This is a genomic window from Pseudomonas sp. FP597, assembly GCF_030687435.1.
Classification (GTDB): domain Bacteria; phylum Pseudomonadota; class Gammaproteobacteria; order Pseudomonadales; family Pseudomonadaceae; genus Aquipseudomonas; species Aquipseudomonas lactucae.
In genome coordinates this window covers 2589987-2815978 of record NZ_CP117432.1, presented here as the reverse complement: position 1 = coordinate 2815978, position 225992 = coordinate 2589987, and the positions used below count along the sequence as shown (strand labels likewise).

Here is a 225992-nt window from a genome sequence, read left to right as displayed (position 1 = left end):
GTCAGACCGGACAGCGGGGCCAGGTCGCAGGCGCCGTCGCCGAATTTGGTGAAGAAGCCCATCAGCGCTTCGGCGCCGTGGTCGGTGCCGACCACCAGGCCGTTGTGCAGGTTGGCCACGGCGTACTGGGCGATCATGCGGGTGCGAGCCTTGACGTTACCTTTGACGAAGTCGACATGGGCGGCGCTGGCTTCGGTTGCCGACAGGCTGGCCATCAGGCCGTCAACGCTGGCGGCAATGTTGAGGGTGTCGATGTGGTCCGGGGTGATGAAATCCAGGGAGGCCTGGGCGTCGCTTTCGTCGGCCTGGGTTTTGTAGGGCAGGCGCATGGCGATAAACCGCGCGGCGTAGTCTTCGCGGCGCAGTTGCTCCACCGCCAATTGGCACAGGCGGCCAGCCGCGAGGGAGTCCACGCCGCCGCTGATGCCGAGCACCAGGGCCGTGCAGCCGGCCTGACGCAACGTGGTCTTGATGAAGTCGATGCGCCGTTGGATTTCCTTGGCCTCACCGCCCTTCACCAGTGTGCGGTCGATATTCAGTTCCTGCGCGATACGGTCTTGCATGTCACACCTCCACGTTGCCGATGTTGAATACCTTGGCTGCATACTGCAAAAACGAGGCGTCTTCGCAGACGTTCTTGATCGGATCATCCGAGAATTTCACCACCGGTTCGCCGTGGACCCGCACCAGTTTCATCACGATGCTCAGGGGTTGCACTCCCTCCACATCGCACGCAAGACTGGTGCCCATGCCGAAGCCGAACTTGGCCTTGCCACGCACATGGCGCAGGATCGGCAGGCATTTCTCGAAGTTCAGCCCGTCCGAGAACATAAGGTCTTTGGTCATCGGGTCGATACCGAGTTCCTTGTATTTGGCCAGCACTTTGTCGGCCCAGACGATGGGGTCGCCGGAGTCCTGGCGCAGACCGTCGTAGAGCTTGGCGAAGTACAGGTCGAAGTCCTTGAGAAAAAAATCGGTGCTGATGGTATCGGTCAACGCCACACCCAGGCGGCCCCGGTATTCACGCACCCAGTTTTCCAGGCCGGCGTTCTGGCTTTCGCGCAACCGGCCCAATTGCTGGTGCACCATCATCCACTGGTGAGCCATGGTGCCGATCAGCGGCAAGTCGAATTCGTAGGCCAGGTGCGCGTTGCTGGTGCCGACGAACTGGCCGGGGAAGTCGCGGCGCATGATGTCCACGACCTCGCGCTGGGCCTTGAACGACAGGCGGCGGCGGGTGGAGAAATCAGAGACGCGCAGATCGGCGAGTTCCTCGCGACTGAAGTTTTTCTCCAGCCAGTCGAATTTCCGATAGAGCTTGCGAGTGACGTCTTCCAGGCTCACGTCGGGGTATTTGTCGCGGTTGCGCAACTCGCTCACCAACGCCAGTACCGGTTGTTCGAACATGATGCAGTGCAGCATCGGACCGATCACCCGGATGTTCAGCTGGCCGTCGACCTCGCTGACGTGGATGTAGCGCAGATTGAAACGGAACAGGCCAAGAAAACGCTCATAGTCCGGGGTGAGGTATTCGCGAAAGCGCGGGTTGAACAGAAAGCGCAGCTCGCCTTCACGCATCTGCAGGCCGGCGAGTTTTTCCAGCTCGTCGCGCAATTGCGGGATCAGATGACCGAGTTTTTCCTTGGAGCGGACGATGAAATTGTATTCCACATCCACATTGGGATGCTGGTGCAGCACGGCCTGCATCATGGTGAAGGTGTAGTAGTCAGTGTCGAGCAAGCCCTGGATAACCGGGGATTCGTAGTCGTAGGCACTTTCCATGGTGTTTCTCCTCAACGCGCGGCCATCGCGGCCAGTTCTTCGCGGGTGCTGCTGATGACAGCACCGGCCCTGAGCAACTCATTGACAGCCTGTACACCGCCCTCCTCGCTGATACCGCGGCAGGCCGGCAAGTGCAGGACCACTTCCAGGTCGGCCTTGAGCAATTGCAAGGCGGTGGTCTTGACGCAGTAGTCCAGGGCCAGGCCACCGACAATCACGCGGACCACGCCTTGAGCCTTGAGGTACTCGATCACGCCGGTGGACAGCTTGTCGTGCAGGTCGTGGTAGCAGGCGCCGTAGGGGTGCAGGTCGGGTTCGACGCCTTTCCAGACGAAGTAATCGTAGTCATACGGCGTCGGCAGTTCGTCGAGCAAGGTGAAGCCTTCGGTGCCCGGTACGCAGTGGGCGACCCAGGTGAGGTCGGCATGTACGAGGCCGGTGGCTTTCATCATCTCGCTCGGGTGTGCGACCACCCAGGGAGCCTGCGGGGTGTGCGCGTCCTTGCTGCCGACGCGGTGGCCGGCAAGGCTGGCCATGTAGTTGAGCTCGGCGCCGATCTGATCGCCACCGGCCACAGGCAACTCATTGGGGCACAGCGGCGTGAAGCTCTTTTGGGCGTCGACGTCGAATGAAGCAACGGCGGTTTTCGCGAGGGTCATGATGGTTCTCCTATGGCCTGGAAACAAAAGTACATGTCATGTACCTTCATTGCAAGAAACATTTATTTATCTATGCTTGAGCAAGTACATGACATCGCTGTTCGATCCGTTAGACTGTGCCACAATGCCGTTTGGAAGGACTTCACATGCCACTTAGCGCTTACCTCCACACCGTCGACCTGTGCGTACTGTTTTACTGCCGCGCCTCGGGCGAACTCAAACTGCTGCTGAACAAACGTGACGCCGAACCCTTCGCCGGGCATTGGGCGCTGCCAGGCGTGGTGGTCAATGGCGGCGTGCAAGATCTGAGCCTCAAGGATGCCGTGGAACGGTTGCGCGCCAGTGACAAAGTCGGCCTGACCCTGGCCTGGAGCGAGCAGGTGGGCACGGTGGGCGACGCGTTTCGAGACCCGCGCTGCTGGTCGTCGTCCACGTTCTACCTGGCAATCGTGGCGGATGAAGTGACACTGGGCGAGCATCAAGCCTGGTTTTCACTGAACGCGGTGGCGAACGGCAGTCTCAAGCTGCCGTTCGATCACAACCTGATCGTGGCGGCGGTGCAGGATCGGTTGTTGTCCAAGTCGCTGTACAGCAGCTTGCCGCTGATGTTCCTGGGCGATGAGTTCAGTGCCCCGCAAGCGACTACGATCTTCTCACTGGTGCTGGCGCGGCCGGTGTTGAAGACCAGTGTTCGCCAACGTTTGCTGAAGCTGACCGAGGCGGGATATTTGCGTGAGACGGGGCGCAAAAAACAGGGTGAAGGCGGCAGGCCGCAGGCGACGGTGGAGATGTTGAAGCCTGGGGAGATCTACTTCTTTGATCGCAGTTTTGCTGAGTAGCCCTGTTTTCAAGAACAATGAAATTCAAATGTGGGAGGGGCAAGTCGAATCGTCGCACCGCCCCCCCCACAGTTTTGATCGGTGTAGGCCGCTAGTTCATCCAATTACCGCCATCGACGTTGTACGTCTGGGCCACCACATAGTCGGCCTCCTTTGATGCCAGGAAAATCGCCATCCCGGTCAAATCCTGCGCCGTGCCCATCCGCCCGAACGGCACCTCTTCCCCTACCCGTTTCTTCTTCTCCCCCGGCGCCAACCCTTCATGCCTGGCAAACAACGCGTCCACCCCGTCCCAATGCTCACCGTCCACCACGCCGGGGGCGATGGCGTTGACGTTGATCCCTTGTTTGATCAGGTTCAACCCCGCCGATTGGGTCAGGCTGATCACCGCCGCCTTGGTCGCGCAATACACCGCCACCAATGCCTCACCGCGCCGCCCGGCCTGGCTGGCCATGTTGATGATCTTGCCGCCATGGCCCTGGCGGATCATCTGCCGAGCCGCAGCTTGCAGCGTGAACAGCGTACCGGCGACATTGATCGAGAACAGCCGCTCGAAGCTGTCGCGGGTGATGTCGACGATGGGCGCCAGGTCGAACAGTGCCGCGTTGTTGACGAGGATATCCAGCTTGCCGGCATGGGCCACCACAGCGGCAATCGCGGCGTCGATGGAGAACTGGTCGGTGACGTCCATCGCCACCGCATAGGCCTGGGGACCGAGTTCGGCGGCGGTGGCCTGGGCGCGTTGCAGGTTGATATCGGCGATGGCGACGGTGGCGCCTTCAGCGATATACGCCTGGGCAAACGCGCGGCCAATCCCACGCGCCGATCCGGTGATCAGCGCACTTTTACCTTCAAGTCGTTTCATGAGGATGTCCTGTAACAATCACTTCGGGTATCCGGCGCGTTTCATTTCGCGCTCAGTGGTCGATTGCGCCTGCACCAACGCCTGATCAACCGTCATGCCGCCGGTCAGCGCCGCCGAGAACAACTTGCCGACGGAGGTGCCGATGGCCTGGAACTCAGGGATGGTCACGTACTGGATGCCCACGTATGGCACCGGTTTGGCCGAGGGATGCGCGGGGTCGGCGTGCTTCATCATCGCCAGCGTGACCTGGGCAAACGGCGCAGCTTTCAGGTAGGCATCGTTGTAGGTGGACTGGCGCGTGCCGGGCGGTACGTTGGTGATGCCTTCTTTGTCGGCGACCAGTTGGATGTAGTCCTTGGACGTCGCCCAGGTGATAAAGGCCTTGGCGGCGTCTTTGTGTTTAGAGGTCGCCGGGATGGCCAATGACCAGGCGTAGAGCCAGGAGGAACCTTTGTCCGTCACCTCGGTGGGCGCTGCGGCAAAACCGACGTTGTCGGCCACCTTGCTCTGGCTGGCATCGGTGGTAAAGGAGCCGGCCACGCTGGCATCCACCCAGATCGCACATTTGCCGCTGTTGAACAGCGCCAGGGTTTCGTTGAAGCCATTACTGGAAACGCCCGGCGGGCCGTACTGCTTGAGGGTGTTGACGTAGAAGTTGGCGGCGGCGGTCCATTCGGGACTGGTCAGCTCGGGCTTCCATTGCTCATCGAACCAGCGCGCGCCAAAGGCGTTGGCCATGGTGCTCAGCAGCGCAATGTTCTCGCCCCAGCCGGCCTTGCCGCGCAGGCACATGCCGTATTGGCCTTTGTCCTTGGCCGTGAGCTTGGCGGCGAATTCGCCGAGCTGGGTCCAGGTGGGGTGCGCGGGCATGTTCAGGCCGGCTTGCTTGAACAGGTCGGTGCGGTAATAAGTGACGGTGCTTTCGCCGTAAAACGGCAAGGCATACAAGGTGTTATTCACCGACAGGCCTTGGCGCACCGAAGGGAAGATGTCCTCGGCGTCGTAATCGGGCGGCAGTTGGTTGAGCGGTTCCAGCCACTGTTTGGCGCCCCATAGCGGAGTTTCGTAAGTGCCGATGGTCAGCACGTCGAACTGCCCGCCCTGGGTGGCGATGTCGGTGGTGAGGCGTTGGCGCAGTACGTTTTCTTCAAGCACCACCCAGTTGAGCTTGATGTCCGGGTGCTGCTGCTCGAACACCTTGGATAGGCGCTGCATGCGGATCATGTCGCTGTTGTTGACCGTGGCGATGGTCACGGTATCGGCGGCATGACTGGGCAGCGCCAAGGTCAGGCCGGACAGCAGGAACAGTGCTTTGGGTAACGATGACATGGCGGTTTCCACCTGTTGTTTTTGTTGTTGAGGGCCGATTACAGCAGTTTGGCCTGGCCCTCACAAACGCATGGGGGATGCTCGGCTGATACTTTTTTAACCCCGTCGCCCGGATCAAAAAAGTACCGGTACCGGACGAAATCGGGGGTAGCGCTTACCGTCCAGGACCGCGTATTTTTGCTGAAATCCAAAAAAACAGGCAGCACCATGCCCGTCAGCCGCGCCGAACTGTTTGAACACCGCCCCGCGGAACTGGAAGTGATCCTGCCCGAGCCGAACCACTGCTTCCGCTGGTTCGAACATGACTACCCCTACGCCCTGGCGCGCTGGAACCACCACCCCGAATTCGAAATCCACCTGATCCGCCAAGGCAGCGGCAAGTTGGTGGCGGGTGACTATATCGGTGCGTTCAATGCCGGCCATGTCGCGCTGATCGGCCCGAACCTGCCCCACGACTGGATCGGCGAGCTGGCCCCCGACGAACACCTGAGCGGACGCGACGTGGTGCTGCAATTCGACGGTGGCGCCCTTCTCGCCCTGCGCGAAACCCTGCCGGAGTTGGGCGATGTGCAGCCGTTGTTTGAATTGGCCCGACGCGGCCTGGAGTTCAGCGGCGACACCGCCTTAGAGGCTGCCCGACTGATGGAAGACATCGGCCGCGCCCACGGCCTGCAGCGGCTGATCCTGTTCCTGCAACTGCTCGACACGTTGAAGAATGCGCCCCCTGCACAAGCCAAGGCCTTGGCCAGCCCTTGCTACGCGCCCACGCTCGACGCACGCAGCGCCGAGCGCATCAACAAGGCATTCGACTACCTCATGCGCGAACTCACCGGCGACCTGCGCCTGTCGGTGATCGCCCGGCAACTGGAGATGAGCGAACCGGGCTTCTCGCGGTTCTTCAAGCGCAACACCGGCCATGGCTTTATCGACCTGATGCGCAAGTTCCGCGTGCAGCGCGCCTGCCGGCTGTTGCTGCAAAGCGATAGGTCGGTGGCGGATATCTGTTTTGAGGTGGGCTACGCCAACCTGTCCAACTTCAACCGGCACTTTCGTATCGAGATGAACCAGACGCCGAGCGAATATCGCCGTGAAACCGCCCTGTACCTGTTCAATCGCAGCGAAAAATGACACCCAGTCATTTCTGATCAAAAGGTCGACTAATTCGACATTTTATTAGGCCATTCAAGCCATTGGGCAAAGTTGGTACAACCTGTGCAAACGTTTGCGGTACGAACTTGGCCGCCAGGTTCGCCACCACCCGTTGAAACGGGTTCAAACCGCGTATGAATAGGGATTTTCAATGCAGCTCACCTCAAGGCCTCGTGCTTGCTTTGGTGTTTCCTTGCTACTGGCCGCCGTTACGGGAGTACTCAGCACGCCCATTTTGGCGCAGGACAAGCCCTCCGATGACTCAGCACAGGGCGAAACCCTCAGCCCTGAAACCACCAGCCCGAAAAAAGGCGCCTACCTGTCGGAATGGTTCAACCAGGACCTCATGCTGATCGGCAGCAAGGACATCAGTTTCGGCCCCAAACCCTCCGACGATATCTACCTGGAATACGAGTACTTCGGCCGCAAGGGGCCCTTCGAGTTGTACGGTTATATCGATGTGCCAAAGATCCTCGGCATCGGTAACAGCAATGACAAAGGCGTATGGGACCATGGCTCGCCGGTGTTCATGGAGCATGAGCCGCGTATCTCCATCGACTACCTGGCCGGACGCAGCCTGGCCATCGGCCCGTTCAAGGAGTGGTACGTGGCGTTCGACTGGATCTACGACCACGGCAGCCGCAAGGAAAACCGCGCCAACACGCTGTATAGCGGCCTGGGCACCGACATCGACACTCACTCGCGGGTCAACCTTTCGGCCAACTTCTACGGGCGTTACCAGTGGGAAAACTACGGCGCCAGCAACGAATATTCCTGGGACGGCTACCGCGCGCAGATGAAGTACATCGTGCCCATCGCCTCCTTCGACAACGGTGCCTCGCTGACTTACATCGGTTTTACCAACCATGATTTCGGCTCCAACCTGCACAAGGACAACCCGGCACGCACCGCCAACTCCACGGTGGCGACCAACGTGCTGCTGTATTCCTTCACCCACCTGCGCTTCACGCTGGTGGGGCGTTACTTCCATAACGGCGGCAACTGGGAAGATGGCAGCGAGTTGAATTTCGGCGAAGGCAACTTCCGCGCACGCTCTGACGGCTGGGGTTACTACGCCGGCGTGGGCTACCAATTCTGATCAAGGAGCTTTAGATGAATACGTTGACCCGCCTCTCGATAGCTGTCGGCCTGACCCTGCTGCCCCATGTGGTGCTGGCCCAAACCGCGCCGATCAAACCCAAGGTGATGCTGATCACCATGTTCGCCCCCGAGGCGCAGACCTGGATCGATCGCCTGGCGCTTAAACAGGAGGTGCGCGTGCCGGGCCTGTCCGCCGAATACCCGGTGATTCGCTGCAACACCCAACAGGTTTGCCTGCTGGTGACCGGCATGGGCCAGACCAACGCCGCCGCGTCCACCCTGGCGCTGGCCCTGTCGCCCAAATTCGATCTGCGCCAGAGTTACTTCCTGATCGCCGGGATCGCCGGCATCAACCCCAAGCACGGCACCATCGGCACCGCCGCCTGGGCGCATTACCTGGTGGAATTCGGCACCCAATGGGAGCTGGATTCACGCGATGCACCCAAGGAGTGGCCGACCGGTTACATCGGTATCAACACCAAAGGCCCTAACGAAAAACCGCCGCTGGACTACAAGACCGAAGTATTCGAGCTGAACCCGAAGTTGCAGGCCAAGGCCTTTGCCCTGTCGCACAACGTCAAACTCACAGAGAGCAAGGAATCCGCCGCCTGGCGCGCGCACTACCCCGCCGCCCCAGCCAACCAGCCGCCGCAAGTCACCCGTTGCGACACGCTGGCGGGCAATACCTGGTTCTCCGGCACGCGCCTGAGCGAACGCGCCGAGGTCTGGACCAAGTTGCTTACCGACAACAAAGGCGAGTACTGCACCACACAGCAGGAAGACAACTCCACCTACGAGGCGCTGCTGCGCGCCAGTCGTGAAGGGTTGGTGGATATCCAGCGCCTGGCTGTGGTGCGGGCCGGTTCCGATTTCGACCGGCCTTACCCAGGCTACAGCGAAGTGGATAACCTGCTCAAATATGCCGATCAGGGTGGGTTTGTGCCGGCGCTGGAGAACCTGTACCGCACGGGGAATCCGCTGGTACAGGCGATCCTCAAGAACTGGTCGGCCTGGGAAAAAGGCGTTCCAGAAGCCTAGGGGAGATCAACTGTGGGAGGGGCGGTGCGACGATTCGACTTGCTCCCTCCCACATTCGCATGGTGTTAAAACACGAAGATGATCTTATCCGCGCTGCCGCTATTTACTTCCTCGTAGCTGCGTATCCCATCCGCCAACGCCACCTCACGCAACCCCGTCGGCAAGGGCAACGAACCTTCATCAAAGAACCGCCCGAACTGCTCCAGCATCACCGCGCATTGCTCGCAGTTATAGAGCAACGAGTTGATCCCCACCACCGACCCACCCTTGCGATACAGCGCCAGGGCCGGCAATTGCACCTGTCCGTCCACCGGGGCGGCGATGATTGCAATGCGCCCGAACGGCGCCAGGCCTGCCACCGCGGCAGGCAGCCAGAAACCGGTGGTGTCGAAGATAACGTCGGCGCCGCCTTTGAACACGGCATTCACCTGCGCGCCGAGGTCTTGCGGCTCGCCCAGTGCAACCGCGTCGAAACCCTGCGCCCGCAACACCTGCACCTGATCCGCCTTGCGCACCGCGCCCAGCACCTGTGCGCCGAGTATTTTCCCCAGCGCCAGGGCTGCGCTGCCGACGGCGCCATTCGCGCCAATCACCAGCAAGCGCGTGCCCTGGCCCACGCCACTGCGCTGCAGGGCATCCCAGGCGGTGGTGTACGGCACGCCGAGGCTGGCGGCCTGGGCAAAGCTCAACTGCGCGGGTTTATGCGCCACGCCCTTGGCCGACACGGTGAGGTACTCAGCGTGGGAGCCGTCGGCAAAAAAACCCAGGTCGCGTCCGGTGCCCCAGACTTCCTGGCCAAGCAGTGCCTGCGGACCTTCGACCACCACCCCGGCAAAGTCGCGCCCCGGAATACGCGGCAGCGTGGTGTAGGGGAACCGGCCGAGTACGTTCTTGACATCGCTGGGGTTGAGGCCCGCGGCCTTGATCTGTACCCGCACTTCACCGGCGGCCGGCACCGGGGTGGCGATATCGACAAGGCGCAGCGCGGCCAGGTTGCCGGCGGCGGAAAATTGCAGTGCTTTCATGAGTGCATCCATCGAAGGGAGAGGGAATCAGGACAACCAACCGCTGACCAACTCACGCCCCAGGGGCCAGAGTTTTTCACCCAGCAGCATGCCCATCAGCCCCACCAGGGCGATAGCGGGCGGTGCGGGAGAGCGAAAGTCCAAAGCGCCATAAATCACGCCGACAGACAGGCCGATAGCGAGGGAAATAAGGTAGTTCATAGGGCTGCGCCGTTAGGGTCGATGGGCGCAGTGTAAGGAGCCTGAATCCGAAGCATCGGCCAACCACTTCAGGATTTCGGCCAACCCCTCAGCGGTTGTAGTGCGAAGGCGCGACACCGAGTTCGCGACGGAACATGTCGCTGAAACTGCTGGGCGAATAGCCCAGGGACCGGGCAATAGCACCGACCGGCCGGCCCTGGATCAACTCTGCCACCGCCGTGGCCAGCTGCACCTGGCGACGCCATTCGGCGAACCCCATGCCCAGGTTGTTCTGGAACAGGCGCGCCAGGGTGCGAACGCTGGCGCCCGCCGCCTGCGCATGTTGCTCGAAGGAGATGACCAGGGACGGCGCGGCCATGACCGCCTGACAGGCGCCGATCAACCGGCGATCGGCATCCACCGGCATGGCGATGCGGATCGGCGAGCGGCGTGCCCGTTGCAACTCAAGCAACGCGAGGTTGACCACGGCGTCGTAGTAGCGCGCATCGCCTTTGTCGCCCTCCTCCACCAACCTGACGATCAGCTCGCGCAGCAGCCCGCCCACCTCGATCACCTGCACCTGGTCGTCCAACGTCGCCGCCAGGGCCGGACGCAGGTAGATATTGCGCATCTGCAGATCCGACACCACGCGAATGCCGTGCTCTACGCCAGGCGGCAGCCACACCGCCCGCTGGGGTGGCACCACCAGCGCTTCGCGAGGCGTCTCGACCCACATCACCCCACTCATGGCGTAGAGCAACTGCCCCCAGTCGTGGCTGTGAGGCTCCACATACAACCCACGCGGGTAGGTTCGTGCCAGCGGCTGCACAGGGACGGCGTGATCACTGAGGTCGGGGGGCGCGGCCAGGGCCATGGCGTACACATCAATCGAGGGTGAGCCGCCATGGTAATGACCACCGCTCGACAATCCGAGTGAATTTTCACCCACCCGCGGGATCACTTGCCTATATCACCAGGATTGAACCTCACCAGGATTAAACAAGGAGGAACGTCCCATGACGTCATCAGTGCCGGTAAACGGCAAGGCGAGAATCGATTACACCCAGGACACGCTGTTCGGGCCGCTGGCCAAACAGGCCGAATGCCAGGTAAGCCTGCAGCGCACACCCGGCTGGCTGGTGTTGAAGGTGTTCCAACCGCTGCCCGAGGATTTGCACGATGCGCAAACCGTGGTGTTTGCGCTGGAGGGCCGGCGGACCAGCGGCGTGGTGAAGGATCGTCAGCGCATGGCCGACCATAGCTTGCGGCTCGAGCTGGAAACCCAATAGCCACGATGCCCGAGATGTCATGTGCAATAAGCTTGTTGTGGTGAGCAGGCTTGCCCTGCGCTGGGCTGCGAAGCAGCCCTTGGATCGAATCGCAGCACAAGCCCCACTCACCCCAACAAGCCCGCGTCCACAGTGCTTACTCAGTGCTAGTGGGCCGCCTTGGCGCACTCGCAGCCCGTCGCCGCCGCGCAAGGCTCACCGTGCGCATGATGCTCGGCGCACCCCTGGCAGCAATAGCCCTTACCGTCTTTCATAACCGCGTCGGCGCCCAGTACACATTTGCAGTGTGGGCAGGCACAGGTTTGATCTGGCATGTTCAGACTCCTTCTTCATGGTCGTCACGGTGCGGCGAGCGCCGGCACCTTAAGCAGTGACTGCCGGCCCACACCGATCGTTCAAACCATCAATCGGTGCGCGTATTGCTGCGGTACATGAACACCAGCGCCAGGGCCAGGCAAACCATCGCCAGGATCCGGCTGCCCGACAGCTCGATAGCCGGGTTGCCCAGCCAGCCGAAGTTGTCGATCAACATGCCCATGCCCAATTGCCCGGTGATTACCGCCACCGTGGCCACCGCCGTGCCAACTACGGGCACCGCGCCGACCATCACCATCATGTACACCACGCCAAACAACGCGCCGGTCAGCTGCCACTTCGGCACTTGCAGCAAGCTCACCGCCTGGGCCGGTTCGAAGAAGAAAATCAGCAACGCCGTGACCAGGGCGCCAACCGCAAACGTCACCAGGCTGCTGCGCAGCACGCCCACCGTCTGGCCCAGCCGGCCGTTGATGGCCGCTTGCACACTCAAGACCGCGCCCGCCGCCACCACCACGACCAATAACAGAATCAGATTCATCGCCTTACCCTCGTGAGATCAGAACAAGTGCCGCCACAATCAACACCAAGGCGATCCAACGCTCGCCATTGACCCGCTTGCGCGCCGCGCCGAACCAACCGAAATGGTCGATCAGCACGCTCTTGCCGACCTGCCCCGACAGAATCGCGATCATCGTCATGGCAATACCGATATGGGGCGTGGCCAGGGTCAGCACCACCACGTAGATGGGCCCGAGGAACCCACCGATCAGCTGCCAGCGCGGCAACTCGGTCAGCGCAGGGCCCTTCTGCGGACCACTGAACAGCAACAGCAGAGACAGGACCGCCGCGCCAACGCCAAAAATGCTCAACGTCGCCCATAAGTGCCCCACCTGCTCGCCCAATGGCCCGAGCAAGCCGGCCTCTACCGACAGGCCCATGCCAGCCAGGATCACCAGCGGCAACAGCAACAACCGCAGAACGTTATGTTGGGGTCTGGCTGGCGCCACACCGTCGATAGAACTGGCCCGCATACATCACCTGCGCTTGAACAAAGAATTGATGGCGCGGATTATCCGGTGGCTGCGCTGTGCAATAAATGGGAGCATGCCGACAACACCTTTGCGCAGAACGCACAACCTGGAGCCACGATGCAGGGTTTGAACGAACTGAGTTTCAAGGCGCTGCGCCTGTTTGTCGCGGTGCTGGACCACGGCAGTTTCTCCGAAGTGGCACGCCGCGAGGGGCTGGCGCCCTCTTCGATCTCAAGGCAGATCCAACTGATGGAGCAGGCCCTCGGCCAGCAGTTGCTCTATCGTCATACGCGCGCGGTCACGCCCACTGAGGCCGGGCGTTTGCTGGGACGCCATGCACGCGTGGTGCTTGAACAACTCGAAGCCGCCAGCCAGGCCTTGCAGGAGCAGGAACGCGAACCCTGCGGCCTGGTGCGCATCAATGCGCCGATGGTGTTCGGCCAGCGCCACCTGTCGCCGTGGCTGGGCGAGTTGTGCCGGCGCTACCCCAAGCTGCAACTGGATATCCAGCAAACCGACACCTTCGTCGACCCGTTGCAAGACGGCACCGACCTGCTGTTCCGCATCGGCGTGCTCAACGACTCCAGCATGCAGGCGCGCATCTTCGCGCCCCAGCGCTTTCGCATCGCCGCCAGCCCCGCCTACCTGGCCCGCCACGGCACGCCCCGCCACCCTGACGAACTGAGCGAACATCACTGCCTGGCCTACAAAGGCATCAACGGCCAGGAACGCTGGTTCTTTCGGCGCGACGGGGGCGACTGGACGCCCTACAGCGTCAAGGGCCCGATCACCGGCAACCACGCCGACACCCTCACCCACGCCGCCGAACAAGGCCTGGGGCTGGTGGTGTTTCCGTCCTGGCTGATCGGCGAAAGCTTGCGCGCCGGGACCTTGCAGGCGGTGCTCACGCAATACGAGGTCGCGACCACGCTGGAGCCGCAGCAGATTGCGGCGTTGTGGCCGGGGAGCCGGCGGCTGTCGCTGAAGGTAAGGACGGTGATTGACTATTTTGTCGCGTGTTTTGGCACCGTGCCGTATTGGGACAAATGAGGAAATTTCCTCGTCGAAAACGTAGGCTCGTTCTGTTTTTACGGGCCACTATCCGGCAAAGCCCGAAAACTGATTGAAAATGCCGCAGAGATTTACGTCAGTGCTGCAACATTCTGGGAAATGGCGATCAAGGCAGGGTTGGGGAAACTCACCCTCGACCTTGCTGAAATCCGTGAGTACTGCCTGGAGAGCGGTTTTGTCGAACTGCCGGTCACCTCAGAACACGCCATTGCGGTGAAGGATCTTGAGCCTCATCACAAGGACCCTTTCGATCGGCTCATCGTAGCAACCGCCATGAGCGAGCCGATGAAACTGTTGACGGCCGATCCTCAGGTTGCCCTCTACACTTCCCTGGCAATCCTGGTGTAGGTCTCGTTCAACAGCGAGTGCTCACGTCAGAACACCCACTGCGCAATCAACCACCCATTCGCCCCGCTGATCACAGCAAACAAAAACCACGCCAGTACCCGGGTCGGCAATCGATTGACGAACGGCCCCATCAGTTGTTTGTCACCGGTCATGCGGATCAGCGGATACAGCGCAAAGGGCAACTGCAGGCTCAGTACCACCTGGCTCAGAATCAGCAATTTGCCGATGGCATCGTCGCCCATCAGCCACACGCCGAGAAATGCCGGGATCAACGCCAGCCCACGGGTGATCAAGCGGCGTTGCCAGCAGGGAATACGTAGGTTCAGGTAGCCCTCCATGATCACCTGACCAGCGATGGTGCCGGTAAAGGTCGAACTTTGCCCGGACGCCAGCAAGGCAATGCCGAACAGGATGCTGGCGAATGCGCCGCCGACCAGCGGATCAAGCAGATGGTAGGCGTCCTGGATCTCCACCACGTCGGTGTGGCCGGTCTTGTGGAACGCAGCGGCGGCCAGCACCAGGATCGCGCCATTGACCAGCAAGGCCAGCGCCAGGGAGCCGATGGTGTCGATGCGCGCCAGCTTGACCGCGTCCTGTTTGCTGGCCAGGTCCTTGCCAATCAGGCGGGTTTGCACAATGGAGCTGTGCAGGTAGAGGTTATGCGGCATGACGGTAGCGCCCAGAATACCGATGGCCAGGTACAGCGGCGCGGCATCGCTGATGGCCGAGAGTGAGGGGGTGAAGCCGCTCAACACGTCCGGCCAGTAGGGTTTGATCAGTAGCAGCTCGACAAAGAAGCACACGCCGATGGTCGCCACCAATGCCAGCATGATCGCTTCCAGGCGGCGGAAACCCCGGTTCTGCAAAGCCAGGATCAACAAGGTGTCAAACGCCGTGATGACAATGCCGGTGGTCAACGACACACCCAGCAGCAAGTGAAACGCCAGCGCACAGCCAAGCACTTCGGCCAGGTCCGTGGCGATGATCGAGATTTCCGCCAGCACCCACTGGGTCCGCGCAGAGCGCTTGCTGTAGCGCTCGCGGCACAATTGCGCCAGGTCCTTGCCGGTGGCGATGCCCAGCCGCGAGCACAGGCACTGCACCGCCATCCCCGCCAGGCTGGCCAGCAGTACCACGAACAACAAGCTGTAGCCGTAGCGCGAACCCGCCTCGATGGCGGTGGCCCAGTTGCCCGGGTCCATATAACCGATGGAGACCAGCAGGCCGGGGCCGGCGAACATCAGGATGCGCTTGAAGAACGAAGCGTTGGGGTCAACGACGACCGAACCCGCCACTTCCGGCGGGCAGAATGGGGCGGTAGCGATTTTTGGCAGGCTGAATTTCACGCAGTATCCCAGGCAAACACACTAGACAGGCGCGCAGCTTATCAGTCGGATGCGACCGTGCGCATCACCGTGTCCCGAGGCAGCTCAAACGCTTCCACCACCTGTGCCACCAGGTCCATCTCCTGATTCAGCGCCTCACGCTCCATGCGCTGGCGAATCACCCCGATCACCAGCACCGCCAGGGTGGTGATCGAATAGGCGGGGCCGGAAAACGCCCGCACGCCGCTCACCAGCAGCATTGCCGCCGCCAACGCCTGGCCCACCACCGGTATTGCCGTGGCCGCGCCCCGGCGCAGGATAAACCCGGTGAGGCCGGCCAATGCCGTACCACTCAACGCGGTGGTGGCCGAACGGCCGATGTCGATGCGATTGAACACGCCCTGCTCTTTTAGCGCGGCGGCCTTGAGCTCGGCGTCGAATACCTGACGGTCGGCGTGACTGAGCTTGTCTTTGTACTGCTCGATGAGGGTCTCTGCGACCTGGGCTTCAAGGTCTGCCAGCACCACGCTTGCAAGCGGCTGGTCAAATTTGATCCCGAGTCGCTGCGCCACATCTTCGGCGATCTGGCGATAACTCACGCCATGACCACGGGCCAGGTTCATGAAGCTGTCGCCCCCCATGCGCTGCAACTCGATGGCCAGTTTAAGCGGCTCGCGTACCTTGGCATCAATCGACGCGCTGCGTTTTTGCGCCATCAGTTCGGCGAGGAACTTCAACTCTTCCGGCCGCGCCTGCACCAGGGCCGGGAACAGTTCGACGTCCTCCTCGGCAAAACGCACCTCGGCACTGCGCTGGTCGGAGCGGATCATGCCGCGCCGCTCGTGCAGCAGGTCGGTGTACTGCACCACCGTCTGCAACTGCGGCCAATAGGCGGCATGGTCGAAGCTGGCCAAATGCACATTGCAGACCTTGGCCTTCAGCGCCGGAGTCACCGGGATTGCATACCGCCCAATGCAGCGTTCGGTGTCCGGCTTCAGGGCCAGCGCCCAGTCCTTGCTGGAATGGCAGTTGATCACCCGGCCCTTGAGCGGCGCCGATACGTCATCCCAGGGGCTGGAGGTACAGATCGCCCCGCCCATCAGCAGCAGGTTGTCCAACGGCAGCTCGCGTGCGGTTTCAGGGCTGGCCAGCAGACTCTTGACCAGAATCCGCGCCCCCAGCGAATGACCGATCAGGTTGATGCGCCGCACCTGCAGCGACTCACCGTGCAGGTACTCCGCCAATTCCGGCAGCAAACTCCTGGCCACTTCGTCCACCCGCGCCTCGACACTTTTATAGTGATCAAGAAAATACGCGATCGCCTTGCCCACCCCCACAGTGGCGGCCCCCAGGCCACCGCCGCCGAGCATCGCAGCGATCACGTCCTTGAACGGCGCAAACAGATTTTCCAGAAAGTGCCCCGCCGGCCAGAACAGCATCAAGTTGGTCGAGCCTTCGATACCGGCCAGCTGTGCCTTGAAGCTGCCCAGCTGTTGCCGGTTGAAAAACGCCGAGTAGCCGTGAACGTAGAGATTGAGCACATCGCCCTGGGGCTCACCGCACAGCACGAACGTGGGCTTGCGGGTGCGGTGCATTTCATCCCACTGGTGTTGCATGGGGCGCTGACTCCTGGTGACGGGGAAGCGATAGTAACAAAGGGAGAGCGACAGGAAAGTGAATCCTGACCGGGCAAGTCCAAGCGCCTGAGAATGCTCAATAAGCGAAATTGTCGATCTTCACCTGCCCATCGGGAAAGGTTGCAATAATTTCCAGCTCACCTCCCATCGCCCGGATGTAGTTGCGCAATGTGCTGATGTACATGTCTGTACGCCGCTCCATCTTGGAGACAGCCGCCTGGTTGATATTCAATGCTTTGGCCAGGCTCTCCTGGCTCATTTGCTGAGCCTTGCGCAGCTCGTGCAGCGGCATTTCCTTGAGGTGTTGCTCAAACAGCTGCTTGGCCTCGACGCGAGATTGCGGCGTCATGTGGGCTTGAAGTTCAGCGAATTTTTTAGCCATGGTTACGGCCCTCTTTACGCAATGCTTCCAAATGTATGTCGTACAGCTTTTCTGCCACCGGGATGTGCTCCTCGTACCATCGGCGCTGTCCGGTCTTGTCACCACCTATGAGCAATAAAGCGCATCGCCGTGGATCGAATGCATACAACACACGATAGGGTCGCCCAGCGTGCTGTATCCGTAACTCCCGAAGGTTTCCATGTCGAGAACCTTTGATATCGCTACTGTGGGGATAGCCCAAACCAGGTCCGAAAAGCCCTAGCAGATCAACGCTGGCACACACCGAAACCTGTTCCCTTTCGCCCAGATCATCCCACCAATCTGCGAATTCATCCGTGTATTCAATGTCCCAGCCCATGCAAATATGCCACCCAAGGAATATAAACTCAAGAATCTAAAACTAGGTTCGAATGTCCCTGGCTTCCACCCGCGCCCGAGGGCAAATTGTTTGGATATCCTTCCGGAATCACCGCTGGCCCCGTCATCGCCCCATGACCGATGGCGCGATATCTCCCCACCGCGCAGCAAAAACACAATTTTCGAAATGTAAAAAGCGCTCTAATACGCACCTGTTGATTGGCTTTAAAGATTCTGGAGTTCGCAATGCCCCATGAAGGCAACCTGTTACAAGCAGCCGTAGTGTTCCTGCTCGCCGCTGTGCTGACCGTGCCGCTGGCCAAGCGCCTGCAACTGGGCGCGGTGCTCGGTTATCTGTTTGCCGGTGTGATCATCGGCCCGTCAGTACTGGGCCTGATCGGCAACCCGCAAAGCGTCGCGCAGTTCTCCGAACTGGGTGTGGTGTTGTTGCTGTTCATCATTGGCCTTGAGCTATCGCCCAAACGTTTATGGGTAATGCGCAAGGCCGTGTTCGGTGTCGGCCTGGCCCAGGTGCTGTTGACCGGCTTGGTGATGGGCGCGGTAGCACTTTGGGTCTTTGGCCAGGCCTGGAACAGCGCCATCGTGTTGGGCCTGGGCCTGGCGCTGTCGTCCACCGCGTTTGGCCTGCAAAGCCTGGCCGAGCGCAAGGAGTTGAACCAGCCCCACGGTCGTCTGGCGTTTGCGATTCTGCTGTTCCAGGACATCGCCGCGATCCCGCTGATCGCCATGGTGCCGCTGCTGGCCGGCAGTGATCACCCGACCACCGAAGCCGAAGGCTTGCAACACGTGCTGCAGATCCTCGGCAGCATCGCCGTGGTGATCATCGGCGGGCGCTACCTGTTGCGCCCGGTGTTTCGCATCGTCGCCAAGACCGGCCTGCGTGAAGTGTCCACGGCCACCGCCTTGCTGGTGGTGATCGGGACCGCCTGGCTAATGGAACTGGTGGGTGTGTCCATGGCCCTCGGCGCGTTTCTCGCCGGTTTGCTGCTGGCGGACTCGGAGTACCGCCACGAACTGGAGTCCCAGATCGAACCGTTCAAGGGCTTGCTGTTGGGACTGTTCTTTATCAGCGTGGGCATGGGCGCCAACCTCGGCCTGCTGCTCAGTTCACCGCTGGTGGTGATTGGCCTGACCCTGCTGCTGATCGGCCTGAAGCTGCCGTTGCTCTACGCCGTGGGCCGACTGGTGGGTGACCTCAACCGCGAAAGCGCCCTGCGCCTGGGCGTGGTACTGGCGGCCGGCGGTGAGTTCGCCTTTGTGGTGTTCAAGATCGGGCGCGACCAGGGCCTGTTCGAACCGCACCTCTACGACATCCTGGTGCTCACCATTACCCTGTCCATGGCGGTCACGCCATTGTTGTTGCTGGTGTGTCCGAAGCTGTTCAAGCCCAAGGTCAAACCGGTGGAAGTGCCCGAGGAATACCGCGCCATCGAAAGTGACGCGCCACGCGTGGTGATTGCCGGCATGGGCCGTATGGGACAGATCGTGGCGCGGATCCTGCGCGCGCAGAATATCTCGTTTATCGCCCTCGACACCTCGGTGGAAACCATCGAGCTGACCCGCAGTTTCGGCGGCATGCCGGTGTTCTATGGCGACCCGCAACGCCCCGAAATCCTGCATGCGGCCAAGGTCGACCAGGCCGAGTTCTTTGTGATCGCCATGGACGACCCGGAGATCAACATCAAGACCGCCGAACTGGTGCGCAATCTTTACCCACACATGAAGATCATCGCCCGCGCCCGTAACCGCCAGCACGTGCATCGCCTGGTGGACCTGGACGCCTCGCCGATTCGCGAAACCTTCTATTCCAGCCTTGAAATGAGTCGCCGCACCCTCGTGGGCCTTGGGCTGAGCCAGGCCCAGGCGGATGCGCGCATCACCCGCTTCAAGAACCACGACCTGCAAGTGCTCGCCGCCCAGCACGCGGTATACGACGACGCGGCCAAGGTGATGCAGACCGCCCAGGAAGCGCGAGCCGAATTGGCGCGGCTGTTTGAAATGGACAGGCTTGAGGAAGAGTCCGACAAGGTGTAAGGCTACGGATGAACGAAATTGCGAATTTTCTGACAGAATGCTCCGCAATTTCGTTCATCCCCTGGAGCGCTTCATGGCCACCTTCACCAAGACCGCTGCCCTGCTGGTCCTCGCGCTGACCGCCGGCGGCGTGTTCGCCGCCGCCAAGCCGACCACCCAGACTATCTCCACCCTGGGCGGCAAGTTCACCTTCACTCTGCCCAAGGCCTATACCGCCGACACCCTGCCGGCCGGCAAGGCCGAGGACGGCACCGCCGCCACCCAAGGCACGATGTACGCCAACCAGACCACGAAAAGTGTGGTGATCGTCGCCGAAACCCTGCGCAAAGACGGAGTCAAGATCGGCGACAACGACCCGCAGTTCCTCGACGGCGCCGTGGCCGGTTTCGTCAAGGAGCAGAGCGCCGCCCTGCCCGACTTCAAGAAACTCGGCGAGAAAAAACTGACCCTCAAGGGCCTCGGCCTGCGCCAGGTGGACAGCACCGCCACCCAGGGCGGCGGCAAGACGCTCAATTCCACGTTCCTCGGTGGTTCGGGCAACCAACTGGTGGTGATCCAGGCGATCTCACGGGCCGATGATGCGAAGGGGCATGCTGCACTGGTGAAACAAATCACGGGCAATAAGTAACCCGATCGCCCAAACAGTGAATATCCAATGTGGGAGGGGCACCCCTCCCACATTTCAACCGTGCTCACTTTACATTCGATTCAAGCCAGGCCTTCAGGTCCTGCACTTCCGCCTCGCTGATGGTGTGCTTCATCCCTGGGTAAGCATGAAATTCCGGCTGCAACCCCAACCCCACCAACACTTCATTCGCCCGCGTCGCCGACGCATACGGCAGTGCCTGATCCAGGGTGCCGTGGCCGATAAAGATCGCCAGTTTGCCCAAGCGCTCGTCCGGCTTGAGCTCAGCCTTGAGCACCGGCAGCACGCTACCACTGAGCGCCGCAATACCACGCACCTGTTGTGGATCACGCAAGGCAACCTCGTAGGACATGATCGCACCCTGGCTGAAGCCCACCAGGAATACCCGGTCAGGCTGGGTGTGATACTTGGCGCTGGCTTTGCCGATAAAATCCTTGATCAGCTTGGCGCTGCTCTGCAAATCTGCGGTCACACCATCGTAATCGCCGTCGCCCGGCGTCTTGGTAAACCAGCGAAAGCCATCCGGTTGCACCGGCGTCGGCGCGCGGACCGACAGGTACGTCCAGGTGGAGGGCAATGCGTCCTTGATGCCGAACAGGTCTTCCTCATTGCTGCCGAACCCGTGCAAAAAGATCACCAGCGGCTCGTTGCGCGCGTCGCTTTGAGTCTGTTCCAGGTACGCGAGTGGCAAATCGGTGTGCAACTCGGAATCAGCGTGGGCAACGCCGGCCACCAGGGCCAGCGCGAGGGCAAGGCGTTTGAACATGGGATGCGACCTCAGGGTTTGCGCAACAAATAAGTGTCCATGATCCAGCCATTGGCCAGGCGCGCGGCCTTGCGCACCCGTTGGATATCGTCAGCCACTTCGCAGACCTTGCCGCTGATCAGGATCTCGTCCGGCGTGCCCAGGTAGGCGCCCCAGTAAATATCCAGGTCCTGATCGGCCACCGTGCGGTAGGAATCTTCAGCGTCGAGCATGACCACCAGGGTATCGGCATCACTGGCCTGCCCCGCCGCCAGGCGGCGGCCGGTGGTGATCTCGACGGACTTGCCGATGCGGTTCAACGCCACCTTATGCTGGGCGGCCAGGGCCTGCACGCTGGTGATGCCGGGGATCACTTCAAACTCAAATGCACAACGGCCACTGGCCAGGATCGCCTTAAGGATGCGGATAGTGCTGTCGTACAGCGCCGGGTCGCCCCAGGCCAGGAACGCGCCCACCTCCCCGTCGGCCATTTCCTCGTTGATCATGCGTTCGAAGGTGGCTTGCTTATCACGGTTGAGGTCCTGCACGGCGGTGGTGTAGTCGATCTCACCGCGCGCACGCTCCGGGCAATCGGCCTCGACAAAACGGTAGCCGGGCTCGGTGATATAGGTTTCACAGATCTCGCGGCGCAGGTCGATCAGTTTGTCTTTGCTCTGGCCCTTGTCCATCAGGAAAAACACGTCGGTGCGGTTCAGCGCCTTCACGGCCTGCATCGTGATGTAGTCAGGGTTGCCGGCGCCAATGCCAATGATCAGGATGCGTTTCATGGGTTGCTCTCATTGCGGGGCGTGGATTTTGCCATGTTCACCTACTCAGGCGTGAGTTTCCAGGCGCAGGCGCCATACGTCGTTGAAGCGCAATTGGGTTGCCGACAGCGGCTCGACGTCGATCCGGTAAAACATCGAGACCGGGAACTGCATGACGTACAGCAGCGCGGCGCGGATCACAAAGGGGTGGGTGATGGCCACGACATGGCCAGGCTGGGCTTCGACGGATTTGATCCACTGCGCCACCCGCGCGCACACCTGATCGACCGACTCGCCGCCATGGGGCGCGCGGGAGCTGTCGGTACGCCAAGCGGTCAATTCGTCGCTATCAAGCTGGCCGATAGCCTGGCCTTTCCAGGTGCCAACATCACCGTCACGCAGGGCATCGTCGATCACTGGATGTGCGCCAAACAACCCTGCGGTCTGCCGCGTACGTGCTTCCGGACCACACAGCAGACGCGGGGTTTTCTTGTACTGTCCGGCCAGGGATAACGCTGCGCCTTGCCAATCCATCACCACCGACTCGTCATCGGGAAAGCGCCCCTGTTTTTGCAGGGGCGTGACGGCGTGGCAGATGAGGGTCAAACGGGTGGCTTGCATCGTGGATCGCTGATACGCAGAGGTCGAGGCCACCAAGACTGGCGCAGTTGGCCTTATGACGCAACGCCTTGGGCCAGATAGAGCACTTGGTAACCGGTGCCCGGATGGCCAGGATCCAGAGCGTGGCTCGATAAAGTGATCCGCACCAGGCGCCATGCCTGCACGTCCAAGGCCAGGAACACCGCGAACGTGTCGCTGCTATCGGCCAACTGCCGATTGCAGCGTTTCTCTTCGACCAGCCTTGCCAACCGGTCAGCCCCCGGTTCCAGCGCCCACTCCTCGCGATACAGGCTCAACGCACTCTGCGCCGGGCCGCGCAGAACATCCAACGGCAACCAGCTCTCAATGTCGGGCCGACCAAAGCTATCGAGCACCTTCTGAAAACGCTCGCCGAGCAAGAAGTCAGCGGCCTGCAAAGGGTCGGACCACAGGTACACGGACGCATACAGATTGCTCACGCCCGGTGCCTGCCCACGCTCCTGGGCGATAAATGCCTTGAACAGCAACCCTTCGGTGCGATCCCACACTGGCCCCAATTGCGCGGCGCGGTGGCGTATCACGTCCATGTCGTAGTCGGCAGGCAAGCGGTGTGAATACTGTTTGGCAAACATGAATCAGCTCCTGTGCAGATTGAGCGTCCAGCTTGCGCAGCGGCAATGATTTCAGCAAGATATCGACCAATATAATTGCGATAAACATCCAATATGACTGACACGTCAAAACCCCTTGATATCGATACCGTCCAGGCCTTTGTGCTGGTGGCCGATTTCGCCAGTTTCACCCGTGCCGCCGAAGCCCTCGACACCTCTCAGGCGGCCATCAGTCTCAAGCTCAAGCGCCTGGAAGAACGCCTCGGTTATCGCTTGCTGGAGCGCACCCCACGACAGGTGCGGTTATCGCCTCGGGGTGAGCTTTTTATCGTGGCCGCCCGTGCCCTGCTCAATGCCCACGAACGCGCCTTGGGCGATATGGGCAGCACAGCGCCCCGTCGTCTGGTGATCGGCATCAGTGACCATGTGGCCGGACCGGACTTGCCGATCTGGCTCAGCCGCATGGCGGCCTATGACCCGCTGGTGATCCTTGAAGTGCGTATTGCCTCGTCCCGCGACCTGATGGCCGCCTTCGACCGCAATGAGCTGGACGCGGTGATCGTGCGTAACGAGGGCGACCGCCAGGACGGCGAAGTGTTAGCCGTGGAGCGCTTTGGCTGGTTCGCCGCCCCTGCCTGGCAGCACAGCCCCGGTCAGCCACTGCGCATGGCGACCATGGCCGCGCCTTGCGGTGTACGCCACTTGGCGACACGCGCACTGGATACGGCGTGCATCGACTGGATCGAAGTGTTTGTCGGCGGCGGCGTCATGGCCGTGGGGGCCGCCGTCAGCGCCGGGCTCGGCGTGGCTGCCCTCGCCTACCGCGTGGCACCGGCAGGCGCGGTGGACGTCAGTGAGCAGTACGACTTGCCCCCGCTGCCGGTGAGCGAAGTGGTGCTTTACAGCCGCATCAGTGATGGCCGTTCCAAGGACACATTGCGCGCATTGAGTGCGACGTTTCGCGGCGTGCTGCGCAATCCTTCATAGCGGCGGCAATTGCGTGTGACGAAAAAAGGTGGGAGCGGCGCACCGCCGCTCCCACATTAGATCGTCAACGTTTCAGCAAGGCGTGTTTCACGCCGCCTGGCGTTCCTTTTTCAAACTCTGCATATCGATCACGAACCGATACTTCACATCGCCCTTGAGCATCCGCTCATACGCCTCGTTGATGCTCTGGATATCGATCATCTCCACGTCGGAGACGATCCCGTGTTCGGCACAGAAGTCGAGCATGTCCTGGGTCTCCTGGATGCCACCGATCAACGAACCGGCCAGGCTGCGGCGCTTGAAAATCAGGTTGAACACCGTCGGCGACGGGTGCGGGCTGTCAGGGGCGCCGACCAGGGTCATGGTGCCATCGCGCTTGAGCAGGTTGAGGAACGCATCGAGGTCATGCGGCGCGGCGACGGTGTTGAGGATGAAGTCCAGGCTGTTGGCGACGGCCGCCATTTCATCGGCATTCCTGGACACCACCACCTGGTCGGCGCCCAGGCGCAGGCCGTCTTCGCGCTTGTTCGGCGACGTGGTGAACAACGTGACGTGCGCACCCATGGCGTGGGCGATCTTCACCGCCATGTGCCCCAAGCCACCGAGGCCGACCACGCCGACCTTCTTGCCGGACCCGACCTTCCAGTGATGCAGCGGCGAATAGGTGGTGATGCCGGCGCACAGCAGCGGGGCCACGGCGGCCAGGTTGGCAGCGTCGTGGGAGATGCGCAGCACGAATTTTTCCTTGACTACGATGTTGTCCGAGTAGCCGCCGAAGGTGTTTTCACCGCCGAATACCGGGCCGTTGTAGGTGCCGGTAAAGCCGTTCTCGCAGTACTGCTCTTCGCCCTCGGCGCAGGACGCGCACTGCTGGCAACTGTCGACCATACAACCGACGCCGGCCAGGTCGCCGACTTTGAAGGCCTTCACATTGGCGCCTACCGCCGTGACGCGGCCGACGATTTCATGGCCGGGCACCGACGGGTAAAGGGTATTGCTCCACTCGTTGCGCACGGTGTGCAGGTCGGAGTGGCACACGCCGCAATAAAGAATGTCGATCTGCACATCGTCCGCCCCCGGCGCGCGGCGCTCGAAAGTAAAGGGTTTGAGTGAGTCCTTGGCGTTCTGGGCGGCATAGCTGTAAGTCTTGGCCATTTCGTTCACCTGTGTGATCTGACGTTGAAAGTCAATCGACCAGCATAGACGCTGAATCGTTCAACCGAGCACGTCCATACAATTCCCACCACGCCCCTGCCCCTAACCTCAAGGCTTTCTATCCCGTAGAAGCGCTGGAGAATGGGCATGCGTAACAAAGCAATCAAGGTATCCGTGGCATTGACGCTGCTGGCGAGCGCAATGATGAGCAATGCCTTCGCGGCAACCCCGAGCGTGGCCGTGGCGCCGCAATATGACACCAGCCATGTGTATGTCGCCCCGGCGGATGTTGACCGTTTCGCCCAGAGCTTCCTCGCCACCTTTGGCGGCAAGAGCACGGCCCAGGTGGTGGTGAATGTGCTGCCGGTGCCGAGCAGCACCACTTCGCAATTGCTGCAGACGCCGGCGGGCACGGTGTCGCTGTTCGGCTTCACCACGCCGATTCCGCATCCGTTCGGCCAGGAACGCAACGGCTATCTGGTCAAGGACATGGACGTCGCGCTCAAGGCCGCCCGCGAAAACGGCGCCGCGGTGATCGTCAGCGACTTCCCGGACCCCATCGGGCGTGACGCCGTGGTGCAATGGCCGGGCGGCGTGAACATGCAGCTCTACTGGCACACCAAGACCCCGGACTATGCGGCCTTCCAGACCGTCCCGGAAAACCGCGTGTACCTCAGCGCCGAGCGGGCCGACGCGTTTATCAAAGGGTTCGTGGGCTTCTCCCACGGCAAAGTGCTGACCGATGACAAGCATGCGCCGGGCATCGACGTGGGCCAAGCCAACGGCACCTACCGGCGTGTCGATATCGAGTCGCCGTTCGGGCGCATGGCGGTGCTGGTCACCAATGGCCAGTTGCCCTACCCCTTCGGCCACGAAACCACCGGCTACCAAGTGGCCGACCTGACCGCCACGCTGGGCAAAGCCACCGGTTCCGGTGCCACAGTGCTCGTGCCGGCGTTCGACAGCAAAGGCCGTCGCAGCGCGCTGGTCGAGTTCCCCGGCGGTTACGTCGCGGAAATTCACCAACTCAACGCCGCAAAATGATGCGTCGCACAGGCTGGAGCCTGGCCGTGCTGTGGCCGCTGCTCGCCGGCGGCGTCCACGCCGACGAGCAACCGACGCGGCCGGCCATCAAGGCCAATCGCTGGCAGGAAGACTGGTCCGTACTGCAGAACCCGGCGCTGCGCACGCAAGCGCTGGACAACCTCAAGTACATCCCGTTGTCAGGCGCCAACCCGTACACCTACCTGTCGCTCGGGGCGACTTTGCGTGAACGTTTCGAGATGAACGACGCCAGTGGTTTCGGCGTGAAGGACGTGAAGCGTGATCGCTACCTGATCCAGCGTTTCCAGGTACACGCCGACCTGCATCTGAACGAACACTGGCGGGTGTTCACCCAGCTGGAAGATGTGCGGGCGTATGACAAGACCACCATCGGCGGTGCCGACCAGAACCGCGTCGACCTGCGCCTGGCCTTTGCCGAGTACGTCAACACCTTCGACAGCGGCACGTTCAAGGCACGGGCCGGGCGCCAGGACTTTGCCTTCGACTTGCAGCGCTTCATCTCCTCGCGGGACGGCCCGAATGTGCGGCAGTCGTTCGATGCGCTGTGGGCGGACTGGGAGACCACGAACTGGCGCTTCATCGGCATCGCCAGCCAGCCGGTGCAGTACCAGGACGGTCGGCATTTCGACGACAAGTCCAACAGCGACGCGCGCTTTCACATGGTGCGCGTCGAGCGGCTGGTGGGGGGCAAGAACGAGCTGTCGGCCTACTACGGCGTGTATGAGCGCAGCGCCGCGCATTACCTGGATGCCGACGGCGACGAGACCCGCCACCTGTTCGACGCGCGCCTGGGCGGCGCTGCCCTGGGCTTTGACTGGGACATCGAAGCCATGCTGCAAAGTGGTTCGGTGGGCAGCAAGGATATTCGCGCCTGGGCCGGCGGCAGCCGCACCGGCTACACCTTCGACAGCCTGGCCTGGAAACCGCGTATCGGCCTGCAACTGGACATCGCCTCCGGCGACCGCAGGACCGGCGACGGCACTGTTGGCACCTTCAACCCACTGTTCCCCAACGGCTATTATTTTTCGCTGGCGGGTTACACCGGCTACAGCAACCTGATCCACGTCAAGCCGTCGATCACGGTAAAACCAATCGACAAACTCAGCGTGCAAACCGCCGTCGGCCTGTTATGGCGACAGACCACCAGCGACGCGGTGTACACCCAACCCAACCTGCCGGTGGCAGGCACCGCCGGCCAGGGCGATCGTTGGACCGGCGCCTACGCGCAACTGCGTACCGACTATGGTTTTACCCCCAACCTCACCGGCGCGGTCGAAGCGGTGCATTACGCAGTAGGGCAAACCCTGCGCAATGCCGGCGGCGCGGACAGCAACTACCTGGGTGTCGAACTCAAGTTCAGTTGGTAGCCCCAAACAAGCACACCGGTACAAGCCACGAACCGGCTTAACGGCAATAGTGATCCCGCGTTTTACCCACCTCTATCAAGGAGTTTTGCATGAGCACATTCGTTGCCAAAGACGGTACCCAGATCTACTTCAAGGACTGGGGCAGCGGCAAGCCCGTGCTGTTCAGCCACGGCTGGCCGCTGGATGCCGACATGTGGGAATACCAGATGGAGTACCTGAGCAGTCGCGGCTACCGCACCATCGCGTTCGACCGCCGTGGCTTTGGCCGTTCGGACCAGCCGTGGACCGGCAACGACTACAACACCTTCGCCGACGATATCGCGCAATTGATCGAACACCTGGACCTCAAGGACGTGACTCTGGTGGGCTTCTCCATGGGCGGCGGCGACGTGTCCCGCTACATCGCGCGCCACGGCAGCGCCCGCGTTGCCGGCCTGGTGCTGCTGGGTGCGGTGACGCCGATCTTCGGCCAGACCGCGGATTACCCGCAGGGCGTGCCGGCCGAAGTGTTCGCGGGTATCGAGGCGGGCCTGCTTAAGGACCGCGCGCAATTCATCTCAGACTTCAACACCCCGTTCTTCGGCCTCAACAAAGGCCAGGTGGTGTCCGAAGGCACGCTGAGCCAGACCCTGCAGATCGCGATGCTGGCTTCGCTCAAGTCGACGGTGGATTGCGTCACGGCGTTCTCCGAAACCGACTTCCGCCCGGACATGGCCAAGATCGACGTACCAACCCTGGTGATCCATGGCGACGGCGACCAGATCGTGCCGTTCGAAACCACCGGCAAGGTGGCGGCCGAGATGATCAAGGGCGCCGAGTTGAAGGTCTACAAGGACGCGCCCCACGGGTTCGCCGTGACCCACGCCCAGGCATTGAATGAAGACCTGCTGGCGTTCCTGAACCGCTGAAACAGCTGAAACACCGCTCTCCTTATTTGGCCGGGCTTGCCCGGCCCTTTTTATTCAGGCAAACCGCCCGCCCAATGTGAAGCGACCCGGCCCGGCGATCAGTACGCCGGTAAAGATGATCAGCAACAGCCAACCGAACTGCCCTTCCAACAACGTCCACTCCGGATGCACCACCAGCATGGCGATCAAGAGCACCGCCAGGATCGGCAAACAGGCCAGGCGCACCAGCACCCCGGCGACGATCAACACAGGGCACAGCACCTCGGCGAAAATCGCCAGCAACAAGGTAATGTGCGCACCCAAGTGAAACGGGTCTTCGATCAGCTTCAGTTGTTCGCTGTAGTTGAGCACCTTGGGCAAGCCATGCACCCACAGCAGGAACAGCGCCCCGCTCGCCCGCAGGAACAACAGCCCCAGATCCTGGTGTTTTGATTCGTTCATATGCGCTCCCTGTAGGTGGTTATCGACGTCGATTGTGTCCACCGAGGCGCATGCACGCTTGCAAGCCTGTGCTGACCTTCACTCCCCCGTGCCGGCAAACGCCGCGACGATCTCATCGATCACCGCCCGCACCCGTGCCGTGTGGCGCAGGTCGGCGTGGGTCACCAGCCATACATCGTAAGGCAACGGGCGCACACGCTCCGGCCACAGGCGCACCAGGCCGTCGCGTTCGCCGGTGTACACCGGGATCTCACCGATACCGAGCCCGGCCGCGATGGAGCGGCGCACCAACAGGCTGGAACTCAACGCCGCGACAATCCGCCCGCGCCCCAGAGGTTCGCTGACCAGGGTCAGGTCCTTGTGGGTCTGCAGGTAAGGCTGGTAGACCACCAGGTCGTGGCCGTCGAACAGGCTGCCGGGGTCGGGGACGCCGTGGCGGTCGATATAGGCCTGGGCGGCAAACAGCCCGACTGGCCAGCAGGCGATGCGCCGGGCGATCAGGTCGGGGTTGTCGGGGCGGGTATTGCGCACGGCAATGTCGGCCTCGCGCTTGGCCAGGCTGAGAATCTGCGTGGAGGCATCCAACTGCACGCGCACATCGGGGTGCTTGCCGTGCAGGCTGGCGATGGCCGGGATCAGGAAATCAATGGCCAGGGAGTCGGTGGTGCTGACCCGCACGGTGCCGGTCAGGCGATCGTCCAGGCCCTGGATCTGGCGCTCCAGATCGAGTGCCGAACGCTCCATTTTTTCCACCGAATGCAACGCGGCTTCGCCTACGGCGGTCAGCGCGTAGCCTTCGGAAGTGCGCAGGAACAAGGTTGCGCTCAAGGACTTTTCCAAGGCATTGATCCGCCGCCCGACGGTGGCCTGATCCACTCCCAGCACCCGTGCGGCACCGCGCAATGTGGATTCGCGACACACCGCCAGAAAGACCCTCGCATCATCCCAGTTCATGTCCTCTCCTGCTGCATATATGCATCATTGTGTCGTGTAATCGCTGCATTATTGCACCTTCAATCGTGGATATGCTGGGCACCAGAAAAAATCCTCAGGATCGCCATCATGCACGACACCCCACCCCGCAGCGCCGTCTGGCTGCCGATCTTCGCCGGTTTGTGCGCCAGCCTGGTCAGCATCGGCCTGGCGCGCTTCGCCTATACCCCGTTGATTCCTTCATTGATCCAGGCGCAGTGGTTTTCCGCCAGCGACGTGGTGTACCTCGGCGCCGCCAACCTGGTCGGTTACCTGATCGGCGCACTGATCGGTCGCCCCATCGCCCGGCGCACCTCCAACAAGAACGCCCTGCGCCTGATGATGGTCGCGGTGACCCTGGCATTCTTTGCCTGTGGCTTCCCTTTGTCGGTGGCCTGGTTCTTCGGCTGGCGCCTGCTGTCGGGCATCGCCGGCGGCGCGATCATGGTGCTGGTGGCCGCCACCGTGCTGCCCCATGTCCCCGCTGCGCGCAGAGGCCTGGCCAGTGGTGCGATTTTCCTGGGCATCGGCTTGGGCATCGCCGGTTCGGGCACGCTGGTGCCGCCGTTGTTGAGCCTTGGCCTGCAGCAAACCTGGTTCGGCCTGGGCCTGCTGGCCGTAGTGCTGACGGCCGCCAGCTGGTTTGCCTGGCCTGGCGGCACGCTGCATGAAGCGCCCGCGCAGGCCGACGCGGGGTCGCCAACCCCGGCGGGCGTATACCTGCTGTTTGCCCAGTACGCGTTCATGGCCGCGGGCCTGGTGCCGGCGATGGTGTTCCTGGTGGACTATGTGGCCAGGGGCCTCGGTGCCGGGGCGCATGTGGGGGCGATGATCTGGGTGATGTACGGCCTGGGTTCGATTGCGGGGCCGGTGACCTACGGGTTTCTGGCGGACAAACTCGGCGCTCGCTTGAGTATCCGCCTGGTGCTGGTGGTGCAGGCCATCGCGGTGGGCGCGTTGTCGGTGTCGAGTCACTTAATGGCACTCGCCGCACTGGCGGTGATCCTCGGCTCGTTCCCGCCGGGCATCGTGCCGTTGGCGCTGGCACGGGTGCACGAGTTGATCTCCAACCATCACCAGCAACAAGTGGCCTGGAGCCGCGCGACCGTATCCTTTGCCACGTTCCAGGCGATTGCAGGCTTCGCCTATTCGGCGCTGTTCAATCTCAGTGGCGGTCAGCATGCTGTATTGTTCGTGATCGCCGCCGCGGCGATCGTGGTCGCGCTGGCCTTGGAACTGGGCATGCTCCTGCTGAACCGCCGGCCGCTCGATGCGGTCCCAACCCATACGCTCATCGCTGCAGGTACTCTCAAATGACGCTTCCCAAAGACATGACCCTGATTGAAATCACCGCTCCCGGCGGCCCTGAAGTGCTGCAACCGCGCCAGGTCGATGTACCCGTGGCCGGCCCCGGCGAGATCCTGATTCGCGTGCACGCCGCCGGGGTCAACCGCCCCGACGCGCTGCAACGCGCCGGCAAGTACCCGCTCAAACCCGGCATGAGCCCGTATCCTGGCCTTGAAGTGGCCGGTGAAGTGGTGGCGCTGGGCGACGGCGTGTCAACGTTCAACCTGGGTGACAAGGTGTGCGCGCTGACCAACGGCGGCGGTTACGCACAGTACTGCGCCGTCCCCGCCGGCCAAGCCCTGCCGATCCCCGAGGGCATGGACTGGATCCAGGCCGCCGCCGTGCCCGAAACCTTCTTTACCGTATGGGCCAACCTGTTCGGCCTCGGTGACGCACACACCGGCCAGCGCGTGCTGATCCACGGCGGCACCAGTGGCATCGGCACCACCGCGCTGATGCTGTGCCGCGAGTTCGGCATCCAGGCTTTCGCCACCGCCGGCAGCGCCGACAAATGCGCAGCCATTGCCACGTTGGGTGGCGAACCGATCAATTACCGCGAGCAGGATTTCGCCCAGGTGATCGCCGAGCAGACCCACGATCAGGGCGTGGATGTGATCCTCGACATCATGGGTGGCTCCTACCTCAACAACAACCTCAAGGCCCTGGCCATGGACGGGCATCTGGTGATACTGGGTTTCCTTGGCGGCGCGAGGGCCAATGATGTCGACCTGCTGACCATCCTCGGCAAGCGCGCGGTAATCACAGGCTCACTGCTGCGTCCGCGCACCGGCGAAGAGAAAGCGGCGATTGCCGAACAGCTGCGCGAGTACATCTGGCCGGTGCTGGCGGCGGGTCGCTGCCTGCCGATCATCGACAAGGTGTACGACTACACCGACGCCGCCCAGGCTCATGCGCGGATGGAGGGTGGGGATCATATCGGCAAGATTGTGTTGCGAGTTCAGTTGACCTGACAGCACCACAAATCAAATGTGGGAGGGGGCTTGCTCCCGATGGCGGTGTCAGTCGACATCTATGTGACTGATACATTGCCATCGGGAGCAAGCCACCTCCCACATTTGACCGTATGATTATTCGAGGTAGGTGGGGTAGTCGGTATACCCTACCTCACCCCCACCATACATCCCCTCTTCGCGCAGCGGGTTCAACGGCCAGCCATTGAACAGCCGCTGCGGCAGGTCCGGGTTGGCAATGAACGGCCGCCCGAACGCGATCAAGTCCGCCAGCCCCGCGTCCACCAGTTTGGCGCCGCGCTCGGCGGTGTAACGCCCGGCATAGATGATGCGCCCACTGAAGGTGCTGCGCACGGCTTCACGGAAGCTGTCGGGCAACACGGGAGCGTTGTCCCAGTCGGCCTCGGCGATGGAGACATAGGCGATGCCCGACGCTTCCAGCACCTTGATCGCTTCGATATAGGTGTGGTGCGGATCTTCTTCCACCAGGCCAATGTAGACGCGGTCCTCGTCGGTGCCGCTGAACAACGGTGAAAAGCGCACGCCGAGGCGTTCCGGCCCGACCACCTTGCATACCGCCTCGACGATCTCGCGCAGAAAGCGCAGGCGGTTGTCCAGGGAGCCGCCGTATTCATCGTCACGGGTGTTGGAATGGGCCGAGATGAACTGGTTGACCAGGTAACCGTTGGCCGCGTGGATTTCGACCCCGTCGAACCCGGCGTCCAGCGCATTGCGCGCGGCCTGGGCATAAAACCCGACCAACTCTTCGATCTCCAGCGCGGCCAAGGCACGCGGTACCGGAGGCTGCATCAACGCACCGGCGCCAGGCGCAGTTTCGATAAAGGCCTTGGCCTGCAACGCCTGCAATGCAGAAGGCGCCACCGGCGCGGCGCCGCCGGGCTGCAAGGCGTTATGCGACACCCGCCCCACATGCCACAGCTGGGCGAAGATCACCCCACCCTCGGCATGCACCGCATCGGTGACCTTGCGCCAGCCATCGATCTGCGCCGGGGCGTAGATGCCCGGTGTCCACGCATAACCCTGGCCACGCGGCTCGATCTGCGTGCCCTCGCTGACCATGAAACCTGCGCCGGCGCGCTGGCGGTAATACTCGGCCATCAGTTCGGTGGCGATATCACCGGGTTGGGCACTGCGCTGACGGGTCAACGGTGGCAACACCACGCGGTTGTTCAGGGTGTGGTGGCCCAGTTTTATCGGGGTATTCAAAATGCGGTCATTCATGGGGATATACCAAATTCAGGGCGAGCAAAAGCATTGGCGACTCTTGAGAGTCGCCAATGAATGGAGCGGTCAGTTAATTCAAGCGGTGAGTTTCAGCAGGGCCTTGGCCGCCTCGCTGGAGCTGCCGGGGTTCTGCCCGGTGACCAACGAACCATCGACGATCACGAAGGACTGCCAGTCGGCGCCCTTCTCATACTTGCCGCCCAACTGCTTGAATTCATCTTCAATCAGGAACGGCACCACCTGCGTCAGGCCGACAGCTTCTTCTTCCGAATTGGAGAACCCGGTGACGCGGCGGCCCTTGATCAACGGCTCACCGTTGATCGCCTTGACGTGACGCAAGGCGCCCGGCGCATGGCAGACAAAACCAACCGGCTTGCCGGCCCGTTCGAAGGCCTCGATCAGCGCGATGGACACCGGCGACTCCGCCAGGTCCCACAGCGGGCCGTGGCCGCCTGGGTAGAACACAGTGTCGAAGTCATCAGCGTTGACTGTGTCCAGCTTCACCGTGGTGGCCAGCGCCTGCTGGGCGGCCGGGTCCTTGCCAAAGCGCTCAGTCTGCTCGGTTTGCGCATCCGGCTCATCGCTCTTGGGGTCCAACGGCGGCTGGCCACCGGCCGGGGATGCCAGGACAACCTCGGCACCGGCGTCCTTGAACGCGTAATAGGGTGCGGCAAACTCTTCGAGCCAGAAGCCGGTCTTGCGCCCGGTATCGCCAAGCTGGTCGTGAGAGGTCAGTACCATTAATACTTTCATGTTCCAGTGCCTCGATCAGTGAATGTCAGTGTATTCAGGTTGACCCAACAGCTGTCGGGTCAGTCGCAGCGCCTCATCGAAAGGCGCGGACGTGCGGGTGATCTTGCTCATCACACTGGCGCCCAGCCATAACGCGTAGAGCTGAGGGGCCAGGGTGTGCGGGCCGTGCTCCAGCACCAGGGAGCCATCTTCAACGCCGCGCCGCAGGGACGTGGCGAGTAATTCGATGGTGCGTGACGTACCGCGCTGCAGCGCCAGGCGCATCGGCTCTGAAAGGTCAGACACCTCCGCCCCCAATTTGACGGCAAGGCATTTGCCCGCGTCGGTGCAGCCGGTCTGGTTGTCGGTCCAGGCTTGCCAATAGCGCATCAATTTGGCGCAGTGGCTCAGGCCCGGCGCGTCGAACAGTTGCTGCATGCCGTGCAGGTAGTTGTCGAAGTAGGTGTCGAGCAACACCACGCCGAACGCATCCTTGGAGCTGAAGTAGTGATAGAACGAACCCTTGGGCACCTCGGCGGCTTGAAGTATTTCGTTCAGGCCCACCGCAGAAAACCCCTTGCGGCCGACAAGGACTTGGGCCGTGTCGAGAATGGTCTGCCGTGCACTTTTGGTTTCGCTGTTCATGTTTCACCTGTCCGATTAGACCAGTCGTCTAGTTCGTTGAGGGAATCTTAGGGGCCGCGCCAAACGCTCACAATGTCAGATGCGCAAGGATTCCGGACACGCTCCGAAGTCGGTTGCCGTTTACCCGGCACCCGCCGACAATCCCCTCTCCCGCCGCCTTGGAGAATGACGATGCACAGCGTTGCGCTGATGGTTTACCCGAACTTTCAATCCCTGAGCCTCAGCCTGGGTTCGGTGTTCGAGTGCGCGAACCTGCTGCGCGGCGAGCCGGCCTATGAGTTTCACCTGGTGTCGGAAAGCGGCGGCGCGGTGATGACCTCCCAGGGTTTTTCGGTAAACACCTCAGTGGTTCGGGCCGAGGGCTATGACACGCTGATCGTCAGCGGCTACCTGGAGTTTCGCCTGCCGGACGCCAACCTGCTGGAACTGGTCAAGGCCGCCTCGGCCCAATCGCGCCGGGTCGCCTCGCTGTGCATGGGCATCTTTGTACTGGCCGAAGCCGGGTTGCTGGAAGGCAAGCGCACCACCACCCATTGGATTCACGCCCCGGCGTTCCGCAAGCGCTACCCGGCCATCCGCCTGGAAGAAGACAAACTGTTCGTGGTGGACGGCCAGGTGTGGACCGGCGCCGGCATGAGCGCCGGTGTCGATCTGGCGCTGGCCATGGTGGAAAACGACCTGGGCAGCGATTTGGCCCGGCGCATTGCGCGCAAACTGGTGATCGCCCAGCGCCGGGGCAGCGAGCAGTCGCAATTGTCGGCGTTGCTGGAACTGGACCCCAAGTCCGACCGCGTGCAACTGGCCCTGGCCTACGCCCGCGAGAACCTGACGCACGACCTTTCGGTGGAAGCCCTGGCCGATGTCGCGCGGCTGAGCCCGCGCCAGTTCAGCCGGGTGTTCCGCGAAGAAACCGGGCAAACCCCGGCCAAGGCCATCGAAGCCCTGCGCGTGGAAGCCGCACGGGCGATGATGGAAACCAGCCGTCATCCGGTGGAAGTGGTGGCTCGCGAAACCGGCTTTGGCGACCGCGAACGCATGCGCCAGGCGTTTCTACGCGCATTCGGGCAACCGCCGCAGGCGATGCAGCAGGCGTTTAATGCAGCGCCGCACGCGTGATCAGGTAACTCACCAACTGCGGCTCATCCTCAAGTTCAATCGTCTGCACCGGGCGCGGCAGGTTATCCAGTACCGTGCGCCAGAACGCCTGGGACACTTCGTCCTGATCATAAAAGCGCACCAGCCAATTGGCCTCGCCGCTGCACAGCACCTGGGTGGCGATGGCCCGGCCAATGCCTTTGCGGCGGTAGCGCTTGAGGATGAACAGGTCGGCCAGCTCCAGCGCGTCGATACCCGGCACCTCACTGTCCTCGATCAACAGGAAGCCGGCGATAAAGCCATCCACCAGCAGCAGATTGGCGCTCCAGCGCGGGTCTTGCCAGTAGCGGGCCAGGTGTTCGTCGTGGATGTAGAAGCGGCCGTCGGCCTCGACATCTTCCTGCTCCCAGTCCGAGGACTCATAGGCGTAATACTGGTAAAGGTTGCGGATCAGTTGGGCCTCTTCAGGACCGGTCTGAATCAGTTCGACAGTGGTTTCAGGCATGGGGCTCTCAGTGAAAAAACGCAGGGCGCCATTGTTCACAAATCGCCGGAACAGTCCAATACAGCGGCGAACCTTTCTATTGGCTGAACCGATTGCAAATAGCCGCGCGCCCTTGCCGAAGCGCTGAAACATTTCGAATAAACTTCGCCAAAATCCCCTTTCTCAAGGACACCTATTTTGACGAACGTCTGTTCCGCCGGCCTGGATGTGGGCTTTGCGTCCCTGGATTACCTGCAGATCTTCATCCTGGGAGTGATCCAGGGCATTACCGAATTGCTGCCGGTGTCCTCCACCGCCCATATGCGTGTGGTCCCCGCCCTGCTCGGCTGGCAAGACCCCGGCTCGGCGTTTTCGGCGGCGATGCAATTGGCGGCGCTGGCGGCGGTGGTGAGTTATTTCTGGCGCGATGTTCGCCAGGTGACCACGGGCAGCATCGGCGCGGTGCGCCGGGGTGACTATAACGACCGCTGGTTCAAGCTGGCGGTGGCGATCGTGCTGGCGACGATACCGATCTGCATCGCCGGCCTGGTGCTGTCTTCGACCTTGAACGCGTGCAACTCGCCGTTGCGCGGGCTGATGGTGATTGGCATTGCCTGCCTGGTGATGGCGGTATTGCTGGCGGCGGCCGAGTTGCGTGCGCGGCATACCCGCGAGGTGGGCCAGATGCGCCTGCGCGATGCATTGATCGTGGGTATCGCGCAGATTGGCGCGTTGATTCCTGGCGTATCACGTTCCGGCTCAACCTTGACCGCCGCGCTGTTCCTGAACTTCAAGCGCGAAGAAGCCGCACGTTTTTCGTTCCTGCTGGGGTTGCCCGCCATCGCGCTTGCCGGTTTGAAAGAGCTGTGGGTGCTGCTGCACGCCGACCTGCCGCCCCACGCCTGGCCGCATCTGCTGTTCGGGCTGGTGGTGGCCAGCATCTCGGCGTTCTTTGCGATCTGGGGCCTGATGAAGTTTCTGGAGCGCTTTTCCACCTGGCCGTTCGTGATCTACCGGGCGCTGTTGGGGGTGTTTCTGATCGTGGCGGTGAGCACCGGGTTATTGAGTTGAGTCTGTCTGTATAGCTTCGTCTGGTAGAGTCAAGTGATCGCAATTGGGTGGTCACTGAAGATGTCTTTCGTAAAACGCGTCCAGCGCAGGAAAATCTCCCGTCCCAACCAACATAGCTTCACCCCTGAGCAGTGGAACAAGGCCATCGACCCCAGCGTGGCGGACGAACAGGACAAAAGCCTGCATCAAGCGGGCCTGTGGTTCTACCGCGCGTTTGGTGAGCTGCGCAAACAGCTGAGTTTCGCCGCCGACCCGCAGGTCCCGAAAAAGAACAAACTGTTGGCCTTCATTACCCACGCCAACCTGAACGCCATGATGTATGAGCATGCCGCCAAAGAGATTGGCGAAAACACCACGGGTCTCGACCCGGCAGACATTACCCGACAGCAACTGGTACCCAAGTTTTCCGACAACCAGGGTACAGAGCATTCAATCGATGAAGTTGCCCAGGCCGATATCGACGGGTTGCACATGCCGCTGCAAATGGTACTCGCCGAAAAAAGCGACGCTTGGGAACCGGATATCGCCACCACCCCTGTCGATCTCAAGCGTGTGCAGCGTGACTACCCACTGGGCGCGTTTTATGGCGTGCTTGAACAGCATTGGGAGGACTGCCTATGGAACGACTACCGGTTCGAGCAGGATGCCCACATCACTCTCACTCCAGGCAATCGACACTTCGCCGCCTGGAAGGTCATCAGCCAATTTCGGCGCAATATTCTGGTTCACTCGAACACCACTGCGCGGATCATGCACTTCAGTCAGCACTACAGCCAGAATTCCCACACCGAACTGGGGATACCACGCCCGGTCCGCGCAATCAGCGCCCTTGACGGCGTCACTCGCTACCACCTGGCCGATGACAACGACGTACAGCGTTCAGCCCTGGCCACGTACTTGATCATTCATGAGGCCCTGGAACCTTACTACACCGGATACGCCGCCTTCAGTGCGCCCACACTCGAGGGTGCGACCATCAACGATGTCGTCAGGTGCTGGGCGGTCCTGTGCAGCCTGACAAGATGCCTGCTGGAGGCGCCAGAGGTACCACCGCAAACGCAGCGGGTCGATTCCGTGCTGGTGCATGTGGCGGCGCCCATGGTCGATAAAGCCGCACTGCGCACTGCGGTGTCCGAATCTCTGGGTGTGGGGCCGGCTCGCAGCCAGGCACTGATTGATTTTCTGACCTTTGACCACGCCGACAAATCGGACACCGGCAAGAACGAGCTGTGGACGCAGCCATTGATCCCGTACAGCGACGAAAAACTGCTTATTTTATTCACGCCGCTGCTGTGGGGGACCACGCAACGCAACGTGAATATCTGGTTGCGCCAGATGGGCGCCGACCTGGCGGTACGCGGCACCTCGTTCGAAACCCATGTCCGCCAGGTACTGGAACGGTATGCGGACCGCTCACGCCTTAAAAAACACCTTCGAATAATGAAACATGCGCTCAAATTCAATTTGCCAAAGGGCGGTACGCCGCCGTATGAGGACATCGACCTGCTCATGCTGATCGGCAATACGCTGGTGATCGGCGAGGTAAAATGCTTCCTGCAACCGGCCGACACCCTGAGCACCTTCCAGCACCGAGACAAGGTCATCGATGCCTGCGCTCAATTGGCGCGCAAAATCGAGCGCATCCAACGCCACGAAAAGTCATTCAGAAAACAGTGCCTGAAAGCCAACTTTTCGCTGCCTGACACGTTCTCGATCCAACCCGTGGTGGTGTTGAACGGACCGGCCCATTGCGGGATCCCCTATAACGGCACCCCCATTGTCGACACCTATATTCTATCGACCTTCCTTACCGGGATTATCCGGCAAAACATCATGGAATCCGCCAGTGAGGGCGTGGTCGCCGAAGAGCAAATCTTGCTTTACACGGACCTCTCGGAGGCTGAGGCGAACCTTGCCGATTACCTGTCAGCCCCGCCACAGCTGGACTATATAAAAGCAGGACTCAGCATGCAGGAGTCGCTTCGCAAACAGATTGCCGAACCTATCGAGGACATCCGTTACCGGTATTTCGAAGTCGTACTGTAAGCCTCGATTGCCATAGGTTTTTACACAACGGCTTGCTGTTGCTGTTGCTGTGGCTCTGGCTCTGGCTCTGGCTCTGGCTCTGGCTCTGGCTCTGGCTCTGGCTCTGGCTCTGGCTCTGGCTTTTGATCTTGATCTCAGGCGCCCCGTCAAACACGCTGGCCGCAATTCGATATTGATTTGGGGGGTAAACCGGCAGGGATGCCGGTTTAGCCGCCCCGCGCCATGGCGCGTGGCGGCGGCCCCCCAAATCAATGTCGGATTACGGGCACACCGAGCCTAGGCGAGGTGCCGAGTGTTGGGGCGAAGCATTTGGTTACTTTTGGCGCGCTTCCAAAAGTGACACGCTGTAAAAGCGGAACCATAAGCGGCCGTTACCGCAGGAATGGATATGTATTCGGTCGAATCCAACATTCTGGTCGGCTGTCAGACCGCCATCGGGGGGCAAGTCGAATCGTCGCACCGCCACTCCCACATTTGGATCGCAGGGCATTAGGTAGATATGTACCAGCTGCTCGGTCGTCACGGGAGCAAGCTCCCTCGCCACAGGTTCAAGTCGCATCCGAGATGTGTAAATACCTACGCCCCGATTGCGCTCGGTCAGCTCTTCGAAGCGACCAGCACGCAATCGCCCCAAACCTGGCGAATCAGTGCTTTCATCTTCAGCGCCTCAGCCCAGCGATCACTGATCTCGCGCCCATCCGCGCCGGTAATCGCATAAGGCGGCGGACCGAGTTCGCAGGTGAACGACAAACTCTGCGGCGTATCGGCGCGGGCCAGCCAGTCTTCGATCCCATAGCGCCACCAGCCGGTGAAGCGCTCGACCCAGGCGCGATGCTGGGGAAATTCCAGCGATACCTGCACCTGCTCGCAGCTGGCGACGCGGCCATGAAAACCCCAGCTGTGACGCAGGATCGTGCGGATCTGCTCATCGTCCTCGACTGCGCCCGGCTCGGGCAGTTCGCGCCCGACCACGTAGTGGGACAGGTCGGCCAGCAATTTCAAATCGGGCATCTGCGCCAGCAGGTCGAGGGTGAACAGCAGATCATTGGTCAGGCGATAACGGTGGGTTTCCAGCAGCACCGGAAAGTCCACCTGCTCGGCCAGGCGTTGCCAGCCTTCGATCAGCCGGGCCGCTTCGACCTGGGTGCGCGGGCGCACGTCGGCTTGCAGGGTGAGGTGGTGGCAGCCATAGCCGTTGATCACATCCAGCGCGGCGGCCAGGTCGTCCACCGATTGCGGGAACAACTGGCCCTCGACCTGCAAGCCCCTGGCCGAGGCGGCGGCGTGCAGGCGCGCCACCTCGGTGGGCCGCCAATAGTGATCGGTGATGCCGTCGAAACCGGCCTCGGCAATTCGATCCAGCTGCGCGTCAAGCGTGCCGGGTTCGGTTTGCATGGCCCACAGCGATTGGAATACCAGGAATTGGCGCATCGTCAGCCTCGCAGCAACTGTTTAAGGGACAGCTCAGGATCGGCCAGGCCGGCCGGGTCGAGCGAGATATGGGCACTGATCAGGCGTTCGCACAATTTGATGTCCTTGGCCACGCTGTTGCCCGGCCCCCAGCCGCAGGCGCCTTGCAAATGGCCCTCTGCATCGAGGTAGAACAGCAGCAGGCCGCCTGCCGGCAGTACGCGACTGACTGTCGCGGCGCTCATCACACCCACCGTCTGCAAGCCCCAATCGTACTGGTCGGACCAGAAACCGGGGATTGCGTCAAAAGCCACCTCACGCCCCAACAGATTCAACGCCGCATGCCGCCCCTGCGCCTCGGCGTTGCGCCAGGTTTCCTGGCGTTGATACTCACCCGCCAGGCGAAACTCGCAGACATCGCCAGCCGCATAGATGTTCGGCGCGCTGGTCCGCAGGTACGCGTCCACGCGAATGCCCTGCCCGACCTCCAATCCTGCGTTGGCGGCCAGTTCGAGATTGGGTTGCATGCCGATGCCCACCACCACCAGGTCACAGGGCAGCACCTGCCCGTCAACCAATTGCACGGCGTCGTCATGGATGGTTTCCACTGCCACGTTCAACCGAACATCGACCCCTTGACCGCGGTGCAGATCCAACAGCGCCTGGCTGATCACCGGCGGCAATACCCGACCCGCCAGACGCGGCCCGGCTTCGAGCACGCTGACCTCACAGCCCAGGCTTCGGGCCGTGGCGGCGACCTCAAGACCGATAAACCCACCGCCGACAATCACCAGCCGCGCGCCGGGACGCAAGGCACTGCGCAGGGCCACGGCTTCATCATGGGTACGCAGGTAAAGCAGGTTGCCTTGCGCTTGAGGCAAACGCCGCGCCCGGCCGCCAGTGGCCAGCAGCAAACCGGCATAGCCCAGCCATTGGCCATCGGCGAGTTGCAGCCGCTGTTGCTGTGGCTGCAAACAGGTCACCGGGTTACCGGCGATATGTTCGATATTCAACTCAGCCATCCGTGCGCTGTCGCACAGGCTGCACGCCGTCAGGTCCGTGGTGCCCTGCAGCAACCCCTTGGACAGCGGCGGCCGCTCATAGGGCAGGTGCGGTTCGTCGCCGATCAGCACCAGGCGCCCGGTGTACCCTTCTTCGCGCAGGGTCAACGCCGCACGGCCACCGGCATGGCCGGCGCCGACGATGATCAGAGCGTCGCTCATCATCACGCCGTGACAGCGAGTAAAACCCGCCCCGCTTCGACCCGCACCGGGTAGGTCTTGAGATTGACGCACACTGGCGCGCCGAGGGCCTTGCCCGAGCGATAATCGAAACGCCCGTTGTGCTTGGGGCATTCGACCACATGGTCCATCACCAGGCCGTCGGCGAGGTGGATTTTCTCGTGGGTGCACAGGCCAGCGGTGGCAAAAAATTCATTGTCGGCCGAACGGAACACCGCATAGGTGTGGGCACCGTGATCGAAGCGCAGCACGTCTTCCTCGTCTATTTCGCCCACGGCGCAGACGTCGATCCATTGATCGTTCATGGTGTTATCTCTTGTTTTAAGGAGGATTAGCTAACAGCAGCTTCTGCATGTGCCGGGGCATTGGCAGCCGGTTCCGCCTGGGAGCGAATCGGCCGCTGCACGAAATACGTCGGGTCGCTGCGCTGCTTCCAGAGCGTCGGGATGATCTCTTGGTAAGCCTTGAACAGATTGGCGTACGGCGGCGGGCAGTCGCCGCGGATCTCTTCGTGCAATTGCGCCAGGGCGTGGTACGGCACCATTGGGTACATGTGGTGCTCAAGGTGGTAGTTCATGTTCATGTAGATAAAGCGCAGCACTCGGTTCATGTAGATGGTGCGGCAGTTGCTGCGGTGGTCGAGCACGTCTTCGGCCAGGCCCACGTGCTGGGTCAGACCAAAGATGTAGCCGAGCCAGGCGCCATAAATACTCGGCAGGCCCACCAGCATCAGCGGCAGCCAGCTGTGCAGGTACAACGCCGTGCCGATGAGCACCGCATAAAGACCCACCCAGATCCGCGCGGCGCGGAACACCTTGGGCCACTCCGATTCAGGGATAAAGTCCTGCTCCTGGGCACTCATCCGTCCGACCGCATGGCGTGCCACGCCGCTGAAGGTTTTCCAGGCCAGGGGCAAATTGAACAGGCTGAGAAACATCATCCACGGGCTCGGCGGACGCGGCTCGACAATCTCCGGATCACGCCCGACAACGATGGTGTCGGTGTGGTGGCGGGCATGGCTCCAGCGCCACACATGGGGTTCGAAGATGCACATGAAGCACGCGACCTGGTACAGCACGTCATTCATCCAACGGGTCTTGAACGCAGTGCCGTGGCCGGTCTCGTGCCAGCGCGGGTTGGAAGCGGTGCCGTAGAGCACGCCATAGGCGAGGAAAAACGGCACGCAAGCCCACGACCCCCAGAACCAGTAACCACCAAAACCGGTGGCCAACAGCGCAGCCACCCATATGGCCGTGTCGAGCAACGCGGGGCCGTCGCGGCGCTGCATCAGTTCTTTCATGCGTTTACGGGAAATCGGCGATTGATACCAACTGGCCGAGACCAGGCCTTTTTCAGCCGCGCGGGCAGCTTCGGGGCCAGTGAGGCTGTAGTCACGCCGGACGATTTGGGCGGTGTGTTCAGGCATTGTTATTGTTCTCCGCAAGCGAAAAGTTTCAGATGCTTTGCGAGACCAACCATAGAGTGCGGCCAAATCCCTCTCAAGGCCTTGAATCCATTCCCTATCAAGCTATCATCCAGGCCCAGCGGGGCTTGATAGTTTTCTATCAAGACGCACAAGGGGCCAGCCATGCACAACAACAAACGCCCAACCATCGCCACCGTCGCCGCCCAGGCGGGCCTCAGCGTGGCCACCGTCGACCGCGTATTGAACGCGCGTGCGCCGGTGAACCCGGACACCGCCGAACAGGTATTCCAGGCCGCCGAAGCCGTGGGCTATTTTGCCGCGCGGCTGATCGGCCAACGCATTCGCGAACGCCGCCCCACCTACCGTTTCGGCATCCTGCTGCTGGGCACGGCCCAGGCGTTCTACGCGAACCTGGCGCAGTCGATCAGCGACGCCGCCGAGCATCACGCCACGGCCAACCTCACCTGCCAGTTCGACTACATCAATGACCGCACGCCGAGCGCCATCGTCGCGCAGATCGAGCAATTGGCCGTGCAGTGCGACGCGCTGGCAGTGGTCAGCTTTGCCCATCCACTGATCAACGCGTGCCTGGCACAGATCCGCGCGGCCGGCGTGCCGGTGGTGGCGCTGCTCTCGGATATTCATGAGCAGGCCCTGGAACCCTACGTGGGCCAGGACAACCACGTGGTCGGGCGCACCATGGGCTGGTTGCTCGCACGTACCTGCGGTGCGCGCAAAGGCAGCGTAGGGATCCTGCTCGGCGGCCATCGTTTCCTCGGCCACCAGGCACGGGTCGAAGGCCTGCACAGCTACCTGGCCGAACACGCACCGGGGCTCAAGCCGCTGGAACCGCTGATCAACCTGGATAACTGCGACATCACCGAAGAAGCCACCCTCGACCTGATCAGCCGCCACACCGACCTGCGTGGGCTGTGCGTGGTGGGCGGCGGGGGCGACGGCATCATCAGTGCCCTGGCACAACTGCCCAAGCGCCCGGCGCTGTGCTGCATTTTGCAGGAGTCCACCGAGCTGTCACGCCAGGCGTTGAGCCAGGGCCTGATCGATGTGGTGATGGACTCGCAGCCGCGCCAGACGGCAGTGGCGCTAGTGGAACTGCTGGTGCAATTGCAGAGTGCCGAGGGGTTTGATGCGGTGCGGCATCGGGTGCATATAGCGCCGCGGATTGTCACCTCCGAAAATATTTAGCGCGCCCGACACTCAACCTTCAACCCGCCCTCCTCCTGCTCGTGGCTTTCAATCACTACCGGCAGGAAGCGGCGGATCACCGCCATGTTGCTGTGCAAATGATCGCTCATCTGCGCGGTGGTAAAACTGCCGCCGCCCGCCAATGCCATCGGCAACAGCAGTTGATCGGCCAGGTGTTCGCCCACCGCCGTGTCGCTGGCCTGCCATTGCAGGGCCTGGTTGATCGCCTCATCGGCCACGGTTTCAGCGCGAACCCTGGCCATGCCAAAGGCGCTGAACACTTCGATGACGTGCTCGTGTGCGTACTCCAGCATCAGCACATTGCCCGGGCCTTGATCGGGGTCTATCTCGACCGCAGACAACTGCGCCAGACGCAAGCCCAGTCGCTGACGTACGCGCTTGAACTCGCGCTCGCTCACCTGGCCGGGCAGGCCGGCGCTCAGCGTGGTCGCCCGCGCTTGCAGCAACGTGCCACGCTGCGTCAGGTGCAACGGCGCCAGTTCGCCGGGCTGGATAAACGCTTGCAACTCGCCGCCACCGGCCGGGACGAAACCATGCCGGACCAGAGTCAACTCGACACGCGCGCCCATGCGCCGCAACAGCGGCAACCAGGCGCGTTGCAAAAAGTCCACTGGCGGTGCCAGCGGGTTATGAGTGCCGCCACAAAGGGTCACGCGGCTGGCGGTCGGTGCCCGCAGCAACGCCGGCAACAGCGTTTGCAACACCAGGGTGCAACTGCCCGCCGTGCCAATCGCAAAGCGGTAGTCGCCGCCTTGAATCGGCCCCGGCGCAAAGCGCAGGGTTTGCGACCCCAGCTCAGCGCCATCCACCCGCGCGCCACACACCTGGGCCGCCGCCAGCACGGCCGTCAAGTGTTGGCGCATCAACCCCGGGCGGCTGCGTTTGGCGCGGATGTTCCTGATGAACAACGTTCGCCCGGTTACCATCGACAGGCTCACGCCACTGCGCAATACCTGGCCACCGCCGATGGCGCCATCCAGTTCAATCACGTCCTGTTTCATAACCATCCTTATGCAAAACGTTTGACCGTGTCCCGCAGGTAGCGGTCCAGTCGTTGCGAGTCTTCCCGAGTGCGTGGCAATACCGGTACCTCGCGCTCCAGCTCAGCCACGATGAAGGCATGCAACGCCGGCCGCCGCGGACCATAAGCCGCCTCACCGGCATTGCGTTTGAGCGCCAGCAACGTCGCCACTTCGTCCAACAGAGCCGCGTCGTTCACCGTGCTCAGCAAGTCGGCGAAGGTCATCGGCGGCCGCCCCAGGCCCAGATCGATCCAACGCACCGCCAGCAACGGCCGCAGTACGTAGAAGTACTTCTTGAAACGTACCGTTTCGCCTTGCAGGTAACCGCGAAAGTTCTTCCTGGCCATCGACAGGTAGTGATTACGCGCAGCCGGCGGACTGTAGAAGGCTTCGGCCAGCGCCCGCAACTGCGCGGTGGCCTCGGTTTCCTGGCGATACACCAACGGCGAATCCAGCCACTCCAGTAACGTAGGATTGGATTTGCGCAGCAGGCCCAAAGTCTTGCGCAGTTCCCAACCACTCACGTCCAACTCGTCATCCAGCGGACGTTCGATCACGTCGCGCGGCGCATCCACCTGCATGAACCAATCAGGTTTTTCCACGTAGACGAAGCGCACATCGTAGTCGCTGTCGGTGGACGCAAAACCCCAGGCGCGGCTGCCGGATTCGCAGGCATACAGCACTTTCACATTGCGCTCGCGCTCTATTCGGTCCAGTTCCTGCGCAACCCGGGCGCGCATGGCGTCGCTCAATGGGTGCCGTTCTTCCCTTTGCATCTCGATTCCTCCGTTTATCCCTTGACGCACACCACCTGGCGCAAGGTGTGCAGCACTTGCACCAACTCGCGCTGGGCGTGCATGACTTGGTCGATGTCCTTGTAGGCCATCGGTATTTCGTCGATCACATCGGCGTCCTTGCGGCACTCCACATGGGCGGTCGCGCGGATCTGGTCGGCGACGGTGAAGGTGTTCTTCGCCTTGGTGCGGCTCATGGTGCGGCCGGCACCATGGCTGCACGAGCAGAACGATTCTTCGTTGCCCAGCCCGCGCACGATGAAGCTTTTTGCGCCCATGGAGCCCGGGATAATCCCCAGCTCGCCTTTTTTCGCGGAGACCGCGCCCTTGCGGGTCACCAAGATGTCTTCGCCAAAATGCCGCTCTTTTTGCACATAGTTGTGATGGCAGTTCACCGCTTCCAGCGCCACTTCAAACGGTTTGTTGATCACCTGTCGCGTGGCCTGGACCACCGCGCGCATCATTAACTCGCGGTTCTGGCGGGCAAAATCCTGGGCCCAGCCCACGGCTTGCACGTAGTCATCGAAGTGCTGGCTGCCCTCCTCGAAATACGCCAGGTCGCGGTCCGGCAGGTTGGCCAGGTGCTGGCGCATGTCTGCCTGGGCCAGCTGGATAAACAGGTTGCCGATGGCATTGCCCACACCCCGCGAGCCGCTGTGCAACATGAACCAGACTCGGTTGGCTTCATCCAGGCACACCTCGACAAAGTGGTTGCCGGTGCCCAACGTCCCCAGGTGCTGGCGGTGGTTGCTACGCTCCAGTTGCGGGTACTTGTCGGTGATCGCCTTGAAGCGCGGATGCAACGTGGCCCATACCTGATCGGCCTGGGCCGGCACGTCTTCCCACGCACCTTTGTCACGGCCTTTACGGCTGCGGGTACGGCCATGGGGCACGGCGGCCTCGATGGCACAACGCAGGCCATGCAGGTTATCCGGCAAGTCACTGGCCATCAGCGTGGTGCGCGCGGCGATCATGCCGCAGCCGATGTCCACCCCCACCGCCGCCGGGATGATCGCGCCCACGGTGGGAATCACGCTGCCGATGGTCGAGCCCTTGCCCAAGTGCACATCCGGCATCACCGCGAGGTGCTTGAAGATAAACGGCATCCTGGCGGTGTTCATCAACTGCTGACGGGCTTCGGGCTCCACCGGAACGCCTTCGGTCCAGAGCTTGATCGGTTTGCCGTTGGCGACTTCCAGTAGTTGGTAGGTGTTGTTTTGCATGATCTCGATTCTTTTTTCAGAAGCCGACGTTGCGGCGTTGTCCTGGTGATAGCAGCAGACGTGCCAGGTTTTCCGCTCGCTGTTAAAAAATACGTAATATTTTGTTTTATATAAGTATTTTTTATTTGGTATTTTTTATCGCTGAAAAGCGATGACAAACCAATCGCTCTATTCCTATCCTTACATATCGTTACTTATATTGTGGTCCAGTCATGAAACACAAGCGCACGGTCGCCATCGGATTTATCGGTTCCAAGCTGGATCGCGTCGGCAAGGGCGTCAATCGGTGGAACCACTGGCGTCCCAGCGTCGGGCTGTGCCAGCAGGATGACCTGCAGATCGACCGCCTGGAACTGATCCACGACGTCGACGCACGCGATGTCAGCCTTGCCGAGCGAGTGCGTGCCGACATCCAGCAGATCTCGCCCCACACCGAGGTGCGCCTGCACCCGATGCCACTGGCCAATCCCTGGGATTTCGAAGAGGTGTACGGCGCGTTGCACGACTTCACCAGTGCCTACCGCTTCAACACCGAGCGCGAGGATTACCTGGTGCATATCACCACCGGCACCCACGTGGCGCAGATTTGCTGGTTCCTGCTCACCGAAGCGCGCACCCTGCCGGCCCGCCTGATCCAGACCTCCCCCAGCCGACGCCTGGATGCCAACGCACCCGCCACCGGCACCCATGCCCTGATCGACCTCGACCTGTCGCGCTATGACCGCATCGCCTCGCGTTTCGCCCACCAGCGCCTGGAAGGCCTGGCGTTTCTCAAATCCGGGATCGCCACACGCAACCCTGCCTTCAACGCCTCCATCGAGCAGATCGAACGCGTGGCCGTGCGCTCAACCGCGCCGATGCTGTTGATCGGCCCGACCGGCGCCGGCAAATCCTTCCTCGCCCGGCGCATCTACGAACTCAAGCGCAGCCGCCATCAACTGCAGGGCCGCTTCGTTGAAGTGAACTGCGCCACCCTGCGCGGCGATGGCGCCATGTCCGCGCTGTTCGGGCATATCAAGGGCGCCTTCACCGGCGCGCAAAACGCCCGCGATGGCCTGCTGCGCGCCGCCCATGGCGGCATGCTGTTCCTCGATGAAATCGGCGAACTGGGCCTCGACGAACAGGCCATGCTGCTCAAGGCCATCGAAGAAAAACGCTTCTACCCGATGGGCGCCGACACCGAAGTGGCCAGCGACTTCCTGATCATCGCCGGCACCCACCGCGACCTGCGCGGGCGCGTCGTCGAAGGGTTGTTTCGCGAAGACCTCTACGCGCGCATCAACCTGTGGACCTTCGACCTGCCCGGCCTGGCGGGCCGCCGCGAAGACATCGAGCCGAACCTCGACTTCGAGCTGGAGCGCCACGCCCGCGAACAAGGCCGTCGCGTGCGTTTCAATCTGGAAGCGCGGCGCCGCTACCTGGCGTTTGCCTGCTCCAGCGAAGCGGCGTGGCTGGGCAATTTTCGCGAACTGTCCGCCTCCATCACACGCATGGCGACCCTGGCCGACAGCGGGCGTATCGATCAAGCCCAGGTCGAGGAAGAAATACAGCGCCTGCGTTATGCCTGGGGCATCAGCGCACCCCACGCGTGCCTGCCGGCCGACCTGGATCTGTTTGACCAGTTGCAACTCAGGGCCGTCATCGATATATGCCTGCAATCCGACAGCCTGTCCGATGCAGGCCGACGCTTGTTTGGCGTCTCACGCCAGGCCAAGGCGCAACCGAACGATGCGGACCGGCTGCGCAAATACCTCGCGCGGTTTTCGATTGATTGGAAGCAGTTGAAGCCGTAGGGCAGAAGGCACTCCAGGCGGATCGCTCCATCGAGCGCATGAAGCCCTCGACCTAAACTCAGTTCAAATGTGGGAGGGGCGGTGCGACGATTCGACTTGCTCCCTCCCACATTGTCTGCGGCAGCCAAGCCACACCGACTCAGGTCGCCAGAGGCCAACCGATGCGCGCGGCACGGCGCAGGCTGGCCTTGACGACCAAGCGGTGAAAGGGGGCGATCACGAAGAGGTAGGCCCGGCCCAGACGGTTGTGGCACTGGACCACGGTTGAAAAAACCAGTTGGCGACTGCCTTCCGCCTCTGCCTCTTCAGAACACAGGATCGATATCCGGAAGTCGAGGTGCATGTCGTCCTCTCCCAACACGATTTCAGTCTGGTTCGTGCTGTAGACCTTGAAGGGGCCAACCCGATCAGCCAGTGATGCCAGATGCTTGGCTGTCTTGAGCCCCAGACACACAACGAGAGTGTCTCGCACTTTCAGGAGCCATCCGATCCAGGACGGCTGGTGGAAAAGGATGAATCGAGCCAGCAAATCCGGGTTGCTCGATGTGCCCACCGGGAGCCGGATCGCAAAAGCGTCTGTCAGGTTCGTTGACGTGTAAAGGTGGGTAATGCCGGACCTCGAGGGGACGGGTACGCACATAATGGGTTCAACTTCGCGGGGCATCGGGATCTCTCCTTAGATCTGACTACTCAATAGGTTTCTTGCTACCCAGCCGGCAGAACCGGGCGCAACGTCGCACGGCGCTTGCCGACATCGAACCAGATCAACCAACCATCCCATCCTATAGTGCGCCGACCGGCACCCGCCAGCGCAGAGTTGCGCCATACCCTCTCATCCGCCCCGAAAATCCCCGGCACTCAACCCAAACCGACTCATCTTGTTATACAGCCCACCCCGCGACACGTTCAGCTGTTGAGCGGCCAGGCGGATATTGCCGCTGGTGTTTTTCAGCGCGGCGACGATAGCGTGCATTTCGTGGCTGCTCAGGTCCTGCGTGGGTTGCGACTCATAGGCACGGACCAGTGGGCGAGGCTTGATGTCCAACGGCAGATCGCCGGGCTGGATCAACTCGCTCATGGCCAGGTTGGTTGCCCGTTCGATGGCGTTTTCCAGCTCGCGCACGTTGCCCGGCCAGGCATGCGCCGAGAGCAAGGCCAATGCCTGCGGCGAAAAACCCTGCACCGATTTACGCAGCGAGCGTGCACAGCGCGTGAGAAAGTGCCGCGCCAGCAGTGGGATGTCATCGCGGCGCATGCGCAGGGGCGGTACGGTCAGGTTCAGTACGTTGAGGCGATAGTAGAGGTCCTCGCGAAAGGCACCCTCCGCCACGGCCTGGCTCAGGTTGCGGTGGGTGGCGGCGATGATACGCACGTCCACTTGGCGTGCGCTTTTGGCCCCGACGCGCGCAATTTCGCCTTCTTGCAACACGCGCAGCAGGCTGACCTGGGCGTCGAAGGACATGTCGCCAATTTCGTCGAGAAAAATGGTGCCGCCATCGGCCAGTTCGAACTTGCCCGCCGAGCCGCCACGGGCCGAGCCGGTGAAGGCGCCCTCGACATGGCCGAACAGTTCGCTCTGCACCAGGTCCCGGGGAATCGCGCCGCAGTTGACCGCCACGAACGGGCCGTTGCAACGCTCGCTGGCGTTATGGATGGCCTGGGCGAAGAGCTCCTTGCCGGTGCCGCTTTCCCCCAGGATCAGCGTGGTGGAATCACTGCGACTGGCGATACGCGCCAGGTGCAACGCATCCTGGATCGCCCGCGATGTACCCTGGATGATGTCGAAGGTATAGCGCGCCTGGGTACCGACAATACGCCGGGTGATTTCGCGAATGCGCCGGTTCTCGCGCAGCGACACAATCACCCCGCCCTGCTCCAGCGGGCACACCGAGACCAGGCACGCGAGTTGGCTACGGTCGCGCAGGTGGAAGGTGCAATCCAGGTCGCGCACAGGCTCACTCGGCGGATCGCTCAATTCACTGCGCCCCAGGCGCTGGAACGGACTGCCAATCAGCTCCAGCCCCACTCCGAACAACTGCCGGGCATAGCGGTTGAGCGCCTTGATGCAGCCGCGCTCATCCAGCACCACCAACCCTTCGTTGAGCACTTCGAGCATGGCCTGCTGTTCTTCGAGCAATGCTTGTAGCGCCATCTGCCGGGAGACGGCCTCTGCCGCGGCCTGCACAGTGCCCAGGGTGTGGAAGTGGAACCAGCCGGGTTCGGCGGTGAGGGTCAGCATCGCCAGGGTCTGGCCCCGGGCATTCCTGATCGGCGCGGCGGCGCAGTGCATGCGGCGCTGGCGCAGGCCGACGGCGAAGTTTTCTTCGGCCAGCACGTAGACCAGACGGTCTTCGGCCAATGCCAGCCCGGTGCAGTTGGTGCCTTGTACCGATTCCAGCAAGCGGCTGCCCACCGGGGTGATATCCAGGCCGCAAAAATACAGGGTGGTGCCATCGGCATCGGTGAGGTTGATATGCCCGCGAGGGTTGTAGGCCAGCAAGCCATGCATGACCTGCGCGGCGGCGGCGATCAGTACTCGGTGGGTGGCCAGAGTGGCCGCCAGGGTTTGCGCCGCGACAAAGCGGTACTGGCTGTCGGCGGGGTCGATAGCGGCCTGGACACTGCGCCGCCAGGATTCCCATATCACTTGGCGGACACCGGCTGGGCGTTGCACCCGGCCGTCCTGGCAATCACGCCACGCCTGCTCCAGCGCGGCAATGGGACCCTCATTCAGCGCCGCAGGCCCCAGGTCCGTGAGGTAATCGAGGTCTTGTACGCTGAAGGCCATGTTCATTCGCCGTCTCCATGTTCATGTTTTTGACATGTCAGTATAGGCATGTCATCAAAATGAACACTTATTGTTTATAGATTTTATATAAACCATTAATTATCAATAACTTATAAATTGGCACAGCCCTTGCTCTCACCCCTTTGCCGCCAGGACTGTCCTGAGGCCAACAATAAGAAGGGGTCACCACATGAGTACACAAATCATCCGCCTGGGCCTGATCGGTGCCGGGCGCATGGGCAGCTTCCACGGCCTGACCGCCGCGCGGCATATCCCCGGCGCCCGCCTGGCCGCGATAGCCGACCCCACCCCCGGCCAGGCCGCGCGCCTGGCGGCTGAACTGGGGGTAGACAAGGTCTACACCGACCCACAACAGTTGCTCGACGACCCGGACATCGACGGCGTCATCATCGCCGCCCCCGCCCGCAGCCATGCCGAACTGGTGATCCGCGCTGCCCGCGCCGGCAAAGGAATCTTCTGCGAAAAACCCATGGCCATCACCCTCGATGAAGCCGACCGCGCCATTGCCGCCGCCGCCGATGCCCGCGTTGCGTTGCAGGTCGGCTTCAACCGCCGGTTCGCCAAGAGCTTCCGCACAGCCCACCTCGACGTGCTGGCCGGGCGCATCGGTACGCCGCAACTGCTGCGCTCGCTCACCCGCGACCCGGCGCTGAACAACCCGGCCAACTCGCCACAATGGGTGATCTTCCTGGAGACCCTGATCCACGACTTCGACACCCTGCGCTACCTCAACCCCGGCGCCGAGGCGGTGCAAGTCCACGTAATGGCCGACGCCCTGATCGCCCCGGACTACAAAAGCCGAGGCTTCCTCGATACCGCCGTGGTCACGATCCGCTTCGACAACGGTGCGATTGCCACCGCCGAAGCGAACTTTCAAGCGGTGTATGGCTACGACGTGCGCGGCGAAGTGTTCGGCAGCGCCGGCATGCTCACCATGGGCGGCGTGCAGGAGTCCGACCTGCTGCGCTACCTGGCCCAGGGCATCCAGGCCGATACCCAGCGCCTGGACACCGACCTGCTGCGCGACGCCTACGTTGCCGAACTCAACCACTTTGTCGACTGCCTGCGCAGCGGCGCCAAGCCCTTGGCCAGCGGCGAAGATGCGCGAGCGGCGCTGGCGATTGCCCGCGCTTGCATCGAATCCTATGAGCAAGGCCAGGCGGTGGCCCTGTGATCCCGTTCAAGCTGGCGATCAGCGCCGAGATGGTGTTTCTTGACCTGCCCTTCGTCGAGCGCGTCAAACGCATTCATGCACTGGGCTTTTGCGCGGAAATCTGGAGCTGGACAGACAAGGACATCAACGCCCTCGCCGCCACCGGCGCCAATTTCACCTCGATGACCGGCTATATCAGCGGCACCCTCACCGACCCCGACGGCAGCCGCTGCTTGCTCGACAGCGCCCGCGAGTCCTTGAGCGTCGCGGAGCGCCTCAATTGCCCCAGCCTCAACCTGCACGGCACCGGCCTGGGTGACGGTGGCCTGCCGGTGCAACCCGTCAGCCAGACCACCGGGCGCATGTGGCTGAGCGCCTGCAAGACCTTGGAGAAAATCGCGCGCCTGGGGGAAAACGCAGGCCGCGTGTTCCTGCTGGAAAACCTCAACACCGAGGTCGACCACCCCGGCACCCCGTTCGCCCGCGCCGACGACACCCTGGCGTTGATCGAAGCCGTGGGCAGCCCGCACCTGAAAATGAACCTGGACCTGTACCACGCGCAAATCGGCGAAGGAAACCTGATCGAACTGATCCACCGCGCAGGCTCCGCCATCGGTGAAATCCAGGTGGCCGACGTACCGGGGCGCAAGGAGCCCGGTACCGGTGAAATCCACTACCCGGCCATCGCCAGGGCCTTGCACGGCATAGGCTACAGCGGCGTGGTCGGCCTGGAAGGCTGGGCCAGCGGCGACAGCGAACTGGCCCTGGAGCGTTTCCGCCAAGCATTCACCCTATAACAATAAAAGGAACATCCTCATGCCTCGTTATTCATTGCTCGTTGCCGCACTGTTACTGCTGTTCAGCCAATGGACCTTCGCCGCTTACCGCATCGGGGTCAGCATTGCCAGGGTCGACGATAACTTCATGACCTATGTACGCACCGGCCTGGAAGCCGCCGCCAGGCAGCAGGATGTACAGATCCAGTTCGAAGATGCCCAGGGCGACGTGGTGCGCCAACTCAACCAGGTCGAGGGGTTCCTCAACCAGAAAGTCGACGCGGTGATCGTGCTGCCGGTGGACACCTCCGCCACCGCCAACATGACCCGCGCCGCAGTGGCCGCCAAGACGCCGCTGGTGTACGTCAACCGCCATCCGGATGAACGCACCCTGCCCAAGGGCGTGGTCACCGTAGCCTCCAACGACATCGAGGCCGGGCAATTGCAGATGCGCTACCTGGCGCAAAAACTCGGCGGCAAAGGCACGGTGGCGATCATCATGGGTGACCTCGCACAAAACGCCACCCACGACCGCACCGAAGGCGCCAGGCAGGTGCTCAAGGACTTTCCGGGGATCAAGGTGGTGGAGCAGCAAAGCGCCGAATGGCAGCGCAGCAAAAGCATGGACCTGACCAGCAACTGGCTGCTGGCGGGCACGCAATTCGATGCGATTGTGGCCAACAACGATGAGATGGCGATCGGTGCGGCCATGGCGTTGCAACAGTCCGGCAGGGCCAAGGGCGAGGTGGCTATTATCGGTATCGATGGCCTGCCCGACGGGCTGGCGGCGGTCAAGCGTGGGATGCTGGCGGCGTCGGTGTTCCAGGATCCCAAGGCCCAGGCCACCAAAGCGGTGGAGTCGGCGATCCGGATGATCAAGGGTGAGCCGATTGAAGCCGAGGTGTGGGTGCCGTTCGAGCTGATCGAGCCCGAACAGGTGGCGGTGTTCGAGCAGCGCTACAAATAACCTGGCTTACACCGCTGCAAATGTGGGAGGGGCAAGTCGAATCGTCGCACCGCCCCTCCCACACTTTTAGTCCAGGTCGCTCGCGTCATGTCGCTCGGCCAACTGCTCTGAAAGCTCGCCCGAAACCCGGTTAACCCGCCGCCCCCGCTGCACCGCCGGCCGCGCGTCAATCGCATCCGCCCAGCGCTGCACATGCGTGTACTCATGCACCGATAAAAACTGCGCCGCGCCATACAAACGGCCTTTGACCAAACCACCGTACCAGGGCCAGATGGCGATGTCGGCGATGGTGTATTCGTCACCGGCAATGTACTCGCTCACCGCCAGGCGCTTATCCAGCACGTCCAGCTGGCGCTTGGTTTCCATGGCAAAGCGGTTGATCGGGTACTCCATCTTGCTCGGCGCATACGCGTAGAAATGCCCGAAACCGCCGCCCAGGTAAGGCGCGCTGCCCATCTGCCAGAACAGCCACGACAAACACTCCGCGCGGGCCGCAGGCTCAGTGGGCAAGAACGCGCCGAACTTCTCGGCCAGGTACTGCAGGATCGCGCCGGATTCAAACACCCGGATCGGCGTGGCGCCGCTGTGATCCATCAACGCAGGGATCTTCGAATTCGGGTTGACCGACACGAAGCCGCTGCCGAACTGGTCGCCGTCGCCGATCTTGATCAGCCAGGCGTCGTACTCTGCGCCCGTATGGCCCAGTGCAAGCAGTTCTTCCAGCAGGATGGTGACCTTCTGCCCGTTGGGCGTGGCCAGGGAATAGAGTTGCAGCGGGTGCTTGCCGACAGGCAGTTCTTTGTCGTGGGTAGCGCCGGCGACAGGCCGGTTGATGCTGGCGAAGGTGCCGCCGCTTTCGGTGTCCCAGGTCCATACGGTGGGAGGTACGTACTCGGTCATGCTCACTGCTCCTGAAGCGATCAACGAAGCGCTCCAGACTAAACCAAAGGGTGTGATTGTGGGAGCCCATATCCCTCTTGCGTCCGTCGACTCGCCGGCCTTAGTCTCCAGAGCCCAACACCCTGAACGCAATGGAGGCTTCATGAAACTGATCGGCATGTTGGACTCGCCCTACGTACGTCGCGTGGCGATTTCCCTGGAGTTGTACGGAATTGATTTTGTGCATGAGCCGCTGTCGGTGTTTAGCACCTTCGCGGAATTTTCCCAAATCAACCCGGTGGTCAAGGCCCCTACCCTGGTACTCGACGACGGCACGGTGTTGATGGATTCGAGCCTGATCCTCGATTATCTGGAAGCGCTGGCGCCGGCCGATAAAAAGCTGCTGCCCCAACCACTCGTGGCTCGCGCCAAGGACCTGCAGGTACTGGGGCTAGCCCTGGCAGCCTGTGAGAAAAGCGTGCAGATCGTCTATGAGCACAACCTGCGCCCCGCCGAGAAGCTGCATGCGCCATGGCTCGAGCGCGTCAGTGGGCAACTGCTGGCGGCGTATGCGTTGCTGGACAAGCAACTGGCCGACAGTGAAACACTCACCCAGGCGTCCATCACTGCGGCAGTCGCCTGGTCGTTCAGCCAGTTCACCGTGGCGACCGTGGTCAAGGCGGATGCGTTCCCCAACCTGAAACGCCACGCCGAGCGGCTGGAGCAGCATCCGGCGTTCAAGCGTTACCCGATCGAATAAGCAACATCGTTTTTTAAATGTGGGAGGGGGCTTGCCCCCGATGAGGCAGGGTCAGCCAATACTTCCTTTGCTGGCCCACCGCTATCGGGCAAGCCCCCTCCCACATTGATCTGGGTTGTCTGAACTGACGTGTTCGGCTCAGACCCAACCGCCATCCACGATAAAGTTCTGCGCCGAACACATCGCCGAGGCATCCGAGGCCAGGAACAACGCCATATTGGCGATATGCTCCGGCATCACGCTGCCGGGCATGCACTGGCTGCGGGCGATGAGTTCCCTGGCCGCGTCATCCACCCACATGGCCAGTTGTTTTTCGGTCATCACCCAGCCCGGCACCAGCGTATTGACGCGGATATGGTGAGGCCCCAGTTCCCGCGCCAGGCCACGGGTCATGCCGTGGGCGGCGGCCTTGCTGGCGGCGTACACCGGGTAGCCGGCGGAGGCCATCATCCAGCCGACCGAGCCCAGGTTGATGATCGAGCCGCCGCCGGCGCCTTTCATCATGGGCACCACCGCCTTGGCGGCAAAAAATGCGTGCTTGAGGTTGACCGCAATCAGCTGGTCGAACATCTGCGAGTCAACGTCTTCCAAGGTATGGCGCACGTCGTTCGCCGCGTTGTTGACCAACACCGTGATCGGCCCCAGCGATTGCTCAAACCGCGTGATTGCCGCCCGAAAGCCAATTTCGTCGGTGATGTCGCAGCATACGAATTCCACCGTACGCCCCTGTGAACTCAACAGCGCCGCCAGGCGTTCGCCCTGGCTCTGTGCGCGGTCCACAAAGGCCACCTTGGCGCCTTGCGCGGCAAAGGCGCGCACCATGAATTCGCCGATACCCGAGGCGCCCCCTGAGATCAGTACGGTCTTGCCTTCAAGGTCGGGATAAACAGCCTGTGCAGTACTCATATAACGGTGCCTCGATCAATTAGTCTTATTTTATTTTACGAAATCGGCGTTTAAGGCTATAAATTCGCTGTCACACCGACAAAATATCGCTATTAGTAGAACTATTCCACTCAAAACAACAAAAGGAAGTTCGACCATGAAGCACCCTCGATACCTGCTCTCGGGCCTTGCCATGTCCATGCTGATCGCCAGCGGCGGCGCCCAGGCGGCAGGGCTCAGCAGCGAGCACAAACCTTTCGGTAAAACCAACGACGGCACGCCCGTCGAACAGTACATCCTGCGCAACAGCCATGGCATGCAAGCCACGGTCATCACCTACGGCGGCGTGCTGCAGTCGCTGAAGGTGCCGGACAAACACGGCAAGGTCGACGACGTGGTGCTCGGTTTCGACGACGTACAGGGCTACCAGGCCGGTACGGCGTTTTTCGGCGCGACCATCGGGCGCTTCGGCAATCGCCTTGCCGGCGGTGCTTTCGAACTCGATGGCAAGCGCTTCCAGGTGCCGCTCAACGACGGTCCCAACGCGTTGCACGGCGGCGCCCAGGGCTTCGACAAGCAGGTGTGGAAAGCCGCGCAGGTCAAGGGCAAGGACTCGGTTGGGGTCACCCTCACCTACCTGTCCAAGGACGGCGAGATGGGTTTCCCCGGCAACCTGAAAACCGAGGTCACCTACAGCCTCAACGATAAAAACGAACTGCACATCGACTACAAGGCCACCACCGACAAACCCACCGTGCTCAACCTGACCAACCACAGCTACTTCAACCTGGCCGGTGCGGGTAACGGGGACATCCTCAAACAGGTTGCCACCTTGCATGCCAGCCACTACACGCCGGTCAATGCGACGCTGATCCCAACCGGCGAACTTGCCCCAGTCAAGGGCACGCCGATGGATTTCCTCAAACCCACGCCGATCGGCCAGCACATCAAGGACGATCATCCGCAGCTTAAATTCGCCGAACCGAAGCAAGGCGGATTTGACTTCAACTGGGCGCTGGACACCAAGGGCGACGTCAAGCAACTCGCCGCCCAAGTGCATGACCCCGAGTCGGGCCGGCGCTTGCAGCTCTACACCAGTGAGCCGGGGGTGCAGTTCTATACCAGCAACTTCCTCGACGGTTCGGTGAAGGGCAAGGCTGGCAAGACTTACTTGCACTGGAGCGGGTTTACCTTGGAGACCCAGCACTATCCGGATGCGCCTAACCAGCCCAGCTTTGCATCAACTCGTTTGAACCCGGGACAAACCTACACCCAGAACACCGTCTTCAAGTTCAGCGCTGATTAAAAACCGTGGGAGGGGCTTGCCCCCTCCCATATTTGCCGCTCATGGGGCTTTGAATCAGCGTTGCTTCATGCGGTCGATGACCACCGCCAGCAGCAGGATCGAACCGCGAATCACGTACTGATAGAACGTGTCGATGTTCTTCAGGTTCATCGCGTTTTCGATGATCGCCAGGATCAGCACCCCGGCAATCACGTGCCGAATCATGCCGATACCGCCGCTCAGCGACACCCCGCCCAGCACGCACGCCGAAATCACCGTCAGCTCGAAACCCTGCCCAATCATCGGCTGGCCCGAGGTCATGCGCGACGCGAGGATCACCCCGGCCAGTGCGCCGATCAGACCGTGCACGGCAAAGATCAGGATCTTGGTGCGATCAACGTTCACCCCCGCCAGCAACGCCGCTTCCGGGTTGCCGCCGATGGCCATGGTGTTGCGCCCGTAGGTGGTGTAGTTAAGCAACCAGCCGAAAAACAGGAAGCACAGGATAGTGATCAGGATCGGCACCGGCACGCCGAACAACTGGCCATTGCCGAAGATAAAGAACTGATCCTGGGACACGCCCACCGCCTTGCCGTCGGCAAAGATGTAGGCCAGGCCGCGTACGATCTGCATGGTCGCCAAGGTGGTGATCAACGCATTGACCCGCAGCTTGGCGATGACGATGCCGTTGATCAACCCGACGATCAGGCCCATCAGCAGCGCCGCGCCAATGCCGAGCATCACGCTCTCGGTATCGCGCATGACGATGGCCGCGACCACACCGGCGCAGGCGATCACCGAGCCCACCGACAAGTCAAAATGCCCCGATGCCAGGCAGAACAGCATGGTGCACGCGGCAATCCCCACGGTGGACACCGCCAGGCCCAGCCCGCGCATGTTCAGCGGCGAGAGGAAGTTATCGATCAGCAAGGCGCACAGCACAAAAATGCCCACCGCCGCCAGCAGCATCGCCCAGTTGTCGAGCAGTGCGCGCATATCCAGGGGTTTGCGTGCGGTTGGCAACGCGTTGTTTTGAGTGGTCATGGTCGTCTCTCAGTTCGTCACGCGGCGCGGCAAGGCCAGCTGCAGCAGGTTGGATTCAGTGGCGTGTTCGCGCAGTTGTTCCCCGCGCAGGGCGCCTTCACACAGCACCAGGATGCGGTCGGAAATGCCCATGACTTCCATCAGGTCGCTGGACACCACGATCACCGCAATGCCTTGGGCCGCGAGGTTATGGATGATCTGGTAGATCTCGGCCTTGGCGCCGATATCGATGCCTCGGGTTGGTTCGTCCAGCAGCAGCACCTTCATCGGCATCGACAGCCAGCGGCCGAGAATGGCCTTCTGCTGGTTGCCGCCGGAGAGGTACATGATTTTCTGGTCGGCGTTCGGCGTCTTGACTTTCATCGCCTTGATTTGATGCTCGGCGTTGCCCTTTTCCCAACCGTCGCGTAGCAGCCAGCCGAAGGTCGAATGGGCGCCCCGCGCACTGATGTTGATGTTCTCGGCCACACTGGAGAGCGGAATGATGCCTTCCTTCTTGCGGTCCTCCGGGCACAGCAAGACACCGGCGGCAATGGCGTCGCGAGGCGAGCGCAACTGCAACGGCTCGCCACAGAGTTCCAGGCTGCCGGCGCTGGCGCGTTCCAGGCCGCTGAGCAGGCGGAACAACTCCGTGCGCCCTGCCCCGACCAACCCGAACAGGCCAAGAATTTCGCCTTTGCGCACTTCGAAACTCACCGGCTCACGCAGGCCAGGGCCGAGCAGACCGTCGACCTTGAGCGCCACCTCGCCCTGCTCGCGCGGGCGGTAGTCGTAGATGTCCTGAATGTCGCGACCGACCATGCAGGTCACCAACTGGTCGTGGGTCAGCGCGCTCATGTCCTCGAACGTGCGCACGTAGCGGCCGTCCTTGAACACCGTGACCGCATTGCAGATACGGAACACCTCCTCCATGCGGTGCGACACGTAGAGCACCACTTTGCCCTCGTCGCGCAGGCGCGTGATGATCGCCATCAAGCGGTCGATCTCGCGCGCCGAGAGGCTGCTGGTGGGTTCGTCGAAGGCGATCACATGGGCGCCACGGGACAGCGCCTTGGCGATTTCCACCAATTGGCGCTGGCCGAGGGACAAGCGCCCGAGCTTCTCGTCCGGGTCGATTTCATCGGCCAGGCCCTTGAGGCAGGCCAGGGCCTGCTTACGCAGCAGGCCCCGGTTGACCACGCCAAAACGCGTCGGCAAATGCCCCAGGAACAGGTTCTCGGCCACGCTCATTTCCGGCACCAGGTGCAACTCCTGGTGGATCACCGCCACGCCACTGGCGATGCTGTCGGCGGCGCACTTGAAGGCCATGTTCTGCTCGCCGATCTGCAGCGTGCCGCTGCTGGGGATATAGGCACCGCCCAATATCTTCAGCAGCGTCGACTTGCCGGCGCCGTTTTCGCCCATCAAGGCATGCACTTGCCCCGGGTGGGCGGTGAAACAGATGCCGTCGAGCGCCTTGACCCCGGGAAAGGTTTTGCCGATACCGTCAAACCGCAGGGCCGCAGCAGTCATTTCCACAGCCCGATTTTGGTCAGTTCTTCCTTGAAGTTCTCGCGGGTGATCAGGGTCACTTCGTCCATGGCGGTGTACTTAGGCGGCTCGGTGCCTTTGGTCACCCACTCGTACATCATCTCGGCGGTTTTGTAGCCTTCGATGTGCGGGCTTGGCAGCATGGAGCCGAAGAAGCCGCTGTTGGCTTTCTTCAATTCGCCGATGGCGTCAGTGCCGTTGATGCCGATGCCGATCACATTGGCCGCGGCAAAACCGGCGCTTTCGGTGGCGCGCACGCCGCCAAGCACGGTGTTGTCGTTCATGCCGCCGATGATCAGGTTTTTCGCGCCGCGCGGCAGCTTGACCAGCGCCGAGTTGGTGGCGTCCATGCTGCCGGGGACGTCGAGGGTTTTCAGCGGAGCGGTGAGGATGTGATCCTTGGGAATGCCGGCTTCTTCCAGGGATTTGATCGAACCGTCGGTGCGTTTTTTACCGGTGTCGAGTTCGTTGAAGGTGTTGACTACCGCGTAGGTCTCCTTCCAGTCCCAACCGCGTTTTTTCGCTTCGGCGGCCATCGCGGCGCCCTGTTTCTGGCCCACTTCGAAGGCGGCCATGCCCAGGTACGGCACGTCTTCCATGAAATTACCCTTGGCATCGACGAAACGGTCGTCCACCGCCATGACTTTCATGTCGTTGAGCTTGGCCTTGGCCACAATGGCAGGGCCGAGGGACACGTCCGGCGGGCAGATCACAAAGCCCTTGGCGCCGTTGGCGGCCAGGCTGTCGATGGCCGAGAGGGTTTTCTCACCGTCGGGCACGGCGATCTTGATGAGTTTGAAACCCTTGTCCTGGGCGGCTTTTTCGGCAAAGGCCCATTCGGTCTGGAACCACGGCTCCTCGGCCTGCTTGACCAGAAAACCGATCTTCACTTCTTCAGCGGATGCGAGGCTGCTGAGGCTGCTTAAAGCAACGGCGGCAGCAAGGACGCGTAGAGCCTTTTTCATGAACGACACCTCTTGTTGTTGTTTTTGAATGTTGGGTTTAACCGGCAAAACGATGGCAAGGCTTGCCAGGTATATCGACTTCGATGGCCAGCACGGCACCGTCCAAAGGGTGATTCAAAGGACTGGCCGCGCTGGTGATAAACAGGGTGGTGAGGTCGGGCCCACCGAACACGCAACTGGTGGGGCGGCTGACCGGCAGTTCGATGATGCGATCCACCTCGCCCGCAGGCGTCAGGCGCAGCAGGCAACTGCCGTCCCAGCGCGCGTTCCAGATAAAGCCCTCGGCGTCCATGGCCGAGCCGTCCGGGCCGCCGCGCGCGTGCGGCCCGAACCACACCCGTGGCGGTGCGAGCTGGCCATCGGCGTGGATCGAATACTGATAGAGCGTGCCGTCCAGGCTGTCACCAAAGTGCACCTGGCTGCCCTCCTCGTTCCACAGCAAGGTGTTGGGAATGCCCAGGCCTTGCAGCAACGGCGTGACCTGCGCATCGGCATCGATACGGAACAGGCCGCCGGAGCGCCGGGTAATCGGCAGGTCTTCACCCTGTTCGCCGATGTTGTTCTGCATGGTGCCCAGCCACAGGCGCCCCTGGGCATCGCAGCGTGCTTCATTGCCACGGTTGCCCGGTTGCGGGTCGGCCACGCAGAGCAGGGTCAAGGCTTCGGTCGCCAGGTCCAGCCGATAGACGCCGCTGCTCAGGGTCACCAGTGCATCGCCGCGTTCACACGGGATAAACGCCGAGACATGCTCGGGCAACTGCCAGATGCGCAGTTGCCCGCCCATCAGGCGCAGCGCCTGTGAACCTGCGATGTTGACCCAATACAGCGCCTGGGTCGGCACGTCCCAGAACGGCCCTTCGCCCAATTGTGCACGGTGTGCAGTGACCGCATTCCACGCCATGAAACCTCCGGATTCCTTAGAGCGACTCGCGCGACGGTGAGCCATCCACCAGGCGCTGGATACGCAACGGGTTGGCGTTTTTCAACGCATCGGGCAGCAGGCTGTCCGGGTAGTTCTGGAAGCACACCGGGCGCAGGAAACGGTCGATGGCCAGGGTGCCGACCGAGGTGCCACGGGCATCGGACGTCGCCGGGTACGGGCCGCCGTGCACCATCGAATCGCACACTTCCACGCCGGTCGGGTAGCCGTTGAGCAGGATGCGCCCGACTTTCTGTTCCAGCAGCGGCGTGAGTTCGGCGAACTGTTGAAAGTCCGCCGGCTCGCCAATGATGGTCGCGGTGAGTTGACCGTGCAGGCCGTGCAAGGCGGCGCTGAGTTGGGCCTGGTCGGCGACTTCGACAAACACCGTGGTGGGGCCGAACACTTCTTCCTGCAGCGCTTCATCGCCGTTGATCAGCAAGCTGGCATCGGCCTTGAACAGTTGCGGCTGTGCTTGATTACCGGATTGCGCATTGCCCGCCAAGTGCTGGATGCCGGGGTGGGCCAAGAGTTTTTCCAGGCCCTTGCCGTAGCTGCTCAAGGTACCGGCGTTGAGCATGGTCTGCGCCGGTTGCGCGCCAATCAGCTGCGCCACCTGCTGGGTGAACGCGGTGAATGCCGGCGAGGCGATGCCGATCACCAGGCCTGGGTTAGTGCAGAACTGACCGCAGCCTTGCACCACCGAAGCGGTCAGGTCGCGGGCGACGGTTTCGGCGCGGGCGTGCAGGGCCTGGGGCAACACGATCACCGGGTTGATGCTCGACATCTCGGCAAACACCGGGATCGGCTGCGGGCGTGCCGCCGCCATATCGCACAGGGCGCGACCGCCTCTGAGCGAACCGGTAAAGCCCACTGCCTGGATCGCCGGGTGCTTGACCAGCGCCTCACCGACGCCGCCGCCGAAGATCATATTGAACACGCCCGCCGGCATCTCGGTGGCTTCTGCTGCGCGGATGATCGCACTGGCGACCTGCTCCGCCGTAGCCATATGGCCGCTGTGCGCCTTGAAGACCACCGGGCAACCGGCCGCCAGCGCAGCGGCGGTGTCGCCGCCGGCGGTGGAAAACGCCAGGGGGAAGTTGCTGGCCCCGAACACGGCGACCGGGCCGAGGCCGATGCGGTATTGGCGCAGGTCCGGGCGCGGCAGTGGTTGACGATCCGGCAGCGCCCTGTCGATACGTGCACCGTAGAAATCACCGCGACGCAGCACCGTGGCAAACAAACGCATCTGGCCGCTGGTGCGCCCGCGCTCGCCTTTGATACGCGCGGCGGGCAGTGCGGTTTCGCGGCATACCAGCTCGACGAAGTTGTCGCTCAGCGCATCCAGCTCATCGGCGATGGCGTCCAGGAACTGCGCGCGGCGCGCGGCACTCAGGGCACGATAGGCCGGATAAGCCTGCGCGGCGGCCTGGGCGGCGGCGTCGACTTCCTCTGGGGTGGCCTGGTAGAAATCCTGCGGCAAGGCCTCGCCGGTGGTGGCGTCGACGCTCTGCAGCTTGACGCTGCCGTTGGCGCTGCGCTGGCCGCCGATGAAATTGTGGCCAAGGAACTGGGTCATGCTGATCTCCTTTAAAGGGTGATGACGTTGCCGGGTTCGAATGCCGCATCAGCACTGCCGACGCTGTTGACCAGCGGCGCGCCGAACTCGGCCTGGCTGATCTCGAACACATCGCCCGGTTGGGTACGTATACCGTCGGCAAATGACAAGGTAGCGGTACCGAAGAAGTGGATGTGCACATCGCCCGGCTTGAGGAACTGGCTGTATTTGAAATGGTGGTATTCGAGGTTTTCCAGGCTGTGGCACATATTGGCCTCGCCGCTGAGGAATTCGTTCCGCCAGATTTCCTCGCCGTTGCGCAGGATACGGCTGGTGCCGGCCAGATGCTGGGGCAACTCGCCCACGCGCAGCTCCGGGCCGTAACTGCAGCTGCGCAGCTTGGAATGGGCCAGGTACAGGTAGTTCTTGCGTTCCATCACGTGGTCGGAGAACTCGTTGCCCACCGCGAAACCCAGGCGATAAGGCTTGCGGTCATGGCCGATCACATAGAGGCCGCCGATTTCCGGTTCTTCACCGGCGTCTTCGGCAAACGGCGGCACCGGGAACGCCTGGCCTGGGCGCACCACGATGCTGCCGTCGCCCTTGTAGAACCACTCCGGTTGCACACCGGCCTGGCCGGCGGCGGGTTTGCCGCCCTCCACGCCCCATTTGAAGATGCGCATGGTGTCAGTCATGGCGTTGTCGTCGCCGGCCTGCTGGTGCATCTTGTCCCGCGCCGAGGCGCTGCCCAGATGCGTGAGGCCGGTGCCGCTGATCAGCATATGGGCCGGATCCGGGTGGTCCAGTGGCGGCAGGATTTTCTGCTCGGCCAGCAACGCCGCGTAATCGTGAGCGTCGCCCAGGCCAAGGCTTTGCACCTGCTGCTGCAACTTGATGCCCGCTTCGATGGCGGCCAGCGCCAGTTCGCGCACGCTCTGCGCGCCCAGCACTTCGCGCAGTTGGCTGCCGTCTACGACGCCGACCCGACGCTCGCCATTATTGAGTTCAAACTGCACTAAACGCATGAAGGTTCTCCAAAATTTAAGTACGTGTGGCGCCACGGGCGCTGGCGGCGAACTGGTCGGCCGGCAGCACATGCTTGCGCTCGAGGACGCGATAGACCACGCCGGTCAGCACCAGCCCAAACACCATGACCGCGGACAGGAAGTACAGGCCCGAGGCCAGGTTGCCGGTGTATTCCTTGAGCGCACCGATCACGAACGGACCGATATAACCGCCGAGGTTGCCCACCGAGTTGATCAATGCAATACCCGCCGCCGCACTGGCGCCGGCAAAGAAACGCCCCGGCAAGGTCCAGAACACCGCCGTACAGGAAAACAGCGCGAACGCCGCCAGGCACAGCGCCGCCATTTGCAGCACCGGCGCACTCAGCCAGGCGCTGCAGAACAGGCCGACGGCGCCCAGTACATAGAGTACGGCGAGGTGACCGTAGCGGTCGTTCAAACGGTCGGAACTGCGCGGGATGATCAGCAAACCGATAATGCCGAAGATGTACGGCACGGCGGAGATGAAGCCGGTGGTGAGGTCGCTGCCGCCGAATTGCTTGATCAGGGTCGGCAGCCACAGGCCCAGGCCGTAGATGCTCAGGGTCACCGGCAGGTAGAACAGTGCCAGCAGCAACACGCGCTTGTCTTTGAGCGCATGCAACGGGTTGCCATGACGCGTCTGGCCGTAGGCTTGCAGGTCTTTGTCCAGCTCACCGGTCAACCAGGCTTTTTCGGCGTCGGTCATCCACTTGACCTGCTTCGGACCATCCGGCAGGTAACGCAGCACCGGCCAGGTCAGCAGGATCGCCGGAGTCCCGATCACAATGAACAGCCACTGCCAGCCGTGCAGGCCGAGGATACCGTCCATGCCCAGCAGGCCGCCGGACACGGGACCGGTGATCATCATCGCGATAGGTTGGGAAAGGATAAACAGCCCGAGGATCTTGCCGCGGTGGCGCACCGGGAACCATTGGGTGATGTAGTAGAGCACGCCCGGAAAGAACCCGGCTTCGGCTGCACCGAGCAGAAAGCGCATTACATAGAAACTGTGCGGCCCCTGCACAAAGACCATACCGATGGTGATGGCGCCCCAGGTGATCATGATGCGCGCGAACCAGCGCCGTGCGCCGAAGCGGTCGAGCATCAGGTTGCTGGGAATCTCGAACAGGAAGTAGCCAATGAAGAACAACCCCGCCCCCAGGCCATAGGCCGCATCCCCGATGCCGACGTCGGCGCCCATGTGCAGCTTGGCAAAGCCCACGGCGGAACGGTCCACGTAGGCAATCAAGTACAGCAGGATCAGGAAGGGAATCAGTTTCAGCGTGATGCGCCGGATAAGCCGCAATTCCTCGCTCATGGGGGTCGATCTCCGATTGTTGTTCTTATAGGAATCGGGGGCGCCTCTCGCGGAAATCCGCCAGGGTCGTACCTCAGTTGAGATTGACTATATAGTAGTACTATTTACGAAACAACACTTCCAAATGGAAGAATTTGCGCTTATGTTTAGCCGCAGAGAGAACATATAGTCATACAATAAGAGAATCGATCATGTCTGATAAAAAGCCCGGCCTACGCTCCGCCCAGTGGTTTGGTACCGCCGACAAGAACGGCTTCATGTACCGCAGCTGGATGAAGAACCAGGGCATCGCCGACCATCAGTTCCATGGCAAGCCTATCATTGGCATCTGCAACACCTGGTCAGAACTGACCCCGTGCAACGCGCACTTCCGCCAGATCGCCGAGCACGTCAAGCGTGGCGTGATCGAGGCCGGCGGCTTCCCGGTGGAATTCCCGGTATTCTCCAACGGCGAATCCAACCTGCGCCCCACCGCCATGCTCACCCGTAACCTGGCGAGCATGGACGTGGAAGAAGCCATTCGCGGTAACCCGATCGATGGCGTGGTACTGCTGACCGGCTGCGACAAGACCACCCCGGCCCTGCTGATGGGCGCCGCCAGTTGCGACGTGCCGGCCATCGTGGTCACCGGCGGGCCGATGCTCAACGGCAAGCACAAGGGCCAGGACATCGGCTCGGGGACGGTGGTGTGGCAGCTCAGCGAACAAGTCAAGGCCGGCACCATTACCCTGGATGATTTCCTTGCGGCAGAGGGCGGCATGTCGCGCTCGGCGGGCACCTGCAACACCATGGGCACCGCGTCGACCATGGCCTGCATGGCCGAGGCGCTCGGCACCTCCCTGCCCCACAACGCAGCGATCCCGGCGGTGGACGCGCGGCGTTATGTGCTGGCGCACATGTCCGGCATGCGCGCGGTAGAGATGGTGCGCGAAGACTTGAAGCTGTCGAAGATCCTCACCAAGGAGGCGTTTGAAAACGCGATTCGCGTGAACGCCGCCATCGGTGGTTCGACCAACGCCGTGATCCACTTGAAAGCCATCGCCGGCCGCATTGGCGTGGAATTGGACCTGGACGACTGGACCCGCATCGGCCGCGGCATGCCGACCATCGTCGACCTGCAGCCGTCGGGGCGTTTCCTGATGGAAGAGTTCTACTACGCCGGCGGCCTGCCCGCCGTACTGCGTCGCCTGGGTGAAGCCAACCTGATCCCGCACCCGAACGCCTTGACCGTCAACGGCAAGTCCCTGGGCGAGAACACCAAGGACTCGCCGATCTACGGCCAGGACGAAGTGATCCGCACCCTCGACAACCCGATCCGCGCCGACGGCGGCATTTGCGTGCTGCGCGGCAACCTTGCCCCGCTGGGCGCCGTGCTCAAACCGTCGGCGGCCAGCGCCGAGCTGATGCAGCATCGCGGCCGCGCGGTGGTGTTCGAGAACTTCGACATGTACAAGGCGCGCATCAACGATCCGGAACTGGACGTGGATGCCAACTCGATCCTGGTCATGAAAAACTGCGGGCCCAAGGGTTACCCAGGCATGGCCGAAGTCGGCAACATGGGCCTGCCGGCCAAGCTGCTGGCCCAGGGCGTGACCGATATGGTGCGTATCTCCGATGCGCGCATGAGCGGCACGGCCTATGGCACGGTGGTGTTGCACGTGGCACCGGAAGCCGCGGCGGGCGGACCATTGGCCGCAGTGAAGGAAGGCGACTGGATCGAACTGGACTGCGCCAACGGCCGCTTGCACCTGGACATCCCCGACGCAGAGCTGGCGGCGCGCATGGCTGACCTGGCGCCACCGGAGAAACTGATCGTCGGCGGCTACCGCCAGTTGTACATCGACCATGTGCTGCAGGCCGACCAGGGTTGCGACTTTGACTTCCTGGTAGGGTGCCGTGGGGCTGAAGTCCCCCGTCATTCCCACTAATTGGGATGCTATGATGCCGCGAATTTAAGCCAGAGCATCCCGCCCGTTATGGATCACCAGCCGTCCAAGCCGCGCAAGAGCATGCATGCCCAGATCGTTCAGGACTTGGGCATGCACATCGTTTCCGGTCGCTTCAAGCCTGAAGAAAGGCTGCCCATGGAGGCCACGCTCTGCGAGGAGTACAAGGTCAGCCGTTCGGTGTTGCGCGAAGCCACGCGCGTGCTCAGCGCCAAGGGCCTGGTGTATTCCAAGCCACGGGTGGGTGCGGTGGTGCGGCCGCGTTTGAAGTGGCACCTGCTCGACCCGGATGTGTTGTCCTGGCTGATGCAATCCACGCCCCATAGCGAATTCTTCAATACCCTGGCCGGTGTGCGGCGCATCCTGGAACCGGAAATCGCCGCCATGGCGGCGACCACGGCCACCGATGAAGACATCGCCATCATCGAAAAAGCCTACGCCGGCATGGAAACCGCGAAGACCCACGAAGACCTGTTGCAGGCCGACCTGGACTTCCACCGTGCCATCGCCGACGCCACCCGCAACGATTTGCTCGCGTACATGTGCAACATGCTGTCGCTGCCGCTGCGCGAGTCGATCAACATCACCAACCGTCGTCCGGACATCCAGGGCCTGAGCCTGCCCCGGCACAAGGCGATCCTCACCGCGATCAAGAACCGCGATGCCCTGGGCGCGCGGCATGCGTCGCTGGTGCAGTTGGATGACACGCGGGTGGCGTTGGATACGGTGATGAATGTGTTGACGCCGCTTTAACCTGTGTTGAGCTTCTACACTCAGTTCGGCGAACGCGTCGACATCACGGCTGATTTGACCGGCAGCTCGGAATATTGCGGGTGCTGCTTGACGAAAGTTCGAACGGACTGTTCCTGGCGATCCACCACGCATATGGCAATGCTGGGGTAATCAACGGTGCACGTTCCCAGCGCCAGGATCCCACAGTTTTTCACGCCATAGATCGCTGCCGGGTGAGCCGCGAGCGGGCAACCATAGGTCATTTCACCCACATAATTGATTTGGCCATTGGTGACCGTAAAGCGCAGCGGTTTTGAGTAGGGCCCCATCACGCCACGACGCGAGCCAAGGTCACTGACTTCATACGTACCTCCCGGCAGCCATGCCGAGTAGTAGTCCTTGGGGCCCCAGCCATAGTCTTTGCCGGTATCCACGTTGTGAAAGCTCATCCAGGTTCCGTAGGGCCCACCCTCGATCAGCGCGCCCAGCACAAGACCTGCGTTTTCGGCGGAATAGACTTTTGAGTCCAATGCCATTTCAGGTGGCAATGCCGAGCAGGCACTCGTCAACGCCACGGTTCCAATCACAAACAACTGACCTATTTTGTGCATTCAATCCTCGGTCCATCGAAAAAAAATTAACGTTGTCGGTATGATGCGGCATTTCTCAACATCAGCGTTAAGGATGACCCCTTCCATGAATCATTTTTTTGCAGGCCGTGCGCTCGGCGCGACATGTTTCGCAGTGGTGTTGAGCGGCTGCAGTGTGTCGGGCACTTATCCCGATGCCACCGAACCGGATGCCGCCAAGCTGAGGTTTGCCAGCGACATGAGCAGCGCCACGCTGAGCGTAATGGACGCGCAGCATTGCGACGGACAGACCACCGGCATCCTTAACAACCTGTTCCTGGCCAACACCCGCAGGCGGGCGGACATGTCGATGCCGCCGGCGTCCGAAAAAATGCCTTACCTGGAGATTCGGTTGCCCGCCAATAAAGAGTCGCTCCTGCACCTCAATACCCAAGGCACAGGCTCGGTGTGTGGCATGGCTTTCACCCTCACCCCGCAAAACGGCGCGGAATACGAAGTGACGTTCACCGGCGCAGGCAGCCAGTGCGTGACGACGCTTAAACGCCTGCACTCAGTAAAGGGTCAGGTGGTGCGCTCACCGGTCCCGCTGATCAACAAAGGACTGCCCAGTTGCGTAGGTGCTAACGCGCTGTTCCCCCCACCACCGAAAGGCCTCCCGGCCACCCCGGAGCGTGACGCCCTGGCCGAGCAGATTATCGAGCCGAGCATCATTGCGGAAATGAAACCCCAGGCCAGTCCGCTGGATAACGGCATGCGCGATCACGCAACTGATCTGGTGGTCAACAAGCGCAAGGCCCAGATGAACCTCGATCTGCCGGATGCCTATTGGGCGCAGTATCGTCAGAACGTCGCGAATTACCTGGTCCAGGCTCAGGGCGTAAAGGCCAAGGCGCTTGAACAATACAAGGTTGAATACCGTGCGCGGCTTTCGCGGCTGGACACACCCACGCTAAAAACCCTGGTGCCCGATACCCCGGCAACCGACGTCACCCAGGCATTGGCCTTCAACGGCGCGATGCTGCAGTTCTACCGCAGGCTCAACGAATCGCTGGAAAAGGAAGCAATGGCCGACAACTGGGCACACTTGGCTGAGTTGGACAAACGTTATGGCGTGTGTGAGCGCTACGCGCAGTGCTGGCAGAATTGATAACGGTCAGGGGATGGTGAATGTGCTCACCCCGCTTTAAAGCCAGGTGAAGATCCGTGGGCCTGCTGACAATAACGCCATCCGCCACGACCGTCCCGCAAGCGCTTTAACGCAAGCCGTAGGCGTGAATACCGACATCGTAAAGTTTGCTTTGCTTGGCCCAGAAAACGCGGTCGCTGGCGCCGTCGAAGCCGCGTATGCCGTGGTCACCGCCGTCCAGCGCCAGGCGTCTCCAGGACTGGCCCCAGTTCGTGGAATAAAACACCGCCCCCGACGAGATGTTCGCCTTGCCCCACCAGTACAGCCAGCGCGGCGGGTGGTGTTCGCTGTAGGTGCTGATCATCAGGCTGTTGCGCCCCACCCACAGCTTCTGGGCCACGGTGCTGGCGGCCAACGGCGAGAACACATTGGGCACGTCGCCCAGGGGTTGCCAGGCCAGGGTGGTGGTGTTCATTTCAGCGACCACGGCCTGCCCATCCGGGCCGTGGTCGATCAGGCCGAGCACACGCCCCGCGCCATTGTTGGCAAGGTCGGTGATGTACAGGTCGTCTTCACGCTGGGCAGCGCCCGCCTGCCATTTTCCGTCCACTCGCGTCAGTTCCACGCGCGTGGTGACGCTGACCCCCACATTGCCGCCCCTGTCATCGGGGGCGACACCCCAGAAGCGCTGGGACACCCAGATATAGGCGCGTCGGGCATCCAGTTGCAGCACGTGGGTCACCTGATCGTTGGAATCGTGCCACTGCTTGATATCCGGACGTTTGCCGCTCACGTATTCACCCCCTACCACCAGGGGGTGTGGCGTTGTGATTAACGTACTGTGCAGACCGCCATCGGCGGAGTAATACACCCCGGTCGATACACGGTTGGATTCATCCTCTATCTCATCGGGAAAGCTCCAGGCCCAGACCTCGTCCTTGCTGTAAAAGTACGGATCGAGCAGCATCAGCGCGCACCCTATCGCGGGGAATAACTCGCCGGCCAACAAGGTCCAGGTCTTGCCTTGGTCATCACTGCTGAACACCACCTGGCCATCGGCCCCGTTGGGCCGTTTGAGGTCGGTGAGCAGCAACACGCGCGCACCATCGGCACTGGCCACCAGGGACGCGGCGCCACTGAGCTGGGCCACTGGCTTGAATTGGCCGTCAGCCTCCAGGCGCGACACGATTGTGGTCTGGGGTTTGCTGCGCGAGAAATAGCCGGAATAGGTGTTTTGCTCTTCCGGCGCCTTCGGGGTCTTGCCGTAGAGCTGCTCGGTGAGGTTGACCCGTTCGGCGGACGGTTCGAAGGTGTGATATTCGTCGTCTACCAGCCCCACCAACCATGTGCCTTGGGCCGTCACCACCACGCCGGTGCCCGACTCGCCAAAATCACGTGGCGTCAGGCCCTGCAAGACGCCCACCTCCTGCTGATCCGGGCTGGCGCCGCCGATTTCCAGCTTGGGGCTGGCGATGATCCACATGTACCACAGCGCAGCGCCGACCAGCAGCGCGACGACCAGGCGGGTGATAAGGGTTGAACGAGGCATGGGATATCCATCTCCGGGGAAATGGGCACGTTTTTCTCACCTATTGGAGAAGAGGTAAACGCTTATTTAAGAGAACGCGGGGTTTTCTGCCGGGACTGTGAGGCGGCGTGCAATCGCCCCGGATGATGCACGCCACCAGGCAGCCATTACAGAGAGTACGAGATACCCACCTGCACCGTGCGCGGCGCGCCCGGATACGCGTAGATATTGCCGAAGGCGCCCTCTTCGTATTCACGATTGAACAGGTTCTTCACGTCCAGGTTCAGGCGCACCTGCTCGTTGACCTTGTAGTAGCTGAGCAGGTCGACGACGGTGTAGGCGTCCATCGAAAACGCCGTGTTGGCGGTCTGGCCCGCGCGCTGGTCGACGTACTTGCCGCCGGCACCCAGGCCCAGGCCCTTGAGCGCGCCGTCCTGGAACTCATACACGTTGAGCAGGCTGAAGCTGTTACGCGGGATGTTCAAAAGGCGCGTACCGGAGCGAATGCTGTTGTCCTTGGTGACCTCAGCATCCACGTAGGCATAGCCGCCGATCACACGCCATTCAGGGGTGAGGTTGCCGGCCACGTTCAGGTCAAACCCTCGGCTGCGCACTTCACCCGCCGCGACGCTGAAGGTGTTGACCACCGGATCGGTGGTCAGCACGTTCTTTTTCTCGATCTGATAGATCGCCGCGTCGACGCTCAGTTGGCGATCCAGGGCTTCCCACTTGACCCCCATCTCGTAGGACTTGCCCTTCTCCGGCTCGAAGCCACCGCCTTCGCGGGCGGCACCGGTGTTCGGCTTGAACGAGCGTGCGGCGTCGGCATAGACCGCGACGGTATCGGTAAGGTCATAGATCACGCCCACGCGTGGGGTGACGGCGTTTTCTGCGGTCTGAAAAGGGCTGACGCCGGTCACATAACTTTCGTAGTCATGCTCAAACCGTTCGAAACGCGCGCCGGCCAGGACTTTCAAGCGTTCAGTCAGGGCCACCTGATCCTGCACGAACGCCGCGTAGGTCTTGAGATTTTCCTTGTCATGGGTCGGCGTGCGCGTCAGCGGTGGGCGCGCCTGACCGTAGACAGGGTTGAAGATATCGATCGGGTAAGTCCCCACTGCGGCGCTGGAGCGCTGGATGATCGATTTGTAGTCGTAGTCTTCGTACTCGATGCCGGTCAGCAAGGTGTGCTCGAAACTGCCGGTCGAGAAATGCCCGGTCAGGTTGAGCTGGTAGTCCTTGTCGGTCCATTCCAGCTTGCGGTAGTTGAAGTTGCGTTGCAGCGTACGCCCATCGGCGCCCAGGCTTCCCGGGCCGTTGGCCTCGATGGCGTTGCCTGCCAGCGTCCCATCCAGCCACTGAAATCCACCGCCCAGTGTCCAGTTGTCGTTGAGCATATGCTCGAAACGCAACTGCGCCATGTTGTTGTCGTTGTGCAACTTGCCCGCGTCCTTGTCGCCCCAGAACGTATCGCGCGAAGGGGTGCCGCGCTGGTTGGGGAAGCGTGTCAGGCCGCGATCCAGCGGGTGGTTGTTGCGCATGAAGTCGCCTTCGAAGATCACCTTGGTCGCATCGGTGGCCTGCCAGGCAATCACCGGGGTCACGCCGTAGCGTTCGGTCTCGACATGATCACGGAAGGTATCGCCGCCCTCGCCCACCACGTTGAGGCGATAGGCCAGGCGGCCTTCTTCATCCAGCGGGCCGGAGGCATCCAGGGTGCCGCGTTTCATGCCCTGGTCGTTCAATTGGCTGCCAAGGGTCACGGTCCGCTCGGCCAGCGGTTGCTTGGAGACCACGTTGAAGGTGCCGCCGGGATCGCCACGGCCATAGAGCATGGTCGCCGGGCCACGCAGCACTTCGAGGCGTTCGATGGTGTTGGCGTCCGGCATGTTGGGGTAGCCACGGTTGATCGGGAAACCGTTGCGGTAGAACTCGCCGGTGGTAAAGCCACGTACGGTGAAGGTGGTGAGGCCCTGGCCGCCAAAGTTGTTGGCCCGGCCCACGCCGCCCGCGTAATCGAGGGCATCCTGCAGGCGGGTCGCGCCGATGTCTTCGACCACGTCCTTGGACACCACACTGATGGACTGCGGGGTTTCATGAATCGAGGTATCGGTGCGCGTCGCACTCGCTGAACGTGTGGCGTGATACCCCTTGACCGGCCCCTGCGCCGTCTCATAGTCCGCAGCGCCGGTCACAGTGGTCGCTTGCAATTCGAGACTGGCGTTATCGGTGGGAGCAGCCTCTGCCCAGGTAAAGGGCGAAAACGCCTGGAGCACGCAGAGGGAAATCAGGGTACGACGCATGGATGTTGCACCTAGTGAAAAAGCCAGATGGGGCGGCAAACCTGCCAAGAATTCGCGGCGCATGGTATATCAACGCATTCTTGTTTGACATCTATTCTCATTCGTTATTTTTTGCGTATCCGCTTTGTATCAAAACCGGGCCGAAAAAAAGCCACTCGATTGAGTGGCTTGGAAACTGCCTGGCTTGCCTTAGCGAAACGCCGGGTTAGCCACTATCGGGAGCAAGCGCCCTCTCCACACGTTCAAAGTCGCATCCGAGATGTACCTACGCCTCAGCGATAACGTTCCAGCCAATGCGCGTAAGGCGCCGGCAGGGTCCAGGACGATTTGTCCACGCCCAACTCCTTGGCCGCAAAGTAAGCCCAGTGCGGGTCGGCCAGGTGCGCGCGACCGACCGACACCAGGTCAAGATGACCGGCCTGCAACGCACCTTCCGCCAATTGCGGCGTGCCAAAGCCCCAGGCCGAGGTCACCGGGATACCGGCTTCGCGGCGCACGCGCTCGGCAATCGGCCCCATGAAGGCCGGACCCCATGGGATCTGGGTGTCGGGAATGGTGAAACCGACGCTGACGCTCAGCAAGTCCAGGCCACCGGCCTTGAAGTTACGTGCCAGTTCGATGGACTCGGTGAGGGTCTGCTCGTCGCGGCCATCATATTCAATCACGCCGAAACGCGCGGTCAGCGGCAGGTTTTCCGGCCAGACTTCACGCACGGCGGCCAGGGTTTCCAGGAGGAAACGGCTGCGGTTGTCGAAGCTGCCACCGTAGGCGTCGGTGCGCCGGTTGGAATGCTCGGAGAAGAAGCTCTGGCCCAGGTAACCGTGGGCGAAGTGCAGTTCGATCCATTCAAAACCGGCATCGCGGGCGCGGCGGGCGGCGTCGACGAAGTCCTGTTTGACCCGGGCAATGTCGTCCAGGGTCATGGCGCGCGGTACGGTCGGCAGGTTTGCACCGAAGGCGATGGCCGATGGCGCGATGGTTTCCCAACTGCGCGCGTCGGAGGCCGGGATGTGGTCATCGCCTTCCCAGGGGCGGTTGGCGCTGGCCTTGCGCCCGGCGTGGGCGATCTGGATGCCTGGCACCGAGCCAGCAGCCTTGATGGCCTTGACCATCGGCACGAACGCCTCGGCGTGGGCATCGCTCCAGATACCGGCACAGCCGGGGGTGATACGGCCTTCCGGTGAGACCGCGGTGGCCTCGACCACCAACAGACCGGCACCACCACGGGCCATGCCGGCCAGGTGCACGTGGTGCCAATCGTTGACCATGCCGTCATCGGCCATGTATTGGCACATTGGCGGAATGGCGATGCGATTGCGAAGGGTGACGTCTTTGAGTTTGAACGGTTCGAACAAGGCGGACATCGGGAACTCCAGAAGCAGGTGAATGATTCGATAGTTCGATGGTAATCGAACAATGGTATTCAGCGATACCCCCCTGTTATGATCCGCTCCATGCGAGCCTTCAAACACCCTATCCCTCAAGACCTGACCCTCGAGCGCGTGCTCTACGCCCTGAGCGATCCGGTGCGCCTGGACATCGTCCGCTGCCTGGCCGGCGTGGCTGAAGCCAGCTGCGGCGAACTGGACGGCGGGCGGCCCAAGTCCAGCATGTCCCATCACTTCCGGGTTCTGCGCGATGCCGGCCTGGTGCACACCCGCAGCGTGGGCACCACCCATATGAATTCGTTGCGTCGCGATGAGCTGGAAAGCCGCTTTCCTGGGCTGCTGGCGAGTATTCTGTCCCAGCAGTGATCACCTTTCAGTCCACCAGCGAAATCAACCGCGACTGAATCGACTCCGCCTGCACCTCCAGCACCGCCAGGGTCACTGGTAGCTTGAAGCGCCGCCGACCCGCACTGCCGGGGTTCACATACAGCACCGCGCCGCGCCACTCGATCAGCGGCTTATGCGAGTGACCGGTGATCACAAGGCGGGTCTGCGCATCGAGTAACGCCGGCACATCGGCGATGTCATGCACCACCAACGTCCGCCATCCGTCCACATCTAGCATTAAATGGTCGGGCACCTGCTGTGCCCACGGCGCGTCCTGGTCATTATTGCCCCGCACCACGTGCAGGGGCGCGATCTGTGCCAGTTGATCGAGAATTTCAGGGCTGCCGATATCGCCTGCATGGATGATCTGTTCACATCCCTGCAAGGCCGCCACGGCTTCAGGCCGCAGCAGGCCATGGGTGTCGGAAATCACGCCAATTCTGGACATCGCGGGTCCTATTTTTCGGATGAAGGCACAGCGAGCGATTGCGCTCTGTAGGTTGCGTAAATCTTTTGAACCTCAGGATTATCAAGGCTTTCGTATGTAATCCTTTCCTTATCGAGCCCATCCAAACCTTTTAGACCGCCGATCATTCCTGGCCATTCATCACGATGTGCAATATCGACCACGAAGGGTTGCAGGTAATCATTCAGATGACCTTTAGCTGTAGAGCATTTTTGAAGGTACCCAGCGGTCTCAAAATCGCCGAAGGGATCAAACTTCATGCGCTTAGTTTCTTCTTGGCGCGCCGCTTCTCTTGGAGGTAACTGCCCTGAAGCGCTAGAGTTTTCGATTTACTCGGAACGCCCTTCCTCTTGAGATTGACCAACAACTGCTCGACACCATCCAACTCGACCACATCACCAGCCAGGCTAGTAATCGCAGCAGCCATTCGGCTTATGCCATCCCGCTCAGCGGTAACATGATGAGCCTTGGCCAGGCGGCGCACTTGGCTGGCAACACTGACATCGGCTGTTTTAGTCATTTGAAATCCTTCAAATTGGCTTCCAGAGCATAGCATGGTGCCCTCCGTCAACCTCAACCGAAGCGCACGTCACTTAAACGTTTCAGGTTCACGGCGAACCTTCACCCCACCCCAGCGTCCGAGCTAAGGCACTGTTGCTTACCGCTCGCCGCGAGGTTGTCGCTTGAAAGCCGCCATCATCAAAAAGTACCGTTTGATCATCAAGACCATGGGCTACGTCGGCTGGTCGCTGTTTTGGCTGCTGCTATGGGATATCGCCGTGACGGTGGATTTCATGCTGTTTCTCAACGCCAAGATCAACCTGCCGCTGATGCCGCTCACCTTGCTCGGCTCGGCGCTGATCGTGTTGATCAGTTTTCGCAACAGCAGCGCCTATAACCGCTGGTGGGAGGCCCGCACGCTGTGGGGCGCGATGGTCAACAACTCACGCAGCTTTGCGCGCCAGGTGCTGACGCTGCTGGACGACCCCGGCAGCGAGGTCAACCCGATCAAGTCGACCCTGCTGCGCCGTCACGTGGCCTACGTGAATTGCCTGGCCGCGCACCTCAAGGGCGAGCCGTGTCCGGAGGAAGTTCGCGCCTTTATCCCCACCGACGAATTCGCGCGCAATGGCGCCACCAATAACTTCGCCAACGATATCCTCACCGGTTCGGCCGCGCTGCTGGCCCGGGAATACAAGGCCGGGCACCTGGACAGCATTCGCCTGGCACGGCTGGAGTCGACCCTGGTGGACCTGTCCAACGCCCAGGGCGGCATGGAGCGGATCGCCAACACGCCCCTGCCCTACCCGTACGTGTATTTTCCGCGCCTGTTTATCTCGTTGTTCTGCCTGATCGTACCGGTGGGCCTGGTGGAATCCCTGGGCTGGTTCACGCCGCTGGCGTCGACGGTGGTGGGCTTCATGCTGCTGGCCATCGAACGCATCGGCACCGATCTGCAAAGCCCGTTCCGCTCCAGCGAACACCAGATCCAGATGGAAGCCATCTGCGAAACCATCGAAAAGAACCTTCAATCGATGCGTCGCGACGCCCTGGCCGACGACCAAATCGGCTGATCGCCCCCCAGCGCCCTAAAGTGCGTGCCCTTGCGGTCGATAAACCGAGGGTACGCATGGGCATATCCCCTCATAACAACACATGCGGCGTTCAGCACTAGCGTTTCTCCTTGCCAAAACTACAAATACCCGCAGGTGAAAGTCATGAATATCAAGCAGAAGTTGACCTGGGCGTTCGCGGCAATCGCGTGCGTGCCGGTCATACTCGTGGCCGTGTTGGTAGTGCTGAATCTGCGCGAGGGGGCCCAGGCCAATTTCCTCGACAGCAGCGGTCGCGAAATACGCCAGATCGACAATGGCATGAAGCAGTTTTTCGACGGCATCAGCCAGAACGTGGACTTCGTGGCCAAGGACCCGCGCGTTGTCGCGGCCAAGGACCTCAAGAGTTACGCCGGCGCCGATGCGGCGCAAATCCCGCTGACACCGACCAATAAAGAGCTGCTGGCAATTTTCGACCAGTTCGCCAAAAGCCATCCCACCACCGCCTACCTGTCCCTGGGTCTGAGCGACGGCGGCTACGCCAGTTGGCCGGACGACACCAAACTCAACAATTACGACCCACGCGTGCGCCCCTGGTACAAAGCGGCCATCGCCGCGCCAGGCGCCACCGTGCGTACCGGTGCCTACTACTGGGCTCCGGATGACGTCGTGCTGATCGGCACCGTGCACACCGTCGCTGACGCCACGGGCAACATTCTCGGCGTGGTCGGCCTGGACGTGTCGCTCAAGCAGCTCACCGAACTGGTGCGCAACATCAAGCTGGGCGACAGCGGCTACCTGATGCTGGTGGAAGGCAACGGCAACGTGCTGGTCGACCCCAGCGATGCCAAGCACAACTTCAAACCCCTGGCCGAGCTGGGCCCCAACTACGCCGAACTGGCCAAGCGCGGCGACGGCGTGACCCAGATCGACATCGACGGCGTGGCCTACATGGCCAATGTGGTCAGCTCCAAAGACTTGGGCTGGCGCTTTATCGGCCTGATCAAGCGCGATGAAGTGATGGCCGAAGCGACTCGCCTGACCTGGCTGATCGGTGCCATCGCGGCGGTACTGGCCGTGGTCTTCGCCATCGTCGGCGCCAGCTTCGCCCGCGTCATCGTGCGCCCGATTCGCGGCGTGGCCGACGGCCTGCAAGAGATCGCCGAAGGCGAAGGCGACCTCACGCGCCAACTCAAAGTGCAGGGCAAGGACGAAACCGCCAGCCTGGCGGGCTGGTTCAACCAGTTCCTGAGCATGATCGCGCAGTTGGTGCAGCGCATCGGCAACGCCTCTTCCGACCTGCAAAACGCCGCCGCCGACACCAGCGAAGTGGCCCACAACATGAACCAGGCCGCCGGCCGCCAGCGTGAAGCGGTGGAACTGGTGAGCACCGCGTTCAACGAAATGGTCGCCACCGCCAACGAAGTGGCGCGTTCGTGCAGTGCCGCAGCCACCAGCGCCGACGAAGGCTACCGCGACGTGCACGACGGCCAGCAACACATCGGCGAAGCCACCGGCAGCGTGCTCAAGCTCAGCGAAGACTTGCAGAAGTCGACCCAGACCATGCAGTTGCTGGAGCAGGACAGCCAGAACATCAATACCATCCTCGACACCATCCGTTCGATTGCCGAGCAGACCAACTTGCTGGCGCTCAACGCCGCCATCGAAGCCGCGCGTGCCGGTGACCAGGGCCGAGGTTTCGCCGTGGTCGCCGATGAAGTCCGCGCCCTGGCGCGCCGCACGGCGGACTCCACCGGTGAAATCGACAGCCTGCTCGGCAACCTCGCCCGCCGTACCCAGGAAGTCACGCAGCAGATGCAAGGCAGCTTGTTGGTGTCCCACACCAGCGTCGAACGCATCCAGCAGGCCCGTGACAGCTTCGACAAGATCCGTGGCTCGGTGGACTCGATCCGCGACCAGAACACCCAGATCGCCACCGCCGCCGAAGAACAGCATCAGGTGGCCGAAGAGATCAACCGTCACATCGCGCAGATCCATGCCGATGCGCAACTGGTCGAAGGCTTTGCGCATTCGGCGCAAACCGGGTCAGGTCGCTTGACGGATATTTCCGGTCAACTCAAAGGGTTGGTGGGTCGCTTCAAGTTCTAGCCGCTGTCACACCGGGGTCGCCTGCGGGGGCGTGTATTGGCTACTATAGCCACGCGTTCCCCGCCCTTTGCCCAACCACCCCGGAGCCTCAATGCCCAACCCCAAGGACACGGCCGCCGACAGCAGCGCCCCGATGATTCCCGAGCAGCGTCGCGAGCAAATTCTGCGGCAATTGCGCAAGCATCAGGTGATGAGCGTGCATCAGCTGATGGAGATGTTCGACTGCTCGCACATGACCGTGCGCCGCGATATTGCCTTGCTGGAGCAGGAAGGCCGGGCGTACTCCGTCACCGGTGGGGTACGTATCGCCAGTCAACTGCACAGCGAGCCCAGCCATCAATCCAAGGCCGTGGTGGAATTGCCGCAAAAGCAGGCCATGGCACGGCTGGCCGCGCGGCTGTTGCACGCGGACATGACGGTGTACCTGGACGCCGGCACCAGCACGCTGGAGATCGTGCCGTATATCAAGGCGCTGTCGGGAATGACCGTAGTGACCAACGACTTTGGAATCGTGCAAGCATTAATGGACGCCACCCAGGTCACGGTGATCCACACCGGCGGCCAGCTGGACCATGACAATCATTCCTCGGTCGGCGGGCTGGCGGTGGCGACACTGCGCCAGGTGGTCACGGACATTGCCTTTGTGTCGACCAGCTCCTGGGACTTGCACCGGGGCATCACCACACCCTCGGCGTTGAAGGTCGAAGTCAAGCAGATGGCCATGCAATCGGCGGCTCAAGTGGTGCTGGTAGCGAGCAGTTCCAAGTACGGCACCTTCAGCATGTACCGCATCGCCGGGCTGGAGCCGTTCGACGTGATCATCAGCGACGACGCCCTGGCCCCGGCGGCCGCAGACGGCATCCGCAAGCGTGGCATTGAGTTGATGCTGCCGGGCGATCCGCCGTCAGCCTGAGCCTTAAGGCGAAGGCGAAGGCAGGACCGACGGATGAATTGTTGGAAAATCGGGGCAAGCCCCTGCTACACGCCTCGAGTCGCCTTCCAATCGCGCAACCATTGCAGGCCCGCCGAGGTATCGCCCTTTGGCCGGTACTCGCAGCCGACCCAGCCGTCATAGCCCAACTGGTCGATCAACTCGAACAGGTACGGGTAGTTCAGCTCCCCCAGGTCAGGCTCGTGACGGTCCGGCACGCCGGCAATCTGGATGTGGCCGATGCCGGCGAAATCGCGGCGCAACTTGGTGGCCAAGTCGCCTTCGACGATCTGGCAGTGGTAGCAGTCGAACTGCACCTTGAGGTTGCCCGCCCCCACTTCCCGGCAAATGGCGTGGGCCTGGTCCTGGCGGTTGAGGAAGAACCCCGGCATGTCGCGGGTGTTGATCGGCTCCAGCAATACCGTGACGCCGACCTCGGCCGCCGCCGCGCCGGCGTAGGCAAGGTTTTCCAGGTACACGGCGTGATGGCGCTGGCGCAGGTCTTCCGAGGGCAGCAAGCCGGCCATGACATGCACACGGCTGTTGCCCAGCACCGCGGCGTACTCCAGGGCCTGGTCAAAACCGCCGCGAAACTCGGCCTCGCGCCCCGGCAGGCTGGCGATGCCGCGCTCTCCCGCCGCCCAGTCACCGGGCGGCGCGTTGAACAGGGCCTGCACCAGGCCGTTGTCACTCAGGCGCTGCTGGAGCACCTCGGCGCTGTATTCATAGGGAAACAGGTACTCCACCGCGTCAAAACCGTCGGCCTTGGCGGCGGCGAAGCGCTCGATAAACTCATGTTGCGGGTAAAGCATGCTCAGGTTGGCAGCGAAACGAGGCATAAAAACTCCCAGGCGTCAGACAAAAGGCCAGATCAGCAAGGTCATTACGAAACCCAAGCTACCGAGCAACGTAGTGATCACCGTCCAGGTGCGCAAGCCGTCAGCGACATTGAGCCCGGCGAGCTTGGTGAAGATCCAGTAGCCGGCGTCGTTGATGTGCGACATGGCCAGCCCGCCACCGCCCATGGCCAGACACAGCAGCGCCAGGTGGTTGGGCGTCAGGTTGAGGGTGGCGATCAGCGGGCTGATGATACCGGCAGTGGTCACCAGGGCGACGGTGGTGGAACCCTGCACGGCGCGCAACAGCATGGTCAGCAAGAACCCCAGGGCCAGCACCGGCAGGCCGGTGGTGCGCAGCAGGTCGGAGACCACCGCGCCGATTCCGGTGTCCACCAACACCTTGCCGAACACCCCGCCGGCACCGGCGATCAGGATCACCATGGCCACGCCCGGCAAGGCCGAGCCGATCACATCCGACACCTGGCTGCGACTCCAGCCCCGGCGCGAGCCCAGCAGCCAGGCGCACAGCAAGGTGTCGATCAGCAGCGCCACCAGCGGCGCGCCGAGCACCGTCATCACCCCACGCACCACCGATTCAACCGGCAGTAACGAGGTGGCCAGGGTGCCCAGCAGGATCAGTACGATAGGCAGCAGAATCAGACTGACTATCAGGCCAAAGCCCGGCGCCGGGGCCGGCGGCAGCTTGGCGACGATGGCGCTGGTGGACTCTTCCAGGCCCATATGGGACTCGGCAACGCCCGCCTGCCGCACCGCCTGGTCATGGCCGTTGCTCCAGGCGCGCAAGTCTTCGTTGGTGACGTGGGGGCCATAGACTTCGGCGCGAATATCGTCGGTCATGGGATAGAAGCGCCGCGTCATGCGCCCCGCCACGCGGTAACCGACATAACACAGCAACGCGGTGATCGGCAGGCCGAACATCAGCACCCGGCCCAGATCGGCGCCCAACTGGCTGGCGGCCGCCACGGCACCCGGATGCGGTGGCAGAAACGCATGCACCGTCAGCAGCGCCGCGCACATCGGCAACGCAAACACCAGCAACGGCTTGCGCGCCCGACGCGCCACGCCGTAGGCCAGCGGCATCAGGATAATCACCCCGACTTCAAAGAACACCGGCACACCGATGATGAACCCGGCGATAGTCAACGCCAGTGGCGTGCGGCGGTTGCCGAACCGCTCGATCAGCGACTTGGCCAAGGCCTCGGCGCCACCGGACAACTCGATGATGCGCCCGATCATCGCGCCCAGGGCGATGATGATCGCGATATGGCCGAGGGTCTTGCCCATGCCGCCTTCGATCGTCGCCACCAGATCGGCCGGTTTCACCCCGGCAACCAGCGCCACCACGATACTCACCAGCATCAACGCGACAAATGGCTGGAATTTGTACTTGAGGACCAGGAACAGCAGCAGCGCGATACCGGCGCCGGCGGTCAACATCAAAATCAATGGGCTCATTCGGGAATGTCCTGTTGTTATTGTTTTTGGGCGCAAGCCGGCCCCGTCAAGAACCGTGGGCGGGTCTCGAGTGGTGCTTGCGGTATTGGTCTACGGGTTACCAGTGCGCGCCGAACGTCTCGCGCAGTTCATCCAATGCATCCGTGCTCAACGGTTCGGGCCGGGGGGTGCTCATCAACCACAGCCGTGCGGTCTCTTCCAGCTCCTCCAGGGCATAGCTGGCCTTGGCCACCGAGCTTTCCCAGACCACCGGCCCCAGGCGTTCGAGCATCACGCCACGCACGCTGTTGGCCAGTTGCGCCACCTGCTCGGCCACCTTGGGCGAGCCGGGACGCTGGTAAGCAATCAGCGGAATGTGCCCGACCTTCATCACCTGATACGGCGTGAGCGGCGGCAGGATATCGTCCGTGCGCCATACCCCGGCCAGGGTCAGCGCCACCAAATGCGTGGAATGGGTATGCACCACGCCGCCCACCGAGGGGTTGCGGTCGTACACCTGGCGGTGCAGGGCCAGGGTCTTCGACGGTTTCTCGCCGGACACCCACTCGCCTTGCAGGTTGACCTTGGCAATGGACGCCGGCACCAGGCGCCCCAGACAGACGTCGGTCGGGGTGATCAGCCAACCGTCGTCCAGGCGCGCACTGATATTGCCGGCGCTGCCGACTGTGTATCCACGCTGGTAAAGACTGCGTCCCACGTCGCAGATTTCTTCGCGCAGGGCCTGCTCATCGATGCCACTCATTGGGCGCCTCCCGCCAGTTGCGCCAAGGCTTTGGCAAAGAAGTCGCGGCCACCGAAATTGCCCGACTTGAGCGCCAGCGCCAGCGGTTCGGCGGAACTGCTGAGCGTGGCCGGCACGCCCGGATCAATCTGTGCGCCAATCTGCAGCAGCGTGACGCCAAGGGCCTTGACCACCGCGCCGGAGGTCTCCCCGCCCGCCACCACAAAGCGTCGAACACCTTGCTCACGCAAGCCGGCGGCGATCTCGCCCAATGCAGTTTCCACCAGGGCACCGGCACGCTCGACACCCAACTGTTGCTGCACGGCCTTGACCTCGTCCGGGCTGCTGGTGGCGTAGATCAATACGGTGTCCGCATGGTCGCGGGCAAACGCCAGTGCTTGCGCCACCACCGGTTCACCGGCGGCCAGGGCGATGGGGTCAAGGCGCAACGCCGGGCGGCCGGCTTCGCACCAGGCCGCGACCTGGCCCAGAGTCGCCACCGAGGCACTGCCCGCCAGCACCACTTCGCCACCGCCGACCGTTGGCAACGCCGCGACATCGAAGTCGCGCAGTTTGCCGGCGCGGCGGAAATTACCCGGCAGGCCCAACGCCAGCCCCGAGCCGCCAGTAAGCAACGGCAAGTCGGCGCAGGCGCTGCCCAGGGTGTAGAGGTCCTGGTCCGACAGCGCGTCGGCGATGGCGATACCCACCCCTTGCGCGCGCAGTTCGGCGATCTTTGCATGGGTTGCGTCAACACCGGCGGCAACCGTGTCGTAGCGCAATAACCCGACCGGCAATGGTGTCTGCTGTTGCAGCACGCGCACCAGATTCGCGTCGCCCATGGGCGTCAGCGGGTGATGCTGCATGCCTGATTCGCTGAGCAACTGGTCCTGTACGAACAGGTGTCCGCGGAAAATCGTCCGGCCGTTTTCCGGAAACGCCGGGCACGCCAGGGTGAAGTCGCCGCCCAACGCCTTGAGCAACGCCTCGCTGACCTGGCCGATATTGCCGGCGGCAGTGGAATCGAAGGTGGAACAGTACTTGAAGAAAATCTGCTCGCAGCCCTGCCCGCGCAGCCACTGCAACGCGGCCAGCGATTCCTCGACGGCCTCGGCGGCGGGCGTGGTGCGCGACTTGAGCGCGATGACGATAGCGTCGGCGTCCAGCCCCTGGGCGACTTCGCGGCTGGGGATACCAATACTCTGCACCGTGCGCATACCGCCGCGCACCAGCATGTTGGCAAGGTCGGTGGCGCCGGTGAAATCGTCGGCGATGCAGCCCAGCAAGGGGCGTGCGTTGGGGTTAGTCATGCGGCGTTCCTCACACTGGCTCGGGCTTGGCGGTCGGCAAGTCGATACCCGGGAAAATCTTGATCACCGCCGAGTCGTCCTCGCGGCCAAAACCGGCGCTGGAGGCCTGCATGAACATCTGATGTGCGGTGGCCGACAGCGGCAATGGAAACTTGCTCGCGCGGGCGGTATCCAGCACCAGGCCGAGGTCCTTGACGAAAATATCCACCGCCGACAGTGGCGTGTAGTCGGCCTTGAGAATGTGCGGCACGCGGTTCTCGAACATCCAGGAGTTACCGGCACTGTGAGTGATGACCTCGTACAAGGCATCGGCATCGACCCCTTCGCGCAGGCCCAGGGCCATGGCCTCGGCGGATGCGGCAATGTGCACGCCGGCGAGCAACTGGTTGATGATCTTGACCTTCGAGCCCAGGCCATGCACGTCGCCCAGGCGATAGACCTTGCCGGCCATGCCCGCCAGCACCGCGTCGGCCTTGGCGTAGGCGGCCTGCGGGCCGGACGTCATCATGGTCATTTCACCGGCGGCGGCCTTGGCCGCGCCGCCGGAAATCGGCGCATCCAGATACAGCAGGCCGTGTTCGCCCAAGCGCTGCCCCAATTCCACGGCGTAGGTCGGCGCCACGGTGGCGCAGCCGATCACCAGGCTGGCGGGACGCAGCGACGCCACCGCACCGCCTTCACCGAACAGAACGGTCTCGGTCTGCTCGGCGTTGACCACCACCGTGATGATCACATCACAGGCATCCGCCATCTGTGCGGGTGACACGCATGCCACGCCGCCTTCGCCGGCGAATTGCTGGGTGACCGCGTCACGCACATCACAGGCATGCACATTGAACCCTGCGCGCAACAGCGAGCGGGCAATGCCCAGCCCCATCGCGCCCAGACCGATCACACCTACATTTTTATTATTCATGGGTACTCCAGGGGAAAGCGGCGGCTGACACCACACCGGCGAGCCGCGTTGGAATTGCTATCGATCATCCACCAATGAACAGATTATGTGAAGTATTTTTTCTATCTAACATTTTTTAACATCGGTAGCCCTTTTCCCTTTGTCGCTTCACACCACGCAAACTCGTTTTGCGCGCTTGTGCTTTGCGTATTATGGTATACCATCATACGCAAGCCTCTCCCCATACCCGATGGAGCCATCTCATGAGTTTCGAAATCCGCAAGATCGTCAGCTACGTAGAAGAAACCTTTATCGAAGGCGGCAAAGCCTCGGACACCCCGGTGACCATGGTCGGCCTCGCCGTGGTGTTGAAGAACCCCTGGCTGGGTCGTGGTTTCGTCGAGGATCTGAAGCCTGAGATCCGCGCCAATTGTTCCGACCTTGGCGCGCTGATGGTCGAACGCCTGGTGGGCATCATTGGCGGCGCCGAAAAAATCGAAGCCTATGGCAAGGCCGCTGTGGTCGGCGCCGATGGCGAGATCGAACACGCCAGCGCGATCATCCATACCCTGCGCTTCGGCAACCACTACCGCGAAGCGGTCAAGGCCAAGAGCTACCTGAGCTTCACCAACAAGCGCGGCGGCCCGGGCACCTCGATCCAGGTCCCGATGATGCACAAGGACGACGAAGGCCTGCGTTCGCACTACATCACCCTGGAAATGCACATCGAAGACGCGCCGCGCGCCGATGAAATCGTCGTGGTGCTGGGTTGCGCCGACGGCGGCCGCCTGCACCCGCGCATCGGTAATCGCTATATCGACCTGGAAGAGCTGGCGGCGGAAAAAGCCCAGTAAGCAACACCGGCCACCACAACAAAAAGCATGCAGGAGCGCTCCATGATTCGGCTCACCGCTGAACACACACCGGCTGGCACCAGTTACCTGGCGACCGGCCAAGGTCAGCCTGTGGTTTTGATCCACGGCGTGGGCCTGAATAAAGAAATGTGGGGCGGCCAGGTGGTCGGCCTGGCCTCCCATTACCGCGTGATCAGCTACGACATGCTCGGTCACGGCGCCAGCCCGCGCCCGGCCACCGGCACGCCGCTGCTCGGGTATGCCGACCAGTTGCTGGAGGTGCTCGACCACCTGCAACTGGCCAAGGCCACGGTGATCGGTTTTTCCATGGGTGGCCTGGTGGCTCGCGCGTTTGCGCTGCATTACCCGGAACGCCTGCACAGCCTGGTGGTGCTCAACAGTGTGTTCAACCGCAGCCCGGAACAACGTGAAGGCGTGATCGCGCGTACCGCCCAGGCCGCTGAACACGGCCCGGATGCGAATGCCGAAGCCGCGCTGTCACGCTGGTTCAGCCGTGAATACCAGGCGGCCAACCCAGCGCAGATCGCCGCGCTGCGCGAGACTCTGGCGGGCAACGATCCCCAGGGTTACCTCACCACTTACGAACTGTTTGCCACCCAGGACATGTACCGCGCCGATGACCTGGGCAGTATCCAGGCACCGACCCTGGTTGCCACCGGGGAACTGGACCCAGGCTCCACGCCGCAAATGGCTCGGCAACTGGCCGACCGCATTCCCGGCGCGACCGTGGCCGTGCTGCCCGAGCAACGGCATATGATGCCGGTAGAATCGCCGCGCCTGGTCAACCAGCTGCTGCTGGGTTTTCTTGAAACGGCACACTCCCAACAACACCCGATAAAGGGGATCGTGGCATGACGCTTGAACGCTTCCAGATGTGCATCGGCGGTGAATGGGTCGATGCCCTGTCCGGCAAGACCTTTGACAGCCTCAATCCGGCGCTGGCCCAGCCGTGGGCGCAACTGCCCGATGCCGACGAGGCAGATGTGGAGCGCGCCGTACAGGCCGCGCAAAACGCTTTCGAAAGCCCGGCCTGGCGTGGCCTTACCGCCACCGCACGGGGCAAATTGTTGCGTCGCCTCGGCGACCTGATCGCCGAGAACAAAGAGCATCTGGCCCAGCTGGAAAGCCGCGACAACGGCAAACTGATCCGCGAAACCCGCGGCCAGGTCAGTTACCTGCCGGAGTTTTTCCATTACACCGCAGGCCTGGCCGACAAGCTCGAAGGCGGCACCCTGCCGCTGGACAAGCCCGATCTGTTCGCCTACACCGTGCACGAAGCCATGGGCGTGGTCGCCGCGATCATTCCGTGGAACAGCCCGCTATACCTCACCGCAATCAAACTCGCCCCGGCCCTGGCGGCGGGCAATACCATCGTGATCAAACCGTCGGAACACGCTTCGGCGACCATCCTCGAGCTGGCCCGCCTGGCCCTTGAAGCCGGGATTCCACCGGGCGTGGTCAACGTGGTCACAGGCTTTGGCCCCAGTACCGGCGCAGCCCTCACCCGCCATCCGCTGGTGCGCAAGATCGCCTTTACCGGCGGCGCGGCCACGGCCCGACATGTGGTGCGCAGCAGCGCGGAGAACTTCGCCAAGCTGTCCCTGGAACTGGGCGGCAAGTCGCCGAATATCATCTTTGCCGACGCCGACCTCGACAGCGCCATCAACGGCGCGATTGCCGGGATTTATGCCGCGTCCGGGCAAAGCTGCGTGTCCGGCTCGCGCCTGTTGGTACAGGACGAAATCTACGACGAGTTCGTCGAGCGCCTGGTCGAGCGCGCCCAACGTATCCGCATCGGCAACCCTCAGGACGACGCCAGCGAAATGGGCCCCATGGCCACCGCCCAGCAACTGGCCGTGGTCGAAGGCCTGGTCGCGGATGCCATCGCCGAAGGCGCGCGCCTGCGCACCGGTGGCAAGCGAGCGCAGAACCTCGGCGAAGGCTGGTTCTATGAGCCGACGCTGTTCGAGTGCGACCGCAACTCGATGAAGATCATGCAGGAAGAAGTGTTCGGCCCGGTGGCCTCGGTGATCCGCTTCAAGGACGAAGCCGAAGCGCTGGCCATCGCCAACGACTCGCAGTTCGGCCTTGCCGCCGGCATCTGGACCCGCGACCTCGGCCGCGCCCACCGCCTGGCGCGCGACGTGCGTTCGGGGATCATTTGGGTCAACACCTACCGTGCCGTATCGGCCATGGCGCCCATCGGCGGCTTCAAGAACAGCGGCTACGGACGCGAAAGCGGCATCGATTCGGTGCTGGCCTATACCGAGCTGAAGACGGTGTGGATCAACCTCTCCCAGGCGCCCATGCCTGATCCCTTTGTGATGCGTTAAGAGTTTACGACCATGATCGAACCCGGCATTTATAAAGACGTTATGAGTTCCTTCCCATCCGGTGTCACGGTGGTCACCACCCTCGACCCGCAGGGTGGCATCGTCGGCATTACCGCCAGTGCGTTCAGCGCGCTGTCAATCGACCCGGCGCTGGTGCTGTTCTGCCCCAACTACGCCTCGGACACCTACCCGGTGCTGCGCGACAGCAAGCGCTTTGCGATACACCTGCTGTCCGCCGACCAGACCGCCGAAGCCTATGCCTTTGCCAGCAAGGGCAAGGAAAAAGCCAAGGGCATCGAGTGGCATTTGAGCGAACTGGGCAACCCGCTGCTGGCCAAGGCCACAGCGATCATCGAATGCGAGCTGTGGCGCGAATACGATGGCGGCGACCACGCGATCATCGTCGGCGCGGTGAAGAACCTGATCCTGCCCGAGCAACCGGTCACGCCGATGATCTATCACAAGGGCAAGCTCGGCCCGCTGCCCACCCTGGCTTGAGGCGGGCCGGGGTCGAGAGGGTTTGTCGCTTAAAGAACCCGGCGTGATAAACTTGCGCATGATTTCGGCCTTCCATCGGCCCAGCCTCCAGTTAACCGCTAAATTCAGAGCAGCCCCCATGAAACGCGCGCCTCTCGACGACAGCTTCAAGGTCAATCACAACCCGGTCACCCTGCGCGAAATCGTGTTGGAAAAACTGCGCAGCGCCATCATGAACTTTCAACTCCTGCCCGGTGATCGCCTGGTGGAACGCGACCTGTGCGACCGCCTGGGCGTCAGCCGTACCTCGGTGCGCGAAGCGCTGCGTCACCTGGAATCCGAAGGCCTGGTTGAATTCGCCGATGCCAAGGGCCCGCAGGTGGCAATCATCACCCTGGCCGATGCCGTCGACATTTATGAACTGCGCTGCGTGCTAGAAGGCTTGATCGTGCAGCTGTTCACCCTGCGCGCCAAGGCCAAGGACATCAAGGCCCTGGAAAAAGCCCTGGAAGAAAACCGCAAGGCCCTCAAGGACGGTGAACTGCAACAGGTCATCGACTCGGTCCAGGGTTTCTACGACGTATTGCTCGAAGGTTCAGGCAACCATGTCGCGGCCACTCAGTTGCGCCAGTTGCAGGCTCGTATCAGCTACCTGCGCGCTACCTCGGTGTCCCAGGAAAACCGTCGCGGCACCAGCAACCAGGAAATGGAACGCATGGTCCAGGCGATCAAGAGCGGCGATCCGCTGGCGGCACACCAGGCCTGCGTCGACCACGTACGCGCCGCCGCCGCCGTGGCCCTGGATTACCTCAAGCGCAAACAGGAAGAAACCGGGAAAGTCCCGGAAATCACCCTGCCCATCGCACTCAAAGAACCGCGCATAGGCCACTGACCATGCCCAGCCCGCGCTTTTGCCCGACCTGCGGCGGCAGTGACCTCGGTCACCAGCTGCCACCGGGCGATACCCATGAGCGCCTGATGTGCCGGGGCTGCGGCTATATTCACTACATCAACCCCAAGATCATCGCCGGCTGCATCATCGAGCAGGACGGCAAATACCTGCTGTGCCAGCGCGCAATCCCGCCGCGCCCCGGCACCTGGACGCTCCCCGCCGGTTTCATGGAAGGTGGCGAAACCACCGAACAGGCGGCGCTGCGCGAAGTCTGGGAAGAAAGCGGCGTACGCGCCGAGATCGTGTCGCCCTACTCCATCTTCAGCGTGCCCAGGATCAGCGAGGTGTACATCATCTTCCGCGCCATCGCGCTGGAGATCACCGGCGAGTTCGGGCCGGAGACGTTGGACTATAAATTCTTCGCACCCGAGGACATTCCCTGGGACAGCATCTACTACCCGGCGATCCGGCAGATCCTCGAACGGTATATCGAAGAGCGCCAGGCTGGGGTGTATGGCATCTATATCGGCAATGACGACAGCGGCAAGATCCATTTCATCCGCTGATCTTCAGGTAAACCGGGTCCACATGTGGGAGGGGGCTTGCTCCCGATAGCAGTCAGTCAATACATGAAGTGACTAAACCACCGCCATCGGGAGCAAGCCCCCTCCCACATTTGAATCGGTTTATACCTGAAAAAATCAGCGCGCCAGCCCTTCCACGATGATGATCTGCGCCACCCCCGCTCCCTCCCGGTGCCCCTTCGCCTCCTGATATTCGGCGGACTCGTAGCACGCCACCGCCTGCTCATAACTCTCAAACTCAATCACCACATTACGCTGCCGTGCCGGCCCACCTTCCATCGCCTCACTGCGCCCGCCCCTGGCCAGAAACCGTCCGCCGAACTTCGCAAATGCCGCCGGCGCGCGCTGGGTGTACTGCGTGTACTGCTCTGCATCGGACACATCCACATGGGCAATCCAATAGGCCTTCATCGGTACATCCTCTTGTTTAGAATTTGTGGTATACCATAATACATACAACCAATAAATCGAGCACTCTTCATGTCCTTCAACAGCATCGCAGACATCATCGAAGACTACCGCCAAGGCAAGATGGTGCTCCTGGTGGACGACGAAGACCGGGAAAACGAAGGCGATCTGTTATTGCCCGCCGCCTGCTGCACCGCCGAGACTATCAGCTTCATGGCCCGTGAAGCCCGTGGTCTGATCTGTCTGACACTCACCGACGAGCACTGCCGGCGCCTCGGCCTGGAACAGATGGTGCCCAGCAACGGCAGCGTGTTCAGTACCGCGTTTACTGTGTCCATCGAAGCCGCCACCGGGGTGACCACGGGTATCTCCGCCGCCGACCGCGCGCGCACTGTGGCCGCAGCTGTCGCCAGCAACGCAGGGCCGGCCGATATTGTGCAACCGGGGCATATCTTCCCGTTGCGCGCCAAGGACGGCGGCGTGCTCACCCGCGCCGGCCACACCGAAGCCGGTTGCGACCTGGCGCGCCTGGCCGGGCACACACCGGCGTCGGTGATCGTCGAAGTGATGAACGATGACGGCACCATGGCGCGCCGCCCGGACCTGGAAGTGTTCGCGCGCAGGCATGGCATCAAGATCGGCACCATCGCCGACCTTATCCACTATCGCCTCAGCACCGAACGCACCGTGCAGCGCATCGGCGAGCGCGACCTGCCGACGGTGCATGGCACGTTCCGCCTGATCACCTTCGAAGATCGCATCGACGGCGGCGTGCACATGGCGATGGTCATGGGCCAGCCGCGCCGCGACGAACCGACCCTGGTGCGCGTGCATGTGATCGACCCGCTGCGCGACCTGGTGGGCGCCGAGTACAGCGGCCCGTCGAACTGGACACTGTGGGCCGCCTTGCAACGCGTGGCGGCCGAAGGCAGTGGCGTGGTGGTGGTGCTGGCCAATCATGAATCATCCCAGGCCCTGCTGGAGCGCGTGCCGCAACTGACCCAGGCGCCGCGCCAGTTCAACCGCTCGCAATCGCGGATTTATTCCGAAGTAGGCACCGGGGCGCAAATATTGCAGGACCTTGGTGTCGGCAAACTGCGTCACCTCGGCCCGCCCCTCAAATACGCCGGGCTTACCGGCTACGATCTAGAGGTGGTGGAGAGCATCCCTTTACCGAATGACGGATAACCGGTAAGGCAAAATGCTTGCACAAAGTTTGGAATACCATAATATGATATTCCATAGACCGAACGCTTTCGCCAAGTGCACCCGCCAGGGAAAGCACCCACAACAGCCCTTGGCACGGTCGCCTTTTGGGGTATCGATTAGACGCCCCGACAGACCTACTGCTCCCGATAGGCGGGCATTACCAGCCCGCTCAATAACAAAACAAATGAGGGCGTGAAAATGGTGTTGAACAAACGTGTTACCGCAGTGTTGTTCGCGGGCTTGTTGGCCACGGCCACTCACGCGGCCATGGCGGCCGAAAGCGTCAATTTCGTGAGCTGGGGCGGTAGCACCCAGGATGCGCAGAAGCAGGCGTGGGCTGACCCGTTCAGCAAGGCCAGCGGTATCACCGTGGTGCAGGATGGCCCAACCGACTACGGCAAGCTCAAGGCCATGGTCGAAAGCGGCAACGTGCAGTGGGACGTGGTGGATGTGGAGGCCGACTTCGCCTTGCGCGCCGCCGCCGAAGGCCTGCTCGAACCCCTCGACTTCTCGGTGATCCAGCGCGACAAGATCGATCCGCGTTTCGTCTCCGACCATGGCGTGGGTTCATTCTTCTTCTCCTTCGTGCTCGGCTACAACGAAGGCAAGCTCGGCGCCGGCAAACCGCAGGACTGGACCGCGCTGTTCGACACCAAAACCTACCCCGGCAAACGCGCCCTTTACAAATGGCCCAGCCCTGGCGTGCTCGAATTGGCACTGCTGGCCGATGGCGTCCCCGCCGACAAGCTCTACCCGCTGGACCTGGACCGCGCCTTCAAAAAACTCGACACGATCAAGAAAGACATCGTCTGGTGGGGCGGCGGCGCGCAGTCGCAGCAGCTGTTGGCCTCGGGTGAAGTCAGCATGGGCCAGTTCTGGAACGGCCGCATTCACGCGCTCCAGGAAGACGGCGCGCCGGTCGGCGTAAGCTGGAAGCAGAACCTGGTCATGGCTGACATCCTTGTTGTGCCAAAAGGCAGCAAGAACAAAGCCGCCGCCATGAAGTTCCTGGCCAACGCCAGCAGCGCCAAGGGCCAGGCCGACTTCTCCAACCTGACCGCCTATGCACCGGTCAACATCGACAGCGTGCAACGCCTGGACTCGGTCCTCGCGCCCAACCTGCCGACGGCGTACGTCAAAGACCAGATCACCCTCGATTTCGCCTACTGGGCCAAGAACGGTCCGGCCATTGCAACACGGTGGAATGAATGGCTAGTCAAATGAAAATGACGGCAACCACACCGACCGGGAGCGCCCTCGGCGCTGCCGGCGCGGTACCGGGTAACGCCAACTCGCCGTCCCTGGCACTACGCTGGCGGGGGTCGAGCAACCTGATCCCGGCCCTGCTGTTCCTGGGCTTGTTCTTTCTCGCACCGCTGATCGGCCTGTTGCTGCGCGGCGTGCTGGAACCTACACCGGGCCTGGGCAACTATGAACAGCTGTTCGCCAACTCGGCCTATGCACGGGTGCTGCTCAACACCTTTTCGGTGGCGGGCCTGGTGACCTTGTTCAGCCTGTTGCTGGGCTTTCCGCTGGCTTGGGCGATTACCCTGGTGCCACGCGGTTGGGGCCGCTGGATGCTGAGCATCGTGCTGTTGTCGATGTGGACCAGCTTGCTGGCCCGCACCTATTCCTGGCTGGTGTTGCTGCAAGCATCCGGGGTGATCAACAAGGCGCTGATGGCCATGGGCATCATCGATCAGCCGCTGGAGATGGTGCATAACCTCACCGGCGTGGTGATCGGCATGAGCTACATCATGATTCCGTTCATTGTGCTGCCGTTGCAGGCGACCATGCAGGCCATCGACCCGATGATCCTGCAGGCCGGCTCGATCTGTGGCGCCAGCCCCTGGACCAACTTCTTCCGCGTTTTCCTGCCGCTGTGTCGGCCGGGGCTGTTTTCCGGCGGCTTGATGGTGTTTGTGATGTCCCTCGGTTACTACGTCACCCCGGCACTGCTCGGCGGTGCGCAGAACATGATGCTGCCCGAGTTCATCATCCAGCAGGTGCAGTCGTTCCTCAATTGGGGCCTGGCCAGCGCCGGCGCCGCGTTGCTGATCGTCATCACGCTGGTGCTGTTCTACTTCTACCTGAAGCTTCAGCCGGAATCCCCGGTTGGCGCCAGCAACGCGAGGTAAGCCATCATGCTCCTGACCCCCAACGCCATGAGCCGCAGGATGCGCCTGGGCCTCTATACCACCACCGGCGTGATCGGTCTGTTCCTGCTGTTGCCGATCGTATTTATCGTGCTGCTGTCCTTCGGCTCGTCGCAATGGCTGGTGTTCCCGCCGCCCGGCTGGACGCTCAAATGGTACGGTCAGTTCTTTTCCAATCCCGATTGGATGAACGCCGCCATGGCCAGCCTCAAGGTCGCGGTACTGACCACGGTGTTTGCCGTCGCCCTCGGCCTACCCACTGCGTTTGCCCTGGTGCGCGGGCGCTTTCCTGGCCGCGAGCTGCTCTACGGCCTGTTCACCCTGCCGATGATCGTACCGCTGGTGATCATCGCGGTGGCGGTGTATGCGCTATTCCTCAAGCTCGGCTACACCGGCACGATGTTCGCCTTTGTGGTCAGCCATGTGATCGTCGCGCTGCCGTTTACCATTATCTCGATCATCAACTCGCTGAAGCTGTTCGACCAGTCGATTGAAGACGCGGCGGTGATCTGCGGCGCCTCGCGCTTGCAGGCGGTGTTCAAGGTGACCTTCCCGGCCATTCGCCCCGGCATGGTAGCCGGTGCGCTGTTTGCCTTTCTTGTCTCGTGGGACGAGGTCGTGCTCAGCGTGATGATGGCCAGCCCGACCCTGCAAACCCTTCCCGTGAAAATGTGGACCACCCTGCGCCAGGACCTGACGCCTGTGATCGCCGTCGCCTCGACGCTGCTGATCGGCCTGTCGGTACTGGTCATGGTGATTGCCGCCGCCGTTCGCCGGCGCACCGAAACCCGCGCTTGAGCGCCGAGGATTAAGACATGAGTGCAGTGATCAAAGACCCCGCGCAAACCCCTGGCCAAAGCCTGGTGAGCCTGCGCAACCTGAACAAGTTCTATGGCGAATTTGCTGCCGTGGACAACATCTCGCTGGACATCAAGGACGGCGAATTCCTGACCTTTCTCGGTTCCAGCGGCTCGGGCAAAAGCACCACCTTGTCGATGCTCGCCGGCTTTGAAACGCCGAGCAGCGGCGAGATCCTCGTGGGCGGCCAATCCCTGGTCAACGTACCGCCGCACAAACGCGACATCGGCATGGTGTTCCAGCGTTACTCGCTGTTCCCGCATTTGTCGGTGCGCGACAACATCGCCTTCCCCCTGGCGATCCGCAAACTGGCCAGCGCCGAACGCGAAAAACGCGTCGATGCCATGCTCAAGCTGGTGCAGCTGGAACCCTTCGCCCACCGCCGCCCTTCGCAATTGTCTGGCGGCCAGCAGCAACGGGTCGCCATCGCCCGCGCGCTGGTGTACGAGCCACGCATCCTGCTGATGGACGAACCCCTCGGAGCCCTCGACAAAAAGCTGCGTGAAGACCTGCAGGACGAACTGCGCCAGTTGCACCGGCGCCTGGGCATCACCATCGTTTACGTCACCCACGACCAGGAAGAGGCCATGCGCCTGTCCCAGCGCATCGCGATTTTCAGCCACGGCAAGATCGTCGGCCTGGGCAGCGGCTTCGACTTGTACCAGAACCCGCCGAACGCGTTCGTGGCGTCGTTCCTCGGCAACTCCAACTTCCTCAAGCTCAAGGCCCAGGGCAATGCGGTGGCGTCGTTCGAAGGCCAGTCGCTGTCAATCCGCCTGACCAGCGGGCTGCACACCGAGCAAGACGTACTGCTGATGGTACGCCCGGAAAAAGCCCTGGCGCTGAGCGTCGAACAGGCCGCCGAGCAACCGTTGGTGGCGGGCTGGAATGAAGTGTCGGCGATTGTGGGTGAAGTGCTGTTTCTTGGTGAAAGCCAGACCTGCACGGTGAGAACCCTCGGCGGCACCTCGATGACGGTCAAGGCGCTGTCCGCTGCAGGCATGCCGCTCAAGGCCGGCGACCCGGTGCGCGTGCGCTGGGCGACGGCGGATGCGTGTGTGTATACCGAGTGGGCGGAGAGTGATTTGAACAAGGCGGCTGGGGCGCATTGAGCTTCCCCATGTCGAGATCAATGTGGAAGGGGCTTGTCCCCTCCCCCATTTTGAGCTGCATTCATCCAGTCGAACGATCAGTGGTTGTAGGCCCGCTCGTTATGCTCGGCCAGGTCCAGCCCCATTTCTTCCACCGATTCATGCGCACGCAGGCCGACCAGGGCGTTGACCACCTTGAGGATGATCCAGCTGATCACGAAGCAGTACACCGTGGTCAGCAACACGCCTTTGATCTGGGCCACCACTTGGGCGCCCATGGTCACGCCTTCCACCAGGCCGCCCATGGACGGTATGCAGAACACACCGGTCAACACTGCACCGATCATGCCGCCGATGCCGTGCAGACCGAACACGTCGAGGCTGTCGTCGTAGCCGAAGCGGCGCTTGAGCACCGTCACGCTCAAGTAGCAGAACACCCCGCACAGCAAGCCGATAGCCAACGCACCGCCGACGCCGACATACGCGCACGCCGGGGTGATGCCCACCAGACCGGCCAACGCACCGCTGGCCAGGCCCAGGGCGCTCGGTTTGCCGACCTTGAACCACTCGGTGAACATCCAGCCCAGAATCCCGGCGCACGCACCCAGCTGGGTATTGAGCATGACAATTCCCGAGGTACCGTTGAGGCCGCCACCGGAGCCGATATTGAAGCCGAACCAGCCCACCCACAGCATGGCCGCGCCGGCCATGGTCAGGCTGAGGTTATGCGCCGGCATCGGCGTGTTCTGGTAGCCCTTGCGCTTGCCGAGGATCAGGCACGCGGCGAGCGCAGCCACACCGGCATTGATGTGCACGGCGGTGCCGCCGGCAAAATCGAGCACACCCCAGTTATGCATCAAGGCCCCTGAACCGCCCCACACCATGTGCGCCACCGGGGCATACACCAGGGTGAACCAGAGGGCCATGAACCACAGCGCCGCCGAAAACTTCATGCGCTCGGCAAACGCCCCGGCGATCAGCGCCGGCGTGATGATCGCGAAGGTCATCTGGAAGGTCACGAACACCCCTTCCGGAATATCCCCCACCAGGCTCTCGGGGGTCATCCCGGCCAGGAAGGCGCGACTCAGCCCGCCGACAAAACTGTTGAAGGTCACCTGCCCCTCGACCATGCCGGTGGTATCGACCACCATGCTGTAGCCGTAGATCACCCACAGCACGCCCACCAACCCGGCGATACCGAAGCACTGGGTGAACAGCGAGAGCATGTTTTTCGCGCGGACCAGTCCGCCATAGAACAACGCAAGCCCCGGCAAGCACATGAACAGTACGAGCACGGCGGCGGTGACCATCCAGGCGGTGCTGCCGGTGTTCAAGGTGGGTGCATCGGCGGCGTACGCCAAAGGTGCAAAGGCACCGGCCGCCAATAAGCCGAAAAGGGATGTGCCGAGAAGACGATTGACCATGTTCAAAGCTCCTGCAAAAGAAAGGGGAAGTGCCTGGTTGTAGTGAGCGGGCTTGCCCCGCGCCGGGGTGCGAAGCGCCCCTGAAAAGCCGTCTCCAGCTGCGCTGTCGAGCGCGGGGCAAGCCCGCTCACCACAGAAGCCCGCTAGTAACCGGAACCGGGGATCCAGCTGGTCCCCGCCAACGGCACCCGGGCCATGGCGGCCGATTCCACGGTCAGCGCCACCAGGTCCTCGGGGTCGAGGTTGTGCAGGTGCGACTTGCCGCACGCACGGGCCATGGTCTGCGCCTCCAGTACCATCACCCGCAGGTAATTGGCCAGGCGTCGCCCGCCTTCCACCGGGTCCAGGCGCTTGGACAGCTCCGGGTCCTGGGTAGTGATCCCGGCCGGGTCGCGGCCGTTCTGCCAGTCGTCGTAGAAGCCGGCGGCCGAGCCGATTTTTTTCAACTCCGCATCCAGCCGAGGGTGGTTGTCACCCAAGGCAATCAGCGCCGCCGTGCCGATGGCCACCGCATCCGCGCCCATCGCCATGGCCTTGGCCACGTCGGCACCATTGCGAATCCCGCCCGACACGATCAACTGGACCTTGCGGTGCATGCCCATCTCCTGCAAAGCCTGTACCGCTTGGGGAATGGCCGACAAAATCGGGATGCCCACATGCTCGATAAACACTTCCTGGGTCGCGGCGGTGCCGCCTTGCATGCCGTCGAGCACGATCACATCGGCCCCCGCCTTGACCGCCAGCTTCACGTCGTAATACGGCCGGCTGGCGCCGATCTTCACGTAGATCGGTTTTTCCCAATCGGTGATTTCGCGCAGCTCGGCAATCTTGATTGCCAGATCGTCAGGGCCGGTCCAGTCCGGGTGGCGGCAGGCGCTGCGCTGGTCCACACCGATAGGCAAGGTGCGCATGCCGGCCACGCGCTCGGTGACCTTCATGCCCAGCAACATGCCGCCGCCACCGGGCTTGGCGCCCTGGCCGAGAACGATCTCGATGGCATCGGCCTTGCGCAAATCATCCGGGTTCATGCCGTAGCGCGACGGCAGGTACTGATACACAAGGTGCTGGGATTGGCCGCGCTCTTCCGGGGTCATGCCGCCGTCACCGGTGGTGGTACTGGTGCCGGCGATGGTCGCGCCGCGGCCCAGGGCTTCCTTGGCATTGGCCGACAACGCGCCGAAACTCATGCCGGCGATGGTCACCGGAATCTTCAAATGGATCGGTTTCTTGGCGAAGCGGTTGCCGAGGATCACGTCGGTGCCGCACTTCTCGCGATAGCCTTCCAGCGGGTAACGCGACACGCTGGCGCCGAGCAGCAGCAAGTCATCGAAGTGCGGCAGCTTGCGCTTGGTGCCGCCACCGCGAATGTCGTAGATGCCGGTTTCGGCGGCGCGCTGGATTTCCTGGATGGTCAGGCGGTCGAAGGTCGCCGACTCGCGCAGGACCGGAGGAGTTTGTTCAGTCATGGTGGAGCTCCTGATCAGTACGCGGAGGCGTTGTCGACTTTGAAGTTGTAGAGTTGGCGGGCCGAACCGTAGCGCTTGAAGTCCGCCGCCTGATGGGCAAAACCGGCGCGATCCAGCAGTTCCTGCAGCTCTTGCAGGTGCTCATTGCGCATCTCTTTTTCGACACAGTCCGAGCCCAGGGACTCCACCGTGCCTTTGACATAGATATGGGTTTCATACAGCGAATCGCCCAACGCATCGCCGGCGTCGCCGCACACCACCAGACGCCCGGCCTGGCCCATGAAGCAGCTCATATGGCCGATGCTGCCGCCGACGACGATGTCGATGCCCTTCATGGAGATCCCGCAACGGGCGCCCGCGTCGCCCTCGATCACCAGCAAACCACCATGGGCCGTCGCCCCGGCGGCCTGGGACGCGCTGCCTTTGACGCGCACCGAGCCGGACATCATGTTCTCGGCGCAGCCCACGCCGACATTGCCGTGCACAGTGATCGACGCCTGCTGGTTCATGCCCGCGCAGTAGTAACCGGCGTGGCCCTCGATATCGATGGACACCGGCTGGTTCACCCCGACGGCGAGGTTGTGCTTGCCGTTGGAATGGGTGACGCGCCATTCGTTGTCGAGCACCGGCGCATGCAGCGCCTGGTTGAGGTCACGCACGGTGGCGGTGGAAAGATCGATGGTTTTCATGTGTGCGCTCCTTAAGCTGCTGTCTCGCGTTCCCAGATGTACAACGTGGCCGGGGCGGGCTCCCAGATCCGCGCGTTCTCGATGCCCGGCAGACTCGACAGCGCCTGGTACTCCGAGGCCATGGCCACGTAGTCGTCGGTCTCGGCGAGGATCGCCGGCTTGCAGGCAATCGGGTCGCGGATCACCGCAAAACCGTTGCGCGTGCCGATGGCAAAGGTGAAGAAGCCGTCGAGGTCTTCCAGGGAGTGGTCCAGCGCCTCTTTGAGCGAGTCGCCCTGTTGCAAACGCCAGGTCAGGTATCCGGCGGCGACTTCGGTGTCGTTGTCGGTTTCGAACTGAATGCCTTCGCGCTTGAGCTCCTGGCGCAGGCGGAAGTGGTTGGACAGCGAGCCGTTGTGCACCAGGCACAGGTCGGCGCCGGTGGAAAACGGGTGGCTGCCTTCCATGGTCACCGCGCTTTCGGTGGCCATGCGGGTGTGGCCGATGATGTGGCTGCCCTGCATGCTGGCCAGGCCGAAGCGCTGGGAAATTTCCTCAGGCAGGCCCATGCCCTTGAGGATTTCGATGCTCCGTCCGACACTCATGATGCGCACGCTCGGCGCCAGTTCGGCCAGGGCCAGGCGCACCGGGGCTTCGTCGGCGTGGATCTTCAGCACAGCGGCACTGGCGTTCTGGAACCAGTCCAGCGAACAACCCAGACGCCCTTCCAGCGCGCCCATCAAAGCGTTCCAATCGAAGGCGTCGGTGGTGGCTTGCAGGGTCAGCTTGACCCAACCATCGGCGACTTCATCGCCGTAGATGGCAAACCCCGCACTGTCCGGGCCACGGTCAGTCATGACGTGCAGCATGGGTTCAAACAACTTGCCGAGCTGGGGTTCCAGCCGCGGATTTTTCAGGTACAGGCCTACGATTCCACACATAACAAGTCTCCGTCACACGGTGTCAGAAAAATTCGGTGTAGCGCTGGATTTCCCAGTCGCTCACATGGCGGCTGTATTCCACCCACTCCATGCGCTTGAGCTTGATGAACTCGCCCACGATCTGCGGCCCCAGCACCTCGGCGAACAACGCGTCGGCTTCCAGCGCGTCGCAGGCCTCCTTGAGCGATTGCGGCAGGGTCTTGATGCCGCGCTCGGCGATCTGCTCCAGGCTCAGGCTGTAGAGGTTTTCGTTGCAGACATGGTCGATTTCCAATTGCCGATCGATGCCGTCCAGGCCCGCCGCGATGATCGCGGCGCTGACCAGATACGGGTTGCAACCGGCGTCCGGCAGGCGGAACTCCAGACGGCCGTAAGGCACGCGCACCATGGCCGAACGGTTGTTGGCGCCAAACGCAATGAAGGCAGGGGCCCACGTCGCGCCGGACAACGAATTGCCCACCACCAGGCGCTTATAGGAGTTGACTGTGGGCGCGGCGAACGCACACAGCGCCGGGCCATGGGCGAGCAGGCCGGCGGCGAAGTGATAGGCCAGTTTCGACAGGCCCATGCCGCTCGGGTCGCTGGCGTCATGGAACAGGTTTTTGTTATCAAAGCTGCTGATCGACAGGTGAAAGTGCATGCCGTTGCCGGCGCGTTTGGGGTCGGGCTTGGGCATGAAGGAACAGATCATTCCCAGTTCATTGGCGATCTCGCCGGCGGCCATGCGAAAGAAGGTGAAACGGTCGGCCGAGGTCAAGGCATCGCTGTAGGTGTAGTTGATCTCGAACTGGCCGTTGGCGTCTTCGTGGTCGATTTGATAGACCTCGAAATCCACTGCCTGCAAGGCTTCGGTCAGGCGCTCGAGGAACACCCGCGAACGCGACAGGCCCTTGTAGTCGTAGCAGGGCTTGTCGAGGTTGTCGCTGGGGTCGACCAGTTGCAACGTGCCTTGCTCGTCGCGGCGCATCAGGTTGAACTCGGGCTCCAGACCGGTGTTCAGCGTCCAGCCCTTGTCCTGCAGGCGCTGCACCTGCTGTTGCAACACGTAGCGGCTGTCGTAGGGATGAGGCTTGCCATCGACATGGCCGACGCACACCACCCGGCCGTACCCCGGCTGCCACGGCACCGGGGTCAATGTCGACAGATCGCCACGCGCCATGAAGTCCGGACCATGGGGCTCCATGCCCATGCCGCTGATGGCGAACCCGGCAAACCCCGCGCCCTCTTCGGCCACCGTCTTGAGCCCGCAGATGGGCACCGACTTGGTCTTGGCCGCACCGTGTATATCCACAAACTGCGCAAGCACGTACTTGATCCCGTGCTTGTCGATGATGCGCTGGGTTTCTGCTGGCAACATTGCGTGACACTCCTCGCGAAAGGCAAAACAGTGTGGAGGGGCTTGACTGTCTTTTTATTCCTAAAAAGAAAGTTAGTTTCTCTACAGGAATGCAATAGCCTTGCCAGCTTCGCGAATGGCACATCGACGTGCCGGAGAAAGCGCTTTTGTGCTGTATATATGGGAAAATTCTTTTCCCTGTGGGAATACGCAGCCAGGAACGGCCATCAAGAGCCAGCGCTTGCACTTTCCCAGTGAGAAATTAATATTACTGAACGGAAACCGTGCAGGATCTGATGACTATGTCCACCGAAACCGCCCCCCGCCTCAAGCTCGAGCAATACCTGGGTCTGCAGATCAAGCGCCAGCGCCAGGCCCAGGATCTCAAGCTGTCCGACGTTGCCAAGATTGCCGACATCAGCCAAGGCATGTTGAGCAAGATTGAAAACGCCCAGGTCTCTACCAGTCTGGATACCCTGAGCCGCTTATGTGATGTGCTTGGGCTGCCTCTGTCCAAGTTGTTCAGTGAATATGACCAGCAGGACGGCAGCGCCCTGCTGGTCAAGGGTGATCAGGGCATGGAAGTGGTGCGCCGGGGAACCGAGAAGGGCCATACCTACCACCTGCTCAACCATACGCGCGGGCCGAAGAAGAGTTTCGAGGCGTACATGGTGAGCATGGATGATGCGAGCGAGGAGTTTCCGACGTTCTCCCACCCCGGCACCGAGTTTCTGCATTTGCTGGAGGGTGAGTTGATTTACCGGCATGGCAATCAGCTGTATCGCATGGAAGCTGGCGACAGCCTGACCTTTGAAGGCGAGATTCCCCATGGGCCTGAGCAGTTGGTGCAGGTGCCGATTCGGTTGTTGTCGATCATGAATTACGGCAACGACAAGGAATAATCCGAACTCGCGATACACCTGAAGCACAGAGATTCAACTGTGGGAGGGGGCTTGCTCCCGATAAGGGAGTGTCAGTGAATGCATTTGTCATTGACCCACCCTTACCGGAGCAAGCCCCCTCCCACATTTTTTGACTGCATTCGATGCCGTCCTGCCGGCTAAAAATTTCCTCTCAGTTAAAAAACTTTCCAAAAAACGCTGGACGCCCCGCCCCTCCTCCCCTATAAAGCCATCTCAGGAATATATTATTCCTAACAAGAAAACGCGCTCAAGGAATGAGCCTGCTGTCCTCAGACATTTTCGCTATGCGATGAGCTGCCGCCATCACCCCGAGGACGTGTCATGCAACACGAGAAAAACCATTTCATCATCAAGGTCACCTGCCCCGCCGTGTCCGGCATCGTCGCTGCCGTCACCACCTACCTGGCGGACAACGCGTGCTATATCGGGGAGATGGCGCAGTTCGACGATGATTTCAGCGGCCGCTTTTTCATGCGTGCGGTGTTCCGTTTCAACGATGGGCATGAGGGCGACCTGCAACAGATCAAAGACGGTTTCGCCGAGGTCGCCCAAGCGTTCGACATGCAGTGGGAGCTGCACGACACCCGCGAGCCGATGCGCGTGATGCTGATGGTGAGCAAGTTCGACCACTGCTTAACCGACCTGCTCTACCGCTACCACAAGGGCGAGATGGACATGACGATCACCGCCATCGTCTCCAACCACCTCGACCTGCGGCCCATGGCCGAGCGCGAGGGTATTCGCTTTATCTATCTGCCGGTGTCCAGGGACAACAAAGCCGCGCAGGAAGCCGAGCTGATGAAGATCGTCGATGACACCCGCACCGAGCTGGTGGTGTTGGCGCGCTACATGCAGATCCTCTCCGACGACCTGTGCCGGCAACTGTCGGGGCGGGCGATCAATATTCATCATTCGTTCCTGCCCGGTTTCAAAGGCGCCAAGCCTTATCACCAGGCCTATCAGCGTGGGGTGAAGCTGATCGGTGCCACCGCGCACTATGTGACCCGCGACCTGGATGAGGGCCCGATCATCGAGCAGCAAGTGCAGCGCGTCGACCACGTGTACAAGCCCGACGATCTGGTCGCCATCGGCCGCGACACCGAAACCGTGGCCCTGTCCAAGGCGGTCAAGTACCACCTGGAGCACCGGGTGTTTCTCAATCAGGACAGAACGGTGGTGTTCCGGTGAGCGCGGCTAAACTGATTGATGGCAAAGCCGCGGCCGCTCGCGTGCTGCTGCAAGTGCGTGAAGACGTGGCGCGCCTGCTCGCGCAAGACATTCAACCGGCCCTGGCCGTGATCCTGGTGGGCAGCGACCCGGCCAGCCAGGTGTATGTGCGCAACAAGATCCTGCGCGCCGACGAGGTGGGCATCCGCTCCCTGGAACACCGTCTGCCCGGCGACACCAGCACCGAACAACTGCTGATCCTGATCGGCCAATTGAACACCAACCCGGCGATCCACGGCATCCTCCTGCAACTGCCTCTGCCGGCGCAGATCGACGAACTGCGCGCCCTGGAAGCCATCGCACCGCATAAGGACGTGGACGGTTTCCACAGCCAGAACGTCGGCGGTCTCAGCCAGGGTCGCGCGGTGCTCATGCCGTGCACGCCGAGCGGTTGCCTGTATCTGCTGGAGCAAACCTGCGGCGACCTGCGCGGGAAACACGCGGTGGTCATCGGCCGTTCGAACATTGTCGGCAAACCCATGGCCGCGCTGCTGCTCAAGGCCGATTGCTCGGTGACCGTGCTGCACTCACGCAGCCAGAACGCGCAGGCGCTGTGCCGACAGGCCGATATCGTGATCGCCGCCGTAGGCCGCGCCCGCTTGGTTGACGCGAGCTGGTTGAAGCCCGGCGCGGTGGTCATCGACGTGGGCATCAACCGCATCGACGACGACGGCCGCAGCCGCCTGGTGGGCGATGTCGACTTCGACAGCGCCCTGCCCCATGTCGCCGCCATTACCCCGGTGCCCGGTGGTGTCGGGCCGATGACCATTGCCTTCCTGATGAAAAACACCGTGGCCGCCGCCCTGGCGCAACACCACGCCCAACGCAGCCGATCGGAGGCCGTATGCCATTCAATCTATTGAAATATGGGCTGAGTTCGCAGTACCCGGTGGAAGTGGATCTGCCACCGCCCAAGGAACTCAAGGCCCGCTATGACGTAGTGATCATCGGCGCCGGTGGCCATGGCCTGGCCACCGCCTATTACCTGGCCAAGTACCACGGCATCACCAATATCGCGGTGCTGGAAAAGGCCTACCTGGGCGGCGGCAATACCGCGCGCAATACCGCAGTGATCCGTTCCAACTACCTCACCAGCGAGGGCGTTCGTTTCTACGCCGAGTCGGTAAAGATGTTCCAGGCGCTGTCCAACGAATTCGACTTCAACATCATGTATTCCGAGCGCGGCCAACTGACCCTGGCCCACACCGACGCTACCGTGCGTTCGTTCCGCCAGCGTGCCGAAGTGAACAAGCACTTCGGCGGGCGCACCGAGATGATCGACCGCCAGCAGATCCGCGAGCTGGTGCCCAGCCTCAACCTCGACCCCGGCCATTTGCCGGTGATCGCCGGGCTCTGGCATATCGACGGCGCCACCGCGCGCCACGATGCCGTGGCCTGGGGCTACGCCAAGCAGGCAGCCAAGCGCGGTGTGGAAATCCATCAACTCACCGAAGTGCAGGACCTGGTGATCGAAAACGGCGCTATCACCGCGGTGAAAACCAACCGCGGTACGATCCAGTGCGGCTGCGCGGTGCAGGCGATTGCCGGGCACAGTTCGTTGCTGATGGCCAAGGCCGGCATCCGCTCGCCGATTCAGACTTTCCCGTTGCAGGCGATGGTCACGCAGCCGTTCAAGCCGTTCCTTGACCCTCTGGTGAGTTCGTCGGCCCTGCACTGCTATGTGCAGCAAACCAGTCGCGGCGAAGTGGTATTTGGCGGCGGTTCCGACCCCTACCCGCTGTTCAACACGCGCTCCACCCTGGACCTGAAAGAAAGCCTGCTGGCCCATGCCATCGAAATGTTTCCGTTCCTGGCCAATACCAAGTTGATGCGCCAGTGGGCCGGGATCACCGACATGACCCCCGACTACAGCCCGATCATGGGCCTGTCGCCGGTGAAAAATTACTACCTCGACGCCGGCTGGGGCACCTGGGGTTTCAAGGCCACGCCGATCTGCGGCAAGACCATGGCCGAACTGGTCGCCAGCGGCGGCAAGGTGCCGGAGTTGATCAAGCCGTTTGGTCTGGAACGCTTCTCGACCTTCCAGCAAGTCAACGAAATGGGCGCCACAGCGGCCAGCCACTGACGGAGAGCAGACGATGAAAATCATGATGTGCCCGCTCAACGGGCCGCGCAATATCAGCGAATTCACCTACGGCGGCGAGTTCAAGCCGATGCCCGACCCGGTCAATTGCAGCGACGCCGAATGGGCCGACTACGTGTTCAACACCGACAACCTCGCCGGTGTGGTGCGCGAATGGTGGATGCACACACCCTCAAGCTACTGGTTCCTCGCCGAGCGCCACACGGTCACCGATGAGATCGTGCGCACCTTCGATCCCCGCGAAGTGTTCACCACCCGCGTCGACTTCAACACCGCCAAGGAGATCGCCGGATGAACCGCCTTCCCGCCCCCATGGGCTTGCTGATCCAGCGTGACCAGCCACTCGACTTCAGTTTTGACGGCCTGCCCTACCAAGGTTTGCAGGGCGACAGCATCGCCAGCGCCCTGCTCGCCAACGGACGCTTTCTGATGTCGCGCTCGTTCAAGTACCACCGTCCACGCGGCCCGTTGACCATGGCCGGCCAGGATGCCAACAGCCTGGTGCAACTGCCCCGGGAGCCCAATGTGTTGGCCGATGCCCACGCGCTGTCCGCCGGTTTGGCGGTGACTGCGCAGAACGTCAACGGCTCGCTGGATAACGACAGGGACGCCTACCTGGGCAAGTTTTCCAAATTCATGCCGGTGGGTTTTTACTACCGTTCGTTCTACAAGCCCAAGGGCATGTGGAAAGTCTGGGAGCCGATCATTCGCAAAAAGGCCGGCCTGGGCGTGCTCGACTTGTCCTTTGCGCCTGAGTATTACGACAAGGCCTACCTGTTTACCGACCTGGCGGTGATCGGTGCCGGACCGGCCGGGTTGCAGGCCGCGCTGTCTGCCGCGAATGCCGGGGCCAAGGTGCTGCTGATCGAACAGCAGCCGATCCTCGGCGGTTCGCTGACCTACGCACGCTTCGATATCGAAGGCACCCGTGCTGACCGTCTGCGCCACGAACTGAGCGACGCGGTGCAGCAACACGCCAATATCCAGGTGCTGACCGACGCCACCTGCAACGCCTGGTTTACCGACAACTACCTGCCGGTGATCCAGGGCAAACGCCTGTACAAAGTGCGTGCGCGCCAGTGCCTGGTGTGCAGCGGCTCGTTCGACCAGCCGGTGATTTTTCGCAACAACGACCTGCCGGGGGTGATGCTGACCAGCGCCGCGCAACGCCTGATGAAGCTCTATGCGGTCAAGCCGGGCAAACGTGCCGTGGTGCTTACCGGCAACGATGACGGCTACATGGCGGCCCTCGATCTGCATGACCAGGGCGTGGACGTGGCGGCCGTGATCGACTTGCGCCATGCCCCGGCGGACAGCGCCCTGCCTGCGGCCCTGGCCCGGCGCAAGATCCCGTGCCACACCAACAGCACGGTATTCGAGGCCCTGCATGAAAAAGGCCTGCGTCATGTGAAGGGCGTCGACGTGCGCCAGATCACCGGCCAGGGCCAGGTCAGCGCCAGCGCGCAGGTGATCGACTGCGACCTGCTGTGCATGTCGGCCGGCTACATGCCGGTGTATCAACTGCTGTGCCAGGCCGGCGGCAAGCTGGCGTATGACGACCGGCGCGCAGAGTTCAGTCTCAGTGGCCTGCCACGGAACCTGCGCGTGGCCGGCTCCGTGAACGGTCGGCACCAGTTGGACAACGTGCTGGCAGACGCCACCCATGCCGCCGCCGACAGTGTGCTCACCCTCGGCATGACCACTGCCAGCCCACCCGCGCCGCTGCGCAGTGAAGCCCAGGTCAACTTCAACTGGCCGATTTTTCCGCATCCCAAGGGCAAGGACTTCGTCGATTTTGACGAAGACCTGCAAGTGGCGGATATCGTCAACGCCACGCGCATCGGCTACCGCGATGTGCAGTTGGTCAAACGTTATTCCACCGTGGGCATGGGCCCGTCCCAGGGCCGCCATTCGGCGCTGCCCACCGCGCGGCTGGTGGCCTGGGCGACCCAACGCAATATCAGTGAAACCGGAGTCACCACCGCGCGGCCGCCATTCGTCGCGGAGAAACTCGCGCATGTGGCCGGGCGGGCCTTCGATCCCTACCGGCAAACACCGATGCACGCGCGCCACGTGCAGGCCGGCGCGAAAATGATGCCCGCCGGTATCTGGCAGCGCCCGGCGTATTACGGCAAGGCCCAGCACCGCGAGGCGTGCATGCAGGCCGAAGCGCTGCATGTGCGCAACAAGGTCGGGCTGATCGACGTCTCGACCCTCGGCGGCCTCGACGTGCGCGGCCCCGACGCCGCCGAATTGCTCAACCGGATGTACACCTTTGCGTTCATCAAGCAACCCGTGGGCCGTTCGCGTTATGCGCTGATGACCAACGAACACGGCGTGGTGATCGACGACGGCGTGTGCGCACGGCTGGCCGACAACCATTTCTACGTCACCGCCACCACCAGCGGCGTCGACCGCATCTACCAGCAGATGCTCAAGTGGAACGCGCAATGGCGCCTGGACGTCGACGTCACCAACGTCACGGCGGCGATCTGCGCGGTGAACGTGGCCGGACCGGACTCGCGCAAGGTGCTCGAGCAGGTCTGCGGCGACCTCGACCTGAGCGCCGAAGGTTTCCCTTACCTCGGCGTACGCCAGGGTACGGTCGCGGGGATCAAGGCGCGTCTGCTGCGGGTCGGGTTCGTCGGCGAGCTGGGCTATGAAATCCACGTTTGCGCGCGCCACGGCCTGGCGCTGTGGGACGCGCTGATGGCAGCCGGCAAGGCCTTCGACATTCGCCCCTTCGGCGTCGAAACCCAACGCCTGCTGCGCCTGGAAAAAGGTCACGTGATCATCAGCCAGGACACCGACGGCATGACCCACCCGGCAGAAATCGACATGGGCTGGGCGGTGAGCCGCAACAAGCCGTTTTTCGTCGGCCGACGCTCGGTGGACATCCTCGAAGCCCAACCGCTGAAGCGCAAACTGGTGGGTTTCACCTTGCCCAAGGGCAGCGTGCAACCGCTGGAAGGTCACTTGGTGCTCAACGGCCCGGACATCAGCGGCAACGTCACCTCCTGCGAATACTCCACGACCCTGGGCCGCATCATCGGCCTGGCCTATGCCGGGGTCGAGCAAAGCACACCGGGGCAGCGCATTCCGATTCGTGTCGAGGGCGGCATCGTCGTCCAGGCCGAAGTGGTGCAACTGCCGTTCTTCGACCCCGCCAACACCCGCCAGGAGGGTTAACCCATGACCAGTCTGAAAGCCCACGACCTGATCACGCCGTGCCGCCTGATCGACCAGACCGACCTGCCCCGGGTCGGCTTTCGCGGCGCGCACAGCGCCGAGTACCTCGGCGCGCGCGGCTTCACCCTGCCCGAAGCGCCCAACCGCGCCGTCGCCCAGGCCGACGGCAGTTGGGTGGCGCGCCTGTCGCAGAACGAATACCTCGTACTGGGCAGCCCCCAAGACCACGGCCAACGGATCGCGGATGAAGAAGCACGTTGGGAACTGGACCACCGCGCCAACTACCTGCTGCCACGACAGGACAGCCATGCTTGCGTGCTGCTCAGCGGCGGCGTGATTGCGCAGGTAATGGCAAAGCTGTGTGGCGTTGACTTGAGCGCCCCGGCCTTCAAGCCGGGGATGGTGGCGCAAACCTCGGTGGCGCGGGTCAATGCGATTGTCATCCACACCGGCACTGTGGAGATGCCGGCGTTGCATATCCTGTGGGACCGCGCCTCGAGGGCATACTTCGAGGGCGCATTGCATGATGCGTTGGAGGAGTTTGCGGGAATGGGTCAGTCGGTGTAGCCCAACCGCCCCGCCCCGACCTTCCGGGTGTGTTGACGTGTCGCCAGGCAGTAATACAGCGGGCACGTCACCACCAACCCCACCAGCCACGACAGGTCCGCGCCTTCCACCAGATTGGCCCACGGCCCCACATACAGCGACGTATTGGCAAACGGCAACTGCACAATGATGCCGATGAAATACGCCACGATCGCATGCAGGTTAAAGCGCCCATACACACCGCCATCCGCCTGGAAGATCGAAGCGATGTCATAGACGCCGCGCTTGATGACATAGAAGTCGATCAGGTTGATCGACGCCCATGGCACCAGCACCAGCAACAGCGCGAGGATCAGGCCGATGAACTGCGAGATGAAGTCCGCCGAAGCGCCCAGCGCCACCACGCAGCAACCGGCAAGGATCAGGCCCGACAACATCACGCGCACTTTGATACTGGGCGTCCAGTGGCTGGCGAAGGTCTGGATCGAGGTGACGATCGACAGCACCGCACCGTACAGATTCAAGGCGTTGTGGCTGATGATATTGAGCAGAAACAGCACCATCAGGATCGGCCCCAGCCAGCCGGTGGCCTGCTTCACCGCTGCCATGGCTTCGGTGCCCTCGGGTGTGGCCAGGGCGGCGACCAGGCCGAAGGCGAAGGACAACAGGGTGCCGAGGGTCGCGCCCAGATAGGTGGCAAGAAACGGCCGCGTGATGCCGATATCCGCTGGCAGGTAACGCGAGTAGTCGCTGGTGTAAGGCGAAAAGCTGATCTGCCAGATCACGCCAAGGGACACGGTGGCCAGCCAACCGGCTGCGTTGAAGCCGCCGCGGCTGAAAAAATCCGCTGGCAGGTCATGGGCAAAGATGTAGGTAAATCCCGCCAACAACGCGCTGCCCATGACCCAGGTACCGATGCGGTTCAAGCTATGGATAAAGCGGTAACCGATCACGCCGATGGCCGTAGCGCTGAGGGCGCCGATCAGGATACTCGCCGGCACCGGTACCGACGGCACGATGCCGACGATGGATTTACCGGCCAGCACGATGTTGGAAATAAAGAAGCCGATATAGATCAGCGCGGCAAAAAACACGATCAGCAAAGCGCCGTAACGACCAAACTGGCCACGGCTCTGCACCATCTGCGGAATGCCCATGCGCGGCCCCTGGGCCGAGGCAAGGGCAATCACGATACCGCCGAGCAGGTGCCCGAGGGCAATCGCCAGCAGCCCCCAGGCCAGATTGAGATGGAACACCTGGGCCACCATGGCGCCGGTCACAATCGGCAGCGGCGCGATATTGGTGCTGAACCATAAAGTGAACAGATCGCGGGCCTTTCCATGGCGTTCCGCGAGGGGGACATAATCGACTGTATGATGCTCGATCAGGGGGTCTTGCCGGGACATCTGGGGCATGGAAATGAACTCGCGCTTGTCTGATCTTATAGTTGTTTGACGCCAAACCGGAGGAGCCTTTTAATCGCTCCTCAGATGAACACCATATTATGGTATTCCAACATTTTCACAAGACTGAACCGTTGGTTTTACCGGCAGCTCATCCGGTTCCCTGCCGTCATGACGCCCCGCCCATCCCGCTAAAAACCCCGTAATCATTGAGCATTGAGCCCGGAAAAGACGTTTATCGGCTGTGTAAAAAAGCGCTTGCAAGCTGTGTATTACGGTATACCATCATACCTACAAATTGATAAAAACCGTTTCACCGCAGAGGACCGTCACATGATCGATGCCGCCATCTACAAACAAGTGATGGGTTCGTTTCCGTCCGGAGTCACCGTGATCACCACGCTCGATGACGACGGGCAGATCGTCGGTCTCACCGCCAGCGCCTTCAGCTCGTTGTCCATGGACCCGGCCCTGGTGCTGTTCTGCCCCAATTACAGCTCCGACTCCTACCCGATTCTGATCAAGAACAAGCGCTTTGCCATCCACGTCCTGTCGGGCGGGCAGCAAAGCGAGGCCTATGCGTTTGCGCGCAAGGGCAAGGACAAGGCGCAGGGCATCGAATGGACACTCAGCGCGCTGGGCAACCCGATCCTGGCGAATGCCACGGCGGTGATCGAATGCGAGCTGTGGCGTGAATATGAAGGCGGCGACCACGCGATCATGGTCGGCTCGGTGAAGAACCTGATCGTGCCGGAACAGGCCAATGGGCCCTTGGTCTATTGCCACGGCAAAATGGGCGCCCTGCCCGTGCCTGCCTGACCCTCCCTGCAAATCCGGTATTTGCGCAAAATAACAACAGATTAGAGGTAAGCATCATGAAGTTTTCGCTGTTCGTGCACATGGAGCGCTGGGACGAAAGTGTCAGCCATCGTCAGTTGTTCGAAGACTTGACCGAACTGACCCTGATGGCCGAGGCCGGCGGTTTCAGCACCGTGTGGATTGGCGAACATCACGCCATGGAATACACCATCTCGCCAAGCCCGATGCCGCTGTTGGCTTACCTCGCAGCCAAGACCACTACGATTCATCTGGGCGCCGGCACCATCATCGCGCCGTTCTGGCACCCGCTGCGGGTGGCGGGCGAATGCGCCTTGCTCGACGTGATCAGCAACGGGCGCATGGAAGTCGGCCTGGCTCGCGGCGCGTACCAGGTGGAATTTGATCGCATGGCCGGCGGCATGCCCGCCTCCAGCGGCGGCCAGGCCCTGCGTGAAATGGTGCCGGTGGTCCGTGCACTGTGGCAGGGTGACTACGCCCACGACGGCGATATCTGGAAATTCCCCACCTCCACCAGCGTGCCCAAGCCGATCCAGCAACCCAACCCGCCGATGTGGATCGCCGCCCGCGACCCGGACTCGCATAACTTCGCGGTGGCCAACGGCTGCAATGTGATGGTCACGCCGTTGATGAAGGGCGATGAAGAAGTCCTCGACCTGAAAAACAAATTCCAGGCGGCCCTCGACAACAACCCGGACGTACCGCGCCCGCAACTGATGGTGCTGCGCCACACCCACGTGCATGCGGCCGATGACCCGGACGGCTGGAAAGTGGGGGCCAAGGCGATCTCGAAGTTCTATCGCACCTTCGATGCCTGGTTCGGTAACAAAGAAGTGCCGGTCAACGGCTTCCTGGCGCCAAGCCCGGAAGAGAAGTTCGCCGCACGTCCTGAGTTCGAACTGGAGAGCCTGCACAAGACCGCGATGATCGGCACCGCCGCCGAAATCATCCCGCGCATCCAGTACTACCAGGAACTGGGGGTGGATGAGTTCAGCTTCTGGTGCGACAACAGCTTGCCCCATGCGGAAAAGAAGAAGTCGTTGAAGTTGTTTATCGAGCAGGTGGTGCCGGCGTTTCGTTGATTGATACCGCATCAAAGGTGGGAGGGGCGGTGCGACGACTCGACTTGCCCCCTCCCACATTTTGATCTCAGCGCGTCCATGCTCGCCTCAACCCATTAACGCAGCATCTGTAATTGTCTATTGCGACAGCATAATGTACTAACTGGTTACTTATCTTGCTAACATCGCGTCTTTGCCCTCTCTCACTCGAGTCCTTTCGATATGAAACGAGCATCGCGCGCCGCTGGCGTCTCTAGATTCCTCCTCCTGGGCCTGGGCGTTGTCGTCGCCCTGCTCGGCCTTGCGCTGGCCGTGGGCGGCGCCAAGCTGGTCAGCCTGGGAGGTTCGTGGTACTTCCTGATCGGCGGCGTGACCATGGCGGTTGCCGGCCTGTTGATTGCCCGGCGCAAACCCGCCGGTGCGTGGTTGTTTGCCGCGTTCCTGGTCGGCACGGCTGTCTGGGCGGTGGCGGATGTAGGCTTGGTGTTCTGGCCGCTGTTCTCGCGACTGTTCATGTTTGCGGTCATCGGCCTGGTGGTGGCGCTGGTGTACCCGCTGCTGGTCGGCAAACCGGCACGCGGTGCCTATGGCGTCGCCGCTGTATTGGCGGTGGGCGTGGGGGTTGCGGCGGGCAATATGTTTGTCGCCCACCCAAGCGTCGCCCCGACGGGTGCAGGCCCGGGTGTGACGCCGGTAGTCGCGGCCGACGCGCAGAAAGACTGGGCGCACTACGGCAATACCGAAGGCGGCAGCCGCTTCGCGGCGCTGGACCAGATAAACCGCAACAACGTCGACAAGCTCAAAGTGGCCTGGACCTACCGCACCGGCGACGTGGCCATCAGCGACGGCAACGGTGCCGAAGACCAACTCACGCCGCTGCAGATCGGCAACAAAGTGTTCATCTGCACCCCGCACAACAACCTGATCGCCCTGGACGCCGACACCGGCAAAGAGCTGTGGAAGAACCCGATCAACGCTAAATCGGCGGTGTGGCAGCGTTGCCGGGGCATGGCGTATTTCGACGCCACCGCGCCGATTGCCCAACCGACCCAGCCGAACAGCTCGCCCATCATCGCCGCCAGTGTCCCCGCCGGCGCGCAGTGCCAGCGTCGCTTGCTGACCAACACCATCGATGCACGCCTGATCGCGGTGGACGCCGACACCGGCCAATTCTGCGAAGACTTCGGCAACCATGGCCAAGTTGATTTGAAAGCCGGCCTGGGCAATGTGCCGGACAGCTACTACCAACTGTCCTCCGCCCCACTGATCGCCGGTACTACCGTGGTGGTCGGCGGTCGCGTTGCGGATAATGTGCAAGCCGACATGCCGGGCGGCGTAATCCGTGGCTTTGACGTGATCAGCGGCCAGATGCGCTGGGCCTTTGACCCAGGCAACCCACAAGCCAAACAGGCCCCCACCGGCGACAGCACCTACGTGCGCAGCACGCCCAACAGCTGGGCACCGATGTCCTACGACCCGCTGATGAATACGGTCTTCTTGCCGATGGGCAGCTCCTCCACCGATATCTACGGTGTGGAACGCACCGCGCTCGACCACCGATACGGCGCCTCGGTGCTGGCATTGGATGCCTCCACCGGTGCCGAAAAGTGGGTGTACCAGACCGTCCACAATGACCTGTGGGACTTCGACTTGCCGATGCAGCCGAGCCTGATCGACTTCACCCCGCCGGGCAGCGACAAGGCTGTACCTGCGCTAGTGATCGGCACCAAGGCCGGGCAGATCTATGTACTCGACCGCGCCACCGGCAAACCGCTGACCGAGGTCAAGGACGTAGCGGTCAAGGCCGCCAATATCCCCAACGAGCCCTACTCGCCAACCCAGCCGAAATCGGTGGGCATGCCGCAGATCGGCGCGCAGACCCTGAGCGAGTCGGACATGTGGGGCGCCACGCCGTACGACCAGTTGCTGTGCCGCATCGACTTCAAAGGCATGCGCTACGACGGCCTGTACACCGCGCCGGGCACCGATAAATCCCTGAGTTTCCCAGGGTCGCTGGGCGGCATGAACTGGGGCAGTATCTCCACCGACCCGGTGCACGGCTTTATCTTCGTCAACGACATGCGCCTGGGCCTGTGGATCCAGATGATCCCGTCGCAGAACAAGGCCCAGGCCGCGTCTGGTGGCGAGGCGCTGAACACCGGCATGGGCGCGGTACCGCTCAAGGGCACGCCGTATGCGGTGAACAAAAACCGCTTCCTGTCCGTGGCCGGCATCCCCTGCCAGGCGCCGCCGTTCGGCACCCTGACCGCCATCGACATGAAAACCCGGAAGGTCGCCTGGCAAGTGCCGGTCGGCACCGTTGAAGACACCGGCCCCCTGGGCATCCGCATGCACCTGCCGATCAAGATCGGCCTGCCGACCCTCGGCGGCACCCTGTCGACCCAGGGCGGCCTGATCTTCATTGCCGGCACCCAGGACTTCTACCTGCGCGCCTTCAACAGCGGCAACGGTGATGAAGTGTGGAAAGCCCGCCTGCCGGTGGGCAGCCAGGGCGGCCCGATGACCTACGTGTCACCGAAAACCGGCAAGCAGTATGTGGTGATCACTGCCGGCGGCGCGCGCCAGTCCACTGACCGTGGTGACTACGTGGTCGCTTACGCCTTGCCATGACTGCGTTGGCGCGATGCTGCGGCATCGCGCCTTCCTGGTCCGCCTCAATGACACGCAGCGCCCTGCTGATACTCGCGCGGCGTACAACCAAACTCGCGGCGAAACACCGTGTGCAGGTACTGCGCCGACTTGAAACCACACTGCTGGGCAATATCGGCAATCGCCAAATCGCCGTGTTGCAGCCCATTGGCCGCCGCCGCCAGTTTGAACCTCAGAATCTCATCATGCACGCTGCAGCCGCGCACCTTGCGAAAGTGCGACTCCAACGACGAACGCGACACGCCGACATAGGCCGCCACCTGGTCGGTCTTGATGCCTTGGCAGGCGTACTGCCGGATAAACAGCAACGCCTGCATCACGTAGGGATTGCCCAAGGGTTGATGCAAGCTGGAGGCCTGCACATTGATCGCCTCTGGCGGCACCAGGATCTGCTCGCCTGTGCAGGGCTTGCCGTGCAGCATCTGATGCAACAGCGCGGCGGCGGTGCGGCCCATGGTTTCGGTGCCCTGGATCACCGAACTCAAGGGGACGCGCGTGAGGGTGCGAGTCAGCGGGTCGTTGTCGATACCGATCAACGCCACCTGCTCCGGCACGGCGATACCGGCCGTGAGGCAGGCTTGCAGCAACTGCCGGGCGCGGGCGTCGGTGACGGCGATGATGCCGATGGGTTTGGGCAAACTTTCCAGCCAGGCGATTTGCTGCTCCACCGCGCTGTCCCACATCGGCGCGCTGGTGCCCAGCCCGCGATAGATCTGCACCTGCAAGCCATCGCGCTGCATCAGGTGGCGAAAGGCTTTTTCGCGCTCCTGGGCCCAGCGATTGGCCTGGGCTTCGGGCAGGCTGAAACAGGCAAAACGCGTGAGCCCGGCCTCGATCAAATGCTCGTAGGCCAACTTCATCAGCCCGTAATTGTCGGTTGCCACGTAGGGAATGCCCTGGGGATAGGCGCGCGCATCCTCATAGGAGCCGCCCACCGCCACCACCGGCAACTGGCTGCCGGCCAACGCCTCGCCGATCAGCGGGTCGTCGAAGTCGGCAATGATGCCGTCGCCCTGCCAGCGCTCGATCCCCCGCAGGCGGCACAGAAAGTCTTCCTCCAGGAACAAGTCCCACGACGCGCGGGTGCTGCTCAGGTAGTTACCGATACCGGCGATGATGCCGCGGTCGTAGATTTTGCTGCCGTTGAAAAGCAGCGCGATGCGGTGGACGGGCGGTAGGGTTTTCATTGTTTTTATCCTGGGGCCGGTCTTCCAAGACTAGCCCCCGCTACTCAAAATCGCACGCTCCTTTGGTGATTTTCATAATCAGCAGCCTCACCGCCGTTGCTAGTATCGAACCATCGCCAAGAACAATAAGGAAAAACGCCATGCCGTACTTCCCAGGTGTCGAGAAGGTTCGCTTCGAAGGCCCCAGCAGCGACGCTCCCCTCGCCTTTCGCCATTACGATGCCGACAAGCTGATCCTCGGCAAACCCATGCGCGAGCACCTGCGCATGGCCGTCTGTTATTGGCACACCTTTGTGTGGCCAGGGGCGGATGTGTTTGGTTCGGGCACCTTCAAGCGGCCGTGGCAGCGTAGCGGCGAGCCGATGGAACTGGCCATCGGCAAGGCAGACGCGGCCTTTGAGTTTTTTTCCAAGCTGGGCATCGACTACTACAGTTTTCACGACACTGACGTCGCCCCCGAAGGCAGCTCGCTCAAGGAGTACCGCAACCACTTTGCGCACATGGTCGACCACCTGGAGCGCCACCAGGAACAGACCGGCATCAAGCTGTTGTGGGGCACCGCCAACTGCTTCAGCAACCCGCGCTTTGCCGCCGGCGCCGCGAGCAACCCTGACCCGCAGGTGTTTGCCTACGCCGCCGCCCAGGTGTTCAGCGCAATGAACGCCACCCACCGGCTCAAGGGCTCCAACTACGTGCTCTGGGGTGGCCGTGAAGGTTATGAAACGCTGCTTAATACCGACCTCAAGCGCGAGCGCGAACAGCTCGGGCGTTTTATGCGCATGGTGGTGGAGCACAAGCACAAGATCGGCTTCAAGGGCGACCTGCTGATCGAACCCAAGCCTCAGGAGCCGACCAAGCACCAATACGATTACGACAGCGCCACGGTGTTCGGCTTTCTGCATGAGTACGGCCTGGAACACGAGATCAAGGTGAATATCGAGGCCAACCACGCCACCCTGGCCGGGCACAGTTTTCAGCATGAAATTGCCACTGCCGTGTCCCTGGGGATCTTCGGCAGCATCGACGCCAACCGCGGCGACCCGCAGAACGGCTGGGACACCGACCAGTTTCCCAACAGCGTCGAAGAGATGACCCTGGCCACTTATGAAATCCTCAAGGCTGGCGGTTTCAAGAATGGCGGCTATAACTTCGACTCCAAGGTGCGGCGCCAGAGCCTGGACGAGATCGACCTGTTCTACGGCCATGTCGCCGCCATGGACACCCTGGCCCTGGCCCTTGAGCGCGCGGCAGCCATGGTGCAAAACGACCAACTGCAGCAATTCAAGGACCAGCGTTATGCCGGCTGGCAGCAGCCGCTGGGCAAGGCGGTACTGGCGGGCGAGTTCAGCCTGGAGTCGCTGGCCGAGCATGCGTTTGCCCACGAGCTGAACCCGCAGGCTGTGAGCGGGCGGCAGGAAATGCTGGAGGGGGTTGTGAATCGGTTTATCTATACCTGATAGTCCCGGGTGTCTGGTTTTAGGGCTGCTTCGCAGCCCAGCGGGAGCAAGCTCCCTCGCCACAGTGTCTTTCCAACAACAATAAAAGGACGCACCACCATGAAGTCATTCAAACGTACCCTGCTCGCCACCACCCTGGCCCTGCTGACCCTGCCGGTCATGGCCGACCCCGCCCACCCGAAAATCGGCTTCTCCATCGACGACCTGCGCCTGGAGCGCTGGTCCCGTGACCGCGATTACTTCGTCGCGGCCGCGGAAAAACTCGATGCCAAGGTCTTCGTGCAATCGGCCGACGCCAACGAGCAGAAGCAGATCTCCCAGATCGAGAACCTGATCTCCCGTGGCGTCGATGTGATCGTGATCGTGCCGTTCAACGCCACGGTGCTGACCAACGCAGTGGCCGAAGCCAAGAAGGCCGGGATCAAAGTGGTGTCCTATGACCGCCTGATCCTCAACGCAGACATCGACGCCTATATCTCGTTCGATAACGAAAAAGTCGGCGAAATGCAGGCCAGCGGCGTGCTGCAAGCCGCGCCCAAGGGTAATTACTTCCTGCTCGGCGGCGCACCCACCGACAACAACGCCAAGGTGCTGCGCGAAGGCCAGATGAAAGTGCTGCAACCGGCCATCGACAAAGGCGATATCAAGGTGGTGGGCCAGCAGTGGGTCAAGGAGTGGAACCCCACCGAAGCGCTGAGCATCGTCGAAAACGCCCTGACTCGAAACAACAACAAGATCGACGCCATCGTCGCCTCCAACGACGCCACCGCCGGCGGTGCGATCCAGGCCCTGGCCGCGCAGCAACTGGCGGGCAAGGTGCCGATCTCCGGCCAGGATGCCGACCTCGCCGCCGTCAAGCGCGTGATCGATGGCACCCAGACCATGACCGTGTACAAACCGCTCAAGCTGATTGCCAGCGAAGCCGCCAAGCTTTCGGTGCAGTTGGCGCGTAACGAGAAACCCACCTACAGCTCGCAATACGACAACGGCAGCAAAAAGGTCGACACCATCCTGCTCACCCCGACCCCGCTGACCAAGGCCAATATCGACCTGTTGGAGAAAGACGGGTTCTACACCAAAGAGCAGATCGGCGGGCAGTGAACCCCATGGCCGCCGACTACCTGTTGCAAATGAACGGCATCGTCAAAAGTTTTGGCGGTGTCAACGCGCTGAACGGCATCGATATCAAGGTGCGGCCGGGGGAATGCGTCGGCCTGTGCGGCGAGAACGGTGCCGGAAAATCCACCCTGATGAAGGTGCTGTCGGCGGTGTATCCGTACGGCACCTGGGAGGGCGAAATCCTCTGGGACGGGCAGCCGCTCAAGGCCCAGTCGATCAGCGAAACCGAGGCGGCCGGCATCGTAATCATTCACCAGGAACTGACCCTGGTGCCGGACCTGTCCGTGGCCGAGAACATTTTTATGGGCCACGAGTTGACCCTGCCCGGCGGGCGCATGAACTACCCGGCGATGTTCCACCGCGCCGAAGCGTTGATGCGCGAACTCAAGGTGCCGGACATGAACGTGGCGCTGCCGGTGTCGCAGTACGGCGGCGGTTACCAGCAACTGGTGGAAATCGCCAAGGCGCTCAACAAGCAGGCGCGCCTGTTGATCCTCGACGAGCCCTCCTCGGCCCTGACCCGCTCGGAAATCGAAGTGCTGCTGGACATCATCCGTGACCTCAAGGCCAAGGGTGTGGCCTGCGTGTATATCTCCCACAAGCTCGATGAAGTGGCCGCGGTGTGCGACACCATTGCGGTGATCCGCGACGGCAAGCACATCGCGACCACGGCCATGGCCGACATGGACATTGCGCGCATCATCACGCAGATGGTCGGCCGCGAGATGAGCAACCTCTACCCCACCGAGCCCCATGCGGTGGGCGAAGTGATTTTCGAGGCGCGCCATGTCACCTGCTACGACGTGGACAACCCCAAGCGCAAGCGCGTCGACGATATCTCCTTCGTGCTCAAGCGCGGTGAAATCCTCGGCATCGCAGGTCTTGTGGGCGCCGGGCGCACGGAGCTGGTGTCGGCGCTGTTCGGCGCCTACCCCGGCCGCTACGCCGCCGAGGTGTGGCTGGACGGCGAAGTGATCGACACGCGCACACCGCTCAAATCGATTCGCGCCGGGCTGTGCATGGTGCCCGAGGACCGCAAGCGCCAAGGCATCATTCCCGACCTGGGGGTGGGCCAGAACATCACCCTGGCGGTGCTCGACACCTACGCGCACCTGACCCGCATCGACGCCGAAGCCGAACTGGGCAGCATCGACCGGCAGATCGCGCGCATGCACCTCAAGACCTCCAGCCCGTTCTTGCCGATCACCAGCTTGTCCGGCGGCAACCAGCAAAAGGCCGTGCTGGCGAAGATGCTGATGGCCAAGCCCAAGGTGCTGATCCTCGACGAACCCACGCGCGGGGTGGACGTGGGCGCCAAATATGAGATCTACAAGTTGATGGGCGCGCTGGCGGCCGAAGGCGTGGCGATCATCATGGTCTCCTCGGAACTGGCCGAAGTGCTCGGCGTGTCCAACCGCGTGCTGGTAATCGGCGACGGCCAGTTGCGCGGCGACTTCATCAACGAGGGGCTCACCCAGGAACAGGTGCTCGCCGCTGCGCTCAGCCAAAACAATAATGATCGGAAGACCGCGTAGATGAATCAGCTCAAACAGCTGTTTACCCGCTACAAAATGCTCGCCCTGGTGATTGCCGTGGCGGTGATCTGGCTGTTTTTCAGCTGGCAGACCGAGGGCGGCTTCCTCACGCCGCGTAACCTGTCGAACCTGCTGCGGCAAATGTCGATCACCGGGATTCTGGCGTGCGGCATGGTGCTGGTGATCATCAGCGGCGAGATCGATTTGTCGGTGGGCTCGTTGCTGGGGCTGCTCGGTGGGCTGGCGGCGATCCTGGACGTGGTCTATCACATTCCGCTGCTGGCCAACCTGAGCCTGGTGGCGCTGTGCGGCCTGATGATCGGCCTGGCCAATGGCTACATGACCGCCTACCTGCGTATCCCCTCGTTCATTGTCGGCTTGGGCGGCATGCTGGCGTTTCGCGGGATTTTGCTGGGGATCACCGGCGGCACCACCATCGCGCCGGTGTCGCCGTCGCTGGTGTATGTGGGCCAGGGCTATCTGCCGCATACCGTGGGCGTCGGCCTGGGCGTGCTGTTGTTTGCGCTGACCTTGTTCCTCACCTGGAAGCAGCGACGCAACCGTGCGCTGCATGGCCTGGCAGCGCACTCGCTGGTACGGGACGTGGTGCGCGTGGTGGTGATCGGCGCGGTGCTGGCCGGGTTCGTCACTACGCTCAACAGCTACGACGGCATCCCGGTGCCGGTGCTGTTGCTGCTGGTACTGCTCGGCGTGTTCAGCTACGTCACCAGCCAGACCGTGTTCGGCCGCCGCGTATACGCGGTGGGCAGCAACATGGAGGCCACACGGCTGTCGGGCATCAACGTGCAGGCGGTGAAGCTGTGGATCTTCGGCATCATGGGCGTGATGTGCGCCCTCGCCGGCCTGGTCAACACCGCCCGCCTCGCCGCCGGCTCACCGTCGGCGGGCAACATGGGCGAGCTGGACGCCATCGCCGCGTGCTTTATCGGCGGCACCTCGATGCGCGGCGGTTCGGGCACGGTGTACGGCGCACTGCTGGGGGCGTTGGTGATCACCAGCCTGGATAACGGCATGTCGATGCTGGATGTGGACAGTTACTGGCAGATGATCGTGAAGGGCAGCATTCTGGTGCTGGCGGTGTGGGTGGATGTGAGTACGCGGGCGGGTCGACGCTGAACCCCAGTCTGTGGGAGGGGGCTTGCTCCCACATTTGACTGCATTCCAGGGTTGGATCGGGGTGGTCAGTTCCTATTCAAACGCCTGGCGATTCTCCGGCGTGATCAGCTTGAACGGCACCCACACCACCGTCGACTCCAGCACCTCGCCGCGCACCAGGCGCAGTGCGGTGTCCACGGCGCCGCCGGCCTGGCCGGCGGCATCCTGGAACACGCTGACCGCCATCTTGCCCTCGGCCATCAACTTCAACCCGTCCGGTGTACCGTCGATACCGCCGACCCAATAGTCCTTGGCCTGCTTGCCGGCCTTTTCCAGGCCCATGATCGCGCCGATCGCCATTTCGTCGTTATTGGCCGCGATGATCGAAAAATCGACGCCCTGCTTGACCCAGTCAATGACGATCGTGGCGGCCTGGCTACGCTCCCAGTTACCGACTTTTTTCTGTATCACTTTCATGTCCGGGTATTTGGCGACGACTTTTTCCACGTCCTCGGTGCGCATCAATGAAGAGGCGTTGGCCGGGTCGCCCACCAGAATCACCACGTTGCCTTTGTAACCGGCACGGCGCGCCAGCTCTTCCATCTGCAAGGTACCCGACTCCAGCTCGTTGGAGCCGACGAACGCGGTCTGTGCCGGCCACTTTTCCGGGTTCGGGTTACGGTTGACGAACACCAGCGGGATCTTGGCGTCCGAGGCCAGCTGCATCATCTGAGCGGCACTTTTGCCGTCGACCATCGCAATGATGATCGCATCCACCTTGGAATTGACCAGGTTACGGAATTGGCGCATCTGCAAATCGATGCTGTCCTTGCCGTTTTCCATAAAGATGTCGGCGTTCATGACGCCAGCCTGTTGCTGCACCCCGTTGCGCAGCAAGGTCTGGAAGTTATCGTCGTACTTTGCCATGCCGACACCCAGCAAGGGCGTGGCGGCCTGGGCCGGGCCCGAAACGAACAGCGTCGCCCCCAGCGCGAGCATTAACCATGCTTTCATGTTCTGACTCCTGCGGCTCAAACGCTGAAATGATGGAGCAGCTCGCGCTGCACTTTGGCCATGTTCGACAGCTCTTGGCTGCTGATGGCGGACTGTTCGGCGCCGTTTGCCGTCTGCTGGGCCGAATCGTTGATCTGGATGACCATCCGACTGGTTTCCTGCACCGTGGCGCTCTGCTGCTCGGTAGCGGCGGCAATCTGAATATTCATGTCACGGATGCTGTCGACCGCGCCGCTCATGGACAGCAACAAATCACCGGCGCCCGACGCCAGGGACACGCATTGGCTGGACTGCGCCTGGCTTTCGTTCATGACGTGAACCACCGAATGAATTTTTTCCTGCATGAGCCCGATCATGTCCTGGATTTCGCTGGTCGAGGTCTGGGTACGGCTGGCCAGCGACCGCACTTCATCGGCCACCACCGCAAAACCGCGCCCTTGCTCGCCGGCACGGGCCGCTTCGATTGCCGCGTTCAGGGCAAGCAGGTTGGTCTGTTCGGCAATGGTGCGAATGGCCACCACAATGCCCTCGATGTTCTGCCCGTACTTCTGCAGCTCATCGGTCACCTGCGTGGCTTTGTTCACCTGGTCGGCCTGCTGGCGGATATTGACGATGGTCTCGGCCACACGCTCCTGCACCTTGTGCGTGAGATCGCTGGTGTCGTCCACCGCCTGGCGGGTGTCCTGCGCGCGCCGCGCCACCTCCTCGACCGTGCTTTCCATCTGCGTCATGGCCGAGGCGGCCGATTGCAGGCGGTCCTTCTGTTCATCCACCACACGGGTGGTCTGCTCGCTGTTCAAGGCGTTGCTGCCAGCGGTCGCGGCCAGCGCATCGGCAGAACTGATCAATTCACGGAAGGTTTTCTGCAGGGCTTTGGTCAGTTCGTTCAGGTAACCACCCAGCTCACCGAACTCATCTTTACGGCTGACATCGAAACTGACACGCATGTCCCCGGCGGTGAGTGTCTTGAGCACTTCACGGAACGCCGCCAACGGACGTCGCAGGCTGAAGGCGACCCACGTACCAATCGCCACCGCCGCCAGCACCGCCAGCACACACGCGATCAACAGCAAGCTGCGGCTGGTGCCGATGGTGGCATTGGCCGAGTGACTGGCCTGGTTGGCCACCTCCAGGGATTGGCTGCCGAACTCGGCAATCCGGTCCAAGGTGGCTTTGAGCGCCGCGTCAACCGCATCGCGTTGTTGCTGCACCTGCGTGGCGAGTTTCGCCTCTCCCTGATAGGCCTGGAACAGGCCGTCAGGGGCGGTCAGGTCTGTCAGCAGACGATTGACCATGACGCCGGCGATCCGCCCGACCCTCGGGTCAATCGCCGTCAAGGCCTGGGCGCGGGTGTTGATCACTTCGTCCTGCAGGTTGAGCACGCGCTGTAATTTATCAATGGCGGGCGTGACGGTATGGGCGGCGAAACCATCGTAGGACTTGTTGACTTCCAACAGCAGTTTTTCTGCGGCGGCCACCTGCTGCGGCTCGCCGGCACTGCGTGCCTGCGCGATGTAATCACGCAAATAACTGGTCAGCTGCATCGCCTGCGCACTGCTGTAGCCTTGCAGTTTGCGCGTCAACGCCAACTGCTGCACGTGCTGCAAGTGGGACGTCATCAACCCCTGCGCCTGCTCGGCGTAGGCCCCGACCTGTTGGCGTTGCTGCGCCAGGTTCGCCCGCAGTGCCTCATGCTCGCCGGTATAGGCAAGGGTGCTGTCGAGCAACTGGTTGAACTGGGCAATGCTCTCGGTAAACGGGCGCTTGCCGTCCTCGATCTGCTTGGGGTCGGTACTGATCTGAATGGCCAGCAATGCCTGGTTGGCGCGCAGGATGTGCACGTACAACTCACTGGCGGCCCGGCTCAAGGGTGCCGACTGGCCGGTGATGATGGTCAAGCGACTGCTGATGGACTGCGTGTTCTGATAGCTGATCCCGGCCATGATCAGCAGTAACAGCACCAACACCGCAAATCCGCCGATCACACGCTGCAATATGGTCATGGCTACCCCTTTGATTTTTTATTCGTTGACCTGAGCGATGACCAGGCGTGCACCTACGAGTTTGGGATCACTCGTGGCGCTAGTGCCTGTATCGGCCTGATTAGTCGGGACTTGAGCGTTGAAGTCTGGCTAAAACGCAGTCAAAAAAATGTGGGAGGGGGATTGCCCCCTCCCACATTTGGATCGGTTTACACCTGATGTTGACTATTGCATTGCGGTCACTGGCTCAACACCACATCGCGCATCGCCGGGATGTAACCGTAATCGTAAGACTCCTGCACAAACGAGCGGTCGCCCTTCAACACAATCCTGACCGTTGGCGCTTCGGTGCCACCGATACGGTAGTCCTCACCGCTGGTGGGCACGCTGTCGATAAACGACGTCACCAGGCCATTGGGCATCACGCAGTGAGAATAGGTCTGGAACGGCTGCGAAGGTGGGTTGCCGAGTACCAGCCCGGAAGCGTTCATCGGCGTGTAAGGGCCAAACAGATGATCGCCAACAAAGCCGTAGACACCATCAGGGCCGGTCACGCCATCCGCATAGGTGAACTTGTGGCTGATGGTGAACAGGTAGTACTTGCCGTCCTGGAACACATAGTGCGGCCGCTCGGTTTGATCGTTCACCCCCACGGCCGTCACCAGCGGCGGCAGGATTTCCCACTCGTCACCGTTAAGGTCCTTGGCCACGGCGATGCCGATGCAGCCGACCTGATAGCGTGCGCCACCCACGTCCTCGTGCCCTGGTGGCACCAGGCCCAACTCGTCAGGGCCCACTTCGTGAGTACCGCGCTCGCCGGCGACATTGCCTTCAAACACCATGTACAACTTGCCATCCACGGGGTCGATAAACGGGCTGGGATCACGAAAGTTCCAAGTCGCGTTCTGCGCCTCGGTCTGGTAGTAGGTGCCGTCGGCTTCGAAGAGCGCCTTGACCTGGGTAAAACCGCGTAGCTCGACGCCGCTGTCGGACGTGACCACTTGGCCTCTGACCTTGGCGATCGTCGCACCCGGGGTTACGCAGGTGTAATACAGGTCGATATCACCGTTGTTATTGAGCAGGATCGGCGTGCCGGCCCACTCACGCGTGGTCGGTGAAACCCCTTCGGCCATGACCCGGCCGCCGAAGATCCAGTCTTTGCCGGTGCGCGAGTACCAGTAGCAGATCCGCGCATGGCCATGGCGATCTTCCCAATCGCGCTTGATGTCGTAACGGCCGTCGGCGTTGATGAATTGTGGATCATGGGGGCGACGGTCGGCGGTCAGGGTGAAGATCACTGACCAGCCATCGACCGAAACCACCGTGCCATCCAGCGTACGAAGCGGCATGGTGTCCCAGATAAACACCGTGTCGCTCATCACGGGAAAGTCAGCAGGCACCAATGGCTGGGTGGTCGTCGGGTCGTCTTCATTCACTTTGAGCGCATCGGCGCGTGTCCAGCGAGTGGGGATTATCGTGGTGTGTTTCATCATTAAGTCCTTTTAATACCGTTGAGTTAATCCATAACCTCTACACAGTGTCTGGCGTGGCTGACGTGACCTTCCTGGTGATCAGCGCTTAAACACTGTGTTTATATACAGTACTCAACATTCATTTGATCGTCAACCTTCAAGTGAAAAACAATCAAATGTGGGAGGGCGGTGCGACGATTCGACTTGCTCCCGATAGCGGAGTGTCAGTCATGCAGATATCGACTGATCCACTGCTATCGGGAGCAAGTCGAATCGTCGCACCGCCCCTCCCACATTTATCCTACGGTGTTCTTACAACTGTTATCTGGACACCGGCATCGCAAACTCCGCGCCCTGCTCGATGCTCTCCGACCAGCGCTGCATGATCGACTTCTGCTTGGTGTAGAAGCGCACACCCTCGGTGCCGTAGGCATGCATGTCGCCAAACAGGCTCTTCTTCCAGCCGCCAAACCCGTGCCAGGCCATCGGCACCGGGATCGGTACGTTGATGCCGACCATGCCTACTTGGATGCGGCGTGCGAACTCGCGGGCGATGTTGCCGTCGCGGGTGAAGCAGCTGACGCCGTTGCCGAATTCATGGTCATTGACCAGTTGCACGGCTTCGGCGAAGTCGTTCACGCGCACGCAGGCAAGGACCGGGCCGAAGATTTCTTCGCGGTAGATGCTCATTTCTCTGGTCACGTGATCGAACAGCGTCGCGCCAAGCCAGAAGCCGTTTTCCAAACCCGCTTCGGTGGGCACATAGTCACGGCCATCGAGCAGCAGTTGCGCGCCGGCCTGCACGCCTTGTTCGATGTAGCCGCTGATGCGTTCCAGGGCGGCGCGGGACACGATCGGACCCATCTCGGCTTTCAGGTCGCGGCCGTCGGTGATGCGCAGTTGCTTGGCACGCTCGGTCAGGGCGGCGATGACTTTGTCGCCCACATCGCCGACCAGCACGGCCACGGAGATGGCCATGCAGCGCTCGCCGGCACTGCCGTAGGCCGCGCCCATCAGCGCATCGACGGTTTTTTCGATATCGGCGTCGGGCATCACCACCATGTGGTTTTTCGCGCCGCCCAGGCCTTGCACGCGCTTGCCGTTGCGCGCACCGGTTTCGTAGATGTATTGGGCAATCGGTGTCGAGCCGACAAAGCTCACAGCCTTGACGTCCGGGTGTTCGATCAGCGCATCCACCGACTCCTTGTCACCCTGCACCACGTTGAACACGCCTTTGGGCAGGCCGGCTTCGCGCAGCAGTTCGGCCATGAACAACGAAGCACTCGGATCGGTCGGGCTTGGCTTGAGGATGAAGGTGTTGCCTGCCGCGATGGCGATCGGGTACATCCACATCGGCACCATCACCGGGAAGTTGAACGGCGTGACACCCGCTACCACGCCCAGGGGCTGGCGCATCGTCCAGTTGTCCATGCCACGGGACACCTGGTCGGAGTGTTCGCCCTTGAGCAGGTTGGGGATGCCGCAGGCGAATTCGAGGATGTCGATGCCACGGTCGACCTCGCCCTGGGCGTCAGTGAAGACTTTGCCGTGTTCGGCGACGATGATGCGCGCCAGGTCGTCCTTGCGCTCACGCAGCAGGTGCAGGTATTCGAACAGCACGCGGGCGCGGCGGATCGGCGGGGTGTCGGCCCAGCCGTCGAAGGCGGCCTGGGCAGCGGCGACGGCTTCGGCCACGGTCTGGCGGCTGGCGAGCGCGACGCGTGCGGTTTTTTCGCCGGTGGCCGGGTTGTAGACGTCCTGATAGCGATCATCGCGGCTCACGCGCTGGTCGTTGATGTAGTGCTCGATGGTAGCGGTCATGGCAGTCGATCCAGGTGGGTAGCGTTGGAACACACCTTAGGCTTTCGCTTTGTTCCAAACCAGAGCAGAATCCTGAACTTATTGTCCATATATACGAACAATACAATCATGGAAAAATCTGAAATCGAAGGGCTTTGGACCCACATCCACTGGCTCTCGGTGCTGGAAGAACAAGGCACCTACACCGCCGCCGCTGCCCGCCTGGGGGTGAGTAAATCCGCGGTGAGCCAGCGCATTTCCGATCTGGAAAAGGCCACCGGCACGCGATTGGTCACACGCACCACGCGCAGTGTGCGGCTGACCGATGTGGGGCTGTCGTTGACCCGTGAAGTGCGTAGCGCCTACGCGCAAATCGCCCGCGGCTTCTCATCCGTACGCGACTCGGTCGGTGAGATTCGCGGGTTGGTACGGCTGACCGCACCGGTGGCGTTCGCCCGGCAGCAACTGGTGCCGCACCTGTCGGAGTTCTTGCAGCAGTACCCGCAGGTGCGTATCCAGCTGGACGTGTCCGACGCCTTGAGTTCACTGGCGGCCGAAGGCTACGACCTGGCCGTGCGCCACGGCTTCCAGGTGCCGGAAACCCACGTGGCCTGGAAGCTGTGTGACACCGGCTCGGTGCTGGTCGCCACCCAGGATTACCTGCAACGCCACGGCGAACCGCGCGAACCCGGCGACCTGTCCGCACACAATTGCCTGTTTTACCCACGGGGCACCGACCAGCCCGCCTGGACCTTCGAGCGCGGCGGCAAGAACCTTGAGCGTCTCACCGTACCCATCGCCGGCAGCTTCGCCACCAATAACAGTGAAGCCCTGCGCGACTCGGCGCTCAACCACCTGGGCATCGCCCTGCTCCCGGATTTCAGCGCCCACGCCGCGCTGGCCAGCGGCACGCTGGTGCAGGTGCTCAAGGACTGGACGCTCAAGGGCGCGTTTGCCGACGAGATCTACCTGATCCGGCCGTATTCGCCCCATGTGCCGAAGTCGGTAAGTGCGCTGGTGGGTTATTTGAAGCAGAAGCTGTCGGGTGGCTTTCGCTACGGAGGGTAAGGCTGACCGTTCACCGTTTGAAGAGGTGACCAGCCATGACTTTTTTGCACAACGCACCGGTATTTTTAGGCGTTCATCTTCAGATTTGTGCATGCCTATACTCGGTCCGGCCTGCTGGTTGAACCGCAGGCAGCCGCACAATAAAAAGGTCCCTACAACAATAATCAAGGACACCGACCATGACGCATCCCTTCCTGGCCGCCCGGGATTTCCTGCTCGCGCACCGCACCGACTACGCCACTGCCGTGCGCGATTTCCGCTGGCCGCAGTTGGATGCGTTCAACTGGGCCCTGGACTATTTCGACGTGATGGCCGAGGGCAATTCGGCCAACGCACTGTGGATCGTCGAAGAGGACGGCAGCGAGCAGCGCTACAGCTTCGCGCACTTGGCGGCGCGCTCGAACCAGGTGGCCAACCATCTGCGCGCCCTCGGGGTGCGCCGTGGCGAACGCGTGCTGCTGATGCTCGGCAACGATGTGGCGCTGTGGGAAACCATGCTCGCCGCGTTCAAGCTCGGCGCCGTGGTGATCCCCGCCACCGCCCTGCTCAACCCGGATGATTTGCGCGACCGTATCGAGCGCGGCCAGGTGCGTCACCTGGTGGTGGGTGCGGCGCATGTCGACAAGTTCGTCGGCCTGGGCGACGGCTGCAGTCGCATTTGCGTAGGCGCCGCGCCGACGGGTTGGGTCGCGCACAGCGCCGCTTTCGAGTACCCCGAGCAATTCGCAGCCGAAGGCCACACCCTGGCCACCGACCCGATGCTGCTGTATTTCACCTCCGGCACCACCTCCAAACCCAAGATGGTGCTGCACAGCCACCAGAGCTACCCGGTGGGCCACCTGTCGACGATGTACTGGATCGGCCTGCAACCGGGCGATCTGCACCTCAATATTTCCTCTCCTGGCTGGGCCAAGCATGCCTGGAGCTGCCTGTTCGCACCGTGGAACGCCGGTGCGTGCATCTTCATCCATAACGTCGCGCGGTTCAGCGCGCAGGCTTTGCTCGGCGCACTGCAACGCTATGGCGTGACCAGCCTGTGCGCCCCGCCTACGGTGTGGCGCATGCTGATCCAGGAAGACCTGGCCGGCTACAAGCCACGCCTGAGCCTGCGCGAGCTGGTGGGTGCCGGCGAGCCGCTGAACCCGGAAATCATCGAGCAGATCCAACACGCCTGGGGCTTGCCGCTGCGCGATGGGTTCGGCCAGTCGGAAACCACCGCCCTGGTCGGTAACACCCCAGGTCAACGGCTCAAACCGGGCTCCATGGGCCGCCCGCTGCCCGGCTACCGCGTGGCGCTGCTCGACCCCGATGGCCTGCCCGCCAGTGAAGGTGAAGTCGCCCTGCCCCTGGATGTACGCCCACTCGGTTTAATGCTGTGCTACGAGGACAGCCCGGAAAAAACCGCCGAAGTGATGCGCGACGGTTACTACCGCACCGGCGATACCGCGCAGATCGACAGCGACGGCTACATCACCTTTGTCGGCCGCGCCGATGATGTGTTCAAGGCCTCCGACTACCGCATCAGCCCGTTCGAACTGGAGAGCGCGCTGATCGAACACCCGGCGGTGATGGAAGTGGCCGTGGTGCCCAGCCCCGACCCGCTGCGCCTGGCGGTGCCCAAAGCGTTCCTGATCCTGGCCCACGACGCCCCCGGCAATGCGGAACTGGCCGCGCATATCTTTGCCTTCGCCCGCGAGCATCTGGCGCCCTACAAGCGTGTGCGGCGTATCGAGTTTGTGAGTGAACTGCCCAAGACCATTTCCGGGAAGATCCGCCGGGTGGAGTTGCGGCAGATGGAGGTGCTGCGGCGTCAAGGGGAAGCGCGGGGTGAGCACGAGCACTTCGAGGAGGACTTTTCCTGAGCGCAAAACTCGGTGTTGAGCAGGCTACCAGCGGTGCCAGATGTACCAGATAATTGAGGCGCCGAACCATATAGCTCCAAAATTATAGGGCCACAACGCCCAACGCTTAAGGGATAGGGGGATGGCGGCCAGCTCGGCGTCGGTCACATCCCCTCGCTTGATATGCGTTTTGGGCATTGCCAACAACTGATTGATCAGACACATGCGGTGAAACCTGTCGATATGGGTATTTCTGCCCCAAAAACGTTTGTTATCGCAGACCACCTTGTTCTCGCTGAAGTAGCTTTCCAACTCTTCGAGCTTTGTGTATTCGACATAGAAAGAGAGCCCCGCAAAAACCAGCGCCCCCGCAGCTACAAATATTGCAAGGATGAGAAAGAAATCCATGGTTAGGCGCCCTCTGGTTGAAAAATCAAATCGCCATTGATTTCGAGGATTTGACCGCCCAAAAACGCACCGCCAGCACCCGCTACATTGCCTCTGCATAGCCTCCTGCAGCGCCGCCAATAACTGCACAGGCCAACGCACCGTTTCCTTTAGCCGCAACGCCCAAAAGAATCATACAAACTCGAGGGGCAAATTTTGCACCGACCTTCCCTCCCCCATACGCCCCCGCCACGCCGGTCACCATCTTCCCCGCCTCCACATACTTCGCACGCTGACACTGCGCCTCTCGCCCCTCGACACACGCTTCCTTGATCTCCAACCCAGCCACTCCCACATCCATCGCCAACCCCACGTACGTTCCCTTCCCCAACCACTTAGACGTCTGCGCAATCGCCCGCATCCGCTGTGCATATCCGGCAATCTCACCCTTGTGCAGATAGCTTTTGGTGGAAATCCCCAGCACCTTCTTCAACGCCTGATTACCCCGCAACCCCGTGCCAAATCGCGCCGCGCCTTGCATCTGGGTGTCCAGCAGTCCGAAAAGCACCTTGCGCTGACGAAAAAACGCTTCTCGATCCAAACCGCCCTCCCTCAGGCGCTGATGCAATCGCTCGATCTCCTCCAGCGTATGCGCCACCTCATTCAGGTGCCGTGACCACGCCGATGTCGCGCTGCCTATCCCCAACGAGCTGTACCCCAAAAGGCTTTGCAGCAAGTCATAGTCATTGACCACCTGAGTTCCGGCAGCATTATCCAGTTCCCGGCGAATCGCCTGCGCCTGACGTACCAGCCAGGCCTCCTCCATCGAACAGGTGACGCTGTAGGCATCGGGAACAATGATCAATTGCCCAGGCGTCACCAGCCCACGGCGCAGATGATGGTTCAACACATCGAAATGATCCGAACGTTCCCGGCTCGAACCGCCGCCCATCAAGCGGGATTTCAAGCTGTGATAGTCCGTCGTGCGGTCGTTGATATAACCCTGCGCCATGCCCTACATCCCTGGATGCAATGAAGATGGCGTCGAAATATAAGCAAGAGAATAGGCCCCGGACACAAGCCCAGGGGGTCTGAATTACATTTGGGAAGTTGCCTACATCGCAGAAAGCAAACACCTACAAAAAAGCCCGGAGGCGCACGCACATGCACCACCGGGCAAAGCGAAGCGACCTGCTTCAGAAACGCGGTTTGATGGTTTTCCAGTCCGGTTGATACCGCTGCATCTGTTTCACGTCGTCACGCTGGCGAATGCCGCAGCTCAGGTATTGATCGTGCAGCTTGCCCAACTGGTCATGGTCCAGCTCCAGGCCCAGCCCCGGTGCGCGGGTGATCTGCACGCAACCGTCGATGATCGGCAACTTACCGCCCTTGATCACCTCCTCGTCCGGCTCTTGCCACGGGTAATGGGTGTCACAGGCGTAGTCGAGGTTGGGCACCGACGCGGCCACGTGGGCCATGGCCATCAGGCTGATGCCCAAGTGTGAATTGGAATGCATCGAGACGCCCAGGCCAAAGGTCTGGCACATCTTCGCCAATACCTGGGTGTCGCGCAGGCCGCCCCAATAATGGTGGTCGGCGAGCACGATCTGCACGCTGTTCAAGGCCACGCTGCGGCGGAACTCATCGAAGTCGGTAACCACCATATTCGTCGCCAGGGGCAAGCCGGTGCGCGCGTGCAGCTCGGCCATGCCGTCCAGGCCGGGGGTCGGGTCTTCGTAATACTGCAGGTCGTCGCCGAGCAGTTCGGCCATGCGGATCGATGTTTCCAACGACCAGTTGCCATTCGGGTCAATGCGCAGCGGTACGTCGGGGAAAGCCTTCTTCAAGGCCTTGATGCACGCCACTTCATGCTCGGGCTGCAAGGCACCGGCCTTGAGCTTGATGCTTTTGAAACCGTAGGTTTCGATCATGCGCCGGGCCTGGGCGACGATTTGCTCTTCGTTGAGCGCTTCGCCCCAACTGTCGGGCTTGTAGGGCGAGTCGATGTGCTGGGCGTATTTGAAAAACAGGTACGCGCTGAACGGGATATGGTCACGGATCGCCCCGCCGAGCAGGTCCACCAGTGGCACATTCAGCGAATGCGCCTGCAAGTCGAGAAAGGCCACCTCGAACGCCGAATAGGCATTGCTCACTGCCTTGCTCGCGTGGGAGCCCGGCGCCAGTTCGGCACCAGCCAGGCTCGCCGGTTTATGCGCCGCCACCGTGGCTTGCACAATGGCGCGCAACTGGTTGAGGTTGAACGGGTCGAGCCCGATCAGCTGTGACTGCACCCGTTGCTGAATCGCCAGCGCCGGGGCATCGCCGTAGCTTTCGCCCAGGCCGATGTAGCCGGTGTCGCTTTCGATCTCAATGATCGAGCGCAGTGCGAAGGGTTCGTGAATGCCGCTGGCGTTCAGCAAGGGCGGGTCACGGAAGGCAATCGGGGTGACGGTAACGCGGACGATTTTCAAGAGGCGGCTCCCTGTGGACCTGGACGCAAGGCGTGGTGTTGAGAAGAAGGGTTTGATGTTGGGGGGACACCGCCGCGCGGTGCGGTGCGGGCGAAGAACACCACCACGGCGGCCACCAGCGAGGTCGCGGCGAGGCCGTACAACCCGCCCTCGATGGAGCCGGTGGTCTGTTCCAGCAAACCGAAGGTGGTGGGCGCCACGAAACCGCCCAGGTTGCCCACCGAATTGATCAAGGCAATCACCGCCGCCGCGATGCGCGCATCCAGGTAGCCCTGGGGGATCGGCCAGAACAGCGCCGAAGCCGCCTTGAAGCCGATCGCGGCAAAACAGATGGCGACGAAGGCAAACACCGGCCCGCCGGTGGTGGACATGAACATGCCGAACGCGGCGATCACCAGCATCAGCGACACCCACGCCTGCTGGTGCTTCCACTTGCTGGCCAGGGATGCGAACCCGTACATGGCGACGATCGAAATCAACCACGGAATCGAGTTGAACAAGCCCACCTGGAAGTCGCCCAGGTTGCCCATTTTCTTGATCATGCTCGGCAGCCAGAACGTGGCGCCGTAGATGGTCAGGGCGATGGAAAAATAGATAAAGCAGAACAGCGCGATCTGCCTGTCGGCCAGCAGCTTGAACATCGACGGTCGCACGCTCTGACTGGCCTCGCGCGCCTGCTGCTCCAGGGCAATGGCACTGACCAGAGCGTGTTTTTCATCGTCGCTGAGCCAACTGGCCTGACGGGGGTGGGACTGTAACCAGAACCACACAAACCCACAGAGTACGATGGAGGCAAAGCCCTCGATCAGGAACATCCACTGCCAGCCGTGCAGGTTGAAACCGCTGACATTGAGCAGCGCCCCCGACACCGGCCCGGAGATCACCGAGGCGATGGCCGATCCGCTGAGGAAAATCGCCATGGCCTTGCCGCGCTCACTGGCCGGCAACCATTGGGTGAAGTAGTAAATGATCCCTGGAAAGAAACCCGCTTCGGCGGCACCGAGGATAAAACGCAGGATGTAGAAACTGGTTTCGCCCTGCACAAAGGCCATCGCCATCGCCGCCGCGCCCCAGGTGAACATGATCCGCGTCAGCCAGGCCCGTGCGCCGTAGCGCTGCAGCAGCAGATTGGAGGGCACTTCGAAGATCGCATAGCCGATAAAGAACAGCCCAGCCCCCAGGCCGTAGGCCGCCGCGCCAATGCCCAGGTCGGTTTCCATATGGCTGCGCACGAAGCCGATATTGACCCGGTCGATGTAGTTGACGATGAACATCACCACGAACAACGGCAGCACATGGCGCTTGACCTTGGCCGCCGCGCGGGCAAGCAAGGTTGGGTCTGGCGGACTCTGGAGGGTATCCACGGGCAACTCCCATTGATTGTTTTTTTAAGGGCAAGTCGATGATGGACGCCGAGGATTGTTCCCGTCTAATCTAACCTGGCATGCGATTGATACCGGGATTAGATCAATGTTCGAACTGACGCAACTGCGCTGCTTCACCACCGTGGCCACCGAGCTGAATTTCCGCCGCGCCGCCGAACGGCTGAACATGACCCAGCCGCCGCTGAGCCGGCAGATCCAGTTGCTGGAGCATCACCTTGGCGTGGAACTGTTCACCCGCACTACCCGCAGCGTCGCGCTCACCGCCGCCGGCCGGGCCTTTTTCATCGAGGCGCAGAACCTGCTCGAACGCGCCCAGCAAGCGGCCATCACCGCACGGCGCTTTGCCGAGGGCGATATCGGCACGGTCAATATCAGCTTCGTCGGCAGCGCGGTGTATGAGTTCCTGCCCAAGGTGATCGCCGAGGCTCGGCTCAAGCAGCCACAGGTGAAGATCGACCTGTCGGAGATGAACACTTACCAGCAATACGAAGCCCTGCGCGCCCGGCGTATCGACCTGGGCATCGTCCGCGCGCCGTTGCTGGAACCGGGTTACGCCACCGAATGCCTGGTGCGCGAACCGTTCGTACTGGCGGTGCCGAGCAGCCATCGGCTGGCACACGCCGATACGGTGAGCGTGCAGGACCTGGATGCACAGCCCTTTTTGATGTACGCCCACGCGGCCTACCCGCCGTTCAACGAACTGCTCACCGGCCTGCTGCGCTCGGCCCGCGTGGCGCCGCAATACGTGCAGTGGCTGGGCTCGTCACTGACCATCCTCGCACTGGTCAACGCCGGCATGGGCCTGGCCCTGGTACCGCGTTGCGCCAGCAGCGTGGTGTTCAAGAACGTCGTGTTCCGCGACATCGACCTGGGCGAAGGCGCGCAAAGCGAGTTGCACCTGATCTGGCGCGAAGACAATGACAACCCGGCGTTCGGGATGTTGCTGGAGGGGATTCGCAATGCGGTGCGTGAGGGGTGGGGTTGAGTGTCGATGACCGACAAACCATGGCGATCATTGCTGGCATTTGGTCATGATTTGTAAAGGGCCAGCAAGTCGTGTCCCTTTTAATTGCAGGACGTTTCCGAGACAATCCCCGCCGCCTTGTGCCTGCTGAAATCGGTGGCTAGTCTGCGGTCCGTCACTGCTTATCGGTGATCGGGTTTAGTCGCCCGGATTTCATATGGCGCATGGTCCTCCATGAAGTTTTATGGCGGCTGTGCGTAGGGCACCTTCGGGTGCGCCGGTTTTCCATATGGCCGGTCGACTAACCTGCGTACAGCCGCCACCCATTCGTTTAGTCGCGACGGGTGTCAGCTCCAAACCAACCATATGGAGTTACACCATGAACAAAGTCCTACCCGATCCACCCATCGATCCCGCCAAAGACCGCGCCGCCTTCAACCGCGCCATCGACCATTACCTGCCCACCCAAGGCTTTCACACCGTCAACGAAGACCTGAGCTTCGAAGACGCGCTGCTCTACACCGCCAGCCTGCTCGACAGCGCTTCGGCCACCGCGCTCGATTGCGGTGAGCAATTGGCAAGCCCCGAGCGGGCGAAGATCCTGGCGGTGTGGCATTTGCTGGAAATCGCCAAGACCACGGTGGATCGCTCCATCGAATGTATGAACACCTCAAAAGCCACTGCCTGAACGCGCTCAAAACTGTGGGAGGGGGCTTGCTCCCGATAGCGGTGCGTAGCAGCTGCCGAGCCTTGGCGAGGCTGCGTCGGCGGTGTGTCAGGTACACCGCAAACGCAGCCTCGCCAAGGCTCGGCAGCTGCTACGGATTACCTATGTCGGGAGCAAGCCCCCTCCCACATTTTGACCGAGGGCATCAGTTAGAGACTCGTCGGCTATCAGGCCGTCAAGCAAGCCCGCCCACCCCACAGACAGCGGGCTACCAAAGCCCAACACAGTCACCCAATCCTGTTGAATACTTGCCTGATCCTCTGAACTTGAGCCCCCTCAGATAGATACCCCTTGCGCGGTGGTCTAGAGTTCGACGATGGGCGACCTATAGTCGCACCACACCTATAAGAAACCAGCACCACCAACCGATGATCAGCAGGTGAGCCCGCCATGGAATTACGTATCAACCAAAAGGCCTATCAGGTCGATGCCGACGCCGACACGCCCTTGCTGTGGGTGATCCGCGACGATCTGGGCCTGACCGGCACCAAATACGGCTGCGGCCTGGCCCAGTGCGGCGCCTGTTCGGTGCTGGTGGACGGCAACGTGGTGCGCGCGTGCGTGACGCCAGTGGCGGGCGTGGTCGGTCGCGAGATCACCACCATCGAAGCCATCGAGGCCGATGAGGTGGGCAAACGCGTGGTCAGCGCCTGGGTCGAGCATCAGGTGGCGCAATGCGGTTATTGCCAGTCCGGGCAAGTGATGGCGGCCACCGCGCTGCTCAAGCACACCCCTGCCCCCACCAAGGACCAGATCGACGCGGCGATGGTCAACCTGTGCCGCTGCGGCACCTACAACGCCATCCACACCGCCATGTCTGACCTGGCCGCCGGGAAGGAGACCGCCTGATGAACACACCTGAACTGATCCCCGGTGTGCCCCTGGGCGAACCGATCAACCTGTCACGTCGGCGTTTTCTGGCGAGCACCGCCGTGGGTGCGCTGGTCATCGGGTTCGGCCTGCCGCTCGGTTCCGGCCGGGTGCAGGCGGCCACCGGCGTAGAACGCGGCACGCAAGTACCGGCTTTTCTGGAGATTCGCCCGGACGGTACGGTGCGCCTGCTCAGCCCCTTCATGGAAGGCGGCCAGGGCACCCACACCGCCATGGCGCAGATCGTCGGTGAAGAGCTGGATGCCGACCCGGCCACCTTCATCGTCGAAGCCGCGCCGCCCGGCGATGCCTACGTGGTGATGGACAACGGCATGCGCATCACCGGCGGCAGCATGTCGGTGCGCATGAGCTACCCGACCATGCGCCGCCTGGGCGCCCTCGCCCGCGCCATGTTGCTGCAGGCCGGCGCCGAGCAGCTGCGTGTGCCGGTGAGTGAGCTGACCACCCAACCCGGCCGCGTGGTACACGCCGCGTCCGGCCGCTCCGTGGGGTATGGCGAATTGGCCAGTCGCGCGCTGGACATGCCGGTGCCTGACCCCGCGAGCATCACCTTGCGCGACCCCGGCCAGTTCCGCTGGATCGGCAAACCGGTCAAGCGCCTGGATGCCTACGACAAATCCACCGGCAAGGCGTTGTACAGCATCGATTTGAAGGTCGACGGTATGCTCCACGCGGCCGTGCAACACGCGCCGCGCCTGGGCATGACCGTCGGCAGCCTGCGCAACCAGGCGCAGGTCGAGGCCATGAAGGGTGTGCACTCCGTTCATCAACTGCCCGGCGCCGTAGCGGTGGTGGCCGAACGCTGGTGGCATGCCAAGCGCGCGGTGGAGGCGATCCAGGTCGACTGGCTGGAACCGACTGCCGACTCCAAAGTCCGCGCCATGCCGGCTGATTTTTCCAGCGATGGCTACCGTGACTTTCTCGCGACCCAACAAGGCCCGGCCCGCGACGACGAGAACGAAGGCGACGTGGCCGGCGCGCTGAAAAACGCCAAGACCCAGGTCGAAGCCACCTACCACAACCAATACGTCAACCACGCCCAGCTGGAGCCGCCCTCAGCGCTGGCGCGCTTCAACGCCGACGGTTCACTGGATATCTGGCTGCCCAACCAGGCACCGGACATGTTCCGCGCCGACATCGCCAAGCGCACCGGCCTGGCCCTTGAACAGATCAACCTGCACTCGCCGTTGCTCGGTGGCTTTTTCGGCCGGCATTTCCTCTATGACTCGGCCAGCCCCTACCCGCAGGCCATCGCGCTGGCCAAGGCGGTGGACCGCCCGGTCAAGTTGATCTGGAGCCGCGAAGAAGAGTTCCTGCGCGATGTACTGCGCCCGGTCGCAGTGGTCAAGTTCCGCGCCGCGCTGGACGCCGACGGCTTGCCGACGGCTATTGAAGCAGTCAGCGCCACCGAAGGCCCCACCGAAGCCATCGCCGGCAAGCAGGGCGATAAAATCGACCCCACCGCCCTCGAAGGGCTGTCGGGCAAGAGCTACGCCATCCCCAACAAACGCATCGCGCAGATCTACGTCAAAGGCCCGGCCATGCTCGGCTACTGGCGGTCGGTGGGCAATTCGCTCAATGACTTTTTCTACGAAGCCTTCCTCGATGAACTGGCGGACACCGGCAAACGCGACCCGTACGAGCTGCGCCTGAATCTGCTGCGCGACAACCCGCGGCTGACCACCCTGCTCAAGGCGGTGGCCGAGTTGTCCGGCGGCTGGAAACGCGGCCCCTACACCGCCGAAGACGGCACACGCCGTGCCCGTGGCGTGGCCATGGCCTCGCCGTTCGGTTCGCACGCGGCAGTGATCGCCGAGGTGTCGATCGAGAAAGGCCAGGTCAAGGTGCACCACATCTGGGAGGCCATCGATCCGGGCAGCGTCGTCAACCCGGCGATTGTCGAAGCACAGGTCAACGGCGCGGTGGCCCTGGGCTTATCGCAAACCTTGCTGGAAGAAGCGGTGTACGTGGACGGTAAGCCACGGGCGCGCAACTACGACCTTTACCCGATCCTGCCGCCGTCACGCATGGCCCAGGTGCACGTCAAGATTGTGGAGAGTGGCGAGAAGATGGGCGGCATTGGTGAACCGCCGCTGCCCGCCGTGGCACCGGCCGTGGCCAATGCGGCGGCGCAGTTGACCGGCCAGCGTATTCGCAGCCTGCCCCTGAGCCGACACACCTTCAGCTAACCGAGCGAGACCGCCCATGAACACCCGTCGATTCGCAAGAACCGTAGGCTGGCTCGCGCTGCCCTGCGTGGTCGCCGCCGGCCTGCTGGCCTGGTACGTCACCCGTCAACCCGCGACACCGTTCGAACAGCAACAGGCCGCCAGTGTCGACCCGGCCCTGGTCAGTCGCGGCGAATACGTCGCGCGTCTCAGTGACTGCGTGGCCTGCCACAGCCTGCCCGGTAAAGCGCCGTTTGCGGGCGGCCTGGAGATGGCCACGCCGCTGGGGACGATTCATGCCACCAACGTCACGCCGGACCGCGACAGCGGCATCGGCGCCTACAGCCTGGCCGACTTCGACCGTGCCGTACGCCACGGCGTGGCACCGGGCGGCCGCCGACTGTATCCGGCCATGCCCTACCCGTCCTACGCCAAGCTCAGTGACGACGATATACGGGCGATGTATGCGTTTTTCATGAAAGGCGTGCAGCCGGCCAACCAACCGAACATCCCCAGCGATATTCCCTGGCCGCTGAACATGCGTTGGCCCATCGCCCTGTGGAACGGTCTGTTCGCGCCGACCGCCACCTATGCGGCCAAGCCTGAGCAGGACGCGCTGTGGAATCGCGGCGCCTATATCGTCCAGGGCCCAGGCCACTGCGGCAGTTGCCACACGCCGCGTGGGTTGGCCTTTAACGAGAAGGCGCTGGACGAATCCGGCAAGCCCTTCCTCGCCGGCGCCCTGCTCGATGGCTGGTATGCACCGAGCCTGCGCCAGGACTCGAACACCGGGCTGGGCCGCTGGAGCGAGCCGGAGATCGTGCAATTCCTCAAGACCGGGCGCAACCGGCACGCCGTGGTCTACGGCTCAATGACCGAGGCGTTCAACAACTCCACGCAGTTCATGGCAGACAACGACCTGGCCGCCATCGCCCGCTACCTCAAGTCACTGCCAGGTGACCCACAACGCGACGGCACGCCATGGACTTACCAGGCCGTCGCGACCCACAGCGCCGCCACCCCAGGCGCCCACACCTACGCCACGCGCTGCGCCTCGTGCCACGGCGCTGATGGCAAAGGTCAGCCCGACTGGATGCCACCGCTGGCCGGCGCGACCTCGGCACTCGCCAAGGAAACCGCCTCGGCCATCAACATCACGCTCAACGGCTCGCAACGCATCGTGGCCGCAGGCGTGCCGGACGCGTACCGCATGCCGGCCTTTCGCGAGCAATTGTCCGACCAGGAGATTGCCGAGGTGCTGACGTATGTGCGCAGTACGTGGGGCAATGGGGGTGGCGCAGTGGAGGTAAAAGCGGTCGAGAAGCTGCGCGGGCACACCGACCCGGCGAGCAGCAGTCCGATTATTTTGCAGATGCGCTGAATGGCCAGGACAGGCGCCTGCATCATTAAGCGAACAGTAACTGTGGCGAGGGAGCTTGCTCCCTCACCACATGTACCGCGTCTGGCCTGACTACGGTGGCGGCTGCACATCCTTGAAACTCAACCCCGAGCTGCCCGTCACCTGCCATGGGTTGGCGGTGCCGTGTTCGCTGAACACCACCGCCTCAAAACGCGAGTCTTTCAAGCCGTCGATCCGCGCCCCGGCCGCGCCGCGCAAACGCACGCGCTGGAACACCAGCGCTTCGTGGTAAGCGTTGTGCTGGCTGTCACCCTTGACCTCGATCGCCCGGCCCTGGGCGTTCTCGACGCTGACGTCGCTCACCCGAATATCCTTGAACTGCCCGGCAATCGTGGAACGCTGGTAATCGAGTTTGGCGTTCGGGTCGTTGTAGTCCAGGGTAAAGATGAACGCCTGCTTGACCGTGTTGCGAATCGCCGAATCGCGGAAGATGACGTTGCGCGCGCCGCCGCCCATGAAGTTGGTGCTCTTCATGCGTAACCCGGCGTCGGTGCCGTCGGACACATTGTCTTCGGCCAGGATGTTCTGGATCCACGCGCCGGTATGACTGCCGGCCACCACCATGCCGTGGCCTTTGCGGAAGTAGTTGTTAAAAATCCACGCATCTTGCTGGGGCGGCTGATGCACGGCGTTCGCGCCGGTGCCGGCGGCGAAATTGACGCAGTCATCGCCGGTGTCGAAGAAGTTATTGAAGACCATGGCGCCTTTGCTGTTGGCGAACTCGATACCGTCGCCGTTGTTGGCGTCGTAGGTCTTGTGGGTGGTGTTGGCCAGCACCACGTTTTCGGTCTCCAGGTTCATGATCCCGTGGAACGCCGGGTTCAGCACCGTGAAGCCGCCGTAGAACACGTTCTTGACGTTGCGCAGGGTGATCAGCGAGGAACGCATCTGCCCGTAGGCGTCCTTGACGTTCATGCCCCGCGCCACGGCCTGCTCCACCTGTGCCTTGGCCAGGACGCCGTCCTGGGCATAGCGTGTATTGTCGCTGGGCACGTAGAACGGCAGGGCCTGGCCACGCTCATCGACGACATCGGCGTTGCGCTTCCAGCCATTGCCGTCGATCGTGCCCTTGCCGACGATGCGGATGTTTTCGAACGCCTGGTGCTGGCGCGGATCGCGGGGCAAGGCGTTGATCAGAGAGGCCGGGCGCACCGTCGTGGAATACGGGTACTGGATGTACCCCGCCAGCGGGTAGTCTTCGGCACGTTCGGAGCCCAGCAGCGTCGCGCCTTCGGCCACCTCCAGGGTCATGTTGCTCTTGAGGTAGAGCGCGCCGCTCTTGTAGGTGCCTTTGGGCAGCAAGACCTTGCAGCCTGGGGTGCAGGCATCGATGGCTGTTTGAATCGCCAGGGTGTCGAGATGGATACCATCGCCTTTGGCGCCGTAGCGTTTCACGTCAAACACCGCCGCGACTTTCGTGGTGCGCTGCATCACAGGGGCACTGTCGGCGGACTCGTTGCCCTTGCCGTCCACCGAACGCACGGTGAAGCGGTAAGCCGTGTCGGATTTCAGGCCTTGTGCGGTGTAGCTGTGAATGCCGATGCGATGGTGGAAGTGGGCAGTGTCTTGCCGGTAGAACTGGTCGATATAGGGCTTGGCCGGCGACACCTGGTCATTGTTGGCATTGCTGGAGCCCAGCAGCCTGCCGTTGGCGTAGACCCGGTAGTCCTGGATATCGGCGTGCCCGGTGGGTTTTTCCCAGACCAGGATGATCTGCTGATCGTCATAGGCCAGCGTGGGCACTTGCAGCTTGGACGGGGCTTGCAGCGCCCATGACAGCGGGCTGCAACCCAGGGCCGCGAGGGTCAGCGCGCAACGCACCGAGGATTTTTTCGAGGGTTGAAGCGGCATGTTGTTCTCCTTGTTTTGCCGGTCATCACACCGAGGCAGGTGGCAGGTGGGAGCTGTCGAGCGTTGGCGCGTCAGCCGAAGACATGTCGACAGCTCCCACAGGTGATCCTGGTGAGCGCCTTACTGGGCGCCGAGGGCCTTGATCAGTACCGCCAGTTGTTCCACCTCGTCCGGCAGCAGGTCGGTCAGTGGCGCGCGCACAGGGCCGGCGTCATGCCCCACCAGGCGCGCACCGGCCTTGACAATGCTCACGCCGTAGCCTTCACAACGGTTACGAATGGCCAGGTAGGGCAGGAAGAAATCATCGATCAAGCGGCCCACCGTGGCGTGGTCGTCAGCGGCCACGGCGTGGTAGAAATCCATCGCCGTTTTCGGGATGAAGTTGAACACCGCCGAGGAATACACCGGCACGCCGAGGGCTTTATAGGCGGCGGCATACACTTCGGCGGTCGGCAGGCCACCCAGGTAGGTCAGGCGGTCGCCGAGGCGGCGACGGATGCTGACCATCGATTCGACTTCACCAATGCCGTCCTTGAAACCGATGAGGTTCGGGCAACGCTCGGCCAACTGTTCCAGGCTGTCGGCGTTGAGGCGACACAGGTTGCGGTTGTACACCACCACACCGAAATCCACCGAATTGCACACTTGCTCCACATGCGCCACCAGGCCCTTCTGGCTGGCTTCGGTGAGGTAATGCGGCATCAACAGAATACCGGCGGCACCCAGGCGCTCTGCTTCCTGGGCGTAAGCGATGGCTTGGCGCGTGGGGCCACCGGCACCGGCGAGGATCGGCACCTGACCTTTGCAGGTGTCCACGGCAGTTTTGATGATCTGCGTGTATTCCTTGGCCTCCAGAGAGAAGAACTCCCCGGTGCCGCCGGCCGCGAACAGTGCGCTGGCGCCGTAGGGTGCCAGCCACTCAAGACGACGGGCGTAGGTGTCGGCACGGAAGTCGCCGGCGGCGTCAAAATCGGTCACGGGGAACGAGAGCAAGCCGGAAGACAGGACTGTTTTTAGTTCTTGTGGCGTCATGGTTCGCAAACCTCACATCAAAAATGAATGGAATACCTAAAGAGGTACGTCATCGTATAACTACAGATATATTAAAGCTACCCGCTAAATACCCTTGATCGAAATAGCGGCGATTTACCCAGAAAAATATAGAAAAATACGAAATAAAACTCGTACGACCAAATCATAGTCGTACGATGACTACGCATTTTCAGCCGACACGACGACGTTCCGACGCCTGGCTGAAGTCCCGACTGGCCTGCACCAGCATGCGCGTGTAGTCGTGAGCGGCCTGGTCCTGGCTCAGCGCCTGGCAGTCGAGCAACTCGACGATCCTGCCGTGCTGCATCACCGCCACCCGGTCGCATAAGTGGGTGACCACCCCCAGGTCATGGGTGACCAGCAGGTAGGTGAGTTTCTCGCGTTGGCGCAGGTCCGCCAGCAGGTTAAGGATCTCGGCCTGCACCGACACGTCCAGCGCCGAAGTCGGTTCATCCAGCAGCAGCACACGCGGCTCCAGGATCAGCGCCCGCGCAATCGCCACGCGCTGGCGCTGCCCGCCGGACAACTGGTGCGGGTAGCGGAAACGAAAGCTGTCGTTCAGACCGACCTTGAGCAGGATCTCGTTGATGCGGTCATCCTTGTCCCCTACCCCGTGGATAATCAGCGGTTCACGCAGTGCGGTGTCGATGGTGTGCCTGGGATGCAGGGAGCCGTAGGGGTCCTGGAAGACCATTTGCACCTTGCGAAAATGCGCCTTGGGAATCTTGTGCTGCAACGGCGCGCCGGCAATGCTCAGGGCGCCGCTCCAGTGGCGGTACTGCCCCGCCAGGCAGCGCAATACAGTGGTCTTGCCCGAGCCGGACTCCCCCACCAGGCCGAACGATTCACCGTCGGCGACACTCAGGCTCACATCGTGCAGCACCTGGTTGATGGCGGCGCCTGTGCCGAAGCTCAGGTTCAAGGCGTGTGCTTGGATCATGGGCATGGTCAGGTTCCTTATTGAGTCAGCCAGAGGGGATCGCGCTTGAGCACCGGAAGGTGCACGCGGCGGTTGTCCATGCTCGGCAGTGCGGCGAGCAGGCCACGGGTATAGGGATGCTCGGCGTACTGCAGGTCGCAGGCGGCCAGGGATTCGACGACGCGCCCGGCATACATCACCAGCACGCGGTCGCAGTAGTTGCGCACCAGGTTGAGGTCGTGGCTGACAAAAATCAGCCCCATCTGCTGCTGGTCCACCAGCTCTTCCAGCACGTTGAGCACTTGCTGGCGCACCGAGACATCCAGCGCCGAGGTGGGTTCGTCGGCGATGATCACTTCGGGACGGGTGATTACCATCATCGCGATCATGATGCGCTGGCCCATGCCGCCGGACACTTCATGGGGGTACAGGTTGTAGACCCGCTGCGGGTCGCGGATGTGCACCTGCTCAAGCATCCGCAACACACGCTCGCGCGCATCGCTGCGGCTGGCCTTGTGGTGGGCCAGGTAGGCTTCGGCAATCTGATCGCCCACCTTGACCACCGGGTTTAATGAGTACTTGGGGTCCTGCATGATCATCGAGATGCGCTGGCCACGGATCTTCTGCATGGCCTTTTCGCTGGCCGACAGCAAATCCACTTCGCCAAACGCCATGGCCTTGGCGGTGATTTTCGCACTCTGCGGATGCAGCTTGAGCAGGCTGCGCCCCACGGTGGATTTACCCGAGCCGGACTCACCGACAATCGCCAGTTTCTCCCGCCCCAGGGTGAAGGACACATCGCGCACAGCGTGGGTTTCTTTCTGGCCACTGACGAAGCGTACGTTAAGCCCTTCGACATTCAGTTTGATGGCGGACATAAAGGTGTTCCTCCGATTATTCGCTGCGCGGATCAAGGATGTCCCGCAGGCCATCGCCCAACAGGTTGAAGGCCAGGCTGACCAGCATGATCGCCGCCCCTGGCACCGCCACCAGCCACCAGCATTCGAGCATGTAGCGTCGACCGGTGGAGATCATCGCGCCCCATTCCGGCAACGGTGCCTGGGCGCCCAGGCCGAGAAAGCCCAGGGCCGCGGCGGTCAGGATGATCCCGGCCATGTTCATGGTCAGGCGGATGATCACCGACGACAGGCACATCGGCACGATGTGGCGCAGGATAATCCGCGCCGGCGACGCCCCTTGCAGCTCCACCGCGACGACAAAATCGGCATTGCGCAGCGACAGGGTTTCGGCCCGCGCCAGCCGCGCAATCGGCGGCCAGGAGGTCAAGGCAATCGCCACCACCGCGTGCTCCAGGCCAGGGCCCAGGGCGGCGATGAACGCCAGCGCCAGCACCAGGCTGGGGAAGGAGATGAAGATATCGGTCAAGCGCATGAACACCGTGTCGACCGCCCCGCCGAAATAGCCCGACACCGTGCCGATAAACAGCCCGATAGGCCCGACGATCACCGTGACCAGACCAATGATGTACAGGGTGATGCGCGAGCCGTAGACCAGGCGGCTGAAAATATCCCGGCCATATTCATCGGTACCGAACCAATGCGCCGCGCCCGGTGCCTGCAAGGCGTTGGCGAGGTTTTGCGCCACCGGATCGTGGGTGGCGATCCACGGCGCGAAGGCCGCGACCACCACCAACAGCAACGCCACCAGCAGGCCCGCCAGGGTCATGGGGTTGCGCAACAAATGCCGCAACACCCGCAGGCTACTCTTGCAAAAGGCGTCAAAGCTGGAGCCTGGCGTACGATCCACCGGGCGCTTCGCCGCCGACTCTATGGAAGACAGGTTGGCATTCATAAGCATCTTCTCTGTGTGAATTCTGGAAGCACTCAACGCTGCTTGTAGACACCCAGGTAACGGGTGGCCTCGGCATCGTCACCACTGAAACCCTTAACGTCGGCCGCGCTGACCACGGTGTCGGTCATCTGCGAGATCATCAGGATCGGCCCCACCTGCTGGTCGTAGAGGTTCTGCGCCTGGTGGTACAGGCTGATGCGCTGCGCCGGGTCGCGGCTGACCCCGGCCTGGTCGATCAGGCTGTTGAGTTGCGGGTTGAAGAACGAGGCGCGCCAGCCCTGGAAGTTCGGCAAGCCGGCGTCGTCGCTGTTGTTGGGGTTGTAGGCGAAGGTACGCAGGCTGAAATACGGGTGCGGATAACGCTCGGCACCCCGCGCCACGATGATTTCGAAATTGCGCGCACGCATTGCGCCGTACACCTGGTTGCCGGTGCCGGTGACGATGCTGGCCTTGATCCCGCCTTCGGCCAGTGTCGCTTGCAGGCGCGCGGCAATATCAATGAACGGCGGCTCCGACAAGGTACGAATGGTGGTATTGAAACCGTTGGGATAGCCCGCATCGGCAAGCAGCTTTTTCGCCTTGGTCACATCCATGTGATAACCCGGGTCCGGCAAGCGCGCTTGCAACCCCAACTGCATCGGTTGCTGATTAAGCTTGCCGTAGTACGGCATCACTTGCTCATCCAGGCCCTTGTAGTCGATCAGGTTGCGCACTGCTTCACGCACCTGGGGCTTGGCAAACTCGGCTTGCTTCATGCTCATCGCCACGTAGTACATCGTCCCGCGCGGCAGTGACTGCACTTGGATCTTGTCCGAGCCATCGATGGCGCGAATATCCGGCGCGGCCATGCCATAGGCCAGGTCGAGATCGCCGCGCTCCAGCATCAGGCGCAGCGACTGGGACTCGGTCATGTGCCGCACCACCACGCGCTTGAGCTTGGCCGCGCCGCCCCAGTAGCCGTCAAAACGGGTCAGCAGCAGCGAATCGTTGGCGCTCCATTTGCTCAACACAAAGGGGCCACTGCCCGCCTCGTTCGTCACCAGCCAACCGGCGCCCAGGTCACCGTTTTTTTCATGGGCCAGCGCGACCTTGCGGTCCACCACCACGGCGCTGGGCGAGATTGCCAGGGAGTCCACCAACAGCAGCGGGTCCATGGTTTGCGGCAGGTCGATCACCAGGGTGTGGGTGTCGGTGGCGCGGATCAGCGACTGAATGTTGTCGACGTTGTAGCCGTAGGCTTTCCAGGTGGTGGCCAGGCCGAAGTTGAGTTTCATCACGCGGTACAGCGACCACGCCACGTCTTCGGCGGTCAGCGGGTTACCCGAATGGAACTTCACATCCTGGCGCAGGTGGAAAGTCACCTGCTTGCCGTCCTCGCTGATGTCCCAGCGTTCGGCCAACTGCGGCAGGTGTTTTTCCGGGTTGCCCTGGTCGCGCTTGATCAGCGTGTCGTAGAGGTTGGCGTTGACGCCGGACGCATCCAGGCCGGGCGCGTTGGCCGGGTCGATGGAGAACAGGTTGACCATGCTCATGCCAACGATCAGTTGATCGGCCGGGGTCTTGGCGTGGGCCAGGGTCATCGGCCCGAGGGTGAGAACGGCCGCGAACAGGCCAAGGTGCAGTGTCGAAAATGTCATGAAAAAATCCTTCTTCTTATTAGTTTTATCGGTACTGCGTTGCGCATCAGCGGGTGCGTGGGTCGAACACCTTGTACAAGGCGTCGCTGATCAGGTTGAGCGCGACGAAAATCAAGCCGATCACCAGCACACAGCCCATCACCGCATTCATGTCACCGAGCATCAGGCTGCTGGTCAGGTACTGGCCGAACCCCGGCCAGGCGAACACCGTCTCGATCAGCACCGCGCCTTCCAGCAGCGAGCCGTAGGCCAGCGCCACCACCGTCAGCAACTGCACGAGGATGTTGCGAAACGCATGCCCCCACACCACTTGGCGACGGGACAAACCCTTGACCCGCGCGGTGATGATGTACTCCTGGGACAGTTGCTCCAACATGAAGCTGCGGGTCATGCGGCTGATGTACGCCACCGAGTTCAGACCCAGGATCAGTGCCGGCAGCACGATGTGGCGCAAGGCGCTGGCGAAGGCTTCCCAGTCGCGCGCCAGGCTGGTGTCGATCAGCAGCAGGCCAGTGACCTCGGGCACCATGCCGTCATAGGCCAGGTCGATGCGCCCTGCTCCACCGGCCCAACCGAGCCAGGCGTAGAACACCAGCAGGCCCATCATGCCCAGCCAGAAAATCGGCGTGGAGTAACCGAACAAGGTGATCACCCGCGCGACGTGATCGCCGAGGCGCCCCTGGTTACTGGCCGCGCAGACACCCAGCGGCAACCCGATGAGCACGCCGAACAGAATCGCCAGGGTGGCCAGTTCGATGGTCGCCGGGAACACGCGCAGGATGTCGTCCAGCACCGGGTGGCCGGTCAACAGCGCGTTACCGAAGTCGCCGTGGAGCAAGTCGTTGAGGTAAAGCCCGAACTGGGTCCAGATCGGTTTATCCAGACCCATCGAACGGTACACCTGGTCATAGGTGGACGCGTCCGCGTCCGGCCCGACCACGGCCAGCACCGGGTCCAGCGGCATGACCCGGCCGATGATAAAGGTCAGCGCCAGCAGGCCGAGCAACGTCACCAGCACCGTACCGGCGCGCCGCAGGGTATTGGAAGCGCGAGCGCCCATGACAGAGGCAGTCATAACAAACATAGTGAGCTCCTGATAAATCGATCAGCGCTTTTTGTAGACGTCGTTGTAGCGCGTGGTCGCAGCGGTGTGGCCTTGGTAGTTGGCCACGTCGCTGTACACCACCACGGTGTCGGTCATTTGCGAGACGGGCAAAATAGCGCCCACTTGCTGATCGACCTGCTCCTGGATCGCCCGGTACTGGGCCAGTTGCTTGCCTGCGTCGGGCTCGACTTCCGCGTGTTCGATCAACTGGTTCAGCTCAGGGCTGTAGAACGACGTGCGCCAGCCCTGAAAATTGGTGAGCTTGGCTTCATCGCGGTTATCCGGGTTGTACACCAGGGTGCGCAGGCTGGAATGTGGATGACGCTCCGCCCCGCCACCGCCGCGCCCGACGATGATGTCGAAGCTGCGCTCACGCATCGCGCCGTAGACCTGGTTGCCGGTGCCGGTCACGATGCTGGCCTGGATACCGGCCTGGGCCAGGGTCGACTGCAGGTTGGAAGCAATGTTGATGAACGGCGGCTCGGCCAACACGCGGATAGTGGTCTTGAAGCCGTTCGGGTAGCCGGCCTCGGCCAGCCAGGCCTTGGCCTGTTCAACGTTGAGCGTATAGCCGGGATCGGGCAGGCGCGCAGCCAAACCCAACGGCATCGGGCGTTGGTTGATCACGCCGTAATGCGGCATGACCGTCTGGTTGATGCCCTGGTAGTCGATCAGCGAACGCACTGCCTTGCGCACTCGCGCATCGGCGAACATCGGCTGCTTCACACTCAGCGCCACGTAATACAGGGTGCCGCGCTGCAGGGTCTGGGTGCGCACCTTGTCGCTTTTTTGCAGGGCTTCGATGTCCGGCGCGGACATGCCTTTGGCGATGTCCAGGTCACCGCGCTCGATCATCAGGCGCAACGACTGCGACTCGGTCATGTTGCGCATGACGATGCGCTTGAGCTTGGCCGGACCACCCCAGTAGCCGTCGAAACGGCTCATCAGGATCACGTCGTTGGCGCGCCAATCGTTGAGCACGAACGCGCCACTGCCGGCCGCGTGCGTCACCAGCCAGGCGGCGCCCATGTCGTTGTTTTTCTGGTGTTCGAGGACTTTTTTGCGGTCGAGGATAAACGCGCTCGGCGAGGTCGCCAGGGTGTTGAGCACCAGCAGCGGATCGGTAGGTCGCGGCAACTCGATCACGAAGGTCGAGGCATCGGTGGCGCGCATATAGCGTTCGACGTTTTCGGCGGTGAAACCGTAGGCTTTCCAGGTCGACGCCAGGGCGAGGTTGAGCTTGAGTACGCGGTGCAGCGACCAGGCCACGTCTTCGGCGCTCAGGGCGTTGCCGGACTGGAATTTCACGCCGTCGCGCAGATTGAAGGTCAGGGTCTTGCGGTCATCGCTGACCTGCCAGCGCTCGGCCAGTGCCGGCACCAGGCGATCAGGCTGGGCGACGTCCTGCACCAGCAACATGTCATAGAGGTTGGCATTGATCTCCGACACGTCCAGGCCGGTGGCGGCCGCCGGGTCCAGGGACAGCAGGTTGATCATGCTCATGCCGACGATCAACTGATCGGCCGGGGTCTTGGCAAAGCTTGCAGGTACCGCAGTGATAGCCAGGGCGGCGACGAATACCCGCGCCCACAGCGAAGGGAAAATAGTCATAACACGAGTGCCTTTTTTATATTTATACGGCTCTTGGGCAGCCCGGCGCATGCCGAGCCACCCGTGCAAAGGTCAGAAGCTGTTAAGCGTGTTGGTCTCGATGTAGTTGAAGTCAATGTCTTCACCCAGCCCCGGCAGGTCGGACAGGTGCACAAAGCCGTCGTTGTCCATCGGGTCTACAAGACGCTTGAGGTAGGCCGGAACTTCGTCGTAGTCCAGGTACGGGTGCAGCAGGCCACGCTCGTACCAGGTGCAATTCTTGATAGCGCCGACCACCGCCAGGTTGGCGGCGCCGTTGCCATGGATCTCGCAATCCATGCCGAATGACTCGGCCAGATGCGCCACCTTCAGGCACGGTGCAATGCCGCCGACGCCCGCCACACCGGCACGCAAGATATCGCAGACATCGTGCTTGACCCAGCTGGCGCGGCTCAGGTGTTTGCCGGACAGGGTTTCCGGACCCAACACCGGAATATCCAGTTGCCCCGCAAGCCAGGCATAGGACTCGGCGGACTCCTCCATCATCGGCTCTTCGAACCAGGCAAAGTCGAGCTTCTCCAGCTCGCGCCCGATGTACAGCGCTTCGGTGCGACTGTACCAGTGGTAGCCATCGAGCATCAGTGCGATGCCCGGCCCGACCGCTTCACGCACGGCCGCACAGGCTGCGACATCGATGCGCGGGCTCGGGGCGAAGGACACCGGCGGCATCCAGGTGTGCAATTTGATGGCCTTGTAGCCGCGCTGCACCAGGGTTTCGGCGAACCGGCCGTAGTCGTCGGGAGTGGCCAGGCCGCCGGGCAATTCATCGCCGCACATGGTCGAGCCGTAGGCCGGCACCTTGTCGCGGAACCCGCCGATCAACTTGTGCACCGGCACGCCCAGTTTGCGCCCCGCCCAATCCCACAGCGCCTGTTCAACCAGAGCCAGCGCGCGGTCGGTCAACTGGCTGGCACTGCCACGCTGCCAATGCGCCAAGTCGTGCCAGATTTTCTCGCGGTCAAACGCGTTTTGTCCCACCAGCACTTTGCGCACAAAACCATCGAGCACATAGGGGCGGATCAACTCGGGCGCGCCAAAGGCATAACCCTCCTGGCCGTCTTCGGTCTGGATGCGCAGCAAAGCCATCTGCGCCTGGGTGACGTCACCGGGGTGAGCGTGGCCGGCGCTGTCCACTGCGCGGCGGGTCGGGTAGGAAAAAACCTGGACGTTGACTGCTGTGATTCTCATGGACGTCTTGAGCCTTCTTATTGGATTTGAGACGGGGGATGTCGTCTGTTGCGATCGATCATAGGTCATCGTACAACGCTTGAAAAGACCCAATAACCTCCCTCCGCCACCCGCGTATTTTCCGAAAAAACCAACAAAAGCCCCGTTTTTAAAGACAACCAAGGAATAACTGCATTTGCTTTGGAGCCCTATTCACCGGGCACATATATTTCAAGATGTTTCAAAATGGCAGATAACCCATAGACGAGTCATCTTGTCGTACGATAACGTATATCGGCAGCATAGATGAGAGCCATACGCAACAACGCAGTGCCGCAACACCCTCAAACGACCCTAACAAAAACAAAAAAGAAGACCGTATGAACACCACCTTACGCACGCTTGTTACCGCCCTGACCTTCAGCCTGCCGCTCTATGTCAGCGCTGACTCTGCCAGCATCAACTACCGCCACCAGTTCACCGAGGAAGACAGCGCCCACGCCGATCGAATCAAGCTCAACTATCGCCTGGACAGTGGCCTGGGTTTTGAAGCAGAAATGAAATACCGCACGGCGGGCGACCGCGAAGACGTGGCCTACGACAACATGGTCAACAACGGCCACGAGTTCACCGTCAGCTACAACTACAAGCTCAGCCCGCAATCGACCTTGACCCCGGCGTTCCAGATGGACAGCTCCAAGGATTCGACCACTTACAAATTCGGGCTCAAGTACAACTACAAGATCAACGATGCCTTCTATGCGGCCACGCGCTATCGCCTCGACGCCAAGAAGCTCGACCGCGACCAGGTCGACGAAGACCTGCCCGACCACATCAAGGATGACCAGACTACGCATCGTTTTGAGGGCTGGCTCGGCTACACGCCGGCGAGCAAATGGGCGTACGAATATCAGTTCATCTATTTCAAGACCGACTACATCCGCTACGACAACAAGAAGAGCGACTACGAACAGAACCTGATCGTCAAATACAAGCTCACCAAGGAATGGGCACCGTTCATGGAGATCGGCGATGTGAAGGTCAACGCCACCTCTGAAGACCGCCAGGCACGCTGGCGCCTGGGCGTGCAGTACAACTTCATGTAACGCAACCCACGACTTGCCTGGCGCACGCGCATCGTGCGCCAGGCAAGCCTGCTGCATTCAGTTCAATTGATGGGCCGACCAGCAGGTTTCAGGGCGACGCGCTCACCACGGCCGGGCCGTTCGACAATTCGGCGGCTGCAGCTTCATAGGCGCGGCGCATGCGCTCGCGACTGTTGGACAAGTGCAGGCGCATCGCGGCGCGAGCGGCGTCGGCATCGCGACGCAGGATGGCTTTGTAGATGTCCTCATGCTCACGACTCAAGCGCTCCAGGTAGGGCTCCTTATTGTCGTTGGCCAGGCGTTTGGAGTGCAGGCGCGTGCGCGGCAGGATGTTCATCCCAAGGTGCAGCATGATATCGGTGAAGTAGCGATTGCCGGTGGCCAGGGCGATCTGCTGGTGAAACTGAAAGTCCGCCGACACCGCATAGTCGGCACTCACCGCCCGCGAATCAAGCGCATCCAGCGAGTCGCGCATCACCCGCAACTGCTCATCGGTACGCCCCAGGCACGCCAGGCCGGCAGCCTCCACTTCCAGGCTGATGCGCAATTCGAGCACCGCCAGCACATCCTGCAGGGTCACGATGGTGTCCGGGTCGATCCGAAACCCGCTGGGGCTCGGGATATCCTTCACAAACGTACCGACGCCATGCCGGGTTTCCACCAGGCCCGAGGCTTGAAGACGCGAGATGGCCTCGCGCACCACCGTACGGCTCACACCGTGCTCGGCCATCACTTGCGATTCGGTGGGCATCTTTGTGCCCCGGGCCAGCTCACCGGCACAGATGCGTCGGGAAAGCTCAGTGACCAGGTCTTCGGCCAGGCTGCGGTGCCGGCGGCGAACCGTGGGCTGGACGTTCGGGTTGTCCATCAAGAACACAAATCTCGGTTTACGGAGGAATGCGCATCATAGCGCATTGGTTGTACGACAACGTAGACACGCGTGATAGGAAACCGGGGTTACTGACTCTCCTGCGCCTTGCCCTCCTGCATCTGCACCGACGATTTGCTCCCGTCGGTATTGTTCTTGGTGGCGTTATCGGCGCTGTCGAAACAGCCGTGAAGCATCAACATGCTGCACAGGACCAGGCTGAGTTTCTTCATGATGAGTCACCTGCTGACGGGTTGATGACTGAGCCGACCATTGGCCCAGTCCCTGATTTATCTGGCCGGACATCATCACGATACGTTCAACAAAACCGCGCACGGGGCTGACAGGCGGTTGCTATTGGCAGCGCAACGCCAGTGGCGAGCCGTATACCCATTAAAAAAAGCTGCCCTTTGGCACCGATAACATCGTTTCTCGGGCGCACCACCAATCCCTATATTGAGCCGCACTATCCAGTGAACGAACCGACATTCACTCCATCAGTGCGAGTAGCCTCAATGAACGATAAACCTCACAGCGCTGGACTTGAAAATGCAGGCGCCGGGACCCGGGCGGTCTGGGGCGGAGAGCAAGTCAGGCACCCCTACAACGCGACGCAGACGCCTATCGTGGTCAGCGCCGCCTACGGTTACGACGACATCGACGTCTGGTACGACGTGGCGCTGGGGAAATCCCCGGGCTTCATCTATAGCCGGATGAGCAACCCGACGGTCGAAACCCTCGAAGCCAAGATCGGTGAGTTGGAAATGGCCGAAGCCGCGGTTGCGTTCAGCAGCGGCATGGCGGCCATCAGCAGTGTGCTCTACACCTTCCTGGCCCAGGGCGACCGCGTAGTGTCCACCAAGGACAGCTATGGCGGCACCAACAAGATTTTCGAGGAGTTCCTGCCGCGCATGGGCGTGGAGGTCACCTTGTGCGAGACCTTCGACCACGAGGCGATCGAACGCGAAATCGCCAACGGCTGCCGGCTGCTGTACTTGGAAACGCCGACCAACCCGACCCTGAAAATCCTTGATATCCAACGCCTGGTGGCAGCGGCCAAGCGTGTCGGCGCCCTGGTGGTGGCTGACAACACGTTCGCTACACCGCTGAATCAGAACCCGCTGGCACTGGGGGTGGATGTGGTCATCCACAGCGCGACCAAATTCCTCAGTGGCCATGGTGACGTATTGGGCGGCCTGGTCTGCGGCACCGAAGCGCTGATGACCCAGGTTCGGCACTACCGCGAAATCAATGGCGCCACGCTCGATCCGTTCTCGGCCTACATGATCATCCGCGGCATGAAGACCCTGGTGCTGCGCATGCGCCAACAGCAACGCAGCGCCCATGCCCTGGCGGAGTTCCTGTGCACTGAACCCTTGGTCGCGTCCGTCAATTACCCCGGTCTTCCCAGTCACCCGAACCACGCGGTGGCCAGCGCGCAAATGGGCGGTTTTGGCGCCATTGTCAGTTTCGTGCTGACTGGCGGTATGGACACGGTCAAAGTGCTGCTGCCGCGCCTGCGATTTGCTCACTGCGCCGGCAACCTCGGTGCGGTCGAAACCATCTACGGCCCGGCCCGCACCACCAGCCATGTGGAAAACACACTGGAAGAACGCCAGGCGCTGGGTATTTCCGAAGGGCTGGTGCGCGTCTCGGTGGGCATCGAGGACACCGACGACTTGCTCGACGACCTGAAACAGGCGTTCGCGTTTGTGCGCTGCCTGCGCGAGGAAAAAAGCCGCGAGCCGGCCTGACCTGAAGTTTCAAACCCCACGACAGGGCCGTCTGCGGGGCGTTTCATGAAGAGGAATAATAATAAAACGTAGTGGCGAGGTTGCGACCTGCCCTAACAACTTTCATGAGAACAACCATGTCCATAAAAGAACAAAAACTCAACGCACGCGCCGGTTTCAAACAGGAAATGCAGACGCGCCATATTGTCATGCTGGCCTTGGGCGGCGTAATCGGCACCGGTTTGTTTCTGACGTCCGGCTACACCGTCAACCAGGCAGGCCCTTTAGGTGCAGTCATCGCCTACATTATCGGCGCACTGATGGTCTACATGGTCATGATGTGCCTGGGTGAGCTGGCAGTGCAGATGCCTGAAACCGGTTCGTTCAGCACCTACGCAACCCGCTTTCTCGGCCCGGGCACCGGCTACACCGTGGCCTGGCTGTACTGGCTGACATGGACCGTGGCCATTGGCTCGGAATTCACCGCAGCCGGGATCCTGATGACCCGCTGGTTTCCGGACACGCCGGTATGGATCTGGAGTGCGCTGTTCGCCGGCACGGTGTTCCTTACCAACGTGGTCTCGGTGCGTCTGTTCGCCGAGACCGAATTCTGGTTGTCGCTCATCAAAGTCGTGACGGTGGTGGTGTTTCTGGTCATCGGCGGCGGGGCTATTCTCGGGCTGTTGAATATCGATCAGGCGCACAGCATCGGCTTGGCCAACTTTACTCGAGAAGGCTTGTTCCCCACCGGTTTCATGTCGATTGCGATGACCTTGCTGGCCGTGTCGTTCGCGTTCTCGGGCACCGAGCTGATCGGCATCGCCGCGGGCGAAACCAAAGACCCTCAACGCAATGTGCCACGGGCCATTCGCACCACCGTGCTGCGCCTGGCGATCTTTTTTGTCGGCACCATTTTTGTCCTGGCCACCCTGCTGCCCCGCGAACAGGCCGGTTTGGTGGAGAGCCCCTTTGTGACGGTGTTCACCTACATCGGCATCCCCTACTCGGCCGACATCATGAACTTTGTGATCATTACCGCGCTGTTGTCGGCGGCCAACTCCGGGCTCTACGCCGCCTCACGGATGCTCTGGACCTTGAGCGACCAGGGCCACCTGCCCAAGCAGTTCTCGCAACTGACCCGCATGGGCACCCCGTTGAACGCGATTATCTTGAGCATGATCGGCGGCGGCGCATCCCTGCTCAGCAGCGTATTCGCCGCCGACACCGTGTACCTGGCGCTGGTATCGATTTCCGGGCTGGCGGTGGTGGTGGTGTGGATGAGCATCGCCGCCAGCCAAATTGCCTTCCGCCGGCACTATGTGGCCAACGGCGGCGATGTGCGCGAGCTCAAGTTCAGGGTTCGGGGTTACCCGTGGGTGCCGCTGGGCGCACTGGCGTGCTGCAGCCTGGCCTGTGTGGGGATCGCTTTCGATCCGGAACAGCGGGTAGCGTTGTACTTCGGCATCCCCTTCATCGCATGGTGCTACTTCGTGTATTACATTACCCGCAACAGCCGCGAACGACGCTTGTCGCTCACGTCCACGGTACAACCGTCCGATGCGTTCTAGGTACGTTCGACGGCGTGGGTCAGCGTGCTCAGTGCAGCGTCAATGAGGTCCAGACCATGAAGCAAAAGCCGCTCCCCCCCTTGAACTGGCTGCGAGCCTTCGAGGTGTCCGCTCGCTGCCTGAACTTCACCCACGCCGCTGACGAACTGTGTCTGACCCAAGGCGCGGTCAGTCAACAGATCCGCCAACTGGAAAGCCATCTGGGGGTGGCCCTGTTCAAACGCCTGCCCCGGGGCCTGGGCTTGACCGAAGAGGGCCAGGCCTATCTGCCGGTGGTGCAGGACGCGATCACACGACTGGCGGTGGGCACCAGCGAGATTTTTGGCCAACACAAACGCCGGCCGATCAAGGTGCGCGGCAGCCTGGCTTTTTTCGTGCACTGGCTGGCACCCAAGCTGGTGGACTTCCGTCAGCGGCACCCGCACGTCGATATCCGCTACATCAGCAATATCTGGGTCAAGGAGCTGGATGGCGAAGACGATATGGAGATTCGCTGGGGCCACGGCCAATGGCCCGGCCTGGTGTCCCAGCGCCTGACCTGGGACACGTTGTTTCCGGTCTGTTCGCCGACCCTGATGGCGCACGCCCCCCTGAACACGACAAACGACATCGCCCAGCACACGCTGCTGCATGTGCTGGGTTACGAGGAGGGCTGGGGATACTGGTTGAAGATGGTCGGCGCCGACGCGGTCGACTCATCACGCGGCCTGCAGTTCGATACGTTGATCTCGACGTTGCGCATGGCGCAACTGGGGCAAGGCATTGCACTGGCCCGCTCCTCTATGGTCGACGAAATGCTCCAGGACGGATGCCTGGTTGAACCATTCGACCAGCGCATAGAGGCCAGCGAGTCGTTTTACCTGGTACGCGGTTCTGGCGCCGACGAGCATCCCGACGCCGTGATGTTTTCCACCTGGCTGGTCGAGCAGGCACACCGTTACAAATAACCGGCCGGAGCCGAACCATGCGCTACATAAGTACCCGAAATGCGGCCGTGCAGGCCGACTTCGAAAAGGTCGTGTTGTCCGGCATCGCCGACGACGGCGGGTTGTTCGTCCCTCTCGATCTGCCGTTGTTCGCGCCCCATGACATCGCTAACTGGTCAACCTTGCCCTACGACGAACTGGCTTATCGGATCATCCGGCCGTTCGTGGGGGAGACGATTGCCGAAACAGACCTCAAGCGCCTGCTCAAAGCCGCCAGCAGCCGGTTCCAGCACCGTGCCGTAGCGCCTTTGCATCAGGTCGACCGCAACGAATGGGTGCTGGAACTGTTCCACGGCCCTACCCGTTCCTCGAAGGATTTCGCCGCGCAGTTGCAGGCGCAGTTCGTGCAGCACTTTCTGCACCAGCGGCGTCGACGCGCGGTAGTGCTCGGCGCCACCAACGGCGACACCGGCCTGGCGGCCATTGAAGCGTTCAAAGACTGTGCCGAGGCCCACGTGGTGGTGCTCTATCCCGAGCGCGGCGTGCCCCCGCATCAGTTGCAGGCGCTGTTGGCGGTGGCGCAGCCCAATATGCATCTGTTCGCTGTCGACGGTAGCTTCGACGAGTGCCAGAGCATTGTGAGCGGGCTGTTCAAACAATGGCCGTGCGCACCGTACGCGGCGATCAGCTTCAACTCCAGCAACTGGGTCAACGTGCTGGCCCAATTGGTGGTGTATTTCCACGCGGTCCTGCAACTGGGCGGCGGCCAGCGGCCGATCGGCTTCAGTGTGCCGGCGGCGAGTTTCGCTGAAGTCTATGCCGGCTACATCGCTCAGAAGATGGGCTTGCCCATCACCCAGCTGATCGTGGCCACCAATACCAACGACGCCCTGCACCAGCTGTTCCTGAAGAACCATTATTCCAGGCTGCGCGCCAACACCACCTTGTCACCGGCCATGGACCTGTCGACGTTCTCCAATCTGGAGCGTTTTCTCTGGGAGGTTTACGAACACGACGCCGGGGCGGTGAGCGCGTTGATGGCCGGGCTGGAGGCCAGCGGCGAGATGAGCATCGCCAATGAATGCTGGTTGCAGGCGCGGATGATCATTGACTCCTACGCGGTCAGCGATGCTGAAACCCTGAATGAGATGACCGAGTTGTACCGTGACACCGGCTACATCGTCGATCCTCACACCGCCACCGGCGTCCTTGCCGCCCGCCTGTACCGTCGCAGCCTGGTGGCGCCGATGGTCACGCTGGGGGAAATCTCGCCGGTCAAATCGGCGGCGCTGCTCGACACGTTGGGGATCAGTGTGCCGCGCCAGGCTTGCCGGGACACCGCGCCCGGCGGACCGGCGCATAAGCGGATCAGGCCCGACGATATTGCCCCGCTCCTTCAACAGCTCGACGCGCTGTGAGGGCGCGGTCACTGGAGGCTCAATGAAGCGCATTCTGGACCCTCTCGATGAACGCATCATCGCCGAGCTGCGGCTCAACGCCCGCGCCGCCCACGCGGAGCTGGCGGCCAAGGTCAACCTGTCGCGCAACGCCGTGCGCCAGCGCATCGAACGCTTGGAACGTGACGGCGCCATACTGGGCTATACCGTCCTGACGGGCGACAGAGGGCAAGCCGCCGCGCAGATCAATGCGGTGATTTTCGTCTATCGCTATGACCGTATGCGCGGAGAGGATGTATTGCAGGCGCTGCGTGCAATCCCCGAAGTCATCCAGTGCGACGTCATGAGCGGTGAGTTCGACCTGATGCTGCGTGTCGGCGCAACGAACCCGCAGCGGGTGCATCAGGTGTGGAGTCAGATTTCGGCGCTGGCGGGCGTTGAAAACACGGTGACGTCTTTCGTCTTGACGTCCGTCGTCTGAGCCCTTCGCCGCCGCTAAAAGAGCCAGCCTTCGCTGGCTTTTTTTATGCCGGGCGGGCACGCCGGCCCTTGGTCAAAATGCCCATAAAATAGAGCAAATAGGCATATTTCACTGCCCTGATTGGCCGCCTAATCTAGAGCCCAACCACTCCTCACCCAGATCAGGGGCAATAAAAATGACTGAATACAAACTGGCGCTGGTCGGCTTCGGCGGTGTCAACCGGGCCTTGGCGCAACTGATCGCCGAGCGCAATGAGCGCTGGAAAACCGAACTGGGTTTTAGCCTGAAAATCGTCGGCGTCACCGACCTGTTCCTCGGCTCGGTGATCGATCGCCAAGGGCTGGATGCCGCCTTATTGGCGACTCTGCCCATGACCAAAGGCGCTCTGGCGCAACTGCCGGGGGGCGACGCGGCAGCCCTCAATGAAGCCGTGATCAAAGACTCCGGCGCCGACATGATTGCCGAAGCCACGTTCACCAACCCGGTGGACGGTGAGCCGGCGACCTCGTTCTGTCGCTGGGCGCTGGAAAACGGCAAGCACGTCGTCACCACCAACAAAGGGCCGATCGCCCTGCACGGTGCAGCCTTGAAAGCCCTGGCCCAGCGCAACCACGTGGGCTTCGAATACGAAGGTGCGGTGATGAGTGGCACACCGGTCATACGCCTGGCCAGGCAGTTGCTGGCCGGCAGCACCATCAGCGGTTTCGAGGGCATTCTCAACGGCACATCCAACTTCGTCCTCACCCGCATGGAGAGCGGCCTGGGTTTTGCCGAGGCGGTCAAGCAGGCGCAGGCGCTGGGGTATGCCGAAGCCGATCCGACGGCGGATGTCGAAGGTCATGACGTACGGCTCAAGGTGGTGATCCTGGCCAACGAACTGCTCGATGCAAGAATCAATGTCAGCGATGTGCGCTGCAAGGGTATCAGCGCCCTCACCCGCGGCGACATCGACCAGGCTCGCCAGAACAATGCCCGCTGGAAACTGATCGGCGCCGCCACACGCAATGCCGACGGCTCGGTCAGCGCCAGCGTCGAGCCGCGCCTGTTGAGCAACGATCATCCGTTGGCCAGCATCGGCGGTGCCACCAATGCGGTGTCGTTCACCACCGGCCTGATCGGCACAGTGACGGTTTCGGGGCCCGGCGCCGGACGCACGGAAACAGCCTTCGCGCTGCTGTCGGACATCATCAGCCTCCATCAATCCGCCGCACAGCACCGGGAAGCAAACCAATGAACGTCTCGCACCTGGCCCGCAGTGTCGTGGCACCGCAGATCCAAGTCTTCAACCCTTTTGACAGTACGCCGGTCGGCACCGTCGCGGACGTGTGTGCGTCGCAGGTTCCTCACTTGCTGGAACAGGCACGCGACGGCGTCCGTGCTTGCGCTGCGTTGCCACGTTACCGCAGGGCGCAGATCCTCGAACGGACGGCCTTGCACGTTGAGCGTGATGCCCGCGCGTTTGCCCGGCTGATCGTCGACGAAGCCGGCAAGACCCTCAAGCAGGCCGAAAAGGAGGTCAAGCGGTGTATCAACACCCTCAAGTTGTCGGCCGAAGAAGCCAAGCGTAATGCTGGAGAAGTGATTCCATTCGATGCGTATGAAGGCTCGGAGTCGCGCCAGGGCTGGTTCTCCCGCGAGCCCCTCGGTTTGATCGTCGCGATCACACCCTACAACGACCCTTTGAACCTGGTGGCCCATAAGCTCGGCCCGGCGATTGCCGGCGGCAACGCGGTGATTCTCAAACCGTCCGAACTGGCGCCGTTGTCGGCGATAAAACTGGTGGCGTACCTGGTCGAGGCCGGATTGCCCGAATCGGTGGTCACGGTTGCCACCGGCGGTGCCGAGCTGGGCAAGGCCCTGGTGGCGGCGCGGGAAGTACGCATGATTTCCTTTACCGGCGGGTTTGTCACCGGTGAGCAGATTGCCCGCACCGCGGGCTTGAAGAAACTGGCGATGGACCTGGGCGGCAATGCGCCGGTGATCGTCATGGCGGACTGCGACCTTGAGGCCACTGTGGCGAGCTGCGTATCGGGCGCGTTCTGGGCGGCGGGGCAAAACTGCATCGGCACTCAGCGGCTATTGGTGCATGCCTCGATTTATGCGGCGTTCCGTGCGCGATTCGTCAGCCAGACCGAGGCGCTGAAGGTCGGGAACCCGATGCTCGCCACGACCGATATCGGCCCGATGATCACCCAGCAAGCGGCACAGAATGCCGAGCGTGTGGTAGCCGACGCACTGGCACGGGGGGCCACGTTGCTTTGCGGGCATCAGCGCCAGGGCGCCTGCTACACCGCCACGGTGCTGGAAAACGTCGATCACGCCAGCCCGCTCTGGCGCAATGAGGTATTCGCGCCGGTGGTGGTGTTGCAGCCGTTTGAGTCGTTCGATGAGGCCATCGCGCTGGCCAACGAGCCCGACTACAGCCTGCACGCCGGGATCTTCACCCGCGACTTGGCGACGGCTTTGAGCGCCGCACGCAGGATCGAAGCCGCAGGCGTGATGATCAATGACTCTTCGGACTATCGCTTCGATGCGATGCCATTCGGCGGTTCCAAATACGGCAGCCTGGGCCGTGAGGGCGTGCGCTTCGCCTACGAGGAAATGACGCAACCCAAAGTGGTGTGTTTGAACACGCTCGGTTGAGCGAGGCAAATTGTGATCCGCCACAGGACTCCATGGCGACTTTGCAGGGCGGTATTTGGGCAAGCAATGGCAGCAATTGGCTACGATTGAGCTTCTTGCGCAGTACCTGATGGCCTTGTGCGTCTTGGCCGTGCAAGTGAAAGCTGTTCTTGCCAATGTCGATGCCTAGAATGGTTACGCTGTTCACCGCCCGCGCAAAGTCGTTGAAAAACCTGAGGACAGCGAAATTTCGCCGTGTTATGTTGATAACACAGACGCCTTAAATGATCTTTCGATAACATTTTTGGCCGGACTTTTTGCTGCCGCTGCGGATTTCACATGGAAAAAACAGGCTTCCTTGACATGCTGGACAGCCGGTTCGCCGACCTCACGCCGACCGGTAAACGGATTGCCGGCTACCTGCTGGCCAACCCGCAGAAACTACCATTCGAGACCGCGGACAGCATTGCGCAGCAGACGGATACAACCGGCATATCGGTCGGCCGATTCTTGCGCTCGCTGGGTTATCGCAACATTGACGATGTGAAAAAAAGTCTGCGTGACGATGACGACAGCGCCTGGGTCATCACTGACAGGCTGGGGGCGTTTCGTGAGGAAAAGGTCCATGGCGATACGCTTGAGCGGTCAATGAAGCGTGAAGTCGAAGCCATCCAGCGCGTGTATGGGCTGGCGCGTGGGGCCACGTTCTCGCGGATCGTCGACCGGCTGTGCGCCGCCGATGCGGTGTTTATCGTCGGCATCCAATCAACGCGCGGCATTCTGAATGCCTTCTTCAGCCACCTGGAGTACATCAGGCCCAAGGTCTATTACGTGGACGGTCTGTCCGGCACCTATGCGGAGTCCTTGAATTCTCAATTCGAAAATCCCTATGCGGTCATCGCGGATTTTCGTATGTATTCGGCCGTGGCGCGAACCTTCTGCGATGTCGCCCACCAACAGCACCTGCCGCTGGCATTCATTACCGACTTTCAGTGCCCCTGGGCGCGTGATTACCCGCATGACCTGCTCCAACTGGACTCGGATGTGGGGCAGTTCTGGGATTCACTGGCGCCGCTTTCCTGCCTGCTCAACCTGATCGTTTCCGCGGTGGCGGAGCAATTGGGCGACAACCTGGATGAACGCCTGGCCAAAAACCGTGAGCTGCAACAACTGTTCGGTCAATTTGATTAATGCGCAGCGGCGCGCCATTCAACGTCTGTACTGGAGCCTTGATGTGACTAACACCCCCCTCATCGAAATCGATGCCCAGGCGTTGAAAATCGAGATCGATCTGGTGTACGCCAGGGCCGACAACCTCGCCGGCAAACAGATCTATCAGGACTCACGCTGCCTGTTGCACCCCGATGCGCACGCCTGCCTGCGCAAGGCCTGCCAACTGGCCCACCAAGCGGGCTTGAGCTTGCGCATTCTCGACGCCTACCGGCCGCCGTACGCTCAATACCTGTTGTGGGCCGCACTGCCCGACTCCGAATACGTTCGCGACCCTGCCCTGGGCTCGCATCACAGTCGCGGCGTGGCTGTCGATCTCACGCTGATCGACGCGAACGGCAAGGCATTGGACATGGGCACGGCGTTTGACGACATGCGCGAAAAGTCGCACCAGTTCCACGTTGATCTCCCCCACCAGGTGCAGCAGAACCGCCTGATTCTGTTAGGCATCATGCTCGCGTCAGGCTTCACCTACATAGACAGCGAGTGGTGGCATTACGAGTTACCCGATGCGCAGGAGTACCCACTGATTGACGACCCGTCAATCGCCCCCGCCCCTTGATCCAATGACCGTGACACCCGACCGGGGCCTCTATAAATCCCGGCGTAGAACAACAGCAACACTGGGATGCCCTGATGCAGCCCATTTACTGCCCGGTATAGCACCAATAAAAAACCTGAAAAATTCCATACATCGAACGATAAAGGAACCGGCATGAAATCAATCGTTGAACCTCGTCATCTGGCGATGGCTGTTTTCTTCACCGCCATGGGCCTCGGCTCATTTCAAGCGGCCAGTGCAGCCGTACCCCAGGACACCTTGATGATCGGCAAACCGTCCGATCCTCAAACGCTCGACCCGGCGGTGACCATCGACAATAACGATTGGGCCATTACCTACCCGGCTTATCAGCGCCTGGTGACGTACAAGGTCGAGGACGGTAAGGGCAGCACCGAAGTGCACGGTGAGCTCGCCGCCAGTTGGTCGACCTCGCCGGACAACCTCACCTGGGAATTCAAGCTCAAGCCCGGCAACAAGTTCGATGATGGCACCGAGGTGAATGCCGAGGCGGTCAAGTTTTCCTTTGATCGCGTGATGAAACTCAAACAAGGACCTTCGGGCGCTTTCCCCGAGGATATGGACGTCACGACGGTCGACCCGATGACGGTGCGCTTTAGCCTCAAAGCGCCCTATGCCCCGTTTCTGTCGACGCTGGCGCACAACGGCGCCGCCATCGTAAACCCGGCCGTAGCCAAGAAGCCTGAAGGGGCCGAGACCTATCTGTCGACGCATACGGCCGGCTCTGGGGCGTTCAAACTGGTCAACTGGCAGAAAGGCCAGGCCTTGACCATGGAACAGAACAGTTACTACGCCGGTCCCAAGCCGACCCTGAACAAAGTGGTCGTCAAGATCATCGGCGAGGCCTCGGTACGCCGCCTGCAACTGGAACATGGCGACCTGGACATCATCGAAGACATGCCGGAGGACCAGCTCCAGGCCCTGGCGAAAAAACCCGGGATTGTGATCGGTGACTACCCGTCGCTGCGGGTGACAATGCTCTACCTCAACACGCAGAAAGCGCCGCTGAACAACGCGGATGCGCGTCGCGCAATCATCGAGTCGGTGGACTACAACGGCATTATCCAAGGCATCCTGGGCGGCAAGGCAAAGCCGTTGAACGGCCCGATTCCCCAAGGCATGTGGGCGTATGACGAAACGCTGCCGGCGCTCAAGCAGGACCTGAGCAAAGCCAAGGCCGACATGGCCAAGGTCTCGCCAAAAGTGAACAACCTGACCTTCATGTATTCCGATAAAGACCCGAACTGGGAACCCATCGGCTTGACCCTGCAAGCCGGCCTGCAATCGATCGGCGTCAACCTGAAGATGGAAAAACTGGCCAACGCCAGCATGCGCGAACGCTTGGGCACGGGGGATTTCGACGTCGCCATCGGCTCATGGAGCCCGGACTTTGCCGACCCCTACATGTTCATGAATTTCTTTTTCGACTCCAAGCTCAAGGGCCTGGCGGGTAACCGTTCCCTGTACGACAACCCGGCAGTCGACAAACTGATTCGTGAATCGGCCATCACCAACGACCAGGCCAAGCGTGTCGAGCTGTATCAACAGGCGCAGAAAATCGTGCTCAATGACAGCGTCTACGCCTATCTCTATCAGAAAGCCTACACCTTGCCGATGAGCGACAAGATCAAGGGGTACGTGTTCAACCCGATGCTTGAGCAAGTCTTCAACATCGGCACGATCACCAAGTAAGGCACTTCGGCCAGCAGCAGCGGTGCCGCGCACGCGGGCCCGCTGCAACGCCATGCCCGCGAGCCGCCTTGCCCTGCCCCTTTGTAGAGTGACCGAGGTGCCCTATGGCCTTCTTGAATACAGTGCGAAAACGTCTCGGCGGCCTCCTCCTGGTGGTGTTCGGGGTTTCGCTGATTACCTTTTCGATTTCCCATCTGATCCCCGGCGATCCGGCGCGCCTGATCGCGGGTGACCGCGCCACGGATGCGATTGTCGAGCATATTCGGCATCAATTGGGCCTGGATCTGCCGCTGCACCAGCAATACGGGCGCTACATGCTCGACCTGTTTCATGGCGACCTGGGCACCTCGATCCGAACCAGCCGCCCGGTGCTTGAAGACTTGCAAGCGTTCTTCCCGGCGACCCTGGAGCTGGCCTTCGCCGCGCTGACATTATCGATCCTGGTGGGCGTGCCCCTCGGTGTATTGTCGGCGGTCTACCACAATCGCCTTATCGACCAGATCGCCAGGACACTGGCGGTAACCGGCATTTCCACCCCCGCCTTCTGGCTGGGCCTGGGGTTGATCGTGGTGTTCTACGGCCACCTGAACTGGCTGCCCGGCAGCGGACGACTCGATGAAGGCTTGACCCCACCGCCAACCTATACGGGTTTCTACCTGATCGATTCAGTGATTGCCGGCGACATGGCGCTGTTTGGCAACGCGCTCAAGCATCTGATCCTGCCCGCAATCACACTGGGCTTCGTCAACCTGGGCGTCATCGCGCGGCAGATCCGTTCGGCGATGCTGGATCAGCTCGGCGAAGACTACATACGCACGGCACGCGCCTATGGGTTATCGAAGTGGACCGTGATTCTTCGCCATGCGCTGCCCAATGCACTGATCCCTTCCATCACCGTGCTGGGCTTGACCCTCGGCGACCTGCTGTATGGCGCGGTGCTGACTGAAACCGTGTTCGCCTGGCCGGGCATGGGCGCCTACGTCGTCAAATCGATTCAATCGCTGGATTTCCCCGCAGTCATGGGCTTCGCCATCCTGGTGTCGTTCATCTACGTACTGCTCAACATGACGATCGATCTGCTGTATCGCGTGATCGACCCGCGCATTGGCGAGGTCAACTGACAATGTCCGATTCCCTTATTGCACCGGCCGTTGCGCCCTTGCCAAAAATGAACCGCTGGCAGGACAAGCTCGCGTACCTGGCCCACCAGCTACGGCGCAGCCCGCTGACCATGGCCGGGCTGCTGATCACCCTCGCGGTGCTGCTGGTGATGCTGTTCGCACCGTGGCTCGCGCCCCATGACCCCAACGCCTTGAACCTGGCACAGCGGCTGGCGGCGCCTTCGGCGCAGCATTGGTTCGGCACCGATGAAGTCGGGCGTGACCTGTTCAGCCGGGTGCTGTACGGCAGCCAGCAATCGGTGGGCGTCGGCCTGTTCGTGGCGTTCACCTCGTGCCTGGCCGGTGGCCTGCTCGGCTGTATGTCCGGGATCATTGGCGGACGCTTCGACGGCCTGGTGATGCGCGTCATGGACATCATGCTGTCGGTGCCGTCGCTGGTGCTGATCATGGCGCTGGCCGCCGCGTTGGGCCCCAGCCTGTTCAATGCGATGCTGGCGATTACCCTGGTACGAGTGCCGTTCTATGTGCGCCTGGCGCGCGGCCAGGCCCTGAGCATTCGGCAGATGGGCTACGTGAAAGCCGCCGAAACCTTCGGCGCGGGGCGCTGGCACATGGTGAGCTGGCACGTCGCCCGTAACGCCATGCCGCCCCTGCTGGTGCAACTAAGCCTGGATATCGGCAGCGCGATCCTGATGGCCTCCGCCCTGGGGTTCATCGGCCTGGGCGCGCAGCAACCGACCGCCGAATGGGGCGCCATGGTCGCCACCGGACGCAACTATATTCTTGACCAGTGGTGGTACTCCACCTTTCCAGGGGTCGCAATCTTGATCACCGCGACCGGGTTCAACTTATTGGGCGACGGCGTACGCGACCTGCTCGACCCACGCCAGCAGGGGAAATGAGCATGCCTATCCAGCCACAGGTCACTGCCCACTCACGCGAACCCGTGCTGTCCATCGACAACCTGCGGATTGAATTCCCGGCATACCGCAGTACCGTAAAAGCGCTCAACGGTGTCTCCCTGGAGGTCAAGGCCGGCGAAATTGTCGGCGTGATCGGTGAGTCGGGCTCGGGAAAATCGGTGACCGCCATGCTGAGCATGCGCTTGCTGCCGGAACGCGCCTACGCGGTCAAAAGCGGGGCGCTGCACATTCTGGGACGAGACATGCTGGGCGCCTTGGAAAAAGATCTACTCAAGGTGCGTGGCAAAGACGTCGCGATGATTTTTCAAGAGCCCATGACGGCGCTCAACCCGACCCGGCGGATTGGCCGGCAGATGCTCGACGTGATCATCCATCACCAGAAGCTGAGCACGTCCGAGGCCCGCGCCAAAGCCATTGCCCTGCTGCGGGACATGCACATCGCCGACCCCGAACAGGTCATGCACAGCTATCCGTTCGAACTGTCCGGCGGCATGCGTCAGCGGGTCATGATCGCCTTGGCATTTTCCTGTGATCCGCAACTGTTGATCGCCGACGAGCCGACCACCGCGCTGGATGTCACCGTGCAGCGCCAGGTCTTGCTGCTGCTGCGCGAAAAGGCTCGCCAACGGGGCACGGCGATCCTGCTGATTACCCATGACATGGCTCTGGTCTCGCAGTTTTGCGACCGGGTGTACGTGATGTACACCGGCGCGGTGGTCGAGCAAGGCATTACCGCCCAGGTGATGGCTGACCCCCGTCATCCCTACACGAAGGGGTTGCTCTGCGGCTTGCCGGAACAGGTCGAGCCGGGCCAGGACCTGATGACCATCCCCGGCCAGGTGCCCAACCTGGCCGCCTTGCCCGAAGGCTGCACGTTTCGCGACCGCTGCGCCCATGCCATGGCGCGCTGTGCCGAGCGCCCGCCGATGCAGACCGTCGATGCCGCAACCGGCCACCAAAGCGCGTGCTGGTTGGTCGAGCCGCCCTCCCCCTCATCCCTGGAGTTGCACTCATGAATGACATCGCCACGCTCGCCACCCGCCCGCCCATCCTGGGCTTGCAGGACGTCCGGGTGCACTACCCGATGGGCACTGACTGGCTGGGAAGACCCAAAGCCGTGGCACACGCGCTCAATGGCATTGACCTGCAGGTGCAGGCCGGTGAAACCCTGGGCATCGTCGGCGAGTCAGGCTGCGGCAAGAGCACCCTGGCGCAACTGTTGATGGGCTTGATCAAACCCACGTCAGGCCGGCTCGATTGGGTGTACAACACCGACAGCGAGCGCAGCAGCCACGTGCAGATCGTCTTCCAGGACCCGCAGTCCTCGCTGGACCCGCGCCTGCCGATCTGGAAAATCATCACCGAACCGCTCTACGTCCAGCGCAGCGCTCCGCGCCGCGATATGCACGACATCGCCGCCAAAGTCGCCGCGCAAGTCGGCATCAGGGCCGAGTATCTCGACCGCTACCCTCACCAGTTTTCCGGCGGGCAACGCCAACGCATCGCCATCGCGCGGGCGCTGTCGTCGAACCCGGACATCATCGTCCTGGACGAGCCGACCTCTGCGCTGGACATTTCGGTGCAGGCGCAAATCCTCAACCTGTTGAGTGAATTGCAACGCGCTCGGCAGCTGACCTATATCCTCATTTCCCACAACGTGTCGGTGGTGCGCCACATGGCGGACCGGGTGGCCGTCATGTACTTGGGACAGGTAGTGGAGTTGGGTTCTGCGGCGCAGGTGCTGGAGCATCCGCGCCATCCCTATACGCGCTTGTTGCTCGAAGCCGTTCCCCGTCTGGGAGCCCCCGTGGACGATGCGCATGTCTCGGCACCGACCGAGTTGCCCGGCAATCGCAACTTGCCCAAAGGCTGCTTTTTCCGTGATCGCTGCCCGCAGGCGACGGTTGGCTGTGAACGACCTCAAGCGTTACTGCCGGCCAGCCGCTCCAGTGGCACTGAGCAGGTCAGATGCCACCTGGCGTCAGCCGAGCAAGGGCTGCCAACCCAACCGGCCGGTTAGCGCGCGCCACAGGCATTGATCGGCGGTACCCGCCCCCGCCACGGCTGCGCCCGCTCCAACTGTGCCGCAAGCGCGAACAAGGTACTTTCCTCGCCAAAGCGCGCAGCAAAATGCGCCCCCATCGGCAGGCCGGCCGCGCTCCAGTGCAACGGTACCGACATCGCCGGTTGCCCGCTGGCATTGAACAGCGCGGTGAACGGCGAGTAGCTGTGGAAGCGCTCGATCAACTCATCCAGGTTCAAGCGGTCGTCCTGCAGGTCCAGCTCGCCGATCAGTACGGGTTCACGGGCCAGGGTGGGTGTGAGGATCAGGTCATAGTCCTGCATGAACACCGCCAGTTGACGGCCCAAGGCATGGATCCATTCCACCGCGCCGGCGTACTGCGCCCCGCTGACCTCGCCCTTGCCGCGCAGGATGATCCGGGTGCGGGTTTCAAGCTCTTCGGGCTGCACCGCAAAGCCGCGCATCTGCCCCAGTACGTCGAGGTAATGACGGGTGCTGGCGCCAATGATGGTAAACACCTGATCGAGAAACTCCGGCAGCGCCACCGGCAGCTTCACCAGCTCGACACGGTGGCCCAGGGACTCGCACAGCCTGGCCGCCGCGCGCACGGACTCGACCGCTTCACTGGACGTCGACCACGGCTCGAGGTGTTCCACCAGTGCAATCCGCAGTGGCCGTGGATCACGTTGCAGCGCCGAGACATAGGGCTGTGCCTGCATGGGCGCGGCGTACGGTGCGCCCAGGTCGATGCCCGCCGTCGCATCCAGCAACGCGGCGCTGTCGCGTACCGACAAGGTGATGGCATGGGGCGTGCCCATCCCCGCCCAGCCTTCGCCAATCATCGGGCCCGACGGCAATAACCCGCGACTTGGCTTGAGGCCGAACACCCCACAGCAGGACGCCGGCACACGCAACGAACCGCCGCCATCGTTGCCATGCGCAAACGGCACGACGCGCGCCGCCACCAGGGCCGCCGCGCCGCCGCTGGAACCGCCCGCGCTGTGGCTGGTGTTCCAGGGGTTGCGGGTGGTGCCGAAGCGGTTGGACTCGGTGGAGTACGAGGTACCGAATTCAGGCGAGGTGCTGGTGCCGACGATCACGCAACCGGCACGGCGCAAACGCGTCACCAGTTCTGCGTCGAAGTCGGCGCGCGCGCCTCCCAACGCCTGGGAACCGTTGCTCATCGCCGCGCCATTGACCGGCGAGAACAGGTCCTTGATCAAGGTCGGCACCCCGGCAAACACCCCGTCACCGGGCCGCGCCGTGCGTGCGGCCTCACGGGCCGAATCGTACAGGCGCTCGGCCACAGCGTTGAGCTGCGGCTCGACCAGCTCGATGCGATCGATGACCGCCTCCAGCAGCTCGCCGGGTTGTATCTCGCCGCGCCGCAGCCACTCGGCCAAGCCGGTGGCGTCCTCGGTGTCCAGCAGGTTGTGGATGTCCATGTGCATGCCCTCTTGATTACAAATGACTTGAGCCGAGCGTTCGGGTGACTGCCTTGCGCCGCGCTTGCAGGCCGGCCAGCGCCCAGACCAGGGCCGAGATCACACTGGCGAACGCCAGCCACTGAATGGAGAGGCGCAGGTCGCCAGAGCGGGCACTGAGCAGTGCCACCACCAACGGGCTGACGAACTGGCCGAAATACAGGCAAGAGGTGAACCCGCCCAGGCCACGCCCACGGGTCCTGGCGCTCAGGGCATTCATCACCGGCGCCATCGCGTTGGGCACCAGCAGCCCGGCGCCCAGGCCGTGAATCAGCGTCGCCAGCAATACCGCGTTGTAACTTTGCGCGCGCATCAGCAGCCACAGCCCCAGCCCCAGCAAGGTCAGCAGCAACGCATTGCAACCGGCGATACCGATGCGGCGGCGCAGCAGCGGCCAGGCCAGCGACCCGCCCAGGGTCGCCAGCAGGCTCAGACCGGCCGACAGCCCGATCATCGTGCTCGACGTCACGCCCAGGCCAACCAGCAGAATCGGGGCCTGGATCGGCACCACAAAACTCAGGACCATGCCGCTGAGAATCAGCAGGTAACCGATCACCACGGGCAGGATCGCTACCCGGCCCTCTTCAGGCGCATCGATCGGCTGCCGGACGCCCTCGGGTTCCCACAGCACCTTGATCATCAACGGCACCAGCAACAAGGGCAGCAGGTACAGCAGGAACGGCAGGCGCCAGGAGTGTTCGCCCAATGCCCCGCCTACGACAAAGAACAGCGAGCCCACGAGGCCGATGGTCACCACCTGTCGATTGATGTAGCGCATGCGTTCTTCGCCGTGCCAATAGTCGGCGATCAAGGTGGCGCAACAGGTCATCACTGCGGCTTCGGCGCAACCGAACAACAGGCGCACGCCCACGATGCTCTGCAAGTTATCGAGCACGGCCGGCAACGCCCCGAGCACGGCATACAACACGGTGGCGATCACCAGCAGCGCCTTGCGCCCTACCCGGTCGGCCAACCAGCCGGCCAGGGGTGCGCACAGCGCAATCGCCAGCGCCGGCCCGGTCACCGCCAAGGGCACCAGCAGGTCGGCACGCGGCTCCAGCGGGCCAAACGCCGCGCCCAGCTTGGGCAGGATCGGCGCGACCATCGCCGCGCCCATGATGGTCAGGCTGCTGCCCAGCATCAGCACCAGCCCTTCACGGCGGCCGGTGGCTTGACGGGGTAACGCGCTATCAGAACGTGATGGGTTCATGTCCGGCCCCTTAAAAACTTTGAGAGATACGCAGCGCCACGGTGTAACCCTCGGCCCGGTTGCGGGCGTCGGTTTCCTTGTAGGCATGCAGCCAGATGGGGGGCAGGCCGGGCTTGAAGTAACTCACCGCCGGCCCGACGGCCAATACCCGTGCGCGATTGCCCGACTGCAGCCCCGGCGCGTCGTCATCGCTGAACTGGCGGTAGTAGTAACCGCCCAGGCCCAGGGTCCACGGCCCTACATGCTGGCCCACGGCAAATTCGTGGCGGTACTCGACGCCGTTTTTGTAGTCGGTTGCAGGGTTGCGGGTGTTGACGTCGACTTCAAAGCTGGAGGACACCTCGAAGCCACTGTCGGTGATGTAAGTGGCGTTGACGATCGGCGAGAATGTCCAGTGGTTGAGCCCCGGTGAAATCAAGCGATTCTTGTCGTAATCACCGGTAGGCGTCTGGATCTGCAATTGCGTGTTGATGAACAGGTTCGGCGACAGGTTCCATTGCAGGATCAGCGGCAGCAATTGCACGTCGGCCATTCGGAACGGATCGGCCTCCAGGCTCAGCGGCCCCACCGGCGTCTGCACCTTGACCGAAGCGTCCATCTTGAAAAACGGCACCACCGCGCCGAAACCATACTGGGCGCCCAACACGGTGTGATCGGTCATGCGCATATAAGCGACGCCGATGGACAACACATCCAGTGAGAAGTGGTTGTCGACGGAGCGCCCGTGGCGGTCCTTCTGCACGTTGGCCGAGTAGAACGCCGTTCGCAGCCCCAGCGTGCCGAACGGTGTGGCCGGCGGCATCATCCCCGCGCCAAAGTCATACACACCGACCGCCGTGGTCGGCGCGCCATTCTCGGTGGCCTGGGCGCCGGCGCAGCAACCGAGCAGCCCCAGGGTGAACAGCGTCATGCGTGCGGCGTTTGCATTATTGTTGTTGATCATCGAATGCCCTCCCATCAAGTGGTGTGGGCCATCCTAGTAATCAGCGCCGCGAGCGGGTTATCCGTTTTCAGCAGAGTTGCGCACGTCGCAGGGTCTGCGAAGGGCTTTCGCCAAACATGGTGCGGTAATCGCCCGAGAACCGGCTCAGATGCCAGAACCCCCAGCGTGCCGCCACTTCCTGTACGCCCTGGGACTGCGTGCTCGTACGCAGTTCGCGGCGCACCGCATTGAGGCGCAATGCGCGCAAATACGCCACTGGGTTGATGCCCAGGGTTTCCTGGAAACAGTACTGGAGTTTGCGCCGGCTGGCGCCGATGTGGTTGCACAGGTCGAGGATCGACAACGGTTCGTCGAGGTGGCTCAGCGCATATTCGCGCGCGCGGTCGACCATCCTTTTACGCGCGGTGGGGTTGAGGGGCGGCGCTTGATCCGGCGCAATCAGTTCCAGCACGTGCACCATCACCGTGTCGCGTATGCCGCGGCGGATCGAGTCGTGCCCGAGCAGCGCATCACGCCCCTGGTCGCAGCCCGCCAGCGCCTCGAACAATGCCGCGAGTGCATGTTGCACAGGCGAGTCGCCCAAGCGGTAACACTTGGGAAGATCGGTAATTCGAAAAGCGCTGCCCTGGCGCTCCAGCACATGTTCCAGCACGTGCTCGTCGATTGCCACACTGAGCAGATCCAGGTGCTGGGGCGTGTGCAGCTCGGGCAGGTTGTGCCCGTGGGCAACCAACAGGCTGGGCTCGTGAATCGGATGCCCGGCGCAGTACACCGGGCCGTGCGCACTCAACGGCAAACTGAAGGTGATTGCGCCGTCCCAGGCCGTTCCGCTTTTGATCATGGCTTGATTAGAGCGGTCGCGAGCCAGTTGCATCCAGTCCGAACGGAACGCGATCAGCTCGCCTTCAAAGGCGCCCGGCGAGAGCTGATCGTAGCGAACCTGCCAGCCCTGCATGTTCCGGGCGTGCTCATCGATATCGCTCGTGAAAAAATGCTGCAGGGATGACGTCGACCGAACCTGCTTGGAAACCGCAGGCACCCGCTCATTATTGTTGTTCATGGACCCGACCTTTTTGAGTTGCAAGGCTTACGGGTCATCTACAAGGCAAGTTCCATTCCGGACTCAGGACCGATCGTGCAGTTGTGCCGAAAACGGATAGCGCAAGGAGCGCCTACATGCCGCCAGCGGGCAAATACGTTCACCTGTTAATGAGTTTTACGCATCAAGGCTTTATATTCTTCAGCTCGTTGAGCAGGCTCAGCAGTTGCTCCATTTTTTCCGCGCCAAACTGCTCTTCGATCTTGCGGTAGTTGCTTTCCATGCCTTCACTCATCGACACGAAGCACTGCTGGCCGCGCTCGGTGAGGCCGACGAACACGCGTCGCTGGTCCTGGCTGGACTTCTGCCGACGCACCAGGCCATCGCGCTCCAGACGACTGAGCACACCGGTCATGCTCGGTTTGAGGATGCACGCCTGCTGGGCAAGTTGATGGCTTTCCAGCTCGCCCTGCTGGCGCAGGATGCGAATCACCCGCCATTGCTGTTCGGTCAGTTCATGTTTGTTCAGGGCCGGCCGGAAAAACGCCATCGCGGCTTCACGGGCTTGCAGCAGGATCAGGGTCAGCGAAGGTCTGGGGTTGGCCATATCGGCACCACGTGGATGAACGAGTCGGCAGCTTAGTGTCGCCGCCCGGCGCACGCAAGCCTGTGAAAAGTGCAATCGGTTCCGCGTAAAAGCCATTCTGTCCAAGCGCCGCGCTGGTCATGCTGATCGCTATAAGATCAACAACACCAAGGCGCAACGGCCCATGCCTGGCTCAACGCAAACCCAATTGTCGCTGGCGATACTCCCCCGGAGTGAGCTGTGCGTAGCGCTGGAAAAACCGACTGAAATAGGCCGGATCCTTGAACCCGAGCTGATAGCAGATTTCGTTGGCGGAGCTTCCGGTGAACAGCAGCAGGCGTTTGGCCTCCTGCATCAGGCGTTCCAGGATCAGGCGCTTGGACGGCAGGTCGGCGATGCGTCGGCACACATCGTTGAGTCGCGCCTCGGTCACGCCGATGCCTTGCGCATACCGCGACAACGGCCAGTGCTGCAGGTAGTGCGCTTCGATCAGCTCGTTGAAACGGTGGAAGATCTTCAGGTCTTCGTGCCGCGCCGGGGTGGCTTTCAACGAATGGGAGCACAGCCGCAACAGGCTGACCATGATCAAGCGCGTCAAGCTGTCCAGGGCAGCGCCATGCCCTGGGCGCTGGGCGTCCACCTCTTCGCTCAATTCGTCGAACAGAAAATCCAGCCGGCGTATTTCACCCGCGTTGTGCGGCCCCAAATGCGCCAGCGCGACACACGCCGCCGGCAGCTGCGCCCCGGCCGGTGCCAGGCTGGGGTCGGTCTCGATCAATTGCCAGACCAGTTGCTGGCGTACCGTCAACACGTGCCCGTCACTGTCGGCCTCGGTCACAAAAGCGTGCGGCACGGTGGGCGGCGTGAGGAAAAACATCGGCCCGGACTCGACGTACTGCTGGTCGTCCAGGTACACGCGCACCGTGCCGCTCTTGACGTAGTGCACCTGGAAGAACCGGTCGTGCCGGTGCACCGGCATGTTGCGCCCGAAGAAACCCGCCAGGTTGGCCAGCCGGTCGTAATGCACCTGCGCGTCGCTGTAGCGCTGGTCGTACACCTGGCCGATGTTGATGTTCGGGATCGGTTGACGGTCGGTCATCGCACGCTGCTCGTTTTTATTGTGATTGCCGTGGTGCTCATCCTGCACCGAATCGCGCAGCGCAACCACCGGGAAGAAAGTCTGCCACGCTTGACGATAGTTAACATCTTAATTATAACTGTTAACACATTAACAAAAATCGGAGCCCCATGGCTCTGCCAGGAGAAAGCATGAGCCGTGCCTTGCATGACGTCGCCACCGGCACCCTGTTCGCAGTCGCACTGAACTACCAGGGGCTGCTCAAACAGCGCCTCGCCGAATTCGAACAGCCGCCGTATCAAAAGCCGCCGGTCAAACCGGTGCTGTTTATCAAGACGCCCAACACGCGCAATCAGCACGGCGCCGCAGTGGTGCATCCAGGCCAGGGCGAACGCTTGCAACCCGGCCCGGCGCTGGGTGTGGTGATGGGCAAGAGCGCCAGCCGCGTGAGCGCGGCCGACGCCCTCGATTACGTGGCCGGCTACACCATCGTCAATGAATTCAGCCTGCCGGAAGACAGCTACTACCGCCCTGCCGTCAAAGCCAAATGCCGTGACGGTTTTTGTGCGGTCGGGCCCGAGTTGATCCCCGCCGCGCAGATCAAAGACCCGCACGGCCTGGCGATCACGCTGTACGTCAACGGTGAGATTCGCCAGCAGAACACCACCGCCAACCTGGTGCGCAACATTCCTTTGCTGATCGCCGAAATCAGCGAGTTCATGACCCTGCACGCCGGTGACGTGCTGATCACCGGCACCCCGGAAGGTCGCGTCGACGTGCAGCCGGGCGACACCCTTGAAGTTGAAATCAGCGGTTTGGGCCGCCTCGCCAACCACGTCGTGGCCGAGTAACAGGAGCTTGTATGAAACACGCCCGCATCCAGTTTGAAGGCGAAGTCCACCTCGCCCATGTCGAAGACAACAACGCCGTGCGCCTGGCCGATGGTCGGCTGCTGGCCGAAGACCAGGTGCAGTGGCTGCCACCAGCCACCGGCAGCATGTTCGCCCTGGGCCTGAACTACGCCGACCACGCCGCCGAACTGGCGTTCAAGCCGCCCACCGAGCCGCTGGCCTTCATCAAATCCCCCGGCACCTATACCGGCCACAACCAGGTGACCTGGCGCCCGGATAACGTCGCCTACATGCACTACGAGTGCGAACTGGTGGCCGTCATCGGCAAGCCGGCGCGCAACGTCAAGCGCGAACACGCCCTGGACTATGTGGCCGGCTACACGGTGTGCAACGACTACGCCATTCGTGACTACCTGGAAAACTACTACCGCCCCAACCTGCGCGTGAAAAACCGCGACGCCACCACACCGGTCGGCCCGTGGATCGTCGATGTGGCCGATGTGCCCGACCCGAGCAACCTGAAGCTGCGCACCTGGATCAACGGTGAACTGCGCCAGGAAGGCAGCACAAAGGACATGATTTTCGACATCCCCTACCTGATCGAATACCTGTCCGGCTTCATGACCCTGCAACCCGGCGACATGATCGCCACCGGCACACCCGAAGGTCTCGCGGATGTGGTGCCGGGCGATGAAGTGGTGGTGGAAGTCGAAGGCGTGGGTCGCCTGGTCAATCGAATTGTCAGCGAAGCGGCGTTCTTCAACGCCCGTACAGAGGCTTGAGCAGCATGATCAAACATTGGATCAACGGCCGTGAGGTCGAAAGCAAAGACGTGTTCGTCAACTACAACCCGGCCACCGGCGAAGCCATCGGTGAAGTCGCCAGCGGCGGCGCAGAAGAGGTGGCGCAGGCCGTGGCGGCGGCCAAGGAAGCCTTTCCGAAGTGGGCCGGCACACCCGCCAAGGAACGTGCGCGCCTGATGCGCAAACTCGGCGAGCTGATCGAACAGAACGTGCCGCGCCTGGCCGAACTGGAAACGCTCGACACCGGCCTGCCGATTCACCAGACCAAAAACGTGTTGATCCCACGCGCCTCGCACAACTTCGATTTTTTTGCCGAAGTCTGCACGCGCATGGACGGGCACAGTTACCCGGTCGATGACCAGATGCTCAACTACACCCTGTACCAACCCGTAGGCGTGTGCGCGCTGGTCTCGCCGTGGAACGTGCCGTTCATGACGGCCACCTGGAAGACTGCGCCGTGCCTGGCGCTGGGCAATACCGCCGTGCTGAAGATGTCCGAGCTGTCACCGCTGACCGCCAACGAACTGGGGCGCCTGGCCGTCGAAGCCGGCATCCCCAACGGCGTGTTGAACGTGATCCAGGGTTACGGCGCCACCGCCGGCGATGCGCTGGTGCGCCATCCGGACGTGCGCGCGATTTCCTTCACCGGCGGCACCGCCACCGGCAAGAAGATCATGCAGACCGCGGGCCTGAAAAAGTATTCCATGGAACTGGGCGGCAAGTCGCCGGTGCTGATCTTCGAAGACGCCGACCTGGAGCGCGCCCTCGACGCGGCACTGTTCACGATTTTCTCGCTCAACGGCGAACGTTGCACCGCCGGCAGCCGGATCTTTATCCAGGAAAGCGTTTACCCGCAGTTCGTGGCTGAGTTCGCCGCGCGCGCCAAACGCCTGATCGTCGGCGACCCGCAAGACCCGAAGACCCAGGTCGGCTCGATGATCACCCAGGCGCACTACGACAAGGTCACCGGCTACATCAAGATCGGCCTCGAAGAAGGCGCCACCCTCCTCGCCGGCGGCCTGGAGCGCCCGGCCAACCTGGCGGCGCACTTGAGCAAAGGGCAGTTCATCCAGCCGACGGTATTTGCCGATGTGAACAACAACATGCGCATCGCCCAGGAAGAAATCTTCGGCCCGGTGGTGTGCCTGATTCCATTCAAGGACGAAGCCTGCGCCCTGCAATTAGCCAACGATACCGAATACGGTCTGGCGTCCTACATCTGGACCCAGGACATCGGCAAGGCGCATCGTCTGGCCTATGGCATCGAAGCCGGCATGGTGTTCATCAACAGCCAGAACGTGCGCGACCTGCGCCAGCCATTCGGCGGGGTGAAAGGTTCCGGCACCGGCCGTGAAGGCGGCCAATACAGCTTCGAGGTGTTCGCCGAGATCAAGAACGTGTGCATCTCGATGGGCAGCCATCACATTCCACGCTGGGGCGTCTGAGCAACACCAAAATCCCCTAAGACAACAACAATTTCAGGAGAATCATCATGGGCGAAGTCGTCCTGGCCGCGAAAATCTGCCACGTCCCCTCGATGTATTTGTCGGAGCTGCCCGGCAAACACCATGGCTGCCGTGAGGCGGCGATTGCCGGCCACAAGGAAATCGGCCGGCGTGCCCGCGAACTGGGCGCCGATACCGCCGTGGTGTTCGATGTGCACTGGCTGGTCAACAGCGCCTATCACGTCAACAGCGGCGAGCACTTCAAGGGTATCTACACCAGCAACGAACTGCCGCACTTCATCAAGAACATGGAGTACGAGTACCCGGGCTGCCCGGAGCTGGGCGAGCTGATCGCGCTGGAGGCCAACGCGGCCGACGTGCGCACCCTGGCCCACAACATTCCGAGCCTGGAGCTGGAATACGGCACCCTGGTGCCGATGCGCTACATGCACATGGGCGTGCCGGACGATCAAAAATTCAACGTGGTGTCGATTGCCGCCTGGTGCGCCTGGCATCGTCTGCAAGACAGCTTCACCTTCGGCGCCGCCGTGCGCCGCGCCATCGAAAAGAGCGACCGCAAAGTCGTGGTGCTGGCCTCCGGCTCGCTGTCGCACCGGTTCTCCGATGACCGCAATGCCGAAGCCAATATCCATAACTGGACGCGCGAGTTCGACAAACAGGTCGACCTGCACGTGGTGGAGCTGTGGCGCCAGGGTCGCTGGAAAGAGTTCTGCGCCATGCTCCCCGACTACGCCGAGCACTGCTTTGGCGAAGGCAAGATGCACGACACCGCCATGCTGTTGGGGTTGCTCGGCGGGCAGGAGTACGCCAAGCCCGCCGAGATCATCACCGAACCCTTCGGCAGCTCGGGCACCGGGCAGATCAACGCCATTTTCCCGGTATGAACAAGAACAGCTACACGCTTCAAGCCGCAAGCTACAAGCCGATCACGCTCACTTGCCGCTTGAAACCTGCCGCTAAAAGCTACCGACGCAGGAGGCTCCATGCCCCACTTCATCGCTGAGTACACCGACAACCTTGAACAGCAGGCGGACCTGCCGGGCCTGTTCGAAAAAGTCCACGCCACCCTGGGCGAGAGCGGCGTGTTCCCGCTGGGCGGCATCCGCAGCCGCGGCGTGCGCCTGGACACCTGGCGCATGGCCGACGGCAAGCATGACTACGCCTTCGTGCACATGACGCTCAAGGTCGGTCATGGCCGTGACCTGGCAACCCGGCAGAAGGTCGCCGAAAAACTCTTCGAGGTGATCACCGCGCACTTCGCCGAGCTGCAAGCCCAACGCCTGCTGGCCTTGTCGTTTGAAATGGTCGAACTGCACGAGCAGCTCAATTTCAAGCAGAACAATGTGCACGCCTTCCTTAAGGCGCAGGTGAGTTAACCCGCCCTGCCCGTTCGTTCCATCGGCCTCTCAGACAAAAAGTATAAAACCATGAGCACAGCCAATACCGCCGACACCCTTGCGAGCGTCGTCCGCGACCGCACCCACAGCGCCATCACCTGGCGGCTGATGCCGCTGTTGCTGATCTGCTACCTGTTCGCGCACCTCGACCGCATCAACATCGGCTTCGCCAAGATGCAGATGAGCACCGACCTCAATTTCAGCGACACCGTCTATGGCTTCGGTGCCGGTCTGTTCTTCATCGCCTACGCGCTGTTCGGCGTACCGAGCAACATGGCCCTGGACCGTGTTGGCCCGCGACGCTGGATCGCCACGCTGATGGTGGTGTGGGGCGCGCTGTCGACCTGCATGTTCCTGGTCGACAGCGCGACGGGCTTCTATGTGCTGCGCTTTTTGCTCGGGGTGGCCGAAGCGGGTTTCTTTCCGGGCATCCTGGTGTTCCTGAACCGCTGGTACCCGGCCGGTCGGCGTGCACAAATCACTGCCTTGTTTGCGATAGCGGTGCCCATGGCCGGGGTGATCGGCGGACCGCTCTCGGGCGGCATCCTTGAGCACTTTCATGACCTGGGCGGCCTGCGCGGCTGGCAGTGGATGTTTGTGATCGAGGGTGCGCCGGTCATCCTGCTCGGGCTGGTGGTGCTCAAATGCCTGCCGGACAGTTTCGAGCGTGTCACCTGGCTGACACCTGCACAAAAGCAACAATTGCGCGAGCAACTGCACAGCGAAGAACAGCGCAAATCCATCACCTCGTTCTCCGCCATTCTGCACAACCGGCAAGTGTGGCTGTTGGTGGCGGTGTATTTCGCGGTGATGCTGGCGGTCAATACCCTGGCGTTTTGGATGCCGACGCTGATCCACGGCGCCGGGGTCGGCAGCGACGGCAAGGTCGGCCTGCTCAGTGCGGTGCCGTACCTGGCCGGGTGCTTTTTCATGATCGGCTGCGGGCGCTCGTCCGATCGCCACCGCGAACGCCGCTGGCACCTGTGCGTGCCGTTATTGATGTCGGCGGGCGGCATTGCCATCGCCGGGCTCGCCCCCACCAACCCGACCCTGGTGCTGGGCGGCCTGATCATCGCCGGCATGGGCGCCAGCGCGGCGCTGCCGATGTTCTGGCAACTGCCCCCCGCGTTCCTGTCCAACCACACCCAGGCCGCCGGCATCGCCTTGATCAGCTCCTTCGGCAGCATCGCTTCGTTCTTCGCGCCCTACCTGATCGGCTGGATGCGCGACACCACACACAGCGCCAGCCTGGCCCTCTACGCCCTGGCATTGCTCATTGCACTCGGTGGCGTGCTGGTGCTGCGCACCCAGGCGGCCATCGTCAACCCTCACTGAGAGACCCTTGTCATGCTCGATCAACAGCTTATCCAGCAAGCCGCCGCCCGCCTCGACCAGGCGGAACGTTCACGGGAACAGGTGCGCCAGTTCTCCCTGGAACACCCGGCAATCACCCTTGACGACGCCTACGCCATCCAGCGCGCGTGGGTCGCCCAGAAAATCAAGGACGGGCGCAAGCTGGTCGGTCACAAGATCGGCCTGACTTCACGCGCCATGCAGGTGTCTTCCAACATCACCGAGCCGGATTACGGTGCGCTGCTCGATGACATGTTCTTCGACGAAGGCACCGACATCCCCTTCGAGCGTTTTATCGTGCCGCGGGTGGAGGTCGAGTTGGCGTTCATCCTGGGCAAGCCGTTGAAAGGCCCGAATGTGACCGTGTTCGACGTGCTCGATGCCACCGAATGGGTGATCCCGGCGCTGGAAATCATCGATGCGCGCATCCAGCAGGTCGACCCGCATACCCAGGCGACACGCAAGGTGTTCGACACCATTTCCGATAACGCGGCCAACGCCGGCGTGGTGATGGGCGGGCGCGCCGTGCGCCCCACCGAGATCGACCTGCGCAAGGTGCCCGCCGTGCTCTACCGCAATGGCGTGATCGAAGAATCCGGCGTGTCGGCCGCCGTGCTCAACCACCCGGCCAAGGGCGTGGCCTGGCTCGCCAATAAGCTGGCCGCCTATGACGTGACCCTGCAACCGGGGCAGATCATTCTCGGCGGTTCCTTCACCCGCCCGGTGGCGGCCAACCCCGGCGATACCTTCCATGTCGACTACGACATGCTCGGCTCGATTGCCTGTCGTTTTGTGTAAACGGAGGACGGCTCGATGGATATGCCTGTGAACACCTTCAAACAACGCCTGCGCAGCGGCGAAGCCCAGATCGGCCTGTGGCTGGGACTGGCCGATGCCTACTGCGCGGAACTGGCCGCCAACGCCGGCTTCGATTGGCTACTGATCGACGGCGAACATGCGCCCAACGACCTGCGCGGCATGCTCGGCCAACTCCAGGCCGTGGCGCCCTACCCCAGCCATCCGGTGATTCGCCCGGTCATCGGCGATACGGCCTTGATCAAGCAAGTGCTCGACATCGGCGCACAGACGTTGCTGGTGCCCATGGTCGAGAGCGCCGCGCAGGCGCAGGCACTGGTGAGCGCCATCCACTACCCGCCCAAGGGGGTGCGCGGCGTCGGCAGTGCGCTGGCACGCGCATCGCGTTGGAACAGCATCGCCGGGTACCTCGACAAGGCCGATGAGCAGATGTGCCTGCTGGTGCAGATCGAAAACCGCGAAGGCCTGGCCAATCTGGATGCAATCGCGGCCGTGGAAGGCGTCGACGGCGTGTTCATCGGGCCGGCCGACCTGAGCGCCTCGATGGGCCATCGCGGCAACCCAGGGCATCCCGAGGTGCAGGCGGCGATCGAAGACGCCATCGCACGCATCCGCCAAGCCGGCAAGGCCGCCGGCATTCTGAGCGCCGACCCGGCGTTGGCGCGGCGTTACATTGAGTTGGGCGCGGCGTTCGTCGCCGTGGGCGTGGACACCACGGTGCTGATGCGTGGGTTGCAAAGCCTGGCGGCGGCGTTCAAGGGGGCAGCGGTGCCGGCCAGCGCGGCGGGGGCAATTTACTAGAGTTGCAAATGAAAAGTGGCCTGTGGCGAGGGAGCTTGCTCCCGTTGGGGTGCGAAGCGGCCCTAAAAAATGGGGACTGCTACGCAGTCCAACGGGAGCAAGCTCCCTCGCCACAACAAGCCCGCTCGCCACAGGTGCAGCCTCGGCTTAGCGCTTCAGCGTTTTCAGCTCATTGAGCAAACCCAGAAGCGTCTGCAACTTCTCCTCGCCGAACCCCGCCTGCAAACGCTGATAATTGGCCTCCATGCACTGGCTCATCGAAGCGAAACAGGCCTGCCCCTTCTCCGCCAGCCGCACCAGTACGCGCCGCTGATCCTGGTGCGCCTTGCGCCGCTCCACCATCCCCGCCGCCTCCATGCGCACCAGCACCCCGGTCATGCTCGGCTTGAGGATGCAGGCCAATTCAGCCAGGCGATTGATCTCCAGCTCTTGATGCTGGCTCAGGATCCGAATGACCCGCCATTGCTGTTCGGTCAACCCATGCTGGTTAAGCGAGGGACGAAAAAACCCCATGGCGGCTTCCCGCGCATGGAGCAAGCTGAGGGTCAAGGATTGGCGCAATTGAGGCATATAAAGTCGGCGTCGTATTTAGTTAACAGATTAACAACATTCTAGCATCGGCACCTGTTCTCCGTGTGCAGCTTTACCCCTACGCAGGTTTCAGTGGCAGCCACGGTCAAGCGCGGCGGCACACAGAATCAAGACACCTACCGCTCGGAAGGCACTTAATAGCACCCAACAGGCACAGAGCCTCTTGTCGGCTCTGCGGTGAGTCCCCCTTCACTTTCCAGGCTGCGCCATGATCACTCTCGAAACGCCGACCTACTACTCGGCAACCAAGAAATACAACCTCAGCTTCCCGACCCTCGAACAGGACGTGGACGCCGACGTGGTGGTGATTGGTGGCGGTTTCTCCGGCATCAACACCGCGCTGGAACTGGCGGAAAAAGGCATCACCAACATCGTGGTGCTTGAAGCGCGTTACCTGGGTTTCGGCGGTACGGGCCGCAACGGTGGGCAGATCATGGCGGGCATCGGCCATGACCTGGAGAAGATCAAGCAGCAAGTCGGCGACGAAGGCCTGCGCCAGATCTTTGAAATCAGCGAGCTGGGCGCCGGCATCATCAAGGACCGCATCGCCAAATACTCCATCGACGCCGACTTCCGCCACGGCTACGGCTACATGGGCTTCAACGCCCGCCAGGAAAAGACCCTGCGCGCCTGGGAGAAAGACTTCAAGTCGATCAACACCAAGGATGAAATCCGCTTCATGGCGGGCTCCGAGGTCAAGCAGATCATCGGCTCCGATGCCTACAGCAGCGCGTTGCTGCACATGGGCGGCGGGCATGTGCACTCACTCAACCTGCTGCTGGGCGAAGCCAAGGCGCTGGCCGGGCATGGGGTGCGCATCTTCGAGCACAGCCCTGCCCTGGAAGTCAGCTATGGCGAGCGAGTCACCGTGCGCACCGGCCGTGGCTCGGTCAAGGCCGCCAAGTTGCTGTGGGCCTGTGACAGTTTCCTCAACAAGCTTGAACCGGAGTTGCACAAGACCACCGTCAACACCTATGCCTTCCAGTTGATGACCGAACCGCTGTCGGACGAGGTGATCAACCGCATCAGCCCGATACGCGGCGCCTACAGCGACATTCGTCCGGTGATCGACTACTACCGCGTCACCAACGAAAACCGCCTGTTGTTCGGCGCCGCCACGCCTTTCGTCGAACACATCCCGCTGGACCTCAAGGCCTGGAACCGCAACCTGATGCTGAAAATCTTCCCGTACCTCAAGGACGTGAAGATCGACCTGGCCTGGGGCGGGCCGATGGCGACCGGAGCCAACCTGTTCCCGCAGATCGGCACGCTCAGCGGTCGCCCCAACGCCTTTTACGTGCAGGGTTACGCCGGCTTCGGCGTCACGCCCAGCCATATCATCTGCAAGGTTCTGGCCGAGGGCATGAGCGAAGGCTCTTCGCGCTATGACCTGATCAGTTCGGTCAAGCACGCGCAAATCCTCGGCAAGGACCATATCCGCCCACTGCTGCTCACCGCCGGCAAAAGCCTTCATCAACTGTCGGGCTACTTCAACGGTCGCCGTTGAGCCCCCGCTGTTTCATTCACAGGAGAACCGCCATGCCCGTTACCCCCCTGAAAAAAGATATTCAATTATCGGACCTCGACGCCTGGGGCACCGTTGCCGACCTTGGCTCCGAGATCCTTGAAGGCGAGGTCAAGGCCTTCGGCAAGATGACCTTCGGCGCCCCGACCGACCCGGTCAGCAGCGCCTATTTCGGCACCACCCAGGGCAAGTTTCGCATGATCTACCCATTCGCCGAACAGGCCACCGTGGTCACCGGCGAAGTGGTGCTGACCGACGAAAGCACCGGCCAGAGCACCCGCTACAAGGCCGGCGACAGCTGGTTCGTGACCAAGGGCACGCCGGTGCTGTGGGACGTGGTCAGCGAAAGCTTCGTGAAGCATTATTTTGCGGTAGTCTGATCGCTCCTGGCTGCCGGCGTGTGCCGGCAGCGTTTTTTCTGGCGCAGGTAACCGACCATGCACGCCATCCCCGCCCAGGAAGTCGCCGGCCTTTGCCTGCAGGCTTTCACCCAACTCGTACCCGCCAGCCAGGCGGCGTTCTATTGCGTCGACCGCCACCTGCAAGCCCGCGACTTCAGGCTGCTGGGCATGAGCGGTGAGATGCACCGCGATTACCTGGACAACTACCGCCAATTCGACCCCCTGCAACCGCGCAACTGCCTGTCCACCGGGCTGGCCGTGGTGCCGCTGGGGTTGGCCATGGCCAGGCAGCCGCTGCGTGACAGCCGCCGCTACCGCGACTTCCTCGCGCGCTACGGGGTCGTCGATGTGGTGGAGATCGTCGCCCATCGCGCCGACCAGCCCCAGGCCGCCATCTCGCTGCTGCGCACGGCTGAACAAGGGGTGTTCACCCTCGACCAACTGGCCCAGTTGAATGCCTTGCAGGTGATGCTGCAAATGGCCGTGGCCAACATGCAACCGGCTGACGACGGGTTGGCCGGGCTCACGCCCAAGGAGCGCCAGATCGCCTGGCTGCTTCGCCAGGGCGCGAGCAACAAACAACTGGCCCAGGCGCTGGATGTTGGCCTGCCCACCATCAAGACCCACCTGATTCATCTGTTTCGCAAAACAGGCGTCAGCAGCCGCACCGAGCTGGTGGCCGCGCTGTTTCTTTAAGCGGGGTCAACCATTCGGTTGATAGGCGCACGCCCCTTCCCGCCGCATGCTCCGGGTTGTCAATTCAACCCACTGGAGCCATGCAATGACCACCCCATCCGACTGGATCACCGTAGGCGCCCTTGCCGACGGTTTTGCCCCTGAAGCCTTTATCCTGCCCAACCTGGCCGACCTCAACGGCAAGACCTTCACGCTGCACTTCGCCAATGGCTGGCAGATCGAGCACCGCTTTGAAACCGATACGCTGCACTGGAACGCCACCGATGGTCACTCCAGCGGTTCGGCCGCCTACCGCGCCACCTCGGTGCGTCCGGGCCTGTACCTGGTCGACTTTATCAAGCACGAGGCCGGGCAAGCCTGGTCGATCAGCCTGGTGCTGGATACCCCCACGTCATCGTTCACCGCCGTGATCGGCAGCATGCCGAACCGCGAACAAACCGAGCAAGGCCTCTACAGCCGCGCCCTGGCCGGCAAGGCCCTGACCTCGGTGGACGTGGAATTTCTGCATGGCAGCCTGAGTCAACCCTGGCAGGCCGGCCAGGGCCCGCACGCGCCGACCCAGGAGCTGACCGGGTTGCGCAACCTGTATCGCTACAGCCCCAGCGAAGTCTACGAGCACATCTACCTCAACGATCAGTTCTATTCCTGGCAGTGCCTCAAGGGTGTCGAACAGGGCCTGTGCGATACCGACCGCTGCCACTACTACAAGATTGCCGACCAGCTGTACCTGTTCGTCTGGCGCGAAAAGATCATCCCCACCCTCGGGCTGGTACTGATCGACCTGCAACAGCACCGCAGCGACGGCAAGATCTTCGGCTATGCCGGTGCGTCCTTCGATGAGCTGTCGAACTTTCCGGTCAGTTCCTACTGCCAGGTCCTCAACCATACGGAGTATCCCGATGCCTGATCCCCGTACCGTGGTCATCACTGGTGCCGGCACGGGCATCGGTGCCGCCTGTGCACGACTGTACGCCGCCGAGGGCGCCAACCTGGTGCTGATCGGCCGACGTCGCGAGCCATTGGAGCAGGTCGCCGCGCAAACCGGTGGCCTGGTATTGGTTGGCGACGCGGCCTGCGCGGACACCTGGGACCGCTTCGTTGCACAGATTCATGCGCGCTACGGCCGGCTCGATGTGCTGCTGGCCTGTGCCGGCGGGCATGGCGTGGGCAGCGCCAGCCAAACCAGCCCGTCCACCTGGGAAGCGGCGTTGCGCAGCAACCTGGACAGCGCGTTCTACAGCGCCCGCGCCTGCCTGCCGCTGCTGATCGAGAGCGCCGGCTGCATTGTGCTGCTGGGCTCCATCGCCTCGTTGGCCGCCGGGCCCGAAGTGTGTGGCTACACCACAGCCAAACACGCGCTGCTCGGGCTTAACCGCTCCCTGGCGCGGGACTATGGGCCACGCGGTGTGCGAGTGAATGCCGTGTGTCCGGGCTGGGTCACCACGCCGATGGCCGACGCGGAGATGCAGCCGCTGATGAGCTTCCACGGCGATACGCTGCAGCAGGCGTATGCCCGCGTCTGCGCCGACGTACCGTTGCGGCGTCCCGCCAGCGCCGAAGAAATCGCCAAGGTCTGCCGCTTCCTGGCAGGCCCCGACGCCTCGATCATCACCGGCGCCAGCCTGGTCGCCGACGGTGGTTCGAGCATCGTCGACGTGCCGACCCTGGCCTATGCCCATATGGAGCAGTCCCATGTCTGAAGACCTCGATTTCAGCGGCAAAAGCGTGCTGGTCACCGGTGGCGCGCAAGGTATCGGCCGAGCCATCGTCGAAGCGTTTGCGCTGCGTGGCGCGCGCGTGATGATCGTTGACCTGCGTCGGGCGCAAGCCCAGGCGTTGGCCGACGAATTGGGCAGGCGCGGGTGCCGGGTCGAGGCCATCGAACTCGACCTGGCCGATGCGACGGCGGTGTTCGACGGGGTCAAGGGCATCGAGCGCGACTGGGGGCGCCTGGATATCCTGGTGCACAACGCCGGCTATTTTCCGTTGACGGCGTTCGAGCAGATAACCCCGGCCCTGCTGGAACGTACGCTGGCGGTCAACCTTTGCGCGCTGTTCTGGCTGACCCAGGCCGCCTTGCCGATGTTTCAGCGTCAAGGCGGCGGTTGTGTACTGGTCACCTCGTCGGTCACCGGGCCACGGGTCGCCTATCCGGGGCTCAGCCACTACGCCGCGTCCAAGGCCGGGGTCAACGGTTTTATCCGCAATGCCGCGCTGGAACTGGCCGGCGATCGGGTAAGGGTCAACGGTGTGGAGCCGGGGATGATTGCCACGCCGGCCATGGACAACCTGGGCGATGATCAAGTCAACGCCGACATCGCCAACCGCGTGCCACTGGGCCGCCTCGGCGCGCCGGAGGACATTGCCGGGGCCATGCTGTTTCTGGCCTCGGACCTGGCGGGCTACATCACCGGGCAGACCATCATTGTGGATGGCGGGTCGACGTTGCCCGAGGTGAAGTAAGGTCTGTCAGGCATGACTGGAATCAACTGTGTGAGGGAGCAAGCCCCCTCCCACCGTTTGATCTCCATCGGTCGGGAGCATCGACAACGAATCCCCCAGCACCCGCGTCAACGCCGCAAGCCGTTTGACGTAGCCCTGCGGCGTCGAATAGATCAGCTCCACATGCAGGCTGTCGACGATGCCCAGGTAGGCGTCGCAATACACTTCCAGCGCCTGCGGTCGCGTCCTCGCATAGCGAGCTTGCGCGGCGCTTTGAAAGTCATGGCGAATGCGCGCCAGGTACCCCTCGAAACCGGTGGTGATCACGCTGCGAATATGCGCTGGTGGAAAGTACGCCGTGCGCAGCAGAAAGCGCAGATGCGGCGACGCTTCGTAGCGTGCGCTCAGCCGCTCGAGGTGCAACTGCCCCGGTACGCCCACATGCCCGGCCTCGTCCTTGAAGCAGCGCTCGATGCAGCGGTGCTCATGCGCCAGGGCAATCTCGAACACCCTCAGAAACAACGCCTCCTTGCTGACAAAGTGCGCGTACAACGACGCCTTGCGCATGCCCGCTCCGACCGCAATGTCGTTGAGCGATGAAGCGCTATAACCGTGATCGGCGAAGTGCTCGACCGCAACGGAACAAATGTGGCTGGCCGACAGGCTGAGCGGTTTCATGGATCGATGGATAACCTAGGCCGCGCCCACCGCCTGTTGCAGATGGGTCGAACGAAAATCCTTGGGCGATAGCTCGAATTGCTTCTTGAACGAGCGGCTGAAGTGCGCCGAATCGGTGAAGCCCCACTTGTAGGCAATCGAGGTGATCGACTCGCTCTTGAGGAACGGGTTGGTCAAGTCATCCGCGCTGCGCTTGAGCCGCGCGCGCTGGATGTAGCGGCAAACGCTGTCGTCCTGCTCTTCGAACAACCGGTACAGGTGCCTCACCGAGATGTTCAAGCGGCTGGCCAGGCCCACGGGGCTCAGGCCAGGCTGGGTCAGCGACTCGTCGATGACTTTCTGCACGTAGCTGCGCAGGTTGCCGCCTTGCAGGCAGGCGATGCCCTCACCGGGTGCGTCATGCACTTCAAAGGCTGAGCCCAGCAAGGACACAAAGGCTGCTTGCAGGGCCTGCGCCTCCTCATTCGAATCCTGGTCGCCCAGCCCTTCCCGGCACAGTTGGTCCATCAGCACGTGGAGCATGCGGCCACAGGCCTTGCTTGAAGAGATCTTGCCGAAGGTTTTCGGGGCGCCGCCCAGTTGCTTGCACACTTCATTGCGCGAGAGCGACAGCGAGGCATGTTCGATCAGGCCAAACGGGCTGATCTCGATCGAGCCTGTGGAGTCCATCAGCAGCATGTCGCCGGGGGCCAGTTGCACAACCTGGCCGTTCTGGGTGATCTGGCAATAGCCGCTGCGTTGGCTGACAAGAAAACAATGCTGGTCCATGTCGTGATCGGCGTTGGGCCGTTCACGCTTGATCATCCCGGCATTGGTGCGCAGGTTGGCCAGTGACAGGCCACCGCGCTCACGCTTGGACACCTCACCGATAAACAGTGAGCGGTTAAATGCCAGTTCCGTGTCGAAATGGCCGCAGGCGGCGCGTAGATCCCGCGTCCAGTTTTCCAGTCCACAGTCCGCAGATTGATAAGTGCTCATGGCAACTCCACAGTGGCTTCTTGTTTTTGTTGGCCAATAGTTAACATGTTATCTATATAGGCGCAACAAGCACGTCATGCCACCTGTAAAAGCACTAATGATGCCAACTCATCACAACCCGCTCAGCACCCGTTGCAAACCTGCCAGGACCGTCAGCAAACCTGCGCGCTGGGTCGGGCTCAGGGCGATATAACGCCGAAACGCCGGCATGCGATTGACCACCTCGCTGCCGCCCATGTGCTCCAGCCGGACGCGCCATTGCTGGTCGTCCAACTCGATACGCAGGTGCTTGAAATCCAGCGTCATCAAGGCCTGATGCAAAGCTTCATCGCCGCTTAACACCGCCTCAAGCCTGGCCCGCAGGGCGGGGTCGCCGGCCCGTTGCCGACACGCCAGCCCGGTGCGCCGAATCGATCCACGGTGGTGCAGCTCAAGGCGCGCACTGCCCTGCTCTGAAGCGGGCAAACGGATCCTGAATTCAGTCATGACCAGGTGCATCAGCAATTGCGCTTCGGTGCGCTCGACAACCGTCACCTCAAGGCCGCTGGCGTCCAGGCCGAACACCGCACTGGCCGGCCCGGTCGAGGTAAAGCTCGACAGGCCCAGGTTGCGCCGCAAGTACTCCAGCGTGACCCCGGGCCGGTAACCGGCCGGAGCGCGTCTGGCACTGAACAGCTCAGACAGCTTTTGCAGCATGCTCAAAAGGCTCGTTGTGAAGGTTGCCAGGCTCATGGGAAAACTCCTTGGCCAGCACGTCTTCGACCGACGCCGGCTTGAATGGATTGACCTTTTGCACCACCAATGTCCAGAACAGCGCGTAGGCAGCGGTAATCGCCAGCATCACGCCGAACGGCACGTAAATGTCGGCGGGGTTCATGCCCGGCGGGGTGATGAACCACATCCCGAGCAAAATGCCGATGCTGGACAGGATTTGTGGCAACGGGAAGAACGGCGAGCGATAGGCCCGTGGCAGGTCAGGACGGCGAATGCGCAGGATCACCACCGACAGCGTCACCAGCAGGTACGAGAAACTCCAGGCACACACCGCCGCCAGCACCAGGTGCATGATGTTGTCAGCGTTGCCGCCCAACCACAGGGCGTGCAGGCACGGAATCAGCATCGCCACCAGGATGCACAGCAACGGCGTCTTGAAGCGTGGGTGCAGGTAGGTGAACACCTTGGGCAGCGCGCCGTCCACGGCCATGCCATAGAGGATGCGCGGCACGCCCGCCATCAGCGTGTTGATGGTCGCGGCGCCGGCAAACAGAAAACCGATGCCCAGCCACAGCGGGCCGACCTGCCCCATGACCTGCTCGGCAAAACGCGGAATCGCCATCGGCGTGTCCAGCAGGTGTACGCCGGTGGCGGCATCCAGCAACACGTTTTCGACCTGGCGCTTCATCGCCGCGCCGTAGAGAAACATGCAAGTGGCCACGCTGAGCAGGCCCAGGAGCATGGCCTTGGGCATGACCTTGGCCGAATTGCGCAAGTCCGGCGCCAACGGCGTGACGAACTCGCACCCGACGAACATGAACATGGCCATGCCCACCAGGGACAGAATGGTGATCAGGTCGGTGCCCACCAGTGACACGCCGAACCACCCCTCCAGTTGCACCGCCGGCGCCGCGATCAGCCCGAGTATGGCGAACACCATCAGCGTGGTCCACATGCCGAAGGTCAGGATGATCTCGGCCCTGCCGAAGGCGCTGACGCCGAACGCATTGAGGATGCCGAACACCACCACGAACCCGACGCCCAGCAACCAGGAGCCCCCGGCGGATTCGGCCAGGGTATTGAGGTGTTCGAAGTTCACCAGCGCCATGACCCCGGACAGAATGGTCTCGGCGGTACCGGCAAACACGTGCACGATCAGGTACGCCGACAAGGTGCCGGTGATCGCAAAAAAACGGCCCATGCCGCAATTGATGTAGTCGTAGACCGAGCCAGTGGTCGGCAGGATCGCGGCGGCCTCGGCGAAGGTGGTCGCCTGCGCCAGCATCATCACCACCGCGATCAGCATGGCCACCGCAAAAGCGCTGCCGCCGATGCCGAAGCCCATGGTCGCGGTGAGAATCACCGGGCTGGCCATGATCAGGCCGATGGTGCTGGCCAGCGCGGTCGGAAAGCCGACGCTGCCTCGTTTCAGGTGCTGCGTGAGCCGGTCATTGATCGACATGGTGCGGATCCTCGAAAGCGGATTTCTGAGTGGATGCATCGAGCCGTACAAGGCGCTGGCGTTTAAGCCCTCCCCGGCCAGTCCCTGATCGAAACGGCCTCGAGCGAAAATCACTGTGCACCGCCAACGCGCCGAGCGTCTTGCCCATGTCTGCCGTCACTTTTGTTGCTGCCTGCCAGGGCGTGGGCCTTGGCGGGCAGGATCAATTAGCTGGCACGCAGGGAAAAGACTTCCCCTGCGCCCAGCCATCTTAATGCGCCCTCGACCTAATCATGCTGGGGACTATCACTATGGAGCACACTCTGAAAACCTGCACGCTGTCCAAGGCTGTCGGCCTGGGCATCGCACTCTTGATCACCCACTCGACGGCCCAAGCCTATGAGCTGTACGCCGACGAAGACACCCACCTCAATGCCGACTTCCTGGCGGTCTACGGGATGTTCAACAGCCGTCATAACTACGATGGCACGCCGGGAGGTTCATCCTGGCGCGAGGGTTTCATCAAATATGGGGTCAGCGGCGATCAGGGCCTGGCCGGTTACGGCACCGGTTATGGCGCGCTCAATTGGGTCAGTTCCGGCACCTGGGGCGACGGCGACGCCGCCGGCAACACCGACGGTTCGGAGCGCACCACGAAAATCGAAGACGCGTACCTGGGCTGGCGCTCGGCCGAGCTGTTCCCGGCACTGGGCAAGGACGGAGTGGATTTCTCCGTCGGCCGCCAGGTGGTCAAGCTGGGCCGCGGTTTCCTGATCAACGACGACGGCCCCAACCTGGGCAAGGGCCCGGCTGACGGCGCATTGAATCGCGGGGGTGCCTACTACCTCGCCGCGCGTCACGCCTTCGACCGTACCGCCGTGCTGCGCCTGGGTGGCCAGGACTGCCTGCATGGGTCGGTACTGTGGCTCAAATCCGACAACCGCGCCCAGGCCGAAACCGAGTTGGCGGCGGGCACCCTCGACTACACGGCCGCCGCCGGCACGCTGGGGTTGACCTGGGTACACGGCATCGGGGTCACCGACCAATGGGCCAGCGACTTTCAGAAACAGCGCGACGGCATGAACACCTACAGCCTGCGCGGCGAAGGCAGCGCGGGTATCGAGAACGCCAGCTTTGCCTTCGAATACGCCTGGCAGGACAAGGATGCCGGTCCGGAAAAAGCCTGGTACGGCGAAGCCGGCTACACCTTCGCCGATGTCAGCTGGGCGCCGAAACTGACCTATCGCTACACCCGCTACTCGCAAAAATGGGACCCGTTGTTCACCGGGCTCAGCACCGGCTACGGCACCTGGTTCCAGGGAGAAGTGGCCTCCAACTATGCCGGCCCGTTCAACAGCAACACCGGCATCCAGCATGTAGGACTCAAGGCCACTCCCCTGGAAAACCTGACGGTCGGCGCGCTGTACTTCGACTTCAATACCTTGCGCAAACGCGACGCCTTGAACCTGGATGCCCGCGAGCTGGACCTGTACGCCGAATGGGCGGTCAACAGCCACCTGATCATCAGCCCATTGGTGGGCATCTACCAACCGAAAAAGGACGCCGACACCGGTGGCAACCAAGTGGGTGGCAACGGCACCAACCTCTACAGCCAGTTGACCGTGGCCGTACCCTTTTGACCCCTTTCAGGCGCTGCCCGGCGCAGCGCCTGAAGCAGGCTATTGTTTGTGCGGGTGCAACATCGTCTGAATCCGATGAGTCGCCTGGCGGGTGTTTTCCGCCAGTTTGCGCACCTCATCGGCCACCACCGAAAACCCACGGCCGACCTCGCCGGCCCGCGCGGCTTCAATGGCCGCGTTCAAGGCCAGCAGGTTGGTCCGGTCGGCAATGCCTTTGATCACACTGACCACCGTGGCGATCTGGCCATAGGTGGCCTGGTTGTGCTCAAGCAATTGTTGGTGGGTGGTGCGGGCCGACTGCTCATCACTGATATCCCGGACCGCGCCAAGCACCCGCGTCAAGCGCCCCTGGGCGTCCCGCACGGCCCTGCCGCGCTCGCGGCACCAGATGTAGCCGCGAGTCTTGTGGCGCATCCGGTATTCAAATACGTACTCACCGCTACCATGCGCGGCGAGGATCTCCCGGTCGAAAATCGCCATGATCTTGGGCAAATCCTCGGGATGGGTGACGCCGACCTGCGCGTCCCAGCCGTCGGGCAGCTCATGGGGGGCATACCCCAGCAGCAGGCGAAACTGATTGAAAATACGCATCTGGCTGCCGGGGTCCTGAACGTCACCATTGACCACCGTGATATCCCAGCAGCCCTCCGTCATGGTGCACAGCAGCAGCTCCCAGATCTGCTTCTCCTGTTGATGCTGGTCACCCAGCAGCCGCTGCCGACGCAGCTCCGCATCCAGTGTCGCCTCACGCTGTAGGGCCAGCTCCAGTTGTTGACGCAGGGCCTCAAGAGCCTGCTCGTCGTGTGCCTGCCGGGCGGCCTGAGCCTTGGCCGATACCTCGGCCTGCTGCCATTGGCGGTCGGCATTCGCCCGCTCTCGCGCCAGCTGTTCCAGGCAGGCCTGCACCGACGGGTAAGCGTGCAACGCCTGGGTATCAGGCGCCTCCCCCGCCAGCACCTGCTTGAGGTGGGCAGCAAGGTCCTGCATCGGCTGGTTTTTCTTGAAGAACATCGGACGGCCCTCTGCGCATCGCGTCGAAACGCTGGATCTGACCGCAAACCATCAGTGATTGCTTGTACGAGCCTGCACGCCCGCTTGCGCCTGGCTGCCAGGGGCTATCGTGCATTTGCAGGGTACGATCAATAAAAAACCGAGGCCTTTACCGGCCTCGGCTTTTTTACCATCAGCAATGGCGGATCAATTGCTTCAACACCGTCTTGAACGTTTCGATCTGCGCGTCAGTGAACGCGGCGAATACCTTGTCCTGCTGTTCGCGCGCAATTGCCCACAGGTCTTCGGTCTGCTCCACACCGGCAGCGGTCAGGCGTACGCCGTTGTCATCGTCGCTCACCAGCCCCTTGCGTTTGAGGTTGGCCACGGCTTCGTCGATTTCGCGCACCGGCATGGCCACCTCGCGCAACAGGTCCTGGGTGCTCAGCCGGGCGTCGTTCTCCAGCACCATCAGCATGCGTGCCTCGTTGGTGCGCAGGCCGGTGGACAGTTGCCGGGGTTGGTAGCTGGATTGGTAGGCGCGCACCGCCTGGGTCATCAGGTAGTACAGGTTGTGGCTCAGGCGTCCCTGGAAATGGCTGCTCGGCGGCTGGCTGTCGTCGCGCTTGGTCATGCGCGTGTGGGGCAGGACCATCGAGTAGGCGCCCTGATGATAAAGCAGCGGCGCACGGCCGAAATCATCGAAGGCCACCACCTTGCCGATCATGATCCAGTGATCGCCGCCATCCACCTGCTGGTAGTTTTCGCAGTGAAACCGCGCCGAACAATCGGCGAACACCGGCGCCCCACCCTCGCCGGGCTGATATTCGATCTCGGCGAAGCGATCGTCCTTGGGTCGGGCAAAATTGTTCGACAGGTCGATCTGGTCCGCCGCCAGCACGTTGACCGCGAAATGGCTGGCCTGCTCGAACACCTCATGGCTGTTGGAACGTTTGTCCAGGCTCCACAGCACCAGCGGCGGGTCGAGCGACACCGAGTTGAAACTGTTGGCGGTGACGCCCACCTTGCGCCCGGCGGCGTCGGCGGCGGTGACCACGGTCACGCCGGTGGCAAAGTTACCCAGGGCGCGGCGAAAGGTGCGTGGGTCGAAGGTCGATTCAGACATGCAAGACTCCCGGGCCGCGTCAGGCGCGGCCCTGATTGTTGTTATCAAACGCAGGTTCAGATCATGCTTGGATCGGGCTCCAGGCCCATCAGCTCGCGGCCGAGGATCTGCGCGCAGACGTCGTAGTCGGTGTAGGCATGGGCGCCGGTCATGTGCGAGTCACGGAACAGGCGCTGCATTTCGTTATGTTCGAACCAGGCATTGCCGCCGGCGGCTTCGAACAGGCGATCCACCGCCTGGATGCACATCTTGGTGGCATACGCCTGGTTGGTGCGCCAGAACGCCAGGGTTTCGCGGCTGGGGTAGCGCTGCTGCTCACTGTGCTCGGCATGCTCGGCCCAGGTCTTTTCAAGAAACGCGCGCGCGGCGCCGACCTGATGCGTCGACTCGGCCAGGCGCATCAACGCCGGCGTGGCCGCACCGACCGCCGCGCCAGTGTAGGCGCGCACGCGGGTCTTGGTCTTTTCGCGGAACACCTCGAGCATGCGCTCGGCGACGCCCAGGCTCACGGTAGAAAAGCCGCTGGCAAAATACGGACGGTACGGCGAGTAGAACACCTTGCTGTCGGGGTACAAGCCGAAGCCTGCGGACTTGCCCTCCATCATGTCCTTGGCCTTCTGGATGCGATGCTCCGGTACCCAGGCCTTGTCGATGATCAACGTCTTGGTGCCGCTGCCTTTCATGCCGGCGGCAAACCAGTCGTCGCGGATCTGATAGTCACTGCGCGGCAGCACCGCGAAGCAGTAGTCCTGCGTGCCCTCGGCATTCGGCCGGCGAAAGCCGACAATCGCCCACTCGGCGTGGTCGCAGCCGCTGCTCCAGCCCATCTCACCACTGAACAGCACGCCGCCCTCGACCTCTTCGGTACGCCCGAAGGGGGCGATGCTGCTGCTGGCCGTGGCATGCGGGTCGGTGCCCCAGACTTCCTGCTGCAGGGTGGCCGAGAACAGTGCCAGTTGATGGCTGTGGGTGCACAACAGGCTCATGGCCCAGGCCGTGCTGGCGCAGGCCCCGGCGAGCGCCGCGATGCAGTCGGCAAACTGTGGCAGCGACAATTCCATGCCACCGAACGCCTTGGGCTGAAACGCACGGTGCAGGCCGATGCCTTTGAGCAACGCAATATTTTCGGCGGGCACCTGGCGGTCCTGCTCGGCCTGGAACGCATTGGCCGCGATGGCGGGCAGGAGGGGCTTGAGGTCTTCGAGAAGCGGGTTTGGCTTTTTCATGGATGGCCCTGCTTATTATTGGATGTCCGGACGACAACGGGAATCAAGGCGCGGCGCCGGATGCAGGGCCAGTATGGTGTGTGCCTGGCGGGCATAAAATGCACGTTCCAGAGTCAAGATTGCACTTTTCACAGGCCTGGCAGCCACAGACATAGCGCGCGGCAGGCACAGTCAAGCCGGGCATGCAGCGGTGGATTACCCTCGGGTTTTTCTTTGTTCCGGATCAGGAAACCCCCATGAGCGATATTCCACTGCTGCCTCACGTCGAAGCCTTTCTGCGTCGACAACACGCGCTGTTTATCGACGGTGGCTACGTGCAGAGTCACTCCGGCCAGACGCTGGAGGTGATCAACCCGGCCACCGGCCAAGTCATCGCCCAGGTCGCCGACGCCGACCCGGCCGATATCGACGCGGCCGTGGCCTCCGCGCGTCGTGGTTTCAAACAATGGTCCCAGGTCGCCCCGGCGATACGCGGCAATGTGCTGTTCAAACTGGCCGACCTGCTGGAGCAGCACCGCGAAGAACTGGCGCAGATCGAGACTTGCCAGTCGGGCAAGATCATCCAGATTTCCCGGGCCTTCGAAGTCGACCAGGCGGCGCATTTTTTGCGTTACTACGCCGGTTGGGCCAGCAAGATCACCGGGCAGACCATCACGCCGTCACTGCCCTCGTTCGCCGGTGAACGCTACACCGCCTTCACCCTGCGCGAACCGGTCGGGGTGGTGGTGGGGATCGTGCCGTGGAATTTCTCCACCATGATCGCACTGTGGAAACTCGCCTCGGCGCTGGTGACCGGTTGCAGCATCATCATCAAACCCAGTGAGTTCACGCCGCTGACCATCCTGCGTATCGCCGAACTGGCGATGGAGGCCGGCCTGCCGCCAGGTGCGCTCAACGTACTGACCGGCGGCGGCCTGGTGGGCAAAGGGCTGATCGAACACCCCGGCACCAATAAGGTGTCGTTTACCGGCTCGGTGCCGACCGGCATTGCCGTGGGCCAGAGCGCCATGGGCGCCGGGCTGACCCGCGCCACCCTGGAACTGGGCGGGAAAAACTCGGCGGGTTTTCTGCCCGATGTGGACCTGGACAACGCGGTCAACGGCATCGTCGAAGCGGGCTTTTTGCACTCCGGGCAAATCTGCGCGGCGGCCGAACGCTTCTTTGTGCATCGCTCGCAGATCGACGCGGTCATGGACAAACTCGCGCAGCGCTTGAGCGCGCTGAACATCGGTTCACCGTTGGATGAGCGCACCGAGTTCGGCCCGGTCGCCAACCGTCAGCATCAACTCAAACTGGGCGCGTTCTTTGACAAGGCGCGGGCGGAAAACAACCGCATCGTGCACGGCGGCAAGCTGATTGACCGGCCGGGTTGCTACGTTGAGCCGACGATCATCCTGGCCAACGGAGTCAACGATACCTTGCTCAACGAAGAGACCTTCGGCCCGATCGCTACGTTTTTGCCGTATGACACCGAAGACGAATTGGTGGCGTTGATGAACAACACGCCCTATGGGTTGAGCGCCAGCCTTTGGACCAATGACCTGGGCAAGGCGCTGCGGATGGTGCCGGCCATTGAGGCGGGTACGGTGTGGGTGAATATGCACACGTTACTGGATCCAGCGGTGCCGTTTGGGGGCAGTAAGTCCTCGGGGGTCGGCCGGGAGTTTGGTGGCGCGTTTATTGAGGATTACACCGAGTTGAAGTCGGTGATGATTCGTTACTGACGACTCTCTGGCTCACGGCCACTTACTCACATCGGCCTAACAATGGATCCATTAATTGGCAGGCCGTTCGATAATCGCCCATTAAAACCTCTAATCGAGCTTGACTACCCATTACCCCTCCAATCTAATGGATCCAACAAACAAAAATAATCCATTGCCTGGAGAGTCGCCATGTACCCCAAGAACACGTGGTATGTCGCCTGCACCCCCGATGAGATCGCGCACAAGCCGCTGGGCCGGCAGATCTGCGGTGAAAAAATGGTGTTTTACCGTGGCCTGGAAGGTGCGGTGGTGGCCGTCGAGGATTTTTGTCCGCATCGTGGCGCACCGTTGTCGCTGGGGTATGTCGAGAATGGCAACCTGGTGTGCGGCTACCATGGCCTGGTCATGGGCTGCGATGGCAAGACGGTCGAGATGCCTGGCCAGCGGGTACGCGGTTTTCCCTGCAACAAGACCTTCGCGGCGGTTGAGCGCTACGGTTTTATCTGGGTGTGGCCGGGTGATCAGGCCCAGGCTGACCCTGCGCTGATTCATCATTTGGAATGGGCGGTGAGTGATGAGTGGGCCTACGGCGGCGGGCTGTTCGATATCCAGTGCGATTACCGCCTGATGATCGACAACCTGATGGACCTGACCCACGAGACCTACGTGCATGCGTCCAGTATCGGCCAGAAGGAGATCGACGAGGCGCCGCCGGTGACCACGGTGGACGGCGATGAAGTGGTCACCGCCCGGCACATGGAGAACATCATGGCGCCGCCGTTCTGGCGCATGGCCCTGCGCGGCAACAACCTGGCCGATGACGTGCCGGTGGATCGCTGGCAGATCTGTCGCTTTACCCCACCCAGCCACGTGTTGATCGAAGTCGGCGTGGCCCATGCCGGCAAGGGCGGCTACCACGCCGCGCCGGAGTACAAGGCGGCGAGCATCGTGGTCGACTTCATCACGCCGCAGACCGACACGTCGATCTGGTACTTCTGGGGCATGGCGCGCAACTTCAACCCACACGATGAGGCGCTGACCGCCAGCATTCGCGAAGGCCAGGGCAAGATTTTCAGCGAAGACCTGGAGATGCTCGAACGCCAGCAGCAGAACCTGCTTGCCCACCCGACGCGCAACCTGCTCAAGCTCAATATCGATGCCGGTGGCGTGCAGTCGCGCAAGGTCCTGGAGCGATTGATCGCTCGGGAACGCGCCGGAGAGCCGACATGATCGAGGTGGTGGTGACGTCGCGGCGCGTCGAGGCGCTGGACATTTGCAGCTATGAACTGGCCCGTGTCGATGGCGCGCCACTGCCGCCGTTCAGCGCTGGGGCGCATATCGATGTGCACCTGCCGGACGGGCTGATCCGACAATATTCGCTGTGCAATCACCCTGAGGAACGTCATCGCTACCTGATTGGCGTACTCAACGACCCCGCCTCGCGAGGCGGCTCGCGCAGCCTGCACGAACAGGTGCACGAAGGCGCCCGCCTGACCATCAGCGAACCGCGCAACCTCTTCCCGCTGGTCCATGAAGCCCGACGCAGCCTGTTGTTTGCCGGTGGCATCGGCATCACGCCGATCCTGTGCATGGCCGAGCGTCTGGCCCAGGGCGGGTCCGACTTCGAACTGCACTACTGCGCCCGTGCCAGCGAGCGCGCAGCGTTTGTGCAGCGTCTCAAGGATTCCCCGTTTGCCGACCGGGTGTTCCTGCATTTCGACGAGCAGCCCGACACCGCGCTCAACGCCGCCCAGGTGCTGGCGGCACCGGCAGACGACGTGCACCTGTATGTGTGCGGCCCCGGCGGCTTCATGCAGCATGTGCTCGACAGCGCCCGCGCCCAGGGCTGGCAGGAAAACTGCCTGCACCGTGAGTACTTCTCGGCGGCGCCGGTGGACAGCAGTCTGGATGGGCGATTTTCGGTGAAGATCGCCAGCAGCGGCCAGGTCTTCGAGATACCGACCGACAAAAGCGTGGTCCAGGTATTGGAAAGCCACGGCATCGAGATTGCCGTGTCATGCGAGCAAGGGATCTGCGGCACCTGCCTGACCCGCGTGCTGGAAGGCATCCCGGAGCACCGCGACCTGTTCCTCACCGAACAGGAGCAAGCCCTGAATGACCAATTCACGCCGTGCTGCTCACGCGCGAAAACCCCGCTGTTGGTGCTCGATATCTGAACCGCGTCACGACGCGGGCAGGATCACCTTCATGCGTGCGTCGGCGGTGGCGGAGCTGAAGATCTCGGCATAGCGCAAGGTCGCATTGGCGTGTTCGCGCATGATGGCTTCGGCACGCGCGCCCTGGCGATTGACCAGGGCGTCGAACACCGAATGGTGTTGCATGTGGGCGTAGTTGAAGCGACGGTATTCGCGGGCCATGTCCTCGCGATCCACCGCCAGCGCCGTCACCGAAGCGAACGGCAGGTGATCATTACGCGCCAGAGCATCAGCAATCGCCGGGTTGTGGCTGCCTTCGACGATGACCTGGTGAAAACGCATGTTCAGGTCGTGGTAAATCTCCAGGTCGTCCTCGGTCACATAGCCCTTGTCGAACAGTTGATCGCCCTCGACCAGGCAACGCTCGAGCACCCTGCGCGCCTCCTCGGACAAGCCACGCTCAGCGGTCTGGCGCGCCGCCAGGCCTTCGAGCACGCCACGCACCTCCACTGCGCCGGCGATATCGCTGGGGCTGACCGAACGCACCTGATACCCGCGCCCGCCAAACGGCACCAGCAACCCTTCCTGTTCCAGGGTACGAAACGCCATGCGCACAGGCATGCGCGACACGCCAAAGCGTTGCGCCGTGGGGATCTCCATCAAGCGCTCGCCTGCCGCCAACTCGCCGCTGGCAATCATCTTGCGCAGTGCAACCAGCACCAATTGACCGGGCTTACTCATCCAGGCAACTTCCAGAAAACGTGGCCCTCCATAGTACCGCAAGCCTGTGGTTTCGTCAGACGAACGCCAGAGCCAGAGCAACAACCCATGCTCATCGCGGGCAAGCCCCTCCCACATTTAGATTGCGGGGGTGTCAGTTAGATAGTCGCCAGCTTCCGAGCCGTCACGGCAGCCAGGCCGGGTTCTCGATCAACAACGCCATCCCCTGCCCCCCACCCACACACGCAGCCGCAATCCCATAACGCAAATTGTGCCGACGCAGCTGCCGAGCCAGGCTCATGACCAGACGCAGACCGGTGGCCGCCAGCGGATGCCCCAACGCAAGAGAGCCGCCCTCGACGTTAAGACGGCTACTGTCCAACTCCAGCTCCTGAGCCACCGCCAGCACCTGCGCCGCCTGGGCTTCGTTGATCTCGAAACGACCAATATCGCCCAGGTTCAGCCCACTGCGCTGCAACAGCAGACGAATCGCCGGCGCCGGGCCAATGCCCATGTACTCCGGGGCCACCCCTACCACCGCACTGGCCACCAGCCGAGCCAGCGCCGGGCGCAAGCAGTCAGAGGCACGCCCGACCAGCGCCGCCGCCGCACCGTCGACCACCGCACAACTGTTGCCGGCGGTTTGCACCCCACCGGCATGGATTGCACGCAAACGCGCCAAGGCCTCCAGACTGGTGGCCCGTGGATGGCTGTCCGCACTGACTGCACCCACCTGACGCGCCAGAGTAATACTCCTCGGCTGGTACCCTTCCAGTTCAAACACCTGGTTATCCACCGCCACGATCTCTTCAGCCCAGGCCCCCTCACCCTGCGCCTGCAACGCGCGCTGATGGCTGTCGCAGGCATACCGATCCACCGCCTCGCGGCTCAATCCATAACGGCGCGCCAGGTTGTCGGCGGTGGCGATCATGTCCACCGCAGGGGCCGGGTCGTACAGCGCCTCCCAGAGAAAGTCCTTGAATTGCACCTCGCCCCCCAGACGGAACCCGCCCCGGTGGGTGTAGGCGGCAATCGGGTTGCGCGACATTGATTCAGCCGCCACGCACAACGCCAGTTGCGTGCCGTCGCGCAGTTGCCCGGCGGCCTGGCGCAACAGCTCGAAACCGGTGGCGCAGATGCGCTGCACTCCCAGCGCCGGAACCGATTGCGCCACACCGCTGTACAACCCGATATGCCGTGGCAGCAAGTAGGCATCGAAACTGGCCTGGGCCATGGAGCCGGCCAGCACGCTGTCTACCGTCTGCGGTTCGATGCCGGCGCGGGCCAGCACTTCACGGCCGACCTTGATCCCCAGGTCGATGGGCGACACCAGCGACAGTGCCCCGCCGAGGTCGACCCAGGGCGTGCGCACCGCGTCGAAAATCGCCACATCGGTAAACGCCGCATACTGCCCGGCGCCGCTCACGGCTTGGGCCCGGCGCGCAGGATCGTCGGGTCTTCACCGCGATACAGCGCCTCGACCTTGGCCGCGCGCCATTGCAACACCGCGCGTTGATTGATCGAGCCTTTGTCGGTGATTTCGCCACGGTCGATGGACGCCGGTTCGTCGAGTACGGCAATCCACTCCAGCCGACTGGCATTGCCGGTGGCCTCGCCATTGAGGCGCTGCAACCAGTCGCCGAACCACTGGCGCACCGGTGCGCTGGCGAGGACCTCGGCGTCGCTGGCATCAACGCTCAAGCCCGCCAGCCGGCGGCACTCGTAGAGCCTCGGGAATACCAGGGCGCCCAGGCATTCGCGGTCCGGCGCGGCGATCACCAGATCCTGCACATACGGCGAGCCTTCGAGCACCGCGCGATTACGCATCGGGCCGACGCTGACAAACACCCCGGAAGACAGCTTGAAGTCCTCGGCAATGCGCCCGTCGAACATCAGCCCCAGTTGCGGCTGCTGAGGATCGGCGAGCTTGATCGCATCACCGGAACAGTAGAACCCCTGCTCATCGAACACCTCGGCGGTTTGCTCGGGCGCGCGCCAGTAACCCGGCATGATATGCGGCCCGCGAAAGCGCCCTTCGAACTTGCCGTCCAGCGGCACCAGACGCACCTCGCACCCCGGTGCGGGCAAACCGATGTAACCGGCCATCGACAACGGTCCGGTGGTGAAGGTGCAGGACGGCGCGGCTTCGGTCATGCCCAGCCCGGCCATCATGCGGATGCGCTCGCCGCAGTGCAGCTCGGCCACGCGGTCGAGACGATCCCAGACACTTTGCGAGAGGCCGGCGGCGGCGAAGAAGAACAGTTTCATTCGCGCAAAAAACCGCTCGCGCAGCTCGGCGTCCTGTTCCAGGGCATTGACCAACTCTTCCCAGCCCTTGGGCACGGTCAGGTAGGCCGTGGGCGAAATTTCCTTGAGATTGCGCAGGGTCTCGGCAATGCCCTGGGCGGTGGGTTTGCCATCGTCCAGGTAAAAGGTGCCGCCGTTGTAGAGCACGATGCCGACGTTGTGGCTGCCGCCAAAGGTGTGGTTCCACGGCAGCCAGTCCACCAGCACCGGTGGCTCCTCGCCGAACACCGGGAACGTCTGCAGCAGCATCTGCTGGTTGGCGCAGAGCATGCGTTGGGTGGTAACCACGGCCTTGGGCAATTTGGTCGAGCCGGAGGTGAAGAGAAATTTGGCGATGCTGTCCGGGCCGGTGGCGTTGAACGCTGCCTCGGCCTCGGCACCACCCAGCGTTTGCAACAGGCTCGCAAAGCTGGCTTGAGTGCGTCCAGGCACCTCACCGCGCACGCAGATCAGCGGCGTGTCGGCCGGCAATACGGCCTCGATGGCGCGCTGGTAAGCCGCCGCATCGTTGACGAACACCAGCCCCGGTTGCAGCAGCTCGCACACATGGCGCAGCTTGGCGAAATCCTGGGACAACAACGCGTACGCAGGCGATACCGGGCAGTAGGGAATACCGGCGTACATGGCGCCGAGCGCTACTTGCAGATGCTCGATATCGTTGCCCGACAGCAACGCCAGCGGCTTGTGCGCCGACAGCCCGTAACTCAGCAAACCCTGGGCAATCGCGCGCACGCTGTCGAGCATTTCCCGGTAGCTGACGCGACGCCACTCGCCGCCGGCCTGGCGTGCGGCGATAAACGTCTGTTCGGGACGCACCTGGGCCCAATGCACCAGCCGGTCGAGCAAGCGCGGCGGCAACTCGGCCAGTGGCTCAAGGGAACGCATATGCAGCACGCCCTGTTCTTCAGTGACCTCGACCGGCGCATGGCCGATGGACACCGCGCGGTATCGCGGCGGGTGCTGCTCGGGCTGGGGTTGCGCTCTGAATTCGGAACTCACAAGGATGTCCTCCATCAAGGCGGGTCAACGCCGCCTTGTTATTGTTAGGTCGCAATGCCTGCTCAGATCGGGTAATGCCTGGGCCCGTTCTGCAAGGTCACCCAACGCAATTGCGTGAAGTGCTCGATCGCAGCCTTGCCGCCGAAACTGCCATAGCCGCTGGACTTGACCCCGCCGAAGGGCATCTGCGCTTCGTCATGCACGGTCGGGCCGTTGATATGGCAGATGCCCGATTCCACACGCTGCGCCAATGCCAGCGCACGCCCGGTGTCGCGGCTGAAGATCGCCGCCGACAGGCCGAATTCGGAGTCATTGGCCAAGCGCAGCAGCGCTTCATCACCGTCACCGCGCAGCAGCACCGCCACCGGGCCGAAGGACTCTTCGCGGTACAGGCGCATGTGTTCGGTGACGCCATCAATAAGCGTCGGCTGCAGGATGCTGCCGTCCAATTGCCCGCCCACCACCAGGCGTGCGCCCTTGGCCAGGGCATCGTCGATCAGGGCCTTGATGCGCGTACCGGCGTTGGCGTCCACCAGCGAGCCCAGCACCGAATCCGGCGCGGCGGGATCACCTGCGCGTAGGGTCGCGACCTTGGCCGCCAGTTTTGCGGTAAACGCATCGGCGACCTTGGCATCGACAATCAGGCGCTCGGTGGACATGCAAATCTGCCCCTGGTTGAAGTAGGCGCCGAACGCCGCCGCCGCGACGGCCGCGTCCAGGTCGGCGTCGTCGAGCACCAGCAACGGCGCCTTGCCGCCCAGTTCCAGCAGGGCCGGCTTGAGATGACGCGCCGAGAGTTCGCCGACAATCCGCCCGACATGGGTCGAACCCGTGAAGTTGACCCGTCGCACCGCCGGGTTGGCGATCAGCCGCTCGACGATGGCGGCGGCATCCGCCGGGGCATTGCTGATCACGTTGACCACGCCATCACCGAGGCCGGCATCCTGCAACACCTGGCCGATCAGACGGTGCACCGCCGGGCTCAATTCCGAAGCCTTGAGCACCACGGTGTTGCCGCAGGCCAGCGGCATGGCAATGGCGCGGGTGGCGAGGATGACCGGGGCATTCCATGGCGCGATGCCCAGCACCACGCCGCATGGCTGACGCAGGGCCATGGCGAAACTGCCGGGCACATCGGAAGGGATGACGTCGCCGGTGATCTGGGTGGTCATCGACGCAGCTTCGCGCAGGATGTTGGCCGCCAGGCGCACGTTAAAGCCATACCAGTTGGCCATGGCGCCGGTCTCGCCGGCAGCGGCAATAAATTCGGCGCTGCGCGCCTGCAATTGCTCGGCCGCCACGAGCAAGCGCGTGCGACGCTCGTTGGGCGCCAGCGCGGCCCAAGTGGGGAACGCGGCCTGGGCCGCGGCCACGGCGGCGTCGGCATCTTCAAGGGTCGCGGCGGCCACGCGCGAGACCACTTCACCGGTCACCGGGTTGCGACGCTCAAAGGTTCGACCGTCGCGGGCGGGGCACGACTGGCCGCCAATCAATAGGGGCACGTCCAGCATGGTGATTCCTCTTTATTATCTTTATCGGGAATACGTTCAGCGTCGTCACAACAGTGCGGCCCGCAGGCCGCGTCTTTCAGCGTTTATACGCCTGCAGGCCGGGCTTGATGCTCTTGTCGTCGAGGAACTGCTTCATACCCTGCTCGCGACCGCCTTCGGTGTCGAGCAAGCGCGACTGATCGAGCTTGGCGTAGAGGTAATCCTCGTTCTGCTCCCAGGTCAGTTCGCGGCAACGCTTGAAGCCATGTTTGGCCGCACGCAGCACCACCGGGTTTTTCTCCAGCAGGTTACGCGCCAGTTCGATGGTCACTTCGCGCAGTTGCGCCAACGGCACGCTCTCATTGACCAGGCCCATTTCGGCGGCCTTGCGCCCGTCAAAGGTCTTGCCGGTCATGATGTAGTACAGCGACTGACGATGGCCCACGGTGTCGGCCATGGCCTTGCTCACCAGGTTGCCCGGCGGGATGCCCCAGTTGATTTCCGAGAGGCCGAAAGTCGCTTCATCGGCGCAGATCGCCAGGTCGCACGCCACCAGCGGGCTGAAACCGCCACCGAAGCACCAGCCATTGACCATCGCGATGGTCGGCTTGGCGTACATGCGCAGCAGCTTCCATTGCCATTGCGAGGCTTCGCGGCGGATTTTTTCCTGGAGGATTTCCGGGCCGGCATCCACTTCGCGGAAGTATTCCTTGAGGTCCATGCCCGCGGTCCAGGCTTCACCGGCGCCGGTCAGCACCAGCACACCGGCGGCCGGATCCTGCTCGAGGGTTTCCAGCACATCGATCATTTCCCGGTTGAGGGTCGGGCTCATGGCGTTGCGTTTTTCCGGGCGATTGAGAATGACCCAGGCAATACCTTCCTCGATCTCGACTTTGACGGTGGTCCAGCGGCCTTCGTAATTGCTCATGGCGGTGCACTCTTGTTCTGGGGTGTGAAGATGATTCGAAATTAAACCGCAAATATAGTTATGTCAATTAACTATTAATCCAGATAACCAATATTTTACGGGGTAAGACCGCTGCTTTTTTCGGGCCGGGTAAAAAACCGGCATAGCCACGGCGCGTCAACCCCGGCAAACTAGATAGCCTTCTTAACCTCCACTTTCTGAGGATTGCACTGTCCATGGCCAAGCCTTCCAAAATCGCCGCCAGCCAGGCCCTGCCCGAACATGACGAGGGTCGACCGCCGCTGGATTCAGCTCTGGACGATCTGATCGGTTATGCCATGCGCCGCGCCCAGCTCAAGCTGTTCCAGAACCTGATCGGCCGGCTGTCGGACCACGACCTGCGCCCGGCACAGTTCTCGGCCCTGGCAATCATCGAGCAGAACCCCGGGCTGATGCAGGCCGACCTGGCCCGTGCCCTGGCCATCGAACCGCCCCAGGTGGTGCCCTTGCTGAACAAGCTGGAAAGCCGCGCCCTCGCCGTGCGCGTGCGGTGCAAACCGGACAAGCGCTCCTACGGGATTTTCCTGAGCAAGACCGGCGAAGCGCTGCTCAAGGAGCTCAAGGACATCGCCGCGCAAAGCGACCTGAACGCCACCGCAGCCCTGGACGTCGAGGAACGTGCAGAGCTGCTGCGCCTGCTCAAGAAGGTGTATCAGGACTGATGTCTACCAGAGCGCCACGGTGTAGAGCACCAGGAAGCGCGTCTGGTTTTCATCGCGAAACGCCGCGCCGCCCGGGAAGTCGTTGCGGTAGATCGACTTGCGCGCCATCAGCCCGACGTTCTTCAGCGGGCCGCTCTGGATCACGTAGCCCAGCTCCATCTGGAACTCGCGCTCCTTGCGATCCTCGGCATTGAAGGCTGCCAGCTCGATGTTGTCGCCGCGCACATAGCGCAGCCGGGTCTTCAGGCCCGGCACGCCTGAGGCGGCAAAATCATAGTCATAGATGGCCTGCCAGGTGCGCTCCTTGGCGTTGAGAAAATCCGAACTCATGGTCAGTTCGCTCATGCCCATCAACTCGGTGCCGGAGATATACGGCGTGGCGGTTTCCCCACTGGAATGCATGTAGCCCAGGCTGATCCGGTGGCCGCCCAGGCGGTAGCCGAACAGCGCCGAGAGGTTGCGGTTATCCACGTTGCCGGCCTTGGCGCTGCCGTCCTCACGACTGAAGAAACTGCGCAGATCGCTGGTCAGCACGCCATCGCCCACCGGCAGGTTGTGCAGCAGTGCCAGGGTGTGCTGCTGGTAAAGGTCCGCGACCTCGGCGTGGTACACGCGCAGGCTGAGGTCTTTGTTGACCTGGTAATCGCCGCCCACATACGCCAGGTGCGAGGTGGTGGCCGTGGCGTTGAACCGCCGGTTGGGCGAGGCAATCGTCATGGCCTGGTAGTCGGTGGAGTCGCGCTTGTTGATGCGGTCGATGTAACCGGTATTGAGGGTCAGGCCATCGATATCCTTGGAGCTCAGGGTGGTACCGCGAAAGGTCTGCGGCAGCAGGCGCGACGGGCTGGCGAAAGCGAACGGCAGGAAGATCGACACGTCGCCGGCCTTCACCGTGGTTTGGGCAAACCGCAGCTTGGCGGTCGGCGCCAGGCGCGAGTATTCATCGGCGGCACGCTTGTCGCTGGCCGACACCGGCAATAACTCGGTGCCGCTGCGGTCCGGCGACGAGTCGAGCTTGACTCCCATCAACCCACGCACATCCAGGCCAAAGCCGAGGGTGCCGGGGGTGTACCCCGATTCCAGGTTGAGCATGAACGCCTGGGCCCACTCACGCGCGGCGGTCTTGGCGCCGTCGTCCTTGTAGTCACGGTCCAGGTAGTAATTGCGCAGCGTCAGGGTGCCGTGGCTGTCGTCGATAAACCCCGCCGCCCAGGACGCAGTGGGCAGCACACTCAACATCAACAGCGCGCTGATCAGGCAGGGAGTGCTGTTCGACACACGGCAGGTCGCCGCAACGGCGTCCGTGGAGAGTTTTGGCATGTTCGATGTCCATTTTTGTTGTTGTTTTGGGGGAGACACGCGCTTGGCCCAAGCGGCTTCGCGGACAGAGAATGGAAACAGCAGAGCGCAGTCGTCAACTGCCACTGACCGATAATCGAACATTAATAAACGTATCTATTTTTGTTTTTTCCGCTACCGCGAATCTCAAACCGGCGACTTAGAGGGCCTGGGTGCTGATTGTTGGAGCGGCGCCGCCGCCCTTCTTTTTATAGTTATATTTGTTATCTTGATTTCCAGCCGCCTTACGGCTCACCACGACAACAAAAACAACAATGAGGTTTGCCCATGAACAGTCCATCGCGTCGTTCGACGCTGACCATCGCTTTGTGCTTTATCGTTGCGCTGATCGAAGGTTTCGACCTGCAGGCCGCCGGCACCACCGCCGCAGGGTTGCGCCACAGCTTTGCCCTCGACCCGAAAATGCTGGGCTGGGTGTTCAGCGTCGGCATCATCGGCCTGTTGCCTGGGGCGTTCTTCGGCGGCTGGATCGCCGACCGTATCGGGCGCAAAAAAATCCTGGTGCTGGCGGTGCTGCTGTTCGGGTTGTTCTCCCTGAGCACCGCGTTTGTCGACAGCTATGCGAGCCTGTTGCTGGTGCGCTTCCTCACCGGCCTGGGCCTGGGCGCCGCGCTGCCAAACCTGATCGCGCTGTGCGCCGAGGCGGTCAGCGAGCGCAATCGCGGCACCGCCATCAGCGTCATGTACTGCGGCGTGCCGCTGGGGGGCGCATTGGCCGCCGTGGTGGCGATGTTTTCCAGTGAACACTGGCAGACCACCTTTATCATCGGTGGCCTGGCACCCTTGCTGGCCGTGCCGTTGATGATCGTGCTGCTGCCGGAATCCAGCGCCTTTCGCCAACAGTCGCACACCACGTCCGGCGCCCGTGCCTCTACCCGCCAGGCCTTGTTCGGCGACGGTCGCGCACGCACCACACTAGCGTTGTGGCTCAGTTATTTCTTCACCCTGACCGTGATGTACATGCTGCTCAATTGGCTGCCGTCGCTGTTGCTGGAACAAGGCTTCAGCAAACCCCAGGCGGGCCTGGTGCAGATGCTGTTCAATATCGGCGGGGCCCTGGGTTCGCTGCTCGGTGGCGTACTGCTGGACCGTTGCAACGCGCTCAAAGTGGTGCTGTTCGTGTACGCCGGGTTGCTGGCCGCACTGGCCGGTGTCGGGCTGTCGGAGGGCATCGTGCCCATGGCCATCTTTGGTTTCGCCGCGGGATTGTTCATTTTGGCCGCGCAATTGGTGCTGTATGCCAGCGCCCCACCCGCTTATCCCGTCGCGGTGCGTGCCACCGGCGTGGGTGCGGCCGTCGCCATCGGCCGACTGGGGTCGGTGGCCGGGCCGCTGGCCGCCGGGCAACTGCTGGCAGCAGGCGCCGGCACCACGGGCGTGCTGCTGGCGACCTCACCCGGTCTGGTGATCGCCGCACTCACCATCATCAGCGTGATGGTGCGTACGGCGCCACTGGACCTGCCCGGTACGCCGGCGTCTAGAACTGGTGCAGCCAGTTGAGCACCAGTTTGTCGCCCTGGGTGCGGTTTTGCGCCTGCTGCTCAAAGTAGGCGTTCACCGACAGCACGTTTTCCTTGTTGAACGCGTAGACCAGGCCTGGGCCGATGGCCCAGACCTTTTCGCGACGCCCGCTTACCGCGCTGCCATCGACCTTGGTGTCGGTGATCTGCTTCAGCCAGTAGCCATTCAACCCCACGCTCAGTTGCTGGCTCACGGCATATTGCAGCGTCAGGTTGGCGTGCAAGGCCTGGCCGGCCTGGGTGCTGGAAACATCACCGAAGCCGGCCGCCGGGTCATCGTTCTTGCCATTCCACAGGTACATGAAACGTCCGCTCGCCGACCACGTGGGGTTGAACCAGTAGGTGGCCGCGTAATACGGGTTGAATGACCAGAAGTTGCTGCCGGGGTTGATCGAGCGATTGCGGTCATAGGCACCCACCGGCACCGTTATATCAGCCTCGACGCGCTGGGTCAGCAAAGGGCTGCCGTCAGCGCGGCTCAGGGTCGGCAGTTGCAGGAAAGGCCCGACTGTCAGATCGCCGAACCCCGCGCGGGAACTCAGCGCCGCGTTGCCCAGACCGTCATCGACATCCACATGGGCCAGCGACGTATTGATCAGGGTAATGCCTGGCATCGCGCCGTTGGCCAGGGGTTGGCCGACATAGATGATCTGCGTGGTCGGCGCCACCACCTCCACGTCCTGCCTGGGCAGCGCCAGCTTGTTGCCGTGGGCATCGTTGAAGCGACTGGCGCGGGAGTACGTCAGGTATTCCTCCAGGTACCAACCGGGCCCGGCAGGCGCTGGCGAGCCATCATAGAAACTGGTGCTGCCCAGGTTGAGGCCGGGCAAGTCGTAGGCGTAGGCGGTCGATGACAGCGCGACAAACGTCGTGGCCGCAACCGTGCGCAAGATAGGCTTGAGCATCTAGTGTGTCCTGTATTTTTGTTGTTGTTCAAGACCCCCGGCGCGGTGCATCCGCGCCGGGGCTTAAGGCGGTTGCAGCGCCTACACGTAGGTGGCCGCCAACCCGCCATCCACCGGCAGGTTGACGCCGTTGACCCAGCGCGACGCGTCCGAACACAGGAAGGCAATCACCGCCGCCACCTCGTCGGCCATGGCCGGACGGGTCATGCGCTGGCCGTCCTGGGCCACGCGCTCAGGGCCGAGCATGCTGATGAAATCGCCCAGAATCGGCGTGAACACCGGCCCCGGCGCGACGCAGTTGATGCGCACACCATGGTCGCGAAACCAGGCCTGGGATTGCGCAAAGCTCCAGACAATCAGCGCCTCCTTGAAGTACTGGTAGCAGGTAGCCTGTTCGACCGGATGATCCTTGAGCCATTGCTGCCCGGCGCTATAGCTTTCAGTGGTCGCCAACGCCTTGTGCTGCGCCAGCCGTTGCGGCCACTGCGCGCCGAGAATCGAGGCGACATTGACGATGCTGCCGCCCACCGGCATGCGTGGCAGCAGCGCCTGAGTGAAATGGCGCAGCCCCAGGTAGTTGACCTCGGCGACCGTCTGCACCGGTGCGGTACCGGGCACGCCGGCAATGTTGCAGAGCACATCGACCCGCGCCGGCAAGCGAGCCACCAGGGCATCGATGCTGGCAGGGTCGCCCAGGTCGGCGTGGAAAAAACCGTCCAGGGTCAGTTGCGGTTCATGGCGATCAACACCGATCACCCTGGCGCCCTGAAAACGCGCCAACTGCGCAACTTCGGCACCAATGCCCGAAGCGACACCCGTCACCACCAGGGTTTTGTTGTACAGATTCATGTTCAAGCCCTCTTATTGTTGTATAGGCACACGCCGTTCATTGCGATGAGCCGAGGCTCAGAAGGGATAGGTCGGCGGGGTGTCCTTGACCGTGACCCATTGCCATTGGGTGTATTCGTCCCAGTCCGCCGGGCCGCCCACGCTGCCGCCATTGCCCGAGGCGCCGCGCCCGCCGAAGGGGTTGCTGCATTCATCGGCCACGGTCTGGTCGTTGATGTGCAACATGCCGCAGTCAAGCCGCTCACCGATGGCCATGGCGCGGCCGATGGAAGGCGAGATGATCGCGGCCGACAGGCCGTATTCGGTGAGGTTGGCCAGCTCGATGGCCTCCTCGTCGGTGGCAAAACTGACCACCGTCGCCACCGGCCCGAACATTTCCTCATCGAAGGCGCGCATGCCTGGGCGCACCCCGCTGAGGACGGTCGGCCGATAGAACAGGCGGTCGTACTCGCCGCCGACTTCAATGCGCGCGCCGGCCTGCACGCTGTCATGGACGATGGCGTGTACGCGCTCCAGCTGGCGCTTGTTGATCAGCGGGCCGAGCGCCGCCTCACCCCGCGCCGCATTGCCGACGGTCAGCGCGCGGGCCTTGTCGACCAGCTTGCGCGTGAGCGCGGCGGCGATGGTGTGATGGGCAAGGATCAAGCCGGTGGCCATGCAGATTTGCCCCTGGTGCAACCAGGCGCCCCAGGCCGCATTGCTGGCCGCCAGGTCCAGGTCAGCGTCCTCCAGGACAATCAGTGGGTTCTTGCCGCCCAGCTCCAGCGCGACTTTTTTCAGGTTGCGCCCGGCCACTTCGGCGACCTTGCGCCCGGCGGCCGTGGAGCCGGTGAACGCGATCATGCGCACATTGGGATCGCGGCACAGCGCCTCACCCGCCGGCGCCGCCCCCGGCAACACGTGCAGCAGGCCCTTGGGCAAGCCCGCCTCTTCGAACAACCGCGCAATCAGAAAGCCGCCGCTGACCGGGGTTTGCGGGTCGGGCTTGAGCACCACCGCATTGCCCGCGGCCAAGGCCGGCGCCACCGAGCGCATCGACAATACCAGCGGGAAATTGAACGGTGAGATCACGCCGACCACACCGTGGGGCTGGCGCCGCGCATACGACAGGCGCCCGGCCGCACTGGGCAGCACCACGCCGTGGGGCTCGGATAACATGCCGGCCGCCTGGTGCAGCAATACAATCGCCTCGCGTACTTCATGGGCGCCCTTGAACAGCGCCCCGCCGGTTTCCCTGGCGACATACAGCGCCAACTCATCGAACGCCCGCTCGGCACATTCAGCCGCCTTGCGAAACACCTGCGCACGTTCCCGTGGCCCCATTGCGGCCCAGGCCGGCTGGGCCAGCGCCGCGCTGCGACAGGCCACGGCGACATCCGCCGCATCGGCCATGGCACAGCGCATCATCGGCTCGCCGGTGGCCGGTTCGATCACGCCGATGACCTGGCCTGAAGCCGGTACCCAATCGCCGTTGAACACGCATTCGGCCTCAAGGGAGGGTTGGAGCAGGTGGGTTGTTTCAGACACTGACATGGCAACTCCCGGTTCTTGTAATTGTCATCCGCTCGCGCAGTGCGCAAACGCCGCACAACACCTAGAGCAAAGGCTGTGCCGCTTGCCGCGAACACACCGCACGCGTAGCGCCGAGGCGTCTGTTTCGCGGCTTGCGTACAGCCAGGCGCAAACCGCAAGGCAGCACGCCGACGAAAACCCGGGCCGGGCACTTGTTCAATTGAGAAGGTTATGTTTAATAACTATCTGAGCAGTTACTCATATCGTTCATCAGCTCTGCAGGGGCATAACAATGACTAATCCCCACAGCGCGTTGCCCGACGACCGGGCGAGCACCGCGCACTATCATCCGCGTGGCGACAGCCGCCACCTCAACGACAGCAGCTCGCCTACGCCCGCTGAGCTGACTGACTGCCTGTTCTTCTCTCCCGAAGACGGGCGCATCTGGCTCAACGACCAACGCATGCTGCTGCTGCACAGTTCCTCCTTCGGCGCCCTGCGCAGGGAAGTCATCGAGCGCCTGGGGCTTGAGCAGGCACGCGGCCTGTTCACACGCACCGGTTACGCTTCCGGCGCGCGAGACGCCCGGCTGATCCGTGAACGCTGGCCGCAGGCGGACGCCGCCGCTGTGTTTCGCGCCGGCACGCACCTGCACACGCTGGAGGGCATGACCAAGGTCGAACCGCTGCACTTCAAGTTCGATGCCGACTCGGGGTTCTATGAAGGCGAGTTTCTCTGGCACCACTCGTGCGAAGCCGATGAGCATGTGGGCGCCTACGGCATTGGCCAGGACCCGGTGTGCTGGACCGAAACCGGTTATGCCATCGGTTTCGTCAGTGGCCTGTTCGGGCAACTGGTGATTTTCCGTGAGGTGCAATGCCGGGGCATGGGCCACGGCAGTTGCCGGGTGATCGGCAAGACCGTCGAGCAATGGGGCGATGTCGAACAGGACCTGCGTTACCTGAACGTGTCCCAAGCCGTCAGCCATACCGTCGCGGTGCCCACGCCTGACAGCCCGGCCGCCAGCCGTGCCGGCATCAGCGAGCCACACCCGTTGGTGGGCGCCAGTGCGGCGTTCAACGCGGCGATGCAGGCCCTGCAACGCGTTGCACGCACACCCGCCACCGTATTGATCAGTGGTGAGTCCGGCGTGGGCAAGGAAATGTTCGCCCGCCAGTTGCATCAGCTCAGCGCCCGTCGTGACGGCCCGTTTGTAGCGCTCAATTGCGCGGCAATCCCCGACAACCTGATCGAGGCCGAACTGTTCGGTGTCGAGCGTGGCGCCTACACCGGCGCGACGCACTCACGCCCCGGGCGTTTCGAGCGAGCCCAGGGCGGCACGCTGTTTCTGGATGAAATCACCAGCCTCAGCCTGGCGGGGCAAAGCAAACTGCTGCGGGCGTTGCAGGAGCGCGAAATCGAGCGCGTGGGGGGCGTGCGCGGCATCCAGGTGGATGTGCGGGTGGTGGCGGCGACCAATATCGATCTGCGCAAAGCGGTGGCGGATGGCACGTTTCGCGAGGACCTGTTCTACCGGCTGAATGTCTACCCCATCGCCCTGCCCCCCCTGCGCGAGCGCCGGGATGACATTCCGCTGTTGATCAACGCGTTCCTCACGCGCTTCTGCCAGGACTATGCGCGCACGCCCGCCGGGCTGACCATGCGGGCCTTGAAAGTCCTGCTGCGCTACGACTTCGCAGGCAATGTGCGCGAACTGCAGAACCTGATCGAGCGCGGCTTGATCGCCAGTGACGAAGGCCAGGCCATCGACCTGGTGCACCTGTTTCGTAATGAGCCGCTGCCGACGGACGCGTACAGCCTGGACGACCAGGGCAGCTTGTCAAACACCGCAGCGGTGGTGCGCCCTGCCCTGCTGGACACCCTTGGCCAGTTGGACCAGGGGTTTTCCATCGAGGGCCTTGAATCACGCCTGATCAACGAAGCGCTGCAACGCAACGCCGGCAACCTGGCCGCCGCCGCCCGGCTGGTGGGGCTCAGCCGGGCTCAATTTGCCTATCGATTGAAGAAACACCAGCGGCAAACCCCTTAAATGTTCGGGCGCAAATGCCGTGCCTGGAAATCAGCGCTTTAAAAGCTTTATCCAATTAAGTATTTTGCAGGGATAACGGGGCGACGAACGCCCCCCACCTTGTGACAAGGACCTCCCCGTGAGCGGACTGCGTGAACGTCAGAAAGCCGAGCGACGGCAAGCCATCAGCCAGGCAGCCATCGAACTGTTCGAGCGCCAGGGCTTCCAGAACACCACCATCGAACAGATCGCCAGCCAGGCCGGCGTGTCACCGCCCACGGTGTTCAAGTACTTCGGCAACAAGCAGGAAATCATTCTGGAAATTCTGCACCACGCCGATCAGCGCGCCATCACCGACACCCGCAGCCTGATCAAGAACATTGAAGATCCGGTCGAGGCAATGTGCCATTTGGAGCGGCTGTTGACCGGTTACGCTCTGGAGGTCATGCACCCCAACTTATGGCGCGAGCTGCTGCCGTTGATCCTGTTCGGCGGCAGCAACGAACTGCCCGCAGGCTACCGGGCCATGAACGATGCGCTCAGGACCGAAATCAGCCAACTGCTCAGGGAGCTGCAAGAGGCCGGCAAACTGCGCCCGCAACTGGATGTGGAATTGGCCGCGTTCCTGTTGAACGACTACTCACACTTGCAACTGTTCAGGCTGGTGAATCAGGAGCAGCCGGATATCGAGGCGCACTCGTTGCAGGTTCGGCGTATCACTGAGTTGCTGTTTTATGGGATGCAGGCCTGATAGACCACCGACGCAGCCTCGCCAGGGTGCGGCGCCTGCTATGCGCAACCAACTCTCCCCTGAAGCGCGCGACCTATGTAACCCAATGGCTATGTACTCGCGCCCATGCCTCAACACTCAGTAAAACCGATAACACCAAATTACCACCTGATCGGCGCTGGGGTACTGCACCAGCCCGATGAAACTGGCACGACTCAGCCAATCCAACCGCCCCTTGGGCACCTGAAACACCGGCGTGCACGTGCAGCGATACTCCGCCTCGGGAATCGGCCATTGCCCCTCGCGCTCCAGCTGGCGACCATACTCCGTCATGTTCAGCAGCCCCCGGTTACGCAGGTTGATCAGTTCGCCCTGATCCGTTCTGAGGCTGTAACGCGCGTCCAACTGACCCACGCCGTCAGGGCGCAAAAGAAACAGATCCTCACCGCCCGCCAGCACCTGGCCGCTGACACCGACCCCTTCGAATGTCCCACCCACAATCGGGTAATTGCAGCGCACTCCGTCGACGCTGTCTCCCAGCATCACGCCCGGCCCTATCGCAACGCGCAAGGTCAGCACGCGCTGCAAGTTGGGCGCCACGGCCATCAAGTCCAAAGGTTCAGTCATGGTGCAACTCCAGGCCCGGCGCGCATGCACCGGGCCATACTGCTCAACGGTTAGTCTTGATCGCCGTCCAGGTGCGGTTGCGGATACGCTCCACGGCGGCTGGCACCGGCTCCAGCGCGAACAGCGTCTTGCGCGCCGCATCCGGCACATACATGTTCGGATTGTTGCGGATACTGGCGTCCACCAACGCGGTGGCGTCCTTGTTCGGGTTGGGGTAGCCGATCTGGTTGCTGATGCGGGCAATCACGTCCGGACGCAGGATGTAATTGATGAACACGTGGGCTTCGGCCAGGTCCGGCGCATTGGCCGGGATCATCATCACATCCGACCACATCGGCGCGCCTTCCCTGGGCAGGGCCATTTCGACCTTGACGCCCTTGCCGGCGGCATCGGCCAGGCGTGTGGCCAGGGCAACACCGCCGGACCAGCCCACGCCGACACAGATATCACCGTTGGCCAGGTCCATGCCGTAGCGCGACGAGTTGAAGTAGGTGATGTAGGGGCGGATCTTCATCATCAAGGCCTGGGCCTGCGGGTAGTCCTCGCGTTTCTGGCTGTTGGGGTCCAGGCCCTTGTAGTGCAGGGCAATCGGCAGGATTTCGTTACCGGCATCGAGAAAGCCCACGCCGCAGCTGGCGAGCTTGGCGAGGTTTTCTTCCTTGAAAATGATGTCCCAGCTGTCTATCTGCACGTCGGGGCCCAGGGCCTTGCGCACCTTGTCGACGTTGTAGCCGATCAGCGTGGTGCCCCACAGGTAAGGCGCGGCATAACGGTTGCCGGTGTCGCCCACCGCCTCCAGCGATTGCATGAATGGCGGGTCCAGGTGCTGCCAGTTCGGCAATTGCTTGCGGTCCAGCGGCTGCACGGCGCCGGCCGTGATCAGGTGCCCCAGGTTGGCGGTGCCGGGGAACACCACGTCATACCCGGAGTTGCCCGTCAGCAGCTTGGACTCCATGGTCTCGGCACTGTCGAACACATCGTAAATCGGGCGAATGCCGGTTTCTTCCTGGAAGCTCTTGAGCACGTCAGGGGGCAGGTACTCGATCCAGTTGTAGATGCGTACGGTGCGTTCTTCGGCCAGGCAAAAACCGCTGATCAACAATGAAGCAAGCGTGCCCAGCAAGGTGTTGCGCAAAAAACCATTCATGATCAAACACTCCAGCGCGGCCGCGATGGCTCGCAGCACTTAATAGCGATAGGTGAAATACAGCTCCAGCGCACTGAACTTCTGGTCGTTGCCGAACACCTGCCTGGCAGCCGCCAGTGGCTTGACCCAGTTATAGGAAAGCGAGCTATAGAACGACGGCGTTGGCGTCCAGTCGAGGAATATCACGCTCTCATCGGCAAACCGCCGATCATTGACCGCCGCGCCCATGTAGTTCTTCTCATCCAGCCAGAACTGGTAGTGAATCGCGCCGAGAGTCAGGGTTTCGTTGAGGTGGGTCTTGAGTGAGAATTGCTGGACGTTTTCGTTGCTGTTGAACAACAGGTAATTGCCGACCACATCACCGACCAGCCACGTGCTCCAATCGACGAAGCCTTTGCTCAGTGGGTCCCAGGCTTTCTGACGGTTATCCGCCAGGTTGTCGTCACCGGAAAAACTCGCGTAGCGATAACCGATGACAGGCGTCAGCGGCAATGCGCTGAAGGCATAGTCGGCCTGGCCGTACCAGGCGTTGGCATCATAGTCGACCCCCTCGCCGCTGCCGCGCTCCAGTGCGTACTCGGCATTCAACGTCAGGGCCTGGACACCGGGCACCTTGGCATTGAGCGCTCGCAGGTTGTACACCTGCATCCCGTCGCGACGCCGCGGCAGCGTGCTGCCCTTGGGCCCCAGGGCGTTGACCTTCAGGGCCATGGCACCCAGCGTTACCTGGTCATCAAGGGTGTAATCGAGGTTGACGCCGGTCATGCGGAAATCGCCCAGGTCATCATCGGTGCGCAAGGTGAAGACCTGCGATTTCAGCGCGCCGTGGTTCCAGGCCAGGATCGCCGAGTCCTCGAAGGCTGTGCGCGGACCCAGCCAGTAAGCGGCGTCTTTGAACTGGTCGAGGTTACCGTCCATGACAATGAAGCCCGTACCGATCATGTAGTTCTGGCGCCCGGCGGTGAACGTCCATTCGCCGGCGCGAAAACCGCCATAGAGTTCCTCGGCCGCGACCTTGCCATCGGAGCTGCGGGTAAAGCCGCCCGCATCGCCGTCGCCGAACGTGGTGGCAGCCACCAGCGACCCGCCGGCCAGCAGACTGAAATCGGGTTGCACCGCATACTCGAGCTTGACGCCCGGTTTTACGTAGAACTCTTGCCAGTCGATCCGGGTTCCGCCATTTTTTCCGTTGCGCGCATCGACCCGGCCGCGACCGAAGTTGACGCCGCGCGTGGATAAGGTTGCACCGCCTGCCGTGAGATTGACTTCACCCTTGAGGTTACCGTCCTCAAAGGTATAGCCCGCCCACGCGACATGGGTGGTCAAGGGTAAGCCGAGCGCTAAGAGCGCTCCAGAGAAACGCTTGGTGAAAACCATAAGAAGCTCCTGTGGAATTATTGTTGTTACAGGGCAGTCAATGGCGACGCAGCGCGCCGCCAACACCTGGCCAGGCCAGGTGAATAGAACGCAAGACGCTTATTGTTTTAGGTGTGTCAGTGGCTCAGGTGGTCGGCGATGGCGCGCAGCATGCGCACGCTGTCGCCATCGAACGGGCTGACCGCGTCGGTCAGCGAGGATTGCTTGACGATCACTACGCCCGACGGCTTGTCGATGAACAGGTACTGGCCATGAATGCCGCCGGCCATCAACGCCTGGCTGTGGTCGTTGAACACGTACCACTGGCTTCGATAGGACGCACCCGGCGTCCAGCTGGAGAACTCGGTATTTTGCGCGTAGACCGCGGGGTCGGCACCGGCGGCGATACGTGCCACGGTCTCGCGAGACAGCAGCTCGACCCCATCGTGACAGCCATCGCTGGCCAGCAGCCGGCCAAAACGCGCCATGTCTCGCAAGGTCGCACTGAAGCCGGCCCCGG

General features: G+C 62.2%; 207 protein-coding genes and 6 pseudogenes (2 of these 213 cut by a window edge). 102 read left to right on the top strand and 111 right to left on the bottom strand.

What is annotated here, in order from left to right; genetic code table 11:
- The 3 genes in view from nadE to PSH66_RS13180 are tightly spaced (at most 11 nt apart) and all read right to left on the bottom strand, a layout consistent with a single transcriptional unit that may run on beyond the window.
- Positions 1 to 563, bottom strand: partial view of an ammonia-dependent NAD(+) synthetase gene (gene nadE, locus PSH66_RS13190; protein WP_003173436.1) — the 5' portion only. Its footprint begins 247 nt before the window's first position; only the first 563 of its 810 coding nucleotides appear in the window; its start codon is at positions 561 to 563; the stop codon falls past the left edge of the window.
- 1 nt (position 564) lies between these two features.
- The gene (pncB, locus tag PSH66_RS13185) at positions 565 to 1782 is read right to left on the bottom strand and encodes a nicotinate phosphoribosyltransferase (RefSeq protein ID WP_003173434.1); all 1218 of its coding nucleotides are present in this window, start codon (positions 1780 to 1782) and stop codon (positions 565 to 567) included.
- An 11-nt stretch (positions 1783 to 1793) separates the two neighbouring features.
- On the bottom strand, positions 1794 to 2441 hold the full coding sequence (locus PSH66_RS13180; RefSeq protein WP_141064502.1) for an isochorismatase family protein: 648 nt from the start codon (positions 2439 to 2441) through the stop codon (positions 1794 to 1796).
- Positions 2442 to 2587: 146 nt separating this feature from the next.
- Here PSH66_RS13180 and PSH66_RS13175 point away from each other — a divergent pair, with 146 nt between their 5' ends.
- Entirely contained in the window at positions 2588 to 3280 is a 693-nt protein-coding gene (locus PSH66_RS13175; protein WP_003173432.1) for an NUDIX hydrolase, read from the top strand.
- Between the two features lie 91 nt (positions 3281 to 3371).
- On the opposite strand, the gene PSH66_RS13170 is transcribed toward PSH66_RS13175, so the two are convergent.
- Both PSH66_RS13170 and PSH66_RS13165 read right to left on the bottom strand, forming a co-directional pair.
- On the bottom strand, positions 3372 to 4145 hold the full coding sequence (locus tag PSH66_RS13170; RefSeq protein WP_003173431.1) for an L-iditol 2-dehydrogenase: 774 nt from the start codon (positions 4143 to 4145) through the stop codon (positions 3372 to 3374).
- An 18-nt stretch (positions 4146 to 4163) separates the two neighbouring features.
- Complete coding sequence (locus PSH66_RS13165; protein ID WP_141065023.1) at positions 4164 to 5474, bottom strand: sugar ABC transporter substrate-binding protein; 1311 nt, start codon at positions 5472 to 5474, stop codon at positions 4164 to 4166.
- A 207-nt stretch (positions 5475 to 5681) separates the two neighbouring features.
- Here PSH66_RS13165 and PSH66_RS13160 point away from each other — a divergent pair, with 207 nt between their 5' ends.
- The 3 genes from PSH66_RS13160 (at position 5682) to PSH66_RS13150 (ending at position 8762) form a co-directional block, all read left to right on the top strand.
- Entirely contained in the window at positions 5682 to 6602 is a 921-nt protein-coding gene (locus PSH66_RS13160; protein ID WP_305429306.1) for an AraC family transcriptional regulator, read from the top strand.
- 172 nt (positions 6603 to 6774) lie between these two features.
- Positions 6775 to 7722: a nucleoside-specific channel-forming protein Tsx gene (locus PSH66_RS13155; protein ID WP_305429305.1), complete on the top strand. Its 948-nt coding sequence runs from the start codon at positions 6775 to 6777 to the stop codon at positions 7720 to 7722.
- 14 nt (positions 7723 to 7736) lie between these two features.
- Positions 7737 to 8762, top strand: a complete 1026-nt coding sequence (locus tag PSH66_RS13150; RefSeq protein WP_141065021.1) for a purine nucleoside permease — start codon at positions 7737 to 7739, stop codon at positions 8760 to 8762.
- A gap of 65 nt (positions 8763 to 8827) precedes the next feature.
- On the opposite strand, the gene PSH66_RS13145 is transcribed toward PSH66_RS13150, so the two are convergent.
- From PSH66_RS13145 to PSH66_RS13135, 3 genes are all read right to left on the bottom strand, one after another.
- The gene (locus PSH66_RS13145; protein WP_042944540.1) at positions 8828 to 9787 is read right to left on the bottom strand and encodes a zinc-binding alcohol dehydrogenase family protein; all 960 of its coding nucleotides are present in this window, start codon (positions 9785 to 9787) and stop codon (positions 8828 to 8830) included.
- Between the two features lie 27 nt (positions 9788 to 9814).
- Positions 9815 to 9988: a DUF1427 family protein gene (locus PSH66_RS13140; protein WP_003173424.1), complete on the bottom strand. Its 174-nt coding sequence runs from the start codon at positions 9986 to 9988 to the stop codon at positions 9815 to 9817.
- An 88-nt stretch (positions 9989 to 10076) separates the two neighbouring features.
- Entirely contained in the window at positions 10077 to 10841 is a 765-nt protein-coding gene (locus tag PSH66_RS13135; RefSeq protein ID WP_305429607.1) for a helix-turn-helix transcriptional regulator, read from the bottom strand.
- A 142-nt stretch (positions 10842 to 10983) separates the two neighbouring features.
- Between PSH66_RS13135 and PSH66_RS13130 the strand changes: the two genes are divergently transcribed.
- The gene (locus tag PSH66_RS13130) at positions 10984 to 11256 is read left to right on the top strand and encodes a hypothetical protein (RefSeq protein WP_078732806.1); all 273 of its coding nucleotides are present in this window, start codon (positions 10984 to 10986) and stop codon (positions 11254 to 11256) included.
- A 146-nt stretch (positions 11257 to 11402) separates the two neighbouring features.
- Here PSH66_RS13130 and PSH66_RS13125 read toward each other — a convergent pair whose 3' ends face one another.
- The 3 genes from PSH66_RS13125 to PSH66_RS13115 all read right to left on the bottom strand — a co-directional run bounded on the left by PSH66_RS13125 (position 11403) and on the right by PSH66_RS13115 (position 12605).
- Positions 11403 to 11570, bottom strand: coding sequence for a metallothionein (locus PSH66_RS13125; protein ID WP_078824314.1), 168 nt, complete (start codon positions 11568 to 11570; stop codon positions 11403 to 11405).
- An 89-nt stretch (positions 11571 to 11659) separates the two neighbouring features.
- On the bottom strand, positions 11660 to 12112 hold the full coding sequence (locus PSH66_RS13120; RefSeq protein WP_003173420.1) for a DMT family transporter: 453 nt from the start codon (positions 12110 to 12112) through the stop codon (positions 11660 to 11662).
- A gap of 4 nt (positions 12113 to 12116) precedes the next feature.
- Complete coding sequence (locus PSH66_RS13115) at positions 12117 to 12605, bottom strand: DMT family transporter (RefSeq protein WP_003173418.1); 489 nt, start codon at positions 12603 to 12605, stop codon at positions 12117 to 12119.
- Positions 12606 to 12722: 117 nt separating this feature from the next.
- On the opposite strand from PSH66_RS13115, the gene PSH66_RS13110 reads away from it, so the two are divergent.
- Together PSH66_RS13110 and PSH66_RS13105 are read left to right on the top strand one after the other, a co-directional pair.
- Positions 12723 to 13655: a LysR family transcriptional regulator gene (locus tag PSH66_RS13110; RefSeq protein WP_305429303.1), complete on the top strand. Its 933-nt coding sequence runs from the start codon at positions 12723 to 12725 to the stop codon at positions 13653 to 13655.
- A gap of 48 nt (positions 13656 to 13703) precedes the next feature.
- Positions 13704 to 14024, top strand: a pseudogene (locus PSH66_RS13105) (type II toxin-antitoxin system VapC family toxin); the annotation flags it as partial.
- A gap of 26 nt (positions 14025 to 14050) precedes the next feature.
- On the opposite strand, the gene PSH66_RS13100 reads toward PSH66_RS13105, so the two are convergent.
- The 4 genes from PSH66_RS13100 to PSH66_RS13085 form a co-directional block, all read right to left on the bottom strand.
- The gene (locus PSH66_RS13100; protein ID WP_141065019.1) at positions 14051 to 15370 is read right to left on the bottom strand and encodes an Nramp family divalent metal transporter; all 1320 of its coding nucleotides are present in this window, start codon (positions 15368 to 15370) and stop codon (positions 14051 to 14053) included.
- 41 nt (positions 15371 to 15411) lie between these two features.
- Entirely contained in the window at positions 15412 to 16965 is a 1554-nt protein-coding gene (locus tag PSH66_RS13095; protein ID WP_141065018.1) for a DUF726 domain-containing protein, read from the bottom strand.
- A 97-nt stretch (positions 16966 to 17062) separates the two neighbouring features.
- Positions 17063 to 17368, bottom strand: coding sequence for an XRE family transcriptional regulator (locus PSH66_RS13090; RefSeq protein WP_305429300.1), 306 nt, complete (start codon positions 17366 to 17368; stop codon positions 17063 to 17065).
- Positions 17361 to 17726 (bottom strand): type II toxin-antitoxin system RelE/ParE family toxin, encoded by a 366-nt coding sequence (locus PSH66_RS13085; protein WP_305429299.1) that lies wholly within the window; start codon positions 17724 to 17726, stop codon positions 17361 to 17363. Before PSH66_RS13085 ends, PSH66_RS13090 begins: the two co-directional genes overlap by 8 nt.
- Before the next feature lie 245 nt (positions 17727 to 17971).
- On the opposite strand from PSH66_RS13085, the gene PSH66_RS13080 reads away from it, so the two are divergent.
- On the top strand, positions 17972 to 19780 hold the full coding sequence (locus tag PSH66_RS13080; protein WP_141065017.1) for a monovalent cation:proton antiporter-2 (CPA2) family protein: 1809 nt from the start codon (positions 17972 to 17974) through the stop codon (positions 19778 to 19780).
- A gap of 73 nt (positions 19781 to 19853) precedes the next feature.
- Positions 19854 to 20408, top strand: coding sequence for a hypothetical protein (locus PSH66_RS13075; RefSeq protein ID WP_003173412.1), 555 nt, complete (start codon positions 19854 to 19856; stop codon positions 20406 to 20408).
- Positions 20409 to 20472: 64 nt separating this feature from the next.
- On the opposite strand, the gene PSH66_RS13070 is transcribed toward PSH66_RS13075, so the two are convergent.
- Genes PSH66_RS13070 through PSH66_RS13055 form a run of 4 tightly spaced genes read right to left on the bottom strand, consistent with a single transcriptional unit; the run spans position 20473 to position 23170 of the window.
- Positions 20473 to 21192, bottom strand: coding sequence for an alpha/beta hydrolase (locus PSH66_RS13070; protein ID WP_003173411.1), 720 nt, complete (start codon positions 21190 to 21192; stop codon positions 20473 to 20475).
- Positions 21193 to 21203: 11 nt separating this feature from the next.
- Complete coding sequence (gene cobF / locus PSH66_RS13065; RefSeq protein ID WP_003173410.1) at positions 21204 to 21959, bottom strand: precorrin-6A synthase (deacetylating); 756 nt, start codon at positions 21957 to 21959, stop codon at positions 21204 to 21206.
- A gap of 45 nt (positions 21960 to 22004) precedes the next feature.
- Positions 22005 to 22559: a histidine phosphatase family protein gene (locus tag PSH66_RS13060; protein ID WP_078732793.1), complete on the bottom strand. Its 555-nt coding sequence runs from the start codon at positions 22557 to 22559 to the stop codon at positions 22005 to 22007.
- A gap of 53 nt (positions 22560 to 22612) precedes the next feature.
- Entirely contained in the window at positions 22613 to 23170 is a 558-nt protein-coding gene (locus tag PSH66_RS13055; protein ID WP_305429296.1) for a DUF4865 family protein, read from the bottom strand.
- A 93-nt stretch (positions 23171 to 23263) separates the two neighbouring features.
- On the opposite strand from PSH66_RS13055, the gene PSH66_RS13050 reads away from it, so the two are divergent.
- Positions 23264 to 24136, top strand: a complete 873-nt coding sequence (locus PSH66_RS13050; RefSeq protein ID WP_141065013.1) for a LysR family transcriptional regulator — start codon at positions 23264 to 23266, stop codon at positions 24134 to 24136.
- A gap of 87 nt (positions 24137 to 24223) precedes the next feature.
- On the opposite strand, the gene PSH66_RS13045 is transcribed toward PSH66_RS13050, so the two are convergent.
- Positions 24224 to 25291, bottom strand: a complete 1068-nt coding sequence (locus tag PSH66_RS13045) for an NAD(P)-dependent alcohol dehydrogenase (RefSeq protein ID WP_003173404.1) — start codon at positions 25289 to 25291, stop codon at positions 24224 to 24226.
- A gap of 147 nt (positions 25292 to 25438) precedes the next feature.
- Between PSH66_RS13045 and PSH66_RS13040 the strand changes: the two genes are divergently transcribed.
- The 3 genes from PSH66_RS13040 (at position 25439) to PSH66_RS13030 (ending at position 28631) form a co-directional block, all read left to right on the top strand.
- A complete protein-coding gene (locus PSH66_RS13040) occupies positions 25439 to 26335 on the top strand; it encodes a VOC family protein (protein ID WP_305429294.1) in 897 nt (298 codons plus the stop codon).
- Positions 26332 to 27723 carry an alginate export family protein gene (locus tag PSH66_RS13035; RefSeq protein WP_042944536.1) on the top strand — a complete coding sequence of 464 codons (1392 nt, stop codon included), beginning with the start codon at positions 26332 to 26334 and terminating at the stop codon, positions 27721 to 27723. The genes PSH66_RS13040 and PSH66_RS13035 overlap by 4 nt, the downstream gene beginning before the upstream one ends.
- Before the next feature lie 89 nt (positions 27724 to 27812).
- Positions 27813 to 28631 (top strand): alpha/beta fold hydrolase, encoded by an 819-nt coding sequence (locus PSH66_RS13030; RefSeq protein WP_003173399.1) that lies wholly within the window; start codon positions 27813 to 27815, stop codon positions 28629 to 28631.
- Between the two features lie 54 nt (positions 28632 to 28685).
- On the opposite strand, the gene PSH66_RS13025 is transcribed toward PSH66_RS13030, so the two are convergent.
- On the bottom strand, positions 28686 to 29072 hold the full coding sequence (locus PSH66_RS13025) for a DoxX family protein (RefSeq protein WP_042944534.1): 387 nt from the start codon (positions 29070 to 29072) through the stop codon (positions 28686 to 28688).
- A 78-nt stretch (positions 29073 to 29150) separates the two neighbouring features.
- Positions 29151 to 30026 (bottom strand): LysR family transcriptional regulator, encoded by an 876-nt coding sequence (locus tag PSH66_RS13020; protein WP_305429292.1) that lies wholly within the window; start codon positions 30024 to 30026, stop codon positions 29151 to 29153.
- A 108-nt stretch (positions 30027 to 30134) separates the two neighbouring features.
- Here PSH66_RS13020 and PSH66_RS13015 point away from each other — a divergent pair, with 108 nt between their 5' ends.
- Entirely contained in the window at positions 30135 to 31361 is a 1227-nt protein-coding gene (locus PSH66_RS13015) for a YbfB/YjiJ family MFS transporter (RefSeq protein ID WP_003173396.1), read from the top strand.
- Positions 31358 to 32362, top strand: coding sequence for an NAD(P)H-quinone oxidoreductase (locus PSH66_RS13010; protein WP_305429291.1), 1005 nt, complete (start codon positions 31358 to 31360; stop codon positions 32360 to 32362). Before PSH66_RS13015 ends, PSH66_RS13010 begins: the two co-directional genes overlap by 4 nt.
- A gap of 117 nt (positions 32363 to 32479) precedes the next feature.
- Here PSH66_RS13010 and PSH66_RS13005 read toward each other — a convergent pair whose 3' ends face one another.
- From PSH66_RS13005 to PSH66_RS12995, 3 genes are all read right to left on the bottom strand, one after another.
- Positions 32480 to 33604: an alkene reductase gene (locus tag PSH66_RS13005; RefSeq protein ID WP_305429290.1), complete on the bottom strand. Its 1125-nt coding sequence runs from the start codon at positions 33602 to 33604 to the stop codon at positions 32480 to 32482.
- Between the two features lie 78 nt (positions 33605 to 33682).
- A complete protein-coding gene (locus PSH66_RS13000; protein ID WP_003173391.1) occupies positions 33683 to 34360 on the bottom strand; it encodes a type 1 glutamine amidotransferase domain-containing protein in 678 nt (225 codons plus the stop codon).
- 15 nt (positions 34361 to 34375) lie between these two features.
- Positions 34376 to 34984 (bottom strand): TetR/AcrR family transcriptional regulator, encoded by a 609-nt coding sequence (locus PSH66_RS12995; RefSeq protein ID WP_141065005.1) that lies wholly within the window; start codon positions 34982 to 34984, stop codon positions 34376 to 34378.
- A 171-nt stretch (positions 34985 to 35155) separates the two neighbouring features.
- On the opposite strand from PSH66_RS12995, the gene PSH66_RS12990 reads away from it, so the two are divergent.
- On the top strand, positions 35156 to 36100 hold the full coding sequence (locus tag PSH66_RS12990) for a GlxA family transcriptional regulator (RefSeq protein WP_003173388.1): 945 nt from the start codon (positions 35156 to 35158) through the stop codon (positions 36098 to 36100).
- On the opposite strand, the gene PSH66_RS12985 is transcribed toward PSH66_RS12990, so the two are convergent.
- On the bottom strand, positions 36078 to 36584 hold the full coding sequence (locus tag PSH66_RS12985; RefSeq protein WP_080547080.1) for a GNAT family N-acetyltransferase: 507 nt from the start codon (positions 36582 to 36584) through the stop codon (positions 36078 to 36080). The two genes, PSH66_RS12990 and PSH66_RS12985, sit on opposite strands and share 23 nt — an antisense overlap.
- 177 nt (positions 36585 to 36761) lie before the next feature.
- On the opposite strand from PSH66_RS12985, the gene PSH66_RS12980 reads away from it, so the two are divergent.
- Together PSH66_RS12980 and PSH66_RS12975 are read left to right on the top strand one after the other, a co-directional pair.
- Entirely contained in the window at positions 36762 to 37634 is an 873-nt protein-coding gene (locus PSH66_RS12980) for an undecaprenyl-diphosphate phosphatase (RefSeq protein WP_003173386.1), read from the top strand.
- A gap of 60 nt (positions 37635 to 37694) precedes the next feature.
- Positions 37695 to 39680, top strand: a complete 1986-nt coding sequence (locus PSH66_RS12975; RefSeq protein ID WP_305429288.1) for a hypothetical protein — start codon at positions 37695 to 37697, stop codon at positions 39678 to 39680.
- Positions 39681 to 40277: 597 nt separating this feature from the next.
- On the opposite strand, the gene PSH66_RS12970 is transcribed toward PSH66_RS12975, so the two are convergent.
- Genes PSH66_RS12970 through PSH66_RS12955 form a run of 4 tightly spaced genes read right to left on the bottom strand, consistent with a single transcriptional unit; the run spans position 40278 to position 43757 of the window.
- Positions 40278 to 41111, bottom strand: coding sequence for a sugar phosphate isomerase/epimerase (locus tag PSH66_RS12970; protein ID WP_141065003.1), 834 nt, complete (start codon positions 41109 to 41111; stop codon positions 40278 to 40280).
- A 2-nt stretch (positions 41112 to 41113) separates the two neighbouring features.
- On the bottom strand, positions 41114 to 42313 hold the full coding sequence (locus PSH66_RS12965) for an NAD(P)/FAD-dependent oxidoreductase (RefSeq protein WP_305429286.1): 1200 nt from the start codon (positions 42311 to 42313) through the stop codon (positions 41114 to 41116).
- Between the two features lie 2 nt (positions 42314 to 42315).
- The gene (locus tag PSH66_RS12960; RefSeq protein ID WP_003173381.1) at positions 42316 to 42636 is read right to left on the bottom strand and encodes a MocE family 2Fe-2S type ferredoxin; all 321 of its coding nucleotides are present in this window, start codon (positions 42634 to 42636) and stop codon (positions 42316 to 42318) included.
- 26 nt (positions 42637 to 42662) lie between these two features.
- Entirely contained in the window at positions 42663 to 43757 is a 1095-nt protein-coding gene (locus tag PSH66_RS12955) for a fatty acid desaturase family protein (RefSeq protein ID WP_141065001.1), read from the bottom strand.
- Between the two features lie 162 nt (positions 43758 to 43919).
- Between PSH66_RS12955 and PSH66_RS12950 the strand changes: the two genes are divergently transcribed.
- Positions 43920 to 44963: a LacI family DNA-binding transcriptional regulator gene (locus tag PSH66_RS12950; protein WP_141065000.1), complete on the top strand. Its 1044-nt coding sequence runs from the start codon at positions 43920 to 43922 to the stop codon at positions 44961 to 44963.
- Here PSH66_RS12950 and rtcA read toward each other — a convergent pair.
- The 3 genes from rtcA to PSH66_RS12935 are packed head-to-tail and all read right to left on the bottom strand — an operon-like array spanning position 44960 to position 48023.
- Positions 44960 to 45985, bottom strand: coding sequence for an RNA 3'-terminal phosphate cyclase (gene rtcA / locus PSH66_RS12945; RefSeq protein WP_305429283.1), 1026 nt, complete (start codon positions 45983 to 45985; stop codon positions 44960 to 44962). The two genes, PSH66_RS12950 and rtcA, sit on opposite strands and share 4 nt — an antisense overlap.
- Positions 45986 to 45993: 8 nt before the next feature.
- Positions 45994 to 46782 (bottom strand): nucleotidyltransferase domain-containing protein, encoded by a 789-nt coding sequence (locus tag PSH66_RS12940; protein ID WP_141064998.1) that lies wholly within the window; start codon positions 46780 to 46782, stop codon positions 45994 to 45996.
- 14 nt (positions 46783 to 46796) lie between these two features.
- Positions 46797 to 48023 carry an RtcB family protein gene (locus PSH66_RS12935; RefSeq protein WP_305429282.1) on the bottom strand — a complete coding sequence of 409 codons (1227 nt, stop codon included), beginning with the start codon at positions 48021 to 48023 and terminating at the stop codon, positions 46797 to 46799.
- A 212-nt stretch (positions 48024 to 48235) separates the two neighbouring features.
- Here PSH66_RS12935 and rtcR point away from each other — a divergent pair, with 212 nt between their 5' ends.
- Entirely contained in the window at positions 48236 to 49816 is a 1581-nt protein-coding gene (gene rtcR / locus PSH66_RS12930; RefSeq protein ID WP_305429281.1) for an RNA repair transcriptional activator RtcR, read from the top strand.
- 139 nt (positions 49817 to 49955) lie between these two features.
- Here rtcR and PSH66_RS12925 read toward each other — a convergent pair whose 3' ends face one another.
- Both PSH66_RS12925 and PSH66_RS12915 read right to left on the bottom strand, forming a co-directional pair.
- The gene (locus PSH66_RS12925; RefSeq protein WP_305429279.1) at positions 49956 to 50480 is read right to left on the bottom strand and encodes a DUF2867 domain-containing protein; all 525 of its coding nucleotides are present in this window, start codon (positions 50478 to 50480) and stop codon (positions 49956 to 49958) included.
- A 168-nt stretch (positions 50481 to 50648) separates the two neighbouring features.
- On the bottom strand, positions 50649 to 52610 hold the full coding sequence (locus PSH66_RS12915) for a sigma-54-dependent Fis family transcriptional regulator (protein ID WP_305429278.1): 1962 nt from the start codon (positions 52608 to 52610) through the stop codon (positions 50649 to 50651).
- A 184-nt stretch (positions 52611 to 52794) separates the two neighbouring features.
- On the opposite strand from PSH66_RS12915, the gene PSH66_RS12910 reads away from it, so the two are divergent.
- From PSH66_RS12910 to PSH66_RS12900, 3 genes are read left to right on the top strand one after another with little or no spacing between them, the layout of a single operon-like run.
- A complete protein-coding gene (locus PSH66_RS12910) occupies positions 52795 to 53799 on the top strand; it encodes a Gfo/Idh/MocA family oxidoreductase (RefSeq protein ID WP_305429277.1) in 1005 nt (334 codons plus the stop codon).
- 29 nt (positions 53800 to 53828) lie between these two features.
- Positions 53829 to 54575, top strand: coding sequence for a TIM barrel protein (locus PSH66_RS12905; RefSeq protein WP_305429606.1), 747 nt, complete (start codon positions 53829 to 53831; stop codon positions 54573 to 54575).
- Positions 54576 to 54594: 19 nt separating this feature from the next.
- Entirely contained in the window at positions 54595 to 55521 is a 927-nt protein-coding gene (locus tag PSH66_RS12900; protein ID WP_141064992.1) for a sugar ABC transporter substrate-binding protein, read from the top strand.
- A 66-nt stretch (positions 55522 to 55587) separates the two neighbouring features.
- On the opposite strand, the gene yghU is transcribed toward PSH66_RS12900, so the two are convergent.
- Positions 55588 to 56421, bottom strand: coding sequence for a glutathione-dependent disulfide-bond oxidoreductase (gene yghU / locus PSH66_RS12895; protein ID WP_003173362.1), 834 nt, complete (start codon positions 56419 to 56421; stop codon positions 55588 to 55590).
- Between the two features lie 142 nt (positions 56422 to 56563).
- On the opposite strand from yghU, the gene PSH66_RS12890 reads away from it, so the two are divergent.
- Positions 56564 to 57160, top strand: coding sequence for a glutathione S-transferase family protein (locus PSH66_RS12890; protein WP_003173361.1), 597 nt, complete (start codon positions 56564 to 56566; stop codon positions 57158 to 57160).
- A gap of 138 nt (positions 57161 to 57298) precedes the next feature.
- On the opposite strand, the gene PSH66_RS12885 is transcribed toward PSH66_RS12890, so the two are convergent.
- Positions 57299 to 58066, bottom strand: a complete 768-nt coding sequence (locus PSH66_RS12885) for an SDR family NAD(P)-dependent oxidoreductase (RefSeq protein WP_003173360.1) — start codon at positions 58064 to 58066, stop codon at positions 57299 to 57301.
- Positions 58067 to 58202: 136 nt separating this feature from the next.
- Between PSH66_RS12885 and PSH66_RS12880 the strand changes: the two genes are divergently transcribed.
- Complete coding sequence (locus tag PSH66_RS12880) at positions 58203 to 59351, top strand: aldose epimerase family protein (RefSeq protein ID WP_003173359.1); 1149 nt, start codon at positions 58203 to 58205, stop codon at positions 59349 to 59351.
- 54 nt (positions 59352 to 59405) lie between these two features.
- Here PSH66_RS12880 and araH read toward each other — a convergent pair whose 3' ends face one another.
- The 7 genes from araH to PSH66_RS12845 are packed head-to-tail and all read right to left on the bottom strand — an operon-like array spanning position 59406 to position 67710.
- Positions 59406 to 60374, bottom strand: a complete 969-nt coding sequence (gene araH, locus PSH66_RS12875; protein ID WP_003173358.1) for an L-arabinose ABC transporter permease AraH — start codon at positions 60372 to 60374, stop codon at positions 59406 to 59408.
- A gap of 9 nt (positions 60375 to 60383) precedes the next feature.
- The gene (gene araG / locus PSH66_RS12870) at positions 60384 to 61886 is read right to left on the bottom strand and encodes an L-arabinose ABC transporter ATP-binding protein AraG (RefSeq protein ID WP_305429275.1); all 1503 of its coding nucleotides are present in this window, start codon (positions 61884 to 61886) and stop codon (positions 60384 to 60386) included.
- Positions 61883 to 62869 carry a substrate-binding domain-containing protein gene (locus tag PSH66_RS12865; protein ID WP_003173354.1) on the bottom strand — a complete coding sequence of 329 codons (987 nt, stop codon included), beginning with the start codon at positions 62867 to 62869 and terminating at the stop codon, positions 61883 to 61885. The genes araG and PSH66_RS12865 overlap by 4 nt, the downstream gene beginning before the upstream one ends.
- Before the next feature lie 37 nt (positions 62870 to 62906).
- Positions 62907 to 63770: an SMP-30/gluconolactonase/LRE family protein gene (locus PSH66_RS12860; RefSeq protein WP_305429274.1), complete on the bottom strand. Its 864-nt coding sequence runs from the start codon at positions 63768 to 63770 to the stop codon at positions 62907 to 62909.
- A 16-nt stretch (positions 63771 to 63786) separates the two neighbouring features.
- Complete coding sequence (locus tag PSH66_RS12855) at positions 63787 to 65367, bottom strand: aldehyde dehydrogenase (NADP(+)) (protein WP_305429272.1); 1581 nt, start codon at positions 65365 to 65367, stop codon at positions 63787 to 63789.
- An 11-nt stretch (positions 65368 to 65378) separates the two neighbouring features.
- Positions 65379 to 66371 carry an AraD1 family protein gene (gene araD1 / locus PSH66_RS12850; protein WP_003173351.1) on the bottom strand — a complete coding sequence of 331 codons (993 nt, stop codon included), beginning with the start codon at positions 66369 to 66371 and terminating at the stop codon, positions 65379 to 65381.
- Between the two features lie 16 nt (positions 66372 to 66387).
- A complete protein-coding gene (locus tag PSH66_RS12845; protein WP_305429271.1) occupies positions 66388 to 67710 on the bottom strand; it encodes an MFS transporter in 1323 nt (440 codons plus the stop codon).
- Between the two features lie 191 nt (positions 67711 to 67901).
- On the opposite strand from PSH66_RS12845, the gene PSH66_RS12840 reads away from it, so the two are divergent.
- Together PSH66_RS12840 and PSH66_RS12835 are read left to right on the top strand one after the other, a co-directional pair.
- Complete coding sequence (locus PSH66_RS12840) at positions 67902 to 69638, top strand: IlvD/Edd family dehydratase (RefSeq protein WP_003173349.1); 1737 nt, start codon at positions 67902 to 67904, stop codon at positions 69636 to 69638.
- A 48-nt stretch (positions 69639 to 69686) separates the two neighbouring features.
- A complete protein-coding gene (locus tag PSH66_RS12835) occupies positions 69687 to 70409 on the top strand; it encodes a FadR/GntR family transcriptional regulator (protein WP_003173348.1) in 723 nt (240 codons plus the stop codon).
- A 20-nt stretch (positions 70410 to 70429) separates the two neighbouring features.
- Here the strand turns inward: PSH66_RS12835 and PSH66_RS12830 are convergent, their stop codons facing one another.
- Positions 70430 to 70999: a hypothetical protein gene (locus PSH66_RS12830; RefSeq protein ID WP_305429270.1), complete on the bottom strand. Its 570-nt coding sequence runs from the start codon at positions 70997 to 70999 to the stop codon at positions 70430 to 70432.
- Between the two features lie 85 nt (positions 71000 to 71084).
- On the opposite strand from PSH66_RS12830, the gene PSH66_RS12825 reads away from it, so the two are divergent.
- Positions 71085 to 72125, top strand: a complete 1041-nt coding sequence (locus PSH66_RS12825) for a hypothetical protein (protein WP_305429269.1) — start codon at positions 71085 to 71087, stop codon at positions 72123 to 72125.
- A 106-nt stretch (positions 72126 to 72231) separates the two neighbouring features.
- Here the strand turns inward: PSH66_RS12825 and PSH66_RS12820 are convergent, their stop codons facing one another.
- From PSH66_RS12820 to PSH66_RS12810, 3 genes are all read right to left on the bottom strand, one after another.
- On the bottom strand, positions 72232 to 73653 hold the full coding sequence (locus tag PSH66_RS12820) for a hypothetical protein (protein WP_305429268.1): 1422 nt from the start codon (positions 73651 to 73653) through the stop codon (positions 72232 to 72234).
- 146 nt (positions 73654 to 73799) lie between these two features.
- Complete coding sequence (locus tag PSH66_RS12815) at positions 73800 to 75935, bottom strand: TonB-dependent siderophore receptor (RefSeq protein WP_305429266.1); 2136 nt, start codon at positions 75933 to 75935, stop codon at positions 73800 to 73802.
- 272 nt (positions 75936 to 76207) lie between these two features.
- Positions 76208 to 77299, bottom strand: a complete 1092-nt coding sequence (locus PSH66_RS12810) for an NADH:flavin oxidoreductase/NADH oxidase (RefSeq protein ID WP_305429264.1) — start codon at positions 77297 to 77299, stop codon at positions 76208 to 76210.
- 90 nt (positions 77300 to 77389) lie between these two features.
- On the opposite strand from PSH66_RS12810, the gene PSH66_RS12805 reads away from it, so the two are divergent.
- The gene (locus PSH66_RS12805; protein WP_078824183.1) at positions 77390 to 77689 is read left to right on the top strand and encodes a helix-turn-helix transcriptional regulator; all 300 of its coding nucleotides are present in this window, start codon (positions 77390 to 77392) and stop codon (positions 77687 to 77689) included.
- A gap of 7 nt (positions 77690 to 77696) precedes the next feature.
- On the opposite strand, the gene PSH66_RS12800 is transcribed toward PSH66_RS12805, so the two are convergent.
- The 3 genes and pseudogenes from PSH66_RS12800 to PSH66_RS12790 all read right to left on the bottom strand — a co-directional run bounded on the left by PSH66_RS12800 (position 77697) and on the right by PSH66_RS12790 (position 78696).
- Positions 77697 to 78158, bottom strand: coding sequence for a metallophosphoesterase family protein (locus PSH66_RS12800; RefSeq protein ID WP_305429262.1), 462 nt, complete (start codon positions 78156 to 78158; stop codon positions 77697 to 77699).
- Positions 78159 to 78166: 8 nt separating this feature from the next.
- Positions 78167 to 78373: pseudogene (locus tag PSH66_RS12795) on the bottom strand (cell filamentation protein Fic); the annotation flags it as partial.
- A gap of 59 nt (positions 78374 to 78432) precedes the next feature.
- Positions 78433 to 78696, bottom strand: a complete 264-nt coding sequence (locus tag PSH66_RS12790) for a hypothetical protein (protein WP_305429261.1) — start codon at positions 78694 to 78696, stop codon at positions 78433 to 78435.
- 163 nt (positions 78697 to 78859) lie between these two features.
- Between PSH66_RS12790 and PSH66_RS12785 the strand changes: the two genes are divergently transcribed.
- The 4 genes and pseudogenes from PSH66_RS12785 to PSH66_RS12775 all read left to right on the top strand — a co-directional run bounded on the left by PSH66_RS12785 (position 78860) and on the right by PSH66_RS12775 (position 82751).
- A complete protein-coding gene (locus tag PSH66_RS12785) occupies positions 78860 to 79750 on the top strand; it encodes a bestrophin family protein (protein ID WP_003173339.1) in 891 nt (296 codons plus the stop codon).
- Between the two features lie 144 nt (positions 79751 to 79894).
- Positions 79895 to 80926 (top strand): annotated as a pseudogene (locus PSH66_RS30150) (cache domain-containing protein); the annotation flags it as partial.
- Positions 80927 to 81301: 375 nt separating this feature from the next.
- Positions 81302 to 81838, top strand: a pseudogene (locus PSH66_RS30145) (methyl-accepting chemotaxis protein); the annotation flags it as partial.
- Between the two features lie 91 nt (positions 81839 to 81929).
- Entirely contained in the window at positions 81930 to 82751 is an 822-nt protein-coding gene (locus PSH66_RS12775; protein WP_003173337.1) for a DeoR/GlpR family DNA-binding transcription regulator, read from the top strand.
- A 65-nt stretch (positions 82752 to 82816) separates the two neighbouring features.
- Here PSH66_RS12775 and otnI read toward each other — a convergent pair whose 3' ends face one another.
- The 5 genes from otnI to ltnD form a co-directional block, all read right to left on the bottom strand.
- Positions 82817 to 83608 (bottom strand): 2-oxo-tetronate isomerase, encoded by a 792-nt coding sequence (gene otnI / locus PSH66_RS12770; protein ID WP_305429258.1) that lies wholly within the window; start codon positions 83606 to 83608, stop codon positions 82817 to 82819.
- Between the two features lie 15 nt (positions 83609 to 83623).
- A complete protein-coding gene (locus tag PSH66_RS12765) occupies positions 83624 to 85084 on the bottom strand; it encodes an SLC13 family permease (RefSeq protein WP_305429256.1) in 1461 nt (486 codons plus the stop codon).
- A gap of 97 nt (positions 85085 to 85181) precedes the next feature.
- Positions 85182 to 85826: an aldolase gene (locus PSH66_RS12760; protein ID WP_003173334.1), complete on the bottom strand. Its 645-nt coding sequence runs from the start codon at positions 85824 to 85826 to the stop codon at positions 85182 to 85184.
- Positions 85823 to 87115 (bottom strand): 3-oxo-tetronate kinase, encoded by a 1293-nt coding sequence (otnK, locus tag PSH66_RS12755; protein ID WP_305429255.1) that lies wholly within the window; start codon positions 87113 to 87115, stop codon positions 85823 to 85825. The genes PSH66_RS12760 and otnK overlap by 4 nt, the downstream gene beginning before the upstream one ends.
- Before the next feature lie 10 nt (positions 87116 to 87125).
- Positions 87126 to 88031 carry an L-threonate dehydrogenase gene (gene ltnD, locus PSH66_RS12750; RefSeq protein ID WP_305429253.1) on the bottom strand — a complete coding sequence of 302 codons (906 nt, stop codon included), beginning with the start codon at positions 88029 to 88031 and terminating at the stop codon, positions 87126 to 87128.
- Between the two features lie 242 nt (positions 88032 to 88273).
- Between ltnD and PSH66_RS12745 the strand changes: the two genes are divergently transcribed.
- The 6 genes from PSH66_RS12745 (at position 88274) to PSH66_RS12720 (ending at position 93153) form a co-directional block, all read left to right on the top strand.
- A complete protein-coding gene (locus PSH66_RS12745) occupies positions 88274 to 88864 on the top strand; it encodes an amino acid synthesis family protein (protein ID WP_003173330.1) in 591 nt (196 codons plus the stop codon).
- A 42-nt stretch (positions 88865 to 88906) separates the two neighbouring features.
- A complete protein-coding gene (locus PSH66_RS12740; protein ID WP_003173329.1) occupies positions 88907 to 89740 on the top strand; it encodes an alpha/beta fold hydrolase in 834 nt (277 codons plus the stop codon).
- Positions 89737 to 91218 (top strand): aldehyde dehydrogenase, encoded by a 1482-nt coding sequence (locus PSH66_RS12735; protein ID WP_003173328.1) that lies wholly within the window; start codon positions 89737 to 89739, stop codon positions 91216 to 91218. The genes PSH66_RS12740 and PSH66_RS12735 overlap by 4 nt, the downstream gene beginning before the upstream one ends.
- A 12-nt stretch (positions 91219 to 91230) precedes the next feature.
- A complete protein-coding gene (locus PSH66_RS12730) occupies positions 91231 to 91716 on the top strand; it encodes a flavin reductase family protein (protein WP_003173327.1) in 486 nt (161 codons plus the stop codon).
- A 118-nt stretch (positions 91717 to 91834) separates the two neighbouring features.
- On the top strand, positions 91835 to 92587 hold the full coding sequence (locus tag PSH66_RS12725; RefSeq protein WP_003173326.1) for a GntR family transcriptional regulator: 753 nt from the start codon (positions 91835 to 91837) through the stop codon (positions 92585 to 92587).
- A gap of 2 nt (positions 92588 to 92589) precedes the next feature.
- Positions 92590 to 93153, top strand: coding sequence for an NUDIX hydrolase (locus tag PSH66_RS12720; RefSeq protein ID WP_003173325.1), 564 nt, complete (start codon positions 92590 to 92592; stop codon positions 93151 to 93153).
- A 135-nt stretch (positions 93154 to 93288) separates the two neighbouring features.
- On the opposite strand, the gene PSH66_RS12715 is transcribed toward PSH66_RS12720, so the two are convergent.
- Positions 93289 to 93582, bottom strand: a complete 294-nt coding sequence (locus PSH66_RS12715; RefSeq protein WP_078824172.1) for a DUF1330 domain-containing protein — start codon at positions 93580 to 93582, stop codon at positions 93289 to 93291.
- A gap of 69 nt (positions 93583 to 93651) precedes the next feature.
- Between PSH66_RS12715 and ribBA the strand changes: the two genes are divergently transcribed.
- From ribBA to PSH66_RS12690, 5 genes are all read left to right on the top strand, one after another.
- Positions 93652 to 94767: a bifunctional 3,4-dihydroxy-2-butanone-4-phosphate synthase/GTP cyclohydrolase II gene (gene ribBA, locus PSH66_RS12710; RefSeq protein ID WP_305429251.1), complete on the top strand. Its 1116-nt coding sequence runs from the start codon at positions 93652 to 93654 to the stop codon at positions 94765 to 94767.
- Positions 94768 to 94986: 219 nt separating this feature from the next.
- Positions 94987 to 96012 carry an ABC transporter substrate-binding protein gene (locus PSH66_RS12705; protein ID WP_003173322.1) on the top strand — a complete coding sequence of 342 codons (1026 nt, stop codon included), beginning with the start codon at positions 94987 to 94989 and terminating at the stop codon, positions 96010 to 96012.
- A complete protein-coding gene (locus PSH66_RS12700; RefSeq protein ID WP_042944515.1) occupies positions 96009 to 96926 on the top strand; it encodes an ABC transporter permease in 918 nt (305 codons plus the stop codon). Before PSH66_RS12705 ends, PSH66_RS12700 begins: the two co-directional genes overlap by 4 nt.
- A 6-nt stretch (positions 96927 to 96932) precedes the next feature.
- Positions 96933 to 97742: an ABC transporter permease gene (locus PSH66_RS12695; protein ID WP_003173320.1), complete on the top strand. Its 810-nt coding sequence runs from the start codon at positions 96933 to 96935 to the stop codon at positions 97740 to 97742.
- Between the two features lie 17 nt (positions 97743 to 97759).
- Entirely contained in the window at positions 97760 to 98914 is a 1155-nt protein-coding gene (locus PSH66_RS12690) for an ABC transporter ATP-binding protein (RefSeq protein ID WP_141064205.1), read from the top strand.
- Between the two features lie 77 nt (positions 98915 to 98991).
- On the opposite strand, the gene PSH66_RS12685 is transcribed toward PSH66_RS12690, so the two are convergent.
- The 5 genes from PSH66_RS12685 to glnT form a co-directional block, all read right to left on the bottom strand.
- Positions 98992 to 100317, bottom strand: coding sequence for an ammonium transporter (locus tag PSH66_RS12685; protein ID WP_305429249.1), 1326 nt, complete (start codon positions 100315 to 100317; stop codon positions 98992 to 98994).
- A gap of 143 nt (positions 100318 to 100460) precedes the next feature.
- Positions 100461 to 101783 carry an FMN-binding glutamate synthase family protein gene (locus tag PSH66_RS12680; RefSeq protein WP_003173317.1) on the bottom strand — a complete coding sequence of 441 codons (1323 nt, stop codon included), beginning with the start codon at positions 101781 to 101783 and terminating at the stop codon, positions 100461 to 100463.
- 14 nt (positions 101784 to 101797) lie between these two features.
- Positions 101798 to 102472: a protein glxC gene (locus tag PSH66_RS12675; protein WP_003173316.1), complete on the bottom strand. Its 675-nt coding sequence runs from the start codon at positions 102470 to 102472 to the stop codon at positions 101798 to 101800.
- 11 nt (positions 102473 to 102483) lie between these two features.
- On the bottom strand, positions 102484 to 103392 hold the full coding sequence (locus PSH66_RS12670; RefSeq protein ID WP_305429247.1) for a glutamine amidotransferase family protein: 909 nt from the start codon (positions 103390 to 103392) through the stop codon (positions 102484 to 102486).
- Between the two features lie 22 nt (positions 103393 to 103414).
- The gene (glnT, locus tag PSH66_RS12665; RefSeq protein WP_003173314.1) at positions 103415 to 104749 is read right to left on the bottom strand and encodes a type III glutamate--ammonia ligase; all 1335 of its coding nucleotides are present in this window, start codon (positions 104747 to 104749) and stop codon (positions 103415 to 103417) included.
- 281 nt (positions 104750 to 105030) lie between these two features.
- Here glnT and PSH66_RS12660 point away from each other — a divergent pair, with 281 nt between their 5' ends.
- From PSH66_RS12660 to PSH66_RS12630, 7 genes are all read left to right on the top strand, one after another.
- Positions 105031 to 105630 carry a helix-turn-helix domain-containing protein gene (locus PSH66_RS12660; protein WP_078824164.1) on the top strand — a complete coding sequence of 200 codons (600 nt, stop codon included), beginning with the start codon at positions 105031 to 105033 and terminating at the stop codon, positions 105628 to 105630.
- Between the two features lie 342 nt (positions 105631 to 105972).
- Positions 105973 to 106839, top strand: coding sequence for a formyltetrahydrofolate deformylase (gene purU / locus PSH66_RS12655; protein ID WP_003173311.1), 867 nt, complete (start codon positions 105973 to 105975; stop codon positions 106837 to 106839).
- Positions 106836 to 107741, top strand: coding sequence for a bifunctional methylenetetrahydrofolate dehydrogenase/methenyltetrahydrofolate cyclohydrolase FolD (gene folD, locus PSH66_RS12650; protein ID WP_003173310.1), 906 nt, complete (start codon positions 106836 to 106838; stop codon positions 107739 to 107741). The genes purU and folD overlap by 4 nt, the downstream gene beginning before the upstream one ends.
- Positions 107723 to 108964 carry an FAD-dependent oxidoreductase gene (locus tag PSH66_RS12645; RefSeq protein WP_305429245.1) on the top strand — a complete coding sequence of 414 codons (1242 nt, stop codon included), beginning with the start codon at positions 107723 to 107725 and terminating at the stop codon, positions 108962 to 108964. Before folD ends, PSH66_RS12645 begins: the two co-directional genes overlap by 19 nt.
- Before the next feature lie 13 nt (positions 108965 to 108977).
- Positions 108978 to 109277, top strand: coding sequence for a sarcosine oxidase subunit delta (locus PSH66_RS12640; protein WP_003173308.1), 300 nt, complete (start codon positions 108978 to 108980; stop codon positions 109275 to 109277).
- Positions 109274 to 112171: a 2Fe-2S iron-sulfur cluster-binding protein gene (locus tag PSH66_RS12635; protein ID WP_305429243.1), complete on the top strand. Its 2898-nt coding sequence runs from the start codon at positions 109274 to 109276 to the stop codon at positions 112169 to 112171. The genes PSH66_RS12640 and PSH66_RS12635 overlap by 4 nt, the downstream gene beginning before the upstream one ends.
- Before the next feature lie 3 nt (positions 112172 to 112174).
- Positions 112175 to 112738: a sarcosine oxidase subunit gamma gene (locus tag PSH66_RS12630; protein ID WP_305429241.1), complete on the top strand. Its 564-nt coding sequence runs from the start codon at positions 112175 to 112177 to the stop codon at positions 112736 to 112738.
- Here the strand turns inward: PSH66_RS12630 and PSH66_RS12625 are convergent.
- Positions 112726 to 114132: a cytosine permease gene (locus PSH66_RS12625; RefSeq protein ID WP_003173305.1), complete on the bottom strand. Its 1407-nt coding sequence runs from the start codon at positions 114130 to 114132 to the stop codon at positions 112726 to 112728. The genes PSH66_RS12630 and PSH66_RS12625 overlap by 13 nt on opposite strands.
- Positions 114133 to 114453: 321 nt before the next feature.
- Between PSH66_RS12625 and PSH66_RS12620 the strand changes: the two genes are divergently transcribed.
- From PSH66_RS12620 to PSH66_RS12610, 3 genes are all read left to right on the top strand, one after another.
- The gene (locus PSH66_RS12620; RefSeq protein ID WP_003173304.1) at positions 114454 to 114939 is read left to right on the top strand and encodes a flavin reductase family protein; all 486 of its coding nucleotides are present in this window, start codon (positions 114454 to 114456) and stop codon (positions 114937 to 114939) included.
- 56 nt (positions 114940 to 114995) lie between these two features.
- Positions 114996 to 116039 (top strand): LLM class flavin-dependent oxidoreductase, encoded by a 1044-nt coding sequence (locus PSH66_RS12615; protein ID WP_305429239.1) that lies wholly within the window; start codon positions 114996 to 114998, stop codon positions 116037 to 116039.
- A 201-nt stretch (positions 116040 to 116240) separates the two neighbouring features.
- A complete protein-coding gene (locus PSH66_RS12610; protein WP_305429238.1) occupies positions 116241 to 118649 on the top strand; it encodes a glucose/quinate/shikimate family membrane-bound PQQ-dependent dehydrogenase in 2409 nt (802 codons plus the stop codon).
- Between the two features lie 44 nt (positions 118650 to 118693).
- Here PSH66_RS12610 and PSH66_RS12605 read toward each other — a convergent pair whose 3' ends face one another.
- The gene (locus PSH66_RS12605) at positions 118694 to 119875 is read right to left on the bottom strand and encodes a XylR family transcriptional regulator (RefSeq protein ID WP_141064196.1); all 1182 of its coding nucleotides are present in this window, start codon (positions 119873 to 119875) and stop codon (positions 118694 to 118696) included.
- Between the two features lie 140 nt (positions 119876 to 120015).
- Here PSH66_RS12605 and xylA point away from each other — a divergent pair, with 140 nt between their 5' ends.
- The 4 genes from xylA to PSH66_RS12585 all read left to right on the top strand — a co-directional run bounded on the left by xylA (position 120016) and on the right by PSH66_RS12585 (position 125123).
- Positions 120016 to 121332: a xylose isomerase gene (gene xylA, locus PSH66_RS12600; protein WP_305429236.1), complete on the top strand. Its 1317-nt coding sequence runs from the start codon at positions 120016 to 120018 to the stop codon at positions 121330 to 121332.
- Positions 121333 to 121431: 99 nt separating this feature from the next.
- Positions 121432 to 122433, top strand: a complete 1002-nt coding sequence (gene xylF, locus PSH66_RS12595) for a D-xylose ABC transporter substrate-binding protein (protein WP_003173299.1) — start codon at positions 121432 to 121434, stop codon at positions 122431 to 122433.
- A gap of 5 nt (positions 122434 to 122438) precedes the next feature.
- The gene (gene xylG / locus PSH66_RS12590) at positions 122439 to 123986 is read left to right on the top strand and encodes a D-xylose ABC transporter ATP-binding protein (protein ID WP_141064195.1); all 1548 of its coding nucleotides are present in this window, start codon (positions 122439 to 122441) and stop codon (positions 123984 to 123986) included.
- A complete protein-coding gene (locus tag PSH66_RS12585; RefSeq protein WP_003173297.1) occupies positions 123987 to 125123 on the top strand; it encodes a sugar ABC transporter permease in 1137 nt (378 codons plus the stop codon).
- Between the two features lie 72 nt (positions 125124 to 125195).
- On the opposite strand, the gene PSH66_RS12580 is transcribed toward PSH66_RS12585, so the two are convergent.
- The 4 genes from PSH66_RS12580 to PSH66_RS12565 form a co-directional block, all read right to left on the bottom strand.
- Positions 125196 to 126116: a substrate-binding domain-containing protein gene (locus PSH66_RS12580; RefSeq protein ID WP_003173296.1), complete on the bottom strand. Its 921-nt coding sequence runs from the start codon at positions 126114 to 126116 to the stop codon at positions 125196 to 125198.
- A gap of 17 nt (positions 126117 to 126133) precedes the next feature.
- Positions 126134 to 128119 carry a methyl-accepting chemotaxis protein gene (locus PSH66_RS12575; RefSeq protein WP_003173295.1) on the bottom strand — a complete coding sequence of 662 codons (1986 nt, stop codon included), beginning with the start codon at positions 128117 to 128119 and terminating at the stop codon, positions 126134 to 126136.
- A gap of 218 nt (positions 128120 to 128337) precedes the next feature.
- The gene (locus PSH66_RS12570) at positions 128338 to 129588 is read right to left on the bottom strand and encodes a glycoside hydrolase family 68 protein (protein WP_305429233.1); all 1251 of its coding nucleotides are present in this window, start codon (positions 129586 to 129588) and stop codon (positions 128338 to 128340) included.
- A gap of 303 nt (positions 129589 to 129891) precedes the next feature.
- Positions 129892 to 131391, bottom strand: coding sequence for a CoA-acylating methylmalonate-semialdehyde dehydrogenase (locus tag PSH66_RS12565; protein WP_305429232.1), 1500 nt, complete (start codon positions 131389 to 131391; stop codon positions 129892 to 129894).
- 108 nt (positions 131392 to 131499) lie between these two features.
- Here PSH66_RS12565 and PSH66_RS12560 point away from each other — a divergent pair, with 108 nt between their 5' ends.
- A complete protein-coding gene (locus PSH66_RS12560; RefSeq protein WP_305429230.1) occupies positions 131500 to 132438 on the top strand; it encodes a LysR family transcriptional regulator in 939 nt (312 codons plus the stop codon).
- A gap of 179 nt (positions 132439 to 132617) precedes the next feature.
- On the top strand, positions 132618 to 134300 hold the full coding sequence (locus PSH66_RS12555; RefSeq protein WP_305429228.1) for an AMP-binding protein: 1683 nt from the start codon (positions 132618 to 132620) through the stop codon (positions 134298 to 134300).
- Positions 134301 to 134324: 24 nt separating this feature from the next.
- Here PSH66_RS12555 and PSH66_RS12550 read toward each other — a convergent pair whose 3' ends face one another.
- The 4 genes and pseudogenes from PSH66_RS12550 to PSH66_RS12535 form a co-directional block, all read right to left on the bottom strand.
- Entirely contained in the window at positions 134325 to 134687 is a 363-nt protein-coding gene (locus tag PSH66_RS12550) for a hypothetical protein (protein ID WP_305429227.1), read from the bottom strand.
- Between the two features lie 2 nt (positions 134688 to 134689).
- Positions 134690 to 135678: pseudogene (locus PSH66_RS12545) on the bottom strand (hypothetical protein).
- Between the two features lie 184 nt (positions 135679 to 135862).
- Complete coding sequence (locus PSH66_RS12540; protein ID WP_305429226.1) at positions 135863 to 137137, bottom strand: glucarate dehydratase family protein; 1275 nt, start codon at positions 137135 to 137137, stop codon at positions 135863 to 135865.
- A complete protein-coding gene (locus tag PSH66_RS12535; protein WP_003173277.1) occupies positions 137134 to 138501 on the bottom strand; it encodes an MFS transporter in 1368 nt (455 codons plus the stop codon). Before PSH66_RS12535 ends, PSH66_RS12540 begins: the two co-directional genes overlap by 4 nt.
- A gap of 106 nt (positions 138502 to 138607) precedes the next feature.
- Between PSH66_RS12535 and PSH66_RS12530 the strand changes: the two genes are divergently transcribed.
- The 5 genes from PSH66_RS12530 to PSH66_RS12510 all read left to right on the top strand — a co-directional run bounded on the left by PSH66_RS12530 (position 138608) and on the right by PSH66_RS12510 (position 144653).
- Positions 138608 to 139507 carry a LysR substrate-binding domain-containing protein gene (locus PSH66_RS12530; protein WP_003173276.1) on the top strand — a complete coding sequence of 300 codons (900 nt, stop codon included), beginning with the start codon at positions 138608 to 138610 and terminating at the stop codon, positions 139505 to 139507.
- A 358-nt stretch (positions 139508 to 139865) separates the two neighbouring features.
- Complete coding sequence (locus tag PSH66_RS12525) at positions 139866 to 140174, top strand: hypothetical protein (RefSeq protein WP_305429224.1); 309 nt, start codon at positions 139866 to 139868, stop codon at positions 140172 to 140174.
- 429 nt (positions 140175 to 140603) lie between these two features.
- Positions 140604 to 141062 (top strand): (2Fe-2S)-binding protein, encoded by a 459-nt coding sequence (locus PSH66_RS12520; protein ID WP_003173274.1) that lies wholly within the window; start codon positions 140604 to 140606, stop codon positions 141060 to 141062.
- Positions 141062 to 143293: a molybdopterin cofactor-binding domain-containing protein gene (locus PSH66_RS12515; protein ID WP_305429223.1), complete on the top strand. Its 2232-nt coding sequence runs from the start codon at positions 141062 to 141064 to the stop codon at positions 143291 to 143293. The genes PSH66_RS12520 and PSH66_RS12515 overlap by 1 nt, the downstream gene beginning before the upstream one ends.
- A 16-nt stretch (positions 143294 to 143309) precedes the next feature.
- Positions 143310 to 144653: a cytochrome c gene (locus PSH66_RS12510; RefSeq protein ID WP_003173272.1), complete on the top strand. Its 1344-nt coding sequence runs from the start codon at positions 143310 to 143312 to the stop codon at positions 144651 to 144653.
- A 90-nt stretch (positions 144654 to 144743) separates the two neighbouring features.
- Here PSH66_RS12510 and PSH66_RS12505 read toward each other — a convergent pair whose 3' ends face one another.
- From PSH66_RS12505 to PSH66_RS12465, 9 genes are all read right to left on the bottom strand, one after another.
- A complete protein-coding gene (locus PSH66_RS12505; protein WP_305429222.1) occupies positions 144744 to 146543 on the bottom strand; it encodes a glycoside hydrolase family 28 protein in 1800 nt (599 codons plus the stop codon).
- A gap of 120 nt (positions 146544 to 146663) precedes the next feature.
- Positions 146664 to 147575: a 5-dehydro-4-deoxyglucarate dehydratase gene (kdgD, locus tag PSH66_RS12500; RefSeq protein ID WP_003173270.1), complete on the bottom strand. Its 912-nt coding sequence runs from the start codon at positions 147573 to 147575 to the stop codon at positions 146664 to 146666.
- A 190-nt stretch (positions 147576 to 147765) separates the two neighbouring features.
- Positions 147766 to 148542 carry an ABC transporter ATP-binding protein gene (locus PSH66_RS12495; RefSeq protein WP_003173269.1) on the bottom strand — a complete coding sequence of 259 codons (777 nt, stop codon included), beginning with the start codon at positions 148540 to 148542 and terminating at the stop codon, positions 147766 to 147768.
- 11 nt (positions 148543 to 148553) lie between these two features.
- The gene (locus PSH66_RS12490; RefSeq protein ID WP_305429219.1) at positions 148554 to 149393 is read right to left on the bottom strand and encodes an ABC transporter ATP-binding protein; all 840 of its coding nucleotides are present in this window, start codon (positions 149391 to 149393) and stop codon (positions 148554 to 148556) included.
- Between the two features lie 16 nt (positions 149394 to 149409).
- Complete coding sequence (locus tag PSH66_RS12485; RefSeq protein ID WP_003173267.1) at positions 149410 to 150327, bottom strand: ABC transporter permease; 918 nt, start codon at positions 150325 to 150327, stop codon at positions 149410 to 149412.
- Between the two features lie 32 nt (positions 150328 to 150359).
- The gene (locus PSH66_RS12480) at positions 150360 to 151964 is read right to left on the bottom strand and encodes an ABC transporter substrate-binding protein (protein ID WP_305429218.1); all 1605 of its coding nucleotides are present in this window, start codon (positions 151962 to 151964) and stop codon (positions 150360 to 150362) included.
- 46 nt (positions 151965 to 152010) lie between these two features.
- Positions 152011 to 153048, bottom strand: coding sequence for an ABC transporter permease (locus PSH66_RS12475; RefSeq protein WP_003173265.1), 1038 nt, complete (start codon positions 153046 to 153048; stop codon positions 152011 to 152013).
- A 21-nt stretch (positions 153049 to 153069) separates the two neighbouring features.
- Complete coding sequence (locus PSH66_RS12470) at positions 153070 to 154680, bottom strand: ABC transporter substrate-binding protein (RefSeq protein ID WP_305429216.1); 1611 nt, start codon at positions 154678 to 154680, stop codon at positions 153070 to 153072.
- 72 nt (positions 154681 to 154752) lie between these two features.
- On the bottom strand, positions 154753 to 155907 hold the full coding sequence (locus tag PSH66_RS12465; protein ID WP_042944500.1) for a mandelate racemase family protein: 1155 nt from the start codon (positions 155905 to 155907) through the stop codon (positions 154753 to 154755).
- A gap of 359 nt (positions 155908 to 156266) precedes the next feature.
- Between PSH66_RS12465 and PSH66_RS12460 the strand changes: the two genes are divergently transcribed.
- Complete coding sequence (locus tag PSH66_RS12460; protein ID WP_003173262.1) at positions 156267 to 156992, top strand: oligogalacturonate-specific porin KdgM family protein; 726 nt, start codon at positions 156267 to 156269, stop codon at positions 156990 to 156992.
- 88 nt (positions 156993 to 157080) lie between these two features.
- Here the strand turns inward: PSH66_RS12460 and PSH66_RS12455 are convergent, their stop codons facing one another.
- Positions 157081 to 157860 (bottom strand): FadR/GntR family transcriptional regulator, encoded by a 780-nt coding sequence (locus PSH66_RS12455; protein WP_003173261.1) that lies wholly within the window; start codon positions 157858 to 157860, stop codon positions 157081 to 157083.
- An 89-nt stretch (positions 157861 to 157949) separates the two neighbouring features.
- The gene (locus PSH66_RS12450) at positions 157950 to 158093 is read right to left on the bottom strand and encodes a hypothetical protein (protein ID WP_003173259.1); all 144 of its coding nucleotides are present in this window, start codon (positions 158091 to 158093) and stop codon (positions 157950 to 157952) included.
- Positions 158094 to 158375: 282 nt separating this feature from the next.
- Between PSH66_RS12450 and PSH66_RS12445 the strand changes: the two genes are divergently transcribed.
- The 7 genes from PSH66_RS12445 to PSH66_RS12415 all read left to right on the top strand — a co-directional run bounded on the left by PSH66_RS12445 (position 158376) and on the right by PSH66_RS12415 (position 166608).
- The gene (locus PSH66_RS12445; RefSeq protein ID WP_305429212.1) at positions 158376 to 159614 is read left to right on the top strand and encodes a cystathionine gamma-synthase family protein; all 1239 of its coding nucleotides are present in this window, start codon (positions 158376 to 158378) and stop codon (positions 159612 to 159614) included.
- Between the two features lie 116 nt (positions 159615 to 159730).
- A complete protein-coding gene (locus tag PSH66_RS12440; protein ID WP_003173256.1) occupies positions 159731 to 161161 on the top strand; it encodes an amino acid permease in 1431 nt (476 codons plus the stop codon).
- Between the two features lie 56 nt (positions 161162 to 161217).
- A complete protein-coding gene (locus PSH66_RS12435; protein ID WP_305429210.1) occupies positions 161218 to 162108 on the top strand; it encodes a LysR substrate-binding domain-containing protein in 891 nt (296 codons plus the stop codon).
- Between the two features lie 17 nt (positions 162109 to 162125).
- Complete coding sequence (thrC, locus tag PSH66_RS12430) at positions 162126 to 163505, top strand: threonine synthase (protein ID WP_305429209.1); 1380 nt, start codon at positions 162126 to 162128, stop codon at positions 163503 to 163505.
- A 22-nt stretch (positions 163506 to 163527) separates the two neighbouring features.
- Positions 163528 to 163965 carry an Lrp/AsnC family transcriptional regulator gene (locus tag PSH66_RS12425; protein ID WP_305429208.1) on the top strand — a complete coding sequence of 146 codons (438 nt, stop codon included), beginning with the start codon at positions 163528 to 163530 and terminating at the stop codon, positions 163963 to 163965.
- A 175-nt stretch (positions 163966 to 164140) separates the two neighbouring features.
- Positions 164141 to 165199 (top strand): homoserine dehydrogenase, encoded by a 1059-nt coding sequence (locus tag PSH66_RS12420; protein ID WP_305429207.1) that lies wholly within the window; start codon positions 164141 to 164143, stop codon positions 165197 to 165199.
- Positions 165196 to 166608, top strand: a complete 1413-nt coding sequence (locus PSH66_RS12415) for an aldehyde dehydrogenase family protein (protein ID WP_305429206.1) — start codon at positions 165196 to 165198, stop codon at positions 166606 to 166608. The genes PSH66_RS12420 and PSH66_RS12415 overlap by 4 nt, the downstream gene beginning before the upstream one ends.
- Before the next feature lie 7 nt (positions 166609 to 166615).
- Here PSH66_RS12415 and PSH66_RS12410 read toward each other — a convergent pair.
- Positions 166616 to 166795, bottom strand: a pseudogene (locus PSH66_RS12410) (IS110 family transposase); the annotation flags it as partial.
- Between the two features lie 131 nt (positions 166796 to 166926).
- On the opposite strand from PSH66_RS12410, the gene PSH66_RS12405 reads away from it, so the two are divergent.
- The 7 genes from PSH66_RS12405 (at position 166927) to PSH66_RS12375 (ending at position 174153) form a co-directional block, all read left to right on the top strand.
- The gene (locus tag PSH66_RS12405; RefSeq protein WP_003173237.1) at positions 166927 to 167778 is read left to right on the top strand and encodes a MurR/RpiR family transcriptional regulator; all 852 of its coding nucleotides are present in this window, start codon (positions 166927 to 166929) and stop codon (positions 167776 to 167778) included.
- Between the two features lie 43 nt (positions 167779 to 167821).
- Complete coding sequence (ddpX, locus tag PSH66_RS12400; RefSeq protein WP_305429204.1) at positions 167822 to 168379, top strand: D-alanyl-D-alanine dipeptidase; 558 nt, start codon at positions 167822 to 167824, stop codon at positions 168377 to 168379.
- 153 nt (positions 168380 to 168532) lie between these two features.
- Positions 168533 to 170089, top strand: a complete 1557-nt coding sequence (locus PSH66_RS12395; protein ID WP_042944497.1) for an ABC transporter substrate-binding protein — start codon at positions 168533 to 168535, stop codon at positions 170087 to 170089.
- Positions 170090 to 170193: 104 nt separating this feature from the next.
- Complete coding sequence (locus PSH66_RS12390) at positions 170194 to 171210, top strand: ABC transporter permease (RefSeq protein ID WP_305429202.1); 1017 nt, start codon at positions 170194 to 170196, stop codon at positions 171208 to 171210.
- Positions 171211 to 171257: 47 nt separating this feature from the next.
- Complete coding sequence (gene ddpC / locus PSH66_RS12385; RefSeq protein ID WP_370694849.1) at positions 171258 to 172112, top strand: D,D-dipeptide ABC transporter permease; 855 nt, start codon at positions 171258 to 171260, stop codon at positions 172110 to 172112.
- A gap of 2 nt (positions 172113 to 172114) precedes the next feature.
- Positions 172115 to 173149: an ABC transporter ATP-binding protein gene (locus PSH66_RS12380; RefSeq protein ID WP_305429199.1), complete on the top strand. Its 1035-nt coding sequence runs from the start codon at positions 172115 to 172117 to the stop codon at positions 173147 to 173149.
- Entirely contained in the window at positions 173146 to 174153 is a 1008-nt protein-coding gene (locus PSH66_RS12375) for an oligopeptide/dipeptide ABC transporter ATP-binding protein (RefSeq protein WP_141064166.1), read from the top strand. Before PSH66_RS12380 ends, PSH66_RS12375 begins: the two co-directional genes overlap by 4 nt.
- Here the strand turns inward: PSH66_RS12375 and PSH66_RS12370 are convergent.
- From PSH66_RS12370 to hpaA, 6 genes are all read right to left on the bottom strand, one after another.
- On the bottom strand, positions 174150 to 175601 hold the full coding sequence (locus PSH66_RS12370) for an amidase (protein ID WP_305429198.1): 1452 nt from the start codon (positions 175599 to 175601) through the stop codon (positions 174150 to 174152). The genes PSH66_RS12375 and PSH66_RS12370 overlap by 4 nt on opposite strands.
- Before the next feature lie 16 nt (positions 175602 to 175617).
- Positions 175618 to 176850 (bottom strand): MFS transporter, encoded by a 1233-nt coding sequence (locus PSH66_RS12365; RefSeq protein ID WP_305429197.1) that lies wholly within the window; start codon positions 176848 to 176850, stop codon positions 175618 to 175620.
- Positions 176851 to 176860: 10 nt separating this feature from the next.
- On the bottom strand, positions 176861 to 177793 hold the full coding sequence (locus PSH66_RS12360) for a transporter (RefSeq protein WP_305429195.1): 933 nt from the start codon (positions 177791 to 177793) through the stop codon (positions 176861 to 176863).
- Between the two features lie 67 nt (positions 177794 to 177860).
- Positions 177861 to 178853, bottom strand: a complete 993-nt coding sequence (locus PSH66_RS12355) for a helix-turn-helix domain-containing protein (protein ID WP_305429193.1) — start codon at positions 178851 to 178853, stop codon at positions 177861 to 177863.
- A 163-nt stretch (positions 178854 to 179016) separates the two neighbouring features.
- Positions 179017 to 179439, bottom strand: a complete 423-nt coding sequence (gene hpaR / locus PSH66_RS12350) for a homoprotocatechuate degradation operon regulator HpaR (RefSeq protein ID WP_003173226.1) — start codon at positions 179437 to 179439, stop codon at positions 179017 to 179019.
- Between the two features lie 172 nt (positions 179440 to 179611).
- On the bottom strand, positions 179612 to 180517 hold the full coding sequence (hpaA, locus tag PSH66_RS12345; protein ID WP_003173224.1) for a 4-hydroxyphenylacetate catabolism regulatory protein HpaA: 906 nt from the start codon (positions 180515 to 180517) through the stop codon (positions 179612 to 179614).
- Between the two features lie 170 nt (positions 180518 to 180687).
- Between hpaA and PSH66_RS12340 the strand changes: the two genes are divergently transcribed.
- The 8 genes from PSH66_RS12340 to hpaI all read left to right on the top strand — a co-directional run bounded on the left by PSH66_RS12340 (position 180688) and on the right by hpaI (position 187983).
- Complete coding sequence (locus tag PSH66_RS12340) at positions 180688 to 181347, top strand: fumarylacetoacetate hydrolase family protein (protein WP_003173223.1); 660 nt, start codon at positions 180688 to 180690, stop codon at positions 181345 to 181347.
- 11 nt (positions 181348 to 181358) lie between these two features.
- Positions 181359 to 182129, top strand: a complete 771-nt coding sequence (locus PSH66_RS12335; protein ID WP_003173222.1) for a fumarylacetoacetate hydrolase family protein — start codon at positions 181359 to 181361, stop codon at positions 182127 to 182129.
- 5 nt (positions 182130 to 182134) lie between these two features.
- Positions 182135 to 183595: a 5-carboxymethyl-2-hydroxymuconate semialdehyde dehydrogenase gene (gene hpaE, locus PSH66_RS12330; RefSeq protein ID WP_003173221.1), complete on the top strand. Its 1461-nt coding sequence runs from the start codon at positions 182135 to 182137 to the stop codon at positions 183593 to 183595.
- A 47-nt stretch (positions 183596 to 183642) separates the two neighbouring features.
- Complete coding sequence (hpaD, locus tag PSH66_RS12325) at positions 183643 to 184500, top strand: 3,4-dihydroxyphenylacetate 2,3-dioxygenase (RefSeq protein ID WP_003173220.1); 858 nt, start codon at positions 183643 to 183645, stop codon at positions 184498 to 184500.
- 99 nt (positions 184501 to 184599) lie between these two features.
- Positions 184600 to 184992, top strand: a complete 393-nt coding sequence (locus PSH66_RS12320) for a 5-carboxymethyl-2-hydroxymuconate Delta-isomerase (protein ID WP_003173219.1) — start codon at positions 184600 to 184602, stop codon at positions 184990 to 184992.
- Between the two features lie 51 nt (positions 184993 to 185043).
- Positions 185044 to 186348 (top strand): MFS transporter, encoded by a 1305-nt coding sequence (locus PSH66_RS12315; protein WP_078824100.1) that lies wholly within the window; start codon positions 185044 to 185046, stop codon positions 186346 to 186348.
- A gap of 12 nt (positions 186349 to 186360) precedes the next feature.
- The gene (hpaH, locus tag PSH66_RS12310) at positions 186361 to 187164 is read left to right on the top strand and encodes a 2-oxo-hept-4-ene-1,7-dioate hydratase (RefSeq protein WP_003173217.1); all 804 of its coding nucleotides are present in this window, start codon (positions 186361 to 186363) and stop codon (positions 187162 to 187164) included.
- A gap of 15 nt (positions 187165 to 187179) precedes the next feature.
- Positions 187180 to 187983, top strand: a complete 804-nt coding sequence (gene hpaI / locus PSH66_RS12305) for a 4-hydroxy-2-oxoheptanedioate aldolase (RefSeq protein WP_305429189.1) — start codon at positions 187180 to 187182, stop codon at positions 187981 to 187983.
- Positions 187984 to 188130: 147 nt separating this feature from the next.
- On the opposite strand, the gene hpaR (PSH66_RS12300) is transcribed toward hpaI, so the two are convergent.
- The gene (hpaR, locus tag PSH66_RS12300; protein ID WP_078732661.1) at positions 188131 to 188553 is read right to left on the bottom strand and encodes a homoprotocatechuate degradation operon regulator HpaR; all 423 of its coding nucleotides are present in this window, start codon (positions 188551 to 188553) and stop codon (positions 188131 to 188133) included.
- 229 nt (positions 188554 to 188782) lie between these two features.
- Between hpaR (PSH66_RS12300) and PSH66_RS12295 the strand changes: the two genes are divergently transcribed.
- The 6 genes from PSH66_RS12295 to PSH66_RS12270 all read left to right on the top strand — a co-directional run bounded on the left by PSH66_RS12295 (position 188783) and on the right by PSH66_RS12270 (position 193659).
- Positions 188783 to 190081 carry an FAD-binding oxidoreductase gene (locus PSH66_RS12295; protein WP_141064159.1) on the top strand — a complete coding sequence of 433 codons (1299 nt, stop codon included), beginning with the start codon at positions 188783 to 188785 and terminating at the stop codon, positions 190079 to 190081.
- Positions 190082 to 190113: 32 nt separating this feature from the next.
- Positions 190114 to 190479, top strand: a complete 366-nt coding sequence (locus tag PSH66_RS12290; protein WP_003173212.1) for a cupin domain-containing protein — start codon at positions 190114 to 190116, stop codon at positions 190477 to 190479.
- A 57-nt stretch (positions 190480 to 190536) separates the two neighbouring features.
- A complete protein-coding gene (locus PSH66_RS12285; protein ID WP_141064158.1) occupies positions 190537 to 191196 on the top strand; it encodes a LuxR family transcriptional regulator in 660 nt (219 codons plus the stop codon).
- An 85-nt stretch (positions 191197 to 191281) separates the two neighbouring features.
- On the top strand, positions 191282 to 192103 hold the full coding sequence (locus PSH66_RS12280; RefSeq protein WP_305429188.1) for a molybdenum cofactor biosynthesis F family protein: 822 nt from the start codon (positions 191282 to 191284) through the stop codon (positions 192101 to 192103).
- Entirely contained in the window at positions 192096 to 192896 is an 801-nt protein-coding gene (locus PSH66_RS12275; protein ID WP_078824092.1) for an SDR family NAD(P)-dependent oxidoreductase, read from the top strand. The genes PSH66_RS12280 and PSH66_RS12275 overlap by 8 nt, the downstream gene beginning before the upstream one ends.
- The gene (locus PSH66_RS12270; protein WP_305429187.1) at positions 192889 to 193659 is read left to right on the top strand and encodes an SDR family oxidoreductase; all 771 of its coding nucleotides are present in this window, start codon (positions 192889 to 192891) and stop codon (positions 193657 to 193659) included. Before PSH66_RS12275 ends, PSH66_RS12270 begins: the two co-directional genes overlap by 8 nt.
- A 6-nt stretch (positions 193660 to 193665) precedes the next feature.
- Here the strand turns inward: PSH66_RS12270 and PSH66_RS12265 are convergent, their stop codons facing one another.
- From PSH66_RS12265 to PSH66_RS12250, 4 genes are all read right to left on the bottom strand, one after another.
- Positions 193666 to 194316: a TetR/AcrR family transcriptional regulator gene (locus tag PSH66_RS12265; RefSeq protein ID WP_141064155.1), complete on the bottom strand. Its 651-nt coding sequence runs from the start codon at positions 194314 to 194316 to the stop codon at positions 193666 to 193668.
- Between the two features lie 15 nt (positions 194317 to 194331).
- Complete coding sequence (gene feaR / locus PSH66_RS12260) at positions 194332 to 195294, bottom strand: transcriptional regulator FeaR (RefSeq protein WP_003173206.1); 963 nt, start codon at positions 195292 to 195294, stop codon at positions 194332 to 194334.
- A 111-nt stretch (positions 195295 to 195405) separates the two neighbouring features.
- Positions 195406 to 195990, bottom strand: coding sequence for a DUF3156 family protein (locus tag PSH66_RS12255; protein ID WP_305429605.1), 585 nt, complete (start codon positions 195988 to 195990; stop codon positions 195406 to 195408).
- Positions 195971 to 197470: an APC family permease gene (locus PSH66_RS12250; RefSeq protein WP_305429184.1), complete on the bottom strand. Its 1500-nt coding sequence runs from the start codon at positions 197468 to 197470 to the stop codon at positions 195971 to 195973. Before PSH66_RS12250 ends, PSH66_RS12255 begins: the two co-directional genes overlap by 20 nt.
- Positions 197471 to 197760: 290 nt before the next feature.
- On the opposite strand from PSH66_RS12250, the gene PSH66_RS12245 reads away from it, so the two are divergent.
- On the top strand, positions 197761 to 199089 hold the full coding sequence (locus tag PSH66_RS12245) for a hypothetical protein (protein WP_305429183.1): 1329 nt from the start codon (positions 197761 to 197763) through the stop codon (positions 199087 to 199089).
- 39 nt (positions 199090 to 199128) lie between these two features.
- Here the strand turns inward: PSH66_RS12245 and PSH66_RS12240 are convergent, their stop codons facing one another.
- From PSH66_RS12240 to PSH66_RS12230, 3 genes are all read right to left on the bottom strand, one after another.
- Positions 199129 to 200100, bottom strand: a complete 972-nt coding sequence (locus PSH66_RS12240) for a methyl-accepting chemotaxis protein (protein WP_305429182.1) — start codon at positions 200098 to 200100, stop codon at positions 199129 to 199131.
- A 172-nt stretch (positions 200101 to 200272) separates the two neighbouring features.
- Positions 200273 to 201205, bottom strand: a complete 933-nt coding sequence (locus tag PSH66_RS12235; protein WP_305429181.1) for a p-hydroxyphenylacetate 3-hydroxylase reductase component — start codon at positions 201203 to 201205, stop codon at positions 200273 to 200275.
- A gap of 56 nt (positions 201206 to 201261) precedes the next feature.
- On the bottom strand, positions 201262 to 202431 hold the full coding sequence (locus tag PSH66_RS12230; protein WP_305429180.1) for a p-hydroxyphenylacetate 3-hydroxylase oxygenase component: 1170 nt from the start codon (positions 202429 to 202431) through the stop codon (positions 201262 to 201264).
- Between the two features lie 236 nt (positions 202432 to 202667).
- Between PSH66_RS12230 and PSH66_RS12225 the strand changes: the two genes are divergently transcribed.
- The 3 genes from PSH66_RS12225 to PSH66_RS12215 all read left to right on the top strand — a co-directional run bounded on the left by PSH66_RS12225 (position 202668) and on the right by PSH66_RS12215 (position 206314).
- On the top strand, positions 202668 to 204155 hold the full coding sequence (locus PSH66_RS12225; protein ID WP_141064153.1) for an aldehyde dehydrogenase family protein: 1488 nt from the start codon (positions 202668 to 202670) through the stop codon (positions 204153 to 204155).
- Positions 204156 to 204326: 171 nt separating this feature from the next.
- A complete protein-coding gene (locus PSH66_RS12220; protein ID WP_305429178.1) occupies positions 204327 to 205367 on the top strand; it encodes an aromatic ring-hydroxylating dioxygenase subunit alpha in 1041 nt (346 codons plus the stop codon).
- Complete coding sequence (locus tag PSH66_RS12215; RefSeq protein WP_305429177.1) at positions 205364 to 206314, top strand: PDR/VanB family oxidoreductase; 951 nt, start codon at positions 205364 to 205366, stop codon at positions 206312 to 206314. The genes PSH66_RS12220 and PSH66_RS12215 overlap by 4 nt, the downstream gene beginning before the upstream one ends.
- Positions 206315 to 206320: 6 nt before the next feature.
- Here PSH66_RS12215 and PSH66_RS12210 read toward each other — a convergent pair whose 3' ends face one another.
- The 5 genes from PSH66_RS12210 to PSH66_RS12190 form a co-directional block, all read right to left on the bottom strand.
- Positions 206321 to 207034 (bottom strand): GntR family transcriptional regulator, encoded by a 714-nt coding sequence (locus tag PSH66_RS12210; protein ID WP_042945674.1) that lies wholly within the window; start codon positions 207032 to 207034, stop codon positions 206321 to 206323.
- A 163-nt stretch (positions 207035 to 207197) separates the two neighbouring features.
- On the bottom strand, positions 207198 to 208439 hold the full coding sequence (locus PSH66_RS12205; protein WP_305429175.1) for a thiolase family protein: 1242 nt from the start codon (positions 208437 to 208439) through the stop codon (positions 207198 to 207200).
- Positions 208436 to 210319 (bottom strand): feruloyl-CoA synthase, encoded by a 1884-nt coding sequence (locus PSH66_RS12200; protein WP_042945672.1) that lies wholly within the window; start codon positions 210317 to 210319, stop codon positions 208436 to 208438. Before PSH66_RS12200 ends, PSH66_RS12205 begins: the two co-directional genes overlap by 4 nt.
- A 62-nt stretch (positions 210320 to 210381) precedes the next feature.
- On the bottom strand, positions 210382 to 211830 hold the full coding sequence (locus PSH66_RS12195; RefSeq protein WP_141064151.1) for an aldehyde dehydrogenase: 1449 nt from the start codon (positions 211828 to 211830) through the stop codon (positions 210382 to 210384).
- A gap of 76 nt (positions 211831 to 211906) precedes the next feature.
- Positions 211907 to 212737 carry a p-hydroxycinnamoyl CoA hydratase/lyase gene (locus tag PSH66_RS12190; protein ID WP_017528275.1) on the bottom strand — a complete coding sequence of 277 codons (831 nt, stop codon included), beginning with the start codon at positions 212735 to 212737 and terminating at the stop codon, positions 211907 to 211909.
- A 215-nt stretch (positions 212738 to 212952) separates the two neighbouring features.
- On the opposite strand from PSH66_RS12190, the gene PSH66_RS12185 reads away from it, so the two are divergent.
- On the top strand, positions 212953 to 213438 hold the full coding sequence (locus tag PSH66_RS12185; RefSeq protein ID WP_003173184.1) for a MarR family winged helix-turn-helix transcriptional regulator: 486 nt from the start codon (positions 212953 to 212955) through the stop codon (positions 213436 to 213438).
- Between the two features lie 3 nt (positions 213439 to 213441).
- Here the strand turns inward: PSH66_RS12185 and PSH66_RS12180 are convergent, their stop codons facing one another.
- On the bottom strand, positions 213442 to 214758 hold the full coding sequence (locus PSH66_RS12180; protein WP_305429174.1) for an OprD family porin: 1317 nt from the start codon (positions 214756 to 214758) through the stop codon (positions 213442 to 213444).
- 306 nt (positions 214759 to 215064) lie between these two features.
- On the opposite strand from PSH66_RS12180, the gene mhpT reads away from it, so the two are divergent.
- Positions 215065 to 216297, top strand: a complete 1233-nt coding sequence (gene mhpT / locus PSH66_RS12175; protein WP_305429172.1) for a 3-(3-hydroxy-phenyl)propionate transporter MhpT — start codon at positions 215065 to 215067, stop codon at positions 216295 to 216297.
- Here mhpT and PSH66_RS12170 read toward each other — a convergent pair.
- From PSH66_RS12170 to PSH66_RS12160, 3 genes are all read right to left on the bottom strand, one after another.
- Positions 216275 to 217222, bottom strand: coding sequence for a transporter (locus PSH66_RS12170; protein WP_141064147.1), 948 nt, complete (start codon positions 217220 to 217222; stop codon positions 216275 to 216277). The two genes, mhpT and PSH66_RS12170, sit on opposite strands and share 23 nt — an antisense overlap.
- Positions 217223 to 217303: 81 nt before the next feature.
- Positions 217304 to 218071 (bottom strand): coniferyl-alcohol dehydrogenase, encoded by a 768-nt coding sequence (locus PSH66_RS12165; RefSeq protein ID WP_003173178.1) that lies wholly within the window; start codon positions 218069 to 218071, stop codon positions 217304 to 217306.
- 57 nt (positions 218072 to 218128) lie between these two features.
- Positions 218129 to 219604, bottom strand: coding sequence for a benzaldehyde dehydrogenase (locus PSH66_RS12160; protein WP_003173177.1), 1476 nt, complete (start codon positions 219602 to 219604; stop codon positions 218129 to 218131).
- 271 nt (positions 219605 to 219875) lie between these two features.
- On the opposite strand from PSH66_RS12160, the gene PSH66_RS12155 reads away from it, so the two are divergent.
- Complete coding sequence (locus PSH66_RS12155) at positions 219876 to 221633, top strand: sigma-54-dependent Fis family transcriptional regulator (RefSeq protein WP_003173175.1); 1758 nt, start codon at positions 219876 to 219878, stop codon at positions 221631 to 221633.
- 118 nt (positions 221634 to 221751) lie between these two features.
- Positions 221752 to 222363: a TetR/AcrR family transcriptional regulator gene (locus tag PSH66_RS12150; RefSeq protein WP_305429169.1), complete on the top strand. Its 612-nt coding sequence runs from the start codon at positions 221752 to 221754 to the stop codon at positions 222361 to 222363.
- A gap of 117 nt (positions 222364 to 222480) precedes the next feature.
- On the opposite strand, the gene PSH66_RS12145 is transcribed toward PSH66_RS12150, so the two are convergent.
- The 4 genes from PSH66_RS12145 to PSH66_RS12130 all read right to left on the bottom strand — a co-directional run.
- Positions 222481 to 222969, bottom strand: a complete 489-nt coding sequence (locus PSH66_RS12145) for a DUF3237 domain-containing protein (protein WP_305429168.1) — start codon at positions 222967 to 222969, stop codon at positions 222481 to 222483.
- Positions 222970 to 223012: 43 nt separating this feature from the next.
- On the bottom strand, positions 223013 to 224116 hold the full coding sequence (locus PSH66_RS12140; RefSeq protein WP_305429166.1) for a polyamine ABC transporter substrate-binding protein: 1104 nt from the start codon (positions 224114 to 224116) through the stop codon (positions 223013 to 223015).
- Between the two features lie 39 nt (positions 224117 to 224155).
- Entirely contained in the window at positions 224156 to 225493 is a 1338-nt protein-coding gene (locus PSH66_RS12135; RefSeq protein WP_141064142.1) for an alginate export family protein, read from the bottom strand.
- Positions 225494 to 225609: 116 nt separating this feature from the next.
- Positions 225610 to 225992, bottom strand: the end of a protein-coding gene (locus tag PSH66_RS12130) for a serine hydrolase (RefSeq protein WP_305429164.1). The gene runs 880 nt beyond the window's last position; only the last 383 of its 1263 coding nucleotides appear in the window; its start codon lies beyond the right edge, outside the window — the gene reads right to left on this strand; its stop codon occupies positions 225610 to 225612.

What these genes read in the sequence shown, in the direction of transcription:
- PSH66_RS12490 (WP_305429219.1), bottom strand. Translation starts at nt 149,393, where the DNA reads ATGTCCGCCATCAAACTGAATGTCGAAGGGCTTAACGTACGCTTCGTC.
- PSH66_RS12420 (WP_305429207.1), top strand. Translation starts at nt 164,141, where the DNA reads ATGACTGAATACAAACTGGCGCTGGTCGGCTTCGGCGGTGTCAACCGG.
- PSH66_RS12265 (WP_141064155.1), bottom strand. Translation starts at nt 194,316, where the DNA reads ATGAAACCGCTCAGCCTGTCGGCCAGCCACATTTGTTCCGTTGCGGTC.
- otnK (WP_305429255.1), bottom strand. Translation starts at nt 87,115, where the DNA reads ATGACTAACCCCAACGCACGCCCCTTGCTGGGCTGCATCGCCGACGAT.
- PSH66_RS12805 (WP_078824183.1), top strand. Translation starts at nt 77,390, where the DNA reads ATGCGAGCCTTCAAACACCCTATCCCTCAAGACCTGACCCTCGAGCGC.
- PSH66_RS12140 (WP_305429166.1), bottom strand. Translation starts at nt 224,116, where the DNA reads ATGAATGGTTTTTTGCGCAACACCTTGCTGGGCACGCTTGCTTCATTG.
- PSH66_RS12530 (WP_003173276.1), top strand. Translation starts at nt 138,608, where the DNA reads ATGTTCGAACTGACGCAACTGCGCTGCTTCACCACCGTGGCCACCGAG.
- PSH66_RS12450 (WP_003173259.1), bottom strand. Translation starts at nt 158,093, where the DNA reads ATGAAGAAACTCAGCCTGGTCCTGTGCAGCATGTTGATGCTTCACGGC.
- PSH66_RS12235 (WP_305429181.1), bottom strand. Translation starts at nt 201,205, where the DNA reads ATGTCTGAATCGACCTTCGACCCACGCACCTTTCGCCGCGCCCTGGGT.
- PSH66_RS12145 (WP_305429168.1), bottom strand. Translation starts at nt 222,969, where the DNA reads ATGACTGAACCTTTGGACTTGATGGCCGTGGCGCCCAACTTGCAGCGC.
- PSH66_RS12355 (WP_305429193.1), bottom strand. Translation starts at nt 178,853, where the DNA reads ATGAACAACAATAATGAGCGGGTGCCTGCGGTTTCCAAGCAGGTTCGG.
- PSH66_RS12810 (WP_305429264.1), bottom strand. Translation starts at nt 77,299, where the DNA reads ATGTCCGCCTTGTTCGAACCGTTCAAACTCAAAGACGTCACCCTTCGC.
- PSH66_RS12415 (WP_305429206.1), top strand. Translation starts at nt 165,196, where the DNA reads ATGAACGTCTCGCACCTGGCCCGCAGTGTCGTGGCACCGCAGATCCAA.
- PSH66_RS12700 (WP_042944515.1), top strand. Translation starts at nt 96,009, where the DNA reads ATGAAAATGACGGCAACCACACCGACCGGGAGCGCCCTCGGCGCTGCC.
- PSH66_RS12360 (WP_305429195.1), bottom strand. Translation starts at nt 177,793, where the DNA reads ATGATCAACAACAATAATGCAAACGCCGCACGCATGACGCTGTTCACC.
- PSH66_RS12225 (WP_141064153.1), top strand. Translation starts at nt 202,668, where the DNA reads ATGAGCGATATTCCACTGCTGCCTCACGTCGAAGCCTTTCTGCGTCGA.
- PSH66_RS12635 (WP_305429243.1), top strand. Translation starts at nt 109,274, where the DNA reads ATGAACCGCCTTCCCGCCCCCATGGGCTTGCTGATCCAGCGTGACCAG.
- PSH66_RS12975 (WP_305429288.1), top strand. Translation starts at nt 37,695, where the DNA reads ATGTCTTTCGTAAAACGCGTCCAGCGCAGGAAAATCTCCCGTCCCAAC.
- PSH66_RS12660 (WP_078824164.1), top strand. Translation starts at nt 105,031, where the DNA reads ATGTCCACCGAAACCGCCCCCCGCCTCAAGCTCGAGCAATACCTGGGT.
- PSH66_RS13155 (WP_305429305.1), top strand. Translation starts at nt 6,775, where the DNA reads ATGCAGCTCACCTCAAGGCCTCGTGCTTGCTTTGGTGTTTCCTTGCTA.
- PSH66_RS13165 (WP_141065023.1), bottom strand. Translation starts at nt 5,474, where the DNA reads ATGTCATCGTTACCCAAAGCACTGTTCCTGCTGTCCGGCCTGACCTTG.
- PSH66_RS12425 (WP_305429208.1), top strand. Translation starts at nt 163,528, where the DNA reads ATGAAGCGCATTCTGGACCCTCTCGATGAACGCATCATCGCCGAGCTG.
- PSH66_RS12180 (WP_305429174.1), bottom strand. Translation starts at nt 214,758, where the DNA reads ATGCCAAAACTCTCCACGGACGCCGTTGCGGCGACCTGCCGTGTGTCG.
- PSH66_RS12230 (WP_305429180.1), bottom strand. Translation starts at nt 202,431, where the DNA reads ATGAAAAAGCCAAACCCGCTTCTCGAAGACCTCAAGCCCCTCCTGCCC.
- PSH66_RS12715 (WP_078824172.1), bottom strand. Translation starts at nt 93,582, where the DNA reads ATGAAGGCCTATTGGATTGCCCATGTGGATGTGTCCGATGCAGAGCAG.
- rtcA (WP_305429283.1), bottom strand. Translation starts at nt 45,985, where the DNA reads ATGAAACAGGACGTGATTGAACTGGATGGCGCCATCGGCGGTGGCCAG.
- purU (WP_003173311.1), top strand. Translation starts at nt 105,973, where the DNA reads ATGCAACACGAGAAAAACCATTTCATCATCAAGGTCACCTGCCCCGCC.
- PSH66_RS13060 (WP_078732793.1), bottom strand. Translation starts at nt 22,559, where the DNA reads ATGCAAGCCACCCGTTTGACCCTCATCTGCCACGCCGTCACGCCCCTG.
- PSH66_RS12195 (WP_141064151.1), bottom strand. Translation starts at nt 211,830, where the DNA reads ATGCTGGACGTGCCCCTATTGATTGGCGGCCAGTCGTGCCCCGCCCGC.
- PSH66_RS12405 (WP_003173237.1), top strand. Translation starts at nt 166,927, where the DNA reads ATGGAAAAAACAGGCTTCCTTGACATGCTGGACAGCCGGTTCGCCGAC.
- PSH66_RS13140 (WP_003173424.1), bottom strand. Translation starts at nt 9,988, where the DNA reads ATGAACTACCTTATTTCCCTCGCTATCGGCCTGTCTGTCGGCGTGATT.
- feaR (WP_003173206.1), bottom strand. Translation starts at nt 195,294, where the DNA reads ATGAGCACTTATCAATCTGCGGACTGTGGACTGGAAAACTGGACGCGG.
- PSH66_RS12190 (WP_017528275.1), bottom strand. Translation starts at nt 212,737, where the DNA reads ATGAGCAATTACGAAGGCCGCTGGACCACCGTCAAAGTCGAGATCGAG.
- mhpT (WP_305429172.1), top strand. Translation starts at nt 215,065, where the DNA reads ATGAACAGTCCATCGCGTCGTTCGACGCTGACCATCGCTTTGTGCTTT.
- PSH66_RS13120 (WP_003173420.1), bottom strand. Translation starts at nt 12,112, where the DNA reads ATGAATCTGATTCTGTTATTGGTCGTGGTGGTGGCGGCGGGCGCGGTC.
- PSH66_RS13040 (WP_305429294.1), top strand. Translation starts at nt 25,439, where the DNA reads ATGCGTAACAAAGCAATCAAGGTATCCGTGGCATTGACGCTGCTGGCG.
- PSH66_RS12790 (WP_305429261.1), bottom strand. Translation starts at nt 78,696, where the DNA reads ATGACTAAAACAGCCGATGTCAGTGTTGCCAGCCAAGTGCGCCGCCTG.
- PSH66_RS12905 (WP_305429606.1), top strand. Translation starts at nt 53,829, where the DNA reads ATGGTGTTTCTTGACCTGCCCTTCGTCGAGCGCGTCAAACGCATTCAT.
- PSH66_RS12565 (WP_305429232.1), bottom strand. Translation starts at nt 131,391, where the DNA reads ATGACCGCTACCATCGAGCACTACATCAACGACCAGCGCGTGAGCCGC.
- PSH66_RS12735 (WP_003173328.1), top strand. Translation starts at nt 89,737, where the DNA reads ATGACGCTTGAACGCTTCCAGATGTGCATCGGCGGTGAATGGGTCGAT.
- PSH66_RS12560 (WP_305429230.1), top strand. Translation starts at nt 131,500, where the DNA reads ATGGAAAAATCTGAAATCGAAGGGCTTTGGACCCACATCCACTGGCTC.
- PSH66_RS12520 (WP_003173274.1), top strand. Translation starts at nt 140,604, where the DNA reads ATGGAATTACGTATCAACCAAAAGGCCTATCAGGTCGATGCCGACGCC.
- PSH66_RS12970 (WP_141065003.1), bottom strand. Translation starts at nt 41,111, where the DNA reads ATGCGCCAATTCCTGGTATTCCAATCGCTGTGGGCCATGCAAACCGAA.
- hpaD (WP_003173220.1), top strand. Translation starts at nt 183,643, where the DNA reads ATGGGCGAAGTCGTCCTGGCCGCGAAAATCTGCCACGTCCCCTCGATG.
- PSH66_RS12955 (WP_141065001.1), bottom strand. Translation starts at nt 43,757, where the DNA reads ATGCCTGAACACACCGCCCAAATCGTCCGGCGTGACTACAGCCTCACT.
- hpaH (WP_003173217.1), top strand. Translation starts at nt 186,361, where the DNA reads ATGCTCGATCAACAGCTTATCCAGCAAGCCGCCGCCCGCCTCGACCAG.
- PSH66_RS12365 (WP_305429197.1), bottom strand. Translation starts at nt 176,850, where the DNA reads ATGAACCCATCACGTTCTGATAGCGCGTTACCCCGTCAAGCCACCGGC.
- PSH66_RS12440 (WP_003173256.1), top strand. Translation starts at nt 159,731, where the DNA reads ATGTCCATAAAAGAACAAAAACTCAACGCACGCGCCGGTTTCAAACAG.
- PSH66_RS12775 (WP_003173337.1), top strand. Translation starts at nt 81,930, where the DNA reads ATGCCCAACCCCAAGGACACGGCCGCCGACAGCAGCGCCCCGATGATT.
- thrC (WP_305429209.1), top strand. Translation starts at nt 162,126, where the DNA reads ATGCGCTACATAAGTACCCGAAATGCGGCCGTGCAGGCCGACTTCGAA.
- PSH66_RS13020 (WP_305429292.1), bottom strand. Translation starts at nt 30,026, where the DNA reads ATGAACTGGGATGATGCGAGGGTCTTTCTGGCGGTGTGTCGCGAATCC.
- PSH66_RS12725 (WP_003173326.1), top strand. Translation starts at nt 91,835, where the DNA reads ATGAAACGCGCGCCTCTCGACGACAGCTTCAAGGTCAATCACAACCCG.
- PSH66_RS12950 (WP_141065000.1), top strand. Translation starts at nt 43,920, where the DNA reads ATGCACAACAACAAACGCCCAACCATCGCCACCGTCGCCGCCCAGGCG.
- PSH66_RS13110 (WP_305429303.1), top strand. Translation starts at nt 12,723, where the DNA reads ATGCAGGGTTTGAACGAACTGAGTTTCAAGGCGCTGCGCCTGTTTGTC.
- PSH66_RS12605 (WP_141064196.1), bottom strand. Translation starts at nt 119,875, where the DNA reads ATGAAAACCCTACCGCCCGTCCACCGCATCGCGCTGCTTTTCAACGGC.
- PSH66_RS13035 (WP_042944536.1), top strand. Translation starts at nt 26,332, where the DNA reads ATGATGCGTCGCACAGGCTGGAGCCTGGCCGTGCTGTGGCCGCTGCTC.
- araD1 (WP_003173351.1), bottom strand. Translation starts at nt 66,371, where the DNA reads ATGCGTTTAGTGCAGTTTGAACTCAATAATGGCGAGCGTCGGGTCGGC.
- PSH66_RS12940 (WP_141064998.1), bottom strand. Translation starts at nt 46,782, where the DNA reads ATGCAAAGGGAAGAACGGCACCCATTGAGCGACGCCATGCGCGCCCGG.
- PSH66_RS12745 (WP_003173330.1), top strand. Translation starts at nt 88,274, where the DNA reads ATGAGTTTCGAAATCCGCAAGATCGTCAGCTACGTAGAAGAAACCTTT.
- PSH66_RS12620 (WP_003173304.1), top strand. Translation starts at nt 114,454, where the DNA reads ATGATCGATGCCGCCATCTACAAACAAGTGATGGGTTCGTTTCCGTCC.
- PSH66_RS12445 (WP_305429212.1), top strand. Translation starts at nt 158,376, where the DNA reads ATGAACGATAAACCTCACAGCGCTGGACTTGAAAATGCAGGCGCCGGG.
- PSH66_RS13055 (WP_305429296.1), bottom strand. Translation starts at nt 23,170, where the DNA reads ATGTTTGCCAAACAGTATTCACACCGCTTGCCTGCCGACTACGACATG.
- PSH66_RS12830 (WP_305429270.1), bottom strand. Translation starts at nt 70,999, where the DNA reads ATGCACAAAATAGGTCAGTTGTTTGTGATTGGAACCGTGGCGTTGACG.
- PSH66_RS12910 (WP_305429277.1), top strand. Translation starts at nt 52,795, where the DNA reads ATGAGTACACAAATCATCCGCCTGGGCCTGATCGGTGCCGGGCGCATG.
- xylF (WP_003173299.1), top strand. Translation starts at nt 121,432, where the DNA reads ATGAAGTCATTCAAACGTACCCTGCTCGCCACCACCCTGGCCCTGCTG.
- PSH66_RS12170 (WP_141064147.1), bottom strand. Translation starts at nt 217,222, where the DNA reads ATGCTCAAGCCTATCTTGCGCACGGTTGCGGCCACGACGTTTGTCGCG.
- PSH66_RS12925 (WP_305429279.1), bottom strand. Translation starts at nt 50,480, where the DNA reads ATGCCCCGCGAAGTTGAACCCATTATGTGCGTACCCGTCCCCTCGAGG.
- PSH66_RS13130 (WP_078732806.1), top strand. Translation starts at nt 10,984, where the DNA reads ATGACGTCATCAGTGCCGGTAAACGGCAAGGCGAGAATCGATTACACC.
- PSH66_RS12965 (WP_305429286.1), bottom strand. Translation starts at nt 42,313, where the DNA reads ATGAGCGACGCTCTGATCATCGTCGGCGCCGGCCATGCCGGTGGCCGT.
- PSH66_RS13050 (WP_141065013.1), top strand. Translation starts at nt 23,264, where the DNA reads ATGACTGACACGTCAAAACCCCTTGATATCGATACCGTCCAGGCCTTT.
- PSH66_RS12375 (WP_141064166.1), top strand. Translation starts at nt 173,146, where the DNA reads ATGAATGACATCGCCACGCTCGCCACCCGCCCGCCCATCCTGGGCTTG.
- PSH66_RS12275 (WP_078824092.1), top strand. Translation starts at nt 192,096, where the DNA reads ATGCCTGATCCCCGTACCGTGGTCATCACTGGTGCCGGCACGGGCATC.
- PSH66_RS12815 (WP_305429266.1), bottom strand. Translation starts at nt 75,935, where the DNA reads ATGCGTCGTACCCTGATTTCCCTCTGCGTGCTCCAGGCGTTTTCGCCC.
- PSH66_RS12585 (WP_003173297.1), top strand. Translation starts at nt 123,987, where the DNA reads ATGAATCAGCTCAAACAGCTGTTTACCCGCTACAAAATGCTCGCCCTG.
- PSH66_RS13095 (WP_141065018.1), bottom strand. Translation starts at nt 16,965, where the DNA reads ATGCAACACCAGTGGGATGAAATGCACCGCACCCGCAAGCCCACGTTC.
- PSH66_RS12135 (WP_141064142.1), bottom strand. Translation starts at nt 225,493, where the DNA reads ATGGTTTTCACCAAGCGTTTCTCTGGAGCGCTCTTAGCGCTCGGCTTA.
- glnT (WP_003173314.1), bottom strand. Translation starts at nt 104,749, where the DNA reads ATGTTGCCAGCAGAAACCCAGCGCATCATCGACAAGCACGGGATCAAG.
- PSH66_RS12470 (WP_305429216.1), bottom strand. Translation starts at nt 154,680, where the DNA reads ATGACTATTTTCCCTTCGCTGTGGGCGCGGGTATTCGTCGCCGCCCTG.
- PSH66_RS12505 (WP_305429222.1), bottom strand. Translation starts at nt 146,543, where the DNA reads ATGCCGCTTCAACCCTCGAAAAAATCCTCGGTGCGTTGCGCGCTGACC.
- PSH66_RS12245 (WP_305429183.1), top strand. Translation starts at nt 197,761, where the DNA reads ATGGAGCACACTCTGAAAACCTGCACGCTGTCCAAGGCTGTCGGCCTG.
- PSH66_RS12995 (WP_141065005.1), bottom strand. Translation starts at nt 34,984, where the DNA reads ATGAACAGCGAAACCAAAAGTGCACGGCAGACCATTCTCGACACGGCC.
- PSH66_RS12935 (WP_305429282.1), bottom strand. Translation starts at nt 48,023, where the DNA reads ATGCAAAACAACACCTACCAACTACTGGAAGTCGCCAACGGCAAACCG.
- PSH66_RS12210 (WP_042945674.1), bottom strand. Translation starts at nt 207,034, where the DNA reads ATGAGTAAGCCCGGTCAATTGGTGCTGGTTGCACTGCGCAAGATGATT.
- kdgD (WP_003173270.1), bottom strand. Translation starts at nt 147,575, where the DNA reads ATGACGCCACAAGAACTAAAAACAGTCCTGTCTTCCGGCTTGCTCTCG.
- PSH66_RS12240 (WP_305429182.1), bottom strand. Translation starts at nt 200,100, where the DNA reads ATGTTCTTCAAGAAAAACCAGCCGATGCAGGACCTTGCTGCCCACCTC.
- PSH66_RS12290 (WP_003173212.1), top strand. Translation starts at nt 190,114, where the DNA reads ATGCCCGTTACCCCCCTGAAAAAAGATATTCAATTATCGGACCTCGAC.
- PSH66_RS12990 (WP_003173388.1), top strand. Translation starts at nt 35,156, where the DNA reads ATGCACAGCGTTGCGCTGATGGTTTACCCGAACTTTCAATCCCTGAGC.
- PSH66_RS12915 (WP_305429278.1), bottom strand. Translation starts at nt 52,610, where the DNA reads ATGAACATGGCCTTCAGCGTACAAGACCTCGATTACCTCACGGACCTG.
- PSH66_RS12630 (WP_305429241.1), top strand. Translation starts at nt 112,175, where the DNA reads ATGACCAGTCTGAAAGCCCACGACCTGATCACGCCGTGCCGCCTGATC.
- PSH66_RS13125 (WP_078824314.1), bottom strand. Translation starts at nt 11,570, where the DNA reads ATGCCAGATCAAACCTGTGCCTGCCCACACTGCAAATGTGTACTGGGC.
- PSH66_RS13015 (WP_003173396.1), top strand. Translation starts at nt 30,135, where the DNA reads ATGCACGACACCCCACCCCGCAGCGCCGTCTGGCTGCCGATCTTCGCC.
- PSH66_RS12645 (WP_305429245.1), top strand. Translation starts at nt 107,723, where the DNA reads ATGCCATTCAATCTATTGAAATATGGGCTGAGTTCGCAGTACCCGGTG.
- hpaE (WP_003173221.1), top strand. Translation starts at nt 182,135, where the DNA reads ATGATCAAACATTGGATCAACGGCCGTGAGGTCGAAAGCAAAGACGTG.
- PSH66_RS12705 (WP_003173322.1), top strand. Translation starts at nt 94,987, where the DNA reads ATGGTGTTGAACAAACGTGTTACCGCAGTGTTGTTCGCGGGCTTGTTG.
- pncB (WP_003173434.1), bottom strand. Translation starts at nt 1,782, where the DNA reads ATGGAAAGTGCCTACGACTACGAATCCCCGGTTATCCAGGGCTTGCTC.
- PSH66_RS12480 (WP_305429218.1), bottom strand. Translation starts at nt 151,964, where the DNA reads ATGACATTTTCGACACTGCACCTTGGCCTGTTCGCGGCCGTTCTCACC.
- ltnD (WP_305429253.1), bottom strand. Translation starts at nt 88,031, where the DNA reads ATGAATAATAAAAATGTAGGTGTGATCGGTCTGGGCGCGATGGGGCTG.
- PSH66_RS12640 (WP_003173308.1), top strand. Translation starts at nt 108,978, where the DNA reads ATGAAAATCATGATGTGCCCGCTCAACGGGCCGCGCAATATCAGCGAA.
- PSH66_RS12465 (WP_042944500.1), bottom strand. Translation starts at nt 155,907, where the DNA reads ATGAGAATCACAGCAGTCAACGTCCAGGTTTTTTCCTACCCGACCCGC.
- PSH66_RS12800 (WP_305429262.1), bottom strand. Translation starts at nt 78,158, where the DNA reads ATGTCCAGAATTGGCGTGATTTCCGACACCCATGGCCTGCTGCGGCCT.
- PSH66_RS12160 (WP_003173177.1), bottom strand. Translation starts at nt 219,604, where the DNA reads ATGTCAGTGTCTGAAACAACCCACCTGCTCCAACCCTCCCTTGAGGCC.
- PSH66_RS13000 (WP_003173391.1), bottom strand. Translation starts at nt 34,360, where the DNA reads ATGAAAGTATTAATGGTACTGACCTCTCACGACCAGCTTGGCGATACC.
- PSH66_RS12835 (WP_003173348.1), top strand. Translation starts at nt 69,687, where the DNA reads ATGGATCACCAGCCGTCCAAGCCGCGCAAGAGCATGCATGCCCAGATC.
- PSH66_RS12285 (WP_141064158.1), top strand. Translation starts at nt 190,537, where the DNA reads ATGCACGCCATCCCCGCCCAGGAAGTCGCCGGCCTTTGCCTGCAGGCT.
- PSH66_RS13115 (WP_003173418.1), bottom strand. Translation starts at nt 12,605, where the DNA reads ATGCGGGCCAGTTCTATCGACGGTGTGGCGCCAGCCAGACCCCAACAT.
- PSH66_RS13005 (WP_305429290.1), bottom strand. Translation starts at nt 33,604, where the DNA reads ATGAATGACCGCATTTTGAATACCCCGATAAAACTGGGCCACCACACC.
- PSH66_RS12720 (WP_003173325.1), top strand. Translation starts at nt 92,590, where the DNA reads ATGCCCAGCCCGCGCTTTTGCCCGACCTGCGGCGGCAGTGACCTCGGT.
- cobF (WP_003173410.1), bottom strand. Translation starts at nt 21,959, where the DNA reads ATGAAACGCATCCTGATCATTGGCATTGGCGCCGGCAACCCTGACTAC.
- PSH66_RS13010 (WP_305429291.1), top strand. Translation starts at nt 31,358, where the DNA reads ATGACGCTTCCCAAAGACATGACCCTGATTGAAATCACCGCTCCCGGC.
- PSH66_RS12215 (WP_305429177.1), top strand. Translation starts at nt 205,364, where the DNA reads ATGATCGAGGTGGTGGTGACGTCGCGGCGCGTCGAGGCGCTGGACATT.
- PSH66_RS12900 (WP_141064992.1), top strand. Translation starts at nt 54,595, where the DNA reads ATGCCTCGTTATTCATTGCTCGTTGCCGCACTGTTACTGCTGTTCAGC.
- PSH66_RS13180 (WP_141064502.1), bottom strand. Translation starts at nt 2,441, where the DNA reads ATGACCCTCGCGAAAACCGCCGTTGCTTCATTCGACGTCGACGCCCAA.
- PSH66_RS13080 (WP_141065017.1), top strand. Translation starts at nt 17,972, where the DNA reads ATGCCCCATGAAGGCAACCTGTTACAAGCAGCCGTAGTGTTCCTGCTC.
- PSH66_RS12395 (WP_042944497.1), top strand. Translation starts at nt 168,533, where the DNA reads ATGAAATCAATCGTTGAACCTCGTCATCTGGCGATGGCTGTTTTCTTC.
- PSH66_RS12250 (WP_305429184.1), bottom strand. Translation starts at nt 197,470, where the DNA reads ATGTCGATCAATGACCGGCTCACGCAGCACCTGAAACGAGGCAGCGTC.
- hpaI (WP_305429189.1), top strand. Translation starts at nt 187,180, where the DNA reads ATGGATATGCCTGTGAACACCTTCAAACAACGCCTGCGCAGCGGCGAA.
- PSH66_RS12220 (WP_305429178.1), top strand. Translation starts at nt 204,327, where the DNA reads ATGTACCCCAAGAACACGTGGTATGTCGCCTGCACCCCCGATGAGATC.
- PSH66_RS12845 (WP_305429271.1), bottom strand. Translation starts at nt 67,710, where the DNA reads ATGAGCGAGGAATTGCGGCTTATCCGGCGCATCACGCTGAAACTGATT.
- PSH66_RS12840 (WP_003173349.1), top strand. Translation starts at nt 67,902, where the DNA reads ATGTCTGATAAAAAGCCCGGCCTACGCTCCGCCCAGTGGTTTGGTACC.
- PSH66_RS12575 (WP_003173295.1), bottom strand. Translation starts at nt 128,119, where the DNA reads ATGACCATATTGCAGCGTGTGATCGGCGGATTTGCGGTGTTGGTGCTG.
- PSH66_RS12475 (WP_003173265.1), bottom strand. Translation starts at nt 153,048, where the DNA reads ATGTTTGTTATGACTGCCTCTGTCATGGGCGCTCGCGCTTCCAATACC.
- PSH66_RS12255 (WP_305429605.1), bottom strand. Translation starts at nt 195,990, where the DNA reads ATGCTGCAAAAGCTGTCTGAGCTGTTCAGTGCCAGACGCGCTCCGGCC.
- PSH66_RS12370 (WP_305429198.1), bottom strand. Translation starts at nt 175,601, where the DNA reads ATGGACATCCACAACCTGCTGGACACCGAGGACGCCACCGGCTTGGCC.
- PSH66_RS12485 (WP_003173267.1), bottom strand. Translation starts at nt 150,327, where the DNA reads ATGAATGCCAACCTGTCTTCCATAGAGTCGGCGGCGAAGCGCCCGGTG.
- PSH66_RS13075 (WP_003173412.1), top strand. Translation starts at nt 19,854, where the DNA reads ATGGCCACCTTCACCAAGACCGCTGCCCTGCTGGTCCTCGCGCTGACC.
- xylG (WP_141064195.1), top strand. Translation starts at nt 122,439, where the DNA reads ATGGCCGCCGACTACCTGTTGCAAATGAACGGCATCGTCAAAAGTTTT.
- PSH66_RS12320 (WP_003173219.1), top strand. Translation starts at nt 184,600, where the DNA reads ATGCCCCACTTCATCGCTGAGTACACCGACAACCTTGAACAGCAGGCG.
- PSH66_RS12820 (WP_305429268.1), bottom strand. Translation starts at nt 73,653, where the DNA reads ATGCCTCGTTCAACCCTTATCACCCGCCTGGTCGTCGCGCTGCTGGTC.
- PSH66_RS12165 (WP_003173178.1), bottom strand. Translation starts at nt 218,071, where the DNA reads ATGAATCTGTACAACAAAACCCTGGTGGTGACGGGTGTCGCTTCGGGC.
- yghU (WP_003173362.1), bottom strand. Translation starts at nt 56,421, where the DNA reads ATGACCGAGTACGTACCTCCCACCGTATGGACCTGGGACACCGAAAGC.
- hpaR (WP_003173226.1), bottom strand. Translation starts at nt 179,439, where the DNA reads ATGGCCAACCCCAGACCTTCGCTGACCCTGATCCTGCTGCAAGCCCGT.
- PSH66_RS13030 (WP_003173399.1), top strand. Translation starts at nt 27,813, where the DNA reads ATGAGCACATTCGTTGCCAAAGACGGTACCCAGATCTACTTCAAGGAC.
- PSH66_RS12625 (WP_003173305.1), bottom strand. Translation starts at nt 114,132, where the DNA reads ATGCCCCAGATGTCCCGGCAAGACCCCCTGATCGAGCATCATACAGTC.
- PSH66_RS12295 (WP_141064159.1), top strand. Translation starts at nt 188,783, where the DNA reads ATGATCACTCTCGAAACGCCGACCTACTACTCGGCAACCAAGAAATAC.
- PSH66_RS13025 (WP_042944534.1), bottom strand. Translation starts at nt 29,072, where the DNA reads ATGAACGAATCAAAACACCAGGATCTGGGGCTGTTGTTCCTGCGGGCG.
- PSH66_RS12885 (WP_003173360.1), bottom strand. Translation starts at nt 58,066, where the DNA reads ATGAGTACTGCACAGGCTGTTTATCCCGACCTTGAAGGCAAGACCGTA.
- PSH66_RS13170 (WP_003173431.1), bottom strand. Translation starts at nt 4,145, where the DNA reads ATGAAACGACTTGAAGGTAAAAGTGCGCTGATCACCGGATCGGCGCGT.
- PSH66_RS13175 (WP_003173432.1), top strand. Translation starts at nt 2,588, where the DNA reads ATGCCACTTAGCGCTTACCTCCACACCGTCGACCTGTGCGTACTGTTT.
- PSH66_RS13150 (WP_141065021.1), top strand. Translation starts at nt 7,737, where the DNA reads ATGAATACGTTGACCCGCCTCTCGATAGCTGTCGGCCTGACCCTGCTG.
- PSH66_RS12280 (WP_305429188.1), top strand. Translation starts at nt 191,282, where the DNA reads ATGACCACCCCATCCGACTGGATCACCGTAGGCGCCCTTGCCGACGGT.
- PSH66_RS12495 (WP_003173269.1), bottom strand. Translation starts at nt 148,542, where the DNA reads ATGCCCATGATCCAAGCACACGCCTTGAACCTGAGCTTCGGCACAGGC.
- rtcR (WP_305429281.1), top strand. Translation starts at nt 48,236, where the DNA reads ATGAAACACAAGCGCACGGTCGCCATCGGATTTATCGGTTCCAAGCTG.
- PSH66_RS12985 (WP_080547080.1), bottom strand. Translation starts at nt 36,584, where the DNA reads ATGCCTGAAACCACTGTCGAACTGATTCAGACCGGTCCTGAAGAGGCC.
- otnI (WP_305429258.1), bottom strand. Translation starts at nt 83,608, where the DNA reads ATGCCTCGTTTCGCTGCCAACCTGAGCATGCTTTACCCGCAACATGAG.
- PSH66_RS12515 (WP_305429223.1), top strand. Translation starts at nt 141,062, where the DNA reads ATGAACACACCTGAACTGATCCCCGGTGTGCCCCTGGGCGAACCGATC.
- PSH66_RS12685 (WP_305429249.1), bottom strand. Translation starts at nt 100,317, where the DNA reads ATGGTCAATCGTCTTCTCGGCACATCCCTTTTCGGCTTATTGGCGGCC.
- araH (WP_003173358.1), bottom strand. Translation starts at nt 60,374, where the DNA reads ATGACCACTCAAAACAACGCGTTGCCAACCGCACGCAAACCCCTGGAT.
- xylA (WP_305429236.1), top strand. Translation starts at nt 120,016, where the DNA reads ATGCCGTACTTCCCAGGTGTCGAGAAGGTTCGCTTCGAAGGCCCCAGC.
- PSH66_RS13045 (WP_003173404.1), bottom strand. Translation starts at nt 25,291, where the DNA reads ATGGCCAAGACTTACAGCTATGCCGCCCAGAACGCCAAGGACTCACTC.
- PSH66_RS12610 (WP_305429238.1), top strand. Translation starts at nt 116,241, where the DNA reads ATGAAACGAGCATCGCGCGCCGCTGGCGTCTCTAGATTCCTCCTCCTG.
- PSH66_RS12860 (WP_305429274.1), bottom strand. Translation starts at nt 63,770, where the DNA reads ATGGCGTGGAATGCGGTCACTGCACACCGTGCACAATTGGGCGAAGGG.
- PSH66_RS12730 (WP_003173327.1), top strand. Translation starts at nt 91,231, where the DNA reads ATGATCGAACCCGGCATTTATAAAGACGTTATGAGTTCCTTCCCATCC.
- PSH66_RS12185 (WP_003173184.1), top strand. Translation starts at nt 212,953, where the DNA reads ATGGCCAAGCCTTCCAAAATCGCCGCCAGCCAGGCCCTGCCCGAACAT.
- PSH66_RS12855 (WP_305429272.1), bottom strand. Translation starts at nt 65,367, where the DNA reads ATGACCCAGTTCCTTGGCCACAATTTCATCGGCGGCCAGCGCAGCGCC.
- PSH66_RS12695 (WP_003173320.1), top strand. Translation starts at nt 96,933, where the DNA reads ATGCTCCTGACCCCCAACGCCATGAGCCGCAGGATGCGCCTGGGCCTC.
- ddpC (WP_370694849.1), top strand. Translation starts at nt 171,258, where the DNA reads ATGAACCGCTGGCAGGACAAGCTCGCGTACCTGGCCCACCAGCTACGG.
- PSH66_RS13160 (WP_305429306.1), top strand. Translation starts at nt 5,682, where the DNA reads ATGCCCGTCAGCCGCGCCGAACTGTTTGAACACCGCCCCGCGGAACTG.
- PSH66_RS12525 (WP_305429224.1), top strand. Translation starts at nt 139,866, where the DNA reads ATGAACAAAGTCCTACCCGATCCACCCATCGATCCCGCCAAAGACCGC.
- PSH66_RS12390 (WP_305429202.1), top strand. Translation starts at nt 170,194, where the DNA reads ATGGCCTTCTTGAATACAGTGCGAAAACGTCTCGGCGGCCTCCTCCTG.
- PSH66_RS12510 (WP_003173272.1), top strand. Translation starts at nt 143,310, where the DNA reads ATGAACACCCGTCGATTCGCAAGAACCGTAGGCTGGCTCGCGCTGCCC.
- PSH66_RS12270 (WP_305429187.1), top strand. Translation starts at nt 192,889, where the DNA reads ATGTCTGAAGACCTCGATTTCAGCGGCAAAAGCGTGCTGGTCACCGGT.
- PSH66_RS12570 (WP_305429233.1), bottom strand. Translation starts at nt 129,588, where the DNA reads ATGAAACACACCACGATAATCCCCACTCGCTGGACACGCGCCGATGCG.
- PSH66_RS12340 (WP_003173223.1), top strand. Translation starts at nt 180,688, where the DNA reads ATGAGCCGTGCCTTGCATGACGTCGCCACCGGCACCCTGTTCGCAGTC.
- PSH66_RS13135 (WP_305429607.1), bottom strand. Translation starts at nt 10,841, where the DNA reads ATGGCCCTGGCCGCGCCCCCCGACCTCAGTGATCACGCCGTCCCTGTG.
- ribBA (WP_305429251.1), top strand. Translation starts at nt 93,652, where the DNA reads ATGTCCTTCAACAGCATCGCAGACATCATCGAAGACTACCGCCAAGGC.
- PSH66_RS12690 (WP_141064205.1), top strand. Translation starts at nt 97,760, where the DNA reads ATGAGTGCAGTGATCAAAGACCCCGCGCAAACCCCTGGCCAAAGCCTG.
- PSH66_RS12435 (WP_305429210.1), top strand. Translation starts at nt 161,218, where the DNA reads ATGAAGCAAAAGCCGCTCCCCCCCTTGAACTGGCTGCGAGCCTTCGAG.
- PSH66_RS12580 (WP_003173296.1), bottom strand. Translation starts at nt 126,116, where the DNA reads ATGAAAGCATGGTTAATGCTCGCGCTGGGGGCGACGCTGTTCGTTTCG.
- PSH66_RS12825 (WP_305429269.1), top strand. Translation starts at nt 71,085, where the DNA reads ATGAATCATTTTTTTGCAGGCCGTGCGCTCGGCGCGACATGTTTCGCA.
- PSH66_RS12960 (WP_003173381.1), bottom strand. Translation starts at nt 42,636, where the DNA reads ATGAACGATCAATGGATCGACGTCTGCGCCGTGGGCGAAATAGACGAG.
- PSH66_RS12460 (WP_003173262.1), top strand. Translation starts at nt 156,267, where the DNA reads ATGAACACCACCTTACGCACGCTTGTTACCGCCCTGACCTTCAGCCTG.
- PSH66_RS12380 (WP_305429199.1), top strand. Translation starts at nt 172,115, where the DNA reads ATGCCTATCCAGCCACAGGTCACTGCCCACTCACGCGAACCCGTGCTG.
- PSH66_RS12760 (WP_003173334.1), bottom strand. Translation starts at nt 85,826, where the DNA reads ATGAGTGGCATCGATGAGCAGGCCCTGCGCGAAGAAATCTGCGACGTG.
- PSH66_RS12670 (WP_305429247.1), bottom strand. Translation starts at nt 103,392, where the DNA reads ATGTGTGGAATCGTAGGCCTGTACCTGAAAAATCCGCGGCTGGAACCC.
- PSH66_RS13085 (WP_305429299.1), bottom strand. Translation starts at nt 17,726, where the DNA reads ATGGGCTGGGACATTGAATACACGGATGAATTCGCAGATTGGTGGGAT.
- PSH66_RS12550 (WP_305429227.1), bottom strand. Translation starts at nt 134,687, where the DNA reads ATGGATTTCTTTCTCATCCTTGCAATATTTGTAGCTGCGGGGGCGCTG.
- PSH66_RS12865 (WP_003173354.1), bottom strand. Translation starts at nt 62,869, where the DNA reads ATGAAAAAGGCTCTACGCGTCCTTGCTGCCGCCGTTGCTTTAAGCAGC.
- PSH66_RS13070 (WP_003173411.1), bottom strand. Translation starts at nt 21,192, where the DNA reads ATGTTCAAACGCCTTGCCCTCGCGCTGGCCCTGGTGGCCGGCGTTGCC.
- PSH66_RS12615 (WP_305429239.1), top strand. Translation starts at nt 114,996, where the DNA reads ATGAAGTTTTCGCTGTTCGTGCACATGGAGCGCTGGGACGAAAGTGTC.
- PSH66_RS12555 (WP_305429228.1), top strand. Translation starts at nt 132,618, where the DNA reads ATGACGCATCCCTTCCTGGCCGCCCGGGATTTCCTGCTCGCGCACCGC.
- PSH66_RS12315 (WP_078824100.1), top strand. Translation starts at nt 185,044, where the DNA reads ATGAGCACAGCCAATACCGCCGACACCCTTGCGAGCGTCGTCCGCGAC.
- PSH66_RS12675 (WP_003173316.1), bottom strand. Translation starts at nt 102,472, where the DNA reads ATGAAAACCATCGATCTTTCCACCGCCACCGTGCGTGACCTCAACCAG.
- hpaA (WP_003173224.1), bottom strand. Translation starts at nt 180,517, where the DNA reads ATGACCGACCGTCAACCGATCCCGAACATCAACATCGGCCAGGTGTAC.
- araG (WP_305429275.1), bottom strand. Translation starts at nt 61,886, where the DNA reads ATGACTGCTGCGGCCCTGCGGTTTGACGGTATCGGCAAAACCTTTCCC.
- PSH66_RS12335 (WP_003173222.1), top strand. Translation starts at nt 181,359, where the DNA reads ATGAAACACGCCCGCATCCAGTTTGAAGGCGAAGTCCACCTCGCCCAT.
- PSH66_RS12880 (WP_003173359.1), top strand. Translation starts at nt 58,203, where the DNA reads ATGAAGCACCCTCGATACCTGCTCTCGGGCCTTGCCATGTCCATGCTG.
- PSH66_RS12455 (WP_003173261.1), bottom strand. Translation starts at nt 157,860, where the DNA reads ATGGACAACCCGAACGTCCAGCCCACGGTTCGCCGCCGGCACCGCAGC.
- PSH66_RS12155 (WP_003173175.1), top strand. Translation starts at nt 219,876, where the DNA reads ATGACTAATCCCCACAGCGCGTTGCCCGACGACCGGGCGAGCACCGCG.
- PSH66_RS12765 (WP_305429256.1), bottom strand. Translation starts at nt 85,084, where the DNA reads ATGAGCCCATTGATTTTGATGTTGACCGCCGGCGCCGGTATCGCGCTG.
- hpaR (WP_078732661.1), bottom strand. Translation starts at nt 188,553, where the DNA reads ATGCCTCAATTGCGCCAATCCTTGACCCTCAGCTTGCTCCATGCGCGG.
- PSH66_RS12890 (WP_003173361.1), top strand. Translation starts at nt 56,564, where the DNA reads ATGAAACTGATCGGCATGTTGGACTCGCCCTACGTACGTCGCGTGGCG.
- PSH66_RS12680 (WP_003173317.1), bottom strand. Translation starts at nt 101,783, where the DNA reads ATGACTGAACAAACTCCTCCGGTCCTGCGCGAGTCGGCGACCTTCGAC.
- PSH66_RS13145 (WP_042944540.1), bottom strand. Translation starts at nt 9,787, where the DNA reads ATGAAAGCACTGCAATTTTCCGCCGCCGGCAACCTGGCCGCGCTGCGC.
- PSH66_RS12740 (WP_003173329.1), top strand. Translation starts at nt 88,907, where the DNA reads ATGATTCGGCTCACCGCTGAACACACACCGGCTGGCACCAGTTACCTG.
- PSH66_RS13090 (WP_305429300.1), bottom strand. Translation starts at nt 17,368, where the DNA reads ATGGCTAAAAAATTCGCTGAACTTCAAGCCCACATGACGCCGCAATCT.